Raw genomic sequence first — 230686 nt, 5'->3', positions numbered from 1 at the left:
CGACACCGTCCGGCTGAGGATGATAAGCACCCCGATGCCGACATCCAGCCAGGCAGCGGGGACGGATCTCAGCAGCAGGGCGCCGGGGACGATCCCGACCAGCGCAGCGGGGGCGAGGCGGCTGAACTTCCGCCAGTCAATGTCGCCGAAAACGCGGCCCAGGATCATCGCCGACGCCGCGGCACTGGCGATGTTGACCGTGACCACCCCGCTGACAGGTCCCAGCAGCAGCACCATGAACGGGGCCGACACCAACGCAAAGCCCATGCCCGTCAGCCGCTGCAGCGACGCGCCCACAAGTATGGCAACAGCCAGCAGGGCGATGGTCATGGGCTCCTTTGAATTGTCGTCAAGGCGGAAAGTTGGGAGAGGCGCCTGCTGCGTTGAGAACGGGGCATTCCTGCACCCTGTTTCCCGATGACGGGGCCAACTCGCGAACGCCCCCACAAGATACACCGTCCTCGCGGGTTGGCCCCGCCGTCGGTGAATTCGGCTCCTCGGACCCTGGCCTCGGCAAGCCACCGGACCGCCCGGCCACCGGGAGTTACCGCAGGCCCGTTTTTCGGTGCAGCGCCAGCTGGAGGAGCTCGTCGATCAGCTCCGGGTAGCCCATCCCGGAGGCGGCCCACATCTGCGGGTACATGGAGCTCGGCGTGAAGCCCGGCATCGTATTAATCTCGTTGATGATGAGATCGCCGCCCGCGGTGTAGAAGAAGTCCACGCGGGAGAGGCCCTCGGCGCCGACGGCCTCGAACGCCAGGGCAGCGAGCTCCCTGACGCGGGCAATGTCCACCGCCGGCATGTCCGCCGGGCAGCTGAGGTTCACGGCGTCGCCCTGGACGTATTTGGCCTCAAAGTCGTAGAACTCGTGGTGCGCGCCGTCCACCATGGCGATCTCGCCCGGCAGCGAGACACGCGGGGCGTCGCTCCCCCGCCCTTCCAGCACGGCGATCTCAATTTCGCGGCCCACAATGCCGGCCTCGATGACCAGCTTGAGGTCGTGCTCTCGGGCCCCTTCAATGGCGGCATCCAGGCCGTCCAGCGAGTCCACCTTGGAGATGCCCATGGACGATCCTGCGCGGGCGGGCTTGACGAAAACGGGGAATCCAAGTGCGGCAACACGTTCCCGGACACGGTCAGGCGATACGGTCCATTCGCGGTCGGTGACGGCCACGTACGGCCCCACGGTGAGCCCGGCGGCCTCAAACACCACCTTCATGAAGTGCTTGTCCATGCCCAGGGCGGACGCCAGCACTCCGGCGCCCACATAACGGGTGTCCGAAAGCTCCAGCAGCCCCTGGACGGTGCCGTCCTCGCCCCACGGACCGTGCAGCAGCGGGAACACCACGTCCACGGCACCAAGTTCCTCGGGCACACTGCTCGACTTGGTCACCACCAGCTGGTGATCCCCGCCCAGGTGCGCCAGCGAAACAGTCCTGTCCCCGGGCGCCACTTCGGGCAGCTCACCCCCGGTCAGCGACCACCCGGAGATCTCGTTCCCGGCCAGCACCCACTGGCCGTTTTTCGCAATGCCGATGGGAACGACGTCGTACTTGGTCCTGTCAATGGCACCCAACACGCCGGCCGCCGTGACGCAGCTGACGGCATGCTCGCTGGAGCGTCCGCCAAACAGGATGGCCACCCGGATGCGGCCGGGCACGGCTGTGGTCGGGGGTGTCGCTTGAGTGCTCACGCGTTATTCGCCTTCGGATTTCAGTTCGCGGGCCAGCAGCAGTGGCCCCAGATCGTCGACTGTCATTTTACCCTCCAGCACGGCGACCACGGCGTTCGTGATGGGCATGTCAACGCCCATCTTGGCGGCCAGGTCCTTGACGGCGCGGCCGGACTTGATGCCCTCGGCGGTCTGCGTCATGCGGTTGTTGACCTCCTCCAGCGTCAGGCCCTCGCCGAGCATGCGCCCGGCCGTGTGGTTGCGGCTCAGCGACGACGAGCACGTCGCCACGAGGTCGCCCAGCCCGGCCAGCCCGGACAGCGTCTCGGCCTTGCCGCCCAGCGCGAGCGCCAGCCGCGTGGTTTCCGCCAGCCCGCGGGTGATGACCGACGCCTTCGTGTTGTCGCCCACCTTCTGCCCCTCGCAGATCCCAACGCACAGCGCAATCACGTTCTTGACGATCCCGCCAATCTCCACGCCCACCACGTCGTCGTTGGTGTACGGGCGGAAGTACGGGGGCGTGCACACCTTCGCCACCCACTTGGCTGTGCTTTCCTCCGCGCACGCCACCACCGAGGCCGTGGGTTCCTGCCGGGCAATTTCCATGGCCAGGTTGGGCCCGGAAACCACCACCACCCGGTCCGGCGTGAGGTTCAGCTCCCCTTCGATCACCTGGGACATGCGCTGGTCCGTTTCCAGCTCCAGGCCCTTCATCAAGCTGACGACTACGGCGTCCCCGGCCAGGAGCCCCGCCCACCCGCGCAGCTGCCCGCGCAGTGTTTGGGCGGGGACCGCCAGGATCACCAGCTGTGCGTCCTTAAGGACCTCGACGACGTCGGTGGAGGCGCTGATGTTGTGCGGCAGTTCCGTGGTGGAAAGGTAGCGCGGGTTGCGGTGGTGGCCGTTGATTTGGTCCACCACCTCCTGGCGGCGCCCCCACAACACTATTTTCCGGTCCGTGCCCTGCGCCGCGTCCGCGAGGACCTTGGCAAACGTGGTTCCCCAACTGCCGGCACCGAGCACCGCGATCTTGGCCGGTGCCGTGCCATCCACGTAGCTCACTGAACGTCCCCTGTTTCTGTAGTGCCGCCGTCGTTCTTCTGGTTCTTCTGGGGGTGCTGGTCCTGGGCAGGCTTGGCGCCGCGCTCCACGAACCGGCCGTGCGTGGACTGGTCGTGGGCGGTGGGATCCCAGCGCCGGGCCGGTGCCTTCCCGCCGCGCAGGGGTTCCAGCAGGGTGGTGATGTCCGCCATGATGACCTCGGTCATGGCTTCAAGCGTGGCCTTGTCGCCCTGGTGGCCGTTGAAGGCGCTCAGGTCGATGGGGTCGCCCACCACCACGTGCGCTTTCTTGCGGGGGAAGATCTTGAAGCCCTTGGCATAGCGGGGGAACACCTCCTGGGCACCCCAGTGCGCCACCGGGACGACCTTGGCGCCCGTGCTCAGCGCCAGCCGGGCGGCACCCGTGCGGCCCTTCATGGGCCAGAGGTCCGGGTCCCGGGTGAGCGTGCCTTCAGGGTAGATGACCACGGCGCCGCCCATGGCCAGCACCTTTTCGGCGCCCTCCAGCGACTTCCCGGCACCGATGCCGCTGCGCTCCACGGGGATCTGGTTGGCGCCGCGCAGAATGGCACCGAGCACGGGCGTGCGGAACAACCCGTCCTTGGCCAGGAAGTGCGGCATGATGTTTTGGTTGTAGAGCATATGGCCCACCACAATGGGGTCGATCTCCGTGCAGTGGTTGGGCACCACGATGAAGCCTTCGCCCCGGGGCAGCTTCTCCAGGCCGTGCCATTCCTTGCCGAGCGCCACGTTCATGGCGGGGCGGGCCAGTCCCGCCAGGATGGCGAAGAACATGCGGGTGGAAACGGTCATGCCCTTGGGCTTGAAGGGGCGTTTGTGTGTCCCCACCCCTAGACCAGCGCCCGGGAGGATTCGTGGACCTCGAAGTCGGCGCCGAGGCCGTTGAGCTTGTCCGTGAACCTCTCGTAGCCGCGGCTGATGATGTCAATGCCGGTCACCGTGGAGGTGCCCTGGGCCGCCAGTGCGGCGATCATGTGGCTGAAGCCGCCGCGCAGGTCCGGGATGTCGATTGTGGCGCCCTTCAGCGGCGTGGAGCCGGAAATCACGGCCGAATGGATGAAGTTGCGCTGGCCGAAACGGCACGGCACGCTGCCCAGGCATTCGCGGTGGAGCTGGATGCTGGCACCCATCCTGGTGAGCGCCTCCGTGAAGCCGAAGCGGTTCTCGTAGACGGTCTCGTGGACAATGGAGACGCCTTCGGCCTGGGTCAGCGCCACGACGAGCGGCTGCTGCCAGTCGGTCATGAAGCCGGGGTGCACGTCCGTTTCCAGGACCAGGGGCTTCAAGTCGCCGCCGGGGTGGTAGAACCGGATGCCGTCGTCGTGAATGTCCATGCCGCCGCCGATCTTGCGGAAGGTGTTCACGAACGTCATCATGTCCCGCTGGCTGGCACCCTCCACGTAGATGTCCCCGCCGGTGACCAGGGCGGCCGAGGCCCAGGACGCGGATTCGTTGCGGTCCGGCAGTGCGGTGTGGACGTAGCCGGTGAGTTCCTTCACGCCCTCGATGCGGATGGTGCGGTCCGTCTGGACGGAGATGATGGCGCCCATTTTTTGCAGGATGGCGATCAGGTCAATGATTTCCGGCTCGGTGGCCGCGCCGCTAAGCTCAGTGATGCCCTCGGCCCTTGTTGCCGAAAGGAGCACCTGTTCCGTGGCGCCCACGCTGGGGTACGGCAGGTCGATCTTCGTGCCCTTGAGGCCGTTGGGTGCCGAGATGAGGATGCCGCCGCCGGTCTTGTCCACCACGGCGCCAAACTTGCGCAGGACATCCAGGTGGTAGTCGATGGGCCGGTCGCCGATCTTGCAGCCGCCCAGGTCCGGGATGAACGCGTGTCCGATGGAGTGGATGAGCGGGCCGCAGAGCAGGATCGGGATGCGCGAATCGCCGGCGTGGGTGTTGATTTCGGAGCTGGAGGCCGTCTTGGCATTGGCCGGGTCCATGGTGAGATCGCCCGTGACGGGATCCTTGACCACCGTGACGCCGTGGATCTGCAACAGGGAGGTAACCACCTCCACGTCCTTGAGTTCGGGCACGTTGCGCAGCGTGGACGGCGCATTGCCGAGCAACGCCGCCACCATGGCCTTGGGCACCAGGTTCTTGGCACCGCGCACCTTAACGCGCCCCTTGAGCGGGACACCTCCATGGACCGTCAGAATCCTGCTCATACACACACATCCTTTATTGCGTTCCGGCTCCCGTTGCCGTCCGGGGTTGTCCCGGGGGGCCCGCGGGGCGCCTCCCGGTACATGCCGGGGCTCCCCCGCTATGGTCCGGGGCTTCAGTCAAGCATAGTTTCTCCCCATCTGGATGCGTAAATGTGCTGCAGCGGTTGTGGCGCATGCCTCGCTTGGGCGCGCACCTTGGGCCCCTCGAAAAATGACACCGTTCCCGCTTTCGGAGCCCGGGATCCCGGCGTCCGAAAGCGGGAACGGTGTCAGAAGTCCGGATCGGTGTCAGAAACGCACCGGCGGGAGCCCCCCGCACATGGGCCCCGCAATTCAGGATCAATCAGCCGATTCGGCCTCCTGACTGAATGAAAGAGCGCGGGCCACCCTCCGTTTCGGGGCAGAAGTCCATGTCGGTCTCCGAACCGGATTCGCGTTGCCGGGGACAGCATGACGCCGGTGCGAAAGTCCGTTTCAGGTTCCGCATTGGTTCAGAACGCCGGGGCAGCGCATGTCTTACGATGCCGCGGCGCCGCCGGGTTCAAAGGCCTCCCACATGGCCGCGTAGGCACCTCCCCGGCGCAGCAGTTCCGCGTGGGAACCCGTCTCCACGATCCGCCCGTTGTCCAGGACCACGATCCGGTCCGCGGCCTGTGCCGTCTGCAGGCGGTGCGCGATGACCACCGTGGTGCGGCCCTGCGACAGCCGGTGCATGGCGGCGGTGACCTTGGCCTCGGTGGCAAGATCCAGGTTGGAGGTGGCCTCGTCCAGCATCAGGATGGCCGGGTCCACCAGCTCGGCCCGCGCCAGGGCAATGAGCTGTCGCTGCCCGGCGGACAGGGACCGGCCGCGTTCGGCCAGCTCGTGCCGGTAGCCGCCGTCGAGCGTGGCAATGAAGTCGTGGGCGCCCACGGCCCGGGCGGCGGCCTCCACCGTGGCGTCGCCGGCATCGGGACGCCCGTACGCGATGTTGTCGCGGATGGAGCCGGTGAACAGGAACGCCTCCTGTGGCACGTACCCGAGCTGGCGCCGGTACCCGGTGAGGTCCAGCTCCCGCAGGTCCCGTCCGTCCACCCGGACGCTGCCGGCGACGGGGTCGTAGAAGCGGATCAGCAGCTTCATGACCGTCGACTTCCCGGCACCCGTCTCACCCACCAGCGCCACCGTCTCCCCCGGAGCGATCCGCAGCTCCAGCCCCCGGATGGCCTCGGGCGGCTTGCTCATGCCCGCGTAGGCCGGCCCGAGCTGCCGGGCATCGGCGGGCCCGCGCAGCGCCGGCCGGCCGATGCGTTGGATGGGCTCGGAGGGGTAGCTGAAGTGCACTCCGTCCAGCACCAGCTCGCCGCGCAGCCGGCCCGGGTCCTTGGCCGATGGTGCGTTGGGCGTGAGCGTGTCCATCTTCATCAGGTCCGCGATCCGCAGCACCGACACGCGCGTCTGCTGCCAGGCGTCGAAGACCTGGGACAGCTGCTGGATGGGCGAGAAGAACATGTCGATGTACAGCAGGAATGCGATCAGCGCGCCGGTGGTCAGCCCTCCCCCGGCGACCATGCCCGCCCCGACGCCGAGCACAATGGCAGCGGCGCCGTCGGCCAGGAACGCCACGAATGGAAAGTAGGTGGCAACCAGGCGCTGGGCAGCCAGGCGGGAGTCCAGGTAGCGGGTCCCGAATACGTGGAAGCGCTCAATGGTGGCGGCCTCGTGCACGAACGCCTGGGATTCCCGCACACCGGCCAGGCTCTCCTGAAAGTCGCCATTGACGACGGCGATGCGGTCACGCGACTGGTCGTAGAGCTTTGCGGCGCGGTGCCGGAACATCACCGTGGCAATGGCCAGCGGAATGATGACGGCGAAGACGCACAGCGCGAGCTCGGCATTGAAGATCACCAGGGCGGTGCCGACGCCGGCGAATGTCACGAACGCGACAAGGGCGGACAGCAGTCCGTTTTCGATCAGGGACTCGAACTGGTCCACGTCCGTGGTCATCCGGGTCATGATCCGCCCGGCCATCTCTCGCTCGTAATAGTCCAGCGACAGCCGCTGGAGCTGGGCCCAGATCCTGATCCGCAGCGACAGCATGACCCGCTGCGCCGTGCGGCCCGTGACAAACGTTTCGCCAACGTTGATGATGAAGTCCGCCAGCGTCGCCACCAGGTAGATGCCCGAGGCTGCGAACAGCACCGACTCCAGCCCCTGGCTGACACCTTGATCAATGCCCGTGCGCACCAAAACCGGCCCAACCAGGGACGCCCCGGCATCCAGCACCACCAGCAGAAGCCCCAGCAGCAGGGGGCGGCGGAATTCCCGCAGCAGCCCCCACAGGCTGAAGTCCTTGTCCGGCCGGGTTTCCCTGGGCAGGTCGACGACGGCGGTGTCGCGCACCGGCCGCAGTGCCGCCACCCGGGCCAGCAGTTCCGGGGTCGGTGCCAGATTCCGGCGCCAGCCGCCACCGCCGCCGCGCCCCAGGCCGGCTCCGATGCTGGGCGCGCCGATGGCCGACCCCGCACCCGACAGGAGCCCGGACTCGCGCGGGCGTCCCCACGCCGCCGCCGTCGTTCCCGGCGCTGTTTTGGAGGCACTTCCCGGACCGCTCCCGGCCCCGGACTGCGCTGCCTTCCGCGCCATGTAGGCGGTGAGCGCCTCGATGCCCTCCCCCACAGGCGGCGGGGCGTCGTCGTCATCCCCGGTGAATCCCGTCAGCAGGGCGCGGTAGATTGCGCTTGAGTCCAGCAGATGTTCGTGGGTGCCGGACGCCACGATCCTGCCGGAGTCGAACACGATGATCCGGTCGGCCAGGTGCAGGGAGGAGAGCCTGTGGGCGACAAGGAGCGTGGTCCGCCCGCGCATGATCTCGCGCAGCCCGTCGTGGATGGCCTCCTCGGTCCGGACATCCACGGCGCTGGTGGCGTCGTCGAGAATGAGGATCCGCGGGTCGGCCACAATGGCCCGGGCCATCGCGATCCGCTGGCGCTGGCCGCCGGAAAGGATCAGGCCGCGTTCGCCGACCATGGTGTCGTAGCCCTTGGGAAGCCCGAGGATGAAATCGTGTGCCTGGCAGATCCGGGCGGCCGACTCGATCTCCTCATCCGTGGCGTCCGGCCGGCCGTAGGCGATGTTCGCCCTGACCGTGTCGGAGAACAGGAAGCTCTCCTCGAACACGGAGCTGATCCGCCGGCGCAGCGAATTCAGGCCCACCCCGCGGATGTCGTGCCCGTCGATCAACACCGTCCCGGACTGCGGATCGTAGAAGCGCGAGACCAGCAGGGTGGCGGTGGTCTTGCCGCTGCCGCTGGGGCCGACCAGGGCCACCCGCTCCCCTGCGGCAATGTGGAGGCTGACTCCGTCGAGCACCGTGTTGGCGCCGCCGTCGGCCATGTCCGTGTAACTGAAGCCGACGTCGCGGAACTCGATGTCACCGGCAACGTCGGGCAGTTCCAGCGCGCCCGAGATGTCGGCGATGGCCGGCGTGAGGTCCAGCAGCTGGAAGATCCGCTCGAGCCCGGCGCGCGCCTGCTGCCCGATGGTGAGCAGGCCTGCGAGCTGGCGGGCAGGGGCCATGAGCTGGGCGACGTAGGTGGAGAAGGCCAGGAAGGTGCCGAGCGTGATGTCGTGTTGCAGGACAAGGTATCCGCCGACGGCGAGCACGGCCACCTGCCCAAGCGACGGGATGGCCTGGAGGAGGGGCTGGTACCGGGCCTGCAGGCGGGTGGCCCGCAGCTGGGAACCGTACAGTTTCCCCGAGGAGCCGGCAATCCGCTCGATCTCGTGCTGCTCCTGCCCGAACGCCTTGACGACGCGGACCCCGTTGACCACCTCATCAACGATTTGCACCACGTCGCCCTCGCGCTGCTGGGCGTCCCAGGTGGCCGGGAAGATGCGCCAGCGCATGCGGTAGGAGACGAACAGCAGCGCCGGCGCCATGATGAGGCTGATGACGGCCAGCAGCGGCGAGAGATACAGCATGACCGCAATGGACAGGACCATCATTAGCACGTTGCCGCTCATGATGGGAAGGAAGGAAAGCAGCCCCTGCACGAGTGCGGAGTCAGAGTTCGCGCGCGCCACCAGCTGCCCGGTGGGCATCCTGTCCAGGTTGCCGGCGTCCATGGCCTGCAGGTGCTCGTGCATGTCGTTGCGAAGGTCATATTGCACGGCCAGGGCGACCCGGCCGCCACGGTAGCGCCGCAGATAGGAGAACGCGAACGTGGCGATACCCAGGCCAATCAGCAGCGCCAGCCACGGCCACAGCGGCGAGGTGGGAATCAGGATCACATTGTCGACGATCTGCCGGGTGACCAGCGGGACGACCGTCTGGGCCGTGCTGCCCAGCACCGCAGCGCCGAAGGAGATGATCATGTCCACCCGGTGCCGCATGAGGTAGCCCCACAGGCGGCGGACCCAACCCGGCGCCTGGCCACCGGGGCCGGCTGCGCCCTTCGCGGCGGGGCCGGCTGCGCCCGGCGCCGGCTTCGATCCGGGGAGTGGTGCGCCCGGGCCGGCTGCGCCTTCGTGATGTTCGACGCCGTCCCCCTGCGGACCGTGTTCCCTCACCTGCGTCACGGCGCGGCCGCCCTGCGAGCTTTCGCCATCCTGCGCCCGGCGTACACCTGGCTGACGGCGTCGTTGAGCAGCCCCACGGTGTCGATGACTTCCTCCGGGCGGCCGGTTGCCGCGGCAATTTCGCGCAGCTCGGCAGCCATGGCGGCGTCGGCACGCTCCAGCACCTGCCAGCCCTCCGTCGTCAGCTGCAGGCCGGCCGCGCGCTGGTCACCCGCCACGCCGACGCGGACCAGAAGGCCGCGCTCCGCCAGTGTTGCAACGGCGGCGCTGACGGCGGGCCGGCCCAGGGCCAGCCGTGCGGCAACGCGGGAGGCAATTTCCTCCCCCGCGGACACCGCCGCCAGAACGCGGTAGTGCGGCAAGCTCAGCTCCACGAGGGAGCGCTCCAGGAGCCGCGACACGCGCACCAGCGCCCGGACCGCTGCCACGGCGGCGTCGGGTTCACCGCTGGGTTCGTGCTTTTTGCTCACCCTTCAAGCGTAGGCACATTGTTCGGGCATCGAACCATTTATTGGCTGTGAATTTGCTGGAAGCGTCAGCTTGTCGATAGGTCAGGAACAATTCCCCGCATCTCCATTCTCGGGGCTTGTCGAGACCGGATATCACCGAATCCACATCCGGCCGCACCCACAGAAGCCGCACCACTGAATCCACATCCGGTCGCACCCACAGGAGCCGCACCACCGAATTCACATCCGGCCGCACCCACAGAAGCCGCACCACCGAATCCACATCCGGCCGCACCCACAGAAGCCGCACCACCGAATCCACATCCGGACGCACCCACAGAAGCCGCACCACCGAATCCACATCCGGACGCACCCACAGAAGCCGCACCACCGAATCCACATCCGGACGCACCCACAGAAGCCGCACCACCGAATCCACATCCGGACGCACCCACAGAAGCCGCACCACCGAATCCACATCCGGACGCACCCACAGAAGCCGCACCACCGAATCCACATCCGGACGCACCCACAGAAGCCGCACACGGTGCCGGCCGAGTTCTGGCGAGACCATGGACTCCGCCCGGAGCTCTGGAGCTCTGGATCTCGATGGGGCCCGAACCTGAGCCGCTCCCACTACGCGCAATCCCCCGGGCTCGCCCCTTCGTCCCATCGCTGAGCCGGCCAGCCGGCCAGCCGAAGTTCCTCGAGCCTGCGGGCACCCACGGCGGGACCGCCGTCGTGCATCAACAAGCACCCGGCCTCCGAGGGCCTGCCCACGGCACCGGGGACGAAAAAAACCGGTCCGCCCCCGAGGGGACGGACCGGCGTCACGGCGCTTAGATCTAGCTCTTGGCCGGCAGCGTGGTCGGTTTGAACGACGGCCGGGTGGCCTCGAATGCGGTGATGTCCGGTTCGTTGCGCAGCGTCAGGCCAATGTCGTCCAGGCCCTCCAGCAGGCGCCAGCGGGTGTAGTCGTCGATCTGGAAGGGCGCCACGACGGTGCCGGCGGTGACCAGCTTGGACTCCAGGTCAACCGTGACCTGGGTGCCCGGCGCGTTTTCCAGGACCTTCCAGATCAGCTCGATGTCGTCCTGGGCCACCTCGGCGGCCACCAGGCCCTGCTTGCCGGAGTTGCCGCGGAAAATATCGGCGAACCGGGAGGACAACACGGCCTTGAAGCCGTAGTCCTTCAGCGCCCAGACGGCGTGTTCGCGGGAGGAGCCGGTGCCGAAGTCCGCACCGGCCACCAGCACGGAGCCGGCGTTGAACGGCTCCTGGTTGAGGATGAATTCCGGGTTTTTGCGCCAGCTGGAGAACAGCGCGTCCTCAAAGCCGGTGCGGGTGATCCGCTTGAGGTAGACGGCCGGGATGATCTGGTCGGTGTCGACGTTGCTTTGACGCAGCGGAACACCAATGCCGGTGTGGGTGGAGAACTTTTCCATGGATGAGCTCCTTACGCTACGTTGCTTGCGGATGTGGCCCCGGCGCGGGCAGCCACAGTGCCGGCCGGTTCGAGGTCCGACGGCGAGCTGAGGGTGCCGCGCACTGCCGTTGCCGCGGCGACGACGGGCGAGACCAGGTGTGTCCGGCCGCCCTTGCCCTGACGTCCCTCGAAGTTGCGGTTGGACGTGGACGCGCAGCGCTCGCCCGGTTCCAGCTGGTCCGGGTTCATGCCCAGGCACATGGAGCAGCCGGCAAAGCGCCACTCGGCACCGAAGTCCAGGAATACCTGGTCCAGGCCCTCGGCCTCGGCTTCCAGGCGGACGCGGGCGGAGCCGGGGACCACCATCATGCGGATGTTGGGGTCCTTTTCGCGCCCGCGGATGATGTCCGCGGCAGCGCGCAGGTCCTCGATGCGGGAGTTCGTGCAGGAGCCCAGGAATACGGTGTCGACGCGGATGTCCTTCATCGGCGTGCCGGCTTCCAGGTCCATGTAGGCCAGGGCGCGCTCGGCGGCGGCCTTCGCGTTCTCGTCGCCGAAGTCCTCAGGTGAGGGAACGGCGTCGTTCAGGGAAACGCCCTGCCCCGGGTTGGTGCCCCAAGTGACAAACGGTTCGAGCGTGTTGGCGTCCAGGGACACTTCGGCGTCGAATTCGGCGTCGTCCTCGGTGGCCAGCGACTTCCAGTATTCGACGGCGTTGTCCCAGTCCGCGCCCTGCGGTGCGTGCGGGCGGTCCTTGAGGAACTTGAAGGTGGTCTCGTCCGGGGCGATCATGCCGGCGCGGGCGCCCGCCTCGATGGACATGTTGCAGATGGTCATGCGGGCGTCCATGGACAGGGCCCGGATGGCGGATCCGCGGTATTCCAGGACGTAGCCCTGGCCGCCGCCGGTGCCGATCTTGGCGATGATGGCCAGGATGATGTCCTTGGAGCTGACGCCGGGGCGCAGCGTGCCCTCGACGTTGATGGCCATGGTCCGGAACGGCTTCAGCGGAAGGGTCTGGGTGGCCATGACGTGCTCCACCTCGGAGGTGCCGATGCCGAACGCCAGCGCGCCGACGGCACCGTGGGTTGAGGTGTGCGAGTCGCCACAGACCACCGTCATGCCGGGCTGGGTCAGGCCCAGCTGCGGGCCCACCACGTGGACGATGCCCTGTTCGGCGTCGCCCAGGGAGTGTAGGCGGACGCCGAATTCCTTGCAGTTGTTGCGCAGCGTCTGGATCTGCGTTCGGCTGGTCAGGTCCGCGATGGGCTTGTCAATGTCCAGCGTGGGCGTGTTGTGGTCCTCGGTGGCGATGGTCAGGTCCGGGCGGCGCAGCGGGCGACCGGCCAGGCGCAACCCCTCGAAAGCCTGCGGGGACGTGACTTCGTGGATCAGATGAAGGTCGATGTAGAGAAGGTCGGGCTGGGCGGCGTCGCCGTCGCCTTCACCCTGCTTGACCACGTGGTCGCGCCAAACTTTTTCGGCCAGCGTCTTCGCTGCACGGCGCGGCGCCGTCGCGGATACCGCCGGCACCTGTGCTGAGCCCTGTGCGTCGGGTGTGGTTGCCTCGGTCACGGCCAGCTCCCTTCATCAGTTGAGCCCGGCCCGCCCGTGGAATTGGGGTCGGACGCGGCGCTCGGTGGTTTGTATGTGTCCACTGTTCCAGCGTTGCTGGCGCAGAAGCCAGCCCGTCGATTTGCATCTCACATAATGAGACGTCAATATCATTACATGGACAATTCTAGCGGCGTTGGCGTCATCGATAAAGCGGCCCTTGTGCTTGATGCACTTGAGGCGGGCCCCACCACCCTGGCGCAGCTCGTCGCGGCCACCGGTTTGGCCCGTCCCACCGTGCACAGGTTGGCACTTGCCCTGGTACATCACCGGCTGGTCAGCCGGGACATGCAGGGGCGTTTTGTGCTGGGCAGCCGCCTGGTGGAGCTCGCTTCGGCTGCGGGCGAGGACCGGCTGATTGCGGCCGCCGGCCCCGTTTTGCTCCAGCTGCGCGATTCCACCGGCGAAAGTGCCCAGATCTTCCGCCGCCAGGGTGATTCGCGCGTGTGCGTTGCCTCCGCCGAGCGCCCCATCGGCCTGCGCGACACCATTCCCGTGGGCACCCAACTGACTATGAAGGCCGGTTCCGCCGCGCAGGTCCTGCTCGCCTGGGAAGATCACGAACGCCTGCTCGAGGGCCTGCACAACGCCCGTTTCACCCCCACCGTTCTTGCCGGCGTTCGACGCCGGGGCTGGGGCCAGAGCCTGGGCGAACGTGAGCCGGGGGTTGCGTCCGTTTCAGCCCCGGTGCGCGGACCGTCCGGCCGAGTGATTGCCGCCGTCTCCATCTCCGGCCCGATCGAGCGCCTCACCCGCCAGCCCGGGCGCCTGCACGCCGAGATCGTATGCAATGCCTCCCGCATCCTGACGGAGGCCCTGCGCAAGACGGCGGAATAGCCCGCCGCGCTACGCACCTGGGATCTATGTTGCAGACGTTGGACGAAAATGCCCCATTTTAGGGGAATTCGGTCCATTATCTGCAACACAGAACCGGGGCCGGTAGTGTTTTCCCATGACAAACTACGCGGTGTTCCTGCGCGGCATCAACGTGGGCGGCATCAACATCAAGATGGCCGATCTCCGGCTTGCCCTCGAGACCCTGCCCATCGCCGGCGTTAAAACACTGCTCGCCTCCGGCAACTTTGTGTGTGCAGCTGACGCCCCGGCCGCGGAACTGAAAACGCTGGTGGAAGGCTGCCTGCGGGACAACTTCGGCTACGACGCCTGGGTGGTGGTCCTGGACCAGGCGCGGCTCGCGGCCATCATCGAGGCCTGCCCCTACCCGGCTGACAACAAGGAGCAGCACAGCTACGTCACGCTCGCCTCCGATCCGGCCATCCTAGACGAGCTGGCGACGCTGGGAGGCGAGCTGGCCGGCGTCGAACTGGCCAGGCTCAGCCCGGAAGCCCTCGCCTGGCTGGCACCGGCCGGCGGCACGCTGGACTCACCCTTCAGCAAGTTGTCCGCCAAGGCGAAATACAAAAGCACGACGACGACCCGCAACCTGCGCACGCTGCTCAAGTGCCGCGACGCGATGGGGTAGGGTCCCGACCACCCGAAACGGGCCCAATCACAAAAGAGTTTCAGTTTTTGCCAATCCGCCTGCCAGAGTGCTCCGAATCACCTTTGACGTCCCGAAGATGGGCCGTCACCTAGATGAGGAGAATCTTTACGATGTATAAGAAATCTGCATTCCTGATTGCACCGGCCCTCGCCCTCGCCGCACTGTCCCTTTCGGGTGCCGGTGCCATGGCCGCCGACGGTGGAACCACCACCTACCAGGCCAACCTTGGCGCCGTTAACGGCAGCAATGCCACCGGCAGCGTCATGATCTCCCTGACCGGGGACCAGGCAACGGTCACCGAAAACGTCAGCGGCCTCGCTGCCACGTTCAACGGTGCGCCTTACCCGCACGTACAGCACATCCACATCGATGGGATGGGCACCTGCCCGACTCCGGCTGCCGACACCAGCAAGGACGGGGTCATCAGCACCACCGAAGGCGGCGCCGCCTACGGCAAGATCGGCACCACGCTTTCCAGCAGTGGCGACACCAGCGACAAGGCCGCCTTGGACTTGAAGGTGGCAGGCATGGGCGCTGCGTACTCATATGAGCGCACGTTCACCATGAACGCCGCAACGGTCGCCTCCCTGAAGGCGGGGACGGGCGTTGTGGTGGTCCACGGGCTGGACCCGGCAACCCTGCCGGCCGCAGCCCAGAAGGAAAGGAGCGACCTGGTTCCGAGCCTGCCGCTGGCCGCCACCTCACCGGCACTATGCGGCACCCTTGCAGTGTCCCAGATGGGCGCCATGCCCGGTGGGGCGCCCGGCACGGGTGTGACGCAGGCTGTTGCCCAGACCAGCACCGGCACGTCGCCGGAGCTTGGACTGTTCGCGGGAGCCGGGGCATTGGTACTCGCCACCGGTGCTTTTGTGGCCCTGCGCCGCAAGAAGACCGCGTCGAACTGACGGGGCCTGATTTTCCATGAATAAGCACACCAGCCGCCGCGGGCGCCTCACCGCCTCCGCGGCGGCCGGCGTCCTGCTCACCGGCATTGCTTTCGGCGCCGCGGCCTGCGCCCCGCAAGGGGCGCCGGCCGCGGCACCGGCACCGTCCTCCACGATGGTTGCTTCTGCTCCGGCCACGGCAAGCCCGACGCCGGACGTCTCACCTTCCGCCCTTCCCCTGGCAACCCCAACCACACCGGCCGCACCGAAAAAGCCGGCCAAGCCGGCGACGTCCGGTCCCATCATGCCGGCCTCCGTGCCGGTTAGCCTGCAGGTGCCCGCAGTTGGCATCAACACGGGGCTGGTGCCACTGGGCCAGGCGGCCGACGGGAGCATGGACGTCCCCGGCGGACAGCCGGGCGATCCCGGCGGCTGGTACAAGTACTCGCCCACGCCAGGTCAGCTGGGCCCGGCCGTCATCCTCGGCCACGTCAACAATCTCGCATCGAATGAAGGCCTGTTCTTCCGGCTGCACGAGATGAAGCCTGGACAGCAGTTCTCCGTGGTGCGGGCCGACCACACCGTGGCCGTCTTCCAGGTCGACAAGCTCGCAGAGGTCAAAAAAGCAACATTTCCCACTCTGGCGGTCTACGGCAATACGAACCGCGCCGAAATTCGGCTCATCACCTGTGGCGGTTTTGACGCGGCTTCCGGCGAATACACCGAGAACATCGTGGTCTACGGCCACCTGGTCTCCAGCCACAAATCTTAGCAACGACATGTCCGTAGCAGTCGCCCATCGCACCAGCGGCAGGGCCCCGGCCCGAGCAAATATTTCTTGGGATAGGAAAAACATGAACAAGCAAGGAAATCTGATTGCGGCCACGGCCCTGGCCGCCATGCTGGGCGTGGGTGGCTGCAGCATGGCGGTACCGGCAGGCACCAGCCAGGGCTCAGCGGCACCGGCCGCCGCTGCTTCCGCTGCCCCCATGCCAGCCATGACAGCGTCGGGGGATGCCATGGCCGGAATGATCCACATTGAATCAGGCGCCTACCGTGACGCGGCCCCGGTGCCGGCCGGTTCCATGGTCACCGTGATGAACATGGACAGCGCCGCGTACACCGTCACCTCCGACGACGGCAGCTTCACCGTCAAGGTCCCCGCCGGTGCCATGGCCACCTTCAAGGCCCCTGGCAAGCCCGGCAGCTATCCGTTTCACAGCGACGGCGGCGCCGGCATGCACGGCGTTCTGACAGTGCGCTGACAGGCATGTAATTCCAGCCATCAAGAGGAAGGCAAGGCAATGAACAAGCGCTACCCAACACTGGCCGGACTGGCCCTCGGAGTCATCCTCCTGGGCGGTTGCGCGGCGGAGGCTGCGGCGCCGGCCGCCCCGGCGCCGGCGGCGTCGCAAGGTATCGCATCGGGTTCCGCCAGCTCCCAGACCGGCACCGTTGATGGCACGGAATCCGGCACGGACAAGGCGACCGGAACGCCTCCGGCCGCCGCGGCCATGGTGTGCTCCACGGAAGCAAAAGACAACGTCACCAAGATCCTGGGCCTTTCCGCCGTGCCGAAGACCGCCGACTCGTGGAATGGCACCCAGTACTCGTGCAGCTACACGCTGCCGAACGGAACGTTTGCCATGTCCGTCAACGTGTTCCCCGCGGCCCAGGCTGCCACCGCCGGCGCCAGGACCCTGGCCGCATCGCTGGATGCCGCGCCCATCAAGGGCCTGTCCAACCTGGGACTCCCCGGCTACCAGTCAGCCGACGGCACCGTGGTCTTCGCCAAGGACAACTTCGCCCTGCACGTGGACTCCACGAAATTGGCCGCCAGCGTTGGCGTCAACCACATCACACGGGCCGATTTCGCCTATCAGATGGCCACCACCATCCTGGCCTGCTGGAGCGAACACTAGCGATACAGCCCGTTAGGGTTGCTCGGGGCCCCTCGACCGTGAGGGGCCCGGCCGAAGGGCCCGGCCGAAGGGCCCGGCCGAAGGGCCCTAAGGGCCCGAAGCCGCGGAGCGAGGGTGTGGATCTGCGAGCGGCGACACCTGAATATCATGCTCGACCAGCGGCCGGCGCGGCGACTCGGAATCCACGTGTACTGGTGTTAGCTCCAAAATCGGCGTTGCAGGTACCCGTCCAGAAGCTAACACCAGCACAACCGGCATTCAGCCCAAGCTACCGGCGCATACGTCCGCTGGTGTCATCATCTCGAAGCTCCCAACGGGCCGGGCATCATCGCTGCCAGTCTCAACCACTACTGGCGGCTGGAACCGTCCCCGATGGTGTCATCATCTCGAAGCTCCCACCGGGCCGGGCATCATCGCGGCCAGGCTCAACCACTGCCGGCGGCTGGACCCGTCCCCGAGAGTGTCATCATCTCGAACCTCAAAGTTTCGACGGGCAGGGATCACCCACCGGCGGCGGCGAGGGCGTCCTGGAACGCCCGGTGGCGCACGATTTCGGCCTCCGCGGGATCCACCACCAAAGACCCAGCCGTGCCGGAAACGCTGTCGCGGAGCCGGCGGCGCGCCGCGGCTGCGCGCCCCCGCGACCCGGCCGCGGCAAGGAACCTCGAGGTCACGGCCAGGAAAATCCCCACCACCAGTCCGGCCGCAACCATCAGTGTGGGCAGCGGCCAGCCCTCCACTCGTGGAGCCTCCGGCACGGGCATCTGGAAGTACCCCAGTGCCGCCAGTACGCCCAGCCACACCAGCCCGCCCACGGCCACCAGCAGAGCCAGCCACTGGATCACCGAAAACACCGGCCACCACCAGGCGCGCGTGTTGGCCTTCAAATCCGTCGAGGCGACGGCCTGGTCCAGCGCCTCCGGCAGTGCGGCACGGTTGCTGCGCGCGGCCGCCCGGATCGACGCCCGCCAAGGCCCGGAAGCGCCGTCGCTGACGGCATCGGCAAAACCGCGAACCGCCGAATCCAGCTGTGCCTGCTCTGCCGGGCCCGCCGGAGGCAGGGACGTCCGGTTCACCTCCGACGCCCCTTCCCGGCGCAGGCTCAGCCGGCGCAGCGGGTCCTTCCGGAACCGCGAGACCCACCGTGTCACGGGCCAGCCGGTCCGGCGCGTGGCCTCCAGCCGGTAGGACGTGCGCACGGCTGACACCACAGTCTCCACGTGCACAGCCTCTCCCAGCCCGGCAGCCAGCGCCTTCCGGTCCTGCTGGTGAATCCCGGCCGCGCTCCCGGTTCCCGCCACGGAGCCAAGCCGTTCGGCGGCCACAGCAACATCCGCGGCCAGCCTGGCGGATTGCGCCTGCTTCGACTTGACGACGGCGGCCACCTCGCGGCGGAGTTTGTCCACGCCTTCGCCGGTCACGGCCGAGACGCCCAGCACGGACACCTTGCCGAGCCCGTCACCGTCCAAGATCGAGGACAGCGATTCCAGCACCGGTTTAACCTCAGACATGGCCAGCCGGTCAACCTGGTTGAGCACTATCAGGGTGACGGCCGCGTGGGCTGAAAAGGGACGGATGAAGTCGTTGTGGATCGCGGCGTCCGCGTACTTTTGCGGATCCACCACCCACACCAGGACATCCACCTGCCCCGCCAGCCGCTCCACGGTCTCGCGGTGGGCGCGCTGCACGGAGTCAAAGTCGGGCAGGTCAAGCAGCACCAGCCCGCCGCCCCCATCGGTCAGCCCGGGCACCGGCCCGCCCTCCCGGCGCTCAGAAACCTCCAGCCAATCCAACAGGGGCGCGCTGCCGTCAGGTTGCCAGACCATGGCCAGCGGCTCGCTGGTGGTCGGGCGCCGGACGGCCACGCGAGCGGCATCGGTGCCGGCCACCGCATTGAACAGGGATGACTTTCCGCTGCCCGTCGCGCCAAAGAACCCCACCACCGTGTGGTCGGCGCTCAGCGAACGCCGCGAGGTGGCCCGCTCCAAAACATCGTAAACCTGCTGGAGAGCGGCGTCGTCCAGCCGGCCCTCGCCCAATTCCCGGGCGTCATTGAGCGCCGCCAGCTCGCGGGCCAACGCCGATTCCGTGCGCACGTCGCTGTGCCGGCTCATGCGCCCTCCCCCAGTTTCGCCAGCTTCACGGCCAGCCCGTCTAGCCTGTCCGCCAGCGGCGCAGTGCCGTCCTGCACCGGCCCGATCCGTTCCAGGAAGCGCTGCTGCTGCCGTTCCAGAAGCTCCGCGCAGCGCCCTTCCAGTGATTGCCGGGCCTCGTTGGCCAGCCGTCGCACGGCATCCTCGCCAAACACGGCTTCCAGCAGTTTCTGGCCAACGACGGCGGTGCCCCCCGCGATGCCGATCTCCGCTCCTGTGAGTCCCCCGGTCAGCGAAAACACGACAATCATCAGCACCACGCCCAAGCCGTTCACCCCGAAGGAGAGCCAGCGGGCCTGCGACCGCTTCACTGCCCCTTCGGCCCGGATAAGGTTCAGCACGTCCCCCTGCCAGGCGCGGATCTCGGCGGCCACCTCGGCCGGGAAGCCGGGCGTGGTGCCGGAGAGGTCCTCGGCGCCCAACAACGCCCGTCCCGCGGGGTCGGCACGCCAGCGCTGGTCCGCGTCCTCCGCGGCCCGCGACGCCTGGTCTACAATCACCGCCTGCAGACCAGTTTCAATCGCCGCCTCCACCTTCACGGCAGGCGGCGGCTGCCCCTTGAAGAACGCCCCGATCCGGTCCCGAACCCGGCCGATCCCGCTTTCCATGGCGCGGAAGAAGTCGCCCGTGCCCACAAAGTCCTGCCAACGGGCCAGCACTTCACCGCGCAGCAGGGAGCCGTCGCTGGTGGCCCTCGAAATGCGCATGGCGGCGTCAGCAAACGCATCGGTAACGTCGTCCGCCAACTGGCGGCCGGCGTCATGCTGGTCCCTGGCAGCCTGCGCCAGCCCGGCCACCTTGCCGGACAGCGACCGCACCGTGCCGTTGAGTGTGCGGCGGGCAATCTCGGCGCGGCCCGCCGAGTCCGCGGCGATGTCCCTGAGCCAGCCGGAGATAGGCGCCGAGCTCGCCGACGGAAGCATGCCCATCGCGTCCAGCGCTGCCTCTGGAACCACAAACAACTTCGACTCCCCGAGGCCTTCGCGGGTGAGCATGGCGCGAAGGTCGGCGCCGACCTCCTCCTCGGCGCCGGGCGGCACCCGGTCCAGGACCACGGCCACCAGGATGTCGCGGGAGGCGGCATCCACCAGCAGCTTCCACGGCACGGCATCCGCATACCGGTTGGCCGTGGTGACAAAAAGCCAAAGGTCCGCCGCGGCCAGCAGCTGGGCGGCAAGCTGGCGGTTGTCGTCGGAGATTGAATCGACGTCCGGGGCATCCAGCAGGGCCACGCCTTCGGGGACGGCCGGGTCCGCCACGAGCACCAGGGACTTCATGGCGGATGCGTCCGGGGTGGCGCCGGCCAGGGTGGCGGGCGTGCCGGCCCCGGCCAGCCTGCCGTGGACGCGCGCCAGGGTGGGCAGCACGCGCGTGGAGGTAAACCAGGGCGCATCGGCGGGGTGGTGCAGGAGAATCGGCTGGCGGGTGGTGGGGCGGATGGCCCCGGCGCGGGTGACGGGGTGGCCCGCCAGGGCGTTCACCAGCGTGGACTTCCCGGCCCCCGTGGATCCGCCCACCACCGCCAGCAGCGGGGCGTCCAGGCTGCGGTAGCGGGGCAGGATGTAGTCGTCGAGCTGGCCCAGGGCACTCCGGGCAGTTCGGCGCGCCTCCGCGGTGCCGGGCAGTTCCAGCGCAAGCTCCAGCGACGCGAGTTCGCCGCGAACCGCCTCCAGCAGCGCCACTGCAGCCTCCTGCACCCGGGAGGCTGCGCCGTCGTGCGCGGAATTGGCGGAATTAGTTGGGCTCACAGAATCATCATGCCAGTCCACGCGACAGGCGGACGGCAGGAGGGCGGCATTGCTGTGCGAAATCTGTGAACTTGCATGGCAGGGCCGCTGTTGCTTCCGCAGGCCACGGGGGCCGTTATTACCATTGGCCCCGGCGCACCGACGACTAATGGTAGTAACGACCCCCGGGCGCCAATTTCCGATCGGGCACGCAAAAGGGGCGGAAACCTTTTCAAGTTTCCGCCCCTTGCGTGGTGACCCCAGCGGGATTCGAACCCGCGTTACCGCCGTGAGAGGGCAGCGTACTAGGCCGCTATACGATGGGGCCCTAATACTTCCGCTTTTTGCCGCGCGAACTTCAGAAACAATACCTGAAATTTGCCGTGCATTCCAACCGAAAAGCAGCTTTTGCAAGCGCTGGGATACCAGGACTCGAACCTAGAATGTCGGTACCAGAAACCGATGTGTTGCCAATTACACCATATCCCAAAGGCCACGTTCTGCCGTGAAATCCGCGGGTTTCCCCGGTCCTTCAGCGGCCCTCGCGCCGGGATAAAACTATACCCGAGACTTTGCCAGACGCCAAAACCGGGGGCGGCCTTGCGCCTGAGGCCTTCCTCAGGCCGGGCGGTGCTGTCCGACCTGGCGGCACACCTGCAAAATCCTTGGAGGAGCTTGTTTGGAAATGCACATGAATGGCACGTACGGTGAAGGTGCAGACACCACGGTGACGTGCAGCAGCAATGCCGACCGACTTGACCAAGGACCTTAATTCTCCATGAACCACCCGCACGAACGTAACAACGAATACTTGGCTTGGTCGTCACCGTCCCGCAGGGCAATCATCACCGGTGGCGCCCTGGGACTGGCCGCCCTGGCACTTGCTGGCTGTGAGAGGAAATCACCGTTGCCAGCCCCTTCCGGCTCAGCCATCGCCAAGAATTCCGGTGACGCCCAAGGTCTGACAACGCTTGATGCGCGAATCGTGGCCGGGGACAAGTTGGACCCGAAGAAGCCGTACCGTCGTCTAGCTATGGACGACCCTCAAAAGATGGTTGTTCGGGAAGACCTTTACCACGCCAATGCGAAGCGCTCGGCGACACGCAAGGCCTTGGCAGCCTTTGGTCATATTACCGACACGCACATCATGGACCCAACGTCGCCGGCACAAACGGCCCTCGCGTTTTTGAAACCAACCAGGGAGCTTGCTGACAAGGAAACGGCCTACTTCCGGCCGCAAGATTCGCTGACGATCCAGGTAATGGATGCCATGATTCGCCGCCTCAATGCTGTGCGCCGCGGTCCGGCAACCGGACGCCTCTTTGATTTCTACATCTCGACCGGCGACGCCAGCGACAACCGCGGCACCAACGAGGTTCATGCGTTCATCGAAACGCTCAACGGAGAAAAGACATCAGCCTTTGCATTTCCCGGCAACCCCACCAGCTTGCAATCGCCGATCTCCCTACCGGAGGCCATAGGTCGATTTATCTGGCAGCCGACTCCACCGAAAAGCAATTCACCGTCACGCGTATGGCAGGACAAGTACGGATTTCCCGTCGCGAAACACCTGCTCTTCAGAGCCTCCGAACTCGTATCGACTGAAGGTGCCAATGTCCCGTGGTATTCGGGGTTCGGCAACCACGATCAGCTTGCCCACGGTGGGGTTAGCGCATTGGAGACGCCTATCGAAAACTACTACGCAGCAATGGCCACTTCGGACAAGCTCATAGTGGGACTCCCCAAAGGAGACGACTACAAGTCATTTGTAGAGAAAATGAACTCGTCGACGCAGCCTCAGATCAAGAAGATCCTAGCCACCATGCCGGGCCGATCGGTCAAGCCGTCGGCGGAACGCCGACAGGTGTCGAAGACTGAGTTTATGAGCGCCCACCTCATCAATGCCGGTCCACACGGCCCGGCGGGCCACGGGTTCACAGTAGACAATGTGCGGACGGGAACTGCGTACTACCGGTTCCAGCTAACCGACGGAATGGTTGGGCTCATGCTGGACACGACGGACCCCACCGGTGGCGGTCGCGGGTCCATCGATTCCAAGCAGGCCGCATGGTTGGAGTCCGAATTGAATCGCGTTTCAGCTGTGCGCTATGACGAACAAGGCAATACGGTCTACCAGGACGTAAAGGACCAATTGGTGGTTCTGTTCAGCCACCACCCATCATCTTCTTTCGGACCGCTTCGGACGGGTTCCACTGATAACAAGGCCATCACCAGTCAAGAGCTGATTCATGAGCTGATCGGCTGCTACCCGAATGTGGTCCTGTGGCTTAACGGCCACTACCACCGAAACACCGTTTGGCCACGCAGGAGCAACAATGGCCCGCATGGCTTTTGGGAAGTCAACACTGCTTCGCACGTCGATTTTCCACAGCAATCGCGGTCAGTGGAAGTCATTGACAACATGGATGGTTCGTTGTCGATTGTCGGCGTGATGATAGACCACTCAGATGCCTTGAGACTCAATTACAGCACTCAATTCACATCGGCAGAGCTTGCCGCCTTCAGCGCGGAATTGGCCCTAAACTCACCCGATCCGAGCGCGAAAAAACGCACCGGGGCGGCCAAGGACCAGAACGTGGAGCTGCTGCTCAAGAAGCCGTTCTAAAAAGGTAGAGGTGACGCTGTGAGCGCGCCCAGCTCCCCCAGGCCCACCACCACGCGCACGCAGCTCCCTTCCGCGTCCGAAGGCGCGCCCCTGCCTTTTCTGTCCAGCCAGACCGCCAACAGCCCCGCCCGGGCGGAGCCCACGCCGTCAATTAGGTAGTTATCCCCCACGTACAGGGTCTCGGCCGGCGCGGTGCCGAGCAGCCGGCAGCCTTCCCAAAAAACCTTTGGTTCGGGCTTGGCGGCGTTGACTGTGTCAATGCCCACCAGGACCTCGATGCGCTGCAGGCCGGCGTGGTCCAGCTTGGCGCGCTGGTAATCGTGGACGTTGTTGCTGACGGCACCGTAGGGAATGCCCGCCGCGTCCAGGACGTCCAGGGCCGGGAGGACGTCCGGGTAGGCCTTGATGGAGCGTGGCTGGGCCCGTTCGAAGTCCTCAATCCACTCCTGCTCCGCCCGGGCGTCAAAGCCATGCAGGCGGAGGTGGGTAAATACCGCCCGCGCCCGGAGGCCGCGCTGCTCGCTGAACGTGAACTCGCCCGCCACGTAGCGATCGTAGAAGTTTTCCGCATCCGCCATGTAGAGCGCGGCAAACCCGTCCCAGTCTGCCGTGCCGAAGTCCGGCAGCAGCGCCCTGCCGGCCACAACCATGGCATCCTTCATGGCCGCGTGCAGGTCCACCAGGGTGTCGTCAATGTCAAACAGGACGCCACTGACCGGGCCCGCGACCGGGCCGGTCGGGGCGACCGGGCCGCGGCCCGGGTGCCCCGACCGGCCCGGGGTGTCATTCGCTGCGTTGTGTACCAAGCCCAATTAGCCCCGGAAGGCCTTCAGCCGGGCCAGCGAGGAGTCCTTGCCCAGGATGACCATGGATTCAAACAGGGGCGGGGAGATGCGGCGTCCGGAAACGGCCGTGCGGACGGGGCCAAAGGCCAGCCGCGGCTTCACGCCCAGCCCCTCCACCAGGGCCGCCTTCAGGGCTGCCTGGATGTTCGCGGCCGTCCAGTCCGCCGCCGGCTCCAGAGCCGCCAGGGCTGCATCGAGGACTTCGGTGAGGTTTTCCGGCAGGCCCTTGCGGGCATCGTCGGCGACGTCAACGGCGTCGTCAGCCTTGAAAAGGAAGGACAGCATTTCCGGTGCCTCGTCCAGCAGGGTGATGCGCTCCTGAACCAGCGGGGCGGCCTCGCTGAGGATCTCTTCCTCGCGCGCTGTCAGGGTCTCCCCGAGCACGCCGGCGGCCTTCAGGTACGGGACCAGGCGGTTGCGGAAGTCGGTGGCCTCAAGCATGCGCACATGTGTGCCGTTGATGGCCTCGGCCTTCTTGATGTCGAAGCGGGCGGGGTTGCCCAGGACGTCGTGGATGTCGAAGTTCTCCACGAGCTGTTCGACGGTGAAGATGTCCTCGTCGGCGGAGAGCGACCATCCCAGCAGGGACAGATAATTGAGCAGGCCCTCGGGGATGAAGCCGCGGTCCCGGAGCAGGAACAGGCTTGATTCGGGGTCGCGCTTGGACAGCTTCTTGTTGCCGGCGCCCATCACGTACGGCAGGTGGCCGAACAGCGGCATGTACTTCGCGACGCCCACTGCGTAAAGGGCCTGATACAGGGCCACCTGGCGGGGCGTGGAGGAGAGCAGGTCCTCACCCCGCAGCACGTGCGTGACCCCCATGATGGCGTCGTCCACCGGATTCACCAGCGTGTACAGCGGCGCGCCGTTGGGGCGGACAAGGGCGTAGTCCGGAACTGATCCTGCCTTGAAGTTGATCTCGCCCCGGACCAGGTCTGTGAAGGTGAGGTCCGTGTCCGGCATGCGCAGGCGCAGGGCAGGCAGGCGGCCCTCTGCCTTGAAAGCGGCGATCTGCTCCGCGGAGAGGTCGCGGTCAAAGTTGTCGTAGCCCAGCTTGACGTCCCGGCCGGCGGTCTTGTGGCGGGCCTCAACCTCTTCCGGGGTCGAAAAGGACTCGTAGACGTGCCCGCCTGCCACCAGCTTTTCAATGACGCCCTGGTAGATGTCCCCGCGCTCGGACTGGCGGTAGGGCTCGTGCGGACCGCCCGCTTCAACGCCCTCGTCCCAGTTGATGCCAAGCCATTTGAGCGCGTCCAGGAGCTGGAGGTAGCTTTCCTCGCTGTCCCTCTTGGCGTCCGTGTCCTCGATGCGGAAGACCATCCGCCCGCCGGTGTGGCGGGCGTAGGCCCAGTTGAACAGGGCCGTGCGGATCAGCCCCACATGGGGCGTGCCGGTGGGCGACGGGCAAAACCGCACCCTGACGGGGGTTTCAGCGGTGACAGTGGGGATCTGGGCTGCAATAGTCATGATGTTCCCAGTTTAGACGCCCCGAGCGCGCGCCGGGCGCACGACTGGCGCAGCTGCAAATCGGTGATCCAGTCGCGCCGCAGGCTGCCGCGAGACCACGGGCGCACCTAGGTGAATTCACCAATGCATGTCGGATCGGGTGGTTAGGAAGGCTTCGGCTGAGCCTGTTGGCCGGCGACCTGCAGTACCCAGTCCGGAGTTGTCCGCCCGAGCCTGCCGTCCAGTTCCATGCGAAGCTTGGCCGCAGAAATTTCCGCTTCCACTACAGCCAATGCGAGGGGCTCGACGGCGCCTTCAGCTGTTATTCCACGGTTCCCGGGAGCGTCATCGTCCACCCGCCGGAGACGTGCTTCCCCCTCGACCAAGAGGCTCTCAGGGCGATCGGCCATGACAATCTTTGTCAAGATTCCCCCCGTCACAGGGCTCCGTCGGAACGCCCCCGAGGCAGTCTTGGCTCCCCCGTAAACGATGCGGGCGCCCCCTCCGGCAAAGCGGTCCCGAAATTTGCGGATGGTGCCTTCAGCCCCCGGTTTAGCGGACGGCGAAGCCGCCGATGACCGGCTGACGCCGCTTCCCCGTGCCTTCAACCCGCCAGGAATGAATTCAACAATTTCATAGAGGGCGCCATCATCTCCGGGGCCCACAACTGCGCCATGCTTGGCCGCGTCCTCAATCATTGCCGGGCTCCTCCCTGCTGTTGTCCTTGTCTTCATTGTCCGCCGGCGCCAACGAGGTGTCTATGCCGAGCCGATCTGCAGCACGCTGCAGCGGGTCTTCCCATGCCGCGTCCAGTGCTTCGATATCACTATTTGGTACGCGATCCTCCCTAAGGAACGCCCGAATCATGTCGTTTCCAGCTTTTTGTCTGGCAGGGTGGTCCGACAGTGCCGAGTCGAGGGCCCACTGGACCCTCGTCCACCATTGCGACCGTAACGCCGCCAAGGCATTTTCCGATTGTGCCGCCGCAGCAGCCTTGGTGTTGTCGTCCTGCACTTTTGCCGCCTGACGAAGCGATTTCCACGCAAAAAAGCCAGCGACGCCGGCGCTCAACAAGGCGGCCAACGGACCGAAGGCGCCCAGTACTTCCCACCACTGCACCGGGCCGGACTGCAAGATGACGATGGGGTCCTGAGTGCGCATCATGCCTCAGCCTACGACACGCCCACCACCCCGGCTCCAACTTGGTCTTAGCTTGTGGATATCAATGCCGCACGGCCGTCCCCTGCCCAATAATTTCGCTCTTGACAGCCGGATCCGACCGGCGTAACGTACAACCAAATGGTTGTAGATGAGCTTTGTGAATCCGAGTTGGACCGCCTGTTCCAGGCTTTCGCCGATTCCACCCGACGGGACATTGTCCGTCGGGTGACCGGCGGCGGGCTGTCCGTCTCCGGACTGGCGCGGCACTATGCCATGAGTTTCGCGGCCGTGCAAAAACATGTGGCCGTGCTGGAACGCGCAGACCTTGTCAGCAAGGAAAGGCGCGGAAGGGAGCAGCTGGTGCGCGCCAACCGCGACGGCCTGGAAAGGGCCCGGGCGCTGCTCGACGACTATGAGGCGATCTGGCGGCAGCGGGCCGGGCGGATCGCGGACATCCTTGCAGAGGAAACGGCAGCAGGACAGGGAAGGGAAACACCATGACAGTCATCAGCTCCACCAAAAGCCCCGAGGCACTGAGCCTCGCCATCGTCGCGGAGTTCGACGCCGGCGTCGAACGCGTCTGGCAGATCTGGGAGGATCCGCGCCAGCTCGAACGCTGGTGGGGGCCGCCCACCTGGCCGGCCACGTTCGAGGACTTCGATTTCCAGCCCGGCGGCCAGGCCAGCTACTACATGACCGGACCGGACGGCACCAAGGCCCGCGGGTGGTGGCGCTTTACCGCCATCGGGGCGCCGGACCGGCTGGAGCTCGACGACGGTTTCGCTGACGACACCGGCAACCCCGTCACCGACATGGGGACCGCGCGCATGGCCGTCGCACTTGAGGACATCGGCGGACGCACCCGGATGACCATCACTTCGACCTTTGAAAGCGTGGGGCAAATGGAGAAAATGATCCAGATGGGCATGGAGGAAGGCATGGGGCTGGCGATGGGACAGATCGACGCCATCCTTGCCGGACAGCCCGCCGTGTAAGCAAAAATGCCGCCGCTCCCGCAAAATGCCGCCGTTAAAGCTACGGCAAAATGCGGGAGCGGCGGCATTTTTCACCGTCGGCTCGGCCCCCAGGAATTACCGCGGGTGGTGGGACTCCTGAAGCTCGTAGACCGGGGTGTCCAGCCCTTCCATCCGGGCCTTGAGCTGCAGGGCCAGGTACTTCGAGTAGTGGCGGCTCTGGTGCAGGTTGCCGCCGTGGATCCACAGCTTCTCCACGTTCGTGGGCTTCCACATGTTGCGCAGCTCCCCCTCCCACGGCCCCGGGTCCCGCATCGTGTCAGAGCCATAGCCCCAGCACTTGCCCACGGCGTCGGCCACCTCGGGTGAGACGAGGTCGGCCAGCCAGCCGTTCATCGAGCCGTAGCCGGTGGCGTAGACAATCAGGTCCGCCTCCAGTTCCGTGCCGTCCGCCATGACCACGGCATTGCCGGTGATCTTGTCGACCTGGCCGGTGGCGAGCTGGACGCGGCCGTCGATGATCAGCTGGGAGGCGCCCACGTCGATGTAGTAGCCGGAACCGCGCCGCAGGTACTTCACGAACAGGCCGGAGCCGTCCTCGCCAAAGTCCAGGTCGAAGCCGGCCGCCTCAAGGTCGCTGTAGAACGTGGCATCCCTCGTGGCCATCTCCGCGTAGACGGGTTTTTGGGCGTCGGGCAGTATCCGGTAGGGCAGGGAGGCAAAAAGCAGGTCCGCCTTGTCCGTGGTGACACCGTTGGCCAGCGCCTTTTCCGAGTACAGGTCCCCCAGCCCCAGGTCCATGAGCGACTCGCTGCGGGAGATGTGCGTGGAGGAGCGCTGGACCATGGTGACGTCCGCGCCGTGCTCCCAGAGGTCGGCGCAGATGTCATGGGCGGAGTTGTTGGAACCGATAACCACTGCCTTCTTGCCGGTCCAGTCGCCGCCGCCCGGGTGCTTGGAGGAGTGGTACTGCTCGCCCAGGAACGCGTCGGCACCGTCAAAGTGTGGAACGTTCGGATAGCCGGAGACACCCAGTGCGAACACGAGCTGCTTGGGGCGCAAGGTGACGGGAACGCCGTCGCGCTTGACCTCCACCACCCACTCGCCGGCGGCCTCGTCGAAGGCCGCCTTCACCGCCTCCGTGCCGGACCAGTAATTCAGCTCCATGATGGCCGTGTAGTGCTCCAGCCAGTCGCCGATCTTGTCCTTGGCGGCAAAGACCGGCCAGTCGTCGGGAAAGTTCAGGTACGGCAGGTGGTCGTACCAGACCGGGTCGTGGAGGTGGAGGGACTTGTAGCGGTTGCGCCAGGAATCGCCGGCGCGGGCGTTCTTTTCCACCACGATGGTGGGCACGCCCTGGCGGCGCAGGCGGGCGGCGAGGCCGATGCCGCCCTGTCCGCCGCCGATGATCAGGCAGTATGGCTGCTCGTCGTATCCGAGCCGTGCCTCGCTGTCCTGCTTGCGCTCCAGCCACGATTTGCGACCCCGGGTGATCTCGTGCGCCACGCCCTTGTCCCGCCTGGCACCCTTCCGCTCCTCGAAGCCCTTCAGCTCCTGCATGGTGGTCAGCAGGGTCCAGCACTTGCCGCCCTTGAGCCTGATGTGGCCGTAGCCGTTGGCGGCGCCCGTTTCAAAGGTGATCCACGCTTCCGTGTTTTCCTCATCGCCCGTGGCGTCCTCGGCCAGCGCCCAGTTGCCCGGGGCCACGTGGTCCAGCCGGTCCCCGAGCATCCGCCCGATCTGTTCCGGGCCCTCGAAGGTCTTCAGGTTCCAGGTGAAGGCAACAAAGTCGCGCCAGTAGCTGTCCTGCGCAAAAAGTGCCGTGGCGGCGCCAATGTCTTTGGCAACAAGCGCCGCGTTGAGTGCGGCGAGCCAATCCGAAACGATGTTGTTCGGCGTGCGTGACATATTCACTCCTTCGTGTACTGCCTTGCTTCGCGCCCTGGGGACCGGGAGCGTAAACTGGCCTGAACGTGATTGATCTCACAAGTAAAGCCCCCCGGGGGTTGCACGGGCGTTACACATCCCTCCCGCCACCGCCATATCGTTTTGCGACACAGGAAGAATGCATGTCCCAGCAGTTCTCCAGCCCAAGCACGACGGCGGCCCCGTCGTTGCGCTTTTCCGATCCCGTGAACTATTCCCGGCTGTTGCGCAACGCGCACGAGGACGTCATTTCCGGCGGGCACCGTCCCGAAATCGCGAAGGTCATCCAGGAATCCTGGCACCGGTCCCTGGCCCTGGGGATCAGCCCGGACCAACACAGCCCGCGGCACGTGCGCGAGTCTGCCGACGTCGTTGGGCTGCGCGCGGAGCATCCCCTCGCTGGCGCCGTCCCGGCCCTGGCGGAGCTGCTGGGTGACGACTCCCCGGACGGCCGGCAACTGTTGATTATCACCGACGCGCTGGGCGAGGTGCTGTGGCGGATCGGCAGCCGGGACGCGCTGGCGCTGGCCGAGTCGTTGGAATTCGTGGAGGGCGCGGACTGGTCCGAATCCGGCATCGGCACCAACGCGATCAGCGAGGTGCTGCGCACGGGATCCCCCGGCCAGTTGTTTTCCGCCGAACACCTGGTGCGCACCCATCACGAGTGGGCCTGTACCGCCGCCCCCATCCGCAGCCCGCTGACCGGCGAACTGCTGGGCGTGCTGGACGTCTCGGGGCCGCTCGCCACACTGACGCCGGATTCCCTGCGGATGGTTCGCTGCGCCGTCCGGGTCGCCGAGGAAATACTCGGGCGGGCGGCCGGCGGTGCCGTCGCACTGTCCGCGTCAGGCGGGCAGGCAGCGCCGGGCGCACGCGCAGCGTCAGGCGCGCAGTCCGCGCCGGGCGCACCGTCCGCGTCAGGCGGGCAGGCAGCCCACGGCGGGGGGTCCGTCGCCGTCCCTCCCGCAGCGGGCGGGGGCATCGCGGCAATTGAGCTTTTGGGTGAGCAGCCGGCCGTGGTGCATGGCGACGGGCACCGGGTTGCCCTGACGCTGCGCCGGGCTGAGATCCTGGCACTACTGTGTTCGCGGCAGCAGGGGTGGAGCGCCGACGAACTCGCGTATGAGCTGTATGGGGAAACGGGCACCGCGGCGAGCGTGCGGATCGAGGTTCACCGGCTTCGGGCGGTGCTCGGGAACGCGATCTCGTCCAACCCTTACCGGCTGGCCGAAACCGTCCGCGGGGTTGTCGACGCCAGCCGCGTGCTGGCGGCGCTGCGTGGCGGGGATGCGGGTTCGGCCCTGGCCCTCTACGGCGCTCCGCTGGTCAGCCGGTCATCCGCGGTGGCGGTGGCGTTGTTGCGGGAGGAGCTCGATGCCGCCGTGCGGACGGCCTTGCACGCGGATGCTTCCGTCCCGGCGCTCACGCGGTGGCTGGCTACGGACATGGGGGCCGGGGATGCCGCTGCGGTGGCGGCGCTGGAGCAGCTTGTGGGCCGCGGCGATCCACGGGCGGCCGCGTTTTCCGCCCGTTCCCGGCGACTCGAGAACGCGCTGCTGTAGCTTTTCACGGTCCTTCCTGCCTGTCCGGCGCAAACCGCTCCGGCATTCACAGGCGGCAGAAACCGCACGGCTCAGCTGAACAGTTCGTTCGCCGGCTCGTCGTGCTTCACGAACTGCCAGCCGGTCCACAGAACCACGGCGAACACGGGAATGGCGCAGAGCGTCCACAGGCCGAGGCGGAAGACGGTTCCGTCCGGCCCCGTCATGGTGTCAAAGCCGATCAGGACCGTAATGGCCAGCAGTGCAACCAGGCCAATCCAGCTGGTCCACGGCGAGCCGGGCATCGGCAGCGAGGACACCTTGCCCTTTTTGCGCCGCAGCATGATCTGGCTGGCGAAAATGGAGCCCCAGGTGAAGATGACGCCAATGGATGCGGTGTTCAGCGCGAGGTCGAAGGCGTGGGACCCGCCCAGCCACAGGTTCGCCGCAACGCCCACCACATAGACGGCGGCGATGGCCAAAATGGCGGCATAGGGAACGTGGCGCGAGGACATCCTGGTCAGCCACTTGGGCGCATGGCCGTTGTTGGCCATGGTGCGGAAGATCCGGCCAATCGAGTACAGGCCGGAGTTGCAGGAGGACAGCGCCGCCGTGATGACCACAAAGTTCATCACGGACCCCACCCAGTCCAGGCCCATCGAGGCGAACACCGTGACAAACGGGCTCTCCCCCGCCTTGTAGTGGTCCGACGGCATGATCATGGCCAGCAGCGTCACAGAGCCAACGTAGAACACCACAATGCGGACCACCACGGCGCGGATCGCCCGGGGCACTTCGCGTTCGGGATTTTCCATCTCGCCGGCCGTGATGCCCACCAGTTCGATGGCGTTGTAGGCAAAGATCACGGCGTTCAGGACCAGGATCATGACGAGCCCGCCCTTGGGGAACATGCCGCCGTCGGCGTGGATCAGGTTGTTCACGGTGGCGTGCTGGCCGCCCACCTGGGCGTTCATGAGCACCATGACGGTGCCCACCACCAGGAACATCACAATCGCGGCAACCTTCAGGCACGACGCCCAAAACTCGAACTCGCCAAAGGCCTTGACGCTGAGAAGGTTCACCGCCACCAGCAGCACCAGGGCGCACAGCGCGCTGACTTCCACGGGGACACCGGGGAAGAAATATTGGAAGTACAGGCCAATGGCAATCAGCTCGGCCACGCCCGTCATGGCCCAGTTGATGAAGTACATCCACCCGGACAGGTACGCACCCTTTTTGCCAAACAGCTCCCCCGCGTAGGAGACAAACGAGCCGGAAGTCTGCCGGTACATGATCAGCTCCCCCAAGGCCCGCATCAGCAGGTAGGCAATGACTCCGGCAATGGCGTAGGAGAAAATGAGCGCCGGGCCAGTGGAAGCCAGCCGTCCGCCGGCCCCCATGAAAAGTCCGACGCCGATGGCCCCGCCCATGGCGATCATGGTCACGTGGCGCCGGGACAGCGTCCGCTGGTAGCCTTCCCCGGTGATGCTTCCGGGCGCGTTGGCGGCTTTGTCGGTGACGTCTTGTGACAAGGGTGGATCCTTAAGTCGATGGGTGCCCTTGGGAAAAATCCCCCAGATCACGCAGATTAAGCGGGTGGGGGCGCAAAGGACTTATCGATTCTACTACGAAGCCGGACCCTGTTCCGTGTTGCTGCTCACAGCACCCACGGCTCAGAGGTCCTCGCGGACCGCCATGAAGGTGTAGTCCCAGATCTTGACACCGGGCTCGCCGGGCGCGCGGTGCAGCTGCCGCGCGTTCTTCAGGACACCCTCAACCTGGCGGAAAAGCTCTTCCGCGTCTTGCACGCTGAGCCGAAGCGTGCCCACGGCCAATTCAGCCTTGGTCTCGGCATCCCGGCCGGTGGCAAAGTCCGGCGCCCAGGCAAGGACGCGGGACAGCGCAGCATGCTGGTCCAGCTCCATCTGCGAAAGGTAGGCGTTGAGGGAATACTCTTCGGAGGGGTCCACGGGATCCTCCGGGTTGCCGATCCGGTACGACTCCCCGGCGGCCTGCCACACCCTGTCCCGGTTGTCCCTGGCGTACTGCGGGGCTTCTTGGATCATTCCCGCGTCCGCCAAGGTCCGCAAGTGATAGCTGAGCTTGTTCGCCGCCACGCCCAGCTGTTCGGCCAGGTCCGTGGCCCGGGCATAATCCTGGGCCGCCAAGACGGCAATAATGCGGCGCCGGAGTGGATTGGACATGGCCCTGAGCATGGGCGAGGTCATGGTCTGCGCCGTCACCTCGGCGCTGCCAGCGGCCGGCTTCCCCGCAGGGTCACGTGCCGGGGTGCCCGATTCATTCGGTGCCGATATTTTCGATGCCGTTTCCTTCGGTGCCGTTTGCTTTCCCGGCCCTGCCGCCGGTTCGAGCTGTGATTTCCCTGCCATGGCCCCAGTGTACAAAGCAGTTCGCGAATTTACGCAATTTATATTGCGCAACTATATTTGCGCATATAGGCTCGAGTCATGTCCCCGACAAAACAGCCCACCGCCGACGCCGCCGATGTGGCACCCGCCCGCCTCCTGCGCAACCCCAACTACCTCTGGTGGCTGGCCACGGACACGTCCACGGCGTTTGGCTCCGCCCTGCACAGCTTTTCGGTCCCCCTGCTGGCCCTGTATGTCACGGGCAGTCCCGCCCAGGCCGGCATCATCGCGGGAATCGGACAAATCGGCCGGGTCCTGGCCACCCTCCCAGGCGGAGTGGTGGCCGACCGGCACAACCGCCGCACCTTGATGGTGGTGGGCGGCGTCATCGGACTGTTCATTGGCAGCGCCCTGACAGCCCTCCAGTTGGCCGGCCTGCTTGGATTCTGGCTGCTGACAGGGCTCAACCTGCTCATGGGCATGCGTAACGGCTTCTTCAGTTCCACGTCCAATGCCGCCCTGAAATCCGTGGTCCATGCCCAACAGATCGGTCCCGCCATGGCCGCCAACGAAGGGCGCGATGCCGTCATCGCGCTGTCCGGCGGCCCTGCAGGAGGCATCCTGATGGGATTTGGGCGGGCCCTGCCCTTCGCAGCGACCGCGGCATCCCACCTTTTGGGCATCATCGCGGCTCTCATGATCCGGGCCGATCTGCGTCCCGGTGAACGCCCATCCGGGGCGCAGGAGGGCGTGCGGGACGGCGCGCGGGATCCCAGCCCGGAGGGCGGCCAGGACGTTGCGCACGGGAACATTCGGGACGGCCGCCAGGTCAGCGGCCAAGGCCGCGGCGGGACCGGTGAGGACCACGGCTTACAAGATCCTTGCCTGGGGGACGGCCGCCGGAGCGGCAACCCCGCCGGCAGGGGCGCCACCCCCGCCGGCCGGCGCGTCCTGCGCGGCTTCGTGGCCGAGGCGGCCTCCGGGATCAAGTGGCTGTACCACCGCCCGGAATTGCGTGGCATCATGATTCTTGCAACCGTCATCAACCTGGGTCTGAATTCGGCCATCACTGCGGTCATCTTTGGACTGCAGCAAAGGGGCGAGGGTCCCGCGGTGATCGGCGTGGTTTCGGCAGGCATCGGCGCGGGCATGCTGCTTGGTTCCCTGGTTGCGGCGCCGCTGGTCAAGCGGGTCGGCGCCGGGTGGATCATCATCGCGGGACTGTTCCTGATGACCGCCTCGCTTGCCGTGCTGCCCTTCGTTTCGGCGATACCGGCGATCATGGTGGTTCAGGCAGCCGCCATCTTCGGTGCACCGGCGATCAATGCAGCCCTGCTGGGATATTTCATGGTCGCCGTTCCCACGGAGCTGCTGGGGAGGGCGGGCAGCGCGCTGGACCTGCTGGCCATGGGCGCCACTCCCTTGGCACCGCTGGTGGCGGGGTTCGGCTACGCACTCCTGGGCTGGACGGGGGTGCTGCTGGCCTGCGCCGGAATCTGCGCCGTTGCCGCCTGCCTGGCGCTGTTCAACCGCAGCCTGCGGGCCCTTCCGGACTCGGACCACTGGGCCGACCATGCCGCAGCTATCGTCACGGCCGCCCGGTAGTCCCTTCGGGAGCCCGGAAGCCAGGTGCCGGCCGCACGGGAGCCAGACGCCGGCGTCGTCCATGGGCGACGCCGGCACCTGGCTTTTGCAGGTGGGCGAACGTTAGCGGCGGACCACCGGGTTGGACAGGCGGCCGATGCCCTCGATCTCGATCTCGTAGCGGTCGCCGTCCTGAACAAGGCCGACGCCGGCCGGGGTGCCGGTCATGATGACGTCGCCTGGGAGAAGGGTGAACGCGTGGGAGACGATCGAGACCAGTTCGCGGACGCTGCGGACCATCTGGTTGGTGTTGCCGTCCTGGCGGAGCTCGCCGTTCAGCCAGCCCTTGACGTCCAGGTCGTCGGGATCCAGTGCGGTCTCGATCCAGGGCCCGAGCGGGGCGGAGGTGTCGAAGCCCTTGGCGCGGGCCCACTGGCCGTCGGTCTGCTGGACGTCGCGGGCGGTGAGGTCGTTGCCGCAGGTATAGCCGAAGATAACCTCGTCCACGCGGTCTTCCGGCACGTCCTTGCAGATGCGGCCGATGACCACGCAGAGCTCGGCCTCGTAGGAGACTTCCTCGGAGAATTCCGGCAGCACGATCGGCTCGCCGGGGCCAATGACGGAGGTGTTGGGCTTGAGGAACAGCAGCGGGCTTTTCGGGACCTCGTTGCCGAGCTCGCGGGCGTGCTCGGCAAAGTTGCGGCCCACGCCCACCACTTTGCTGCGCGGAATGATCGGTGCCACCAGGCGCACGTCCTCCAGCGGGTACTTGATGGTGGTTCGCTCGACGCCGTTGAAGAAGGGGTCACCCTTGATGACAATGACGATTTCACTGCCGGGATCCCCCTCCACCACGCCGTACATCGGGTCATTGTCTACTACAAAACGGGCGATACGCATGGGGATGAGTCTATCCGTTCCGCTGCGCCGGCGTCAGCACCGGGGCGCGCCGAATGGCGAACGACGATCAACCGTCGAGCGCCGGACCACGCCCGGCCTGGGCCGGTGGTTACGGCGCCGAACCAGGGCCCTCCGCCGCATCCGAGCGCCGTTCCTTGATGAGTTCCTTGGTGCGCACCAGCCGCAACGCGGTGACGAGCAGCAGCCCGCCCGCCACGTTCAGCAGCACCGTGAACCAGAACCAGTTCAGCCACTCCAGGTACCCAAAGGAGGCGCCGGCGTGGATGGCACCGAAGATCAACAGCGAATCCAGCACCGAGTGAAAGAGCGGCAGGCCGGCGAGCAGGAACCCGCCCGCGACGGCGGCGACGATCTTGGCCGGAACAGAGTCGGTACCGTGCTGCATGCGGGTCATGAGCGTTATGGTGCTTCCGCCCAAAATGGCCAGGGCAGCGGTCTGCAATGACAGGGGCGCCAGGGCATAGTGCGCTGCCGATTCAAGCACGGTGGCCCGCCATTCGGGGAACGCCAGCACGACCAGCCACATGAAGAGCCAGCCGCCCACGAGGTTCGCCGCCAGTGTGCCGCCCCACAGCTTCATCAGCTGCCCCACCCGCGCCTCCTTGGCGACGACGGCTGCGATGGGCACCAAGAAGCCCTCCGTGAACAGCTCGCTCTTGGCCAGCAGCAAGGCGATGAATCCGATGCTGAAGGCCAGACCGGCCAGGAGGTGGCTGCCGGTCTCGTGCTGGACGGCAAGATAGGCCATGACCCCCAGCCCCACTTCGATGCCGCCAAAAAGGCCCGTCACCACCACGGATGCCCAGGTCCTGTGCAGGCGTTGGGCGCCTTCGTCCACGATGCGGTCGAACGTGGTTTCCAGTTCCTCCTCCACCGGGGCATCATTGTCGCCAAGCTCGCGGCGGCGTTCCTCGTCGTCCATGGTTCCTCCCCACCGGCCGGGTTTGTCATCCCTGGCACGCCAACACGGTAATTGACGCGTGTCTGTGCATAGTATGCCTCCTGCGGCACCGTCCGCACGCCGTGACACCGCGAGTCCCTCGGCCGGACGCCGGAGACGCCGGACGCCGCATGGACGCCGCCGCAGCCGGACGCCGCCGGTTGGTTGGATGCCGGTTGGACAAACACCCAGGGTCCTCTGTCACGATTGATTTATGGCAGACCTGGAATCGACGATCAAACCCATACTTGCAGTCCTCGCCGCGATCGCGGCGGCCCTCCTGCTCACCGCCGTGCTGAGGTTCACCGCAAACCGCCTCTTCAGAAGAATCCCGGACTTCCCCCGCCGGTCGGCCCGGGCCAAGCTTCCAGTCTTCGGCGTGCTGTTTTTTGTGGGCGTCCGCGTTGCGCTGGCCGCCACACTATCTAGTCAGGGCTGGTTTCAGGCCGTGGACTTTGTCTTGGTCGCCGGGCTCATCGCCGCGTTGTGCTGGCTGGCCCTGGCGTCGCTGTCCATCGGCGAGCGGATGGTGCTGCGCCATTTCTCCACCCGCAGCACCGACAACCGGAGGCTGCGCAGGCTCACCACCCAGGTCACCCTGGGGCGGCGGTTCATTGCCGCGCTCCTGATCACCCTGGCGGTGGCCGGGCTGCTGCTGACCATCCCGGAGGTCAGGGCGCTGGGCACCGGCCTGCTGGCCTCCGCCGGGCTGATCTCCATCGTGGCCGGCCTGGCCGTGCAGAGTTCCCTCGCCAACGTCTTCGCCGGAGTGCAGCTGGCCTTCACCGACGCGATCAGGATTGACGACGTCGTGGTGGTGGAGGGCCTCTGGGGAAGGATCGAGGAAATCACCATGACGTACGTGGTGGTCCGCGTGTGGGACGAACGAATGCTGATTCTTCCCTCGACGTACTTCACCACAACGCCCTTTGAGAACTGGACACGGAACAGCCCCAAGATCATGGGGGCCGTGGAGCTCGACCTGGACTGGCACGCTCCGGTGGCCGAACTCCGCGCCCACCTCCACGACGTCCTCGCCGCCACCCCGCTATGGGACGGGCGCACCGGTAAGCTTGAGGTGACCGACGCCGTGGAAGGCCTGGTCCGTGTCCGGATTGTGGTCAGCGCCGCCGACAGCGGCGCGTTGTGGGACCTGCGCTGCCTGGTGCGGGAATCAATGATGACGCATGTGCAGCAAAAGCACGGCTCCTCGCTGCCGCGGCAGCGCTGGGAAATGATCGACGCCGCGAACTAGCGCGCCGAAACGTCCCGGGCGGGCAACAGCGCGCAGCAACGTCCCGGCGTCGTGCTTAAGGCAACGTCCCGGCGTCGTGCTTAAATCGATAACGCAGTAGTTGGATGGAAAATCGCCTTTTCGGCACTTTTCGTTCCAACTACTGCGTTATCGATCCGGGGAGGTGTCAGACCAGGCGGGTGAGCCAGCCGTGCAGGTCCTCCACGACGCCGGTCTGGATGCCCAAAAGCTGCTCGCGGATGGCCATGGTGACCTCGCCGGCGCCGGAGCCCGGCGAGGCGATGGTGCCCTCGGCCGTCTTCAGCTCGCCGATCGGGGTGATGACCGCCGCCGTGCCGCAGGCGAACGCCTCGGTGATCTCCCCGGAAGCCACCCCTTCGCGCCATTCGTCGATGGTGATCTTGCGTTCCTGGACCTTGAGGCCGCGGTCGGCGGCCAGCTGCATGACCGAGGAGCGGGTGATGCCGTGCAGGATGTGGCCGTTGAGCGCGGGGGTCACCAGGCGTCCGTCCTTGAACACGAAGAAGATGTTCATGCCGCCGAGCTCTTCAATGGCGTTGTCGTTGAACGGGTCGAGGAAGAGGACCTGCTTACAGCCCTGGGCCTCGGCCTCCATCTGCGCGGCCAGCGACGCGGCGTAGTTGCCGCCGCACTTGGCCTCGCCGGTGCCACCCTCGCCGGCCCGGGCGTAGGCGGTGGAGAGCCAGATGGAGACGGGCTGGAGCTCGCCGCCAAAGTAGTTGCCGGCCGGGGAAGCGATGACCCGGTAGGAGACTTCGCGCGCCGGGCGCACGCCCAGGAACGCCTCCGTGGCGATCATGAACGGGCGCAGGTACAGGGCCTCGCCGTCGCCGGACGGCACCCAGTCCTGGTCCGCCGCAACCAGCTGGCGCAGGGATTCGATGAACGTTTCCTCGGGCAGCTCGGGCAGTGCCAGGCGGCGGGCGGAAGTGTTGAAGCGGGCGGCGTTGGCCTCGGGGCGGAAGCTCCACACCGACCCGTCGGCGTGGCGGTAGGCCTTCAGCCCCTCGAAGATTTCCTGGCCGTAGTGCAGCACCGCGGCTGCCGGGTCCATGGCGATGGGGCCATAGGGCTCGACGCGGGCGTTGCCCCAGCCGCCCTGCCCGTCGGCGCCCACCTTGTAGTCCACCACGGCGGTGTGGTCGGTGAAGTGGTCGCCAAAGCCGGGGTTGGCCAAAACGGCGTCGCGCTCGGCAGCACTCTTCGGGTTGACGGTCAGGTGCTGGGTGAATGCCAGCGGCGCTGTCTGGGTCATGCTTCCTCCACATGGTTGTGCCCATTGCAGGTGTTGCCAGCCTGGGCGGAGTCTGGGGGCGAAAATTCCGTGCGTTGAATCGTGTTCATGCGCCGAAAATTTCAGTTACGGTGCATTCACTCTATGCGTTAAGGGTACCCCTGCCCACCCCGTGGAACGCGCGCCGGTACGACGGCGTTAGACGGCCTGGGCGATCGCGTCGCCGATAGCGCCGGTGGTGCGCGGCAACGCCGCGCTGCGGCCCGCAATGTCGGCCTTCACGGCAGCCTCGATGCGCCCTGCCGCGCCCGCGTGGCCGAGGTGGCGCAGCAGCAGGGCCGCGGACAGGATGGCGGCCGTGGGGTCCGCTTTCTGCTGCCCGGCGATGTCCGGCGCCGAGCCGTGGACCGGCTCAAACATGGAGGGCGCAGTGCGGTCCATGTTGATGTTGCCGGACGCAGCCAGGCCAATTCCGCCGGTGACGGCGGCGGCGAGGTCGGTGATGATGTCGCCGAAAAGGTTGTCGGTGACAATGACGTCAAAGCGTGCGGGGTCCGTGACCAGGAAAATCATGGCGGCGTCCACGTGCAGGTAGTCCACCGATACGTCCGGGAACTCCGCGGCGACGGCCTCCACGGTGCGCTTCCACAGGTGGCCCGCATAGACCAGCACATTGTGCTTGTGCACATAGGTCAACTTTTTGCGCGGGCGTTCGCTTGCACGGCGGAAGCCGTCCCGGACCACACGCTCCACGCCGTAGGCCGTGTTGACGGAGACCTCGGTGGCGACCTCCTGCGGGGTGCCCTTGCGAAGCACGCCGCCGTTGCCAACATACGGGCCCTCTGTTCCTTCGCGGACCACCACGAAGTCGATGGTGCCGGGATCCGCTAGGGGGGAGGCGACGCCGTCGTACAGGAAGGAGGGGCGCAGGTTGACGTAGTGGTCAAGGCTGAAGCGCAGCTTGAGCAGCATTTCGCGTTCGATCAGCCCGGAGGGGATGCTGGTGTCGCCGGGTGCCGCGCCCACAGCGCCGAAGAGGATGGCGTCGTGGCCGCGGAGGGCCTCGATCGTGGAGTCCGGAAGGGTCTCGCCCGTGGCCAGCCAGTGCTCGGCACCGAGCTTGTAGTCCGTCAGCAACAGATCCACCCCTTCGGTGGCCGTGACCTTTTTCAGGACCTTCACGGCTTCCGCGGTGACTTCGGGGCCAATGCCGTCTCCGGCGATAACTGCAATGTCAATCGATGCGCTCATGGTTTCAGCCTAGCGAAACCATCCACATGATGGGCAAGTGATCTCACAGTTTGAGATGGCGGGTGTGGGACGCCCGGATTCGCCGCCACGTTCTCCACCCTGGGCGGGATGTTCCCCGCGCCGGCGCCGCCTAAAGTTGAAGGTGTGATCATGCATTCCCTCTACGACTGGTTCCGGCGGCACCGCTTCGCCGTCGACTTTGTTTTTATGATGGTGCTCCTGCTGGTGGCTGCTCCCTTTGGGATCATGGCCGGCACCGGTTCGGGCCGGCTGTCGGGGGCGGTTTTCGCCATACTGCTGGTATTCCCCCTGGCCTGGCGCCGGACCAGGACCGTTCTGGCCGGATCCCTGATCGCCGCCGTGGCCGTCCTGCAATGGGCGCTGGCGGTGCCACCCACCCCTGCTGATGTGGCCGTGCCGCTGGTTGTCTATGCGCTGGCGGCGTTCGGGCCGCGCTGGGCCAGCCTGGGCGGGCTGGCCCTGGCCCTGCTGGGCTCCGTCATGTTGGTGACCCGGTTCTTTGTCAACCTTTCGTCTTCGTCCCTGGCCGACCTTCCCTATGGCGCCGTGCTGGTCCTGACCATCTGGGTGCTGGTGCTGTTCGGCTGGACGGCCGGCGACCTGACGCGGACCAAGCGCCTGCGCGAGCAGGCCCTGGAGGACCGCGCGCACCGGCTGGAAATCGAGGCGCAGCACGAACGCGAGCTGGCCGCCAGCGACGAACGCGCCCACATCGCCCGTGAAATGCACGACATCGTGGCCCACTCCCTCTCCGTCATCATCACCCAGGCCGACGGCGCCCGGTATGCCGCCGCCGCCAACCCCGAGGTTGCGCCCGCCACGCTGGCCACCATTGCCGAGACCGGCCGCTCCTCGCTGCAGGAGATGCGCCGCCTGCTGGGCGTGCTGCGCGGCGGCGCCGCCGCCTCCATGCGCCCCCTGCCCGGCCTTGCCGACCTGGACGAGCTCCTGCTCGGCATCCGCGCCACCGGCCTGCCGGTCTCCTTTGACACGTCCGGGACGGCTCGGCGCCTGCTCCCGGCCGGCGCCGAACTCACCGCCTACCGCATCGTGCAGGAGGGCCTGACGAACGTCATGAAGCATGCCGGACCCAACGTCACCGCGGCCGTGCTGCTGCAGTGGACCGCCCGCGGGCTGGAGTTGTCGGTGCGGGACGACGGGAGGGGTGCATCGGCGTCGTTCGCGGACACGGGACCCATCCCCCGGTACGACGCCGGCACCTCCCCCGCGCCCGGCAGCACCCCCCACCCGTCCCCGGCTTCCGCTCTTCCGGCCGGCTCACCTGGTGCCGTTGCGGGCGGCTCACTTGGCGCCGTTGCGGGCGGACCGCAGCCAGGGGGCGGCAACGGGCTGCGCGGCATGGCGGAACGCACAAAACTGTACGACGGCACCCTGGACGCCAAGCCACTGGCCGGCGGCGGCTTCGGCATCGCCGCCTTCATCCCCTATTCGGAGACATAAATGACTAATTCGCCCATTCGCGTTGCCCTGGTGGACGACCAGCGCCTGGTCCGTTCCGGCTTCGGCATGCTGATCAACTCCCAGCCCGACCTGTCCGTGGTGGTGGAGGCCGGCAACGGAGTGGAGGCGCTGGCCGGGCTAACGGCCACCGCCGCGGACGTGGTTCTCATGGATGTGCGCATGCCCGGCATGGACGGGATTGAGACCACGCGCCGGCTCATGGAGCGGACCAAGGCTGCGCCGGCCGGGTCGTGGCTCGCGGAGCTGAAGATCGTGGTGCTGACCACCTTTGACCTGGACGAATACGCGCTGGCCGCCATCCAGGCCGGCGCCAGCGGCTTCCTGCTCAAGGACGCACCGCCGGAGGAGCTGCTCGGCGCCATCCGCACCGTCTACCGCGGCGACGCCGTGATCGCCCCGTCCACCACGCGGCGGCTGCTGGACCATGTGGCACCCATGCTGGCCGCCCCCAGCCCGGCCAACGACGCGAACGCCGAGGCCGTGGCAACTTTGACAGCCCGCGAGCACGAGGTGTTTGTGTTGATCGCCAACGGGCTTTCCAACCCGGAAATTGCCACCCAGCTGTTTGTCTCCGAGGCCACTGTCAAGACACATGTGGGGCACATCCTGGCCAAACTCAATGCCCGCGACCGCGTCCAGGTGGTGGTCATGGCCTACGAGACGGGCATCGTCTCCCCGGGCTAGCAGTTGCTGCACCCCGCGCATCGGCGCTCCCCCACTTTCCTGCCTGCCGCGCAGTTGCAACCGGCACGACATTCAAAAGACAGCACCTGCGGGTGTTGAGGTCCAACACCCGCAGGAGCTGTCACTTCAATGGCCTGACGGGGCCCGACGGGGCCCGACCGGGTGTAGTCCGGCGACAGGCACCACAGTTTGGGCATTCGGTCCTTCTTTCGCGCGCCCACCGAGCCAGCAACCGCGCAACCAGATCATCCCCTGGTAGGAGGGACCGGCGTCGAACACCGGGGCGAAATCCACCCGCACTCCGATCCGCCGGGGCCGTGCGCCAAAATAGGCTGAAGCCATGACGATCATTACCGACAAAAACCAGCGCACCCTGGCGGTTCAGGCCCGCGGGCTACGCAAGACATATGGCAGGGGCGAGACCGAGGTGGCCGCGCTGAAGGGCGTGGACCTGGACTTCCCGGCCGGCCAGTTCACGGCCATCATGGGGCCGTCGGGCTCCGGCAAGTCCACGCTCATGCACTGCCTGGCCGGGCTCGATTCCGTCACCGCCGGCGCCATCCACCTGGGCGGGACCGAGCTGACAGCGCTCAACGACAAGGCCCTCACCCAGCTGCGCCGGGACCGGATCGGCTTCGTGTTCCAGGCATTCAACCTGGTCCCTACGCTCACCGCCGAGGCCAACATCACGCTTCCCGTGGCACTGGCCGGCGGCAAGGTGGACGCCGAATGGTTTGCGTTCGTCACCGCAACGCTGGGCCTCACCGACCGGCTCCGGCACAAGCCGCATGAACTTTCCGGCGGCCAGCAGCAGCGCGTCGCCGTGGCCAGGGCGCTCCTCACCCGCCCCGACGTCATCTTTGGCGACGAGCCCACGGGCAACCTCGATTCGCGCTCCGGCGCCGAGGTCCTGGGCATGCTGCGCCGCTCCTCACGAGAGATGGGCCAGAGCATCATCATGGTCACGCACGACCCTGTGGCCGCCTCCTACGCGGACCGCGTGGTCTTGATGAACGACGGCGAACTGGTTGGCGAGCTGGAGAACCCCACCGCCGATTCCGTGCTGGCTTCGCTGGCATCCCTGGGGGCCTAAGCCATGCTGCAAGTTGCCGTCAACCAGCTAAGAACCCATGCGCGAAGGTTCATTGCCATTACGCTGGCCGTCCTGCTCGCCGTCGCCTTCCTGTCCGCCACGCTCATGGTCAACGCGTCCACCAGGGAGTCCCTGAAGGCAAGCATCGGGCAGGCCTATGCGTCCGCGGACCTGGTGGTCTCCCCCGCCGCCGGCGAATCCCTGCCCCAGGCGGCCGTGGACAAGGCCGCAGCCAATCCCTCGGTGGCCGCCTCCTACGGTCAGGAATCGGTTACCGTCGCCACTGAACTGGGAAAATCGAACTTCGGAGCAGTGATCCGCAACGTGCCGGCGGATGCCGCGCTGGAGCCGGTCGCCCTGAAATCGGGAGCCTGGCCCTCGTCGGACCAGCAGCTCGCCGTGGACGCCGTCACGGCCGAAAGAAACTCACTCGCCGTCGGATCCAAGGTGACCCTGGCTGTGGAGCCGGTGCCCTCCGGTTCCACCGTGACCCCGGGGGTGTCCATGACAGGCACGGTGTCGGGCATCATGGCCGCCTCCGCCGATCCCTACCAGTCCGGCCTGGCCCAATTTGTCGGGTCCGCGGCCACCGTGAAGGCACTGGCCGGACCGGACGGCGCGTACCAGAGCATCACGCTCAAGCTCAAGGACGGCACATCAACCGCCGACGCCAAGGCGTCCCTGTCCACGGCCCTTGGCGTGCCCGTCGGGACCATCCTGACGCCGGATGAGAAGACCACCCAGGAAGTGGCGGGCTTCACCGGCGGCCAGGACCAGCTGACCATCGTGCTGCTGGCGTTTGCTGCCGTGGCCCTGCTGGTCTCCGCACTGGTTGTCTCCAACACCTTCTCGGTCCTGGTGGCGCAGCGCACCCGCGAACTGGCGCTGCTGCGCTGTGTGGGCGCCAGCCGGAAACAGGTCCGCAACTCAGTGATGGTCGAGGCCCTGGTGGTGGGCTTCACGGCCTCCATCCTGGGCGTGCTCACGGCGGTCGGCACCATGGCCGCGGTGATCGCCCTGCTGCGCAACAATCCCGACTTTGCGTTCGCCACCTTGGGGGTTCCGGTGTCGGCCATCATTGCAGGACTCCTGGTGGGAACGCTGCTGACGGTCCTCGCGGCGCTGGTCCCCGCCCGTGCCGCAACGCGCGTGGCACCGCTCGCTGCGCTCCGCCCGGTCGACGACGCCTCCGTCCACAATGCCGCCGGCCGGGTGCGCCTGGCTGTAGGCGTGGCCTTGATACTTGCCGGTGGCGCGGGGCTCGTCGTTGGCGGGCTCAGCTCCCAGCTTCTGCTGGCCGTGCCCGCCGGTGCCGCCTCCTTCGTGGGCATCATCATGGCGGCCACGCTGTTCGTGCCGCGGCTGGTTGCCCTGACCGGCAAGCTGGCGTCCCCCGCCGGGGTCCCCGGAAAAATGGCTGCCGCCAATGCGGTGCGCAACCCCCGCCGGACGACGGCGACCGCCTCCGCGCTGCTCATCGGCGTCACCCTTGTGACCATGATGATGACCGGCGCCGCCACCGCCCGCAGCGCTTTTGACTCGCAGCTTGACGACCACTACCCCGTGGACATCACCGCGCAGGCACTTCCGGGCTCCCCTGCCATCACCGCCGCCAGCGTGGCGGGCGCCGCCGCGATTCCGGGCGTGCGGGACGCCGTCTTCCTGCCGGTGGTGGGAACGGTGGAAGCCAACGGCGTCTCCAATCCCGTCTACGGCATCAGTGACTCGGACGCCGCCAAGGTGCTGGTGAATCCGGCCAACCGGCCCAGCCACACCACCGTGGTGATGCCCAAGGGCTACAACGGGAAGGCGGTCAGCCTGGCCGCGGGCACACAGACCACAAAACTTGCCGTGGTCCAGGCCACGACGCGCGGCTTTTCCCCGCTCGTGTCCCTGGACGCGTTCCCGGCCCTGGCTGGCGGGGACCCGGCCGCGGCTGGCGGGGACCCGGCCCTGGCATCGGCCCAGGTGTGGATCGCCGTGGACCCTGGCCTGGCACCGCAGGCGCTCATGGACCTGCGTACTGAATTGGCCCAGGCCCTGCACGTCGACGAGTACATGGTGGGCGGTTCGGTACTGGAGAAGGCCACCTTCAACCAGGTCATCGACATGCTTCTGCTGGTGGTGACCGGTCTGCTGGCCGTGGCCGTCTTCATCGCCTTGATCGGCGTCGCCAACACCCTCTCCCTGTCCGTCCTGGAACGCACGCGCGAAAACTCGCTGCTGCGGGCGCTGGGGCTGACGCGCGGACAGCTGCGCGGCATGCTGGCTCTGGAGGCGGTACTGATCGCCGGCGTCGCAGCCGTCATCGGCTCAGCACTCGGGGTGGTGTACGGCTGGGCAGGGGCGCAGGCAGCGCTGGGATCCTTTGCCACCGTCACGGCCGTCATTCCGTGGGGCCAGGTGCTGCTGGTGGTCGCCGTTGCCGCCACCGCCGGGCTGCTGGCCTCCGTTGTTCCGGCGCGGCGTGCCGCGAAGCTCTCCCCCGTTGAGGGCCTCGCGGTGGACTGACCCCGACCGCGCGTTCCCCCCAGAAATTGCCGCCGCTCCCGCATTTTGCCGCAAGTAGACCTGCGGCAAAATGCGGGAGCGGCGGCAATTTCCGTAACTGGCCCAAATTACGGCTGGTACCTGACCGTTGCCGGTTATCCACAGGACCCGGTTTGCCCCTTACATGGCACAGTTGATGATGACACGCTGGAAGGCATGAACAAGCCCCGCCTTATCCTTCCGGCGGATTTGAGACTCGTGGGACAGGATTCCAGGACCCTCGCCCAGCTCGAGAACAAGGGCGAGCTGGTGCGCATCCGCCGCGGCGTCTACACGAAATCCGCAGACTGGAACAGTTCGACTCCGGCGCAGCAATACGGACTTCAGGCTGCGGCATTCCAGGCGCTGGCGCCGCGCCAGCCGGTGCTGTGTCATGCCACCGCAGCGCGCTTGTGGGGCCTGTGGATTGTCGGACTGCCGTCGAAACTGCACGTGGTGACGGAAGTCGCCACTAGCGGCCGCAACAACAATGGTGTCATGCGCCACCTTGGATCGCTGACGAACGGCATCGTGCAGTGTGGTCCGTTCCTGCTCACGGACAAGCTGACCACAACCACAGCATTGGTCAAGGCACTGACTTTCCCCTACGCGGTGGCCGTCTGTGACTCCGCCCTGCGGAAGCCCGAGGGCCGCCAGGCAGTCAACAAGTTCACTGCCGCCGGCTCTGTGCCCGACCCCCGTGAACCGTCATGGGTGACAGACGGGCCGCAGGGTCCTGCCGTTTCAGCGGATCAGCTGCGCGCGGCCGCTGGCCGTCTCACCAGCAGGGCTGCCCGCGAACGCACATTGGCGGTCGTCAACTTCGCCTCGGCACTGTCCGGTTCGGCCGGGGAATCCATCAGCCGCGCGAAAATGCACCAACTGGGGTTTCCCGCGCCAATGCTGCAAAAGCCATACACACTGCGGGACGGCAGCAACGCACTCGTGGACTTTTGGTTCAAGGAACGGAACCTGGCCGGGGAATTCGACGGCAAGGGCAAATACCTGCGTGCCGACTGGGCCGGCGGCACCATGCAGGACAGGTTGTGGAAGGAAAAGGCCCGGGAGGACCAGATCCGTGCCCAAGGCGTTGGGTTTGTCCGATGGACGTGGGCGGAAATGATGAACCGGGAACGGTTTGTCCGGCTGCTGCTTCAGGCCGGGCTCCCGCAGAAATGACGCCCCCCGCAAAAATGCCGCCGCTCCCGCATTTTGCCGCAAGTAGACCTGCGGCAAAATGCGGGAGCGGCGGCAATTGTCGGCCGGCAGAGTCCCGGCAAGCCCGGTCACCCGGAATTACACCTCGACGGGTGCGGGCTCCTCATATCTCGGGAAGATCGGCGCCGGGGCGGGCAGGACTGTACCGGCCGCCAGGGGTGAAGAAATGGCAGCGAACTGGCGGACGGCGTCGTCCGGGGAAGTGCCCTGGCCCAACACCGAAAGGAGCTTCGCGGCGGCGTCGGGCATGACCGGCTGGATCAGGATCGAGACAATGCGCAGCACCTCCAGGGTCACGTACAGCACGGTTTCCATGCGGGCCAGGTCGGTCTTGCGCAGGATCCACGGTGCCTGGTCGGCAAAGTAGGCGTTGGTATCGCCCAAAACGTGCCAGATCCTCTCCAGCGAGCCGTGGAAGTCCTGGACCTGGTAGGCCGCACGGGCGTGTTCGAGCAGGGCGCCGGCTTCCGCCAGAATCGACGCGTCGGCAGCGGTGAACGCCCCCGGCACCGGGACCACACCGGAGCAGTTCTTCGCCACCATCGACAGCGACCGCTGAGCCAGGTTGCCCAGGTTGTTGGCGAGGTCGGCGTTCATCCGGCCCACCACGGCGTCGTGGTTGTAGGAGCCGTCCGCGCCGAACGGGACCTCGCGGAGCAGGAAGAAGCGCACCTGGTCCAGGCCGTACTGGGCCACCCAGTCGGCCGGGGCCACCACGTTGCCCAGGGACTTGGACATCTTCACGCCGTTGTTGTGCAGGAAGCCGTGGATCATGACGCGCTTGGGCAGTTCGATCCCCGCGGACATGAGGAACGCCGGCCAGTACACGGCATGGAAGCGGGAAATGTCCTTGCCGATGATGTGCACGTCGGCCGGCCAGTACTTTTGGAAGGCCTCCGAGGATTCGTCCGGGTAGCCGACGCCGGTCAGGTAGTTCGTCAGCGCGTCGACCCACACGTACATGACGTGCTTGTCGTTGCCCGGAACCGGGACGCCCCAGTCGAAGGTGGTGCGGCTGACGGACAGGTCCTCGAGGCCGCCCTTGACGAAGCTGATGACCTCGTTGAAGCGGGTGCGGGGGGCTCCGAATTCGGGCTGCTCCGCATACAGGGCCAGCAGCTTTTCCTGGTAGTTGGACAGGCGGAAGAAGTAGCTCTCCTCCTCCGTCCAGGTCAGCTCGGTGTCCGTGACCTTGGAGTAGCGCAAGCCGTCCTCGCGCAGCTCGGTTTCGTCGTCACCGTAGTACGCCTCGTCGCGCACGGAGTACCAGCCCTCGTACTTGCCCAGGTAGATGTCCCCGGCGGCCTCCATCTTTTTCCAGATGGCCTGCGACGCCGCGTAGTGGTCCGCGTCCGTGGTGCGGATGAAGCGGTCGTAGCTGATGCCGAGCGCGGCGTGCGCCTCCTGGTACACGGCGGCGTTGCGGTCCACCAGCTCCTTGGGCGTGACGCCTTCCTTCTCGGCGGCCTGGGCAATCTTCATGCCATGCTCATCCGTGCCCGTCAGGAACATCACGTCATACCCGTCCAGGCGCTTGAAGCGTGCCAGGGCGTCGGTGGCGATGTACTCGTAGGCATGCCCGATGTGCGGAACGCCGTTCGGGTACGTGATGGCGGTGGTGAGATAGTAGGGCGTCTTGGCCGAGTCAGTAGATGTCACCCTACGAATTTACCGTGAACCGCGCCCATTCACCGCTTCGTGTCCGTTTTGCCCCGCCAGGGGAAGTCCGACGCCGGACGGCCGCTCCCCCTGTTGTCCCGCCTTGGGTGCCGCCCGGGTGGGTGAAACGCGGAAGGCAGGGTCCGCCGTCGTGCGCTTAAACAAAACCGGCCCGCAACAGTGGCAGGGAAAACCCCGGAAATTCGAGGATTTTCCCTGCCACTGTTGCGGGCCAGATGTTGAACGGTCAGTCCTCCAGGTCAACCTCGCGGACCATGGTGGCGCCAATCCCGGTCTTGATGGCCTCGAGCACGCCCTGCGGGACGGAACTGTCGACGGTGATCAGGGCCAGGACCTGGCCGCCTTCGCTGTGGCGGGCGACCTGCATGCCGGCGATGTTCACGCCGTTCTCGCCCAGGAGTCCGCCGAGGGTGCCGACGACACCGGGGCGGTCCGCGTAGGAGATGACCAGCAGGTGGTCGCTCATGGGGATTTCCAGCTCGTAGCCGTTGACGGAGACGATCTTTTGGATCTGCTTGGGCCCGGTCAGGGTGCCGGCCACGGAGATCTGGGAATCGTCGGAGAGCGCGCCGCGGATGGTGAGCACATTGCGGTAGTCGGTGGACTCCAGAGTGGTGATCAGGCGGGTTTTGATGCCGCGTTGTTCGGCCAGGATGGGGGCGTTGACGTAGGAGACCTGCTCGGAGACAACGTCCTTGAACACGCCCTTGAGCGCGGACAGCTCCAGGGCCTTGACGTCCAGCGCTGCGATCTCGCCGGCCACCTCAACGTCGATCTGGGTCACCGAGGCGTGCGTCAGGGCGGTGAAGATGCGGCCCAGCTTTTCAATCAGCGGGATGCCGGGGCGGACGTCGGCGGCAATGACGCCGCCGGCGACGTTGACGGCGTCGGGGACCAGCTCGCCGGCCAGGGCCAGGCGCACGGACTTGGCCACGGAGACGCCGGCCTTTTCCTGCGCCTCGTCGGTGGAGGCGCCCAGGTGCGGGGTGACGATGACGTTGTCCAGGCCCAGGAAGTCGACGTCGGTGGCCGGCTCCTTGACGAACACGTCAATGCCGGCGCCGGCAATTTCGCCGTTGCGCAGGGCCGTGTTCAGGGCGGCCTCGTCCACCAGTCCGCCGCGGGCGACGTTGATGACGTAGGCGGTCTTCTTCATCTTTTTGAACGCCGCGGTGCCGATCATGCCCAGGGTCTCGGGTGTGCGGGGCATGTGGATGGTGATGAAGTCGGACTGTTCCAGCAGTTCGTCCAGGGTCAGCAGCTGCACGCCGAGGCTTGCGGCGCGGGCGGAGGTGACGTAGGGGTCGTAGGCCACGACCTCCATGCCGAAGGCCTTGGCCCGCTCTGTGATCAGGGCGCCGATGCGGCCCAGCCCGATGATGCCCAGCTTCTTCTCCAGCAGTTCGGTGCCGGTGTACTTGGAGCGCTTCCACTCGCCGTTCTTCAGGGCGGTGCTGGCGGCCGGGATGTGGCGGGCCAGGGAAAGGATGTGGCCGATGGTCAGTTCGGCGGCGGAAACAATGTTCGACGTCGGGGCGTTGACCACCATGACCCCGGCCTGTGTTGCGGCCTTGATGTCCACGTTGTCCAGCCCCACACCGGCACGTGCAATGACCTTCAGCTGCTTCGCGGCCGCGATGGCCTCCGCATCAACCAGCGTCGCGGAGCGGACCAGGATCGCGTCAACATCCACGATGGCGGACAGCAGCTGGGAACGGTCGGCCCCGTCCGTCCGGCGGATCTCAAAATCGGGGCCCAGCGCCTCTATCGTGGCCGGTGAAAGTTCCTCGGCGAGGAGTACAACTGGCTTGGTGGCTGTCACAGGTGACCTCTTTAGCTGTCGTTGATGTTTTGGTGGGGATTTTCGTGAAAGGTTCGGCGGTTGTGCATGCAGCAAAAAAAGCCGGACTCCAGTTTATGGGAGCCCGGCTTCCTTGCCGTAACAATCAGGCCCGACGCCGTCGCAAGCGACGCGCGTCACAGTGTCATTTAAGCGGACTGTTGGGCCCACGCTTGGGCCCACAACTGCGCGGGACCCACAACTGCGAATTACCGGAAGCGTTGGGCCCACAGCCCCGAGGGACCCAAAAGTTGGCTCGCTAGCGAGCCAACTTTTGGGAGGGGCTGGGGGTTAGCGGGCGACGGAACCCTCGGTGTAGTCGTCGCTGGTCTTGATCCAGGAGAAGAGCTTGCGCAGTTCGCGTCCGGTGGACTCGATCGGGTGGTCTTCGCCCTTCTTGCGCAGTGCTGCGAACTCGACGCCGCCGTTGTCCTGGTCGTCGATGAAACGCTTGGCGAAGGCGCCGTTCTGGATGTCCGCGAGGACAGCCTTCATGTTCTCCTTCACGTCGGGGGTGATGACGCGGGGGCCGGAGACGTAATCTCCGTACTCTGCGGTGTCGGAGACGCTCCAGCGCTGCTTGGCGATGCCGCCTTCAACCATGAGGTCAACGATGAGCTTGAGCTCGTGCAGCACCTCGAAGTAGGCGACCTCCGGCTTGTAGCCGGCCTCGGTCAGTACTTCAAAGCCGTACTGCACCAGCTGCGAGGCGCCGCCGCAGAGCACTGCCTGCTCGCCGAAGAGGTCGGTTTCGGTCTCCTCGGTGAAGGTGGTCTCGATGACGCCGGCGCGGGTTCCGCCGATGCCCTTGGCGTAGGAGAGGGCCAGTTCGCGAGCCTTGCCGGACGGGTTCTGCTCGACGGCGATCAGGTCCGGCACGCCGCGGCCGGCTTCGAACTCGCGGCGCACAATGTGGCCCGGGCCCTTGGGTGCAACAAGTGCCACGTCGACGTCGGCCGGGGGCTGGATGTAGCCGTAGCGGATGTTGAAGCCATGGCCGAAGAACAGGGCGTCGCCGGCCTTCAGGTTCGGGGCGATCTCTTCCGCGTAAACGAAGCGCTGGACCTGGTCCGGGGTGAGGATCATGATCAGGTCGGCTTCGGCGGTGGCCTCGGCAACGCTGAGGACGCGCAGGCCCTCGGCCTCTGCCTTGGCGCGGGACTTCGAGCCTTCCTTCAAGCCGACGCGGACGTCAACGCCGGAATCGCGCAGGCTCAGTGCGTGTGCGTGGCCCTGGCTGCCGTAGCCAATGACGGCAACCTTGCGACCCTGGATGATGGAGAGGTCTGCGTCGTCGTCGTAGAACATGTCGGTCACTGTGTAGCTCCTTGAATAATTGATGTGTGCTGCTTTGTTTTCAAAACGATTGATGTGCGGCCGCGAACGGCAGCGGCCGTGCTACGAGGCGCGCAGCGCCCTGTCGCTCATCGAACGGGATCCCCGTCCGATTGCCAAGGTGCCGGATTGCACGATCTCGCGAATGCCGAAGGGCTCGAGCACATTAAGCAGTGCCGTGAGCTTGTCGGGGTGGCCGGTGGCTTCGATGGTCAGCGAGTCGGTGGACACGTCAACGACCGAGGCGCGGAAGAGGTCTGCGGCTTGGGTGACCTGCAGCCTCGTGGCCGCATCCGCACGCACCTTGACCAGGATATGGTCCCGTTGCACGGAATTCTCTGAAACAAGTTCAACAATCTTGATGACGTTGACCAGTTTATTCAGCTGTTTGGTGACTTGTTCAATCAAGTCTCCGTCGGCGTCGACCACAACGGTCATCCGGGACACCCCGGAGACCTCGGTGGGCCCCACAGCCAGGGAATTGATGTTGAAGGCGCGGCGGGCAAACATGCTCGCCACGCGGGTCAGGACGCCGGGCTTATCTTCAACCAGGACGGAAAGGGTGTGACGTGTCATTTCTAGTCCTCTTCTTCCCACACCGGGGTCATGTTGCGGGCAACCTGGATCTGGTCGTTGCTGACACCGGAGGGGACCATCGGCCACACCATGGAGTCGGGGCTGACCACAAAGTCGATGACTACGGGGCGGTCGTTGATCGCCAGCGCCTTTTCGATGGTCGCGTCGATGTCCTCGACGCGTTCACAGCGCAGACCCACGCAGCCATAGGCGTCGGCGAGCTTGACGAAGTCCGGGACGCGCATGGTGTCGTGGCCGGTGTTCAGGTCCGTGTTGGAGTAGCGGCTGTTGTAGAACAGCGTCTGCCACTGGCGGACCATGCCGAGCGAGGAGTTGTTGATGATGGCAACCTTGATCGGAATGTTGTTGATCCGGCAGGTTGCCAGTTCCTGGTTGGTCATCTGGAAGCAGCCGTCGCCGTCGATGGCCCAGACCACGCGGTCCGGATTGCCCACCTTGGCACCCATGGCCGCGGGCACCGAGTAGCCCATGGTGCCGGCGCCACCGGAGTTCAGCCAGGAATGCGGGCGTTCGTACTTGATGAACTGCGCGGCCCACATCTGGTGCTGCCCGACGCCGGCCACGTAGACGCCCTCGGGGCCGGTCAGCGCGCCGATCCGGGAAATGACACGCTGGGGGGACATGAGCCCGTCTTCCGGCTCCGTCCAGCCCAGCGGGTAGGTGTCGCGCAGGTTGCCCAGGAACGCCCACCAGTCACTGAGGTCCGGGGCGCCGTTGGCCTCGAACTCGGCCTTCACGGCCACGCTCAGGTCGGGAATGATTTCCTTGACCGAGCCCACGATCGGCACGTCCGCCGTGCGGTTCTTGGAGATTTCCGCCGGGTCGATGTCCGCGTGAATAACCTTGGCATGCGGGGCAAAGCTGCTGAGCACGCCGGTGACGCGGTCGTCGAAGCGGGCACCCAGGGTGATGAGCAGGTCCGACTGCTGCAGCGCGGTGACCGCGGAGACGGTGCCGTGCATGCCGGGCATGCCCACGTGCAGGGGGTGCGAGTCGGGGAACGCGCCGCGGGCCATCAGAGTGGTGACGACGGGCGCTCCCGTCAGCTCCGCAAGTTCCATGAGTTCCTTGGACGCGTGTGCCTTGATGACGCCGCCGCCCACGTACAGCACGGGCTTTCGGGACTCGCGGATCAGCTTGGCCGCCTCGCGCAGCTGCTTGGAATGGCCGCGGAAAACGGGGCGGTAGCCGGGCAGGTCGATGACCGGCGGCCACGAGAACGTCATCTGTCCCTGCTGGGCGTCCTTGGACACGTCCACCAGGACGGGGCCCGGGCGGCCGGTGGACGCGAGGTGGAAGGCCTCGGCCAGGACGCGGGGAATGTCCTGGGGGTCGGTCACCAGGTAGGAGTGCTTGGTCACCGGCATGGTGATCCCCACGATGTCCGCTTCCTGGAAGGCGTCCGTGCCGATGACAGCGCTGGAAACCTGGCCGGTGATGGCCACCATCGGCACCGAGTCCATGTGCGCGTCCATGATGGGCGTGACGAGGTTGGTGGCGCCGGGACCGGAGGTGACGATGCACACGCCAACCAGTCCGGTGACCATGGCGTAGCCCTGGGCCGCGTGGCCGGCTCCCTGCTCGTGGCGGACCAGGACGTGGTTGAGCGATGAGGCCATAAGGGGGTCATAGGTGGGCAGGATCGCCCCGCCTGGAAGCCCAAAGACGTCCTTGACGCCAAGCTCTTCAAGGGAACGGACAAGTGCCTCGGAACCGGTCATCTGTACAGGAGCCACAACATTGTTGGGACCTACGACGGCGGTGGCCGGGCTGGCGGGGCTGACTGCGCCGGAGTTGCTGCCTGCGTGGCCGCCATGTCCATGGGACTTGGTGGCGGCCATCAGCGCAGGGCTGGCGGGCGTTCCTTTACTCATCGGTTCTTCCTTTGCGGAATTCGTGCTCATGGGTACTTCGTCTTCGATGCGTTCAGTTGGGTAGGTCACGCGGTGGAACGGGGTGCCTCTGTGGAAACAAAAAAACCCCTCAGCCGTCAGGCTCTCATCGAGGGGTTTGCACGTGTTGCGACGTTCTCTTCACTGGTTGTCAGAGGGTCATGGCCGTTTGGTGTGGCCACTTTGCGTCACGCGCTAGCTAATGACGACTACGAGCAACAGGTTCATACCTGAAGTCTCCCGTTTTACGACCCGGAGTGTCAAACACGCCACACCGCCATCTCATTATGTGGACGCATGGTCCACCCTGTGGTCACCCCGAAAGCGGGTCCCCTCGGCGACCCAACAGCGGAAGGCGGCAGGGCACATAAAGGTTGATTCCCGAGGGGCCCGCGGAGATGGCGCCCTGGCGCCATCTCCGCGGGAGGGAATCAACCGCAGTAGGCGCCGGTGGACGCGCTGTTGACCAGCTTTGCGTACTTGGCCAGGACACCGGAGGTGAACTTGGGCGGCAGCGGCTCCCAGCCTGCCCTGCGCGCCTCAAGCTCGGCCCCGTCCACCAGCAGGTCGAACGTCCGGGCGGCGATGTCGACCCGGATCCTGTCGCCGTCGCGCACAAAGGCGATGGGACCCCCGTCGACCGCTTCAGGGGCCACATGGCCGATGCACAGCCCGGTAGTACCGCCGGAGAAGCGGCCGTCGGTGAGCAGCAGGACGTCCTTTCCCAGGCCGGCGCCCTTGATGGCGCCGGTGATGGCGAGCATTTCGCGCATGCCGGGGCCGCCCTTGGGGCCCTCGTAGCGGATCACGACGACGTCGCCGGCGTGGATGGCGCCCTTGTCCAGGGCGTCCAAGGCCCCCTGCTCGCGCTCAAACACGCGGGCCGTTCCCTCGAAGACGTCCAGGTCGAAGCCTGCGCTCTTGACGACGGCGCCGTCCGGGGCCATGGAGCCGTGCAGGATGGTGATGCCGCCGGTCTTGTGGATCGGGTTGTCCATGGCGCGCAGCACCTTGCCGTCGGGATCCGGCGGGTTGATCTCGGCGAGGTTCTCCGCCACCGTCCGGCCGGTGACCGTGAGGCAGTCGCCGTGGATGAGTCCGGCGTCGAGCAGGGCCTTCATGATGACGGGCACGCCGCCGATCTTGTCGACGTCGAACATGACGTAGCGGCCAAAGGGCTTCAGGTCGCCCAGGTGCGGGACCTTGTCGCCGATGCGCTTGAAGTCCTCAAGGGTCAGGTCCACCTTGGCCTCGCGGGCGATGGCAAGGAGGTGGAGCACGGCGTTGGTGGAGCCGCCGAACGCCATGGTGACGGCGATGGCGTTCTCAAAGGCCTTCTTCGTCATGATGTCGCGGGCACGGATGCCCTTTTCGAGCAGGTGCACCACGGCTTCGCCTGACTTGCGGGCGTACATGTCGCGGCGGCGGTCGGCACTGGGCGGAGCGGCTGAGCCCGGCAGTGACATGCCGAGTGCCTCGCCGATGCAGGCCATGGTGTTGGCGGTGTACATGCCGCCGCAGGCGCCCTCGCCGGGACAGATGGCCCGTTCGATGGAGTCCAGGTCCTTCATGCTCATCTTGCCGGCGGCACAGGCTCCGACAGCCTCGAAGGCGTCAATCAAGGTGACTTCCTTCTCCGTACCGTCCTCCATTTTGGCGAAGCCGGGCATGATGGAGCCGGCGTAAAGGAACACGCTGGCCAGGTTCAGGCGGGCGGCTGCCATCAACATGCCGGGCAGGGACTTGTCGCAGCCGGCGAGCAGGACGGAGCCGTCGAGGCGCTCGGCCATCATGACGGTTTCCACGGAGTCGGCGATGACCTCGCGGGAAACGAGCGAGAAGTGCATGCCTTCGTGGCCCATGGAGATGCCGTCGGAGACGGAGATGGTGCCGAACTGCATGGGGAAGCCGTCCGCGGCGAACACGCCTTCCTTGGCGCCCTGGGCCAGCCTGTTCAGCGACAGGTTGCAGGGGGTGATCTCGTTCCAGGAGCTGGCCACGCCAATCTGTGGCTTGCGGAAGTCGTCGTCCCCCATGCCCACTGCACGGAACATGCCGCGTGCAGGCGCGGCATGAATGCCGTCCGTGACAACGCGGCTGCGGGGTTTGATGTCCGGCTTTCCGTCGGCAGTACGGACAACGGCATCTTCTGAATTCGTCTCCACGCTCATGGGCGTCAGTCTATGACTCCTTCGCGGGCCGGGCCACCCTCACGGTGATTCCGGCCACACGGTGGTCCGCTTGGCGTCATTGTTACGGAGCCGGCGTGCCCGGCGGAGCGCAACCGTGCGGACACGGCCCGCGGGCCAAATCCGCAATCAGACCCGGCCACAACGCCGTCGGCCGGAATCCAGTGGGCGCCAGTGGGCGGTAGTCCCGTTGGGCCCGCGGGATTCCGCGGTTTTTGCAGCATATCTTGTGATCTGCACTGCAAACCGTTCCTCCGATTTCACACTCACCCAAAAATCCTGTAATGTTTCATGTCGTTGCGGGGAACACATCGGACACAAGCCGGAGTGATCCGCTGCAGCGCAAAGACGCACCTCTAGCTCAATTGGCAGAGCAATTGACTCTTAATCAATGGGTTTCGGGTTCAAGTCCCGAGGGGTGCACAGTTGAAGGACAGCCTCCGATTCGCTCACGCGGATCGGAGGCTGTCCTGTTTTATAGCGTTGGTGCCCAAGCCGAATGAGTCGTTTGGCGGCCAATTTCACCGAGAACGGGGCCAACCCGCGAGGACGGTGTATCTTGTGGGTGCGCTCGCGGGTTGGCCCCGTTCTCGCGGGATCCGGCATTCCGTGATGCGGGTTGGCCCCGTACTCGCGGGATCCGGCATTCCGTTATGCGGGTTGGCCCCGTACTCGCGGCCAGTTGCAGCGAAACGGAGCAATCCACCCGGTCCTCCGGTGCGGAAACTGCGATATGCAGATCGGCGCCGACACCCCCCTGGAACGGCGGTGGCCGCGCGCGGAAACAGCGATATGCGGAGCGGCGGCGACGCCCCGCCGGTGGAACTGCGCCGGCAACACTCGTTGGACCGGCGCCACCCCAGGTCGGACCGACTGCGGCAGCGGACTTTTGGCCGCCAGGCCGACCCAGCCCGGCCCATGCAGGCCCAGCCGTTGCCAACCCCGGCCCAGGCGCCAATTTAGTCGCCCGCGGCAACTGGCCTAGGCTGAAGCAAGCAACCATCCACCGCTTGTGCGGCGTCCGCCCGGCAGCACCCACCGCGGCGGCGCCAACCACGGCCGCGCCCCTATTAGGAGTCACGTCATGCCCGAACGCCTTGTCCCCGGCGACACCGCACCGGCCTTCAGTCTTCCCAATGCCAGCGGCGGCACCACGGCTTTGCAGGACTTTGCCGGCCAGAACGTGGTGGTTTATTTTTACCCGGCCGCGTCCACTCCCGGCTGCACCAAGCAGGCGTGCGACTTCCGCGACAACCTGGCGTCGCTGGCTGACGCCGGCTACCAGGTGGTGGGCATTTCCCGCGACTCCGTGGCCAGGCTCGCCAAGTTCGTTGCCGAGGAAAAGCTCACGTTCCCGCTGCTGTCCGACGAGGACCACGCCGTCGCCGATGCCTACGCAGCCTGGGGCGAAAAGACGAACTACGGCAAGACCTACCAGGGCCTGATCCGCTCCACGATCGTGGTGGACGGCAGCGGCAGGGTGGCCGAGGCCCAGTACAACGTGCGCGCAACCGGCCACGTGGCCAAGCTGCGCCGGGACTTGAAGATCGACGCCGCCTAACCACGCATCAACACGGGATCGCCGCGCCCAGCGCCCCAACAAGCAGGGCCCCGGAGAACTAAATGCGTTCCGGGACCCAACTTCACCAACTATGTGCGCAAGAGGGGACTTGAACCCCTACGCCCGAAGGCACAGGTACCTAAAACCTGCGTGTCTACCAATTCCACCACTCGCGCCGGCAGTTTCGTCTCATTAAGACGTCCACAATCCTACCCGGCAATATACACGCTTCGTGACCGGGCCGCCGCGGACGGCAGCCAATGCCAAGAATGAGCCACTAGGATGAGTGGCTGACGGAATCCGCAGCGGTAAGGAGAACCCACGTGCCAATCCAGGCCCGCCCACGGCGCAAGGCGCGCCTGCGTGCAGCGGCGATTGCCGCCGTCGTACTTCTGGGCATCACGGCCTGCACGGGGGCTCCGGGCCCCGGACCGTCAGCTTCGACGCCGGCCACCGCCACCGACGCGCCCGTCACCTTTAACTTTGGCACCGGGGCGGACCCGGCGGGCCTGGACCCGGCGCTGGTGTCCGACACGGAATCGTACCGGGTGACCCGGCAGGTCCTGGAGGGGCTCGTGACGATCGACCCCGTCACCGGCGCGCCGGCCCCGAGCCTGGCAACGTCGTGGAAGGCACTCGACGACGGGCTGGCGTACCAGTTCAAGCTCCGCAAGGGTGTCACGTTCCAGGACGGAACCGCCTTTGACGCGAAGGCCGTCTGCACCAACTTCGAGCGCTGGTACACCCTGCCCAAGGCCACGCGGGGCGACGGCGCCGGGACCATGTTCAAGCAGGTGTTCCGTGAATTTTCGGACCAGGGAAAGGATTCGCTCTACGACAGCTGCACCGTGGACGGATCCCAGGAAGTGACCCTGCGCCTGAAAATGCGCCTGACCGGGTTCCTGCAGGCCCTGACGCTGCCGGCGTTTGCGATCTCCTCCCCCGCGGCGCTGGAGAAGGGGACCGCCAACACCCTTAACCAGACGTTCTCCGGCAACAAGGTCTCCAAGTACGCGCTCCACCCTGTGGGCACGGGCCCGTTCACGTTCACCTCCTCCGGGCCCGGCACGGTGACCATGACCGCGAACCCCAAGTATTGGGGCGAGAAGGGTCAGATCCACAAACTGGTCTTCACCACCTACGAAGAGCCCGAAACCCGGCTGGCGGCACTGGAGGACGGCACCTTGGACGGCTTTGACCCGGTCACGCCGAGCAACTTTGACAAGCTGGTCAAGGCCGGCAAGCAGGTGCTCCAGCGCGACCCCTTCTCCGTTGTGTACGTCGGCATCAACCAGGCCATCCCCATCATGAAGGATGCGAAGGTGCGCGAGGCCGTCGCCGCCGGAATCGACAAGACAACGCTGGTCACCGACTTCTTCATCGCCGGCACGGCCACCACGGCACAGTTCATCCCGCCCAAGCTCAGCGGCTTCAACAACGCCGTGGCCGGCATCCCCTTCGATCCCGTCAAGGCCAAGGCACTGCTCAAGTCCTCCAGCTACAAGGGCCAGGAGCTGAAGTTCTACTACCCCACCAACGCCACCCGGACCTACCTGCCCACGCCGGAAAAGGTGTATGCCGAGATCGCCCGCGAGCTGACGGCGATCGGCTTCAACATCAAGCCCGTGCCGATCGCCTGGAACGACGGCTACATCAATGCCGTGACCTCCCCCGGCGACCACGCGCTGAGCCTCATGGGCTGGAACGGCAGCTACGCGGACCCCGACAACTTTGTGGGGCCGCTCTTCGGCGCCGCCAACGGCGAACTCGGCCTGCAGGACCCCCAGCTCGTCTCGAAGATCACGCGCGCGCGCAGCATGCCCAACGGCCCGGACCGTGTTGTCGCCTACGACGCCATCAACAAGCTGATCGCGACCACCGTCCCCGCCGTGCCGCTCGCCTTCCCGATCTCCGCCATCGCGCTCTCCGACAAGGTGGCCAGCTACCCGCTCAGCCCGGTGCTCAACGAGGTGTTCAACAAGGTCACGCTGAGCGACTCCGCCAAGTAGCCTGCCCCCGTCCTGCGCCGTTGGCGGGAAGCACGACGCCGGCCTGCCCACCCAGGTGCCGCGCCCGCCCGGCGCCGTTGGCGGGACCACCCCGCCCGGGCGTGTGACCCACCTCGCCTGATTTACGCAACCAGCACCTGCCGCGATACGCTTCTACAGCTAGGAAGAGCCTCTATTCGGAGTTGACTGTGACCTTCATCTCGACCACCAAAGACGCTGACGTCGTACTCATCGGAGGCGGCATCATGAGCGCCACTTTGGGTGCAATGCTCAAGCAACTCGAACCAACCTGGAAGATTGCGCTGTTCGAACAGCTCGACACTCCCGGCTTGGAATCCTCCAGTCCGTGGAACAACGCCGGCACCGGCCACTCCGCGCTCTGCGAGCTCAACTATTCACCGATGGCCAAGGACGGCACCGTTGATCCGGCGAAGGCGCTGAACATCAACGAACAGTTCCAGCTCTCCCGCCAGTTTTGGGCCCACATGGTGGACAAAGGCATGATCGGCTCCCCCAAGGGCTTCATCAACACCGTCCCGCACATGAGCCTTGTGCTCGGCGGGGAGCACCGCAAATTCCTCAAGACCCGCCATGCAGCATTGAGCGCCAACCCGCTGTTCGCCTCCATGGAGTACACCGAGGACCCTGCCCAGATTGCCAAGTGGGCTCCGCTGGTCATGAAGGGGCGCGACCCCCAGGAGGTGGTCACCGCCACGCGGGCCGCCGAGGGCACCGACGTCGACTTTGGCGCCCTGACCCGCGAGCTCATCGGCTACCTGGACGGCAACGGCGTCGAGGTCAACTACAGCACCTCGGTCACCGACGTCCAGCGCACCAGCGACGGCAAGTGGGACGTCTCCCTCAAGCACCCGGCCTCCGGCGAACACGGACGCATCAAGGCCAAGTTTGTCTTCATTGGCAGCGGCGGCGGGGCCCTGCACCTGCTGCAGAAGTCCGGCATCCCCGAAGGCAAGGGCTTTGGCGGCTTCCCCGTCTCCGGCCAGTTCTTCCGCTGCACGGATGAAAGAATCGCATCCCAGCACAGCGCCAAGGTCTACGGCCAGGCGTCGGTGGGCGCCCCGCCCATGTCCGTCCCGCACCTGGACACCCGCTACGTGGGCGGCAAGCGCTCCCTCCTGTTCGGCCCGTATGGCGGCTTCTCCACCAAGTACCTCAAGACCGGAAGCTACCTTGACCTGCCCGGCTCCATCCGCCCGGGCAACATCATCCCGATGCTGGCCGTCGGCAAGGACAACCTGGACCTGGTGAAGTACCTGGTCAGCGAGGTCACCAAGTCCCACGCCGGCAAGGTGGAGGCCCTCCACGAGTACTTCCCCGGCGCCGACGGCAAGGACTGGGAACTGATCACGGCCGGCCAGCGCGTGCAGATCATCAAGAAGGACGCCAAGAAGGGCGGCATCCTGCAGTTCGGCACCGAGGTCATCACCTCGGCCGACGGCACCATCTCGGCCCTGCTGGGCGCGTCCCCGGGCGCGTCCACGGCCGTGCCGATCATGCTCCAGCTGCTCCAGCGCTGCTTCCCGCGCAAGTTCAAGCTCGAATGGCAGGATTCGCTGCACGGCATGATCCCCACCTTCGGCACCAAGCTCAACGACAACGCGGAGCTGTTCGAAAAGACCCTGGCATCGACGGCCGAAACGCTGCAGCTGCAGACGGATTCGGCCTAAAGCTCCTTCCGGCAGGACCCAGGGGACCGGCGGGCCACACGGAACCGGCATAACGCAGTGGGAGTGTATTGATGTTTCGTTTGGCACGGATGTCCCTTGGGAACCGGGCGCTGATTGCGCTGATCACCGTCTTCGCGGTGGTGTTCGGCGTCATCACGCTCAGTTCGCTCAAGCAGGAACTCATCCCCTCCATCGACTTCCCGCAGATCACCGTGGTCTCAGCCATGCCGGGGGCGTCCCCGGAGGTGGTGGACAAACAGGTCGGCGCACCGCTGGAAGCCGCACTGAACGCCGTCGAAGGCCTGGAGGGCAGCACGTCCACCTCCCGCAGCGGCATCTCCACCATTAACCTCTCCTTCAGCTACGGCACCAACCTGGACCGGGCGCGGAACCAGATCGACCGGGCCATTTCCAATACCTCGGCCAGCCTGCCGGACGGAGTGCAGCCGCAGACCATCGCCGGCAGCATCGCTGATTTCCCGATCGTGTTCCTGGCCGTGTCCTCCAACCAGGACCTGGCCGCCCTGAACACCAATCTGCAGCAGCTGGCGGTGCCGGCGTTGATGAAGATCGCGGGCGTACGCAGCGCGGACGTCACCGGCGCCAATTCCCAGCACATCGCCATCCTGCCCGACGCCGCCAAGATGGCGGCGGCCGGCCTGAACGCCGGCGCCATCACCACGGCGTTGAAGGACAACGGCACACTGGTGCCTGTCGGCTCGCTGAGCAACAACGGGCTCACCCTGCCCATCCAGGCCGGCAGCCCCGTCGATTCCCTTTACGCCGTCAAGGCCCTTCCGCTGGCCGGCAGCAAGGCCGCTACCGCACCGACCATCGGCTCCGTGGCCAGCGTTGCCCTGGCAGACGATCCCACCACCTCCATCACCCGCACCAACGGCAAGCCCACGCTGGCGCTGTCCATCACCAAGACCCCTGAAGCGGACACCGTCACGGTCTCGCACGAGATCAACGCGCAGCTGCCGCAGATCCAGGCGTCCCTGGGTCACAACACCAAGTTCACCACCGTCCTGGACCAGGCCCCGTTCATTGTGAAGTCCATTGACGACCTCACCCAGGAGGGATTGCTGGGGCTGGGCTTCGCTGTCGTCGTGATCCTAATTTTCCTGCTCTCTGTGCGCTCCACCCTGGTCACGGCCATCTCCATCCCGCTCTCACTGCTGGTGACGTTCATTGGGTTGTGGGCCACAGGCTATTCGCTGAACATCCTGACCCTGGGCGCGCTGACCATCGCTATTGGCCGGGTGGTGGACGATTCCATTGTGGTGATTGAAAACATCAAACGGCACATGAGCTATGGGGAGGATAAGAAGTCCGCCATCCTTTCGGCCATCCGCGAGGTGGCCGGCGCCGTGACGGCCTCCACGCTGACCACCGTTGCCGTGTTCCTGCCCATCGCCTTTGTGGGCAGCCTGGCCGGGGAACTGTTCCGGCCGTTCGCGCTGACCGTGACCTTTGCGCTGGTGGCCTCGCTGCTGGTGTCGCTGACCATTGTGCCGGTGCTGGCGTACTGGTTCCTGAAGTCGCCCGCCGCTCCCGTTGCTGATGCCGGGACGGTAACCGGTGGGAAGGCGGACGACGCCGGAACCACCTTGGCCGGGCAGGCCCTTCTTCGCGTCGTGGAAGAGAAGGAGCGCGGCTCCTGGCTGCAGCGGGGTTACCTTCCCATCCTGGCCAAGACGCAGAAACACCCTGTATACACGCTGGTGGCCGGCGTCATCATCCTCGGTGCCACGCTGGCCATGACCCCGCTGCTGCCCACGAACCTGCTCGGGGACACCGGCCAGAACAGCCTGACGGTCAATCAAAGCCTGCCGGCCGGCACCAGCCTGGACGCCACGGACAGTGCGGCGAAGAAGGTGGAATCGGTACTCAGGGGCATTTCCGGCGTCGAGGACGTGCAGGTCACCGTCGGCAACAGCTCCAGCGGCTTCTCCGCGCTGCGGTCCTCCGGCGCCTCCAGCGCCACCTTCCAGGTCATCACCGATCCCAACGCCGATCAGGTGAAACTGCAGGACACCGTCAGGAACGCCGTGGCCAAGGTCAAGGACGCCGGCGCCGTTGCCCTGGGCTCATCCGGCGGAGGCTTTGGCACCTCAAATACTGTCGACGTCACGGTCAAGGCCGGCACCGGCGCCGAACTGCAGGACGCCTCCGACACCCTGGTGAAGGCCATGACCGGCCTGGCCGGCGCGCAGTCCGTCTCCAGCAACCTCTCCGGTGCACAACCCGTGGTGCAGGTCAGCGTGGACCGGGCCAAGGCCGTCGCGGCAGGGCTCGACGAATCCCAGATCACCGGACTGCTGGCCGCTACGGTCAGCCCCATCCCGGGCGGAACAGTGCGCATAGACACCACCGATTACAAGGTGCAGGTGGGGCTCGGGAAGACCTTCGAGTCCGTGGCGGCCCTTGCCGCAGCCAAGATTCCAACAGCCGCGGGGCCGGTGCCCCTGAGCTCGGTGGCCACAGTGCAGCAGGTGGACACTCCGCTGACCATCACCTCCTCCAACGGCCAACGCACCGCCACCGTCTCGGTGACGCCGGATGCCAATTCGCTGGGCTCGCTCAGCGCCGAGGTGGCGAAGAAGCTCGATTCCGTGAAGCTCCCGGCCGGGGCCATCGCCACGATCGGCGGTGCCGCCACCCAACAGGCGGATTCGTTCCGGCAGCTGGGCCTGGCCTTGCTGGCGGCCATTGCGATCGTCTACGTGATCATGGTGGCCGCGTTCAAGTCCCTCATCCAGCCATTGATCCTGCTGGTGTCCATCCCGTTTGCAGCCACCGGCGCCATCGCGCTGCTGCTCATCACGCGCGTGCCGCTGGGCCTGGCGTCGTTGATCGGCATGTTGATGCTGGTGGGAATCGTGGTCACGAACGCCATTGTGCTCATCGACCTGATCAACCAGTACCGGCGGCCCGCCGGCGACAGGCCTGCCATGAACGTGGCCGACGCCATTGAACATGGAGCCCGGCAGCGCCTGCGTCCCATTCTCATGACGGCGCTGGCCACCATTTTTGCCCTGACGCCGATGGCTCTGGGCGTGACGGGCGGCGGCGGATTCATTTCGCAGCCGCTGGCCATCGTGGTGGTGGGCGGGCTCGTGTCCTCCACGCTCCTGACCCTGGTGCTGGTGCCCGTGCTGTACCGGCTCGTGGAGGGCCGCAAGGAACGGCGGGAACAGCTCAAGGCCCTGAAGGTGGTGCACAGGCCCGCTTCGTCTGCGGGCTCGGCACCTTCCGGCACTGCCGGCACTTCCCGCACGGCTGGTTCTTCCAATGCCGCCGGGGCCGACGGCACATCCGGCACCGCCAGCACGTCGAAGAAGCCGGAGTTCCAGGACTGGACCACGGGTGCCATTCCGAAGATCCGCGGCCGCCGCGCCGCCGACTGACCCCCTCCACCCCAGATTCTGTGTTGCAGTTGTTGGATGAAAATACCGCATTTCGACGGGTATTCGTCCAACAACTGCAACACAGATCGCAGGAGGCGGCGACCTGTGGATAACTTAAACGGCCGGCCGCCGGAATTGCCATGATGATGGCATGCCACGGCTTGATCGACTCCCCGAAATTCTGCGCACGGCGCCCTTCACTGTTGCCGAGGCACTGGAGAGGGGCGCGAGTTACGGAGAGTTGTGCCATCGTGACGTTCTCACCCTCAGCCGCGGCATCAAGTCACTGAAGAACGACGCCGACGTCCCCCTTGCGCTTCTCACCCGGCCTTACACCTTGGTCACTGGCTATTCGGCAACATCCCATGCCACCGCCTTCGCGATTTGGCAATTTCCGGGCTTCCTTCCCGGAGTGGGAGGCAGGGCATTGCACATCTCGCGCCAGTATCCACACGTGCCCGCACGGCGGCTCGGAGTCGTTGGCCACCGGACCATGTTTCGGAACGACGAAGTCTGCTTTTTCAATGGCCTGTGGATCACGACCCGCACCAGGACCTGGCTGGACTGTGCCCGGAAGATGTGTGTCGATGAACTGGTGGTGGTCGCCGATCATCTCGTCCGCATTCCCCGGCCCGAATTTGAAGGACGCACCAAGCCGTACGCCACTATGGCAGAGCTGGCCATCCTGTTGGAAAGGCACCCGGGGACACCAGGCATAGTCAAAGCACGCGAGGCGCTCCGATTGGCACGTGTCGGCTCTGACTCTCCGCAGGAAACCAAACTCCGTCTGGCCTGCGGGTACGCCGGGCTGCCTGAGCCCCTGCTCAATGCCAAAACAAAGCTCGCTGCTGGCGTGGAGCGCACACCCGACCAGTCGTATCCGGATTACAAAGTCGCCGTGGAATACGACGGCGGCACGCACGCCGATCCGCGGCAGGTGGAACGGGACGTCAGCCGAGAGGAAGACTATGCCAGCTCCGGTTGGAAAGAGGTGCGCATCATGAAGGGCCACATGGCCAACGACGCCAAAGAAGCCGTACGCAAGGTCCGCGACGCGTTGTGGGATCGCGGCTGGCGCCCATCCTGAACCCTAAGGGGCGGGGAGGGTGGCGTCAAAGGCCAGCCTCGGCACAAAGTACAGTGCCACGGCGGCGACCAGGGCCGTCACGCCGCAGATGGCCCACACCAGCATGTAGCCGGCCAGCGGCGCCGCCGTGCTGCCGGACCCGGCGGTCAGCGACCCGAGCGCCGAACCCGCAAGGGCGATGCCAAAGATGCATGAGGCGAACGCCCCGCCCACGGTCTTTGTGGCGTTCGTCAGCCCGGTCGCCATGCCGGTTTGGGTCAGCGGCGCCGCTGCTGCCGCGGCGGACGGCAACGCGGCCACCAGCGCCCCGCTGCCCACTCCCGCAATGACCATGTTGACCAGCACCTGCTCCATGGACCCGTGGAAGGGCAGGAAGAGCAGGTAGCCCACCGCCACCAGGAACGCCGCCGCCATCAAGGTAATCCGCGGCGTGGTCCATTTCGTCACGACCGGGTACAGCAGCGCCCCCACCAGCAGCCCCAGGACGTAGACGCCGATCAGGATCGAGACCAGCCCCGAGCTGGCGCCCAGCCCGTACCCCACCTCGCCCGGGTCGGTCCGGGCAAATGTGGACAGCGGCGCCTGCGCCCCGAGCACGGAGACGCCAAACAAGAACGCCGTGAGCTGCACGGGCCACATGCTGGGCTGGCGCAGGAGGCGGATGTCCACCATGGGGTCCTTGTGGCCCAGTTCGTGCCGGGTAAAGGGCACCAGCGTGGCCAGCCCCAGTACGACGGCGGCCCACGCCCACCAGGTGCCCGGGCCGTTGATGCGCATGAAGGTCAGCCCGGCGGTGATGAGCAGCAACGCCAGGGAGAGCAGGACCAACCCCATGGTGTCGACCCGGCCGCCCGTGCGGTTGGCGGATTCGGGCACGCCAATGAGGATCACGAAGAAGCACAGCGTAACGGCAATGGCCGGAACCATGAGTGTGAGCCAGAGCCGGCCCGGCAGCGCCCCACCAATGAAGCCGCCGGCCAGGGCTCCCACAATGACACCAAATTCCAGTCCGGCCACCAGGATGCCGGCCGCCTTACGGGTCAGGGCCGCGCCGTCGGGCCGCTGGTGGGAGCGGCTGTAGATGAGTGCTATCTCCAGCGGCAGCCAGACCACGTATATGCCCTGCAGCGCCCAGGCGGTGAGGAAGAGCCAGAAATTCGGCGCAAACGCCACGCCCCAGGATGCGGCGGCGGTCAGCGCCGTGGAGACGAGCAGCACCCTGCGGTGGCCCACCATGTCGCCCAGTTTGGCCAGAACCGGGACCACCAACGCGCTGACCATGAGCTGGGCGGCCTCAAACCAGTTCACGTCGGCGTCGTGGATGCCCAGGAACCGGGCGATGTCCGTCAGCAGCGGCGTGTAATAGCCTTGCAGGACACCGCTGGTAATTTCCACCAGCACCAGGAAGCCGACAACGGCGGCCGCTGTGGGCCCCGCCTGCAGGCCTGGCCGCAGGGGACGTACTTGACTTGGATCCACGAAAAGCCTCCCGGCCAGGTTGTGATACCGCCAACAGTGTCGCTTGATGAGCATCCTAGTACCCACCGGTAACCCCGCGGCGGCGGCGGGCCGGAACAACGGAGCGGCCCGGCAAAATATCCCCATCGGGGGACGTCCGGCAGGTCCGCGCCCCGCCGGGCGTCCGGGGAACATATTGGCGCCGGTCCGGGTTGAACCGTATATTAGATGCAAACGTATATATCTCGGGCCATCGCCGGGAGATGAAGGAGCACCCCATGCAGTTCGGAATTTTCAGCGTCGGCGACATCACCATGGATCCCACCACGGGCCGCATTCCCACCGAACATGAGCGCCTGAAGGCCATCACCACCATCGCCAAGCACGCCGAGGACATTGGCATGGACGTGTTTGCCACGGGCGAGCACCACAACCCGCCCTTCTACCCCAGCTCCCCCACCGCCATCCTGGGCTACATTGCCGCGCAGACCGAGAAGATCATCCTCTCCACAGCCACCACGCTGATCACCACCAATGACCCGGTCAAGATCGCCGAGGACTTCGCCACGCTGCAGCACCTGGCCGAGGGCCGTGTGGACCTGGTCCTGGGCCGCGGCAACATGGGCGCCGTCTACCCGTGGTTTGGCAAGAACAACCAGGACTCCGTGGAGTTGACAGTAGAAAACTACGCGCTGCTGCGCCGCCTGTGGGATGAGGAAGTGGTGAACTGGGAGGGCAAGTTCCGCACGCCTCTGCGCGGATTCACCGCAACGCCCCGCCCGCTCGACGGCGTTGCCCCCTTCGTCTGGCACGGCGCAATCCGCACGCCCCAGGTTGCGGAAATCGCCGCTTATTACGGCGACGGGTTCTTTGCCAACAACATCTTCTGGCCCAAGGAACACTACATCCAGCTGATCAACCTTTACCGTGAGCGCTACGCGCACTACGGCCACGGCACGCCGGAGCAGGCCATTGTCGGCCTGGGCGGGCAGTTCTTCATCCGGAAGAACTCGCAGGACGCCGTCAACGAGTTCCGCCCGTACTTCAACAACGCCCCGGTGTACGGCCACGGCCCGTCGATGGAGGACTTCACCTCACAGACTCCACTGACGGTGGGCAGCCCGGCGGAAATGATCGAAAAGACGCTGACCTTCCGCGACTACTTCGGGGACTACCAGCGCCAATTGTTCCTGGTGGACCATGCCGGCCTGCCGTTGAAGACCGTGCTGGAACAGCTGGACCTGTTCGGCTCGGAGGTGCTGCCCACGCTTCGCAAGGAGTTTGCCGCCAACCGGCCGGCCACCATCCCGGACGCCCCCACCTTCGCCGCGCGCAAGGCGGCCAAGGCGGCCAAGCCGGCGTCCGGCGTCGAACAGGCCACGGCTGTGGAAGATGGTTCCGCCGCAGGGAGTGCCACAAAGGGAGCCGGGGCATGATCTCCGCCGCGGCGCACCGCCGCCTGGCCACGGAAGCGTGGGAATCGCTGCTCCGCTCACAGGTGGCCGTGATGCGCGAACTCCACAAGGAACCGGTTTTCAAGAAGGTGGGCAGCCGCGAGTACGACGTCCTGTTCAACCTCTCGCGCTGCCCCACTGGCTGGCTCCGCCTGAACGAGCTCAACGACAACGTCCTGCTTACCCAGCCCAGCATTTCGCGCCTCGTGGAGCGGTTGGAGGCACGCGGCCTGGTTCAGCGCAGGACGCCCGACGACGACCGGCGCGGCGTGTTGATCGGACTCACCGAGGCGGGCGCGGCCCTGCAGAAGGACGTGGGCCGGGCGCATGTGCAGAACATAATGAACGTCATGGAGGAAGGCCTCAGCGACACCGAGCTGCAGCAGCTGCTGGAGCTCACCGGCAAGCTGCGGGCCGCGGTGGCCGAAAGGGCTGCCGGCGCTGCGCACACCGGCCATGGGCAAGCCGGCACTGGGCAAGCCGGCACTGCGCCGACCGGCCCGGACCCGGTCAGCCCAGCGACTTCAGCGACGTGACCATCCGCTGCACGTTGAGGTATTCGCTGGTGTTCATATAGGCCTGCGCGTTGGCAAGGGTGGCGAAGGCGCGCAGGCCCGCCGATCCGTCCGGCGCGCTGGTGAACTGCAGGACATCGCCGAACATGTAGATGCCCAGCTGCTTCGATTGGACGGTGTTGTACACCATGCAGGCCCTGCCGTCCTTGCCGGCCGACTGGTCCGTGATGCCATAGGAGGCGTAGAAATGGGTGGCGCCCTGGATCACGCGGTAGACGAAGCGCGGGTCGACGGCGGCTGCACCCTGGTTGTTTGACGGGATCTGCATCGGGATGCTGGAGATCACGGTGTACGGCCGCATCGAATTGGGCGTGCAGGCACCTCCCAGGCCGGTGATTTGGGTTTGCAGGGTTGCCACCACATCCCCGGAGGTGTCACGCACTTCCACGCGCACGCCCTTGGCATCCTTGCCCGTTACCAGCTGCGTGATCCAGTCCGCCGGCAGTTCAAAGCTGACATTCCTGCCGGGGTCCGTGTACGTTTTCCACTGCGCGGCCGTTGGCTCGGCGGAGGGGCTGGCGGACGGGTTGCTCGTGGGGCCCGCCGCGCCGGTCCCGCCTGGGGCGCCCGCCGTGCCCGTGGCGCCTGCGGTGCCGGCCCCTCCCGGGGACGACGGCGCCGGGCCGGCCTGGGTGGTGCCGCCCGCCTGCGGTGAGGGGGTCGCCGGGCTGATCGACACGCCGCAGGCGGCCAGGGAAAGTGCCGCGACCAACACCGTCAACGCCGAAAGTGCCGCCGTTCGGGTCATGGTGCGGTCAGTTTCCATGCGTCGTTGCATTGCTGCTCCTGGGGAATTTGCGGTTCCGGGGTGTCCCTTCGCTGCCCATGTTAGCGACGTGTTGCACAGTCACGGCTGCGCTGCGCCGCGCCCGCCTGTGGAGGTGCACCACCTTGGAATCCGCCGTGCGGGCAGCTCCGTCACCACCGAAAGGGAGCGGTGGCGCGCCGTTCACATCTGCTGCATCAGCTCCCGGTAAAACACCACGCCGGCACCCAGCGCGGAGATGCGCACCTTCTCGTTGACGGCGTGCAGGCTGGCCCGGTCATCCTCGTCCATCAGCAGGGGTGAGAAACGGTACACGGCAGGGCAGATTCCGGTGAAGTGGCGGGCATCCGTGGCACCGGTTTGCACGCAGGGGGTCACCACGGCGTCGGGATGGGAGACTCCCACGCACCGCGAAAGCAGGGCGAACTGTTCGTTGTCGAACGGGGAAATCGGCGAGGGCCCGTGCGCGCCGAGCACCCGCAGCTCGATGCCCGGGTCGTTGATGATGCGGCGCACGCGTTCCACCACGTCCTCCACGGTCTCCCCCACGGCGATCCGGATGTTGGCATTGGCCCGTGCCGTCGAGGCGAGGACGTTGGAGCCCTTGCTGCCTTCGAGTTCGGTGATGGCCACCGTGGTCCGCGTCATGGCCCTTGCCTCGTCGCCCAGCACGTCGAAGGCTCGCGTCAGCAGCCCCTTGAACGCCCACATGTTGGCCGTGACCAGCCGCATGCCAAAGCCGCTGTGCACCCCTATCCGGCGCAGCATCTCCACAACGGGCGCGGGCATCGACTGCGGGAACGGATTGGTTTCCAGAGCCATGATCGCGCGCGCCAGGCGGGCAGTTGCTCCCATTTTGGGCGGTGTTGAGGCGTGTCCGCCGTGGCTGCGCGTGATCAGCTCCAGATCCACGATCCCCTTTTCTGCCACGCCAATGACTGCCGCGGGCGGCCGCAGGCCGGGAAACGCGTTCTCGGCCACGGCGCCCCCTTCGTCAAGGACCATCCACGGCTGCACGCCCCGTTCCTGGAACAGCGCGGCGGCCGCAACCGCACTGTCGCCCGCCGTTTCCTCGTTGTTGCCAAACGAGAGGTAAATGTCGAGGCCGGGCGTCCACCCCTGGTCCAGCAGGGACTCCACCGCTGCCAGAATCACCACGACGGCCCCCTTGTCATCCAGCGCGCCCCTGCCCCACACGTACTCGCCGTCCTGATGCCCGGAGAAGCCGGAATGCGTCCAGTCGTCGCGAGGGTCCACGGGCACCACGTCATAGTGGGCCATGAGCACCACCGGTTTTGCAGCAGCATCGGGCCGCGTGCCCGGCCATTTGAATAGCAGTGCGTGGCCGTTGAGGATTTCCCGGTCCAGCGCCGCGTGGGCGGCCGGATACAGTCGTTCGACGGCGGCGATAAGCCCGGTGAATTCGTCGAGTTCAATCTCATCCCGGCGCTGCGAAAAAACCGTGCGGAAGCGGATCAATTCCGTGAGCTGATCCGCCGCCGGCTGGGCAAACTCGGCGCCGATGGTTCCGTGATGGACAGTCGAGCTGGGGCTTCCGGCCGCTACCCCGGCACCCGAACCGGCGCCCGGGCGTGCGGACCCCGCGCGCCCGGCCCCGGAACGCATGGCCCGCGCCCCCATGACGGCTGCCGTGCCGGCGGCACCGGCAGCACCGGCGGCGATCGCGGCGGCCACGGCACGGTTCAAGGATTTTGCACTTCCGCGTTCCATGCCAAAAGTCTAGGCCACTGCCCCGGCTGCCCGCAGGCAGTGGACCACAGCCCAAGCCCACCCGCCACAGCCCGCACAGGAGGTAGGATCTCCTCATGACCAATGCGCCGCACCGCCTTGCCCGTGTCCGCCCCCTCGACGCCGTGCCGGGACCGCTGCCGGAACAGTTCTTTGTCCGCAATGACGCCGCGGACTTCAACAGCCCCGACGGGCACACCTGGCGCATCATCAAGACGCCGTTTCCCGCGTCCCCCGCAAACCAAAACAGCCCCGCCCGCGGCGGCTGGGCCGTCGGCGGCAGCGTCGGCCAGGATCAGTTCACCTTCCTGGCGCCCTGCGCGCCCACCAATGTCTTTGGCATGGCGCACAACACGGGTGCCCCTGGCCGCGCCCTGCCCCCGCAGGCTTTCCACAAGGCCGCCAGCTCGGTCATCGGCCCCGGCGACGCCATCAAGCTCAGTCCCACTGCGGGGCACGTCGACCCCGAAGCCGAGCTGACCGTCGTCGTCCGCAAGGCCGCGCGCAAGCTGACCCTGGACAACGCGCGCGACGCCATCCTCGGCTTCACCATCGGCAACGACGTCTCCGCCCGTGACGCCCAGAAGTCCGACGAATTGTGGATCAGCGCCAAGAGCCCCGACACCTTCACCCCGCTGGGCCCGTGGATTGTGGTGGGCCTCGCGGACGACGGCGTGCCCATCACCGTCGTGCACAACGGCACTGAGCTGTCCCCCGCCTCCAGCGACGACCTCGGCTGGGGCGTGGAGGAGATCCTCGTGTACCTCAGCGGATTCATGACACTGCAGCCCGGTGACGTCATTCTGACCGGCGCGCCCGGGGAATGCCGCCAAATCCGGCCCGGCGACGAAGTGGTGTGCCGCGTGGGCGGGATCGGCGAACTGCGCAATCCCGTGGTGGCGGGCGAGTAGCGCATGCCGCGCCACACCGCAGTGCGGCACGGCGCGGCCCACTCACAGAAAACTCACAAGCAACGTTTTGGCTGGCCACAACTGCAGATGGCATTATTGGTTACCGATGGCAACTACAACTCCAGCCGAACCAGCAGCCCTTGAACCAGTGCCCGGCACTGGAGCCGGAAGGGCAGTGCCGGCGACCCTGTCGCGGGTGTGGCACCGCCATCCCGTTTTGTTCTCGCAACTGCGCGGTTTCGGCGTGGTTGCCGTCATTTGCACCGTGGTGTCCATCCTCATTTTTGCCGCCATCCGGCAGCCCCTGGGGACACAGTGGGCCAATGCAATTTCGTTGGTCCTGTGCTCCGTGCTGAATACCGAATTGAACCGGCGCATCAGCTTTGGGGTGCGCGGGATGCACCTTTGGTGGCGGGACCAGCGCCGTGGCCTGTGGGTCATGCTGCTTGCCCTGGCCATGACCAGCGGCAGCTTGTGGGTGCTCCACGAGGTGTCGCCGAATGCGTCCATCGTTGCCGAACTTGTCGTCATCACGCTCGGCAACGTGGCCTCGGCCGTGATGCGCTTCCTGCTGCTGCGCTATTGGATCTTCCGCCGGCTGCGCAAGCGCGAGCTGGCAGCGGTCTAGTTTCCCGCCAGCCCGGTTTCCCGGGCCGACGCCACCTGCGGCCACCGGACTACTCCGCCCCGCTGCGGTGGAGACTGCCCAGCCTTCCCATGCGTTCCACAGCGGCCACCAATTCTTCCGCGGCCGTATCCAGCTGGCCGGAGGTGACCTCCGCGCCGAAGCTGAAGCGCAGCGCCGTTTGGGCCACTTCACGTTCCACGCCCATGGCGGTCAGCACCGCGGAGGGCTCGTCTGATCCTGCCGCGCAGGCCGACCCCGAGGAACAGATGATCGACCGCCGCTCAAGTTCCAGCAGCACCGATTCCCCGCTGGTGCCCGGGAAGCAAAACGACGCCACGGACGGCAGCCGGCGGGTGCGGTGCCCGGTCAACCCGGCCGAGGCCACCTGTGCCAGCACCCGGTCGATGAATCCGTCCCGCAACGCCGTGGCACGTTCGACGGCGGCCGGCCGTGCCGCTTCCGACAACCGCAGCGCCGTGGCCAGGGCCACGGCAAACGCAACATTTTCCGTGCCCGAGCGGGTGCCGCGTTCCTGCCCGCCGCCGTGAATCAGCGGCTCGAACTGCACGCCGCCACGGATGAACAGCAGGCCAACGCCCTTGGGGGCGCCCAGCTTGTGCCCGGAAATGCTCAAGGCGTCCACGCCGAGCCTCGCAACGTTCAGGTCCAGCCACCCCGCCGCCTGCACGGCGTCCGTATGAAAGGGCACGCCAAGGTCCCTGGCTTCGGCAGCCAGCGCCCGGATGTCCTGCACCGTGCCCACCTCGTTGTTGGCGTACATGACGGAGGCCACCGCGACGTCACTTCCCGGCACCCAAGCGGCGGAAGAGCTGCCAAGGCGGGAGCCGGCGTCGTTCCTCCCGGATTCGCGCTGCGAGCCTGACAACACGCTGACAAACCCGGCGGGATCCACCACGGCATCCGCACCGACGGGGACCACATCGATGACAAAGCCATGCACGCGGCGCAGGTAGTCCGCGGAGTCGGCAATGGCCGGGTGTTCAATGGCGCTGATGACCACCCGGTTCCTGCGGGGGTCGGCGGCCCGGCGCGCCAGCGCGATCCCCTTCAGCGCCAGGTTGTCCGCCTCCGTGCCGCCCGAGGTGAAAGTGAGCTCGTCCGGGTGGCAGCCCAGCACATCCGCGGCCTGCCCCCGCGCGGACGCAAGGGCGGCCGCGGCCGCCTCCCCCAGCCCATGGTGGCTGGACGGGTTGCCGAACTGGTTGGTCAGGAACGGGAACATGGCTTCGATGGCCTCGCGGCGGACCGGGGTGGTGGCGGCGGCGTCCAGGAAGATCATGGCTAGGCCTCGATGGCGATGTCCAGGCCGAGGTCCAGGGCCCGCACGCTGTGGGTCAGGGCGCCGACGGAGATGATGTCCACGCCGGTGCGAGCAATCCCGGCAATGGTGGACAGGTTCACGTTGCCGCTCGCCTCCACCAGTGCGCGGCCGTTGACCATCGCCACCCCCGCCACGAGTTCCTTGTTGCTGAAGTTGTCCAGCATGATGGTGTCGACGCCGGCGGCCAGCACGGGTTCGATCTGTTCCATGCTGTCCACCTCGACCTCAAAGTGCGTGGTGTGCGGGAGCTGGGCGCGCACGCCGGCGAGCGCGGCGGTCAGCTTCGCGGTGTCCCCGCCCGTGAGGACGGCCAGGTGGTTGTCCTTGGCCAGCACGGCGTCGGAAAGCGAGAAGCGGTGGTTGTGCCCTCCGCCGCAGCGCACGGCGTACCGTTCCAGTGCGCGCAGGCCGGGGGTCGTTTTGCGGGTGTCGGTGACGCGTGCCTTGGAGCCCTTGATGAGATTGGCGTACTCGGCGGTCTGGGTGGCGATGGCGCTCATGCGCTGGGTGAGGTTCAGCGCGATCCGCTCCGCTGTGAGGACGCCGCGGGCCAGGCCGGTGACGCGCATGATCTTTTGACCCTTTTCGAACGGCTGCCCGTCGGCGACGAGCTGTTCCACCTCGGCAGCCGGGTCCTGGAGCTTCATGGCCGCAGTGAAGACGTCACCGCCGGAAAAAATGCCGGGTTCGCGGGCCACCAGCCAGGCGGTGGCGGTGGCGCGGGCCGACAGGAGCGTGGCCGAGGTGATGTCGCCGTACGGTGCGTCCTCCACAAAGGCTGCTCGCAGGATGTTGTCCACAATCGCGGCGGGGAGCGTTGGCAGCGGCACCGTTGCGGGGTGGACTGGGGGCAGCGGGGCGGGCGGCGCAAGTTCGACGGCGTTCATACTGTTTCGCTTTCAAGTACGGGAAGGCTGGTGGAAAAGTGGGCGGTAGCACTGCTGGCGGCGGACACCCAGGCGGCCGGGGTCCGCCCGGTGGCTGGTTGCTCACGGGGAAAATCGCTGCGGAAATGGGCGCCGGCGGAGCTTTCCCGGGCCAGCGCGGCATGCACCAGCAGTTCGGCCACCAGACGGAGGTTCTCCAGCTCGGCACCCGACTGTGCAGCGGACAACTCCTGGGCCCGCTGTGCCGCAGACAGGGCGGTGGCCGGCAGCGGTGTGGCTGGCAGTGGAACGGTTGACGGGGCTGTAGCGGGCAGTGGGTTGGCCGGCAGGACCGTCACAGGCAGGGCAGTGCCCGGGAGGGAATCCACGTCCGGTGCCTGCGAGCGCCATGCGGCCAGCTGCCCGGCGGCGACGGATAGACCGTTGGCGTCGCGGACCACTCCGGCATGCGCACTCATGAGCTCCCGCAGGGCCTTCCGGGTAAACGGCCTGCGGTGGCCCTGTGCCCAAGCTTCGACGAGGGCCCCTGCTGTCTCCGGCGAAGCTGCTGCCGGGGAGACTGCGCCCGGACAAACTGCACCTAACGAAGCTTCGTCCGGGGAAGCTGCACTGCGGAAAACGTGTGCCTCCGGTATTAGGGGCACGGCTGCCGGCGGCAACCATTGCGGTTCGGCGCTGCGGCCGGGTGCACTGCGCCCGTGTGCGCTGCGCTCGTCGGCACTGCGGCCGGGTTCGGACACCGTGGACTCCACAAAACACGCCACCGCGCGGCGCCCGAATACGATTCCTTCGAGCAGGGAGTTGGAGGCGAGCCGGTTGGCGCCGTGGACGCCGGTGCAGGCCACCTCGCCGGCGGCGTACAGTCCCGGAAGGGAGGTCTGCCCGTCGAGATTGGTTGCCACGCCACCCATCCAGTAGTGCGCGGCGGGCGTGACCGGGAGCCACTCACGGGTCCAGTCAAAGCCGAGCTCACGGGTCTTCGCGGCGATGGTGGGGAACCTACGAGCCAAATAGCCGGCCCCGTGGGCCGCCTCCACGCCTGTGGCGTCCAGAAACACTGTTTCTCCTGGAGCGGCCTGAAAGCGGGCCAGGTGGGCGGCGATGCCGCGGGAGACCACGTCGCGCGGCGCCAGGTCGGCCTCGGGGTGGTACTGCGCCATGAAGGAGGTCCCGGTGCTATCGCGCAGCACGGCCCCGGCGCCGCGGACGGCCTCGGAAATCAGGAAGTTGCCGCCAACGGCCAGGGCGGTGGGATGAAACTGGAAGTATTCCAGGTCGGCCACTGCGGCCCCGGCCCGCCAGGCCGCGGCAAGCCCGTCGGCGGTCGCCACGGAAGGGTTGGTGGTGAACTCGAACAGCTGCCCGGCTCCCCCGCTGGCCAACAGCACGGCATCCGCCGGCAGCTCGGCCGCGCTGCCATCCGTGCCCTGGAAGCGCACGCCGGCGACGCGTCCGCCGTCGAGCACCAGGTCCCTCACAAAGGTGTGTTCCATGATCCGGAGGGTGCCCAGCTCGGCGGCGGCGCGCACAGCGCTGATCAAGTCGTCGGCAATGGCCGCACCGGTGGCGTCGCCACCTGCATGGAGGATCCGGGCGGCGGAGTGGGCGCCCTCGAGTCCCAGTGAACGCCGGCCCGTTGCATGGTCCCTGTCAAAGGCCACACCAAAGCGTTCCAGTGTGGCAATGTCGGCGCCCGCCTCCGAACATAGGATGCGCACGGCCTCTGGGTTGCATTGCCCGGCGCCTGCCTTGAGCGTGTCCGCGATGTGCGCTTCGACGCTGTCGCCCGGGGCGGCGTCCTCCGGCTGCAGCACGGCGCAGATGCCGCCCTGTGCAAAGTGGGTGTTGCTTTGCGCCAGGGCGCCTTTTGTCACCACGGTGACGCGCAGCCCCGACTCCGCGGCGAGCAGGCTGCCGTACAGTCCGGCGATCCCGCTGCCCACCACAATGAGGTGCAAGTTGCGCGCTGTCATGCGACGGGGACTGTCGCGGCCGGGACCGTCGCGGCCGCCGGCACCGGTGTATTTGCCGCAGCCTGCCGGGCCGACCGTTCCTGCACGGACCGCGGCTTGGCCGCCAACATGCGCTCGAGCGCGACCCTCGCGTCGACGGCCGTGGCTTCGGGGACGGTTATCTGGTTCAGGACTTCCCCGCGCACGAGCCCTTCAAGCACCCAGGCCAGGTAGCCGGGGTGTATCCGGTACATGGTGGAACAGGGGCAGATCACCGGGTCCAGGCAGAAAATGGTGTGCTGCGGGTACTGTGCCGCCAGCCGGTTCACCATGTTGATCTCGGTGCCGATGGCGAAGGTGCTGCCGTCCGGTGCCGCCTGGACGGCCTTGAGGATGTAGTCGGTGGAGCCCGACTCGTCCGCAGCGTCCACCACCTCCATGGGGCATTCGGGGTGGACGATCACCCGCACACCCGGGAAGTCAACGCGGGCCTGGTCTATCTGCGCCGTGGTGAAGCGCTTGTGCACGGAGCAGAATCCCTGCCACAGCACCACCTTGGCTTCCCGCATGACAGATTCCCCGTTGCCGCCCAGCGGCAGCCTCGGATTCCACAGCGGCATTTGCTCCAGCGCGATGCCCATGGCCTTGGCCGTGTTGCGGCCCAGGTGCTGATCGGGGAAAAACAGCACTCGCCGGCCGCGCTCGTAGGCCCATTCCAGCACCGTGGCGGCGTTGGAGGACGTGCAGACAATGCCGCCGTGCCGACCGCAGAATGCTTTCAGTGCGGCCGAGGAGTTCATGTACGTCACGGGAACGACCGGTACCCGGCCGTCGGCGTCGGGCTCGGTGCCGTACAGCGCCTCCAGTTCGGCCCAGCAGGCTTCCACGGAGGGGAGGTCGGCCATGTCCGCCATGGAACAGCCCGCGGCGAGGTTGGGCAGGATCACCGCCTGGTGGGGGCTGGAGAGCATGTCCGCCGTCTCCGCCATGAAGTGCACGCCGCAAAACACTATGGCCTCGGCGGTGTCCTTGGCCTTGGCCGCGTTGGCCAGCTGGAAGGAGTCTCCCAGGAAGTCGGCAAACCTGACCACCTCGTCGCGCTGGTAGAAGTGGCCAAGGACCACCACGCGGTCCCCCAGCTCTGCCTTTGCGGCGATGATGCGGGCGGTGAGTTCGTCGTCGGAGGCGTCCTTGTACTCTTGCGGGAGCTGGCCCTGACGCGGTGTGGCGGCCGGGGCCACGTCCGCCTCGGAGGCTCCCGGGCCGTAGCCCGGAGTGCCGGCCAGGGCCTCGGCAAGGTCGAATTCCCAGGGACCCTTGGCCAGGTCATCGTCGCAGCTGGTCTGCGCCCGGCCGGGTTTGCCCCGGCGCTCGGCTTCATCGCGGGTGATGAGCTGGATGGTGGTGTTCACAGATGACATGGCATGCTCCAAGGGGTGGGACGGAGAAATTGAAGGTTGGTGAGGGAGGGTTGGTCCTGTTCACGCATTAGGTGAGGGAGGGTTGGTCCTGCTCACGCATTAGGTGAGGGAGGGTTGGTCCTGCTCACGCATTAGGTGAGGGAGGGTTGGTGGCCGGGAAGTACTCGGAGGTGGCCCCGGTGTAGCGGTACAGGCGGGGCGGCCGGTGCTTGCCGCCCTGCAGGTATTCGTCCGTGGCTTCGATGTGGGCCGTCTGCTTGAGCTGGCGGCGGAAGTTGGCCGGGTCCACCGTGCGGTCCAGCACGGCCTCATACACCTCGCGGACCTGGGCCAAGGTGAATTTTTCGCCCAACAGGTGGTAGGCGATGGAGCCGTACGTCATCTTGTTCCGCAGGCGCCAAAGCGCGTAATCGACGATTTGCCTGTGGTCAAAGGCCAGGGCGTCCAGTCCGTCGGCGCGGAACCACTTCACGTTTTCCGACTCCCGGGCCATGGCTGCCTCTGCGGACTGCACCATGGCCCAGTACACGATCGAGACCACGCGCTGGCTGGGCGAGCGGTGCAGGCCGCCAAACGCGTACAGCTGCTCCAGGTAGCTGGGGGCCAGCCCCGTCGTGTCCTGCAGGTTGCGTGCCGCAGCGTCCTGGAGTGAATCGGCCCGCGTCAGCGGCCCGCCCGGCAGTGCCCACAATCCTTTGAACGGTTCACGGATGCGGCGCACCAGCGGCAGCCACAAGGTGGGCCGCCCGCTGGATTCACTCGGCCGGAGCGCAAAGATGACCGTGGAGATGGCGAGCGCCGGAGGCTGTGCCAGGCGTTCGCTGACGTTGGCCGCACTGGCAAATGATTGGCGTTCCATGCCCGATCACCCCGCTTCCTTAGTTAAAGTCACTTTGACTACAACTGATTTTACGGCTCCTTGGTAACTGAATCAAATCTTTTCGCTAAATAAGTCGAAACCAAAACCCGGCGCCGTCAATCAGGCTCCGTCAATCAGGCCCCAGCAGCCGGGATCCTCGTGGAGAATTCCAGCCTGAGCAGCGACAGCCATTCCCGTGGAATCACAACGGTGAGGAACTTCTCCCCCAGATCAACTCCCAGCCCGAGTACATGGGGGTCGGAGTTGAGGCGCACGCCGGGCACGGGCGCGCCGTCGACCATGATGCCCACGCCGCGTTCGATGCTGGATGCCGGTCCTGCCAGCCCGGGGGAAATCAGTCCACCAGGGAACAAGTCCTCAGGGTACAGCTCATCGGCTGGCAGTTCATCAAGGCTCATCCAGCCAGAAGACCGGTCTCTGGTGCTTTCATCCCGGGACATATTCATCACGACGTAGTCGAGATGTTCGACGGCGAGCGCCTCAACACTGCGCCGCGGCTCCGCGCCGCGGGTCCATGTGGTCCGCACGGCATCCCCCAGCAGCGGGTAGCGCATCCTGGCCCGCCATTGCACCAGCCAGTCCGGCAGCGGCCACGGCGGCTCGATTTCCAGTTGGGCCCGCACGTCGTCCGGCAAATCCGCCAGGTTCACCGGATCCTCCCGGTCCGCCGGGTTCCGCCACACCGTGTAGGAAAACGTGGCGGCAGCCATGACCGTCACCCCCGTTGGATGTCGCGCCGGACCGGCTGGCGGCTGCCTCCTCCAGTGCCGGCTGCCCGGTGAACGTCAGCAGGGGCACCGGAAAGGCAGCCGCCACCTCATCGGGTGTGGGCGGTGCGGGCACGTCAGCGGGCTCGATGCTGCGGTCAAAGTCCATGACCCCACCATGCCGCTTCGGGCCAATTCCCGCAATGGGCCTGTGCCGCGGCAGCACATGCCTAAATGGTGCGCGCCAAATTCCCGCATCCGCACGCCCTGCGCCCGCTCGTCCCGTGGCGCCCCGGCTCCACACCGCACTTGGGCGCCCCCTCACCGGACCGAACTTGGGTGCACCGCCGGCCATGGGGGATAATTCCCCAGGGGCCACGCCGGCAACCCTCCCCGCTGTCCGCAACCAACCGCCTGCAGCTACCCGCCCGCAATACAGCCGCCCGGAACACGGAAGAAGGCCACCCGCCGATGAGCACGCAGCAGTCCGCTGACGCCGAAGCCCCACCCGCCGTAAGCGGCTTGGGGCACTCCCTCAAACAACGCCAGCTGACCATGATGGGGCTGGGCAGCGCCATCGGCGCCGGACTCTTTCTGGGCTCGGGGAAGGGCATCGAAGCCGCGGGCCCCGCCGTGCTGGTTTCCTACCTGGCCGCCGGCACGCTGATCATCCTGGTCATGTGGGCGCTCGGTGAAATGGCCGCGGCCAACCCCAACTCCGGCGCGTTTTCCGTCTATGCCCAAAAGGCGCTGGGCCCCGTGGCCGGATCGACGGTGGGCTGGCTGTGGTGGCTGCAGCTGGTGGTGGTGATTGCCGCCGAGGCCCTGGGTGCCGCCGCGCTGCTGGAAACCATTTGGCCGGTCCTGCCGGTCTGGTTGCTGACGTTGATCTTCGTGGTGGTGTTCACCGCGGTCAACCTGACCAGCGTGAAAAACTACGGCGAGTTTGAGTTTTGGTTTGCCCTGCTCAAGGTGGCGGCCATTGTGCTGTTCCTGGCCTTTGGCGCCGCACTGCTGCTGGGCTGGATCCCCGGGGCGGCATCTCCGGGGCTGGGCAACTTCACCAACAACGGCGGCTTTGCCCCCAACGGCCTCAGCGGCATTGCCACCGGGCTGTTCGTGGTGATCTTTGCCTTTGGCGGCACTGAAATCGTGGCGGTGGCCGCGGCCGAAACGGCCAATCCCGAACGCAGCGTGGCCATCGCCGTCCGCACCGTCGTGTGGCGCATCCTGGTGTTTTACGTCGGGTCCATCTTTGTCATCGCAGCCATTGTGCCGTGGAATTCACCCGGCCTGGACTCGCCGTTCGCCGCCGTCCTCAACTCCGCCGGCATTAAGTGGGCGGGCACGGCCATCACGCTCGTTGCCGTGGCCGCCCTGCTGTCCGCGCTCAATGCCAACCTCTACGGCTCCTCCCGCATGATCTACTCGCTGGCCGAACGCGGCGAGGCACCGCGCATCTTTGCCCGGACCACCCGCCGCCGGGTTCCCCTCGCGGCCGTTGCCATTTCCGTCAGCTTTGGCTTCGCGGCGGTGGTCCTGGAGCTCATCTTCCCCGGCCGGGTCCTGGACGCGCTGTTGAACCTGGTGGGCTCCACCTGCCTGATCGTCTGGGGGATCGCGCTGGTCTCCCAGTTGATCCTGCGCCGCCGCGCCGACCGGGGCGGCACGGCACTGCCGCTGCGAATGAGGGCCTTTCCCGCCCTGACAATTCTCGGGCTGGTGCTGCTGGCCGCTATCTTTGCCGTCGGATTCCTGGGCGAACAAAGCCGGACCCAGCTGTACGGGACGTTCTCGCTCGTGGCGGGAATCGCCGTCATCTGCTGGCTGGCACAGCGTCACCAGCGCAACCGCCCGGCCGGCCGGCCGTAGGGAATTGCTTCCGCCGCATATTGTGACTACCGTCTCAGGTGGACGGTGTGCTCAACGGTGCGCATGCCGTTCCGAAGTTGGCGCCTTGATGTCGCTACTGTGGATGTACGACGGCGGCACGCGCCACCGCGGGAAAGGTCACCCATGTCTGTCCCTGGCAAGCCCCAGGCCGCTGTGGCCATGCACAACATTGAAGGTGCCAGCGCCGGCCTGAACGTTGCCGCCTTTGACCCTGACACCGCCGCGGACCTCCCTCCGGTATTTCTCATCCACGGCTTTGCCTCCTCGATTGACCTCAACTGGGTCAAGAGCGGCTGGGTGGCCGCCCTGAACCGCGCCGGACGCCGCGTTCTGTCCGTGGACCTGCCCGGCCACGGCAAGAGCACCTCCCCCTACGACCTGGATTCCTACACGCCGGGGAAGATCCGCGCCGACCTGCTGCAGGTGCTCATCGACGAGGGCGTGCGCCCGCTGCGCGACGGCGATCCCAGTTCCGGCGTGGACCTGGTCGGGTATTCCCTGGGCTCGCGGCTGGCGTGGGAGTTTGGCGCCACGCAGCCGGAGCTGGTGCGCAGGATGGTGCTGGGGGGCCCGAACCCCCACGACGTGCTGGCCGACTTTGACCTGGCAGCTGCTCAAAATTTCCTCAACGATGGCACCCCCATCGCAGACAAGTCCACAGCCTGGCTGCTGAACATGGCCCAGCTGGTGCCGTCAAATGACGTCTTTGCCCTGCTGGCCCTGGTCCAGGCCGTGAAGCTGGAGCCGTTCGACCCCACCGACGCCGTCCCGAAGATGCCGATCCTGCTGGTGGCCGGCGACCTGGACGAACGCGCCAAGGCGATGACCCTGCTGGCCGAACTCAGCGGCCGTGCCGAACAACGCATCATTGCCGGGCGGACCCATGAAAACATCGTGACCTCGCGGGAATTCAAGGACGCCGCCATCGAGTTTCTAGGGTAATCCGGGACACCGCCGGCATGGGATACAGCTCCGAACCCCGGCCGTGGCTGCCCTTTCTGGACAGGAACGACGCCGGAACCCGTCTCGGGCGGGCCCTGCGGCACCCCGGAAAGGACATGCCGGGAGTGGACAGCACCGTGGTGTTGGGGCTCGCGCGCGGCGGTGTCCCCGTTGCTGCGGCCGTCGCGCGGGCCATTGGTCGTCCCCTCGGCGTCATGGTCGTTCGCAAGCTGGGCGTCCCCGGCTCACCCGAGGTGGCCTTTGGTGCCGTGGCCACCTATGGCGGCGCCACCTCCACCGTGCACCTGGAACGGACCATCCGGGAGCTGCGCGGCCACGGCTATGGCCTCGCCGAGCTGGAGGGGGTGGACCGCGGCGAACGCGACGAGCTGGCCAGGCGCCAGGGACTGTACGTCCACGGAACCCAAACGCCCGTCGCCGGACGGACAGTGCTTTTGTGCGACGACGGGCTGGCCACCGGTGCCACCATGCGCGCCGCCGTCGTCCTCATGCGGGAGGCCGGTGCCGGCGTCGTGGTCGTGTGCGTGCCGGCGGCACCCAGGCACAGCTGCGCCGAGCTCGCCGGTGACGCCGACAGGGTGATCTGCCTGCAGCCGTGGCCGAACCTCCGTGCCGTGAGTGAGGCGTACCTGCGCTTTGGCCAGGTGGGCGACGCCGAGGTCCTGGCACTGTTGGCCGGCACTGGGCCACTCCCGGAGGATTCAGGGGATCCGGGTCCGCTAAAATGGCAATGACGTCCCGGAACCGGGCATGGCAACCCCGGATGAAATGGAGGACACGGCGCTGATGGCGGGAATGTACATCAAGATCTGCGGCCTGCAGAGCGCCGAAGCCGTTGCCGCGGCCACCGGCGCAGGGGCCGATGCCGTCGGATTTGTCTTCGCGCCGGGCAGCCCCCGCACCGTCACCGCAGACCTTGCGTTCAGGCTCGGGCGTGAAGTGCCCCACGGCGTTGAAACCGTCGGAGTGTTCCGCAACCAGCCACTCGGCGAAGTCCTGGAGACCGCGCACCGGGCGGAGCTGACAACCGTGCAGCTGCACGGCAACGAATCAATGGCGGACATCGTGCGCCTCCGCGGGGAAGGATTCCGCACGCTCCGCGCCTTCTCGGCGGCTGCCTACAATGCCTTGGACGCAGCGGACAAGGTCGCGTGGGATTCCGAGCGGATCCTGCTGGACGCCGTCGAACCCGGCGCCGGCGTGGCCTTTGACACGACAGCAGTGAAGGCCGGCCCGCCGTCGGGCTTCTGGCTGCTGGCCGGAGGGCTCACGCCGCACAATGTGGAGCAGCTGGCCACCACCCTGCGGCCGGCGGGAGTGGACGTCTCCAGCGGTGTGGAATCGAGCCGCGGCGTCAAGGACCCCCAGCTCATCCGGGACTTCATCGGGGCACTGCGCGCGCTGGCGTAGCAGAGCTGCCCCCGGCCGTGCGCGAGGTAGGCGGAGCGGGGTCGGGGAGGACTATTCGCAACGTCTGACGTGGCGGGCCTCCATCCGACTAGGCACCAGCCCCTCCACGTAACCATCAGTTCCCCTTTCCCTCAACTTGCTGCCTCATGGCAATGCCTCCGGATGTTCCATGGACGTACCCAGCCGGGCCATCTAAAATGATCACCACAACAACTCCCCCGCGCGTGCCGGGAAAGGGTGACGAACCATGCCAGGAAAACAGCGACACATCGACCAATCGGCGCTGGGCGCAATGATCGAGGATGAGACGTCCTACCCGATTTGGTGCGACCACTGCGGCACGGATTCATTCATTTTCATCGAGGCTGCCCGCCGCCGGCACTGGGCCCCGGCACACTACCTCGACGTCACCTACTTCTGCTCCGAATGCGACTCCATCTATGGGCACCTGGTCAATGAATCCGAGATCAAGCCGGAATTCATGGCCGCCCTGACACGGACCGGCCACCCGCAAGCCAGCGTGGGCGACGCCAGCTACTACGAGGCGTCCTGAGCAATCTTCCCCCGGCGCAGCACAATGGCGCTCACCATGCCCAGGAGCAGGAGCGCCCCGGCGGCGGCGACGGGAACAATGAACGCCGCGTGGTAGCCCACGGACTGTGCCAGCGCACCGGAGATCGAGGACCCCAGCGCGGTCCCGGCAACAATGCCGCTGGCCAGCGCCGTCATGACCGTGCCCATCCACTGCGGAGGGGCCATGACGCTGCCCACGCTGAAGATGGTGACCATGGTGGGACCCACCGGTATGCCCACCAGCAACAGCACAATGACCATGGCGGCCAACGAGTCCGGGAGGAAGAACGCGGCGGAGCCGGCCAGCATGAGCCCAGCGGTCAGCACCCACCGCCAGGCATGGCTGAACGCCACCGGCCAGTAGGCCACGGACAGCGCGGCAACGGCCGAGCTTGCGCCCAGTAGCGCGTACATGAGACCGGCCTGGTCCACCGAGCCGTGCACGCCGGTAAAGGCGGTCAGTGCGGTTTGGGAGGAGCCGAAGAATGTTCCCATGCATAGCATGCCCGCCACGGGTACGGCCACCTTGAACCAGTTGACCGATTCCCTGGGCACGTAGCCGGCATTGCCCGCGGTCCCGCCGGAGCGGGCGGCGACGGAAGTGTGGGTGGGGTGGATGGCAAACAAGGTCACGAGCGAAATCGTCATGGCTGCGGCCAGCAGCAGTGGCAGCCACGGCGCCACGAGCGACGCCAACAGTCCCACCAGGGCCGGTCCCAGCACGAAGGTGATTTCGTCCGCCGTGCCTTCCAGCGACAGCGCCGTGTCCACCAGCGGGCCCCGCTGATCCTTGGGCAGTTTTCTGCTGAGCGCCATCCAGCGCACACGGGACAGCGGGCCCACCTGCGGCGAGGTGGCTCCTGCCAGCAGGGTCGCGGCCAGTACGGCTGCCGTGGCGCCGGCGGTGAATTCACCCGCGGCATATACGAGCACGACGACGGCGCTGACGATGAGTGCGTTCGCCACCGCCGAGACAATCAGGACGGGCTTTTGGCCCAGCCGGTCGGCCAGGTAGCCGATCAGCGGTGCCCCGATGGCTGCGCCGACACCCACGGCACCGGCGGCAAAGCCGCCAATGGCGTAGGACCCGCTGAGGGCGGTGACCAGCGTGAGCACCCCGATGGTGAGCATGGCCAGGGGAACGCGGGCAAACAGGCCCAGCGGGATGTAGGAGTTTCCGGCCAGGCGCGGAAGCATGCCGTAGCGGCTTACTTTTTTGGCAGGCTTTGCGCCGGACGAAGGGTCCGGGAGCCGGCCGGGGCTGCCAAGCGAAGGGTCCGGGAGCCGGTCCGGGCTGCCAAGCGGGGTGTGCGGGGGGCCGGGGGAACCGGCGGACGGGGACTTTGAGGTGGTCATTCTTTTCCGGTCAACAAAATGGTGTGCACCGTCCCTGCCACCCGGTGCACCCGACCCAAATACAACTGCCAGTCTACCGGGCCGGCGTCAGTCCTTGCCCAGGCGGCGCACCCGGCCCACCGGACCCGCTCATTCCAGGCCGGCCCACCTGCCCCGTTCACACCGACTCCAGGGTCAATGTTGACCCTGCCCGGCCCTTGGTGACCTGGAGGTGCACGGGGATGCGCGTCTTCATCTCGGCCACGTGGCTGACCAGCCCCACCACCCGGCCGCCGTCGCGCAGCCCTTCCAGCGCGTCCATGACCTGGTCCAGCGACTCCTCGTCCAGGCTGCCAAAGCCCTCGTCCACGAACAACGTTTCAATGTCCAGGCCACCGGATTCCTGCTGCACCACGTCAGCCAGGCCCAGCGCCAGCGCCAAGGAAGCCATGAACGACTCGCCGCCGGACAGCGTGGAGGTGTCCCGGCTGCGCTGCGTCCATTCGTCCACCACTTCCAGCCCCAGGCCGGACTTGCGGTTGCCGCCGGCCTTTGCGTCGGTGTGGCTGAGCGTGTAGCGCTGCCCGCTCATGGTGGACAGCCGCACCGACGCCGCCATGGCCACCTGCTCCAGCCTGGCCGCCAGCACGTAGCTGGTGAGCGTCATCTTCAACTGGTTGTCCCCGGCGCCGCGGACTGCCTCGGCGAGACCGGCCAGCAGCGCTGCCCGTTCCCGCAGGGGGGCTACGAGCGCCTCGCGGGATTCGAAGGCGGCAGCGGTTTGTGCCACCTGCTCCCCCGCCTTCCGTGCCAGCCCCAAGCGCACGCCGGCCGCCTGGGCCGCGGCTCCCCTGCGCCGGGCCTCGTCCCGGTACTCCGCCAGGTCCGCCTCATCGGGGGCCCGCACGCCTTGGGCAGCTTCCTGCGCGGCTTCGGCAATTTCGGCCCGCTCCAGCTGCGCCGCGTTTAGTGTTCCGGCCCGTTTGAAGGCAGCCAGCTGCTCCGCCATTGCAGCCGCCTCGGACTTGTCCAGCAGCGCGTCACGAACCTGTGCTGCGTCGGCAAAGGCACTGTCCGCGAGCGCGACGGAGAGCGCGCTGGCTGCCGCCGACCCGGCTGCGGCCGCAGAGTCCTGTTGGCGCCGCGCATTCATCAGCGCCGACGTGGCGTGCCTGGCGGCGTCAACGGCCTTTTGCCGCCCGGCCAGCGATGCATGCCCTGCCCGGGCCGCGGCCAGGTCCCGTTCGAGCTGCCCGGCCTCCTGGGCCAGCGCGGCGTTGCCCGCGGTCAGGGACGCGACCTGCCGGCTGGCGGCCAGCAGCGCTGTCTGTGCGCGGGCGACGCCGGTCTCCACGGATTCGGCTTCCCCGGACAGCGCCTCAAGCCGCGCCGCGGCCGCAACGGCAGACTCCAGCGCATTTCTGGCATGCACGACGGCGGCCTCGGCCTCCGCAGCCACGCCGTCACCACCGCGTTCGGCCAGGACCGCGAGCAACTGCCGGGCCTCTGACAGGACGGCGTGCGAATCGGCCGCCAGTTTCTCGGCTGCCTGGCTGGCTGCCTTGGCTTTCCTTTCCGCCTGCACCGCCTCCGCCCCGGAGCCGGCCAGCTCCGACGGGGAAGGGTGCACGGTGCTTCCGCACACCTGGCACGGTTCGCCGTCCACCAGCAGTGCGGCCAGCTCCCCCGCCGCCAATGAATGCCGGAGTTCGACGGCGTCCAGCCACGCCTGCTTGGCGGCCACGGCGTTTTCACGCACGGCCAGGTCTTTCGCAGCGAGCCGCTCGACCACCGCCGACTGGTCTGCATGCTGGCCAATGCTGACGACCAGCCGGGAGGCCGCCTCGTGGTGGTCCGTCGCATGCTGGACGGGGACCGCATCTTCGCGCAGCGTGGCTAGGCCGGTCTTGACCTCCACCAGCCTGGTCCTGCCCCTGGTTTCAGCGTCCTGCTGCGCCGCAACATCCCTGGTTGCCGCGGCGAGGGCTTTTTCACCCTTGGCAAGGTCCACGGCAGCACGGGCCAGCCGCTGTTCAACGGGGATGGCGGCCGCCACGACGGCCAGCTGGCCGGCCAATTCCGTCTCGACCGCAGCCAGCAGCGGAAGGCTTGGCCATGATTCGGCTTCGGCCGTGCCGTCACCTGCACCTGCACCTGCACCTGCACCGTGCAACGATTCGGCAAGGCCTGCCGCCAGCCCGTTGGCGGCAAAGGCCGCCCCTGCCCGCCCGGCCGCGGTTTTCGCGGCGTCGTGGGCCTGGGAGGTGTCGGCGGCGGCGGCAACCACGGCCGCCAGCACTTGTGCCTCATGGTGGCTCGTTAAGGCCCCGTCCCACCGGGCGGCCTCCGATGCCATCGCTGCCACGCGGGCCTGTTCAGCCAGCGCGGCATCCCTGAGGGCATGCCGGGCCTGCCGCTGTTCGGCCGCAGCAACGGCCCCTGCTGCTTCCGTCGCCAGAAGCTCGTTGGCGGCAACATCGTCCGAGGCCCGCTGCACGGCAGCGCCGAGCGATTCGGACAGCCACGCGAACAGCTCCGCACCGGAGGATTCCAGGCTGCCCGCTTCCCCTTTGGCCACTGCGTTGGCCCCGTCAGCCACCGGCAGCCCTCCGGACCGGTCAGCCACCGGCAGCCTTCCGGACCCGTCTCCCGCCTGGCCGGCGCCACCGGCACCGGCCGCGTCAGCCTCCATGTCCCCATCCGGCTCCGCCGGGAAACCGGCCGACTCCAGGACGGCGGCGGCCTGGCTGCGGGCCAGGGCCTCGTGCGCGGCGAGCTGTGCCAGCCCCGACTGCACCGCGGCGCCCGCCTCCCTGGCATCGGCGGTAAGCCGCGCCTCCAGCCCCTGGTAGATCTCGGTGCCGAACAGTTTCTCCAGCAGTTCCTCACGGTCCTTGGCGCTGGCCCGCAGGAACGCGGCAAATTCACCCTGCGCCAGCAGGATGACCTTCGTGAACTGCTCCATGTTCATGCCCAGGAGCCGCTGGATCTCACTGGCGGCCTCGTCGTTGCGCTGCGACAGGGCCACCCATTCGCCGTCGACGAATTCGCGCAGCTGGGTGCTGGCCTGCTCGCGGGTGGTGCCGGTGCCACGCTTGGCCGGGCGCATCCACTCGGGGCTGCGCCGCACCTCCAGGCGGCGCCCGCCGGCGCTGAATTCGCACACGACTTCCGGGCCGTCGCCCTCGGCGGCGTGGTGGCTGCGCAGGTTCTTCAGTGTGTTCCTTCGGGCGCCGGGAATCTGGCCGTACAGTGAATAGGCGACGGCGTCCAGCACGCTGGTTTTGCCGGCCCCGGTGGCTCCGTTGAGCAGGAACAGCCCCTGCGCCCCCAGTGCGTCAAAGTCAACGGTCTCGCGTCCGGCAAAGGGCCCGAAGGCCTGAATTTCCAGGCGGTGGATTCTCACAGGGCGGCCTCCTGGGCGTGCACGGCGGCCAGCGCCCCGCGCAGGACGGCTTGTTCGTCGTCGTCCGCGGGCCGGTGCCGCACGTGGTCAAGGAAGCCGCAGCACAAATCAAGTTCATCCACGGCTGCGGAGACCCGGTCGCTGTAGGACTTCGCCACCGCGCCGCGCGCCTTCTCCGGTTCAAACATGAGCACCAGCGTGTTGGGAAACCGCGTGCGCAGCCGTTCCATGGCGTTGGCGGGCCGGTCGTCGTCGGTGAGCGTGACCTGGCAGTAGTGGTTCTCGGCCTCCGCCCATTCCTCCCCCGACAGCAGAGCCTCCAGCTTGCCGCGGAGCAGGGACAGGGGGCGCTCGGCCGGCCAGTCGACCTTCTCCACGCCGGCCAGCCCGTCCGCCGTGATCTCAATCAGCCACCCGCCCTTGGTGTGGGCGGCCTCGGAGAAGGAATACGGCAGCGGCGACCCCGCATAACGGACCGTTTCACTCAGCCGCTGGCGGCCGTGCAGGTGCCCCAGTGCCGTGTACGTAAAGGCATCAAAAAGGTCCAGCGGAACAGCCCCCACCCCACCGATCGCCAAGTCGCGTTCACTGGCGGAGGTGATACCGCCGCTGGCAAAGGTGTGGGCCAGCACGACGGCGGCCGTTCCTTCCGGGCGCGACACCAGGTCCGCCTTGATTCTGTTGACGGCGGCCTCGGTGACGCTGAAATGGGAGGCAGGTTCGGCGTCGAGCTCGCCGGCGACCAGCCGCGGTTCCAGGTACGGGATGCCATAGACAGCCAGCTGCGGGCCGCCGTCGGAGACGGTCAGCGGGAACAGCACGGGGGTGTCCAGATCGGCGGTGCGGGTGCGCAGGTGCACGCCGGCCCGTTCCATGATGCGTCCGCCGAAGCCCAGCCGGGTGGCGGAGTCATGGTTGCCGCTGGTGATGACGATCGGCACACCGGCCGCATTGAGCCGGGCCAGGATGTCGTCGAAGAGGTTTACCACATCCACATTGGGCAGTGCGCGGTCGTAGACGTCGCCGGCCAGCAGGACGACGTCCACGCCATGGTCCTCCACTGTCCCCAGCAACTGGTCCGCAAAGCGGCGCTGGGCGGGCAGCGTGCCAACGCCATGGAAGGACCTGCCCAAATGCCAATCCGAGGTATGCAACAGCTTCATGGTTCAAAGCTATCGGACGGCACCGACATTGCCCGTTTCGGGGTCCGGCCCGGCAGTGTTGTGCAACCCTCCCCGGATACAACTGCGGCCGGTGCCGAAAAACGACGCTCGGAGCGTGTTTTCGGCACCGGCCGCAGGCCGGATTCGGAGCTGTTACTTGCCGGGGGCGTCGAAGAAGTCCTGGGCGTCGTTGCGCTTCCGGGCATCGACTTTCAGGGCGGCCGCCCCGGCGTCGGACGCCCCGGCGTTGACCTGCCCGGCAGCAACCGGCTTCGGCAGCGCGTCCGCGTCGGTGTCGTCGTCCAGGCCCTCGGAAGAGGCGACATCGTCGCCCGGGGAGGTGGCGCCGTCGTCCGTCTCGGCCACAACGGCAGGGACCGGGGGGACAAAGGTACGGTAGATGGCCGCGGCCAGGGCCCCGCCGAAGAGCGGGGCGAGCCAGAACACCCAGAGCTGGCCGGCAGCCCAGGGATCGGTCAGGAAGACGACGGCGGTGGCCGCGGCCGGGTTCAGCGAGCTGTTGCCGACCGGCAGGGCGATGGTGACAGCGACCGCCAGGGCCAGGCCGATGCCAAACGGCGCCAGCTTCGTCGTGTTGCGGACCGAGGTGGCACCCAAAATGACGGCCACCAGGATTGCCGTGGCAACGATGAGGACAATCACCACGCCCACCATGGGCACCTTCAGGGGCGAATGGTCGTCAAAGCCGCTGGCCAGCGTGGCAAACACCTTCGAAACGCCTCCGGTGGCATCGGAGGGGATGACCTTCACCAGGGCGTAGACGACTCCCGACGCCAACACCGCGCCGATGGTCTGGGCCACGACGAACAGGACCATGGGCAGCCACTTGATGCGGCCCGCAACGGCCATGGCCACGGAGAACGCCGGATTGAAGTAGCCGGTGGAGGCGTGCCCAAAGGACACCAGCGCCGCCACCAGGGCCAGCCCATACGCGAACGCCACCGCGGATGTCGAGGCACTGAACAGGGCCGTGGCCAGTCCTGCAAAGACAATGAAGAAGCTGCCCAGCGCCTCAACGGCAATGCGGGTGCTCAGCGGGTATGGCTGCACGGGGGCAGGGGCCGTTCCGGATGTGCTCATGGTGAAGAAGGTCCTTCGGTGGGAAACAAGTTTTGGGTGGCTGCGCTGCCTCTGTCCGGCCCAAGGCCCGGGCCTGTAAACATTACATTCCCAAGGCAATGGCGCAGATCGCCGCAACAGCCAGAGCCACTATAGCGGCCGATGCTGTGCGTAGCGTAAGTGCCGACGCGGCAATGTCCGCTGCCTGGTCCAGGCGTTCGACGCCGGAGTGCAGCACCCTGATGCGGCTCACCGCACAGGCCACCAGGATGATGGTGGTCAGGCACGCCGCCATGGCGCAGACCCCCAGGGCGATCACGTGGCTTGAGTGTCCGGCGTCGAACACGCCTCCCATGGTTCCGGGCGGGGAGGCGCGTTCATGGGTCAGCGCATGGAACCAGCCGCGCCAGATGAAGATGTCCGCCACGATGATGCTCATGATGGTCCGCCGCCAGGACAGGGCTGTGCGTTCGGGCTGCAGCCCGGGATCACGGGCTGCGCCTTCCGCGTCCGTCACGGCGGTCAGGGCCGGGTCAGGATCAGGACGGCGAAGATCAGCGCAGCCACTGCGACCACGACGGTCATCCCGAGCATCAGCCAGGAATGGGGCAGTTCATGGTTGTTCCGCATGGCTTGTTCCTGGTGTGCCCAGCGACGGTAGCTGACCACGGCCAGCGCGGCGCCGATCAGGGCCAGCACCATGCACAGGATGATCCGCACGACCGTCGGGGCGATCTCCGGCGCCAGCTGGTCGATGGCCACGGCCCCGGCCAGCAGCGCCAGCGCGGTGCGGACCCACGCCAGAAACGTGCGCTCGTTGGCCAGGGAAAACCTGTAGTCGGGGGTTGTGCCGGTCCGTCGCCAGGCAGGCTCGTGCATGGATCTCCTCGTGTTGGTGGTGTGCGGCCATTCTACTGAATCAGCCGCTTGGCCGGCGCACTGGCAACGCAGGCATGCCCCGACGCGCCCGAAACGGTAAATTGGAACCATGACAAGCCAGCCCGAAACCGTCAACGCTCCCCCCTCCGACTTTGCCAGCCGTGTCCAGGGCACGCTGATGGGCGGAGCACTGGGCGACACCTTCGGCTACCTGGTGGAATTCGACTCGTTGGAGGCCATTCATGCCAAATTCGGCCCGGCCGGGCTGGTGGACCTGTCCCAGGCCCGGGGACCCGTGCATTTCTCCGACGACACCCAGATGACCCTCTATACGCTTGACGGACTGCTGGAGGTCCTGGAGTGGGCCAACGACGGGGTGGGCGCGGACATCAACGCCTGCCAGTGGCTCGCCTACCTGCGCTGGCTGAAAACCCAGGGCATTCCCGCTGCCGGCTCCGCCCCCGAGCCGCAGCCGCGCTGGATTGACCGCCAGAGCGTGCTCCACCATCAGCGCCATCCGGGAAATGCCTGTGTCACGGGGCTTGCCTCGGGCCACATGGGCACCGTCTTCCGCCCCGTCAATCCGGATTCCAAGGGTTGCGGCACGGTGATGCGCTCGGCCCCCTATGGCCTGATCCCCCACGTGCCGACGGAGGCCGTCTACAAGATGAGCTCCGACGCCGCCTCGCTCACCCACGGGCACCCGTCCGCCCGGCAGTCCTCCGCCGCGTTCAGCTGGCTGATTCATTCGCTGGCCGTGGGCGGCCTTGGCCTGCGCGCGGCGGCGGAATCCGCCCGCGCCCGCGCCGTCGCCGAGCCCGGTGCCGACGCCGATCTCCTGGCCCGCCTCGATGCTGCCCTCACCCTTTCCGCGCACGACGGCGATCCCCTCTCCGGCGTGCCGCTCACCGACGCGCTGGGGCTGGGGTGGGTCGCGGAGGAGGCCATCGCCGTCGCACTGTATGCGGTGCTGGTGACGGCCCCCTCCGCAGTGTCGCCGGTGGAGCACTTCCTGGCGGCCATGCGCCTGGCCGTCAACCACGACGGCGACAGCGACTCCACCGGCTCCATCGCGGGAAACATCCTGGGCGCGTTCCACGGTGAGGCCGCACTGCCCGACGCATGGCTGAGAATGTGCGAGGACCCCCAGGTCATCAGCCGCCTGGGCGCGCAGCTGATCAAGCTCACCGTCGGTGATTGAGCAGTTCCGGCGGCTGAGCTTCTCGGGGGCTGATCCCCACCCGCTCCCCCAACTCCCAACTCCCAACTCCCAAGCTCATTGTGGTCCCTCCGGCGCGTGGGCCCAGCCGAAATCCGGCGAGTGCACACCTCTGGCGGGCGAAATCCGGCGAGTGTACACCTCTGGCGGGCAGTCGACGCCGGCGCCCGCCTTTGCTGCGACCTCGGTGCCCGCGGCAGCGGCATGGAGGGCCACTTAACGCGTAGCTCAGCGGACCCGGCGCCCGCCAGGTCCTGACTCCGTGGACCGGTCACCCGGACAGTCCGGCTTCAGTTGTGCTGGTGTTAGCCGCGGCAGAGGCGTTTGGGCTGGTGTTGGCAACGAAAAGGACGTTGCAACCACCGGTCCAGCGGCTAACACCAGCTCCAACGCCTAACACCCGGGAAGCCGGGCATGCCACGCGAAAATGACCTGTCTCGGCCGTGCAGTCAGGGCGCCGACGGGGCACACCCACCAGGCGGGGATCCCGCCAACCGCGGCATCCAATACCCCTACATCACGCCAGATACGGGGATGGCCGCTTGACGCGAACCACAGCGGATCCGTGCGGCGGCGGCCGGCGCGCGTCGCCGCTGGAACTGGTGCTGGAACCGTTGCCAGCTTCCGGATCGGTCGTTACAACGCCATATCTTCGGCGAACACCAGTACACGCGAGGTCCGGACCGCCGGCGCGGGCTTCGGCGGGCTCAACTAGAACCGGGGCGCTAAACCGTCTGGACGGAGAATTTCGCACATTCCTCGCAGATGCCGGCCGGAATGATGCCGCGGCGCTGCAGCACGCCGAAAATGGCGCAGCCCAGGCACAGGCCGATGAACGCCTCCAGTGACGCCGCCACGACCAGCAGCACAATCAGAGTCCAGCCGGCCAGTGACGCCCCCGCCAGCAAAAGCACGAATGCCGCGGCGGAAAGCACGACGCCAATCCCTTGGGCGAAACGCTTCGGCGGCCCGGGGACCAGCCTCGGTTCGCCCAGCAGAGGGGCCAGGACGTTTACCGAAAGCAGGGCGGCCGGCGAAATCCGCGGGCCAAAAGCAAGCCGCAGCACAAAGCCGGCGGCAATGAGGCCCACCAGCCACGTCTGGCCCGTGATGACCGCAACGAGCGCCAAGAAGACGACGATGCCGGCCGTGAACCGGGCGGCGAACTCATTGACCGGGTTGGGGAAGGCAAAGATCCGCCTCAGGCGTCCCGGCTTCGGCACCTGGATGAACTCGGTGGCAGAGGGCAGCCGTTCGTTGAAGGTGGTCATCTCCCAACATTAGGACCGTTCCCCCCAGGGACTAAAGGATTGTTGCAAAGAATGACGGATTCACGTTCCGGCTGATGCGTCCCGGCCGGCCGGGGACCCGTCCCGGTCCAGGAGCGCGACACACCTGGCGGAGGCAATCCGCCGGTACGAGCTGTCCAGCAGTTCGGCGATCTCCTGCCAGTCGGGGGGGCCAAGCTCCAGATCGAGCCCCACCCAGCCGTACGGCCCGATGTATGACGGCACATAGAACCGCCGGTCCGCCAGCAGCGCGTCACGCTCGCCGGCGTCGGGCAGGACCTGAATCGACGACGGATGCGGATGGCCCGTCCGGCCTTGTCCGTAGTAGGCAAAGATCCGCCCGCAGCGGAAGGTGGGCCGTCCGAAAGCCTCCTTCTCCGTGGCCTCCGGAAAGGCCAGGCACAGGGACCGCAGCTGGAGCAGCACGGGATCGCCGTCGTCGTACATCTTCGGGTGGGCCATGCGTTAAAGCGTAGCTCCCGCGGCTCCCGGGCCCCGTGGATCCGGGTCCGGTTCGACCGCTGCCGCCTAGCCCACCATTTGCATGAATTCGCCTTCGGAGAGCACCTCGATGCCCTGTCCGCGCTGTTGGAGTTCGAGCACGCGCGAGGCCTTCGACGTCAGCCGGCCGTTGCGCAGGTCGGTTGCCGCGAAGCCGCTGCCCACCACCAGGACGGTGGTTTTCCGGGTGACGCTGCTGGCGCACTGGGCTCCGTAGTGGGCGGCCCGCAGCTTCGCCTCCGGCCGCTGCAGGCCGAGGTCGCCGGTGAACACCACCGTCTGCCCGTAGAGCGGGTGCGCAACATCGGCCAAGGGGTTGGGCAGCGGGTTCGGGCCCTCGGTGGACCAGCTCGCCCGCCCGCCGGACCGGGCCGGCGCACCCTGAGCGCCGTCCGCCAATTTCTCCAGCGCGGACCGCGTGGCCTTGGACAGCTCGCCGCTGGCGGGGTCCCACGCATCGGCGTGGGGCATGGCCAGTTTCATGGACGTGAAGACGCCGGCCACCGAAGATGCACAATGCTTCACGGCAATGTCCACCATGATGCCGGCGCATGCCCGGGCATCTTCGGTGGCGTCGTGGTGTTTCACCAGGGGCACGCCCGCCGCTTCAGCCACAAACGGCAGCGAATAGGACGGGAGCGAATAGTTCTTCCGGGACAACACCACGGTGCAGGCGTAGTCAAAGGCTGGCGCCGCCATCCCCGAAACCTCGGACGCCGAGCGGATCACCCCGAGGTCGAAGGCCGCGTTGTGCGCCACGAGCGCGTCGGCGCCGATGAACTCCCGCACCTCACCGAAAACGTCCTTGAAGCGCGGGGCCCCCTGGACGTCGTCGGGCGTGATGCCGTGGATGGTGATGTTGCGGGAATCGAAGTGGTCGTGGCCGGCGGGCGGGCGCATCAGCCAGTACCCTTCATCGACCACCACGCCGCCGCGGACCTTCGTCAAACCCACGGAACAGGGCGATCCCCTGAATCCGTTGGCGGTTTCAAAATCAATTGCAGTAAAGTCCACAGGCACATGTCAAGGCTACCGCTTGCCGGGGACGACGCCGGACCCCGCCTGCCGCCGTCGGCCCCCGTTCCCCAGTGGGGAATGCTACGGGGTCGCCCGGCGCAGGGTTAGGTACGAGCCGAGTCCCAGCAGCGCGGCCAGTGCCAGGGCCCACAAGCCGATGCTGAGCGGTGTCAGCGTGATGATCCATGCCCCGACCGAAGCCCACCAGCCCTGCCAGGTCACCAGCGCCGCTGCCCCCACGAGCAGGACCGCCAGGGCGATGCCCGCCACCAGCAGCCCAGTGGCCTGCCAGCGCTTGTACAGCGTTGCACCCCAGAACCCCGTCAGGAACAAGAACATCATGAGCACAAAGTAGAAGAACAGCTGGATTGGCCACGACTGGTCGGCCACCCACTGCAGGGCAAACATCTGTCCGTCCAGGCCCCAGCCGTGGGTGGCCGTTTCCACGTAGCCAAGGACCACATAGAGTCCGGCGACCCCCGCGGCCACCACGGCGAACAGACCCACGGTGCCGATGAAGAAGTTCCGGCGGCTAATGCTCAGTCCCTGCGCAAACGGGAAGGTCAGCGACATCGACTGGATGCCGAGGGCGAAAAAATACCACATGACGGCCTGTCCGGCGCCGGAGTACTTCACGCCTTCGGACGCGGAGCTCGGAAGCATGGCCCAAATTGCCATGGTCAAGGCGAAGGCGGACACCAGGATGACACCAGGAATGCCCAGGAAGGTCCATTTGTTGATGAGCTGCATCCTGGCAACTCCCACTGCACGGTTCATCGTGATGCCCCCGTTCGGGTTGAAGATGGTGCCGTTGGGTCGGGCGCAGGGGTGATACCGCTCCCGGGGGCGGCCCCGACGTCGAGTGTTTTCCTGATGACCAGCTGTTGCAGGGAGACCGGGCCCAGATCCAGGCCCAGGTCCTGTGCCTCGCGCCGTTCGGCAGGGCTCAATGCGCCGTCAAGGGTCAGTGAGACCAGGGCCCCGATCTGCTCACGGTGCAGCACCGGGCGTCCGGCGGCGAAGGACTCCACAGCCTCACGGCGTCCTGCCAGGACGACGGCGGAGCCGCGGATGTTCTCGGCATCGTCGTCAAGGATGATCCTGCCCTTGTCGATGACGATGACGTGCTCGAGCATGTTGGCGACCTCGTCGATCAGGTGGGAGGACAGCACGACGGTGCGGGGAAATTCGGCGTAGTCGGCCAGCAGCCGGTCATAGAACAACTGCCTGGCCACGGCGTCCAGGCCCAGGTACGGCTCGTCAAAGAACGTCAGTTCCGCCCGCGAGGCCAGGCCGATGATCACGCCCACCGCCGAAAGCTGGCCGCGGGAGAGCTTCTTGATCCGCCGCTTCATCGGCAGCTGGAAATCCTCCGCCAGCTGCCGGGCCAGGGCGTTGTCCCAGTTCCGGTAAAACAGGGCGGCGGACTTGAACGCGTGCCCTGCATTGAAGTCGTCCGGGTACTTTTGTGATTCCCTGATGAAGCAGATCCGGCTGAGCACCTTTTCGTTTTCATAGGGGTTTTCGCCAAAGACACGCACCTCGCCGCCGGTGGCAAAACCCTGCGCGGTCATAATGGACATGAGCGTGGTCTTGCCGGCGCCGTTGCGGCCAAGCAGCCCGTAGATCTTGTCTTGTTCCAGGACCAGGCTGACGCCGTCGAGGGCGGTCAGCTCGCGGTAGGTCTTGGTCACCTTGTCCACGCGGACAATTTGAATGCTCACAGTGCCCCTTCTTTCTGGTTCATGGCGTTCCCTTCCTGCTCCTGGCCGCCCCGTTCCCGGGCCAGCATCTCAGCGAGCTGGCCGCCGTCGATCCCCAGCTTGCGGGCCTCCCTGGCCAACGGCCGGACAAATTGTTCGTAAAAATCTTCCCGGCGCCGGCCCAGCAACACGGCTCGTGCACCAGTGGCAACAAACATGCCAATGCCCCGTCTCTTGTAGAGGATTCCGTCGTCCACCAACCTGTTGACGCCTTTGGCGGCCGTGGCCGGGTTGATCCGGTGGAAGGCGGCAAATTCGTTCGTCGACGGCACCTGGGCCTCTTCGGCCAACCGCCCGTCCACGATGTCGTTCTCGACCATTTCAGCAATCTGGCGAAAGATCGGCTTGCTGTCATCAATCACAGGACCAGTCCTTTTCGAAGAACCGCTGACCGGCGTCGCATCAGTTGATCGGTTCATTACTCATGTAACTAACCATACAACCCTGGGCGCGTCTGTCAAGTAGTCCGCCAGGACCCTCTGGCGCTTGGCGCGGCCCCCTAAACGGGTAAACCGCGACTGTCCCGGCCCTGGTTTCCTGGGCGCCTTCCTGGGTGGCATCCACCCGTGGATGGAGGATCGCCCAGGGGCAGGTACCGTACCCTTGAATGGTGATACTTTCAGCTCTGAGTGACTTCGCCCTGCCCGCCCTGGTGGGCCACGGCCCTGCCCCGATGGGCTTTCTGCCGCCTTGGCTCGACCCCGTCAACATCCTCGACAACCCCGCCCTCGGCTTCTGGGTCGTCGTCATCGCCTGTGCCATCATCTTTGCCGAGACCGGACTGCTGGTGGGCTTTTTCCTTCCCGGGGACTCCCTGCTCTTCACGGCCGGACTGCTCACCAGCACCGGCAAGCTTCCGGTCAACATTGGCGTGCTGATCCTCCTGCTGGTCGTGTGCGCCTTCGTCGGCAACCAGGCCGGCTACTATATTGGAGCCAAGGCAGGCCCCGCCATCTTCAATAAGCCCGACTCGAAATTGTTCAAGAAGGACCATGTTGAGCACGCGCACGCCTTCTTTGAAAAGCACGGCGGCAAGGCCCTGATCCTGGCCCGCTTTGTGCCGATTGTGCGCACCTTTGTGCCGGTCATCGTGGGCGTGGCACGGATGAACATGCGCCACTTCGTGATCTTCAACGCCATCGGCGCCGTGTTGTGGGCCGGCGGCGTCACGCTCCTGGGCTACATCCTTGGCGACCGCTTCCCCTGGGTGCAAAAGAACCTGGACATCATCTTCATCCTGATTGTCCTGGTCTCCGTCATCCCCATCTTCGTTGAACTGGCCAAGGCCTTCCTGTCCGGCCGCAGGGCCAGGAAGTCCTAGCCTTCACGCCTTATAGTACGACGGCTGCCCCCGGCGCAAGTGCCGGGGGCCGCCTTGTGTTCTTGCCCTGCTAGTGCGTGCTGGCGACAGCGATCGGATCGCCTGAAACGTCCTCGGCGTGTGGGTTGCGCTCGGATATGACGTAGAAAACCAACGCGCCGATGCCTGCGCCGAAGAACCAGGAAAAGTCGGCGATGGCGGAAAAGAACGGCACGAGGCCAAAGACGATCGCGATAAGTGCGGCCGGAATGAAGGCGATGATGGCCTTCGAATTGACACCGCGCTGGTAGAAGTACGGCCCGGAATCCTGCTGCGTGTAAAGCGCCGGCACGTTGATCCGGCTCTTGCGCAGGATCCAGTAGTCCACCATGATGATGCCGAACAGCGGGCCAAGAAGGGCGCCCAGGCCGCCGAGGAAGTAAACGATCACCACGGGGTTGTTGTACAGGTTCCAGGGCAGGATGACCAGGCCAATGAGGGCGGAAACCACACTTGCACGGGCAAAGTTCATGTGTTTTGGAAAGAGGTTGTTCAAGGCGTACACGGGAGCGACGAAATTCGCCATCATGTTCACCGCAATGGTCAGCACCAGTAGCGCCAGGCTGGCCAGGACCACCAGGACGGTGTTGGGGACCGCCTCAACGATGTCCGAGGGGCTGGTGATGATGTGGCCATTGATCTTGAACTGGGCGCCGGCCATGACCACCGCGATGACACCAAAAAGCATGGTGTTGATCGGAATGCCCCAGATGTTGCCCCTGACAATGGACTTGCGGGACTTGGATGCCCGGGTGAAGTCGCAGAAGTTCAGCACAAAGGTGCCGTAAATGGTCACCCATAGGGCCGCGCCGCCAAAAATGCTGCGCCACATGGCACCGCCGGTGAGCGGATGGTCGGTGGAGAAGGAAATCGACATGCCGGCCTCGAGGAACATCCACACCGCCAGGGCAATGAGTGTAACCAGGACGACAGGACCGGCGAACACCTCGTACCTGCGGATCATGTCCATGCCGAAACGGACGATTACCACCTGCACGATCCACAGGAAGATGAACGTCGCCCAGCCGAGGGTTGAAAGCCCGAGGAAGGAGTTGTGGTCAAACCGGCCAAGCGAGGGGTCGATCGCGATGAGCATGACGCGCAGCACGAGCGTGGCAAGGTAAGTCTGGATGCCAAACCAGATGACGGCGACGGCACCGCGGACGGCGGCCGGAAGCTGGGCACCGCGGATGCCAAAGGCGATGCGGCTCATGACCGGAAAGGGGACCCCGGTCTTGTGTCCCATGAAGCCCGAGTAAGTGAGCAGGAAGAAAAGCAGGACGGCGCCAATCGCCAGCGCAAGCAGGATCTGCCAGCTGCCCAGGCCAAGGGCAAACAGGCCGAGTATGAACCCGTAGTTGCCCAGGCTGTGCACATCGTTGGCCCACAGGGCGAAGATGCTGTAGGACGTCCAGTGCCGGCCCTCCCGCTTTGTTGGGGCGAGGTCCTGGTTGTACAGGGTCGCACTGATCCGGGGCAGGCCGGGGACTTCCCCGCTGGGTGGATAGTGCAGGATGTGGTCGCCGTGTTCGTGCCGGAGACCGCCCTCATGGTGCTGCTGAGGGGGCGCGGGGTCGGAAATGTCCATCGATCTTGACCAATCACTAGCCTGCAGCCTCCTCGTCGAGGCCACACAAAAAGTGTAAGGCGCATAACGTAAATTCCGCAAGAAGAAATTTGGTTTCCATAGTACGAAATTCACAAGAGTCGAAACTGAGGACGCAGTGGCCCTGAACCCGCAGCCATGCGCGGGTCGTGCCCGGAAGTGCGACGGGGCCGCCTTTTCGATGTGCCCGCCAGCGGATCCATAACGCAGTTGATGGACCGAAATGCCACAATTTCGGGACAATCCGTCCAACAACTGCGTTATGGAATTTCTGGGCTTGACCCTGACTGCAACGGAAGGTGCCCTACTGCCGCGCGAGGGCCTCGACGATGTGCGGCAGCAGTGCCCGGAAGGCGTTGCCACGGTGGCTGATGGCGTTCTTCTCTTCGCCGGTCAGCTCGGCGCAGGACTTCGCCAGGCCCAGGGGCGCCAGGATGGGGTCGTAGCCGAAGCCGCCGTCACCGCGCGGTGCCGTGAGCAGGGTGCCTTCCAGGGTTCCCTCCTCCACCACGTCCAGCACGCCGTCCGGACTTGCAAGGGCAGCCGCGCAAACAAATCGGGCGCCCCGGTGGGCGGCGTCGATGTCCGCCAGCTGAGACAGCAACAGGGAAAGGTTCGCCGCGTCATCCCCGTGCGTGCCTGCCCACCGGGCCGAGAAGATCCCCGGAGCCCCGCCCAGTACGTCCACGGCGAGGCCTGAATCGTCGGCGATGGCAAGGACACCGGTGAATCGCGCAACCTCGGAGGCCTTCAACCGCGAGTTTTCGGCAAAGGTGACCCCCGTTTCCTTGACGTCAGGCGCGCCTAACGCACCGGCGTCGACCACGTCCACGTCCACGTCGAGCCCGGGTACCTGCCCGCGCAGCAGCTCGCGCAGTTCGCGCAGCTTGCCCTGGTTGTGGGTGGCCAGGACCAGGCGCGGTCCGGTCACTTCGCGTCGAGGGTTTCGCGCTGGATTTGGGCCAGTTGGCTGGTGCCGATCAACGCCAGGTCCAGAAGTTTGTTCAGCTCGTCGCGGTCGAATGGGGCGCCTTCGGCAGTGCCCTGGACCTCCACGAATTTGCCGGAGCCGGTGACCACCACGTTCATGTCGGTCTCCGCGCGGACGTCCTCAACGTAGGGAAGGTCCAGCATGGGGACCCCGTCGATGATGCCCACGGAGATGGCGGAGACCGTGTCAAGGAGCGGCTGGGAGTTCTTGGGGATCAGCTTGTTTTCCTTGGCGTAGGCGATGGCGTCGGCCAGGGCCACATACGCGCCGGTGATCGCAGCGGTGCGGGTGCCGCCGTCGGCCTGCAAGACGTCACAATCCAGGACGATGGTGTTCTCGCCGAGTGCCTTGGTGTCAATGATGGAGCGCAGCGAGCGGCCGATCAGGCGGGAGATCTCGTGCGTGCGGCCGCCGATCCGGCCCTTGACGGATTCGCGGGAATTGCGGGTGTTGGTGGCGCGCGGCAGCATGGCGTATTCGGCCGTGACCCAGCCGGTGCCCTCGCCCTTGAGCCAGCGCGGCACGCCGGCCGTCAGGGAGGCGGTGCACAGCACGCGGGTGTTGCCGAATTCAATCAGGGCCGAGCCTTCGGCCTGCTTGGACCAGCCGCGTGTGATGGTGATGTCGCGGAGTTGGTCGGTGGTGCGGCCGTCGGCGCGCAGGAATGCAGTCTCGCTGGATGTCATGGGTATAAGCCTAGCGTCCGAGGGCCCCCGGGCGAGCCGTCCTGTTCTGCGCCGCCAACGTAACCTGCCGGGCGCAGGACACTGTCCTGCGCCCGGCACGGCAGGCACGGTGCGCAGAACAGTCCCCCATGCCTGCGCCGGGATGCTGGACGGGCGGTCAGCGGCCCTTGTTGGCCAGCTTGAAGTTCTTCCTATCTGTGAAGTACTGCGAGCCGGGCTTGATGAAGCACAGGACGATGGCGGCGATGCCGGCCAGCACCTGGAGGACGGTGAAGATTCCCGCGGGCATGGAGAGGCTGACGAGCTGGCTAAGCGAAATCACGGCCAGCACCAGCCCGGTGATGCGCGCCCAGCCGGCGCCCTTGTTGATGAACAGGCCGATGATGACGTAAAGAACCACTGCCACCACTGCCACAACGACGATTAGGACGATGGTGGTCGTCACGGCGGCCTGCACCAGATCCTGGCCGTTGCTCTTCATATTTTGCTTGGCGATCGTCTCAGCGGCATTCGCGCGGAACTTGTCGGAGGTTGCGTTGACGACGCCGAAGATGGCCCCGATGACCTGCAGGACGGCTGCGGCCAGAATCAATTGGAAGGCCCAACCCACCTGCTTCGGCTTTACGGGAACGGGTGCAGGTGCGCCGCCCTGCTGCGACCAGTCCGGATTGTAGCTTGGCATCGGGGTGTTGCTCATGGTGAAAGTCCTTTACTGTGAACGGCTGGGCAGTTCCGCCGGCCTTTCCCAGCCACCGTCAGACTCCCCATAATCTTGTGCATCGGTACTCCCGACCCTATCGGACATCGGCCGCACAAACATGATCATTTCGGATGATTCTGGCGGCGCCGGGCGATGCGGCGGAGCCGGCAAAGCCGCTAAATCCAGCGTGCCGACGCCGGATGTTTCCTCAAATTCGACTGCGTTTCCGTACTTGGCGGCGATGGCCAGCACGGTGGGGTTCTCCTGCAGCGGCGGCTCGGAGGCGGTGCGAAGGATCGTGACATTGACCGCCTCGTTCACGGGGTCCGGGCCCAGGCCCTGAACGGTGTTTTGGCGTTTGGTCATGTACTTGTCCAAGACCTCCTTCTGGATCCCGAGCATCTCGGCCAGGGAGTACTTGGCCGGCACAACCGCTGTGGCCCTGCCCTCGGGGTCGAGCTGCTTTCGCAACGACTCGAATTGCACCGCCGCCGGGGCGTCCGGGCGGGCCACGCCCATCACAAGCTTGGACGGCTTGCCAAGGAACCAGGCCCCGGAAAACACTTCGTGGTTGTCATCGACCAGGGCGTACAATTCCTCGAGGGCCGGCGTCATGGACCCGCTGCCGGCATAACCCGGGGAGATCCTGATGACCGGGGCCGCGGGCGTCGCCGTTGCCCGGCTTTCCGCTGGCGCCGAGTTCGACGGCGCAGGGCCGCCCGGGGTGGTCGCGACGGCGGCGGGCGCGCACCCTGCCAGCGACACCGCAACACCTGCGGCAAGCAGCAGATGGACCTGTTTCATGACGCACCACTTTCGCAAGGCGAATCCAGATGCTCCCAGTATGCCCGGGCGGAGCCGCGGCGTCCCCGGGGCGGGCCAAAACGTGACGAAATGGCAACGTGCCGCGGCGGTAGGGCCCCAGGATCAAGGAGGGCCGGTGACCGGGCTCGGGCCGTTGCCTAGATGGTGTAATGGACCCCGGCCACGGCGACGGAAACGTCACGGGAAAACACTTCACGGGCCTCTGCAACCACGGTGTTGGGGTCCGTCCACACGGGGATGTGCGTCAGCAGGAGCCTGCGCGCGTTGGCCCGCTCGGCCGCTTCGCCGGCACGCTTGCCGGTCAGGTGGACGTCCTTGATGTGGTCGTCGCGGCCCTCTTCGAAGGCAGCCTCACAGAGAAAAAAGTGGGCGTCCCGTGCCGCGTCCTCGAGAGCCTCACAGGCGTCCGTGTCCCCGGAATACGTCAGCGTGCTTGTCCGGTCGACGCCGGTGCCGTCATATTCGGTGGTTTCAATCCGGAGGGCGTAGGCCTCGGCCACGGGATGGTTCACAGGGTACGGGGTGACCTTGAAGGGCCCCACCGTGACCGGTTCCAGCGCCTGCCAGTTCTGAAAATCGAACTCGCCGCGCATCCCGGGGTCCAGCTCCAGGCCATAGGCGGTGGCGAGCCTGTCCGCCGTCGCCTCCGGCCCCCATACGCGGATCCGCCCGCGGTTCCACCCGTGAGGGTTCCAGCGCACGGCCACGTGCAGGCCGCACAGGTCCATGCAGTGGTCCGGGTGCAGGTGGGTGAGGAAGATGGCGTCGATATCCTCCAGGTCCATGTACTTTTGGACATCGCCGAGGGCCCCGCTGCCAAGGTCCAGCAGCACGCGCCACGGCCGGACGCCGTCGTGCGCCGTCAACAGGTAGCAGGAAGCTGCCGACGACGGACCCGGGAAGGACCCGCTGCACCCTATGATCGTCAGTTTCATCTCAGCTCCCCAATGCCGGCCCGGAAACGGCCAGTCTGCCCGCTGGGTCCTGCAAAACAAAATTGGAGATCCGCGCGCTGCCGGGGCCTGCTGCGCGGGCGGCGGCAATCATGTCCGGCGTGATGCGGGCCATGGAACCGGTGGGGTAGTGCGCGGACACGTGGCTGGCCTGCTCCACGCCCCGGACTTCCGGGCCCAGGAACCGACGGGCCAGGACGCCGAACCCGCCGGCGTCGCCCGTGGACAGGAAGGTGTGGGTGGGTGCAAGGGTGGAAAGCCGTTCCAGGTCGTGGCTGACCAGCGCCTTGTAGACGTCCTTGGCCGTTTCCTCGGCGCTTGAGACGAGCGTGACCGAATCCCCCATCACGTAGGAGATCACGCCGGTGAGCAGCGGGTAGTGGGTGCAGCCAAGCACCAGGGTGTCCACCTTGGCCTCCCGCAGCGGCGCCAAATACGCCTCCGCCGTGGAGAGCAGTTCGGGGCCGGCAGTAATTCCGGATTCCACAAAGCGCACAAAATCAGGGCAGGCCACGGACGTGATCCGAAGGTCCGGCGCGGCGGCGAAGGTGTCCTCATAGGCGCGCGAGCCCACCGTGGCAACGGTGCCGATGACGCCCACATTTCCCGTGCGGGTGGCGGCCACGGCACGCCGCACGGCAGGCTGGATGACCTCGATAACGGGGATGCCGTACCGGGCCGTGTAGCGTTCCCGGGCATCGCGCAGCACTGCGGCGGACGCGGAGTTGCAGGCAATCACCAGCAGCTTCACGCCGGCGTCCACCAGTTCGTCCATGACGCCCAGGGCGTTGGCCCGCACCTCGGCGATGGGCAGGGGCCCGTAGGGGCCGTTCGCGGTGTCGCCCACGTACAGGATGGATTCGTTGGGCAGTTGGTCGATGACGGCGCGCGCCACGGTCAACCCGCCCACGCCCGAATCAAAAATGCCGATGGCCCGGTCCGCCAAGGGGCTCGCGGCCGCATCTGGCTGGGCTGTGGTCTGGGGTCCCCCGGGTGTTGTGCTCATAATCGTTTCAGACTAGATGCAATGCCGGGCAGCCGGATACTTTTGGCCGCGTCTGTTTTGTCACAGGAGGCGCACATTCGGGCCGACACCGGAGCCTATTTGCCACTCTTCAGGCCCGCGAGCATGGCCTGGACGAGGCTTTCCTGCAGCCACGAGACAAAGTTGTAGACCAGCGAGAGGTAACTTTCGACGTCGTCCGCGTCACCCCAGTCCTGCACCTCGTGGACCCGTTCAGCGTCGTCCTCGTCCCGTATTTCCAGCCGCTGGGCCAGCACCAGCCGGACGTCGTTGAGGGCCATGGACCAGAGTCGCGCCGTTTCCGGGTCCAGGACCAGCTTTTCCTTGTCGAGGTCCAGGGAGGCCGCGCGCAGCGCCCCGATCTTCGTTTCCCGCAGCGAGCGTTCGGTGAGCTGGCGGAACTCAAGTGCGGAGCCGGCGTCGTCCTTCACGGCATCGGGCAGGAGGCGCAGAAGGGCGGGGTCGGTGGGCACGGTGACGTCCATGTCCAGGCCGATCAGCGCCGCGAGCGGGTCCTCGTGGGCGGGCCGGGCGGGTTCAAGCATGGTGATGATGTCCGCGAAGAGCTTGCGCAGGAGGTCGCGTTCGGCAGGTTCGAGGAAGCCGGCGATGCCGCGGCGGCCGGCGTTGAAGGCCTTAGCCACGTGCGCCGCCCTTCTGAACCGTTGCCCAGAGGCCAAAGCCGTGCATTGCCACTGCGTGGGCCTCCATCTTTTCCTTGGCCCCGCGGGCGACCGCCGACTTTCCCTCGGTGTGCACCTGCATCATCAATTCGGCGGCCTTCGCTTCGGAATAGCCAAAATAGCTTTGGAATACGTAACTGACATAGCTCATTAGATTCACGGGGTCATTCCACACAATCAACTCCCAGGGGATGTCAGGGGAGGCGAGTTCGTGCGTGGATAGGTCCCGATCCGTTTCCGGGGCTGTGCTGACACTCATGTGTCCATTCTAGTGTTGCCCCACTAAAGTAAATTCCGTGACTACTGCATCCGGCTGGGGACATCCCCGCACCTCCCTGTTCACGGACCACTACGAGCTCACCATGCTCCAGGCAGCCCTGCATTCCGGGGCCGCCCACCGCCGCAGCGTGTTCGAGGCCTTTGCCCGCAGGCTCCCGGACGGGCGCCGCTACGGGGTTGTGGGGGGCACGGGCCGGCTGCTGGAGGGGCTCGAGGAGTTCCGATTCGGCCCGGACGAGCTGAATTTTCTGGCGCAAAATGAGGTGGTCAACGACGAAACCCTGGCGTGGCTGGCCGACTTCAAGTTCTCCGGCAACATTTACGGTTACGCAGAGGGCGAACTGTATTTCCCGAATTCGCCAATCCTGACCATCGAATCCACCTTTGCTGAGGCCTGCATCCTGGAGACGTACGTGCTCTCCGTGCTGAACCACGACTCCGCCATCGCCTCCGCCGCGTCGCGCATGATCACCGCCGCCGGCTCCCGGCCCTGCATCGAAATGGGATCCCGCCGCACGCACGAGGAGTCCGCCGTGGCCGCCTCCCGCGCCGCCGTGATCGCCGGCTTCCACAGCACCTCCAACCTGGAATGCGGGCTGCGCTACGGCGTGCTGACCCAGGGCACAGCCGCCCATTCCTTCACCCTGCTGCATGACTCCGAGGAGGAGGCCTTCCGCGCCCAGGTCCAGTCCATGGGCGCCGGCACCACCCTCCTGGTGGACACGTACGACGTCGAAGCCGCCGTACGCAAGGCCGTCGCCATTGCGGGCCCCGGCCTGGGCGGCGTCCGCCTTGACTCGGGCGACCTCCTCGCCCAGGCGCACGACGTCCGGGCGCTGCTGGACTCGCTCGGCAACGTCAACACCCGCATCACCGTCACCTCCGACCTTGATGAATTTGCCATCGCCGCCCTGGCCGCCGCCCCCGTGGACTCCTACGGTGTGGGCACCTCCCTGGTCACCGGATCCGGCGCGCCCACCGCCTCGATGGTCTACAAGCTGGTCTCCCGCGAAGACGACGGCGGCCGGTTCATCCCTGTGGCCAAGGCTGCCAAGAACAAGGCCAGCGTGGGTGGCAAGAAGTTCGCCCTGCGCCGGCTCAACGGCCGCGGGCTGGCGACCGCCGAGGTGGTCGGCATTGGCGAAATGCCGGTCAATGACGGCAATGACCGCCCGCTGATCCAGGAGTTCATGCACGACGGCGTGACGATTCCCGGGTGGACCGGCCCGGAGGGTGTGCGCCGGGCCACCGAGCGCCACGCCGCCTCGATGGCGGAGCTGCCGGGCGCTGCCCGCCGGCTGCAGCGTGGCGACCCCGTCATCCCCACCGAATACATCCAGCCCTCGACAGTACGGAACTAAAGGAGCCACCCATGGCAAAGGCACTCATTATCGTGGACGTGCAGAACGATTTCTGCGAAGGCGGCTCGCTGGCCGTGGCGGGCGGGGCCGAGCTGGCGTCCGAGATCACCGAGCTCATCTCCGAGACCCTGGACTTTGATTTCATCGTTGCCACGCAGGACTGGCACATCGACCCGGGCAGCCACTTCTCCGACGCCCCGGATTTTGTCAACAGCTGGCCGGTGCACTGCCTGGCCGGGTCAAAGGGCGCCGCGCTGCACCGCAACCTGGACACGGAGGACATCGACGCATACTTCCGCAAAGGGAAGTATGACGCCGCCTACTCCGGTTTTGACGGGCTGCTGGCCCCGGAGGACGAGGTCATGGTTGGTGAGCGCGAGGCCCATGAGGCCGCCAATCCGGAGGACGGGGACGCCGCTGTCAGCTTGGACGACTGGCTGCGCGAAAACGACGTCGAGGACGTCGTGGTCGTGGGCATCGCCACGGACTTCTGTGTCCGGGCCACCGCACTGGACGCCGTCAATGCCGGCTACAACACCACAGTGCTGCGCGGCTTTGTGGCCGGTGTGGACGAAGACGCCAGCGAAGAAGCCCTCGACGAGCTCGTGGACGCGGGCGTGGAGGTCAAATAGCCCGTTCCCGGTGGTCGCTTCCGGCGCCGGCCCTGGTCACCTTCGGCGCAGGCCGGTGGACACCTCCGGCTGCGGACCGGCATCTTCTCGGCGACTTTCCGGCCACTCGGCCGCTGGCGGCCTCGGCCTCCCTGACGTCGCCTCCGAAGACACCGGATCCGCTGCCTCGAGAGACGCGTCTCTGTCGATTTGGGCCCCCGGCGCCGAGGGTTCGGCTGTGGCGACCCGGCGACTCAAGCAACCCGCCAGAACTGTACTACGGGCGGATCTACTCCCCGGAAAGCCGCCACAACAGTACTATGCCAAAGACCGTCCTCGACGGACTCGCGGATGCGGGCGTAGTGGTCCGATAGGCAGCGGGCGCAGCTCCGGGAACCTGACGCCGGAACAGGAGCCGGCATTTTTTGTAGGCAACGTAAAGGAGAGGCCAAAGGCCGCCCGCCGCCGACGCGTCGGATAGTCCCCAGGCGCTCCCACTGCTCGCAAGCTCGCAGCGGGGCCCTCGCTCCCGTGGGCCCCGCCGGAAAAATGCCGGGCCTGTGACGGCCCGCCGATTCCGCTATTTGCGCCCGACGAACCAGTCCTGGAGCTTCTTCAGGCGCTGCTGCAGCTGGGGCTCGTTGGCCTGGGCCACGGCGGGGCCACCGCAAACCCGTCGCAGTTCGCTGTGCACCATGCCGTGCGGCATGCCGGAGCGGGCGCTCCATGCGGAGACGTTCTTCGCCAGTTCGCCGCGCAGGTCCATGAGCATGCGGTGGTCCACCACGGCGGGGGCTTCCGGTTCCGGCGCCGCGGCAGCCTTGCCACGTCGGCGGGTCTGCTGGTCCGCCTGGCGTTGGCGCAGCAACACGCCCACCTGCTCGGCGTCGAGCAGCCCGGGGATGCCGAGGAAGTCCAGCTCGTCGTCACTGCCGATTTCACCGCCGGCACCGAATTCGCCGCCGTCGAACAGGACCCTGTCAAAGGACGCCTGGGACTCCAGCGCCTCAAACTTGAATTTCTCCAGCGTGTCGGAAGCCTTCTCCTCGCGGTTGGCCTCGTCCATTTCCTCGTCGTCCTGGAACCCGTCCGGGTCCTTGTCCGGTCGGTCCAGGGCATGGTCGCGTTCGAGCTCGAGCTGGTTGGCCAGCTCCATCAGGTTGGGCACGGACGGCAAAAAGATCGACGCCGTCTCCCCCCGCTTCCGGGCACGCACAAAACGGCCGACGGCCTGGGCGAAGAACAGCGGCGTCGCGGTAGAGGTGGCGTAAACGCCGACAGCCAGGCGGGGGACGTCGACGCCTTCGGACACCATGCGCACGGCCACCATCCAGCGCTTTTCACTGGCGGAAAACGAGTCGATCTTGTCGGAGGCCTTCGCGTCGTCGGACAGGATTACGGTGGGCGATTCACCGGTGATCTTCTTCAGCTGGCCGGCATAGGCCCGGGCGTCGTCGTGGTCTGTGGCAATGACCAGGCCACCGGCGTCGGGCACGGCGCGGCGCACCTCGGTGAGGCGCTTGTCTGCGGCTGCCAGCACGGCCGGAATCCACTCTCCGGCCGGGTTCAGCGCCGTGCGCCAAGCCTGTGAGGTGATGTCCTTGGTGACTGGGGCGCCGAGGGTTGCGGCCATCTCCTCGCCGGCGCTGGTGCGCCAACGCATCTGCCCCGAGTACGCCATGAACATGACGGGGCGCACCACATGGTCCTTAAGCGCCTCGCCGTAGCCATACGTGTAATCGGCCTTGGAACGGCGGATGCCGTCGCGGTCCTCCGCGTACTCCACAAACGGAATCGCGGCCGTGTCGGAACGGAACGGTGTCCCGGTCAGCCCCAGGCGGCGCGCCGCGGGGTCAAATGCCTCACGGATGCCGTCGCCCCAGGAAAGCGCGTCGCCACCGTGGTGGATCTCATCCATGATGACCAGCGTGCGGGCGGCTTCCGTCTTGGCCCGGTGCAGCAACGGCTTGCTGGCCACCTGCGCATAAGTGACGGCGACGCCAACGAATCCCCTGCCGTGGCGGCCGTCGGCGTTCTTGAAGTTCGGGTCAATCGAGATGCCCACCTTCGCCGCGGCATCCGCCCACTGGCGCTTCAGATGGTCGGTGGGCGTGACGATCGTGACGCGGTTGATGGTGCCGCGCGCAATCAGCTCCGTGGCAATGTGCAAGGCAAAGGTGGTCTTCCCGGCGCCCGGCGTTGCAACGGCCAAAAAGTCGCGGGGACTTTCGGAGAAGTACTTTTCCATCGCCTCGGTCTGCCAGGCGCGCAGCTTTTGCGCCGTGCCCCAGGCCGCCCGTTCCGGGTAGGCGGGAGGCAGCGACGGGCCACCAAACAATGTTTCCGTCACGAATTTCCCGCCATCAAATCACTTCTTCCATAAACGTCTCCCCCGCCGGGGCACGCCGCATCAAGGTACGGAACAGCACGGTGCCGCGCCCCTGAAACTGCTGTTAATGCTGCTACTTCTTGGGATTCTTTGGGCCTTTGCCCTTGCCGCCACTGGGGTTCATGCCCTCGTAAATGGCCTTGCAGTCAGGGCAGACGGGGAACTTGTGGGGGTCACGGCCCGGTGTCCACACCTTGCCGCACAGCGCCACCACGGGATCGCCGGTCAGGGCCGATTCCATGATCTTTTCCTTGCGCACATAGTGCGAGAACCGTTCGCTGTCGCCCGGTTCCACCTCCTGGCGCAGTTCCTCGCGTTCAATCACAGCGGTGGACCCGCCGGTTTGGCCGGGGCCGTGCATGGGAGCATTTTCGAAGGGGTCTGGTGGCAGGCTCATGACAACTATTCTAGCGTCTCTCCCCGGGCGACTCGCCGAGGCTTCCGCCCCGACGTGCGTCTGGGCCCTCGGCGGCGAGGGTTCCCTCACAAGCTTGCGAGTGGAGGGAGCCGCCGGGGGAAAATCTGACATCTCAACAAAAAAGAGTATGACGGCGGTGGGCGGGTCAGTCGCCTAAGCCGCCCACCGCCGTCGTCCCCAACCGCTCCCACTGCTCGCAAGTCCCCAACGGCTCCCACTGCTCGCAAGCTCGCAGCGGGTCCCTCGCGGTCGTGGGCCCACCCAACCGGCTGCCTCCCCGCTGTGCCACGGATGTGCTCCCGCAGGTGGAACTAGAGCCCCTGCCAGGCCGGCTTGTTGCCAAAGGCGTGGCGGTAGGAATCCGCGCCGGCCAGCCGGGTGGCGGCCGCCTCGTCGATGACGATGGTGACATGCGGATGGAACTGCAGCACGGAGGCCGGGCAGGCCGCGGAAACCGGCCCCTCCACGAAATCGCGGATGGCCTGGGCCTTGCCGGCGCCAACGGCGACCAGAACCACGTGCCGGGCGTCCATGATGGTCCCCAGTCCTTGGGTCACCACGTGGTGCGGTACCTGGTCGATGCTGTCGAAGAAGCGCGAATTGTCCTGGCGTGTCTGTTCCGCCAGGGTCTTGATGCGAGTCCGCGAGGCCAGCGAGGATCCGGGCTCGTTGAAGCCGATGTGCCCGTTGGTGCCGACACCGAGGATTTGCAGGTCCACGCCCCCCGCGGCCTTGATGGCTTCCTCGTAGGCGTGGCAGGCTCCGAGGATGTCCGCGGCGGTGCCGTCGGGGCCGTGCACGTTTTCCGCGGCGACGTCCACCCGGTTGGTGAACTCACGGCGGATCACCTCCCGGTAGGACTCAAAGTGTCCTGCAGGCAGGCCGACGTACTCGTCAAGCGCGAAGCCGTGGACCTGCGTGAAGCTCAGACCGGCCTCGTCGTGGCGCCGGGCCAGTTCGTCGTAGATGGGAAGCGGCGAGGAACCGGTGGCCAGTCCCAGGACGGCAGTTGGCTTGCTGCGGACCAGGTCCTCGATGGCGTCGGCGGCGAGAGCGCCGACTTCCTTGCTGCTGGGGAGGATGATGACCTCCATGAAACACGATCCTTTCACGGCACGGGAAGTGCCGGTGCTGCTGCGGGTGTGGAGTGCTGGCGCCGTCCGCAGCGCAACAGCACCCTGCCGGCGGCTCCCGCGGCTGCGGTGGACGGGCAGGGCACCATTGCCGGACGGAACAATTCGCCAGGCACCAGCCTATCGACTGTCAGCGGTCTGCCGAAACGGCCAGCAGCAGCTCCGGGGCACGCCTGTTGTACTGCCCCGCACCCATGCGAATGCCAGCCAGCAGCAGCGCCCCTCCCAGGACAACCCCCACGGCCAGGGAAATCCAGCCGAATAATGGCTGGTGGGTGGCGAGCGCAATAATGGTCAAAACCAGCTCCGGTACGATCAGCACGCCAACTCCGGCAAACCCTGCCAGCTGGACGAGCATGGCGGGGAAGTTGTTGCCGGGCCGTGACTTCATGGGGCTGTCACCCGGCAGCGGCGCATTCATCGTGAAGCGCGATGAGAAGACACTGGCCAGTCCCAGGGCACTGCCCACCACGCCGATGGTGAGTCCGAGGGTGGCCGGCAGCAGTGCCCAGGACCCGCCAATTCCGGCTCCCACCACGGCGTAAAGAACACCCAGTAACAGCCCCAGCGTCCCCGCGGCAAGCGCCCTTCCAGATCGGTCAGCGGTGCCGGAAACACCCGCAGCCAGATGCAGGGCAAAAGCAGTGTTGTCATAGGAGATGTCGGAGGAGATGCTCCATACGATAAGGAACGCCGCGAGTACTCCGCCCAGTCCCAGGGTGATTCCCAATGAGCCTGTCCCCGCGGCCTGGGATCCGGCAAAAACAAACACCAGGGGCAGGAGCGGAGCCATGATCAGGCCCGTGCCATAGCGCGGATCCCGGAACCAGTACGTCATGCTGCGCGCCGCAACGGCGCCCGTGGGGGTCGCCGCAAACAGCTTGAAAAAGCCCATGTGGCCGGCACTGCGGCGCGAACTCCCTGCGTAGGCGGGGGTGACGAGGGCCTTGGCCAGGCAGATCTTCCAGATCAAGGTGAGGGCCGCGACGGCCGCCAACGCAATGACCAGCTTCGCGCCGGCAAGCACCCAGTGCCCCGCCGCCACCTCGGCGGGGACGGCCCAGACAGCACCCAGCGGGGTCCATGACAAGGTGTTGGCCAGCGACGGCAGATACTCCTGCAGGTCCTGGATGCCGGCGGTGACGCCGGTGATGATCGGGCCAAGAAGGATCAGCGGCACCAGAAGGACCATGCCACTGAAGTCCTTGAATTTACGTGACGAGGCCAGGCTGGCACTGGCCGCCGTGATGGCGCGGGAAGCCACGATGCAGGTCAATGCCGCCAACGCGCCACAGAGCACCGCGACCAGTGCCGAGAGCGGATGCTGCCACCACGCGGCGGCCGTTCCCACTGTTGCCAGCAACGTCACGGCCCCGGGAACCCCGATGAAGCTGGACAGCGCCAGCCCAGCCAACAGCGACTTCATCGGGATGGAATACGTGGTGAAGCGCGCCGGATCAAGCGTCATGTCCAGCCCCGAAGCCACCACGGGGATGATGAGCCAACCCAGGAAAAGCGCTGATCCCGCCAGGACAATGACAGTCCCAATCGCCTCGGGACCCTGGGCGCCCAAAGCCACCAGGCCAACCATGACCATGGCAAGGATCCCCAATCCATAGAGCCCGCCGATGACCAATCCCACCACCTGCATGGTGCTGCGCCTAAGAGAGTTGCGCAACAGGGCAAGTTTGAGCCTTAGGAGGTGCGCAACCATTGCAACCCCGCAGTCTGGTTCCGGCCGCCGACCAGTTCAACAAACTTGTCTTCCAGGCTGAGCCCGCCCCTGACCTCGTCAACCGTCCCTGCAGCCAGCACGTTGCCGCCGGCAATGACTGCAACATGGTCACACATCCGCTGTACCAGGTCCATGACGTGGCTTGAGACAATCACGGTCCCGCCGGACTCAACATAGCTGTTCAAAATGTCCTTGATGTTGGCGGCCGAGACGGGGTCCACGGACTCAAACGGCTCGTCAAGAACCAGCAGCCGGGGCGCGTGGATAAGTGCTGACGCCAGGGCGATCTTCTTCGTCATCCCTGCGGAGTAGTCCACCACCAAAGTGCCGGCATCCTTCGCCAGGTCCAGTGTGGCCAGCAGGTCCTTGACCCGGTCCGCCACCGTGTCCTTGTCCATGCCGCGCAGCAACCCAGCATAAGTGACGAGCTGCTCGCCGGTCAGCCGGTCGAAGAGCCTGACGCCGTCAGGCAGCAGGCCCATGAGACGCTTGGCTTCCAGCGGACTCCCCCACACGTCAACCCCGTGCACCCACACCTGGCCGGCATCGGGGCGCAGGAGTCCGGTGGCCATGGACAGCGACGTGGTCTTGCCGGCGCCGTTGGGGCCCACAAGGCCGTAGAAGGAGCCGGCCGGGACATCCAGGAAAATGGAGTTGACGGCGACCTTGGACCCGAAGCGCTTGGCCAGACCGCGGATGGCCAGCGCGGGCGGGCGCTGGCCGGGCGCAGCCCGGTCGGACATTTGTGGCGAATTTTCACTCATGGCGCCACACTAACAATCCGCGGCACCTGAATTCACCATCCGAAAGGATGACTTCCGGAGGCTAGAACAGGGCGCGGGCCAAGGCCTGCCGGGACGTGGACACGCGGGGGTCGGAGGTGCCGACCACATCGTACAGTTCCAGCAGGCGCACCCTGGCGGTCTCGCGCTCGGGACCAAAGTGCAGGGAAATGTACTTCACCAGCCGGGAGAATGCATCCTCGACATGGCCGCCCGTGACATCAAGGTCGGCCACCGCAAGCTGGGCTTCAAGGTCGTCCGCATCACCGGCGGCACGGGTGCGCAGAGCGTCGGCCTGTGCCGTGTCCCACTCGGCGGTGCGGCGCATGAGGTGCACCTGCGCCAGCCCAACTTTGGCGTCGACGTCGTTCGGCTTCTCCGCCAGCGCCTTTTCGTAGGAGGCCTGCGCCGTGGACAGGTCCCCCGCCTCGATGGCGTCAAAGGCCGCCTGGTGCAGAGGCGGGAGGGGCGGAGCCTCGGCAGCGGCAGGATCGGCGTCGGGCGCGCCTCCCAGGTTGCCGGTGACGCCGTTGCTGGCGGCCACCTTGAGCAGCTCGTCCAGGAGGGACTTGATCTGCTCCTCCGGCATGTCACCCTCAAACAAGGGAACGGGCTGACCGTTGACCAATGCCACCACGGTGGGAATGGCGGTGACGCCAAAGGCCTGGGCAATTCCCGGACTGGTGTCCGCATCCACCCGGCCCATGGCGATCCTGCCCTGGAAGTCGTTCATCAGCTTCTCCAGCACGCCGTTGAGCACGGCCGATTGGTTGGACCGGCTGGAGCCCAGCGACACCACCACGGGCACCTTCTGGGACAAGCCAACAAACTCCTGGAAGCTTTGTTCGTTGACGTCCACCGCATAGGGGGACGCCGCGCCTGGCGCGCCAGCCGGGGCCGTGGCGCGGGCCTTCAACGCGGAAAGGTCGACGGCGCCGCGAAGGTTGATCCCGGGCGCGGGATTGGCAGGCATGGAACTGTTTTGGCTCATGGACCCACTCTAACTGTGCCGGGCCCGCGGCGTTTTGGATTCACGCCGCGGGCGAAACTGATGCGGTTGGCTGACTACTTGAACTTTGCCCCAACGAGGCTGCGGTTGGCGGAGATGATGCTGATTTGCCCCTTCGCCGACGCTGGCGGAATGTACATGACCACCGGCTCGGCGTAGTTGAGGACAAAGCCCTTGGTGGTCTCAGTCCCACCGGCGAACACTGCGGCGTCCGCGCCAATGGTCAAGGTTGCATCCGCCTTCGATGTGGCATCAATTCCGAAGGCGTTGCCCACCACCACCATGGCTCCGCCGTCGGCCGTGCGCATGGCCAGCGCGGACTTTAAGTCCGCGGTGTGGCTAAAGACGTAGCTGGCGTCCTTGGCATCCTTGAGCAGCTTCGCCTGGGTGTCCATGACGCTGGAGATGTACACACTTTCCTTGAAAGTGGACTTCCACTTGCTGTCCGCCTTGGTCAGCCGGTCACTCAAGGCCGCCATTGCATCCTTCGGGCTCATCTGCAGCCCGGTGGACGAATCCAGCGGAACGCTCGCAGAGCCGTCCTTATCCACCGTGGGGAACGTCTGGCCCGGAAGCAGCGGGGTGGCGTTGACCAGCTTGTAGTTTTCGCGGGCACTGGCCTGGACCAGCGTCAGCAGTTGCGGGAGGGCATTGCCGTCGCCCTTCGTGACAATCATGGCGGAACGGGGCCATGTGCCGTCAGTGGTCACCACCCTGGCAAGCAGCGGGGTCGCGTTGACGGGATCCATCGCCGCCTGCTTGGAGACTGTGGAGCGGATCTTGTAGTTGGCGGCACGCACCTGGAGCGCCATGCCGGCAACCCGCGATTGAAGTTCCTTGGAGTTCTTGGCGTTGTCCCCGGAGGTGACGACGGTGGACACTGCCGCGGCGATCCGCTGGACCTGGCTGTCCAGCAGCACTGGCAGTCCGGCGGTTGCCGCTTCGGTGGCGGTGGCCCCGGCCGTGCCGCTGGCGGTGGCGCCCGCTGAGCCACTGGCCGTGGATGAAGCGGTGGGGCCGGAGGCGGGAGTGGTGGGATCTGCGGCAACGGCCGGCCCCATGGTCCCGGCCACCAGCACGGCCGCCAGCGCCGCACCCCAGCGCACCTTTACCGGCACGCCGCGGCGCAGCTGAGGCTGCCACCCCGACGCGGATACGGCGGAGAATTCCTTCCGGTCGCCCTTGGACTTGCCCTTGGCAGCATCCTTCGCGGCATCCTTCGCGGCATCCTTCGCGGCATCCTTGGACCTGCCCTTGGCAGCATCCTTCGCAGTGTTCTTGGAATTGCCCTTAGCGTCGTCCGTCGACTTGGCGCTGCCCACACGCTTGGACTTGCCGTCCCTGGGCCGGTCAGCAACGCCGTCGTTCGTGGAGCCGGCACCGCCGCCGCCGTTCAAGTCGGCACCGTTCATGAAGTCGGTGCCGTTCGTGGAGTCGCCGCGGTCGTTCAAGTCGGTGCGGCCGTCCTTCCCGGAGATTTTGGTGGAGTCGGTGCTGGAGCCCTTCGCGGGATCCTGCCCGGCGCCGTCGCCCTCGGGCAATCCCTCACCGTTCGGCTGCCCGTCGTCGGCAGCAGTCGCTTTGCCTGCGCCGGCACGGCCGGACACGCCCGCCGGCACAGCAGTACCGTCCCTGGCGTCCGGCTCCTGACCGGAGGTGGATCCAGATTCGTTTCCGAGACCGGGAAGCGGAATTGCGGTTGTTGCAGTGCCGCTGGCGGTGTCGCCGGTGCCCAAAACTGCCTTGGGCAGCGCCGTGGCATGGTCGCTGTCGTTGGCTGCAGCGACCTTCGACGCACCGCCCTTCGACGCACCGGCGCCACCAGTGTCAGCGGCGTCAGCGGCCACTCCCCCCGTGCCCGTTCCGGCTTCCGCCCTGCGGGCAGCACGGCGGGCGTCCGCAATTGTGTCGGGCTTGGGTCCGGCAGCCTGGGCTGCGCGGTCTCTGGCAGCCTGCTCCCTCGCGGCGACGAGTTTGTCCACCTCCACCGCACCCGTGGCGGGGTCTGACGGCGCCCGCCCCGCGGACCGGCGTCCGGCCACAGCAGCATCGGGCTTGCGGGGCGCAATCCAGAACAGCAGGGCTGCCAACGCCAACAGCGCCGAACCGATGATCATCAGCGGCACAGCCCAGGGTGTTCCGGCGTCGTTGTCAGTGGTAAGGGAAATATCGGTGGGGGCCGCTGCCGTGCCGTCCGAGGACACCAGAAGGGCCCAGTCGCCATGTCCGGGGGCCTGCCACGTGTAGCTGAGCTCGCCCGTGCCCTTTTCCTCGCTGACCCACATATCCGATCCGGCCGGGTTGGGCACCTTCTTCGCACCGGTCTTGCTCTCCGTGGCCAGCGCAGTAAAGTCGCCGTTCACGCCCGTGACAGTGGTGTGCGCGGCGTCCCCAACCCAGCCGGTGACGTCGCGCTGCTGGGCCACGGCGAGCTGGATGGGCCCCTTGGCCTTGATGGTCATGGTGAAGTGCCCGTCCTTGGCCTTGAGCACCTCGGGTCCAATGACGGTCACGGGGGCCGGCGCCACAGTGCCCTCGACGCCGGCCGTGACGGTGGCGGGCGGTAGCCAAATGGTGCGCTGGCCGATCCCCAGACCGAGGACCACCAGGCCCAAAATGGCCAGGACAATTGCAATTTTGGAACGCAAGTACATACCTAACATCGGCGGAAAACTACTTCGATCGTCTGTTCAAGGGTAACCGAAACGTTACCTTCGCCCAGGTTTTGCGAGGAAACTCTCACTCTTCGTGATACGGCATTCCCTTCTTCGGCAGGCGGACACAAGCCCGGCGCCGCCGGGAAATTGCCGTCGCGGGCGGCGCCCGCTGATAATGTCAACACACCATCACCCATCGGGATGTGGGCCTGCACCCCGCTCCCCGGACACGTAAGGCAGCTTCCCTTGAGTTCTCCCCACGAATCCCACGCGCCGGAGCCGGACCCCGCATCCGGTGCTGCCGGGAAGAAGGACGACGCCGGGACGGATCCCGCCGCTGCCGGCGCCCGCCGGGTGCCGTCCCCCACATCCCCCACCACAGGGGTGGCCGCAGGGGCACCCCAGGAGGATCCGGCGTCGTCCCTGCCCGTAGGAGCCACCGTGGGACCTGGTGGATGGCGGGCCTGGGTGGGCAACAGGATCCGGCAGCCCCTGCCGGGGGCCCAGCCACGCGTCCGCTTCGCCCTGCCGTCGGAGTCCGTTGAGGCGCCCGACGGAACCATGGCGGCACGGGATGTGGCCGCTGCCCCGGCAGCGGGAATGTTCCGCCACCCCATCTATTTTGGCTTCATGGGCACCGTGGGCGTCGGCATCGCCCTGTTCCTGAACTACATCATGGCCAACACGTCCCAGCTGCTGCTGTGGATTGTCACGGCCTTGTTCATCTCACTGGGACTGGACCCTGTGGTCCGGTGGCTGGAGGGGCGCAAGGTTCCCCGGCCGCTCGGCATTGTCCTGACGCTGGTGGTGCTGCTGGGCGTCGTGGCGATCTTCTTTGCCACACTGATCCCGACGATCGTTGAACAGACCACGCAGCTGGCTACCAAGGCGCCGGTCTGGATCGGTGACTTCCTGAACTCCGATTTTTTCAAGCAGCTGGACGTCCAGTACCACGTGGTGGACACCATCAATGAACAGGTGGCCAAGTTCTTCCAAAACGCGCAGGCCGTGGGCGGCATCTTCGGCGGCGTGGTGGGCGTGGGCAGCACCATCGCCAACGGCCTGTTTGGCACGTTGATTGTGCTGGTGCTGAGCCTGTACTTCCTGGCGTCGATGCCCTCCATCAAGAAGTGGGGCTACCGCCTGGCGCCGCGCTCCCGCCGTGCCCGCGTGGAGGAGCTGAGCGAGGAAATCACCCGCGGCGTGGGCAACTACGTGATTGGGCAGGTTTGTGTTGCCGTGCTGAACGCAGCATTCGCGTTCATCGTCATGAGCATCCTGCACGTGCCCTTCAGCGTGCTGCTGGCTTTTGTGGTGGCGCTGCTGGCATTCATCCCCCTGGTCGGCGGCATGATTGCGGCCGTGGTGGTCATCGCCGTCAGCCTGACGGCTGGGTGGCAGACCGCCCTCATCTACGCCATCTGCTATTTTGCCTACCTGCAGTTTGAGGCGTACTTCATCTCCCCGCGCATCATGCAAAAGGCAGTGGCCGTGCCCGGGGCTGTCGCCGTCATTTCCGTCATTGCCGGCGGCAGCCTGCTTGGCGTCCTGGGCGCCCTGATCGCCATTCCGACCGCCGCGGCCGTGATGCTGCTGGTCAAGGAGGTGTTCATCGTCCGCCAGGACAAGATGTAGCGCCCAACTGCTGAAGGGGACGCCCCGCCGGGCCCCGAGTGTACGGCTGTGGCGGCCCCTTGTACGATTCGCGCCTTCGTGGATGATGAAACGGACTCTGGATCCCGATATATCAGGCTCAAATGTCCTTATCGTCATCCGGGTCAGGCCCGACCACCGGAACCTGCTACGCCGACGGCGCCGTTGCCACGGGGCCATGCCACTCGGCGGCCAGTTCCATCCGCTGCCCCAGCACGGTTGAGGCAATCTCGTTCAACGCCCGGGCCGCGTATTTTTCGCCGACCCACAGGTGCTTCGCCCCGGCAACGGCCACCAGGCGGGCCTGCGGCAGTTGCGCAAAGCGTTCCCGCGCGGCGTCCGGCCGCAGGTAATCGTCGAATTCGGGCACCAGGACGGACACTGGCTTGCCCGCGGCGGCCCAGGCGGCCACGTCCGTCTCCCCGGCCCGGTGCAGCGGCGGCGAGAGTAGCACCGCACCCTCCACTTGGGCGGCCACAGGATCAAGGGCACCGTACTTGAGCACCAGTTCCGTGCCGAAGGACCAGCCCACCAGCCACCGATTCGGCAGCCCGCGATCCACGGCAAACCGCACGGCGGCCTCCAGGTCCAGGCGCTCCCCCACACCCTCGTCAAACGCCCCGCCGCTGGTGCCGCGCGGCGACGATGTCCCCCGCGTGTTGAATCGCAGCACCGCAATCCCGGCCAGCGCGGGCAGGCGGTAGGACGCCTTCTTAAACACGTGCGAATCCATGAATCCGCCGTGGGTGGGCAGCGGGTGAAGTGTGATGAGCGTTGCCCGGACCACCCCGTCGGCCGGCAGGGCCAGCTCACCCACCAGGGTCAGCCCGTCCGACGTTGTCAGTTCAATGTTCTCGCGCACGGCGGGCAGGACGGTGGCCGCACGGATGGCAACGGGCGCGCGTGTGTCGGCAAAGTCAAGTGTTCCGGGATCAAATACCATGCCCCCCAGCCTATCGACACCCGCTACCTGTACCGGTAGCTGCGCCCGCGCCAGCAGTTGGTGTGCCAGTGGCGGCGGTCGCGCAATCCGGCCTCGGCGCCGAACATGGCGTCCTCCTGCCACACCACCAGGTGGGCCACGCCGGGCTGGACAAGATGGTGGCAGCCCGGGCAGGTGTACACCTTTTGCGCGTTCCGTGCCGTGATGGTCCGCACCGCCCATTCGCCGTCGGGGGCTGACTCGCGCTGCGGCACGCCCAGCCGCGCCCGGTCCAGTTCCAGCCCTTCTTCCACCGGTTGCCCGCTGTTCTTCCCGCCGGCTAGTTGCGTACGACGGCGGCGCGGGTGGTTTGAGCGGGGCATGCCACAATTGTGCCGCACGGGTGCCGGTGGAGCCCAAACGCGCAGGCGTGCACGAATGAGCAGGCACCAACACCGGCTATTGTGGAGGGCGTGCGTTTAGTGATTGCCAAGTGCTCCGTCGACTACGTCGGACGCCTCAAAGCCCATCTTCCCCTGGCTGTCCGCCTCCTGCTGGTCAAGGCGGACGGATCCGTGCTGGTCCATTCCGACGGCGGCTCCTACAAGCCGCTGAACTGGATGAGCCCGCCTGCCACGCTGCGCACCGTCGCCGCCGCGGACAGCGAGCTTGAGGAGGGGGTGGTGGAACAGTGGATTGTGCAGTCCACGAAACAGGACGACAAGCTGATCATCAACATCTACGAGCATGTCCACGAGTCCAGCCACGACCTTGGCACGGACCCCGGCCTGATCAAGGACGGGGTGGAGGCTGACCTGCAGCGGCTGCTCGCGGCCCAGATCGAATTGCTGGGCAGCGGCTTCACCCTGGTTCGCCGCGAGTACTTCACGGCCATCGGGCCCGTGGACATCCTGGCCCGGGATGCCAACGGCGCCGCCGTGGCCATCGAACTCAAGCGCCGCGGTGACATTGACGGTGTCGAACAGCTCACCCGTTATTTGGAACTGCTCAACCGGGACCCGCTCCTGGCACCTGTGCGCGGCATCTTTGCCGCCCAGCAGATCAAGCCCCAGGCCCGCGTCCTCGCGGCGGACCGCGGCATTGAGTGCCTCACGCTCGACTACGACACCATGCGCGGCGTGGACGACAGCGCCTCGCGACTTTTCTAGGCGATCGGCCGCCTGGCCTGGTCAGGGCCTGGTCTGGATGGAGGCCGGGCTGGATAGACTTGGTGGCATGACTGATCCCAACGCTGCGCCCGGGCCGGCCGAGCCCGCCAAGACCTTGATTCTCGGTCCCATCGTCACCGACCATGGCCTGGTGGAAGACGGGCTGCTCGCCGTTGAAGGTGACCGCATCGTCTACTCCGGCCGGGCGGACCACTTTGACGAGCCCGGCTTTACGTCCGCCGACTTGGACCCGGCCAATCTCATCACCCTCCCGGCCGGGCACCGCGTCATCCCGGGCCTGGTGGACATCCACAACCACGGCGGCAACGGCGGCGACTTCCCCAGCGGCGACGAGGCCTCGGCCCGCACGGCTGTGGAGTTCCTGCACCGTGCCGGCACCACCACGCTCCTGGCCAGCATGGTCACCGCCTCGGCGGAAGACCTCCTCAAGGGGATCGGCGTCTACGCAAAAATGACCGGCGAGGGCCTGCTGGCCGGCATTCACCTGGAGGGCCCGTTCCTTTCCCACGCCCGCTGCGGCGCCCAGAACCCCGCGTTCCTGCTCGATCCGGATCTGGTGCTGGCGGCCGCGCTGATCGAGGCGGGCCAGGGCGCCATCGCCACCATGACCTATGCCCCCGAGCTGCCGGGCGCCGCCGAGCTGGTGGACCTGCTGACCGCCCACGGCGTCACCCCGTCCGTGGGCCACACCGATTGCGACAGCGCCACGGCGGCGGAATCCCTCGCCCAAGCCCGTGACGGCCTTGATTCCACCGGGTTCGACGGCGTCTCCGGGCGTCCCACCGTCACGCACCTTTTTAACGGGATGCCTCCCATGCACCACCGGTCCCCGGGCCCTGTGGCGGCCTGCCTGCGGGCGGCGAAGGCCGGCCACGCCGCCGTCGAGCTCGTGGCCGACAACACCCACCTGGACCCGGAAACGGTCAAGACCGTGTTCTCCCTGGTGGGCGCCGCCAACATCGCGCTGGTCACCGATTCCATGGCTGCCGCCGGCCTGGCCGACGGCCAGTACATGCTGGGCCCCTCCCCCGTCACGGTCGCCGGCGGCGTCGCCACCCTGGACGCCACCGGGTCCATTGCCGGCGGCACCGCAACCCTGCTGGACGTGGTGCGCCGCACCGTGGGGGCCGGGGTCAAGTTCACGGATGCACTGCTTTCGGCAACTGTGGTCCCCGCCGAGGTGCTGGGCCTGACGGACGAATTGGGCTCCCTGCGCCGCGGACTGCGCGCCGACGCCCTGATTGTCGCCGACGGTTTGGAACTGCAGCGCGTCATGCGCGCCGGCGAGTGGCTGAACTAGTTAATAACCATGTAAAGAATGTTTGTTTTCGTTGACCTATATATGTGATGCTTGCCATGCTAAGTGCTGTCTTGCATTAGCAGTACATTTATGAGGAGAAACAATGGCACAGGGAACCGTCAAGTGGTTCAACGCTGAAAAGGGCTTCGGCTTTATCACCCCGGACAATGCCGAAGGTGATGTATTCGTCCACTATTCGGAAATTCAGGGCGGCGGATTTAAGACGCTCGAGGAAAATGCACGCGTCGAATTTGAGGTCGGCCAGGGCAACAAGGGTCCGCAGGCCACCGGAGTGACCGCGCTGTAGCGACGCCCAAGGGAATCGTGAGGAGGCCCCCGGCATTGATGCCGGGGGCCTCCTCGTGCGGCGCGCGGATCCGGGGCCGTACCTGAGCCCGTGCCCGGCACCCCGTGCCCGCGATCCGTGTCCGGCTACGCCTTGCGCAGGAGCCGCGTCAGCTCGCGGACGGAAACATTGGGCATATAGGCCTCTCCCACGGCCCGACCGATCACCGGCAGCGAAAACGGATCCTGGTACGCCATGTACAGCGTCCGGTGCCGGGGCTGGAAGCGCTTCTTGAAGTTGGCCAGCGAGGCGAAGCCGTATACAGGCTCCAGGGTCCGGCCCAGGACGGCGAGAATCCGCTCCATGGAGGTGCCTTCCAGCGCCGCGAGTGGATGCACGTCCGTCTGAGCCTGTTCCCCGGCGCTCCCGGCGGCCCCGTCGCCGCCAGTTTCAGGCACCGTGCCACCGCCCGGCCCCGGCCCAGTCCCGGTTCCTTCGACGGACAAGGGTGAGCCGGACAGGGAAATGTACTCCACCTGGTCACGGAAGTGCAGCACCGCCTCGGCGATAAGGAACTCCATGACGCCCTTGAAGGCGTCGTCGTTGCGGCGCATGAAGTCCAGCGTCCAGCTCGCCACGTCGCCGTGGGCAAAGACGGGCAGCCAGCTGGTCACCCCGTGGACGCGGCCGGTGGCATCGACGGCAAGGCAGATCTGGACGTCGTCGTCCTTGAGTTCGGCCACCCCGCCCAGCGTGAATCCCAATTCCGGCAGCGCCCGCCCGGACACCCATTCCTCGGAGATCTCATGGATCTGGGTCCGCAGCCCGGTGCTCAGGGTGGAATATTTGTGCCATGTTGCATGCACCTGAAGTTTGGCGGCCTTGTTCAGCGCCGTACGCACGTTTTGCCATTCCTTGCCCTTGAATTCCATGGACTGGATGTCCAGAAGAGTTTCCGTGGCCACCGCGGCCCGATGGAAGCCGCGGCTGCGCAGGCTCGCCCAGCATTCATCGGTAAGTGAATAAAAGCACGGGGTGATCGACTGCTCGGCACAGTGATCAATGAACTCGTTGACGGCGCCGGGATAGTCCGCGGGCTCGCCCAGGGGGCCGCCCACCGTCACAGCCACGCCAAAGTGCAGCTGGAAGGCGAACCCCGCCGTCCCGGTGGAATTGAACCAGTACTGGTTGCCCGGCCACAGTGCCATCCAGGACAGCGAGTCCCCGCCGCGGCGCACCAGCGACGCGGCAGCGGCCCTGTCCAACCCCGCCGGTCCGGTCACCACGCGGCGGCTCAGGAACAGCACCAGCACGGCCACCACGCTGGCTGTCCACAACACGGCCCCGCCCAGGCTGAACAGCAGGGTGGTGAAGAAGCCATGGGGGTAGACCGCGGCGCCGTAGCCAAACGGGAACGGATAGGGCAGCAGCACCCGCGGCAGGCTGGCGAAAAGCCCGATGAAACCGTATTCGCCCTGCTCGTTGCCCTCGGCGTACCAGGCCACCCCATAGAGCACCACGAACCCTGCCAGCAGCAGCGGCAGCAACACGGATGCCCGCCGGCGCAGTACGGGGTTGGGGTCGATATGAAAGTGGCGTCTCCGTGCCACCAGGACGGCGGCAATGATGAACGGCACCAGCACCACCGGCAGGATCTCCCACATGGAACTGTTGATGCTCAGGACGCGGCGGCCGCGCAGCAGCGGGAGGCCGAACCCGGCAAACACCTGCAGGTAGAACCCGGACATGACGCCAATTACCAGGTGCAGGTAGACGGCCATCCACAGCGCCAGCCGGTTGCCCCGCCGCAGCCCTTCGGCACACGCCAGGAGAAGGAGCATCGGGGCAAGCGCCAGCAGGTGCCCGCCCGGCCCCCACAATCCCATGCCGTGCCCCAACCCCCGGCAGGACTCCTCCAGGGGCGCGCAGGCCGCCTGCAGCTGGCCGATGCTGGGCACCGGGTTGACCACCAGGTTGCGCAGTCCTGCCAGCGGACCCACCGGAATGTGGGCCACGGCCGCCATGAGCGGCCCCACGGCAAACACGGCCACCACAATGGCCAGATTGGTCCGTGTTTCGCGGCTTGTGGAACGTGTGATGTAGGAGGGCGTCCGTGCCGGGAACATGGCGATGCCAAGCACCAGGCCCGCGAGTGCACCCAGCAGGATAAACAGGTTTTGGGCGTGCCCCACGTAAAGGGTCAGCATCAGCGCGATGGCGAGCGTGAGGGACCGCACCCGGCGCCGCCACATGACGCTGATCAGCCGGCTGGCGGCCATGAGGGCACCCGCCGACGCGGCAAACGGTCCCATCAGCGTGGCCTGGCGCATGCCGCCAAGCCATTCGATGCCCACAGCGCCACCCACCAGCACGACGCCGGTGAACACGACGGCAGCCGCCAGCTGGCAGGAGAAGAACACCACGGCCGTCCGCCATGAACCGATGGTCGATTCAGCCAGTCCCAGGACGCCCGTCAGCACGGCCACCGCAGCCAGGAGCCCCACGGGCCCCGGTGCCAGGAACAAGGTGGTCACAAAGGACCACCACTGGCCTGTGACCAGGTCCGTCGCTTGCAGGCCCGCGGATCCGGCCGCGGCCCGCGGCAGCGGATGCAGGAACGTCCGGGTGCCGACGACCACCAGGACCGTGGCGGCCAACAGGGCCAGGGTGAAGGGCATCCGCCGCACCCAGCCCGTGAGCGAGGCGGTCATTGCAGCCCCAGCCGCGCCCCCATGAAGCTGAAGGCGGACGGCAGCGCCTCCGTCACCATGGTCCAGGAGTGGCCGCCGGGAAACGTGGTGCGTTCCAGGGTCATGCCGGCCCTGCGGCCGGCGGCATCCAGCACCTCGGCGTTGTGCGTGTACACGGCGTCTTGGGCGCCGCTCGCGAACCAGCCGTGGATTTCCGGGTAGCTGTGACGGTCCATCAGCGTCATGGGGACCACCGCGTTGAAGGCCGCGGTGTTGCCGTTGAATGCCCGCTGGACGGTCACGGCGCGGTTGGCTGTCAGGGCCGGCTCACGTTCCGCGGAGATGGCCGCAAAGGTCCTGTACACATCTGGGTGCCGGGTCACCATCTGCATGGCGCAGGTGCCCCCGTAGGAGAACCCGGCCACGGCCCAGTGCCGGTGGTTGGTGTCCACGTTCAAAGTATCCGCAATCCACCTCGGTACGTCCACGGCCATGTACGTGTCCACCCGGCCCAGGGCCGAGTTCATGCACATGGTGTTTGCTTCCTGGCTGCCGTTGGCGTCCGGCATGACCACCACGGGCGCCAGGCCGCGGTGGCCCTTGGCGTAGGTGTCCAGGGTCTGGCCCAGGTGGCCGGACAGCAGCCAGTTTTGCGGGGAGCCGGGCTGCCCGGTGACCAGCACCACCACGGGAAGCACGGGCGCGTGGGGGGTGAAGTAGGCCGGTGGCAGGTAAACCACTGCCGGCCGGGCATGAAAGCCGGAGGCCTTGCCGGGGATGGAAACCTGGCGGAACTCCCCGGCCGCCTGCATCCGCTTCGGCGGGACCCAGCCGTCCTTCACCGGCAGCAGCCGGAAACGGTCGGCATCCTTTTTCTGCAGGAAGTGCGGGATGCCCTGGGCCAGTGCGGGATCGCCATGTATCAGGCTGCCCACCGTGGGGTACTCGCCAAAGTACACATTGACCTGTACGGCGCTGACGGCCACCACGACCACCGCGGCGGCCACCGCCATCAAAACCTTCAGCGGGGAGGCAGCGCGCGCCGTGCGCGCGGAACCATGGCGCCGCCCATCCCGCGGCCTTGGCCTGCGGCGGGCCAGGCTGCCCAGCCCAAGCACCGCCGTCGCACTTCCCAGAACCAGGCCCCAGAGGCCAAATCCCACACACACAATCACGGTGGCGGGAAGGTCCTCGGGCCACCAGTACCAGACATGGATGACGGCCCAGCCGGCCAGCATGGCCGCCGCGCCCGATGCCAGGGCACTGAGCACACAGAACAGCCACCAGCGGCGTGAACGGTGCAGGAGCAGGAACGCCAGCGCCACGGCGCCCAGGCCCAGCGCTGCAGCGGGAAGCCATCCGGAGGCCAGGCCCAAGCCATAGAACCACGTCAACACATGCACTTTTCTGCCCTTTTCCGCCGGTCCCGCCTTTTGTCTCGGGCAACAATGTGATGGTAGCGGGAAATGCTGGGAGCGCGCTGGAACCTAGCGCCAGGTGCCGATGCCCACCACGGGTCCGGCTTCGAGCCACGAGGACAGCCCGGTGTAGGCGCCAAATTTCATGGCCAGCAGCACTTCCTCGCCCTTGTAGGACAAGGTGACAATCACGACGTCGGGCGGCACCTGGGTCAGTTCGCCCTCGGTGGGCTTGCGGCGGCCCAGCAGCTCAATGGAGCTGCGCACCATCTTCCGGTGTGGAAGCGGGCTTAACGAAAGAAGCCGGAACCATTCAAGGTCCGACTCCTGATAACGACAAACCCCCATCTGCCAGCGGTTGTTCGCTGTGCAAATGGAGGCGTCTACGGTGCCCAGGGCGCGCCGCAGTTGAAAGCGGCGCACCCCAAACAGGCACAGTGTAATAACGACCAGCAGGAACATCCCTGCCAGGACGATGAACGGGATACCAAGTTCGTTCATCAATTGATTGCTAGTGGATCCCTGCGTTTGACGCTGCGCCGTCTTGCAACTGCGCGTTGTCGGCAACGATCACCACCCGGTCATTGTCGACCGAGAAGAAGCCGCCGTCGACGGTGACCGCCAAGCGGCTGCCGTTGACGGGCTCGATGGCCAGCTCGCCTTCTGCCAAAATGGCCAGCAGGGGCGAGTGGCCCGGGAGGATGCCGATTTCGCCGTCGGACGTGCGTGCCTTGACCATCTTCGCCGCACCGGCCCACACGTGGTGGTCCGCCGCTACGATTTCAACTTCCAGTTCGGCCATGGTTACTTGGTCGATTCCTGGATCTTGGCCCACTGGCGTTCGACGTCGTCCAAGCCGCCAATGTTGAAGAACGCCTGCTCTGCGATGTGGTCGACGTCGCCGTTGCAGATCGCGTTGAAGCCTTCGATGGTGTCCTTGATGGCAACCGTCGAGCCGTCAACGCCGGTGAACTGCTTGGCAGTGTAGGTGTTCTGCGACAGGAACTGCTGGATGCGGCGTGCCCGCGAAACAACAATCTTGTCTTCCTCGCCCAGCTCGTCGATGCCAAGGATGGCGATGATGTCCTGCAGTTCCTTGTTCTTCTGAAGGATCTGCTTGACCCGCACCGCGGTGTCGTAGTGCGCCTGGCCGACGTACTGCGGGTCAAGGATGCGCGACGTGGACGTCAGCGGATCAATGGCCGGGTACAGTCCGCGGGAAGCAATTTCACGGGAAAGTTCCGTGGTGGCATCCAGGTGGGCGAACGTCGCGGCCGGGGCCGGGTCGGTGTAGTCATCAGCAGGAACGTAGACGGCCTGCATCGAGGTGATCGAGTGGCCCCTGGTCGAGGTGATGCGCTCCTGCAGGAGGCCCATCTCATCGGCGAGGTTCGGCTGGTAGCCCACGGCCGAGGGCATGCGGCCCAACAGCGTGGAAACTTCCGAACCGGCCTGGGTGAAGCGGAAGATGTTGTCAATGAAGAGCAACACGTCCTGGTTCTGCACATCGCGGAAGTACTCCGCCATGGTCAGGGCGGACAGTGCCACCCGCAGGCGCGTTCCCGGCGGCTCATCCATCTGGCCGAACACAAGGGCCGTGTCCTTCAGGACGCCGGCTTCTTCCATTTCAACCCAGAGGTCGTTGCCTTCACGGGTACGCTCGCCCACACCGGCGAACACGGACGTACCACCGAAGTTGCGGGCAACTCGGGTGATCATTTCCTGGATCAGGACGGTCTTGCCGACACCGGCACCACCGAACAGACCAATCTTTCCACCCTGGATGTAGGGGGTCAGCAGGTCAATGGACTTGATGCCGGTCTCGAGCATCTGGGTCGAGCCCTCGAGGCTGGCGAACGCCGGGGGCTTGCGGTGGATGGGCCACCGCTCGGTGATGTTCAGTTCCGACTCCGCAATGTCCAGGGGCTGGCCCAGGACATTGAAGATGTGGCCCTTGACGACGTCGCCGACGGGGACGGAGATGGGTCCGCCCAAGTCCTGCACGCTGGTGCCGCGGACAAGTCCGTCGGTGGCCTGCAGGGAGATGGCGCGGACCAGGTTGTCACCCAGGTGAAGCGCCGTCTCGAAGGTGATGGTGCGGGTCACTCCGGCGAGCGTGAGCTCGGCTTCGAGTGCGTTGTAGATACCGGGGATGGAGCCCGCGGGGAATTCGATGTCAACGACGGGGCCAATGACACGCGCAATGCGTCCAACGGCACCAGCCTTGGCGGCTACCTGCTCTGTAGTGGTGGCAGTCATCTCTCTCACTTCAATCAGTAGATGGCGTGGGGGTAAGTCTATCGGGGTCAGAAACCGCGCGGGCCGGGGTCCGCAAGGCTGTTTCCGGTCAGGACGCGTTCAACGCGTCGGCACCGGCCACAATCTCGGACAATTCCTGGGTGATTTCGGCCTGGCGGGCCGTGTTGCGCAGTCGTGTGTACTTCTTGATCAAGTCCGAGGCGTTGTCCCCTGCAGACTTCATCGCACGCTGGCGGGCTGCAAGTTCACTTGCGGCCGCCTGAAGGAGTGCATTGAAGATACGTGATTCGATGTACCGCGGCAGCAGGGCGTCAAGGACCTGCGCCGGCTCGGGCTCGAACTCGTACAGCGGAAGGAGATCGGTCTCGGCTGTTGCCTGTTCTTCAACCACTTCAAGGGGCAGAAGGCGGATAACCTGCGGGACCTGAACGACCATCGACTGGAAACGGGTGGATACGATGTGGATTTCATCCACACCTCCCTTTTCGTAATCGGTCCCGAAGGCTTCAAGCACCGCTGCGGCGATCTCCTTGGCCGTGCCAAACTCGGGGGCGTCCGTGCCCCCGGTCCAGACGCGCGAGTAGGCCCGTTCACGGAAGTCGAAGTAGCCCTGGGCCTTGCGTCCGACAAGGAAATAGGAAACTTCCTTGCCCTCCGTGCCCAACAGCTCCCTGAGCTGCTCGGCCTGCTTGAGAACGCTGGCGGAGTAGGAACCCGCAAGGCCCCGGTCCGAAGCAACGATGACAACGGCGGCCCGCCGGACCTGCTCCGGCGAGGTCACCAACGGGTGGTCGATGACGCTCTGTGATGCCACAGCAGAAACGGCACGGGTAATGGCGTTCGAGTAGGGCAAGGATGCCGCCACCCGGGTACGCGCCTTACCGATGCGCGAGGTGGCGATCAGTTCCATCGCCTTGAAGATCTTGCGCATCGAGGTGGTCGATGTAATCTTCTGGCGGTAGACCCGGATCTGGGCTCCCATACTTTTCCTTTCCTAAAATCCCGGTGGGTGGACCTGCCTCAGCCGTGGCCGCGGCAGGTCCACCCGACGATTATCAGCGTTTCTGCTTGACGATCTTCTCTTGGTCGACGTCGGACCCTGCAAGAGCGTCGTGCTCCTCGTGTCCGGCACCCACCAGGTGGCTGTCGCCAACACCGAAGAAGCCCGCCTTGAAGTCCGTAATGGCCGTCTTCAGGGCCTCCACGGTTTCATCGGCCATGACGTTGGTCTGGGCGAGGGTGGTCAGGATGGACGTGGTGTGGCGCAGGTGCTCCAGGAATTCCTTCTCGAAACGGTTCACGTCCTCCACCGGCACATCGTCCAGGAACCCGTTCGTGCCGGCCCAGATGGAAACAACCTGGTCTTCCACCGGGAACGGTGCATACTGGCCCTGCTTGAGCAGTTCCATCAGACGCGCACCGCGGGTCAGCTGCTGCTTGGAGGCGGCATCCAGGTCCGAGGCAAACATGGCAAATGCCTGCATGTCCCGGTACTGGGCCAGTTCCAGCTTCAAGGTACCGGAGACCTTCTTCATCGACTTCACCTGGGCCGAGCCACCAACACGGGAGACGGAAACACCGACGTCGACGGCGGGGCGCTGGTTGGCGTTGAAGAGGTCCGACTGCAGGAAGATCTGCCCATCAGTAATGGAGATCACATTGGTCGGAATGAAGGCGGAAACGTCGTTTGCCTTGGTTTCAACGATCGGCAGGCCGGTCATTGAGCCGGCACCGAGCTCGTCGGAGAGCTTGGCACAACGCTCCAGCAGGCGGGAGTGCAGGTAGAAGACGTCCCCCGGGTAGGCCTCGCGGCCCGGCGGGCGCCGCAGCAGCAGGGAGACAGCACGGTAGGCCTCAGCCTGCTTGGAGAGGTCGTCGAAGACCACCAGGACGTGCTTGCCCGCGTACATCCAGTGCTGGCCAATGGCCGAACCGGCGTACGGCGCCAAGTACTTGAACCCGGCGGGGTCGGAGGCCGGGGAGGCCACGATGGTGGTGTACTCCAGCGCGCCGTGGTCTTCCAGGGTCTGGCGGACGGCCGCGATGGTCGACGCTTTCTGGCCGATGGCAACGTACACGCAGCGAACCTGCTTGTTCGTGTCACCGGAGGCCCAGTTGGCCTTCTGGTTGATGATCGTGTCAACAGCAAGAGCGGTCTTGCCGGTCTGACGGTCACCGATGATCAGCTGGCGCTGGCCGCGGCCGATCGGGATCATTGCGTCAATGGCCTTCAAGCCGGTCTGCATGGGCTCGTGGACGCTCTTGCGTTCGGTCACGCCGGGGGCCTGAAGTTCCAGGGCACGGGTGGTCTCGGCAACGATCTCGCCCAGATCGTCGATGGGCACACCCAGCGGGTCCACCACGCGGCCCAGGAAGGCGTCGCCCACAGGCACAGACAGGATGTCACCGGTGCGGTGAACTTCCTGGCCTTCTGCAATCCCGGTGAAGTCACCAAGGATGATGACACCGATCTCGCGGACGTCGAGGTTCTGGGCCAGGCCCAGCGTGCCGTCTTCGAAGCGAAGCAGCTCGTTGGCCATGACGGAGGGAAGACCCTCCACACGGGCAATGCCATCGCCTGCGGTGGTCACCCGGCCAACCTCAACGCGCTCGGCGTTGCCCGGTTCGTAGGACGCCGCGAAGTCGTTCAACGCACTACGGACGTCGTCGGCGTTGATGGTCAATTCGGCCATCTGCAGTCCCTGCTCTCCTGTTTCGCGATCATCGCCGTTTTCACGATGACCTAGCTTTCGCACCATTCCCACCCTGGTGGGTGGGCGGTTTGGATTCTTACTTTTTGTGCTTTGTGGCTATCCAGCCAGCTGGCGGCGCAGTTCGCCCAGGCGGGCCATGACCGAGGCATCCACTACCTCGTCACCCACCCGGACACGAACGCCGCCAATGAGTGCGGGATCAACGCGAACGTTGATGTTCAGCACACGCCCGTACAGTGAATTGAGCCCCCGCTGCAGCCGCTCAAGCTGAGCGGTGTCCAACGGACGGCTCACCGTGACGTCGGCAATCCAGCGCTGCTGGCGTGCCGCTGCCAAGTTGGCAAAGCGTTCGATGAGCTTGACGCTCTTGAGTCCGCGCGGATGGACCACGGCCTGACGGAGCAGGACCTTGGTTTCTTCGCTCGCGCCCGGCACCAACTTCATTGCCAGATCAACCTTTGCGGACTCCCCTGCCTGCGGCTCCGCCAAGGCACGCTGCACCTCGTGGCTGGATTCAACGCCCTGATTGAAGGAGAACAGCTCGTTCTCCAACGCTGCCAGGGCGCTGATGCCGGAAACGGAATTGCCGGACGTGCTCCGATTTTCTGCAACAGCAATGACCACAGTTGCGGCCAAAGTCTCGAGTGCATCGCCAAGGTCACGTGCATCGCTCCAGCGCGCTGCAGCCAAGCGGCCAACGACCGCTTCCGCCTCCGCGGAAACCTTGCCCTTGACCAGTGATGCAACCAGTGCCGACTTCTCGTCCCCCGTGCGGGAAGGGTCAGTGAGCGACCGGCGCAAGCCGGCCGAGCTGTCCACTACCGCCAGGATGGAAAAAAGCTCCTGAGCCAACGACAGCGACGCGGTGGGAAGCGTGGCTTCCAACTGCCCCAATGCCGTGGTCAGCGATTCGCTCGATACGCCTGCCATTACTTCGCAGCACCTTCGCTTTGCTTTTCCAGGTCAGCCAGGAAGCGGTCAACCACGCGGCCGGAGCGGGCGTCGTCATCCAGTGACTCGCCCACAATGCGTCCCGCCAGCGTGGTGGCCAGCGAACCGACCTCTGCGCGAAGGGATACAACGGCAGCCTGACGCTCTGCAGCAATGGCAGTCTGTGCCTGCTCGGTAATGCGAGCGGACTCCGCAGCAGCCTTTTCCTTCAGGTCGGCCAGAATCTGGGCGCCTTCCGAGCGGGCTTCCTCACGGATGCGGTTTGCCTCGGTGCGTGCGTCAACCAGTTGCTGCTTGTACTCATCGAGTGCAGCCGAGGCTTCCGCCTGTGCCTTCTCAGCCTTGGCAATTCCGCCTTCAATGGCCTCGGTGCGGTCGGCAAAGGTCTTCTCAAACATCGGGACCACAAACTTGACCACGATGAACATGAGGATGGCGAAGCCGACAGCCACAACCAGCAGTTCAGACCAGTTGACGGACAGTGGGCTGGGCGCTGCATCCGCCGCGTTGACGGAGGCTAAAACCATGAGATTATTCATATTTCACCCGTCCTTTTCTACTCGTGTGTTGAAGGTTCGATTTCTCTTTACTTGAGAACGAACGCAAACACGAGGCCGAGGATGGCGAGGGCTTCCGTCAGCGCCAGGCCCAGGAAGGCGAGGGGCTGCAGGACACGCTGGGCTTCCGGCTGGCGTGCAACACCGTTGATGTAGGCAGCGAAAACCAGGCCTACGCCAATAGCACCACCGATTGCGGACAAACCGTAACCGATAAGGTTCAGAGAGCCGTTGATTTCACCCGTCATTGTGTTTCCTTTCAAGATGCCCGTAGGCAGGTTGTTTGGTTCAAGTTATCCCCCGGGGGGAATTCTTTTTGTGCTGTTAGTGGCTGTCCGCGTGGACAGCACCTTCAATGTAGATTGCGGTCAGCAGGACAAAGACGTAGGCCTGCAGGACCATGATCAACGCTTCAAGCATGTACATGGCCGTTGCTCCGGCCAGTACCAAAATGGAGGTGCCCTTGAGCAGCCAGCTTTCCTGGGCGATCAGGAACTCGATGCCGGAGCCGGCGATCAGGACAATCAGGTGGCCGGCCAGCATGGTGGCAAAGAGACGGAGGCTGTGGGTCATGGGGCGGACCACAAAGTTGGAGATGATCTCGATCGGCACCACCAGTGGCAGGATGTACCACGGCACTCCCGAGGGGACCACTGCCAGCTTGAAGTACCGCAGGCCGTTGACCTTGATGCCCACGCCGATCCAGACCACATAAACCAGCAGGGCCAGGAAGTAGGCCCCGGTGACATGCGAGAAGCTGGGGAGCTGGATCCACGGGATGGTGCCATAGAGGTTGTTCAGCAGGATAAAGAAGAACAGCGAGAACAGCAGCGGCACATACTTCTTGAAGTCCTTGGCCCCGATGACGTCCTTGGCAACGGAGTTGCGCACAAAGCCATAGCCCATCTCGCCCACAAACTGCAGCCTGCCGGGAACCAGCTGGCCCTTGCGGGCCGCAGCTACGAAGAACCAGGCGATGATCACGACGGAAAGCAGCACCAGCGCCATCTGCTTGGTGAATTCAAAACCGCCGATTGTGAAAAACGGAGCCAGATGGCTGGTGACACTGGGCGGGTTAAAGCTTCCACCATCTTGGGCGGGGAGCGTAAGCGCGATCAACGCGTTTCCTCTCTGCAGAGTCCATAATTGGGCTGGTTTTCGGGAACTGGGGCGGAAGGTGCCCCTGAGTCCCCAACGTTATTGAAAAAATGTGGTGTCACTGATGCTCAGCCCCATGGCCGCCGGCCGTGGATGACCGTCCATCCACACTCTTGGAACGTCCCGCTCCAAAGCGACGGGCGAAGGACAAGTAGAAACCGCCGGCTAGTCCGACGAATGCCCCAGCCAGAACTATCCAGTGCGTTCCGAGCAAAATATCCAGAACCCACCCTATCAAACTCCAGACCACAATTCCGCCAATAATGTAGCTAAAGACGATCATCCCGGAATTGTAGCCGCCGTTGTCATCGGCGTTATTGGGGTTGCCTGAAGCAGCCGAATACCTGCCCGCAGGCCCGCTGCCGCGGCTCATGCCGGCCCCGTCCCGGAGCCCGCCGCGGGCGGTGGTTCAACGGGGTCGTTGTAGAGCTGGAGCCGCTGGCGGCTGAAGGTGACGACCTCGGTGGCCTGCCACAGCAAAACCACCACGACACCGGCCGTGGCAAACCACGGCCCGTTCAGCCAGGTGGGCGTGCCCAGGGTGAAGAGGATGGCTGCGAAGCCGACGATCTTTACCAGGTAAGTCACCATGAACACGCCAATGGCACCGGAAGGATTTTTGCTGCCGTAGATGTGGCCCACCAACAGGCTCAGCCCAAAAAAGGCCACCACCACCACGGAGCCAAAGACCACGCTTCCCACGCCCGGCCAGCCGGTCACGATGAGCGCGCCGATGGCCAGTGCGGCCGTGGCCGCCGCTGCCACGAGCAGGCATTTTTTGAGGATGTTAAGCCAGGGGGTCGCGTCGGGACCGGAGGCGGCGACAAGTCCCCGAACGGCCCCGACAGGGGCTCTCTTATCCTTCATAGAAACTCTCTTCATGAGAGGCTTTTTTCGCACGAAAGCCAATGAAACGCAAGGGCGAAGTTCGCCGTAGTCAATTCTACATGAGATAGAACTGTTACCTCACCTAACTAATTCACTGACGTTATTGGCCGTTTGCGCCAGCCCTTCGGAGGAGGTGACGCTGGAACAGCGTGGGGGTGCGCAGGTACAGCAGCACCACCAGCACGCACAGGGCCGTGGCGGCGATTTGGACCACGCTGCTGCCCTGCGCTGCGACGATGCCCAGGATGCCCACCGCAACCGTGGCAATGCACACCACGCCGGTGGCCTGCAGATGGCTGAGCCCCACAATGTTCAGGCGCTGGTAGACGTGCTGGCGGTGCGAGGCATACCACCGCTCCCCCGCCAGCAGGCGCCGCAGGAACGTCACGAAGGTGTCCACCAGGTAAATCAGCACAGGCGAGAAAATGTATTCCACGGGAACGTGGGCCAGGAACGCTGCCATGGCGGTGACGGAAATGGACGCACCCAGCAGATAGCTGCCCACGTCCCCCATGAACACCTTGTTCCGTCCCAGGTTCCACGGCAGGAAGCCGGCAAATGCCGCGGCGATGGCCACCCCCGTGTACACCAGCCACTGGTGGCCCGTCACGGCACCGCCGAAAGCGTAAAACCCGCCCACCAGCAAGCCGTGGGAGCCGGAAATGCCATTCATGCCGTCCATGAAGTTCGTGACGTTGATGTATGCGGCGACCGCCACGGCACCGGCGGGAATCCACCACAGCTGCTGCGCGCCGGGGTCGATGACCGCCACGGCAGCGGTCGCCAGTGCGCCCACCGCCAGTTGCAGGCCGGCCCGGACAGTGATGGCCAGGCCGCGGATGTCCTCCACCCAGCCAATCGCTGCCGAACTGATGGAGACCAACAGGATGACTATCAACGTGGCCCGCGCCTGGGTGGCGTTAACGCTCCCTTGGGGAAGGAACAAGGCCACGACCAGGGCGGCAGGCAGGGCCACCGCCGTCGTAATTCCCATGCCGCGAATGGTGGGGGTCTGGTGGGAGCTCCTGGCGTTGGGCACGTCCAGCACCCCGGCCCGGACCAGCAGCGGGCGGACAACGGCCGGCAGCGCCAAGGCAAGCACCAGCGCAACGGCGCCAACGGCAACCACAGCCCAGGTATCCATCAGGCACCCGCCGCGATGTCGCCGTCGGAGTCGTCAATGCTGGGGGCCCCGTCGCCGGCCTCATCACGGCAGCGCTGCAGCCACAGCTCAAGGCTGAGGTCGGCAGGGGCCAGGGGTCGGGCGTGGGTGTGGGAAATCTTGGGATGCCCGTCCGGATCCTTGACCTCGTCGTCGCCGGTGAGCTGCTCGTGGAGCTTTTCTGAGGGGCGCAGGCCGGTGATCTTGATCTCGATCTTCTTGCCCGACATGGCGATCATGCGTTCGGCCACGTCCATGATGCGCACGGGGTCGCCCATGTCCAGGATGAGCACGTCGCCGCCGTTGCCGATGGCCCCGGCCTGGATGACCAGCTGGCAGGCTTCAGGGATGGTCATGAAAAAGCGGGTGACGTCCCGGTGCGTGACCGTGACCGGGCCGCCCTTGTTGATCTGGTCGGTGAACAGGGGCAGCATGGAGCCGCGGCTGCCGATCACGTTGCCGAAGCGGACGGAGACGTAGCGCTTGCCGGTCTCCCCCGCCATCCAGGAAGTCAGTTTTTCCGCGGCGCGCTTGGAGTGGCCCAGTGCCGTGGAGGGGCTGGCGGCCTTGTCGGTGGAGACATTGACGAACGTCTCCACATCGACGTTGCGGGCGGCGGTCAGCACGTTAAGCGAACCGATGACGTTGGTCTGCCAGCCTTCCTTCGGGTACATCTGCAGCAGGGGGGCGTGCTTGAGCGCAGCGGCATGGAACACCACCTCGGGGCGCCGCTTGGCAAAGATCTCATCCAGCGCATCGGCGTCGCGGATGTCCGCCAGTACGGTGGTGTTGTCGTTGAGCAGCCCGTGGCCAAAGATGGACAGCTGGGTGTGCTGCAGGCCGGATTCGTCGCGGTCCAGCATGATCAACTCGGCCGGGTCGAAGCCGTGCAGCTGGCGGCACAGTTCCGAACCTATGGAACCGCCGGCGCCGGTGACCAGCACGCGCTTGCCCGTGACGTAGCCGGCGATCTGGTCCACCTGGATGTCCACGGGGCGGCGGCCGATCAAGTCCTCGACGTCGATTTCACGGAAGTCGCTCAGCCCGCCGCGGTTGTCCCGGTTGGTGTTGGAGGTGAGCATTTCCTGCAGCGGCGGGAGCACCAGCACCTTCACGCCCAGCCCCGAGACGGAATCCGAGATCTCCCGGATGCGCGTGGCGTCAATGTGGGCCATGGCCAGCACCACCACGGTGGACCTGGTCCGCTTGATGATTTCAGGAAGTTCGTCGCCGCGGCCCAGCACGCCGACGGAGCTCAGGCGCAGGTGCTTCTTGGCGGTGTCGTCGTCCACCAGGCCCACAGGGACATACGGGGACTCCGGGTCCTGGACCATGCGGGTCACCAGTGAGTTTCCGAGGAAGCCGGCGCCGTAGATCAAGGTCTTCTGGGCCTCTTCGCCAAAGGTGGGCTTGCCTTCAACATACAGGCGCTTGGCGTACCGCACGGCGGCCATGATCAGCGCGGCAAACGGGAACGCGATGGCGCTGACGGAACGGGCAATGTGGATTTCCTGCACCGTAAGGAACAGGAATACGGCCGTCACGGCGGCCACAATCAAGGTGGTGGCCACCAGCACGCGCGCTTCGTGGATGCTGCCAAAGGTGTAGCGGCCGCGGTAGAGCGAAAGCGACCAGCCCGCAATCAGCTGCGTGGCCACGGCCACGGCGACGAGCAGCACCATGCCGCCGGGATTAATCAGCCGCACGTCCAGTTCGTAGCGCAGCAGCACGGCGAGCAGCAGGGCGATGGCCCACGACAGGGAGTCCAGAATCGCCTGCGACCATAGCCATAAACGCGGCTTGGCGTCGCCGTCGGCGGGCGTCGTTGCGGAAATCCCCGATGCTGTGTTGCTCGTCGTATTCAACGTGATTCGTAGTCCGATTTCTGGCCGATAATAATTGGCGCGCGCTTTGCGCTCATTTGCTCTACAGTCCAATGGATGCGGGCTGTACTAAAGTGGTAGCTATTAAAGATACTAATCGCTTCAGGCGATTACCCACTGCCAAGCCGTGCCGCGTGCCCCTGCCGCGGCCGAGAGGATCTAAGGACTTGCAAAATACCGTAGCTGTGGCTGCCGTCACCTTTGACCGGCCAGAGGACGTACGCACTTTGCTGGGGGCCCTTTCGCAGCAAACCCATGCACCCGTGTCCATATCACTGGTGGATTCGGGCACGCAGCCGGTGGACCGGATCGCCGCGGAGGCGCAGGCCGCCGTCACTTATCTGCGGTCCGAGGCGAACCTGGGCGGGGCCGGCGGGTTCTCCTTTGCCATCCTCAGCGCCATGGCCTCGGGTGCGCAATGGGTGTGGATCATGGACGACGACGCCCATCCCGAGGATCCCGAATGCCTGGCCACGCTGCTGGCCGCCGCCCAAAGCCGTGGCCTGGACGTTGTGGTTCCGTTGATTGTGGCCCCCGGCGAGCCCACGAAACTGTCCTTCCCGTTCCGCCTGGACGGTCACCTGACCCATGAGAGGTCCGTGGTGGAGCCGCTGGGACTGATTGAAAACGTCGGTCAGTTCTTCAATGGCGCGCTGATCCGCACCGATGTGTTTTTCAAGGTGGGGCTGCCCGATCTGCGCCTGTTCATCCGCGGCGACGAGGTCGACTTCATGCTGCGGCTGCGCCAGGCGAACGTCAAGTTTGGCACCGTCACCACCGTGGCGCTGACCCATCCCGTTGGCTGGGGCGAGGTGCAGGAGCTCATGGGCGACCGCTTCCACGTGCTGGTCCCGGAGTCCCCGTTCAAGCAGTTCTACTACTACCGCAACCGCGGCTACCTCACGCGCAAACACCGGCGGCTGCAGTCCTTCGTGGCCGACGCCGTGGGCTATCCGCTTTATTTCCTCAGGCGCGGCGACCTCAAGGGCCTGGCGAAGTGGGCGGGCGCCTACACGGCGGGCCTTCGCGGAGCCAGGTTCGGGCCGCTGAAGGACCAGAAGTTCTAGCCGTGGGACGCCGTGACCGCTTCTTCATTGTGATCACCACGTTCAACCGGGCGGGCTACCTGTCGGATCTGTTGGACTCCATCGCTGTCCTGGACCCCGCACCCGAGGCCCTGGTGGTGGTGGACAACGCAAGCACCGACACCACTGCCGCCGTGATTGGCGCCGCGCAGGATCGTTTGGGCGCCCTCCCCCGGCCCATCGCCCTGCACCATCATGCCCTGGCCAGCAATGTGGGCGGCGCCGGCGGCTTTTCCGCCGGCGTGGAGCGTGCCTTGGCCGAGGGCGCCCAGTGGATGTGGCTGATGGACGACGACGTCACAGCGGTTCCCGGGGCGATCGGCGCCTTTGGCCCGTGGATGGACAAATACGACGCCCTGGTGGGGCGCCGCTACGACACCTCCGGCGAACCGTTCTTTTGGCAGCACAACTTCAGCAGCTTCCTTGGCCTGCACCTGCCGGTGCGCGGCGACGTCTTTGCCCACTCCAACGAATTTTCCACCAATGTCGGGTGCTTTGAGGGCATGCTGGTCCACCGCGATGCCGTGGCCTCGGTGGGCCTGCCGGATCCGCGCTTCTTCATCACCTGGGACGACGCCATCTACGGCTGGCTGATAGCGCTGAAGCGCCCTGTCATGTATGTCAACGAGTTTGTGCTGCACAAGGTCCGGGCCCAGCGCAGCGTCGACCTGCTCATCCGGCACCTGAACGATTCCTCGGACCTGAGCCGTTTCTATGTGATGCGCAACCGCGGGCTGGTGGCCCAGTACCTGCGCGCCAACGGCTGCTACAACCCTGTGGGCTTTGCCTTGGGGACGGCCCTGACGGCAGCCAAGGAACTGGTTCGCCTGGTCTTCGTGGAGAAGACCCTGCACGGCACAGGCAAACTCTGGGCGGGTTGGCGCGCCTCCCGTCCCATCCTGGCCGACAAGCAATGGCAGCCGATGCCGGAACTGGATCTCTGAAGGCTCCGCACCCGTTGCACCCCGCCCAGAGTACAGCTCTGGCGGCTTGCCGAGCCCGGTGGCCGCCGTTAGTGTACTCTCGACGGAATATTCGGGTTATTTCGTGTCGGGTGCCGGCTCGGACTTGATCTCAGCCTCAACCTCGACCTCCGGGGCAGGCTCGACCCCAGTCTCAGTCTCGACCCCAACCGGCTCGACCTCCGGGGCAGGCTCGACCCCAGTCTCAGTCTCGACCCCAACCGGCTCGACCTCGGGGGCAGGCTCGACCACCGGGACGGATTTTTGCAGGCTGATGGTTGCGTCCCCGGCGCCCGGCTGGGATTCTTCGCCCGAGGGCGACCACATCTCAGGCTCCGGCTCGCTGCCAAGGGCGCTAGGCACCATGCGCTGGATGTCTGCCAGCGAAATGGCGCCTTCACGGACCACCCGCAGGCGCAGGCCCGTGGCGTCGACGATGGTGGATGGGACACCGACTGTCCCCTCCAGGGGGCGGAATCCCGCTTCCAGATACACCTCGACGGATTCGGCCAGCTGCTCGCGGGCTTCCTGGGCTGTCTGTGCAGCCGGCTGCCCCGTGCGGTTGGCGCTGGAGACGGCCAGAGGTCCGGTGAGCGTCAGCAGGTCAAGGGCCAGCTGCTCGTCGGGCACGCGCAGCGCCACCGTGCCCACGGCGTCGCCCAGGTCCCACGTCAGCGATGGCTGGGCATGGAAGATAAGCGTCAGCGGGCCGGGCCAATACTTTTCGGCCAGCTTGCGTGCGTCGTCCGGGATGTCTGTGGCGAGACCCTCCATGGTGCCTATCCGCGGGATCAGCACAGGCGGGGGCATGTTTCGCCCACGGCCCTTGGCAGCCAGCAGTGTGGCGACTGCCTGGGGCGAAAATGCGTCGGCCGCGATGCCGTAAACGGTGTCCGTAGGCATCACAATGACCTGTTTGGCGGCGATGGCCTTTTGGGCGTGTGCCAGGCCAAGAGCGCGTTGTTCGTCATTGGTGCAGTTATAGGAAGTGGTACTCACGTTGCTCATTCTTTCATCACGGCGCCCTGGAATTTGAACGCGATTGGCCAACACACGACTTTGCGCAGGTCCGTCAGCGGCGGCGGCCGCTGGTGGCCCGGTCCCGGCCGGTGAGATCGGTGTGCGTGGTAATATCCGACCATTCACCGCTGCCGCGGAGCAAATCCGCCATCTGTGCGGCCTGCACTTCAGCGTGCTCCATGACGAAGAATCCGCCGGGATGAAGCAGGCGTACGGCAGTGGTGGCAGCTGCCGCCGGCATTTCCAGGCCGTCCTCCCCTCCGCCATACAGGGCCATGTGGGGATCGTGCAGCTGCACTTCAGGGTCCCGGGGAATGGCGCCGGCTGGAATGTAAGGCGGATTGGAAACCACCACGTCCACGGTGCCGTCCAGCTCGGCGAAGGCGTCCCTCATGTCACCGTGGACCAGCACCACCCCGGTCCCGGCGAGGTTCCGCACCGCCCACGGGTATGCGGCGTCGCTAAGTTCGACGGCGTACACCCGGCAGCCGGGAACCTCGCCGGCCAGCGAAGCGGCCATGGCTCCGGACCCGGTGCCAAGGTCGACGGCGGTCGGCCCGCCGTCCCGGCCACGTTCCTGCTGCAGTTGTGTTAATACGTCAATGGCCAGCTGCACCACAGTTTCCGTCTCCGGCCGCGGTACAAAAACACCCTTGCCCACTGCAAGTTTCAGGTGCCGAAAATAGGCCGTGCCGGTAATGTGCTGCAGTGGTTCGCGTGCGGCGCGGCGGGCCAGCAAGGCATCGTAACCCTTTGGTGCCACAGTTGTACCAAATAACATGGCCGCCAATTCCCCGCGGCCCACCCCGAGCAGATGCGCAGCCAAAAGCTGGGCATCCACCGCCGGCGAGGGCACACCGGCGGCCGCAAGGGTGGCCGTTGCAGTCTTCACCGCGTCGGCGAGAGAGAGGGGAGGACTAGGGTCACACTCGCTAGGTTCCGAAGAAATCGTCCCAGCGATTTCCCCCGCCGACACCGCTGGGCCCACGCGCCCGAGGGACCCGGAGACTGACGCGCCAGCGGCAGGATCTGGGAGGGCGCGGGTGGGGCCACACTCGCCAGGTTCCGAGGAAATCGCGCCAGCGATTTCCTCCGCCGGCACCGCTGGGCCCACGCGCCCGAGGGACCCGGAGACTGACGCGCCAGCGGCAGGATCCGGGAGGGCGTGGGGATTAGTCACCAAGGGCGTCCAAGCGCGACTGCTCATCCATTTCGATGGCGGACTGCACAACGGGTTCCAGATCGCCGTTCATGACCGCATCCAGGTTGTACGCCTTATAGCCGGTGCGGTGGTCGGCAATCCGGTTTTCCGGGTAGTTGTACGTGCGGATCCGCTCGGAGCGGTCCATGGTGCGGATCTGCGACTTGCGCACGGCCGAGTTCTCGGCGTCGATGATGGCCTGCTGGTGGGCCAGGATGCGGGCGCGCAGCACACGCATGCCAGCTTCGCGGTTTTGCAGCTGCGACTTCTCGTTCTGCATGGCCACGACAATGCCGGTGGGAAGGTGGGTGATGCGCACGGCGGAGTCAGTGGTGTTCACGGACTGACCGCCGGGACCCGAGGAACGGTAGACGTCAATCTTGAGGTCGTTCTGGCTGATGTCCACCTCTTCGGGCTCATCTACTTCCGGCAGCACCAGCACGCCGGCCGCCGAGGTGTGGATGCGTCCCTGCGACTCCGTGGCGGGAACGCGCTGCACGCGGTGCACGCCACCTTCAAACTTCAGCCGGGCAAAGACACCCTCGGCGGGGTCGTTGGAGCGGCCCTTCACGGCGATGGAAATGTCCTTGTAGCCACCCAGGTCCGACTCCGTGGCGGAAATGATTTCCGTTTTCCAGCCCCGGGTATCGGCGTAGCGCGTGTACATGCGAACCAGGTCGGCAGCGAACAGCGCGGCCTCGTCGCCGCCTTCACCGGCCTTCACTTCCAGGATGACGTCGCGGGCGTCGTCGGGATCGCGGGGAATCAGCAGGCGGCGCAGCTTTTCCTGCGCGATCGCAAGCTGCTGCTCCAGCACAGGCACCTCGGCGGCAAATTCCGGGTCCTCCGCCGCCATTTCCTTGGCAGCTTCAAGGTCGCCGGTGAGCTGCTCTACCTGATGGTATCCCTCCACCACGCGGCCCAGCTCCGCATACCGACGGCCCAATTTCCGCGCCAACGACTGGTCGGCATGCACTGCGGGGTCGCTGAGCCGCATCTGCAGCTCCGCGTGCTCATCAAGCAACCCGTGGATGGATTCAAACATTTAAAACCTCTCTCGACGTATGTCAAGTCTAATTACATCTACCGTGCCGGACACGCTGTGCTTAACGCACTAATCCGCCCGAAGTAGTGAAGGGTGCCGGGAGCGGCTTCGGGCGCCCGCGAAGCGGGCGGGCCCCCTTCACTACGAAGGCGGATTAGTGTGCGTAGCTATTTGTCCAGTTCGGCCTTGGACCCCAGGGTGGTCTTCTGGATCTGCATGAGGAACTCAACGTTGGACTGCGTCTCACGGATCTTGGAGGTGAGCAGTTCCAGCGACTGCTGCATTTCCAGGCCGGAGAGGACGCGGCGCAGGCGCCACATGATCTTGACCTCTTCGGCGGAGAGCAGGTTTTCCTCACGGCGCGTGCCGGAGGCATTGACGTCAACGGCAGGGAAGATGCGCTTGTCGGCCAGCTGGCGCGACAGGCGGAGCTCCATGTTGCCGGTGCCCTTGAACTCCTCGAAGATGACCTCGTCGGCCTTGGAACCGGTTTCCACCAGTGCCGTGGCCAGGATGGTCAGCGAGCCGCCGTTTTCAATGTTGCGGGCAGCGCCGAAGAAGCGCTTCGGCGGGTACAGGGCTGCGGAGTCCACACCACCGGAAAGTATGCGTCCGGACGACGGTGCCGAGTTGTTGTAGGCACGTCCCAAGCGTGTCATGGAGTCCAACAGCACAACAACATCCATGCCCATCTCGACGAGGCGCTTGGCCCGCTCGATGGACAGCTCGGCAACCTGCGTGTGGTCGTCGGCGGGGCGGTCGAAGGTTGAGGCAATGACCTCACCCTTGACGGTGCGCTGCATGTCGGTGACTTCTTCGGGACGCTCATCAACCAAAACCATCATGAGGTGGACCTCAGGGTTGTTAATGGTGATGGCGTTCGCGATCGACTGCAGGATCAGCGTCTTGCCCGCCTTGGGCGGGGAGACGATCAGGCCTCGCTGGCCCTTGCCAATCGGGGCGACCAGGTCGATGACGCGCGGGCCGATCTTCTTGGGATCGGTCTCCAGGCGCAGTCGCTCGGACGGGTACAGCGGCACCAGCTTGGAGAACTCGACGCGGTCCTTGAGCTCGTCCGGGTTCTTGCCGTTCACGCTGGTGACGCGCACCAGGGCGTTGAACTTCTGGCGCGTGGTCTGCGCCTGGCTGCGGTCCTCGCCTTCGCGCGGGGCACGGATGGCACCGACAACGGCGTCGCCCTTGCGCAGGTTGTACTTCTTGACCTGGGACAGGGAGACGTAGACGTCGTTGGAGCCGGGCAGGTAGCCGGAGGTGCGGACAAACGCATAGTTGTCCAGCACGTCAAGGATGCCGGCCACGGGCAGCAGGACGTCGTCGTCGGTGACTTCCGAATCGTCAAAGTCCGGGCCCTGGGTGCGGCCGCGGCGACGTTCGTTGCGGTCGCGGAAACGGTCATTGCGTTCGTTGCGGTCGTTGCGGTTGTTACCGCTGCGGTCGTTACGGTCGTTGCGGTCCGGGGAGTCGTTGCCGTTGCGGTCGCGGCGGTTGCGGCGGTTGCGGTTGTTCCGCGAGCCGTCTTCGTCGTCATTGCGATCGTTGGTGTTCCGGTCGTTGCGCTCATTGGAGGGCCGCTCATTGGAGGAGCGCTCGTTGGACGACTGGTTGTTTGACGAACGGTCGTTGTTGCGCTGGTTCCGCTGGTTGCGGCGGTTGCGGTCGGAACCGTCCGTGTTCTCGCCCTTGTCCGCGTTGTCGTCCTGGGCGTTCGCGCCCTGGTCGGCCTCGGCGCGGTGGGGTGCCTTCTCAGCCGGTGCCTCGGCGGCAACGTCGGCATCGGTGTTGGCGTCGCGGCCGCCACCCTGTGCACGGCGGTTGCGGGTGCGCGGCTGGCGGCGGTTTTCGCCGTCCTGCTCGGACGCCGGGGGCTCCGAAACGGTCGCCGGTGCCTGCTCGACTGGGACAGTAGCGGCCTGTGTGCCGGCATCGGCTGTCGTGGTGATGACGCCGTCGCTGCTCGCTGCACGCCGGCTGCGGCCACGGCCGCGGGCCGGGCGTTCATCCGGGGCGGACTCGGAAGAAGCAGCGGCAGGTGCTTCCTGAGTTTCGGCGGCCACGGCGTTGGCCTTGCCGCGCGGGGCGCGCTTGGCGGGGGCCCCGCCAGCGGTTTCAGCGGTGGCGGCCTCTACCTTGGGTGCGCGTTCTTCCTTTGCAGCGCGCACCGGGCGGTCCGCCACGGAAGAACCACGCTGGTGGGCTGAAATGGCGGCGACGAGGTCACCCTTGCGCATCCTTGACCCGCCGGTGATGCCAAGTTGCCCGGCAAGTGCCTGCAGCTGTGCCAGCTTCAATCCAGCCAGTCCGGCCGGCTTGGCCGTTCCTGCGGATTTTGCGGTGTCGTCCAACTCAGCTGCCTGGGTGCCGGCGGCTGAAGTCATGGTTTCTGTCACGAAGGATCCTTCCCCCTCGAAAAGCGAGTCCCTTTAAGCGGGACCGCGATGATTATTGTCAGCCGTCCCGCCGCTGCCGCACTGGCAGGGGCGAAGAAAGTCGGCCGAGGTTCCAATTCACACTTGCAAAAACTTTGATGCGGTGGAGTTGGTGGATTCGCCCCTGAATCGATGTGTAAACACCATCAATTCTTGAATGGACTTGGCGGCTGCCAGCTGTCCATTCGAGCTACCGGCCGTCCCAGAGGGGACGACGTGGTGAAGGGGTGGCATCGATGGTGGGGTCACTCACCTTGTGCAATGCAATCTGAATAAGCCGTGCCTTAAGAAGCATTGTCTTTAGAGGACCCTGTCTTCAGGAAGCACTTTCTCTAAGGAAGCACTGCGAAGGTTGCTTATGAACCCGGATGCACTTCCACTTTAGCACCTTCAAGGTCAACCGTGAGCCGCAGTACACGCCACGACACGCCGCCGGTGTCCGGATTTTCCCGGTCCGCGCCCTGCCGGGCGATGAACTCGACCATGGCGTCCGCCTCGGTAGCCCCGTTGGCCAGTGCCATGACCGTGGGACCGGCCCCGGAAATGAACGCTGCGTGCCCCTCTGCGCGGAGCGCGGCCACAAGTGCCGCACTCGCCGGCATGGCGGCTGCGCGGTAGTCCTGGTGCAGATAGTCGCGGGTACCGGCGGCGAGCAGTTCCGGCGCATCCTTGAGCGCATGCATCAGCAGTGCCGCACGGCCCGAGTTCGCCGCCGCGTCCGCATGCGGCACGGTGGCCGGCAGCAGCCCGCGGGCCAGTTCGGTCTTGACCTCAAAGTTGGGAATCGCCACCACGGGAATCACGGCGTCCGACGGCGTGAGGCGGGTTGTGGAGTAGGCTCCGTCATCCTGCCAGGAGATGGCGACGGCGCCGAAAATGGCCGGGGCCACATTGTCCGGGTGCCCTTCCATCTCCGAGGCCAGCTGCAGCACCCACTGCTTGTCCTGCCGGTCAGCCGGGGCCACCAGGGCATTGGCCGCCGCAATGGCGGCCACAATGGCGGAGGCGGAGGAGCCGAGTCCGCGTCCATGCGGCAGCACGTTTTCCGCCGTGATGCGCAGGCCGCCGCGGCGGTAACCCAGGCGGGCAAAGGCCAGGTCCATGGCCTTGACCACCAGGTGGCCGGCGTCGCGCGGCAGCTCAGCCACTCCCTCCCCGTGCAGGTCAAACTCCAAGGCGTCGCCCGCCAATGTGGTGACGCCCAGAGTGTCATACAGCGAAACTGCCAGGCCCAGGGAGTCGAAGCCGGGTCCGAGGTTCGCGCTGGTGCCGGGCACCTGCACCGTGGCGGTGAAGCCCGGTGCAGGTGTCTTGGTGGTGACGGAAATCGGTGAAGTCATGGGGATGCGGTCCGGACTGTTGGACGGGTCGGCGAATTGAACTAGTCGGCCAGGCCGAGGGCATTGGCGACGGTCACGACGTCGAACTCCACCTTGGTGGGCTCCACGGCGCTGCCATCCACGTTCTTCAAGGCCCAATCGGGGTCCTTCAGGCCGTGGCCGGTGACCGTGATGACAATGGTCTTGCCGGTGGGGACTTCGCCGGCGGCATGTTTTTTGATAATGCCGGCAACGCCTGCCGCGGAGGCGGGTTCCACGAACACGCCTTCCTTGGCGGAGAGCCAGCGGTGGGCGGCCAGGATTTCCTCATCGGTCACGGAATCGATGAGCCCGCCGGATTCGTCGCGGGCGGCAATGGCCAGGTCCCAGGAGGCCGGGTTGCCGATGCGGATGGCCGTGGCGATGGTGTCCGGCTCCGTGATGGGGTGCCCGGCCACAAAGGGCGCCGCGCCGGCGGCCTGGAAGCCCCACATGATGGGAGTGTGGGTGGACACGGCAGGCAGCGTGCCGGCGGTGGCGGACTCGTAGGGGGCCGCGTATTCCTTGTAGCCCTTCCAGTACGCGCTGATGTTTCCGGCGTTGCCCACGGGGAGGACGTGGTAGTCGGGGGCGTCGCCAAGGGCGTCCACCACCTCAAACGCGCCGGTCTTCTGCCCCTCGATGCGGGCCGGGTTGACGGAGTTGACCAGGAACACCGGGTAGGAGTCCGCGAGCTTGCGGGCCACATCCAGGCAGTTGTCAAAGTTGCCGTCCACCTGCAGGATGGTGGCGCCGTGGGCGACGGCCTGGCTGAGCTTGCCCATGGAGATCTTGCCTTCGGGCACCAGGACGGCACAGGTGAGCCCCGCCTGCTTGGCATAGGCTGCAGCCGACGCCGAGGTGTTGCCGGTGGAGGCGCACACCACCGCCTTGGCGCCGGCGGCGACGGCGGCCGTCATGGCCATCGTCATGCCGCGGTCCTTGAACGAGCCGGTGGGGTTCATGCCCTCCACCTTCAGGTACACCTTTGATCCGGTCAGCTCGGAGAGTTTCTGCGCGTACACCAGGGGTGTGCCGCCCTCCCCCAGCGTGATGACCTTGGTTTCCGCCGTTACCGGCAGACGCTCTGCATATTCGCGGACTACCCCGCGCCACTGGTGAGCCATTAGACTCCCTCCACCCTCAAGACACTCGTTACGGAATTTATGACGTCCAGGCCGTTGATGGCCTCGACGGTTGCTGCCAGGGAAGCCTCGCTGGCGCGGTGCGTGACGATACGCAGCTCGGCTGAGCCGCCGGCGCCGTCGTCGTGGGCATCTCGTTCGCGGTGCACCGTCTGCCGCATGGTCTCAATGGAGACCCCGTGCTCGGCAAACAGCGCGGAAATCCTGGCCAGCACGCCGGGCTGGTCCGCCGCGTCCAGGCCAATGCAGTACTTCGTGGTGACGGCGTCGATGCCCAGCACCGGCAGCACGCCGGTGGTGGTCTCGGTGCGGCCGGGGCCACCAAGAACCAGGCGGCGGGCTGCGGAGACCACGTCGCCGAGCACGGCCGACGCCGTCGGGGTGCCGCCGGCGCCTTGGCCGTAGAACATGAGCTCCCCGGCGGACTCGGCCTCGATGAACACGGCGTTGAACGCGCCGTGCACGGCGGCGAGCGGGTGCTCCCGGGGCAGGAGGGTGGGGTGGACCCGGACGCTGACGCCCGTGGTGGTCCCGCCGGCGTCGTCCGCCCCCTCCGCGGCAGGCACGGTAAGCTTTTCGGCAATCGCCAGCAGCTTGATCACGAAGCCGGCGTCCTTGGCCGCGGCGATGTCGCCGGCCGTCACGGCCGTGATGCCCTGGCAGTCCACGTCCTCCAGGGCAAAGCGGGTGTGGAAGGACAGCGAGGCCAGGATGGCGCCCTTGGCGGCGGCGTCGTGGCCCTCGATGTCCGCGGTGGGATCAGCTTCCGCATAGCCCAGCCGGGTGGCCTCGGCCAGCGCGTCGGCAAATGATGCGCCGGTGGTGTCCATCTGGTCCAGGATGAAGTTGGTGGTGCCGTTGACAATGCCCATGACGCGGGTGATCTTGTCCCCGGCCAGAGAGTCGCGGATGGGGCGCAGGATCGGAATGGCTCCGGCGACCGCCGCCTCGTAGGAAAGCTGCACGCGGGCGGCGTCGGCCTTCTCATACAGGCTTGGCCCGTCCACGGCCAGCAGCGCCTTGTTGCCGGTGACCACGGTGGCGCCATGTTCAATGGCCTCCAGGATCAGCGTGCGTGCTGGTTCCAGCCCGCCCATCAGCTCAATGACGACGTCGGCCCGCCGCACCAGGGCGGAGGCATCGGTGGTGAACAGTTCGCGGGGCAGTTCGACGTCGCGGGGCGCGTGAACGTTGCGCACCGCAATGCCCACGAGCTCCAGGCGGGCGCCGGTTCGCGCGGCCAGGGCGTCGGCGTCCTCAAGGAGGATGCGGGCCACCTGGGCCCCCACGTTTCCGGCGCCCAGCAGGGCCACCTTCAGGGTCTTTGTCTCGTCGGGGGCCGGAATTGAAAATACGGCCGTGTCCACGGTGTTGCGCTCTGTCAAAGGTCTCTAGGCCCCTAAATCGCGTGCCAGCAAATCGTCTTCTGTTTCGCCCCGCACCATCAAGCGTGCGGCACCGTCCTTGACGGCCACCACGGGCGGGCGGGGCACGTAGTTGTAGTTGCTGGCCAGTGCCCAGCAGTACGCGCCCGTTCCGGGAACTGCAAGCAAATCCCCGGCCGCCACGTCATTGGGCAGATATACATCTCTAACAACAATGTCACCGCTCTCGCAATGTTTGCCCACCACTCGGGACAAAGCGGGAACGGCCTGTGATGCCCTGCCGGCCACGACGGCGGAATAATCGGCGTCGTAGAGCACCGGGCGGGGGTTGTCGCTCATGCCGCCGTCCACCGACACATAGCGCCGGGGCGCCGTCACACCGCCCTGCCCATCCACCTCAACCTGCACTGTTTTCAGCGTGCCGGTTTCATACAGCGTGAACGTGGAGGGGCCCACGATGGCCCGGCCGGGCTCAATGGAGATCCGGGGGCAGGCCATGCCGAGCTCTTCACACGTTTCCCGTACGACGGCGGCCATCGCCTGGGCGATTTCGGCCGCCGGGCGCGGGGTGTCCGCCGCGGTGTAGGCGATGCCGTAGCCGCCGCCCAGGTCCAGTTCCGGCAGCGTAATGCCGTACGTCTTTTGGATCTGGTCGGTGAAGGCGAGCAGCTTGCGGGCGGCAATCTCAAAGCCGTCCGGCTCAAAGATCTGCGAGCCAATGTGCGCGTGAAAGCCCAGGAAGTTGATGCTCGCCGCCTCGACGGCCAGCTTGGCGGCCGCCTCGGCGGCGGAGAGGCCGGGGGCGTCCGGGTCTTCCGAAACAAGTGACAGCCCGAACTTTTGGTCCTCGTGGGCCGTGGCGATGAATTCGTGGGTGTGCGCGTGGACGCCGGGCGTGAGGCGCAGCATCACATTGGCCCTGGTGTTGCGGGCCGCGGCCAGTGCGGCCACGCGGTGCAGCTCGTGGAGGCTGTCCACCACAATGCGGCCCAGTCCCATGTCCAAGGCGCGGTTGATCTCCGCGTCGGACTTGTTGTTGCCGTGCAGTCCCAGCAAGTCTCCGGCCAGCCCGGCGCGGACGGCCACGGCCAGCTCGCCGCCGGAACAGGTGTCCAGGCGCAGGCCCTCGGATTCCACCCAGCGCGCCACATCGGTGCACAGGAACGACTTTCCGGCGTAGTAAACGTCCACGCCGCCGCAAAGGTCGGCAAAGGCCTCATCAAAGGCGTCCTTGAACGCGCGGGCCCTGTGGCGGAAGTCACCTTCACTCATGACAAACAGCGGGGTGCCAAACTGTTCCTTGAGCGCCCCCACGGAAACACCGCTGACGGTGAGCTCACCGCCGGGGCCGCGTTCGACGTCGTCCGCCCACATGGCGGGGACCAGCGCGTTCACATCCCTGGCGGCAGGAAGCCAGCCGGGGGCCAGTTCCGCACCGGCCACGTGCGTTGCCGCCGGGTTGTCGTTGGCCACCGTCACATCCGTTCCGGAGCGGAGACGCCCAGCAGGGACAGCCCGTTGGCCAGGATCTGGCCCACGGCGTCATTGAGCCAGAGCCTGGTGCGGTTCGTGTCGGTGATGGCTTCCTCGCCCATGGGTGTGACGCGGCAGGCGTCATACCAGCGGTGGTAGGCGCCGGCGATGACTTCCAGGTGGCGGGCCACGCGGTGCGGTTCGCGGAAGGCGGCCGCCTGGCTCAGGACGCCCGGGTATTGGCCCAAAACCGCAAGCAGTTCGGACTCCGTGGCGTGGTTGAGGGCGGCCGCGTCAAACGCGGTACGCTCCACCCCGGCAGCCGCCGCATTCCGGCCTACGGCGCTGGTGCGGGCGTGGGCGTATTGGACATAGAACACGGGGTTCTCGTTGGAGCGCTTGGTCAGCACATCCAGGTCGATGTCGATGTTGGAATCGCTGGAGAAGCGGGCCAGTGAATAGCGTGCGGCATCCGTGCCCACCAGTTCCACCAGGTCCTCCATCGTGACAACGGTGCCGGCCCGCTTGGACATGCGCAGAGGGACGCCGTCCTTGACCAGGTTCACCATCTGGCCGATGAGGACCTCGACGCGGTTTGCGTCGTCGCCCAGGGCTGCCGCCGCTGCCTTCAGGCGGGCCACGTAGCCGTGGTGGTCGGCGCCAAGCATATAAATGCACAGGTCAAAGCCGCGGTCGCGCTTGTTCCTGAAGTAGGCAATGTCCCCGGCGATGTACGCGGCGTTGCCGTCGCTCTTGATGACCACGCGGTCCTTGTCATCGCCGTAGTCGGTGGAGTTCAGCCACCAGGCGCCGTCCTTGAGGTACATGTTGCCGGAGCCTTTGAGCTGTTCCAGCAACTTTTCCACGGCACCGTCCTCGAACAGCGAGTTTTCGTGGAAGTACACGTCAAAATCCACGCCGAACTCGTGCAGTGATTTTCGGATCGAGCCAAACATCAGCTCCACGCCCTGGGCGCGGAATTCCTCCTGCGGGTCCGCGGAGTTCAGGATGTCCGGGTTGCCTGCCGTAACTTCCCGGGCGATGTCCTCGATGTACGCCCCGCCGTAGCCGTCTTCCGGCGCGGGCTCGCCCTTGGCGCTGGCGAGCAGGGAGCGGGCAAACTTGTCGATCTGGTTGCCGTGGTCGTTGAAATAGTACTCACGGGTGACGTCGGCGCCCTGCGACTGGAAGATGCGGGCCAGGGAGTCGCCCACGGCGGCCCAGCGCGTGCCGCCGAGGTGGATGGGGCCGGTGGGGTTGGCGGAGACAAATTCCAGGTTGATCCGGGTGCCGGCCATTTGTGAGTTGGTGCCGAAGTCCGTTCCGGCTTCAACAATGACCCTCGCCAGTCCGCCCGCGGCCGCGGCGTCAACGGTGATGTTCAGGAACCCCGGGCCGGCAATGTCCACCTTGGAAACACCGGGAATTTCACTCAGGCGGCTCTGGAGGACCTCGGCGATCTTGCGCGGCGGCACGCCGGCCGGCTTAGCCAGCTGCAAGGCAATGTTGGTGGCCCAGTCACCGTGCTCGCGGCTCTTGGGCCGCTCCACGCGCACCTCCTTGGGCAGCGCCCCGGCGGGAACGGTGAGTTCACCGGCGTCGACGGCGTCTTTGAGGCAGGTGGCAATGGCGGCAGAAAGTTCTTCAGGGGTCACCGTCCAAGTCTACGGTTCCACCGGCCCCCTCCCCCAATCCGCCCGGAATGTGGCCCCGGTCCCGTTGACATTGGAGATGACCACGCCCAGTCCTGTTGATTGGAGATCACCACGCCTCGGCGCGGCAGCCGATTCAAAAGACAGCACCTGCGGGTGTTGGCCCCGCGCACCGATTCAAAAGACAGCACCTGCGGGTCACAGGCGTGACAACCCGCAGGTGCTGTCTTTTCATTCGCAGAAACACCGCGACACCCGCAGGTGCTGTCTTTTTATTCCACCGGCATGGCGCAGCACACGGAAACATGTCGCCAACCGCTCCCCGTCTTCACGGCAGCGTCATGGACACGTCATCATCTCCAACCTCAAGCAACGCTGCCGTCATCTCCAACCTCAAGCAACGCTGCCGTCATCTCCGACCTCAACCAATGCTGCGGCGATAATGGAGTCATGAAGGTTGACCGGCTGGACGCCGCCATTGTTGAGATGTTCACGGAGGAGCCTGGGGTCGGCGTGCTCGAATGCTCCCGCCGGCTCAAGGTGGCCCGCGCCACGGTGCAGGGCCGGCTGGACAGGCTGCACGCCAGCGGCGTCGTCACGGGGATCGTTCCGCAGCTGAGTCCGGCCGCTTTCGGCTTTCCCATCATTGCGTTCTGCTCCATAGAGATCGCCCAGGGCATGGGCCACGGCCTGGTCTTCGACGCGATCGGCAAGATTCCTGAAATCCTGGAAATGCACACGGTGTCCGGCCCAAGCGATGTATTGGTGAAGATCGTGGGCCGCTCCACCACCGACCTGCAGCGCGTGCTTGACGCGTTGTCGCAGGCGCCGGGGGTGGCCCGCACCTCGAGCGTGATAGCACTGGAGACCCACATTGAAAACCGGCACCTGCCCCTCTTGAGGGCGGCAGCGGAGTCCTGACACGTGGCCGGCCAGACAGGCCCTGGACTGTACAAATTGTCATATTGACAACCGGCAATGGGCGTCATTCTGTACAGGCTGAATGGTGATTTTGGCGACGCTTGCGCGCGCGGCCGCGACGTTCCACTGTTGTGTGCACCACCACACACGCCAGAGAATTGAGAGCACGCCGTGACCGACCAGCCCACCGTTTCCGACCTCGTTGCCGATGTTTGCGCCCGGCATGCCGACACCGTGTTTGGGCTGATGGGCAACGGCAACGCCTTCTTCACCAGCAACATCACCCGCCGCGGCCTGCGCTACATCAGCGCCCGCCACGAGGCCGGCACCGTTGCCATGGCCGACGCCCACTACCGCGCCTCGGGCAAGGTGGCGGTTGCCACCGTCACGTACGGCGCCGGCTTCACCAACTCGCTGACCCCGCTGGCCGAGGCAGCCAGGGCCCGCATTCCCCTGGTCCTGGTGGTGGGCGGCGTCCCCACCACGGGCGCCCGGCCCTGGGACATCGACCAGGACATCGTGGCCGCAGGGCTCGGCGTCGAAACCATTACGATGACCCGGGAATCGGCTGAAGCGGCCACCGAGCGGGCGTGGGCGCTGTCCGCCCGCGACAGCCGGCCCGTGGTGCTGGCCATCCCCTACGACCTCGCCGCCGTCGCGGCCGGGCCACAGCAACCGACTGTTGCCCTTGCCAGCCGGGCGCCGCTCACACCGGACGACGCCGCCACGCGCCACATTGCCCGCCTGCTGGCCGGCGCGCAGCGGCCACTGCTCATCGGCGGACGCGGCGCGGTGGAAGCCGCGGCCGGCGGGGCCCTGCGGCGCCTCGGCGACGGCCTGGGTGCGCTCTTCGCGACGTCGGCCATGGCCCGCAATCTCTTCGACTCGCCCTGGGACCTGGGCATCGCCGGCGGCTTTGCCACCCTGGCTGCCGTTGACATCATGCGCCGCGCCGACGTCGTCCTGGTGGCAGGCGCCGGCCTGAACACCTTCCAGACCCGCTATGGCAGCCTCTTTGCCGACGGCGCCACCGTCATCCAGGTGGACGTGCGCCGCGAGGCAGCCGCGACGTCCGCCACCGAATTCGTTCACGCGGACGCCGCCGCCTTCGCCACCGCACTGCTGGAGGCCATGCCGGAACTGGCCGGGCGCGGCTGGCGGGACGGCTACCCCGAAGTGGCCGACCGCTCCCTGTTCGCCGGGCCGCCCGCGGAGGAGTTCGCCCCGGACGGCCGCCTCAACCCGAGTGCTGTGGCGCAGTTGCTCGACTCCGTGCTGCCTGCCCGGCGGACCATCGTCCAGGACGGCGGCCACTTCATCGGGTGGGCGCCCATGTACTGCAGCGTCCCGGACCCGCACGCGCTGTTGATGGTCGGAACGGCGTTCCAAACCATCGGGCTGGGGCTGCCGTCCGCCGTCGGCGCCGCCACGGCCAGGCCCGACAGACTCACCGTCCTGGTCTCCGGGGACGGCGGCGCGCTCATGGGCCTGGCCGACCTGGACACCGCAGTGCGCACCATCGCCAGCGGCGTCATGGTGGTGTTCAACGACGCGGCCTACGGCGCCGAACTTCACCAGTACGCCGTACGCGGGCTGGACGACACCGCCATGCAGATCGAGGAGGTGGACTTCGCCGCACTGGCCCGGGCGTTCGGCGCCCAGGGCACCAAAATGCGGTCCCTGGCAGACATGGACCACCTCCGAGACTGGCTGGACGCCGGAGCCCGGGGCCTGTTTGTCCTTGACGTGGCCGTCTCACAAAGCGTGGTGGCCGACTACATGCGCGAAAGCATGGCACCCATCCTCGCCGCCCGGGCCAACTGAGCCGCCCAAGCCGGCCGGCCGGCGTCGTGCCTTCCTTGGGGGAAGGCACGACGGACGGCACTCATCTGGCGAAGTCGTCCTCCAACATTTTCGGCCGGCAGATGATGTAGGCGCCCGCGCCCAGCAGGACCAGCGTGGCAAAGAGGAACATGAACGGCGCCGTCCAGGAACCCGTCCACTGGCGCAGCAGGCCAAAGAAAAGCGGGCCCACGCAGGCCAGTGCGTAGCCCATGCCCTGGCCGAAGCCGGACAGCGCACCTGCGCCCAGATGGGTGCGGGTGCGGTGGTTGATCAGCAGGAGGGACAGCGGGAAGGTCCCCGGTCCCAGGCCCGCCAGCGAAACCCACAGCCACGTACCGCTGGCCGGGGAAAGCAGCAGGCCCAGGTAGCCGGCCACGAAACACGCCAGCATCACCAACACGACGGGGAATGGGTTGCGCATCTTGGCGGCGAGGAGCGGGATGAGCAGGCTCATCGGCAGCCCGAGCGCGGCAAACAACGCCAGCATGGACCCGGCGTGGCTGCGGTCCAGCCCGGCCTGGGTGAGGATCTCGGGCAGCCAGGCAAACATGGCATAGGTGTTCAGGGAGGTGCAGCCGAACATCAATGTCAGGCCCCAAGCCGTCGGCGAACGCCACAGGTTCATCCTGGGCGCCGCTGCGCCACCCTTTTGCCCCGGGCGGGAATGCACCTTTAGTTCTTCCGGCCCGGCCACGGCGGATGGCGGGATGGGCGCGGTGCCCGGAGCCGGCGTCGTGCGCGGGGAAATCACCGCCAGCAGCCACGGCACCAGGGCCACAACGCTGATGGCGGCCCAGGAGGAGAGGGCGAACTGCCAGCCCGCGGCGTCGGCGAGCGGGACGGAAAATTGTGCTGGCAGGGCAGTTCCGAGGGAGAGCGCGGTGACGTACAGGGCCGTCATGAGGCCGACCTTGGTGGGGAAATACTTCTTCACCAGCGGTGGCAGGAGCACGTTTCCGGCCCCCAGCCCGCCAAAGGCGACCACGGAGAAGACCAGGAACAGCGGCGTGTTGGGGGCAAACACCCTGGCGACCTGGCCGACGATTCCGGCCAGGATCGAGATCACTATGAGCCGTTCCAGCGAGGCCCAGCGGATCACGTACGGGGTGAGGAAACCGAACAGGGCAAACGCGGCGGTGGGGAGCATGCCGAGGATGCCAATGATGGCGGTGCCCATCGGGAGGTCATGGTTGATGGTGGAAATCAACGGAGGGACCACCGTCACCGCACCGCGTAGTGTCAGCGCCGTGAGGATGATGCCCGCCCCAATAAGCCACGCCGACCGGGGAATGTTCCTCACCATGTGTTCACCATTGCCCCAACGTTACCTGCCACCGCGGCCCGGAGCAGGGCAAAGCAGTGTGCGGAAATGGAGATGCGGGCCACACCCGCCCGCGTCGCCGCCGCCACTGCCTGCACCAGGTTTTACATTGGATGCCCTGCACCTGCTAAGCTCTTTCTCGTTCCCTTCGGCAGCCACGGTTGCCGTGCCCTCGTAGCTCAGGGGATAGAGCGGTTGCCTCCGGAGCAACAGGCCGTAGGTTCGAATCCTATCGAGGGCACACCGAAACCCCTGAAATTCTTGCGAATTTCAGGGGTTTGTCGTTTAAATCCTTCAAATTTCACAAAAGACTCTTGACAACTTGTTCGGTACCATACGATATTTGTTAGGTAACGAACGAATTCACGAGGAGATCACATGAACGGGAATCGCGTTGCCCTGGTCACCGGAGCAAACCAAGGCGTTGGACAACAGCTTGCCAAAGAACTCGTGGCGAACGGTCTCACCGTGTTCGTCGGATCGCGCGATTTCGCACGAGGCGAGGCTGCGGCGAAGGACATCGGCCCGGGCGCCATCGCGCTTCAGCTCGACGTGACGGATACGGCGTCAATCGCTGCCGCGGCGGAGCGCATCCATGCGGAGATCGGCCACCTTGACCTGCTGGTTAACAATGCCGGCATTTCCAAGACAACGTATCGCGCACTGGGCTCACCGGAATACACCGCGTCTTCAAAGGCGAGCAACGCCTCGCTTGATGAGATACGCGCGGTTTGGGACGTCAACGTCTTCGGCGTCCTTGCCGTCTATCAGGCGATGCTCCCGCTCCTGCGGGAATCTACGGACGCACGCATTGTCAACGTCTCGAGCGGCGTCGGCTCGCTGACCTCCAACGCGGAACCGGACTACCCGTACCATGCCATGTATGGCCCCATCTATCCGGCCTCGAAAGCCGCCATGAACGCGATTACCCTCGCGATCATGGTCGAGCTGGAGTCCAGCGACATCAAGGTCAACCTTGTGTCGCCCGCTTTTACCAGCACCAACCTCAATGGCTTTGCCGGGACCGAGTCTGTTGAGGACGGTTCCCGGGAAGTAGTCCGTGTTGCACTGCTCGGCCCCGACGGGCCCACTGGCACTTTCACCCGCTGGGAGAACACGGCGATCCCGTGGTGAACAGCCCCGCGCCAAGTTCAAACGACGTCAAAACCCACCACGAGTCTGTCGGTGCCTGGGCGAAGCGCTACTACTTCGCCAATCGGGCCGCCATCGAGTCGGTCTTGCGTCCGTACGGTATCGGCACGACCCAGTGGTACGTGCTGTATCAATTGGCGAATGACGGGCCAACCATCCAGCGCGACCTGGGGCAGCTGCTCCACCTCGAGAGGGCGACCCTGAGCGGGATCGTGTCCACTCTTGTCCGCAAGGGCCATGTGGAACAGGTTCCCGGCGCTACCGACCAACGCCAGCGGGTACTGCATCTGACCAAAGCCGGGAGAAAACTCTGGGAAGGACTCCCGGACCCCATTGCCGTCATTGGCGCCACTTCACTCCAAGACATCAGCGAAGCGGAACTCGCCACGGCCGTTCGCGTCCTCAAGGCCGCCACACAACGCCTCAACGACTACATGGCAGACGGCGACCGGACCTGACGGAGCCCCGTGTTGTGTCGGTTGCACCTGAATCGCCAACAATGGATCGATTCTGCGCGTCGCATCATTGACATGCACCCCGTCGTCCGTGAAGCTCGTGCCCAAGGCACCTGACGAAAGGTCATCATGGACCAGCACGCCCTCCCCCGCTTCCCCGCTGACTTTATATGGGGCGTTTCCACGGCCGCCTACCAGATAGAGGGCGCAGTCAATGAAGGCGGCAGGGGCCCGTCAAGCTGGGATGCGTTTGTGGCCCAACCGGGCCGGATCGCCAATGGCGACACCGGCGCCGTGGCCTGCGACCACTACCACCGGTATCCGGAGGACATCGCGCTCATGGCACAGCTGGGGGTGAACGCCTACAGGTTCAGCTTCTCGTGGCCACGCATCCAGCCCGGCGGCTCCGGTGCCGTAAATCCCGCGGGCCTCGCATTCTACGACCGCCTTGTCGACGGTTTGCTGGAAGCGGGCATCACGCCCAGCGCCACCCTGTTCCACTGGGACACACCGCTCGAGCTGGAACAGTCTGGTGGCTGGCTCAATCGGGACACGGCGGCACGCTTTGCCGACTACGCACAGCTGGTCGGAATCCACTTTGCGGACCGCATCCCACGCTGGATGACCCTCAATGAACCCGTCTCGGTGACCATGCTCGGCTATGGGGCGGGCATCCACGCCCCCGGACTGGCGCTGGGATTCGACGCACTGCCGGCGGCTCACCACCTGCTGCTGGCCCACGGCCTCGGCGTTCAGGCCCTGCGCTCTGCCGGAGCGGAAAACATCGGCATCGCCAACAACCACGGCGCCACCTGGCCTGCCAGCGAAAGTGAAGCCGACCTTCAAGCTGGCGGACTTTACGACAACATCGCGAACCGCCTCTTCGCCGACCCCATTCTCACCGGCGCCTATCCCGAATCACTGGCACGCTTCCTTCCGCCCATTCCCGACGCCGATCTGGGCACCATCGCCACACCCATTGACTGGTACGGCATCAACTCCTACAACCCGACGCTGGTCGGTGCACCGACGGCCGGCACGGGCGGCTCAGTCGACGGTCACGTCCTTGACGGGTCCCTTCCGTTTTCCTTGCGCGAACTGGCAGGCTATCCGCTGACCGACTTCGGCTGGCCCGTGGTTCCGGAGGCATTCACGGAACTGCTGCTGGGCTTCAAGGAACGCTACGGCGACAAGCTGCCGCCCATCTACATCACCGAAAACGGAGCAGCCGTCAACGACGGACCGGCTGCAGACGGCAAGGTCCATGACCGGCGCCGCATCGACTACACGGCGGCCCACCTGAACGCGCTCAAGGCGGCCATGGACGGCGGAGTGGACGTCCGCGGCTATTTCCACTGGTCCCTGCTCGACAACTTCGAATGGGCCGCAGGCTACTCCCAGCGCTTCGGTCTGGTCCACGTCGACTACGCCACCCAGCTGCGCACGCCCAAGGATTCGTTTTACTGGTACCAGGAACTGATCAGGCACACGAGGAACGCCTAAACGTCGCCGGCTTGCGGAACTTTAGGGCCGGGTGGAAGCTGGGATGGAAGGCGTGAAACGCCCTAATCTGATTTAACGACATTCCCGAAGAAAGCAGGGCACATGTCCACGGAACGCATGAACATCCACGAGATCGACCCCAAGGCCTACCAGCCCATGTTTGCCATGGAGAAGTACGTCCATGGCGGCACGCTCGGCGAGGACCTGCTGGCCCTGGTCAAGATCCGGGCGTCGCAGATCAACGGCTGCGCCTACTGCCTGGACATGCACGGCCGCGAGGCCCGGGACGCCGGCGTGGACAACCGCCGCCTGGACGTCCTGGCCGGCTGGCACGAGGCCCCGGAGCTGTTCTCGGACAGGGAACGGGCGGCACTGGCGCTCACCGAATCAGTGACCCTGATCAGCCGTGGCGGTGTTTCCGATCTCATTTGGGGCCAGGTCAAGGCCGCATTCACGGAAGCTGAGGTGCCCGTGCTGCTCATGGCCATTTCGGCCATCAACGTCTGGAACCGCCTGGCGGTCGCCACCCACCAGGCCCTGCCGGCGCTGCCGGCACAGTAAGGCCCCACCCGCCCGCATTCTGCTGCCCAGGAGCCTTGAAAACCATGCACGACGACGGAACCCCCCACCGCGCCCACGGCCACCATTTCGGGCGGCCGGGTCCGCGGAACGGTGCGCGACGGCGTCGAACGCTTCCTGGGGATCCCCTATGCCGGGGCCCCCATTGGGCAGCGCCGGTTCGCCCCGCCGGAGCCCACTGCACCTTGGTCCGGCACGCGGGACGCCACAGCGCCGGGTGCCACCGCCCCGCAAAATTCCTATGCCGGGGCCATCGCGCGCATCCTGCCCACCGTGATCATTCCGGGCGCTGACTTCCTGAACGTGTGCATCTGCACACCCGCGTCACGGAGTTCGGAGCCGTTGCCGGTCATGGTCTGGTTCCACGGCGGGTCCCTGCAGCACGGAGCCAATGCGCTGCAGGGGTACGATGGTGGCGCATTCGCCCGCGACGGCATCGTCTTCGTGGCACCCAACTACCGGCTCGGCGCGGAGGGTTTCTCCGTGCTGGAAGGCGCTCCGCTGAACCTTGGCCTGGCAGACCAAATGGCCGCGCTGCGGTGGGTGCAGGCGGAGATCCACAACTTTGGTGGCGATCCGGCGAGGGTGACGGTGTTTGGGCAGTCGGCCGGCGGCAATACTGTCGCTGCGCTCCTGGCCCACCCGGATGCGCACTTGTTATTCGGCCGCGCCATCATCCAGAGCGGTCCATTGAGTGCCGAGACCCCTGACAGGGCCGGAAAAATCACGCGTTTGATGGCCGAGGACCTGAAGGCCGCGGCAACCCGGGACGCCTTCATGAACTTCTCCCCCGACGAACTACTGGGAGCCCAGGCACGCGTGACGGCGGGCGGCACCCCCATCACCGGCGGGGCCGGGTTTGCACTGGCCGTCGGTGGCGGCCTGGTGCCCGCCAGTCCGCAGGACGCGCTGGAAGGCGGCGCCGGGGCGGGCATCCCCCTGCTGATCGGCACCACCGCGGACGAATCCCGCCTCTGGCTGGTCCCCTCCGGGCTGGTCAGGAGACTCAACCGGCTCCACTTGGCCGTGGCGCGCCGCAAGGCGGGCATTTCCGCGTCGGCAGTCAGGCTGTTCCGTCGCAACCGCCCCGATTCGCCCATCGGCGAGATTCTCGGCGCCCTGGCCACCGACAAGCTACTGCGGGTGCCTGCCAACCAGCTGGCTGATGCCCGGCTGGCCCGGGGCGCGGCGACGTACGTCTACGAGTTCGCCTGGCCCAGTCCGGTGGAGCAGCTGCGGGCCGCGCACGCCGTCGAGCTTGGCTTCGTGTTTGACGGTTTGTCCTCCCCCGACTCCATTGGCCTGGCCGGCATCGGGGCCCCGCAGGAGCTGGCCACCGACATGCACCGCGCCTGGGTGGACTTTGCCGTCTTCGGGGCCCCGGGCTGGGAGGCATGGTCCGCCCGGCGTCCGGTGAAGATGTTCGACGGCGGTGCGAACCCGGTGGTTTCCGCACCCCGGGAAGACGAACGCCTGGCGCTGACGCCGTAGCCGGGCCGCTGGAGCTGACCCGCCAATATACGCTGGGGACCATGAAACCGGCCCTCCACAACATGGCACGGCCTCCGTGGCCGGAACCTACAGTGTCGTGGCTCCTGGGATCGCCCGGCGCCGCCACCAGACTGCGGGTGCTTGACCTTGGCTCAGGCACCGGCAGTGGGACCCGCGCGGCAGCCGCCCTCGGGCACAGGGTTCTCGACGTGGACCCCTCGGCCGGCATGCTCTCCGTCCTGGAGGGCGAAAGCAAGCGGATGCCTGCCCACATTGGTGCCCGCATCACGTCCGCGATGGGAAGTGCGGAGCGCCTGCCATGTCCAGACCGGAGCGTCGACGCGCTCCTGTGCCTGCAGGCCTGGCAGTGGGTGTCACCACCGGAGGCAGCCCACGAATGCCTGCGGGTGTTGGTTCCCGGAGGTTCCCTGGCAATGGCCTGGCACACCTGGGACCGCTCGGTTCCGTGGGTTCGCGAAGTCGCCGCAATTGTTGATCAACCCGAACCGTCACTGTCCCACGGCGCCTCACTGCCCCGCGGCATTGCCGGCCTGGGCGGGTTTGAGCAGCGCGAATTCCGCCTCGACTTCGAGCTCACCGTTGACCGGCTGGTGCAACTGGCCGATTCCTGGACGTACGTGCGCCGGCGGCCGGACCGGGCCGCGGTGCTGGAACGGATTCGATCGCTGGGCAATCGGCAGGCGGGCGGAACGGGACGCCTCACCTTCCCGCACCTCACCGAGTGCTATCGTGCACTCAAGCTTTTCGAGTCCCAAAGGAGCCACCATGAGCCACCAATTTGACGAGAGCTACTGGAACGGCCGATACGGCAAGCACGGGAACATTTGGAGCGGGAAACCGAACCCGCAGCTGGTGGCCGAGGCGTCCGGGCTGCTTCCGGGCCGGGCTTTGGACGTGGGCTGCGGCGAAGGGGCCGACGCCGTCTGGCTGGCCGGGCGCGGGTGGCGGGTCACCGGCGTCGACATCTCCAGCGTTGCCCTCGAGCGGGCTGCCGGACACGCAGCCGGTCTTAAACCACCCGGCTCCATCGCATGGGAGCACCATGACCTTCTCTCCTGGACTCCCCCGGTGGCTTCCTTCGAACTGGTGTCGGCACAGTTCATGCACGTGCCGCGCGAAGACAGGGAGCCGCTGTTTGCGCGGCTGGCCGCCGCCGTCGCACCCGGTGGGACGCTGCTGGTGGTGGGGCACGCGCCGTCGGACGTTGATTCCGGCGCCCACCGGCCGCACGGCGCGGAACTGTTCTTCACTGCCGTGGAGGTGGCCGCGGCGCTCGATGCGTCCCTGTGGGAGGTCCTGCTGACAGGGTCCCGGCCCCGGCGCGCCACCGGCCACGGCGGCGAAACAGTCACCATCCACGACGAAATCATGCGTGCTGTCCGGCTGCACTGACGCGGCTGTTGTTCGCGGACGACGGCGGCGCCTGCGTCTAATATACCAAGGAACCTTTGCAGTTTGCCTTGGTATCAGCTAGCGTTCACCCCATGAGCACTGCATCCCCTTTGCCGGGGAAAAGCCGAACAGCCGCCGTGGCAACCGAACTGCGGACAGTCATCGGCACCCTCCGCCGGCGCATGAACCAGGGGCGGAGCCCGGGCGACTTCACGCCGTCCCAAATTGCCGTCCTGGTCCGGTTGCAAAACGACGGACCAGCCACCGTCACCAGCCTGGCCAGGGCCGAGGGCGTACGCCCGCAATCCATGGGTGCCACTGTTTCCGTCCTCGACGCAGCGGGCCTCATTGGCGGCTCACCGGACCCCACCGACCGACGGCAGACCATCCTGTCCCTGACCGACTTTGCCAGGGAGAGTTTCAACACCCTGCGCGCCGCCAAGGAAAGCTGGCTGGTCCGCGCCATCGAGACCGAGCTGACCCCCGCCGAGCAGGAGCAGCTGGCGGCCGGCGTCGCACTGCTGACCCGCCTCGCCAATTCATAGCCTCAAGACCGTACATTAAGCACCGTTCATAGAAGCCTTTCGTGGCAGTAACAACCCTTGACCCCCAGACCGCACTCATCGTCGTCGACCTGCAAAATGCCATCGTCGCCCTCCCCGTGGCGCATCCAGTGGACGCCGTCGTGAAGAACGCCGCAGACCTCGCCGCTGCCTTCCGAAGCCGCGGGCTCCCCGTGGTCCTGGTCCGGGTGGACGGCCGTGCTCCCGGCCGGAACGAGCAGGCGCCCCGTCCCGCCTCCGGGCAACAAGCCGGCGCGGCGGAGCTGGTGCCGGAATTGAACCAGAAGCCGGGCGACCACGTGGTGGTCAAGCGAGCCTGGGGGGGGGCATTTACCAACACCGGGCTCGCCGAGCACTTGACGGCACTCGGTGTCACACAGGTGGTGCTGGCCGGAGTCGCGACGAGCGTTGGCGTGGAGTCAACCGCCCGGCAGGCCCATGAGCTTGGCTTCGATGTCACGCTGGCTGTGGACGACATGACGGATATGAGCGCGGACGCCCACAACAACAGCGTCGCCCGCATCTTCCCCCGCCTCGGCGAGACCGGTACCAGTGGGGAGATTTTGGATCTCATCACTGCCTCCGGGGACTGATGGCGGGCGCCATCGCTGAGTCACCGGCGCGAAGCAAGCCATTCGGCTGGCGGTTCATCTCCCCGCTGCTGCTGGGCTCCACGCTGAACCCGATCAACAGCTCCATGATCGCCACAGGCCTGGTGGGGATCGGTGTCGACTTCCACAGCGGCCCGGGCACTACGGCCAGCCGAATTTCCGTGTTGTACCTGTGCAGCGCGGTCATGCAACCCACCATGGGCAAGCTCTCCACCCTGTTCGGTCCCCGACGCGTCTTTTTGGCCGGAACCTTGATTTTGTTCACCGGCGGCGTTGTCCGCGCGGCCGCTCCGGCGTTTGGATACCTGCTGCTGTCGCGGGCGCTCATTGGCGTCGGCACTTCCGCGGCATATCCGACAGCGATGGCCTTGGTCCGGCAGCGCGCGGACACGGCTGGCATTGGGGTTCCGAGTCGTATTCTGGGGAACTTCTCCATCGCCGCCCAGGTGACAGTGGTGTTTGGACTGTCGCTCGGAGGCGTGTTGGCCGGTGCGTTTGGCCGGCGGGCGCTGTTCATGGTCAACGTCCCCCTCGCGTTGGCGACTTTTGTGCTCACGCTGCTTGGCGTCGCCAAGGACGGCCAGTCCCCCAGCCGCGATGCCAAGGGTTTGCTGGCTGGCCGTCGACATCCCCGGCATCGTCCTCTTCGCCGGCACTGTTACTGGCCTGCTGGTATTCCTGTCGGGCCTGGCATCGCCACGATGGTGGCTCGCCGGCATCGCGCTGGTCCTTGGTGCGACACTCATTATCTGGGAACGGCATGCCCACCAGCCGCTCATCGACGTCCGCATGCTGGGGCGCAACCGGCCGTTGCAGCGTACCTACGTTCGCCAGCTGATCGTGGGGTTGGGCACCTACACGGCGTTGTACGGAACCAGCCAGTGGATGGAGCAAAGCGCAGGGCTGGGACCGTCCGTAGTAGGGCTCGTGCTGCTTCCACTGTCGGGGGTGAGCATCGTGATAGCGCGGGTGGTCTCGGCCAGGGGCTGGGTGCGGATCCCGCTGGCCCTTGCCGGCGCAGCCCTGATCCTGACCGCCGTCATGATGATGGCGATTACCCATGATTCCGGCATTCCGGTGATCGTCGGCATGACACTTCTGTTTGGCTTCTGCAATGGCTTCAGCGGCTTCGCCAACCAGGCAGCCCTTTATGTTCAAACTTCCTCCGGCGATATCGCCGTCGCTTCCGGGCTGTTCAGGACCTTCAGCTACATCGGCGCCATCTTTTCGGCGAGCCTGATCAGCCTCACCTTTGGCCAGGCTGCCAGGGACAGCGGCTTCCACACACTCGCCTGGGTGATCGGCGGCATCGGCATCGCTGTCCTGCTGCTGACCGTCCTGGATAAAAGCATCCCTTCCATAGCGAACGCCGGAGCTACCTGAGGAACCACAGCCACGGCCCACTGAGACGCATGGGTGGCGGAATCAAGTTGAACCTCGACAGACAAATCCGTGCCTCGAAGGCGCTTTCGACAGCGGTGAGCCTCGATCCGGATGTCCCCGTCCGCAGGATCCTTCCATGCGCCAAGGGTGAATCGGCCTTGTTTCGGCGGTCGAAGCTGCGGAGTACGGGGCGTCATCGGCAGGGTCCAGGACTTCACACTGCCTGGATGTCATCAACTGTCCTTTCAGCCTCCAGGGAAGTCGGCATTGTCTGAGCCTTCCGAATCGTCTGGGTCGTCCCATTCCGGGGGAAGTCGGCATTGTCTGAGCCTTCAGCATTTCAGGCCTTCAGCATCGTCTGGTTTGGTTTCGTCGAGGGCGTTGGTGGCGGGTGGGCCCGGGCAGAGGTGGCGCGGTGGTGATGTAGCGGTGGCCGGTGGGGGTGGTGATGGTGGTTTGTGGCAGGGCTTCGCCGGGGTTCGTGCCATTGGCGGGTTCTGATTTCCAGCCGGGGGCTTCCTTGTCCTGGTTGCACGCGGTGCATAGGCCCTGGCCGTTGGTGGTGGTGGTGGCGCCGCCGGCGGCCCAGGACTTGATGTGGTCGTATTGGCGGATCGGAGCGTCGCAGTAGGGTGTGGCGCAGCGCTGGTATTGCAGGCGCAGGAATTCCTTCAGTCCCGCGGGGAAGAGCCGGGCGCGTGAGTCCATGGCCAGCAGGGCTCCGCTGTCGGGATGGGTGAACAGGCGCTTGAGCCACACTTGCGGTGAGAAGCGTCCTGTGGAACCCGCCGGACCCTCCGGACCAATGGGATCAGCAGGATCCGCCGGGTCACTGGCGCCGCTGTTTGTTCCGGTGTTCGTGCCCGCACTGGTGTCGGGGCTGGCTGTCTCGGGACCCAGGACCAGGGTGCGCGCCTCGGGCGCCGGGATGGGTTCATGCCCCACGAGAATGGCGGGATCGTTGGCGCCGTCGAAGAGGGCCCGGTCGGTCATGACGAGTTCGAGCATGATGGACGGTTCGGTGACTGTGGTGCACAGCCCGGCGCCACGGGGCGGTGGTGCGGCCCAGCCGGGCTGGCCGAACCCGCCGGTCCCGGCGTCCCGGTCCAACCCGGGGCCGCCAGTTTGGGAGTCGCTGCCTGCCTCGGGCGAACCGACCGGCCCCAGGCCTGCGCCAGGCGAACCGACCGGCCCCAGGCCTGCGCCAGGCGAACCGACCGGCCCCAGGCCGCCTGCCTGGTGCGTGGCTGCCTGGCCCGCGCCTGCCGGGTTTGGGTCCTTTGGCGCCGGGCCGCGGTGATCGCCGACAGTGCCGGCGCCCTGGTCGCAGGGGGCGTGGCGGGTCAGCCGGTGAATGAGGGCATCGGCCATGAGCTGGCCCTTCCCGCGCGGGTCGCCGCCTGCCTTGGCGGTATCGACAACCTGGGTGAGGGTGTTGTAGATGGCCACGCCTTGCTTGAGCGGGATCAGGGCGCTGAGCAGGGTCATCCCGTACGCGGCCGGGCGCAATGAGACATGCCGGTCAGTGACTGCCTTCTCCCGGCGCTTGGTGAACACCTCGGGCTCGAGCCGGTACGCAGCATTGCGGGCGGCCGCGGCGAGTTCCCGGGACCCCATGGCGGCGAGCTTATCGTGGTCGGCGCTGATGAGCGCATCAATTTCCGCCCGGTGCCCTGCGGAGAGGAAAACGGTCTCGGTGGCCACGATCCTTGCCCTGTCCTCGCCGATCACCCCGGCCGTGATCGCATTCATGGTGTGTGGCAGTTCCCGGACCAGGACGGCGGCCAGTTCTGTGTGCTGGCGGCCGCGATGGGCAGATTCGTGCCGCGCGAGCCCGATCTGCAGGGCCACGCCCATGCCCAGTTTGGCCTTGGGCAGCCCGGCCCTGGCCTGCGCCAGGCGCTGCTGGGCCGCAAAGAGCGTTTCAGCCTGGACCTGCACGGCCGTCAACGCGTTCTTGGCCTCCTCCAGTCGGGCCACCACGTCCACCAGTGCCGCCCCGTAGACCTGGTCGACGACACCCTGGTCAAAGCCCGCCCCGGTGGCCCTCCCACCGAACGCGGTGACCACCTCGGTGGCGGCCCCGGCGAGCTGTCCGGCCCGGGTGGCCGCGGCCCGGCACGCGGAGGCGTGGCGGGCCTGCTGGTCCAGATACGCCACGGACCGGCTCTCCCGCACACCCCGCTCCACGAGCCCGGAGGCCTCAGCGGACCGCTCACGGGCTGTCGCGGCAAGCTGGTGGGCCAGGGCCGCATCCAACTGCGCCAACACCATCGGATCAAAAAATCCGCCGCACAATCCCACCAACACCCCCGCTGCCGCCACCACCGAAGCAGCACCGTCCCGGCCGCCAGCAGCGCCTGCCGGGACAAAGGTGGCTTGAGGCTTCGCCGGGACAAGGATGGCAGGGGCATCAGAGGCGCCAGTGGGATTCTCACCGTGCCATTCCGGTGCTGCCATCGCGCCCACCCCCTGCCGTTGAACCCCGGTTTCCTACTGCCCCAAAGTGGGAACTTTGTACGGAAACCATTAGCTTCTCTGCTACGTCTATTCTAAAAGAAGGGACTGACAAACAAACCGCAAACAGCCAATCGAGGGCCGGCCCGCCAACAACCTCCCGACCGGCACCCCCTGTGCAGGAACAAACGGGGCAACAATGCCATTTCAAGCCACCATCCCACGCATCTGGTGCCATGGCTCGTGATCGAAACCAGCCGCGGATAGGTTGGCGGTAGCAGCACCCTCGAGCAGGCCAGTCCACGGTGAGGCAGACCGCAAGGAAGGCTGCATCGACGTTGCCGCTGTGCAGGAAGGAAAATGGTCATTCGCGGGCAACACCACCCCCGGGCTCCAGCGTCAAACACGCACACGCCGCGCCCACTACCCGCCCCGTCCCGCCGGCCTCAGCGTAGGGACCCGGCCTCCGCGTGTTCAGCCTGAACTCGACAGGACTAGAAAACGAGCTTGAACCCAACGTGGGACGAAACGAATCCGAGCCGCTCATAGAAGCGGTGCGCGTCCTTCCTCGACACGTCCGACGTCAGCTGCACCAGGGCCGCACCCCGGCGCCGCCCCTCGTCAACGGCCCACCCCATCATGGCGGAGCCAAGCCCGTTGCCGCGCAGCGCCCCGTCAACCCTGACGGCCTCGATCTGCAAGCGCAGCGCCCCGGAACGGGCGAGCCCGGGAATGAACGTGAGCTGCATGGTCGCCACGACCGCGCCCTCAGAGTCATCCGCCACGCACAGCAGCTGGGCCGGGTCGGCGTCGATCGCGTAAAAGGCGGCCAGGTACGGGGCCCGGCGCTCCGGGGCGAACGACTCCCCCGCGGCCCGCAACTGGTCACGGGCGATGAGATCAACGATGCCGGCGACGTCGGACTCGGCGGCCCTGCGCAGCCGGAAGTCACTCCCTCCAACGGACAGGGTTACAAGGGTTTCCTGTGGCGGTCTCATGCCTCAATCCTTTCACGCCGTTCGGACCCGCCCGATGCCCGGATTGGGCGGCAGGTGCCGCTGCATGCGTGAATGGAGCTGTACACGAAAGGCCTGCCCATGAACCGCCTCCTTGTCCCGCTCCTAATCGCCGTCCTGGCCGCGCTTGCCGTGTCCGCGGCCGCCCGCTGGGTGCCGCGCAGAGGTGCCGCCCGGGCAATCACGTCCGGTTCAACGGCGGCGCCGACCCGCCAGGCCGAGGACAGGGCGATGGGTGCAGCACGGGTGCGGGACACTGCAGCCGTGGTTTTCGCCGCCGCCATGTTTCTAATCCTGTTCCGGCCGTCCGTCGCGCTCAGCGGCACGGTCGGTTTTGCCCTTGCCCTCAACCTCGGCCTGGCGGCGAGCGCCGGACTGCTGATGTTCTCCGCCCTGCCGCCAGCGAGGACGGCGCCGCCCCGGGGTCGGGACCGGGCCGCATCCGTCGCGGGAACGGCCGGCGGCCCACGGGCCCCTGGCCCCACCAACGCGCCGCAGCGCATCTCCCGCCGGGGGGCCGCCATTTTGCCCGGGGCCGCGGCACTCGCTTTCATTGCGTTTCTGGTGGCGACGGGGCTGGCCTCCTCAGCGGACGACGGCGGCCACCACCGGGTGCTGTTCGTCTCGGCCCCGGGCACCATGGTGGAGGCGCAGTTTCCGGGCTGGTTTTACGGCGTCCCGCTGATGCTGGTGGCCGTGGCGCTGGCCGGGTCCACGTACGCGGCCCTGTACCGCATCGCTTCCGCCCCGGCGCTGCCCGACCCCCGGATGGCGGGCCTGGACCGGCGTTGGCGGGAGATTTCCGCAACGGCCACAGTCCGCTTCGGCCTCGGCGCGCTGCTGTCCTATTTCGGGGCTGCGGCGCTGCTGGCGGGCGGCCCCGTGGCCGCGGCTGCGAACGCCGCCACCCCGGACGGGGCCGGTCCGTTGCAGCCCCTTTTTGCCCTGGGCGTGGCAAGTGCCGGTGCGGGGGCCGCACTGGCGGTGGCCGGCGTCGTGCTTCTGGTTCTGGCGGCCAGGGCGGCCCTGACCATCCGCACCGCCGTGCGGGCACCGGGACGCGGGCCTGGTGCCGGGCCGGCGGTCTTGCCGTGACCCCCGAACGGGACGCCCCGGCAATAACCGCATAAACTGGGTGGCACCATGACTTTGACTATCACCTACCCCGCCGCGCTTCCCGTCTCGGAACGCCGCGAGGATCTCATGGCCGCCATCGCCGCCAACCAGGTCACCATTATCGCCGGCGAGACGGGATCGGGAAAGACCACCCAGATCCCGAAAATGTGCGTGGAACTGGGCCTGGCCGAGAAGGGGTTGATTGGCCACACGCAGCCCCGCCGCCTTGCCGCGCGCACCGTCGCCGAGCGCATCGCCAGCGAGCTCGACGTTGAAATCGGTGCGGAGGTCGGCTTCCAGGTCCGCTTCACCGGCCACGTTGGCCCGCAAACCAAGATCAAGATCATGACCGACGGCATCCTGCTGGCGGAAATCCAGCGCGACCGCCTGCTGCGCAAATACTCGGTCATCATCATCGACGAGGCGCACGAGCGATCCCTCAACATCGACTTCATCCTCGGCTACCTGCGCCAGATCCTGCCCCAGCGCCCGGATTTGAAGGTCATCATCACCTCGGCCACGATCGACCCCCAGCGCTTCGCCGAGCACTTCGCCTCCGCCGATGGCCCCGCACCCATCATGGAGGTCTCCGGGCGCACCTTCCCCGTGGAAATCCGCTACCGCCCACTCAGCGGCCCGCTATCCGGGGCGGACGACGACGACTCCGGGACGGGTGCCGACCGCCACCTTGACGGCGGCAACAGCGAGGAGGACCGGGATCCGCTGGACGCCGTCTGTGACGCCGTGGACGAGCTTTCCCGCGAAGCCCCCGGGGACGTCCTGGTCTTCTTCTCCGGCGAGCGGGAAATCCGCGACGCTGCCGATGCACTGGCAGGGCGGATTAAGACCAAGCCGCGGCTGCGCGACGTCCAGATCCTGCCGTTGTTTGCCCGGCTGTCGCTGGCCGAGCAGCACGCGGTGTTCACGCCCGGCCCGCGCCGGCGGATTGTGCTGGCCACCAACGTCGCCGAAACCTCGCTGACCGTGCCCGGCATCAAGTACGTCATTGACACCGGCACTGCCCGCATCTCCCGGTACTCGCACCGGACCAAGGTCCAGCGCCTGCCCATTGAACGCATTTCCCAGGCCTCGGCGAACCAGCGCTCGGGCCGTTGCGGCCGTGTCTCGGACGGCATCTGCATCCGGTTGTACTCCGAGGAGGACTTCGACGCCCGCAGCGAGTTCACCGACCCTGAAATCCTGCGCACCAACCTGGCAGCCGTCATCCTCCAGATGACTGCCATGGGTGTGGCCAAGGGGCCCAAGGACGTGGAGAAGTTCCCGTTCGTGCAGCCCCCGGACTCCCGGGCCATTACCGACGGCGTGACACTGCTGCGCGAACTGGGTGCGGTGAACGCCCAAGGCGGGATCACCGGCGTCGGACGCCAACTCTCCCAGCTCCCGGTGGATCCGAGGCTGGGCCGGATGATCGTGGAGGCCGCGAAACGCGGTGTGGCCGCTGAAGTCATGGTGCTCGCGGCCGCCCTGACCATCCAGGACCCGCGCGAGCGGCCGACCGACAAGCAGCAGCTCGCCACCGAAAAACACAAGCGCTTCGTGGATGCGAACTCCGACTTCACCGGTTTCCTTAACCTCTGGCGGTATATCAAGGAAAAGCAGGGCGAGCTGTCCTCGAGCGCGTTCCGGCGCCTGTGCAAGGCGGAATTCATCAACTATTTGCGCGTGCGCGAGTGGCAGGATTTATTCACGCAGCTCAAGCAGATGGCGAAGCCGCTGGGCATCAAGGTGTCCGGCAACGACATAGACCCGGTGGCAAACCACGACGCCATCCACATGAGCCTGCTGACCGGGCTGCTGAGCCACATCGGCCTCTACGACCAGCGCAAGCGGGAGTATGCCGGGGCGCGCGGGACGAAGTTCATGGTGTTTCCGGGCTCGGCGCTGTTCAAGAAGTCGCCCGACTGGGTCATGGCCGCCGAACTCGTGGAAACCTCCCGGCTGTGGGCGCGCGTGGCTGCCAAGTTCGATCCCCTGTGGGCCGAGCAGGTGGCGCCGGAACTCGTGAAGCGCTCCTACAGCGAGCCGCACTGGTCCAAGAAAATGGGGTCCGTCATGGCGCACGAGAAGGTCACCCTGTACGGGGTGCCGATCGTGCCGGACCGCCGCGTCCACTACGGCCGGATCGACCCGGAACTCAGCCGCGAGATGTTCATCCAGCATGCGCTCGTGGAGGGCGACTGGCACACGAACCACAAGTTCTTCCACCGCAACCAGGCCCTGCTGGCCGAGGTGGAGGAACTGGAAACACGCATGCGTCGGCGCGACCTGCGCGTGGACGACGAGGCGCTCTTTGAGTTTTACGACGGGCGAGTGGGGTCCGAGGTGGTCTCCGAACGGCACTTTGACAAGTGGTGGAAGGACGCCAGGCACGATAACCCGGCACTGCTGGACTTTGACACGCACGTGGTCATGGCCGAAGAGCCCGAGCTTGACGAGACCGCGTTCCCGAAGATCTGGACCGAGGGCGAATTTGAGCTGCCCCTGTCCTACGAATTCCATCCCACCGCTCCGGGCTCTGTTCCCAACCCGTCCGACGGCGTGACGGTGCAGGTGCCGCTGCTGTTCCTTAACCAGCTGCACGAGGCCCCGTTCCGCTGGCAGATCCCCGGGCTGCGCGCCGAGCTGGTGACGGCCCTGATCAAGTCGCTGCCCAAGTCGGTGCGCAAGAACTTCATCCCCGCCCCCGACATGGGTCGGCAGGCAGCGGCCGCGCTGGCCGCTGACTTCAACCCCTCCGCCGACCCCCTGGAACCGTCACTGGAGCTGGCCCTGCGCCGGCTCAGGGGCCACGTCATCCCACCGGGCTCCTGGAACTGGGACGCCGTGCCCTCGCACCTGCGCATGACGTTCCAGGTCGTGGACAAGGACGGGCGCATCCTGGAGGAGGGGCAGGACCTGGCCGGGCTGCAGGCGCAGCTGGCCGGCGCCACCCGGCGCGCCATCGCCGAACAGCTCGGTGCCACGCCGAAGACGACACAGGCCGGGCGCGCCCCGCTCGGCACGCACGCTGCCGGGACCACGGCGCCGGGTGCGCCAACGGCGACAGGCGGAGGTCCGTCGTCGAACATCCCGGGCCGATCCGTGAGCCCACGTGACGGGTCCCTCGGGGCCGTAGGCCCAGAAGCTGACACCGTGGGGATCCGGGAACGCTCCGGCCTGACGGCGTGGAGTGTGGGCACGGTCCCGCGCGAGGTCAGGCGGCTCGTTTCCGGCCACACCGTCACCGGCTATCCCGCACTGGTGGACGAGGGCGCCACGGCAGGCGTCCGCATCTTCCAGCGCCAGGATGTGCAGGAATCCGCCATGCGCGGTGGCGTCATCCGGCTCCTGGCACTGCGCGTCCCGTCGCCGGACAGGTACGTGCTGGACCACCTGAGCAACACGGAGAAGCTGACGTTCAGCCAGAACCCGCACGGCAGCGTGGCGGAGCTGATTGCGGACTGCACCCTGGCCACAATCGACAAGCTCACCCCGGCGGAACTGCCCTGGAACGAGAAGGACTTCAACGCCCTGTATGAGGTGGTCAGGGCGGAACTTTTCGACTCGGTATTCTCGGTGACCGCCGTCGTCGAACGCGTCCTGGCGTCCAAGCTGCGCATCGACAAGGCGCTGCGGGCCAGCAACAGCCTGCCGCTGATCAGCGCCCTCAACGACGTCAGGCAGCAGCTCGAGCTGCTGGTCTACCCCGGCTTTGTGGCGAAGACCGGCTTTGCCCAGTTGAGTCAGCTCCCGCGCTATCTGGCCGCGATTGAGCGCCGGCTGGAGAAGCTGCCGTCCAATGTGGCCCGGGACGGCCAGTCGATGGCCGCCGTCCAGCGCCTGGAGGACGAATACGACGACGCCGTGGCGGCACTGCTGCCGTCGCAGCGATCCACCGGGGGGCTGGAGCACGTGCGCTGGATGCTTGAGGAACTGCGCGTAAGCTTGTTTGCGGTGGAGCTGGGGACGGCGTATTCGGTCTCGGAAAAGCGGGTCCGCGCGGCGCTGGCCAAGGCCCTGGCAGGGTAGGCGCCGCCCCCATCGAACGCTCCCTCAGTTTCGGGGCCGTATTGACGAACGCTCCCTCTCCTGCTGAGGGATCGTCTGCTCTTAATGCCCCGAAACTTAGGGAGCATCGGTGGGTAGGTGAACGTTGCCCTGGTTTGGCATCAAACGCGGGGCGGCCGGATCCGTGTTGTCAACTACCTGCGTGGCGCGCAGCCACGGGCTGGCGTCGGCGAAGTACAACCGCTGCCCTTGAACGTAACGGCCCATGTCCGGGTGTTCAGGGTCTGCCGGGGTTCCATCACGCAGGGCCATGCGCCGGGCTGTTTCAGCGAACGGCACGTCAAGGAACACGGAATAGTCCCACCGCGGAGCCAGTTCGTCGCGGTGCAAAAACATGCCCTCCACAATGCAGAGGGTGCCACTGCCGGCCTGCACGCGGGGAAAATCCAAGGGCACGTTCAGGCGGTGGTCGGAGGCTGCGGCGCGGTATGCGCCGTCGCCCTGCGGGCCGAACGGCACGAGGACGTCGCGTTCCAGGGCTGCGTAATCGTAGCTGTCGAGCCAGAAGCCCTCCGGCGAGTCGCGCCCGCGCCGGTGCCGGACGGCCCGCAAGTTGAGGAAGTCGTCGGCGTGGATGAGAACCACCGGGTGTCCGAGGGCAGCCAAGGCCACCGCGTAGGCCGCCGCGAACGTCGTCTTGCCGCTCCCGTCAACACCGTCCACGGCCACGAGGGTGAACCCCGGGCCGCTGGCCGGTGTCTCAGCGGCCAAGGCTCCGATCAATTCGTCGCGGGCATTCGAAGACACATGCCCTCCCTCGTCTCAACTGATGACGCTCCCGCTGCTCCGGGGCACTTTCCACCAACGCTCCCGCAGCATTGTCGGCCCGGATGCCGACGGGTAAGGGAGCGTCCCCAAAAACACCCCCGAAAGTGAGGGAGCGTCGGTTTCAGGAGTCAGGGACGAACTCGCCGTGGCCGGCGTCGCGCAGGGCTGCCCGGAGTTTTTCGGCATTCGCGTCCATCGCGGCAGGGTCCGGGTTGTTGTCCACGGTGCCGAAGTCGAAGTTCGCCAGGCTGTACGCCGGGAAGACGTGCACATGCAGGTGTTCCACCTCAAAGCCGGCGATGGTCAGCCCGGCCCGCGGCGCTCCAAAGGCGGACACCTGGGCCTGGCCGATGAGTTGCGCCACGGCCATCAGCTTGGTGACCAGCTCCGGCGCCGCGTCCGTCCACTTGTCCACTTCCAGGCGCGGCACCACCAGCGCGTGCCCGTCCGTGAGTGGCCCGATGGTGAGGAAGGAGACGCAGTCGTCATCCTTCCAAATGAAGCGGCCGGGGATGTCACCGTTGATGATCTTCGTGAACAGGGTGCTCAAGGGATGCTCCTAAAGGGTCGAGTTGTCCAGCACAAACCGGTACTTGACGTCGCCGGCCACCATGCGGTCGTAAGCCTCATCCAGCCCAGCTGCGGTGACCATTTCAATGTCGGAGACAATGCCATGCTCGGCGCAGAAATCCAGCATTTCCTGGGTCTCGGCGATCCCGCCAATCAGCGATCCACCATAGGCCAGGCGCTTGCGGATCAGCAGTCCGGGCTCCACCGGCGGCATCTTCGCCGGGGGCAGGCCCAGCTGGATCAGGGCACCGTCCCGGGCCAGCGTGCGCAGGTACTGGTTGATGTCGTGGACGGCCGCCACCGTGTCGATAATGGCGTTCAGCGTGCCCTTGGCGCCGGCCATCTGTGCGGGGTCGGAGGAGACCACCACGGAGTCCGCGCCCAATTCAAATGCCGCGGAAGCCTTGGACGGGGAGGTGGTGAAGACAGTGACGGTGGCGCCGAGCGCCTTGGCGATCTTGACGGCCACGTGGCCCAGGCCGCCGAGCCCGACCACGCCCACGGCGTCGCCGTCCTGAACGTCCAGGTAGCGCAGCGGCGAGTATGTGGTGATGCCGGCACACAGCAGCGGTGCAACGCCGGCAGGGTCCAGCCCGGAGGGCACCTTCAGCACGTAATTCTCATCCACCACAATCGAGGACGAGTAGCCGCCCTGCGTAATGGCGCCGCCGTTGCGTCGGTCGGCCACGCCGTACGTGCCGGTGTTGCCGTTCTCGCAGTACTGCTCAAAGCCTTCCAGGCAGGAGTCGCATTCGCGGCACGAGTCCACCATGCAGCCCACGCCCGCGGTGTCCCCCACCGAAAAGCCGACCACGCCGGCGCCCACGCGGGTGACGGTGCCGACAATTTCGTGGCCCGGGACCAGCGGGTACTTGGCCGGTCCCCATTCGGAGCGGATGGTGTGGACGTCCGAGTGGCACAGCCCGCAAAAGTCGATGGCGATCTCAACGTCGCCGGGGCCCGGTTCCCGGCGTTCGATGGTGCCGGGGTGAAGTCCGGACGTGGCGGAGGTGGCCGCGTATGCTTTTGCTTGCGTCATGCCCCAACCCTATCGCCGTTGGGTCCCGTCGCCACCGGCATCCCGGGGCGGTTTGACCACGCGGACCAGGACCCCGGGTACAGCGCCGCCGTGAATCCGGCAATCTCCAGGGCCGCGATCTGGTGGGCGGCCGTCACGCCGGAACCGCAATACACGGCCACCTCCGAGCCCTTCCGCACGCCCAGCGCCGCAAACCTGGCCCTCAACTCTCCCGCCGGCAGGAACGTCCCGCCCGGCGCCAGGTTCTCCGTGGTAGGCGCGCTCACGGCGCCGGGGATGTGCCCGGCACGCGGGTCCACCGGCTCCGTTTCCCCACGGAACCGCTCCCCCGCACGGGCGTCCAGGAGGATGCCCGCCCACGCGCCGGCCCCGTCGGTGTCCACGGTGTCCCTTGCCCCGAAACGGACGACGGCGTCACCGGCCTCCGCTTCGACCTCGCCCTGGGCGAGCGGAAGGTTGGCAGCGCGCCAGGCCGCCAGTCCGCCGTCGAGCAGGAAGACGTTGTCAATGCCGGCATGGCCCAGGAGCCACCACGCACGGGCAGCGGCCGCGGCACCGGAATCGTCGTACGCCACCACCGTGTCCCCGGCCTTGATGCCCCAGCGGCGCACGGCCGCCTGAAAATCAGCGCCGGCGGGAAGCGGGTGGCGGCCGTCACGCGGTTCCCCCCGGCCGGAGAGCTCGGTGGCAAGGTCAACAAAGACGGCGCCGGGAAGGTGGCCCGCAAGGTAATGGTCATGGCCGTGCGGGTCGCCCAGGACCCAGCGCACATCCAACAGCACGGTGCGCCGGCCGGCGGTCAGCCGCTCGTTGAGGGTGGCGGCGCTCATCAGGACGGGCATGTGTGCTCCTTTGCAATACAACGCTAAAAAATCAGGTGGTGCATTTCAAATCTAGTCCCGGGCTGCCCATCCTTCGCAAACTTCGCGCCCTTCACGGCGCAGGACAGTGCATGGCGTCGCGTTACGCTGGCTTCATGACGACTGAGCAAGCGGCGCAACGGGCCTGGACGCACCAGGCGATGCAAAAGGTTCAGGCGGAGAACAACCGCAGCGCGGACACGCACCTGTACAAGGTCGAGCTGCCGCCGAACTGGGGCGTGGACCTGTATGTGAAGGACGAATCCTGCCATCGCACCGGCAGCCTGAAGCACCGCCTGGCCCGCTCGCTGTTCCTGTTTGCGCTGGTCAACGGCTGGATTCACGAAGGCACCACGGTGGTGGAGGCCAGTTCGGGCAGCACCGCCGTCTCCGAGGCCTATTTTGCACAGCTGCTGGGACTGGACTTTGTGGCGGTCATGACCCGCGGCACCAGTCCGGAAAAGATTGCGCTTATTGAGAGTTTCGGCGGCCGCTGCCACTTTGTCGACCAGGCCGGTGAGGTCTATTCGGCAGCTGCTGCCATCGCCGCCGAAACCAGCGGGCACTACATGGATCAGTTCACCTACGCCGAGCGGGCCACCGACTGGCGCGGCAACAACAACATTGCCGAATCCATCTTCAGCCAGATCTCCCACGAACGCTTCCCTGAACCGTCGTGGGTGGTGGTGGGCGCCGGCACGGGAGGGACCTCGGCCACCATCGGCCGCTACATCCGCTACCACGGACACACCGCCCGGCTGGCCGTCGTCGACCCGGAAGGCTCCGCGTTTTACCCGGCCTGGAAGTCCGGTGACCTGTCCGTGGTGACAGGGACGTCCTCCCGCATCGAGGGGATCGGCCGCCCGCGGGTGGAACCGAGCTTTGTGCCCGGCGTCATCGATGCCATGGCCCAGGTCCCGGACGCCGCCTCGGTGGCCGCCATGATGCACTTTGGAGAACTCACCGGGCTCCACGCCGGCCCCTCCACGGGCACCAATCTGTGGGGCGTGTGGCCGCTGGTGGCCAGGATGCTGGCCGAGGGCGAACAGGGCAGCATCGTCACGCTTATGTGCGACGGCGGCGAGCGGTATGCGGGCAGCTACAACAGCCCCGCATGGCTGGCCGAAAAGGGCTTGGATCCGGAACCACACCTGGCCACCATCCGGGAGTTCTTCGCGACGGGGGTGTGGGCCGGCTAGGCCAGGGGCTAAAGCTCCACTGACTCGCCGGCGGCAAGATGCCGGAATTGCGTGCCGTGCTCGGCGCCCACGCGGGCGATGTGGGACTCGGTGAAGGCCAAGCCGGTCTCGTTGAGCAGGCCGTCGTGGATCTGAAACGCCTTGGCTGCCCGCACGGAGACCACAAAGTCCACTACTTCGGCGACCTTCGACCAGGGTGCGTGGACGGGGGCCAGGAGCGTGCCCACCTGAACCCCGGCCGGAACGATCAGGGAGTCACCTGGGTGGTAGACGGCGTCGTCCACCAGATAGCCGACGTTGGCAACCACCGGGATCGACGGGTGGATCAGGGCGTGCTGGCCGCCAAAGCAGCGGATGGTGAAGCCGGCGGCCGTGAAGGTGTCACCGGCAGCGGCGTCGTAGACCTGCCCGGCCGCGTCCGGCGCGGCGGCGCGCAGGGCGTCCGCCACGACGGCCGGGGCGTGGAGGGGCAGTCCGGGGTTGGCAGCCAGCGCGGCAAGGACGGCGTCCTGGTCGATGTGGTCGGCGTGCTCGTGGGTGATCAGGATGGCGTCGGCACCAGCCAGCGCCACATCGGTTTCGGAGAAGACGCCGGGGTCGATCACCAGCACCGCGCCATTCTTTTCAAGCCGGACACAGGCATGGGTGTATTTGGTCATCAGCATGGTGCCAGCATATGCCGGTGGCGGAACCGGGCCAAGGGCGCCGTGCCCGGCCGGCAACTCCTCAGCCCGGTGCGATAGTCTGGTTTATTGAGCGAAAAGCAAGTGAAACGTAAGTGAAAGCAGGTTGGCAGGATGTCGGAAGTGCCGGTGAAGGAGCAGCGCGTCACCAAGCAGCGCCTGGCCATCAGCGCCGCGCTGGATGGCCTGGAGGACTTTGTCAGCACGCAGGAACTGCACCGCCTGCTGTATGAGCGGGACGTGCGGGTATCGTTGGCCACCACGTACAGGATATTGGCCTCCATGGCGGAGGAGGGCCTGGTGGACACCCTGCGCAACGGCGAGGGCGAATCCGTGTACCGCCGGTGTTCCGCCACGAGCCACCACCACCACCTGCTGTGCCGCAGCTGCGGCAAGACCGTGGAGGTTGAGGCTCCGGCCGTGGAAAGCTGGGCGGCCCGGATCGCTGCGGAAAACGGCTTCACCCAGGTCCAGCACACCGTGGAGATCTACGGCCTGTGCCCGGAGTGCGGGGCCGCCTGAGCCGCCACAATTGTGCGCGGGATTGTGCGCAAGCCCCGCCATCGGCCCGACGTATAAGAAACCCCGCCGTAGTTTATGCGCAGAGCGGCAGCGCGAACGCTGCGCAGCTTGTCCACTGGCGCAGTTCCCGCCGCCGACACGGCGCATAATATAAGTGTCCGGTGAACATGCACACACCCGGGCCGAAAACTGACCCATAAGGAAAGTACGCGCTCACCATGCGCACCCCCGGGGCGCGAACCCGCGCATAGTGACAAAACCGTCGGGCCGGGGGCCGAAAAGCTTATTGGCCGCGGCTCATTGGCGGAACAAAGTCGCCCAGCGGCTCACGCACCCACCAGTCACCGGAGTCCCGCCGCTCCCGCCACGTGCTGTACCGGTAGCTGAAAATGCGAGCCCGGACCCAGGCCGGCGGCTGGCCGTTGAACGGATCGCGGCGGAGCAGGCGCAAGGTTGCCGGATCGGCGTCGAGCAGCTTGTTCAGGAACGGCACAAACCAGTTCAGCCCGGGTGAGCCGAGGGCGAGGAACCACATGAGCCAGTCGAGCCGCAGGTGGTACGGGGCAAACTGCCGCGGCCTGCGCCCCGGCTCCCCCGGCTTGCCGCGAAAGCCGTATTCACGCCAGTCGCCGGCCTCCGGGTCCCCGGCCGTCCCTTCAACCACCACCTCGTACCTTTCCCGGGTGATTGAGCCAAACGCGCCGTAGGCATTGGCCAGCCGCCACCGGTTGAAGCTGCCGTTCATGACTTGGCTGCGCGAGAACAGGTTCCGCAGCGGCCACCAGCTGAGCACCGCCACCAGAATCCCCATCGCCAGCACGACGACGGCGAACCAGGCCGGCATTCCCGTCCCACCTTGCTCCGGGGGCCAGTGGGCGGCCACGCCGGAGAAGGCTGCCACAATGGTGATGGCATTGAGCCACGCAAAGTTGCCGGACATGACCAGCCAGCACTGGGTCACGATGATGATGGCGGCCGCCACCGTGGCTGTCGGCTGCGGCGCAAACAGGAAGAACGGGACCACCAGCTGCACGAAGTGGTTGCCCAGCACCTCGGCCCTGTGCAGCGGTTTGGGCAGGTGGTGGAACCACCAGCTGAGCGGGTTCGGCATGGGCTGGGTCTCGTGGTGGTAGTACAGGGCGGTGAGGTCCCGCCATACAGGGTCGCCGCGCAGCTTGATCAGGCCGGCACCAAACTCCAGCCGGAACACCAGCCAGCGGAAGGCGAAAATGGTGATGGCCGGCGTCGTGGTCTGGTCGGAGCCCAGGAAGGCGGCTAGAAAGCCGGCCTCCAGCAGCAGGATTTCCCATCCGAAACCGTAAAACACCTGGCCCACGTTGACGATCGACATGTAAAGCAGCCACATGGCCAGGAAGGCGGCCATGGGCACCCAGGCGGGGCCGCGCTGCGGGAGCCCGGCCACCACGGCCAGCCCCACCACGACGCCGGTCCAGGCCACGGAGCGCAACAGCCGGTCGGTGTAACGCCATGCAAACAGTGTGGGCCCCGGCGGGCGAACCACGCGGGCCAGGTAGCGCGGCACGGGCAGCAGTCCGTGTTCGCCCAGCAGCGCCGGGAACTGCAGTGCACTGGAGACGAAGGCGATCACGAAGATGGCAGCGATGCCGCGCTGGAGCACAAACCGCGCCAGCCCGAAGTCCGCAGAAGCAAACCAGTCCATGCCAAACCAGTCCATGAACCAACGCTAGCCCCATAGTTCTGCGCATGGTTAAGCCCCAAGTGTGCGCCACTTCGCAAGTGGCGCAGCGCGGGGTGCTACGCGTGCGCAGAAATGGAAGCGGCCCGCGCCGTCCAGCCCCGCCGGCGCCGCCACCCGCCCACCAGGCGGCAAACCACGTAAATGACAAAGGACAGAGTGGTCACGTACGGCGAAATCGGGATCCGCCCGCCCAGTGCCAGCATGATCCCGCCCACCGTGGACACGACGGCAAAGGCGACGCTCAGCGCTACCACCATCCGTGGCGCCGCCGTCACCTGCAGGGCCGCGGCCGCCGGGGTGATGAGCAGGGCCAGCACCAACAGCGCACCCACCACCTGGATGGACAGCGCCACGGAGATGCCCAGCAGAAACATGAACGCCAGCGAAAGCGTGCGCACCGGAATGCCGCGCGCGTCCGCTATGTCCGGGTCCACGCTGGCAAACGTCAGCGGGCGCCAAATCACAACCAGCCCCGCAATGACCACCAGGGCCGTCACGGCCAATGCGGAGAGCTGGGTGGAATCCACCGAGACGATCTGCCCGGTCAGCAAGCCAAACTTGTTCGCCGCCCGCCCCTGGTACAGCGAGAGAAACAGGATGCCCAGGCCCAGCCCGAACGGCATGATGACGCCAATCACCGAATTCTTCTCCCGCGCCCGCACCCCCATGGCGCCCAGCAGCAGCGCGGCCAGCACAGAGCCCACCAGCGAACCGCCAATGACGTCGGCACCGACCAGCAGGGCAAAGGATGCCCCGGCAAAGGAAAGTTCCGCGATCCCGTGGACGGCAAACGCCAGGTCCCGCATCATGACGAAGGTGCCGATCAGCCCGCCCACCAGGCCCAGGATGGCGCCGGCCAGCAGGGAGTCGCGGAACAGCGGCAGCAGTTCCGCGTAGTCGGTGAAGTTAAACACCGCGCTGGTGAAGTCCGCCCAGCTCATGCGCCCTCCGCCAAGTCGTCCGCAGGCCATCCGTCCGGCAGTCCCTCCGGGTGGCCGTCGATCACGGCCTCGGGCATGCCCACCACCACAATCCGCCCCTTGCTGTGCAACACCTCAACGTGGGTGCCGTACAGCCTTGAAAGGACTTTGGTGGTCATGACCTCCGCCGGCGTCCCGACAGTGAACCGGCCGCCAGCCAGGTAGAGCACCCGGTCCACATGCTCCAGGATCGGGTTGATCTCATGGGTAACAAAAACGACGGCGGTCCCGTTACCCTTGGCCTGCTGGCCCACCAGCGCGCTGACGGCCTTCTGGTGGTTGAGGTCCAGTGAGAGCAGCGGTTCGTCGCACAGCAGCACCTTGGGGTTGGGCGCCAGGGCCTGGGCTATGCGCAGCCGCTGCTGCTCGCCGCCTGAGAGCATGCCAACGGGAATCCTGGCATACTGCGTGGCACCCACCTGCGCCAGAAGCTCGTCGACGCGGTGGCGGTAGGCCCGCCCGCGGAGCCTGATGCCCCATTTGTGCCCGTCGACGCCAAGGCCCACCAGGTCCCGGGCCCGCAGGGGGGTGTCCGGGGGAAAATGTTTCTGCTGGGGGACGTAGCCAATGCTGCGGTGACCGCGCCGGGCGGGTTCGCCGTCGAACGTCAGGGACCCGGAACTCAGGGGGGCCATCCCCAGCAGCACCTTCAGGAAACTGGTCTTGCCGCTGCCGTTGGCACCCAACACGGCGAGGAATTCGCCGGGGGCAATGTCCAGGTTGAGCCCGTCCCAGAGCAGCCGGTTCCCGTAGCCTAGCTTGGCGTCCCGCAGGCTGACGGCGGGCCTCCCGGCGGGATCCGCGGCCGGGCGCGTCGGGACGGAAGGGCTCACTTGGCGGTGGCCTTGGTCTGCTCCAGTGCCTTGGCCAGGTTCGCGGTGTTGGTGCCCATCCAGCCCAGGTAGCTGTCGCCGGCGGGCAGGGTCTCGGCGAAGTCCACCACGGGAACGCCTGCCGCCTGGGCCGCCTTTTTGACCTCCAGGGTCTGCGGGCCCTCGGTTTGCGCATTGTAGGCCAGCAGGTCCACAGTTCCTGATTTCATGAGTGCCACAGTATCGCGAAGCACCGTGGTGGGGACGTCGGAGCCGTTTTCAATGGCCGTGCTGAATTCCGCCGGCGTTTTGTTCACCAGCCCGGCCTCCTGCAGCAGGTAGAGCGGCACTGGCTCGGTGATCGCCGCCGTGGACCCGGGGTAGGCGGCCTTCAGCGCCGACAGCTTGTCCTCAACGCCGCCCACCCCCTGCTTGAACGTGGCGGCGTTCGCTGCGAACGCGGATGCATTGGCCGGGTCAACAGCGGTGAACCGCTTGGCCAGCTCGTCCGCCAGACGATCCATGGTGGGCAGCGAGTACCAGACGTGCTCGTTGAAGTCAGCACCCGTGTCCAGGCCAGACAGCCCGGTGACGGTGACCACCTTGGCCGGGTCCAGGATGCCGCTGGCCAGCTGGCCGAAGAAGTCGTCGTAGCCGCCGCCGTTTTCAATGCCGACGGCGGCCTTGGAGACGGCCAGCTTGTCCTGGGCGGTGGCCTCGTAGGAGTGCGGATCGGCGTCGGCCCGGTCAATGATGGAATGCACCTGAACCGCGTCGCCGCCGATCGCCTCCGCGATGCTGCCGTACACATTGGTGGAGGCCACCACCGGGATCTTTCCGCCGTCCGAGGGGGTTCCCGTGGATGCGTTGGATCCGCCCCCGCACGCGCCCAGCGCCAGCGTGGCGGCCACGGCAAGTCCGAGGGTCAGGGTCGTGCGGCGCAGGTGCATGCGAAGGTCCTCCAGGGATGCTAATGAGAATAATTACCAATAAGACTTACATCAGCATAGTCCCCATCTGCCGGACCGGAAAATCGCTGGCGCGATTTGCCGGTCACCTGGCAGTCGTGGGCCCACCCATCTGCCGGACCGGAAAATCGCTGGCGCGATTTGCCGGTCATCTAGCGGGCACGGTCCCATCCACCGTTCGCATCAAGCCCTGCGGCGCTCGTGGATCTGAGTCTGGGTTGCATCGCGGATCTCGCCCACCAACTGCTCAATGACGTCCTCGAGGAACAGCACGCCCCTGGTTTCCCCGTCCGGGGAAATCACGCGCGCCACGTGGGAGCCCGTCCGCTGCATGATGGCCAGCGCGTCCTCAATCTCCTCGTCCATGGCCAGGTTGACCATGGACCGGACGCGGGCCTCGCCAATGGGCATTTCGTAGCGGGCCACCGGGATGGGCAGGACGTCCTTCAGGTGCAGGTACCCGAGGAGGTTGCCGGCGTCGTCGACAAAGACGAACCGGGAGAAGCCGGTCTTGCCCACCTTGTGCTCAAAGTCCACGGGGGTGGCCGAGACCGGCAGGGTCACCACCTGATCCAGCGGCACCATGATGCCCTGGGCCGTTTGGGTGGAGAATTCCAGTGCGCCGTTGATCAGCCCGGTTTGGTCGTTCATCAGGCCGCTGCGGGTGGATTCGGCCACAATGGACTGCACCTCCTCCAGGGTGAAGGAGGAGGATACCTCGTCCTGCGGCACAATGCGGAACAACCGCACAATGTGGTTGGCGCTCCAGTTCAGTGCCACGATCACCGGCCGGACCGCCTTGCCGATGAAGACCAGCGGCGGGGCCAGCAGCAGCGCCGCCTTGTCCGCGGCCGAAACGCTCATGTTCTTGGGCACCATCTCGCCAAAGGTCACGTGCAGGAACGTCACCAACAGCAGCGCCACCACAAACGCCACGGGCCCGGAAATGCCGTCGTCAATGCCCAGCGCATGCAGCGGGACGGAGAGCAGGTGGTGGATGGAGGGTTCCGCCACGTTGAGGATCAGCAGCGAGCACACCGTGATGCCCAGCTGCGAACAGGCCAGCATGAGAGAGACATTTTCCATGGCACCGAGCGTGACCTTGGCCCGTTTGGACCCGGCGTCCGCCAGCGGCTCAATCTGGCTGCGGCGTGCGGACATGATGGCAAATTCCGCCGCCACAAAGAAGGCGTTGCCCAGCAGCAGCACCACCAGCCAGGCAATTCCCGCCCACGCGCTCATCGGCGGCCACCGCCCTTCGGGTCTTCCCCGGTCGCCCCGGTTTCGGGCGCAGGCGCCGGGATGAAGCAGATCCTGTCAATGCGGTGGCGTTCCAGCCGGTCCACCACCAGGGTGCCTCCCTCGACGGGCACGGTGTCCCCGGCCACGGCAAGCCGGCCCAGTTCCGCCATCATGAACCCACCCACGGTCTCGTAGCCGGCTTCATCGGGCACGTTGAGCGGGCCGATGCGTTCGGAGACTTCGTCGGGGCGCATGAGGCCGGGAAAGAACCAGTTGCCGTCGGCGCTTTGCAGGATGCCAGGCTTGGTCCTGTCGTGTTCGTCGGAGACCTCCCCGACAATCTCCTCCACCAGGTCCTCCAGTGTGGTGACGCCGGCGGTGCCGCCGTATTCGTCCTGGACCACGGCCATTTGCAGGTTGCCTTCACGCAGTTCCAGGATCAATGCATCGAGGTGGACGGTTTCGGGAACGCGCAGGACGTCGGTCATGATGGCGCCGGCCTCGATGTCGGGGCGCTTGCGGAAGGGGATGGAGACTGCCTTTTTCAGGTGGACCACGCCCAGGATGTTGTCCGGGGAGTCGCCGATGACGGGAAAGCGGGAATAGCCGGTGCGCCGGGCGGCGTCGATGATGTCCGCCACGGACTGCTCGGACTCGATGGTTTCCACGCGCATGCGCGGGGTCATGACATCGGCGGCCGTGCGTTCGCCAAAGCTGAGCGTGCGGGCCACAAAACGGGCCGTGCCTTCGTTCAGGGTGCCCATCGCGGCGGAGCGGCGCACCAGGGAAGCCAGCTCTGCCGGAGAGCGAGCGCCGGAGATTTCCTCCTTGGCCTCCAGGCCGAACAGGTGCAGGACCTTGTTGGAGAAGCCGTTGAGCACCAGGATGGCGGGCTTGAAGATGGCGGTGAACACCAGCTGGGGGCGGGCCACAGCCTTGCCTATCTCCAGGGACTTGGCGATGGCCATGTTTTTGGGCACCAGTTCGCCAATGAGCATGGAGAGCAGGGTGGCCACCACCATGGCCACGGTCAGCGCGATCGGTGCCGCGGCCGCCTCTGGTAAGCCCAAGGAGGCCAGCGGCACGGACAGCAGCGCACCGAGCGAGGGTTCCATGAGGAAACCGGTCAGCAGCGTGGTCAAGGTGATGCCGAGCTGGCAGCTGGAGAGCTGTGTTGAGAGTGACTTGAGGCAGCGAAGCAGCGGTTCGGCCGCTTTGTCGCCGCTGTCCACGGCACGCTGCACGGTGGACTGGTCCAGTGCCACGAGCGAAAATTCAACGGCCACAAAGAACCCTGTGCCGAGGATGAGCAGCAGGCCTGCTGCCAGGAGGAGCCACTCCATTAGAGGTCCCCCGTTTCAGCGTGGATGCTGCGGGGGCTGGCCGCCGGCGGAGGGTGGTCGGCGCCGGGGCCGGCCGTCGTGGGCGAGGAAGTGTGGTGGGCTCTTGTGCCGGGTTTGCCGGCTTGTGCACCGTTCGCGCCGGGGCGTGTGTGGACGCCCTGCGAACCGTTGCGCCGGCCCCTAGATTTACTTTCCATAGGATTTTTAGTCTACATGAGCGGCACCGGACCGCCTGGGGAAGCGGGAATTGTTCGCCCGAAGCTTTTCAGCCTTCCGCCAGCACTGTGTGCCCGCCCAGGCCGTGAAAGGCGCGGCGGTGGTAGACCATGGGCGCTCCGGCTGCAACCGGTGCGATGACCTCCACGACGGACGCGGCCACCAGCAGCGAACCGCCTGCGGGCGTGCGGCTGAGAACTTGGCAGCGCAGGGCGTATCCGGCGTGCAGCAGCAGCGGCTCCCCGGTTTCGAGCCGGGTCCACACCATGCCTGCTGTGAAGCGCTCGGTGGCGGGGCTCGCAAAGGCCCTGGCCAGCCCGACGTCGGCCGTGGTGAGCAGGTGCACCACGAGCGAATCGGCGACGGCGATGGCCGCGGCGGAGCCGGACTGGGAGGCAAGCGAAAATGCCAGGATGGCCGGTTCAGCGGAGACGGAGGCGACGGAAGAGGCAGTGATGCCGACCGGCCCGGTGCCGATGTCCGCGGTAATGATGGACACTCCCGCGGGATGCCCGCCAAACGCCGCCTTGAAGGCCGCGGCGCCCGTGCTTTCAGCGACCGTGCTGGTGTCCGGCTGGGCCGTCATGACAAGTTCCTTCCGGTTCCCTATCGGGCGGGCCGCAAACACTGCGGGCCACGTACAACAATAAAACCTCAACCATGGTTCAGGTCAAATCGGCACCCACGCCGGCTGACCCGCAATAGTCCCCGCCCGCCCCCACCTCGTTCCCCGGTCGTGGCCCCTCGCGAGCGTGGGCCCCTTCGAAAAAGCATGCTTTTGGGGCATTTTTCGACCGCAAATGCGGTCAGACGGTTGGGCCGGGACCGTCAAAGGCGCGGGCGCCGGGACCCTGCCCGGCCACCAGGTCGGACGGATTGACAAAGCCGCACTCCTCCAGCGACAGGCAGCCGCAGCCAATGCAGCCACCCAGGCTGCCGCGCAGCTTTTCCAGGGCATTGATGCGCGCGTCCAGTTCGCCCCGCCAGTGCGCTGAAAGCCGCTGCCAGTCGTCCCGGGTGGGCACGGCGTCGGTGGGCAGCTCGACAAAGGATTCCGCCACCAGCGCCAGCGGTATGCCCGCACGCTGGGCGGCCCGGATCACTGCCACGCGCCGCAACACGGAGCGGGCGTAGCGGCGCTGGTTGCCGGCCGTGCGGGTGCTGGCGATGAGTCCGCGCCGCTCGTAAAAGTGGAGTGCTGACACGGTGACCGCGCTGCGTTCGGCAAGCTGGCCCACGCTCAGCTGTTCGGTCGCGCGGGGTCCAGGGTCGTCGTCGTTCATCTAGGGCCGTTCATCAAGGAAGCACGGACCTACTGACCGGAGACGCGCCGGATTCCGGCCACCGCCTCGGCCAAAAGGTCGTTGATACCGGCCGAGATGTCGATGATGACGGCGCGCTCGTCCCCGCCCAGCGGTTCCAGCGCGGCGAGCTGGGAGGCGAGCAGGGCCGGCGGCATGAAGTGCCCGGAGCGGCCTTCCAGCCGGGAGCTGAGCACCTCAAGGGAGCCGTCAAGGTGCAGGAAAATCGTGTCCGGTGCCTTGGACCGGATGGCGTCTCGGTATTTGCGCTTAAGCGCCGAACAGGCTATGACGATCCCGGCGGCGGTGGTGTTGGCCAGTTCGTTGCCGACAATTTCCAGCCAGGGCCAGCGGTCCTCGTCGTTAAGCGGGGTGCCGGCGGCCATCTTGCTGATGTTGGCCATGGGGTGCAGGGAGTCGCCATCCAGGAACGGGATGTCCATGGCGTCGGCCACGAGCGCCCCGATGGTGCTTTTGCCGGAGCCAGAGACCCCCATGACGACGACGCGGGTGATGGCGGGGGTGGTGGTGTCATTCGGGGTGTGCACGGGCGTTTCCATACTCTCCTGTATATCAAAGCCTGGGCCGGGGCGCCCCATCGGGCTGCCCCGCCCGGGGCTTGGGTCTGCCATGTGACTTTAGAGCCGGGTGTCGAAGGAATCGCAGAAGACGTTCTCATTGAACGTGCCCTGGAATTCCGAGAGTCCCTGGATCTTCTCCACCGTGGCACGGATGGCCTCCCTGGTGGCCGCATGGGCGTGGATGGCCGTCTTGACCATGGGCACGTCGATGAGGTGGTTGGGCTGGTTCAACGATACAAACACGGTGGGGACCTCGGTGACGTACCACGGGATTTCCGCGGCCATCGGAGTGGACCACTTGATCCGGATCGCCGCTTCCTGGGCGAAGCCCTTCACGTTGGCAACCACCAGTGCGGCGTCATACTTCCCGGAGTAATCGGCCGTGGCTTCATCGGAGATGACGGACATGAAGTTCACGCCCTCCTCCCCCGCTGCCCTGCGCTGATCGGCGGTCTTGAAGATGTGCACCTCAAAGCCCACACTTTCGAGCTCCTCGGCCACCACATCCAGGTACCCAAACGGGTCCGCCAGGGTGAAGTCGGAACCGCTTGTGCGTGGCCGGGGTGATGGGCAGGTTGCGGGCCGTGTCCTTGACGAGGGTGACGGTCTTGTCCGCAATTGCACCGGCAATGGCCAGGTGTTCGGCGCGGCCGATTGCGGCCAACGCCCCCACGGGCGGGACCAGGGAGTCCCTGTCCTTCACATGCAGACCCAGCGAAGCCTTCAAGGCCAGAATGCGGCGCAGCGCATCCGTCAGGCGCTCATCGGTGATGACGCCGTTGCGGTAACCGTCCAGCATGAAACCAAAATCTTCGGCAGGGTTGCGGAAGAACAGGAACATGTCGCAGCCTGCCGCGATGGCAGCAGGCACCAGGTCGCGGCGGCGCATGGCCGCGGTCATGCCGATCATCTGGGAAGCGTCGGTCAGGACCAGGCCGTTGAAGCCGAGTTCGCCGCGCAGCAGGTCCCCGAGCAGCTCCGGCGCCAAGGTGGCGGGGCGCACGTCGGCGTCCGCGAGCCCGGGCACGAAGCGCCGCGAAAGTTCCGGCGCCCCGATGTGCCCGGCCATGATGGACTGCACGCCATGGCCGATCATTTCCCGGTACACGTGGCCGTACGTCTTGTTCCAGTCCTCATATCCGAGGGTGTTGTAGGAGGAGACCACGTGCTGGTCGCGTTCGTCGATCCCGTCGCCCGGGAAGTGCTTCATGGCGCAGGCGGTGGGCGACTCGCTGATGCCGTCGAAGTATTCCTTGGCCCGCTCCACCACCACCTCGGGAGTGTTGCCGAAGGACCGCGTGGAGATCACGGTGTTGCGCCAGTTGTAGTGGATGTCCACTATCGGCGCGAACGCCCAGTTGCAGCCCAGCGCCGCGGTTTCGATGCCTGCCACCTGCCCCATTTTGCGGGCAATGGATTTGTCGGGGTGGGAGCCGGCCTGCAGATGGGTGGAGACGAACGTTCCGTCGTCGCAGCTGCCGGCTCCGCCCATTTCGGGGTTGGACGCCACCAGCAGGGGGATCTTCGTTTTGGACTGGGCGTAGCGGATATGTTCCTGTACCGCCCCGGACGGGCCCGGCCGGTAGCGCATGCCGCCCACGTGATAGTTTTCCAGGACGCCGTCCAGATACCCCGGGGTGAAGTCGTTGTTGTGGTTGATGAACAGCTGGCCGATCTTTTCCTCCAGCGTCATCGACCCAATGGTCGACTCCACCCAGGCCACGGCGGCGTCGTCCAGGTTGAACGGCGCGGCCCGCATGTCAACTTCGTAAGTCATTGCTTCTCCAGGTGCTTGCTTGAATGCTTTGTGTTAGGCGCGCTGGGTTTCGACGGCGCTGTGGTTTTCGACGGCGCTGCAAAGACGTGCGACGGCGTCGCCCACCTCTGCGGGGACCGGCACCGAAATGTCCAGCACCACGGAGGCCTCATCCGCGCCGAGCGGTTCCAGGGTGGCCAACTGGGATTCGAGCAGTGCCGCCGGCATGACGTGGCCGGAGCGCCCCTCGAGCCGGGATCCGAGTATCTCCCTGCTCCCGGCCAGGTGCAGGAATACCGCATCCGGAGCCTGTGTGCGGATGGCGTCCCGGTAGCTGCGCTTGAGGGCCGAACATGCCACCACGAGCCCGTTGCCCGAGCCGGCCAGCTCACGGCCCACCGTTTCCAGCCAAGGCCGGCGGTCGCCGTCGTTCAGCGGGTTTCCGGCCGCCATTTTGGCAATGTTTTTCACCGGGTGCAGCGAGTCCCCGTCCGTGAACGGCAGGCCGAGCTCGTGCGCCACGAGGGCGCCGACCGTCGTCTTGCCGCAGCCGGAGACCCCCATCACCACGATGTGTTTCGGTGCTTTTGTGGAAGGCGCCACAGCAGCGGTTAGCGCGTCGGTCACCAGTCGTGCACCGTGCCGTCAACGAGGCGGTTGTACGGCAGGTAGGCCTGCTGATACGGGAACGCCTTGGCGGCCTCCTCGTTGAACTCGACTCCGATGCCGGGGTTCTCCCCCGGGTGCAGGTAGCCGTCCTTGAAGGTCATGGACTGCTGGAACACCTCGTTGGTCGCATCAGAATGCGGCATGTATTCCTGGATGCCGTAGTTGTGGATGGCCAGCCCCACGTGCAGTTGCGCGGCAAAGCCGATCGGAGAGATGTCGGTGGGGCCGTGGAAGCCGGACTTGATCTGGTACTGGGCGGCGAAGTCCATGACCTTCTTCAACGGAGAGATGCCGCCGAAGTGGGTTGAAGCAGCACGCACGTAGTCGATCAGCTGTTCCTTGATGATGGTCTGGAAATCGTAGACCGTGTTGAAGATTTCACCGATGGCCAGCGGGGTGGTGGTGTGCGAACGGACCAGGCGCAGCGCCTCCTGGTTTTCGGCCGGTGTGCAGTCCTCCAGCCAGAAGAGGTCGTACGGCTCCAGGGCCTTGCCGAGCTTGGCGGCCTGGATGGGCGTCATGCGGTGGTGGCCGTCGTGCAGCAGCGGCAGCTCGGGGCCGAACTCGTTGCGGACCGCCTCAAAGACGGTGGGCAGGTGGCGCAGGTAGGCGCGGGTGTCCCAGTCTTCTTCCTGCGGGTAGGCACCGCGACCGGCGGGCTCGTAGTCGTAGCGCTCGCCCGAGGCCTGGGCCTGGGCGGCAACGCCGTAGACGGCCTTGATGCCGGGGATCGCGGTCTGGATGCGCACCGACTTGTAACCAAGTTCCAGGTGCTCGCGGACGGAGTCGAAGAGCTGCGGGATGTCCGTGCCGGAGGCATGGCCGTAGGCGCGCAGGCCGTTGCGGGAGGCACCGCCGAGCAGCTGGTAGACGGGCATGTTGGCAATTTTGCCCTTGATGTCCCACAGTGCCATGTCGACGGCGGCAATGGCGGCCATGGTGACCGGGCCGCGACGCCAGTAGGAGCTGCGGTAGATGAACTGCCAGGTGTCCTCGATGCGCTGCGGGTCGCGGCCGATGAGCAGCTGCGCCACGTGCTCCTTGAGGTAGGCGGCCACGGCCAGTTCGCGCCCGTTCAGCGTAGCGTCGCCGATGCCTACCACGCCTTCGTCAGTGGTGACCTTCAAGGTCACGAAGTTGCGGCTGGGGCTGGTGACAAATACTTCTGCGGAAACAATTTTCACGAAGAGTTCCTTCCGGAGGGGCTGGTGTGATGGGTACGGTTCAGGGGAAAGGCTGGGAGGGGGCCGGCGCTGGCGGTCAGGCCGGCCCCGGGTCACTGGCCGGCGGAGCCGCCGTCGGTGGGGTCGGCGTCGGTGGTGCCGGTGGTTCCGGTCGAGCCGCCATCGACGGCATTTTGGCGGGAGGTGTTGATGCGGATGAGGCGGCGTTCGCTGATCTCGTGGACAATTTGCTTGTGCTTGGCGTCCGTCAAGGGGTAGATGACCATGACGACCATTGCCAGCACGGCGAAGACCAGCGGCAGCACGCCGGCTCCTGCGCGGATGCCCAGCAGTGCATGGTCGCTTTGCTGGGTGGCACCAGCGGTGTAGCCGCCCCAGGCGAGCGCAAAGGCGGCAAGTGCGCCGCCAACGGCCTGGCCGGTCTTGCGGGTGAAGGAGAATAGCGCGTAAGTAATTCCTTCCGTGCGGATGCCCGTCTTCCACTCACCGTACTCCACGGTGTCGGCTTCGAGGGCCCAGACCAGCATACTGACCAGCAGGATGCCGACTTGGGTGATCAGCACGCCGGTGAAGGCGAGCCACACCGTAGAGGCAGGGGCGACGAACACGACCAGGCCTCCGATGGCCATCAGCACTGCGGCGCCCAGGTAGATGTGCTTCTTTCCGAAGGCCCGGACCAGCCGGGGCAGGATGGCGGCCATGCCAAAGGTCAGCACAATGTTGATGATGGACATGACCGCGTAGAGCTCCAGGGAGTGCAGCACGTCGCGGAAGTAGTAGATCTGCACCGTGCCGACGGCCAGCTGGCCGGTCAGGAACAGGCAGGAGCTGATGCACAGCAGCAGGAGCGGCTTGTTGCCCTTCAGGGTCGCGAAGCTTTGCTTGATGGAGACCTTGGCAACCTCGCGGACCACCCGCTCCTTGGTGGTGAACACCGTGAACATGTACAGGGCAGTTCCGACGACGGCAAAGATGATCGTCATCGTGGTGAACAGCGGCTGGAGAGTGGCTCCGTCCTTCATGAGCGGGGCGATGAAGATTCCCAGGAAGGAGCCGACGGCGACGGCGCCGATGGTGCGGGCACTGGCCAGCTTGGCACGCTCGCCTGAATTCTGGGTCATGGCCCCGGCCAGTGAGCCGTAGGGGATGTTCACGAAGCTGTAGGCCAGGCCCAGGAGTGCATAGCTGACGTAGGCCCAAAGCAGCATGCCGGACTGGCCGATCTGCGGGATGGAGAACGTGGCGACGCTGAGCAGCAGCAACGGCATCGAACCGAACATGATGAACGGGCGGAACTTGCCAAGTTTTTTGTGGTAGGTCTTGTCCACGAAGCGTCCGGCAAGGACGTCGGAGAACGCATCAAAGATGCGCACCACCAGCAGCAATGTCCCGGCGGCGGCGGCGCTGATGCCGGCCACATCCGTGTAGTACAGCAGCAGGAACATGGTGGCCGTGGTGAACGCCAGGTTATTGGCCGCATCCCCGGCGCCGTAGCCGAAGATGCTCATCTTGGGCAGCGGGCCCATGGGCTTTGCGGCCGTGGCGGGTGCCCCGTCAGTTCGTTGTGTTGCAGTCATGGTCATCTCTTGGGCTCCTTTACCCGTCCCCGCCGCTTGTAAGCTGCAGCGGACAATTCACGACGCCGGTCCCCCCTTGGCCCTTCGGTGGACCACTGCGGGGGATAACCCCGTTCGGGGATTCCCGCCGCAGACTGTAAAACCGGCATGTGAGCTGTATTACGATCCAGTTAACCAGTTTCGACAACATTTGGCAACCGATTGCCAATAGTTTCTTTAACCTCTTCCCTTAACCTCATAATTCCGGCTGTCGCGTATCAGCGTGGCTGACACCCGAAGGGGCTGCCGAACGGGAAAGATCGTCGCACGCCGCTAGTTCGAGCTACTCCCCACGCCCTCCCACCACTCTCAAGCTCGCGGCGGGTCCCCCGGACGCGTGGGCCCACCCACGGACTCCCACCACTCTCAAGCTCGCGGCGGGTCCCCCGGACGCGTCATTATCTCGAAGTGGCTGATCCATGTCCCTGACATGATGGCGCCGGTCCGGCATCGTTCCACTCCCATTGGGCGCTGGATCCGGCCCGGAAAACGATCAGACGCCGGTCTTTTTGGGTGCGGGGGTAGTTGTGGTCATTCGCCCCCGGTGCGCGCGGGCGAATGGCAGTAGCCACCTCCGCAACTACCAGGAGTGTCCGCAACGGCATGGAATGACCACAACGCCCCCCTGCCCGACACCCTGACGACATCAGGCAACACCCACCAGGCGACGAGCCCGCCAACCGAGGCCAAGCAAAACACTCACATCACGCCAGACACATGGGCAGCCACTTATCTCGAACCTCTGCTCAAGCTGTCATTATCTCCAACCTCAACTGCTCACGCTGTCATTATCTCCAACCTCACCGGGGTGAGGGATGTTCAGCTCTAGACGAAGCTTGCGCTGCGGCGTCAATGACGGGAATGGCAGAGGCAGAGCCACCGGCCAGCTTGTTGCCCACGACGGACAAAGCTCGCCCAAGGGACCTGGTCTGGCCCCGAGGACGGGTGACGCCGGTCGGCCTGGCCCAGGTTCCTGGGGGCTTGGGGGTCAGGCCGGGGCGGGAAGCCCGTCCATCTGGGCGGCCACGGCCGCAATGGCAGCGTCGTCGGCAGCCAGCCCACCGTCCAGAATCCCCAGCAGCGCCCGAAGGTCCTGCCCGTCGGGCAGTTCCAGGGCTGCGTTCAGCTCGGCTGCCGCGGAGTCTGAGACGGTTGCGCCGGACTTGTGCCCCTCCCGTAGGAACGCCACCCACGCCGCGATCATCCGGGCCACGCCGGCGCCCGAACGCCCCGCGGACAGCTCGGCTGTCAGGACGGGGACGGCACGCATGCGCAGCTTGCTGGAGCCGTCCATGGCGATCTGGGCGAGGTGATGGGCGATCCGGGCATTGCTGAAGCGCGCCAGCAGGGCGGCGCGATAGGCGGGAATCCCCAGCCCGTCGGCCGGGAGGTTGGCCTCGGCCTCGTCCCAAAATTCCTTGATCCAGGCCGCACAGGCGGGATCCGCCAGGGCCTGCGCCACGGTGGCGTGTCCGCGGAGCTGTCCTGCATACGCCAGCAGGGAGTGTGCGCCGTTGAGCAGCCACAGCTTGCGGTTCTCAAAATGCTCAATCTCGTCCACGAACACGGCGCCGGCGCTGGCCCAGTCCGGCCGGCCGGCTGGAAATTCGCCGGAGAGCACCCAGTCGCTGAAGGGTTCGGTCACCACTGGCGAGGAGTCGGCATAGCCGCATTCCGCCGCCACCAGTGCAATTTCCGCCTCGGTGGTACGCGGGGTGATCCGGTCGACGGAGGTGCCCACGAAGCTGACGTTTTCGGCGATCCAGGCTCCCAACCCGGGGTTGGCGACGTCGGCTAAGCCACCGATGGCCGCCCGGGCGGCAGCGCCGTTGTGGGCCAGGTTGTCACAGGAGACGACGGCGAGGGGCCCGGCCCCGGCGTCGCGCCGGGCCGCAAGGGCCTGGACCAGGCGTCCCGCTGCCGTGGAGACAGCCGGCGCGCGGCTGGCGGCCGTGGAAGCGGCTGGTGTGGAGGCGGCACGTGGGGCGGCAGGGCCAGGTGGGGTCCCGGCGTCGGACACGTCCTTCGTCCCGGCCGGCCGGAGAATGCCAATGTCCGCTTGGACGGCGGGGTTGGCGGTGTCCAGCGTTCCGTCCGCGGCAAGGTTGTAGGCGGCCTCGGTGATGGTCAGGGTGACCAGCGCCGTGGCGGGCGCCGCCACGAGGCGGCACAGCGCGGCGCCGTCGGCGCCGTCGTGGGCTTCGACGATGCTCGTCACGAGCTCAAAGCGGTCGCCCTCCCCGCCGCGCTCAATCAAGGTGAAGAGGCCGTCCTGGGCGGCCAGCGCGACGGCAGCGTCGGGCCGGCGGCCCGTAAAGGCGGCAATCCCCCACTGCGCTCCGTCGCTGGCATGCTGGGTGTACCAGGCCTGGTGAGTGCGGTGGAAGGCCCCCAGCCCCAGGTGGACAATGCGCACTGGCGCCGCCGGTGCGGCGTTTGCGGTGCGTCGGTTCAGTTTGGCGGTCACAGCTTGAAGGCCCTTCGGGGTGCGGCATCGACGATGTCGACGATGATTTCGTGGGCGCGGGCCTCGCTGACGCGGCTTTCGGCCACCAGCCGGGCCAGGAAGCTCGCCTCGATGCGGCGCGAGGTGTTGTGGCGTGCCGGGATGGAGCAGAACGCACGGGTGTCGTCGATGAAGCCGGAGGACCGGGAGAATCCGGCCGTTTCCGTGACCGCGGACCGGAAGCGCAGCATGGCGTCCGGCGCATCCAGGAACCACCACGGAGCGCCGATGTACACCGAGGGGTAAAAACCGGCCAGGGGCGCGATTTCACGGGAGAACACGGTCTCGTCGATCGTGAACGGAATGAAGTGGAAGCCCTGCGCCGTGCCAAAGTCCTCCAGCATGGGGCGCAGCGCCTCGGTGTAGCTGACGGCGAACGGGATGTCGTGGCCGGTGTCGGCGCCGAACCTGTTGAACGATTCCGTATGGTGGTTGCGGAACACGCCGGGGTGAATGGTCATGACCAGGCCGTCTTCCACGGACATGCGCGCCATCTGGTACGTCATGTGGGCCTCGAAGACGTCGGCGTCGGCGGCCGTGGCCTCGCCGCGGCACGCCTTGTCAAACAGGGTGGCGGCCGTGACGGCATCCAGGCGCAGCGTCTGTGCGGTGCGTACGCCATGGTCGGCGGAGACGGCACCGTGCTCCACAAAGTACCGGCGTCGGTTTTCCAGTGCGCGGATGTAACCCGCGTAGCCGGCCATGCCGTCGCCGGCCACCGCGATCAGCTTTTCCACGCGCCCGGCCCAGCCAGCAGCGGCGAACTTGATGTAGGCATCGGGGCGGAACGTGGGCAGCACGCGGCCGGTGAATGTGGGGTCCTTGGCAATTGCCGCGTGCGGGGCAAGGTCGTCCAGCGGATCGTCCGTGGTGGCCAGGACCTCGATGTTGAAGTTTTTGAACAGCTGGCGGGGACGGAAGGCCGGGCTTTGCAGCTTGGCGTCCAGCTCGTCGAAGAGGGCGTCGGCGTTTTCCTCGTTCACTTCCTTGGACAGGCCAAAGACGTGCTGAAAGGAGTCGCGCATCCAGTAGCCGGAGGCGGTGCCGTCAAAAAGCGGCCATGCCTTGGCAAATTCACGCCAGGTGTCCCTGGGTTCCACTGCCGTGGCGCCACCCATGCGCAGGCGTTCCAGGGGCACGCCGCTGGCGTGGATCAGGCGGGTGACGTAGTGGTCCGGGCTGACCAGCAACGTTGCGGGGTCGGGAAACGGGGTGTCCAGTTCCAGCATGGCCGCGTCAACGTGGCCGTGCGGCGAGATGATGGGCAGGTCTTCAACCCTGGCCAGCAGTTCGCGGGCAATGCTGCGGGTGCCGGGATCGGCGGGCAGCAGGCGGTCCGGGTTGGCTGCGGGCGGCGGCGACACGTCTACTACTGCCTGAGTACGGGTGGCAACGCGTGAGGGAAAATGTGACATAGCTCAATCGTCCATGCAATGCATTCCCTTTGTCAACCGGTTGCCAATCAATTGCCAAGGCCGGTTTTGCGCCTTTCAGGCGCCTTTCGCGCGCCCTGTGGAACCCCGCAGCACCAGTTCCGTGGGAGGCGCCGGAGGCTCCTGCCCGGCATCGACCTGGTCCACGGCGTCCAGAACGCGCCGGAAGGCGGACACGCCAAGTTCATGAAGCGGGGACTTGATGGTTGACAGCGGCGGGGTGGTGAAGTCGGAACCAAAGATGTTGTCAAAGCCGAGGATGCTCAGCTCTTCCGGAATCGTCAGCCCAGCCGATTGGAGCTCCCGCATCAGGCCGATCGCCATGAGGTCGTTGTAGCAAAACACGGCGGTCGCCGCTCCCGCCCGGACTCCCGCGGCCGCACGTCGTCCGCCGTCGACCGTTGGCGGCAGGGAGGCAACAACTGTGGCCTGCATTCCGTGCCAGTCGCACCGGGCCTTGATGCTTTCCCAGCGCCGCTGCGACATCCAGGACCGTTCCGGGCCCGCCACGTAGGAAATTGCGGTGTGGCCCATGGCGGCAAGGTGGCGGACGGCGTCGGTTACCCCGACCTCCGTGTCCGCCACAACGGAGGCTACACCGGCAACACTGCGGTTGATCACCACGACGGGCTTTTTCGAAGCCAGTAGGCCAATTTCCTCATCGGAAAGGCGCGGGCTGGCCAGAATGAGCCCGTCCACGGTCGCCAGCATGCGCCGGGCGGCCGTCAATTCCAGCTCCGCCGACTCCGCGGATTCGGCCAGCATCAGCGTGTAGTCGCGCCCGGAGGCCGCTGTTTCAGCACCGCGGATCACCTCAAAATAGGCCGGGTTGGTGATGTCGGAGACAATCAAGCCAACGGTCTGGGTGCGTCCCGTGGGCAGCGCGCGGGCAAAAACGTTGACCTGGTAATTCAATTCCTGCGCCGCATCAGTGATCTTTTGGGCGGTTTTGGCGCTCACGCGCCCCGGCTTGCTCAGCGCACGGGACACCGTTGACGGATTGACGCCGGCCAGGACGGCAATGTCATAGATGGTCGGGGCCGATTTCGCAGTCCCCGGGCGTGCGGCAGCCCGTCCTGCATCGCCGCCTGCCTTGGTGGTGTCAGTCACGCCGAAGTCCTTCGCAATTGGTTGCCAGCTGCCAGCTTAACGCACGGCCGGCCGACACCATGGAAACGGCGGTGCCGGCCGGCCGTGCGTGGCGCCCCGCAGGGATTATTTCCGCTCGGCGTACTTGCCCTCGTCGCGGATGTGCTCGTTGAGGAGCCCCAGGAATTCGTCCTCGTCGAAGTCGAGGCCCACTTCCCCGCCCTTCCAGCTGGAGAGGTGGATGGCGTTCGCCAGGCGGACGCCGTTGATGCCGTCGGAGCCCGGGGCCAGCAGCGGCGTGCCGTCCAGGATGTTGGCGGCAAAGTTTTCCAGTACGCCTGCGTGCTGGGCCCCCCACACGGAATCAAACTCCACGGTCTCGGTGGTCAGGTAGTCGTCCATGTTCAGCTGGCCCATGAAGAGCTTGCGCACGTCCTCCATGCCCATGCTTTCGCTGATTTCGCGTTCCTTCTTTTTCATCCGCGTCACAGTGGCGGTCTTACTGCCTTCCACGACGATCTTGCCCTGGTCGCCGAGGATCTCGAAGCGGTCGGTGCCCACCATGTCGTGGGTGGCCGTGACGAAGGTTCCGGTGGCGCCGTTGCCGTAGTCGACGACGGCGGTGACCTCGTCTTCCACGGCGATGTCGCGGCGGAATCCGTACGACACCTTGGCGAACACAGACTTCGGGACGCCGCAGATCCACTGCCAGAGGTCCAGCTGGTGCGGGGCCTGGTTGACCAGGACTCCCCCGCCTTCGCCGCCCCAGGTGGCGCGCCACTCGCTGGAGTTGTAGTAGCCCTGCGGCCGCCACCAGGTGGTGATGATCCAGTTGGTGCGCAGGATGCTGCCGATCTCGCCGTTGTCCACGATCTCCTTCAGGCGCTGGTACAGCGGGTTGTTGCGCTGGTTGAACATGATGGCAAAGGAGAGCTCCGGCTTGCTCGCGGCAAACTCGTTGAGTTCCTTAACCTGCTTGGTGTACACGCCCGCGGGCTTTTCCACGAGGGCGTGGATATTGCGGCTGAGTGCGGCGATGCCAATTTCCGGGTGCAGGTAGTGTGGGACGCAGGTGACCACGGCGTCGATGTCACCGCTGTCCAGCATGGCGGTGTAGTCGTCGTACACCTTGACACCGGGGTAGGTGGCCGCCGCCAGTTCACGCTTGGCGGGGTCCGTGTCGGTGATGGCGCCGATCTCCATATTGGGCACCAGGCCATCGGTGATGAACTTGGCGTACATGCCGCCCTGCTGGCCGAGGCCGATGATGCCGAGGCGTACTTTCTTGCTCACTGTGATCTTTTCCTTTGCGTTGCGTTTAGCGGATACGGCGGGAGCGGGTGCTGGGCCCACTCCCGCGAGGGGGCCCCGGTGCGAGGCACGAGGCTGGGGAGCGGGTGGGGACTAGAAGAGTTCGGCGAAGCCCATGGCACTCAGGTTGCGGTGCGAGGTTTCCAGCGCCTCCCACACGGTGCGGCCATAGAGTTCGTCCTGCTCCACGAGCAGGTATTGTGCACCCGCGGCCTGTGCGTGGTCGATGATGGAAGGGAAGTCGAGGTTGCCCTCGCCCACCTCGGCGAACTGAACCACATTCTTGAATGCGGCCATGAAGGCACCCACATCCCCCGCTTCCAATAGTCCAAATGCTTGTGCCGGCATCATTCCGATGCGGTAATCCTTCAGGTGCACCATGGCGGTTTGGCCTGCGTACTTGTCGAGGGTGCGGACGGGGTCCAGGCCGCCGCGCTGCACCCAGTGGACGTCAATCTCCAGGCCCATGGCCGGGGAGTTCTCGTTGATGATGTCCAGCATGTATTTGCCGTCAAACTTGGCAAACTCGATGTGGTGGTTGTGGTAGTAGAGGCTGATGCCGTGTTCCTGGAGGCGCTCGGCATAGCCGTTGGTCTCCTTGGCGAAGTCAATGACGGCGTCGATCGACTTCATTGCCGGGAATGGCAGCATGCCGATGCGCAGCAGTTTCGTGTCGAGGCGCTTGGCGTCCGCGACGATCTTCTCGAAGTCGTCTTTGAGGGAATCGCCGGGGCGCCCTACAGGCTTTTCCATCATGACAGAGAGGGCGGCAACGTCCATGCCCAGCTCCGCCTGGGCCTTCTCCAGCTCGGCGACGTTCTTTTCATCCATGGGGATCTGGGAGATCTCGACGGCGTTGTACCCCAGGCCGTTGACCTTGCGGAGCGTCTCGAAGGCGCCAACCTCCGCGAAGCTGCCCTTGAGCATCATTGCCTGTACACCGATTTTTGCCACGATATTCCTTTCTTCTGCCGAGGCCCCTATGGGGCTTGTCCCGACGTTGCTTCAAGTCCTGTTTGATTCAATTCCGCAGATGTTTCATGCGGGCTGCGACCAATGTTTGCTAGGAGACGCCAGCCAGGCGGCCTGGGTAGCTCTGGGCGTAGACGTCCTTGATGATGCGCAATGTCTTCAGCGCTTCCTGCGGGTCAATCCAAAACGGGCCGCCGTTGCCAAGCTGGGCATAAAAGTCGGCAATGTACAGCTGGTGGGACACTCCCCAGTAGTCCCGGCCGCCTGAGGCCGCCCGGCGCTCGTCAACGACTTCCACCGGGCCGTCGTGGTGGGTGATCACCAGGGACCCGCGCAGACGCAGCGACGCCGTTTCCGTTTCCACGTCCACCGTAATGGGTTCGTTGGTGGTGTTGGCCAAGGTTGCGTAAAAGACGCTTCGGGCGCCGCCCTCATGGGTAAGAACCAGCTCTGCGGTGTCTTCCACCTCAATAGCGTCCGCCAGCACGTTCGTGGCCGCGTGCCCCTTAACGGATACGACGTCACCGATCATCCACTGCAGCAGGTCCAGGGTGTGGATGGCCTGGTTCATCAGCAGGCCACCGCCACCACCGGCCCAGGTTCCGCGCCACGGCCGGCTTTCGTAGTAGGCCGCATTCCGGCTCCACATGACTGTGCCCGATCCGCCCAATACGGCACCGAATTCGCCGCTGGCGATGCGGCACTGCATGGCCTGCACTGCCTGGTTGTAGCGGTTTTGAAAACAGATGCCAATCCTCGCTGAACTGGCGGCGGCCGCCGCAGCCAGCCGTTCACCGTCGGCCAGGGTGCTGGCCAGCGGTTTCTCACTGATGACATTGATGCCGCGCTGCAGCGCCGCGATGGCCGGGTCGACATGCTGGTTGTGCGGCGTGCACACATGCACGACGTCGGGACGCACCGAATCGAGCATGCCCAGGTAGTCGCCGAAGCCGGGAACGCCGTGGGCCTGTTCGGCGGCTGCGAGCCGACCGGGATCCGTGTCACACACGGCCACCAGCTGGGCACCCTCCACCGCAGCGAGGGCCTCGAAATGGACCGTGGCAACGTCGCCGCAACCAATGATGGCAACTCTGGGCATCGTGACTCCTATGTCGGCGTGGCTTGTTGGAACAATATTTAGACGAGGGTGATGCCGATTGCATCAGTGACGGCACGGAAGGCTCGGGCTGCTTCGCCAAAGGCTGCTGGGCCGGAGAACCCGCCAAGTTCATGTTGTGCCGCCAGGTGGGGCTCCAGGGACGCGAAACCGGCATAGCCGTCACGGCTGAGCGCCGTGAGTGTCTCCACAAGCTCGCCGTCACCGTATCCGGTGGGGACCACCAAGCCGGTGCCGGCGATCGCATCCTTGACCTGCAGGTATTCCAGGTACGGGCGGAGCATGGCGTAGGCGTCCGTGTAAGGCTTGACGCCCACCTGCACGAAATTGGCGTTGTCCCACGCCGCGCGCAGGGCCGGCGACTTCACTGTCTCCAAAATGTCCAGCACTCGCTCCGGAGTATCGCCGTAGATGTCCTTTTCATTCTCATGTATCAACATGACACCGGCACGCTCCGCCTCCTCGGCAAGCAGGCCCATGCGCTCCATGACGGCGTCACGCATGTCCTCCGGTGTCTGATCCGCGGACCGAAAGAAGGAGAACATGCGGATGTATCGGGTTTCGAGAGCCTTGGCTACCTCAATGACGCGGCGCAGGCGGTTCACCTCGTGTGCCGCGGGCAGGCCGATGTCGACCTTGCCGATGGGACTGGCGACAGCGGAAACCTTCATCCCGGCGCCATCAAGGATGCTCTTGAGCTCGGCAACCTGGTCGTCGTCGAGGTCGGCCACATTGGTTCCCCAAGCACTGCGAACTTCAATATGCGATGCGCCAAGGGCTGTGAGCACTGCTGCCTGAATCTTGGGATCAGGGTCAACTTCGTCGCCGAAGCCGGAAAGGGTCCATGTTGGGTTTTGGGCGTTGGACATGTAGACGGCCTCCACGTTGGGTGCCACGGAACGGCTGCGGCCTATCGCGGCCGGTATTGCGTGACGTGTTTCACAAGTTGCGTACAACAAGTAGCCTATCGCCCTAAAAACTTATTGACAACCGATTGCCAAAAAGTGTCCAAGGCCGTAACCTGACTGTGTTGGGCAGTGCCGCCCGTCACATCCTGCACCCTTGGCCGCCACCAAGCTCGCGACAGAACCACCGCTTACAGTTGCTCCAACCCAAATTCGCCCCTATAAGGATGGTCCCTTTATGAGTGCTTCCGCCGGCGCCACCCCGGACCGCCCCGCAACCATCCGCGACGTTGCGGCGCTGTCGGGCGTGACCGCCTCCACCGTATCGCGCGCCCTTTCCACCCCGGGGCGGGTTAATTTCCGCACCCAGGCACGGATTGAGGCAGCCACCGCACAGCTGAACTATGTTCCCAATGCCCAGGCCAAGGCCCTGAGTTCCGGACGGACCAAGGCGGTTGCAGTGTTGGTCGCGGACATCACCAATCCCTTTTACTTTGACATCATCCGTGGCACCCAACTACAGCTCAAGGCGGCCGGCTATACGCAGTTGCTGGTGGACACGGAGGAATCCGAGGAGGTGGAGCTCAACACCATTGAGCAAATGCGGCAAACAGCGGACGGACTCATTCTCACCGCATCAAGGCTCGACGACGAAACACTGGCACGCGTAAGTGCAAAAATGCCGATGGTCACCATCAATCGGGATGTACAGGGTGTCCCCTCCGTTCTGCTGGATACGCCCACCGCCACAAATCAGGCACTGGACCACCTAATTTCACTGGGCCACTCGCACATTGCATACCTTGGCGGACCGGAAACTTCCCGTTCCAACTCGCGCCGGTGGGCGGCGCTGTCCGCCGCGGCGCAGGAGCGTGGGGTGGAGGTGGCGAGGTTGGGGCCTTTTGCCCCGCGCACTTATTCCGGTGCCGCGGCCGCAGACGCACTGGTGCATTCCGGTGCCACGGCCGGGATCGCTTTTAACGATCTCATGGCCATCGGCATGTTGCAGCGGCTGCGCGAGCGTGGTGTAGGGGTGCCTTCGGACATAAGTATCGTGGGGTGCGACGACATCTTTGGGGCAGACTTCTGCAGCCCGCCGCTGACAACGATCACCGCCCCGATCGAACAGGCCGGCCGGGTTGCCGTGACCATGTTGCTGAGTAAAATCAACCCCGGATTGGGAAATTTCCCACGGAACCAGTCCGTTTTGCCCACCCACTTGACGATCCGCGCCTCCACAGGTTCCGCCCCGATGCCCCGGTGACAAGCGCGTTGACGTTGTAGATGTGCGGCACGTTATGTCCAACCCCCTGCCGACCCGGCGCTACACGGCTTGCCCTCGGGCTGGCGCGACCGCCGGACCGGTTGATTCCCGTACGGTCAAGTGGGTGGGAAGCTGGGCCACCTGCCGGACTGTCGGCAGGCCGGCATTCAGCTGATTCAACAACATCGTGGTGGCGACACGTCCCGCCTGTTCGATCGGGGCAGTGATCGTTGTCAGCGGCGGATTGCAAAAATCAGCGCCGAAAATGTCATCACAGCCAATAATGCTCAAATCCGCGGGCACCCTGACGCCGCGAGTCCGGAAGCGGCGCAGCATTCCAATGGCCAGCAGGTCATTGAAGGCTATGCACGCCGTGGCCCTGCTGGTGATCATTGCGTCTGCAGCGGCGGCACCGGACGTGGGCTTTGGTGCATAGGGGCCCAGCCGGACGGCTTGCACGCCATGCTCCTCGGCTGCCTCTTCAAAAGCCAGCCACCGCCATTGGTTGGACCATGATTTGGCCGGCCCCGAGATGAACGCAATTGACTTGTGGTCAAGGGATACCAGGTGCTGAAAGGCCTGGTGAATGCCGACTGTGGTGTCAATGAGCACCGTGGGCACCCCGGCGTCATTGCGATTCATGGCAACCAGCGGCACGCGGGTCGCGGCTTTGGTAAGCGCCTCGGTGGAAAGCCTCGACGCGGCTAGAATCACTCCACGCGACGAGGAGATCAGGCTTTCCAGCGCGCCCGCTTCCACATCCTCGGACTCTTCGGTGTCAACGAGGAGTTGGATGTAACCCGCAGCCTTGAGCTGCTCCTGGGTGCCGTGAATGATGTCGAAATAGAACGGATTGGTTATGTCCGGCACGAGTAGCGCCACGGCATTTGGCCTGCTTTGCCTCTCCGCCCCACCGCGGGAATGCTGCATATAACCAAGCTTCCTGGCCGCCTCAAACACGGCCGCCGTGGTGCCCGGGCTAATGCGGCCCGGTTCGGAGAACACCCTGGACACCGTTGACGCCGCCACCCCGGCACGCTTGGCAACGTCCCGCAGAGTTGCCCGCCCGCGCTCTGGCCCTACTTCCATCACAACGCCTCTCTCGGGACGACGGCCGGCCGTGGATCACATCTGCATCCAACGCCATGGCTGGATTAGCGGAGAATTCCTCCTATCCAAACATGTTTGGCAATTTTTTGGCAACTGGTTGCACATGTTTTGCCACGGGGATAGAGTCTGTGCAACAGCTTCCAAATGATGATGCAAATCACACACATTCGCCCTATGTTCAAGGAGGAACACGATGGAAATCACCCGGAGAAACTTTATCGCCGGAGTCGGCGGGGTCGGTGCCCTGTCCCTCGCACTGGCAGCCTGAAGCGGCTCCCCCAACACGTCCAGTACCGGAACCGGAAAGGTGGACGGCTCCGGCAAGACCCTCACCGTTCTCTTCAGCACCAAACCGCAGTACCCCGACGAGCAAAAAGCCTGGTTTACCAAGACTGCGGCCGATTTCAAGACGCTCACCGGGGCCACGCTTCAATGGGAGACCTACCCCACCGCCAACGACGAAATGACGCGGATCCAGACTTCCGTGGTCTCGGGCACGGGCCCGGACGTCTACGGGCTGGGAACCACGTTCACTCCCACCGCCTACTCCACCGGTGCGTTCGTCAAACTGGGGGACGCCGAGTGGAACAAGGTGGGCGGCAAGGACAAATTTGTCCCGGCCACCTTGGGCATCTCCGGCCCGGACGCCAACAACCAGATCGGCATCCCCTTCGTCAGCCGCCCGTTTGTCATGGCCTACAACACGGAACTGCTCAAGGCCGCCGGCATCGAGGCGCCCGCCACCACGTGGGACGAATTCGCCGATCACGGCAAGAAAATGACAAAAGCCGGCCAGTACGGGCTGGCCATTGCCTACAAGGACAACTTCGACCCCTGGAAGTTCATCTGGGGAATGTCAATCCAGGCCGGCAATCCCATCATTGACGGCAAGAAGGTCCGCATTGACGATCCCACGGTCCTCGCGGCCTATGAGGCCTACTTTGGCTGGATCACCAAGGACAAGTCGGTGGACCCGGCCGCCATCGGCTGGGGCAATGCGCAGGCCTTGGCGGCCTTCGCGGCCGGCAGGGCAGGCTACTTCCCGATGACCTCCCCCCTGAGCATCCCCACGCTCGACAAGTCCGTCATCAAAGGCAAGTACAAGTATGCGCTGCTGCCCCTGGTTCCCCCGGGGATGACGTCCCGCCCGTCCGGCGGTGTCGAGGCCGCCAGCATCCTCTCCGGTGACAACCTGGTCGTGGCGGACTACTCGCCGAACAAGGATCTGGCGTTTGCGTTCATCAAGATGATCACGGACACGGTGGCACAGGCCGACTACTACAAGATCTTTGGTGAGATCCCCACCAATGTTGAGGCGGCGAAGGCATTGCAGTCGGACCCGCTCGTGGCCCCCGCGCTGGATGCGGCGTCCAAGTCCGTGGCGACGCCGTTCAGCGGAGCGTGGGGAGACGTCCAGCTGGCACTGACGAACATTGCCGTCCAGACCATCCCCGACCTGTCCGCAGGCTCCGTCAGCGAAGCGAGCCTGACCGGCCGGATCAAGGACTCCCAAGCCAAGGCACAGGCTGCCCTGGACCGTGCCAAGTAAAGCGCTGCTGAAAGTAACCACCCATGTCTAGTGAAATCGCCGGGGACACCCTGCGGGACGAGGAATCCCATCCCGCAGGGCGGCCGAGGGTCCCCAAGAACAAGAAACGCAGCGGCGTCACCGAGCGGGACCGCCCCCTGTGGCTGCTGGCCCCCGGCGGCTTCCTGATCACCGTCATCATCCTCGTTCCGCTGGTGCTGGCCCTGTACATGTCGGTCATCGACCTTGACCAGTACACGCTTCGGAAATGGCTGAGCACCCCGTTCATCGGGATTGAGAACTTTGTCGAGGCCATCACCAAGACCGAACTCCTGCGGTCCATCTGGATCAGCGTGTCCTTTGCCGTCATCGCCACGGTCGTGACGGTGCCGCTCGGCGTGGCCGCCGCCGTGGTGACGCAGAACCCCTACCGGGGACGCGCCGTCGTACGCGCTGTTTTCCTCGTCCCCTATGTCCTGCCGTCGTTCGTGGTGGCAACTGTTTGGCGCACCATGCTCCAGCCCGACGGCATCGTGAACAACATCCTGCATGGCGCAGGAATTGATCCGGGATTGTGGCTCAACGGCCCGATGTCCTACTGGACGCTCATTTTCGTGGAGATTTGGGCGGCCTGGCCCTTTGTCTACCTGCTTGCCCTGGCGGGCCTGCAGTCGGTGGACCACGAGGTCCACGAGGCGGCCGCGATCGACGGCGCACTCTGGTGGCGCAAGCTGCGCGAGGTCATCTTCCCGTACCTCAGGGGACCGGTGTCGCTGGCCTTCCTGCTGGGCACCCTGAACCACATCAACAACTTCACACTGCCGTTCGTCCTTTTCGGGGCGCCGGCACCCGCGGATGTCAACGTTCTGCCCATCCTGGTCTACGTGACAAGCTTCCAAAGCTTCCGGTTTGGCCTGAGCGCGGCAATGGCGGTGGTTTCCCTGATCCTCATTGCCATACCGCTGTTCATCTATCTCAGGGCCGTGAAGCTTGACGTGTCCGAGGACGGAGGAAAGAAATGAGCACGCAGACCCGCCCGCGCACCTCGGCAGCGCGCAACACAAACAGGGCACCCCGCAACGGCCGGAGCGCACAGGTCACGCGGCTGATGCCAACCTGGCTGATCGCTGTGCTGACAACATTCCTTTGCATCGTGGTGCTGGTGCCCATCGCCTACATTTTCCTGGCGTCCCTGAACACGGACACGGGTGTGGCAAGCGGCGAATTCTGGCCCAGCCAATTTTCCCTTGACAGCTACTCCAAGATTTGGGGCAGCGTCGGCCTTGGAAAGGGCATCATCAACAGCCTGGTGGTGGCAGGGTCCGTCGCCGTGGTTTCGGCGATCATTGCCATCGGCACGGCCTATGTGCTGGTCCGCTTTTCCTTCGTTGGCCGGCTGACGGTGCTGCGCGGACTTCTGGGCCTGCAAAGCATTCCCGGCACGCTCATGCTGCTGCCCGTGTTCGTCTTGTTCGCCTCGATCGGCGCCTGGCTCGGCATCACGATCATCGGGACGCTGTGGGGTCTGTTCATCGCCTACCTGACGTTTGCGCTGCCGTTTTCGACGTGGGTCATGGTGACCTACCTTCGGGGCCTGCCCCGCGAACTGGAGGAAGCTGCCCGCATTGACGGGGCATCCAACCTGGCCATTCTTTTCCGGATCATCGTGCCCCTGAGCTGGCCCGGAATCGTGGTCTCCGGGATCTTCGCGTTCCTGCTCGGCTGGAACGACGTCCTCTTCGCCTCCATCTTCACCAAGCCAGACACGGCGACGGCGGCCATTGTCCTGCAGGTGTTCAGCGCCAGCCAGGAAGGCGGCGCCATCCCGGTGTACAGCCAGATGATGGCCGCAGCCCTGGTCTGCGCAGCGCCTGTCGTCATCCTGTACTTCATCTTCCAGCGCTACCTGGTGGGGGGACTCACCGCCGGGGGCGTGAAGTAGGGACGCGGCCGGGTCTCGACCACCGGTGCGGCGGATCCGGGGTTTCCGTAGGCGGCGTAGAGGAGAATGTAAGTCCCCAAGCGCTCCCAGCCGGCGGCCGTCAGTCTGGGCCCACGAGCGCGAAGGACCCGTTGCGTGGGCCCACAGCCCCGAGGGGCCCCGGAGCGAGCTTGCGAGCTCTGGGAGGGGCCGGGGACTTGCGAGCAATGGGAGCGCTTGGGGAATAGCCGCCGAGGGAATGCCGGATCCGCCGCCGGTCGGCAGCCCCGGCCACCAACCGAAGCTACCAGCTCTGCGGCAGCGGGCGCCCTTCCTCGTAGCCGGCGGCGGACTGCACGCCCACCACTGTCCGTTCCCGGAATTCCGCCAGAGAGGCGGCGCCCGCATAGGTGAAGGAGCTGCGCAGGCCGGCGGTGATCAGGTCCAGCAGGTCCTCCACCCCCGGGCGGGCCGGGTCCAGGTACATCTTCGAGGTGGAGATGCCCTCCTCGAACAATCCCTTGCGGGCACGCTCAAAGGCGCGGTCCCCCGAGGTCCGGTTTTGCACGGCCCGCGCCGACGCCATGCCGAAGCTCTCCTTGTAACGCCGGCCGCCGGCGTCCTCCTGAAGGTCGCCGGGGCTCTCGTAAGTGCCGGCGAACCAGGAGCCGATCATCACCTGGCTGGCCCCGGCCGCCAGCGCCAGCGCCACATCGCGCGGATAGCGCACGCCGCCGTCGGCCCATACGTGCGCGCCCACATCCGCTGCCGCCGTCGAACATTCCAGCACGGCGGAGAACTGGGGGCGGCCCACGGCCGTCATCATGCGCGTGGTGCACATGGCGCCCGGACCCACCCCCACCTTGATGATGTCGGCCCCGGCGTCGACCAGGTCGCGGACGCCGTCGGCGCTGACCACGTTGCCCGCAGCCACCGGCACGGACGGCGAGAGGCCGCGCACCGCGCGCAGCGCCTCAAGCATCTTGTTCTGGTGCCCGTGGGCCGTGTCCACCACCAGCGCGTCAATGCCGTAGTCCAGCAGGGCGGACGCCTTGGCGGCCACGTCGCCGTTGATGCCCACGGCGACGCCGATCCGCAGGCGCCCATCCGCGTCGACGGCGGGCTGGTAGATGGTGGAACGCAGGGCGCCAGTGCGGGTCAGCGCACCCACCACGACGCCGGCGCGCAGCACGGGTGCGAAGTCCGTGGCTGCCGCGTCCAGGACGGCAAAGGCCTCGCGCAGGGCCACGTCGGTCGCAGCCTTCGCGTCCGCCGCGGACAGCGTGCCGGCATCTGCGCGGGCGCGGATGTCGTCAAACGGGGCGGAGTCGAGTGTGAGCACATTGCTGCGCATGACGGCGGACAGCGACGCGAACCTGTCCACGCCATCACAGTCGGCGCCGCGGACCACACCGGCAAAGACACCGTCCTCGACCACCACCACGGCGTTGTGGGCGCGTTTGGGCAGCAGGTGCACGGCGTCCACCACGATGTCACCGGGCGCCATGACGAGGGGGGTTTCAAAAAGCGTGTCGCGCATCTTCACCCATTCGGTGACGGCGCCCAGCACCTCCAGCGGAATGTCCTGGGGCAAAATGGCCAGGCCGCCGCGACGGGCCACGGTTTCCGCCATGCGCTTGCCGGAGACGGCGGTCATGTTGGAGACGACCAGGGGAATGGTGGTTCCGGTGCCGTCGCCGCTGGAGAGGTCGACGTCGAGCCGCGAGGTGACGGTGGACCGTGACGGGACCAGGAAAACGTCGGAATAGGTCAGGTCGGTGGTGGGCTGGTTGAGAAATCGCATGGGCACTCCCAAGGTCAGGCAACGGTCGGGGATCTGTGGCGCATCGGATGAACCCGGGCCGCCACAGAGCAGTCTAGCCACCGTAAAAATACGCCGCGCGCACTAACTGTCGCGAAAATCACTTCATGATCCGGCGCGCAGCCGCCCAGATTGGCCTGCACGCAGAATTGATCACTAGACTTACAGGCGGCAAGGGTTTCAAGGAACCCATCCATCGATCAAATAGGTCCTGCGGTTTTTGCCCCGTTTGCACCCGTTCCGGCGGGAATACTCGGCGCCGCTCGGCCTATGCACAGCGGGCAATAAGAACTCATGGAAGAGGCGTAATACACGTGCCAGAGCAATCCATCCACCGTCTACCCGAGGAATTTGGCGGAAACGAGTGGCTCGTCGATGAGCTTTACGAGCGGTACCAGGCCGACAAGAACTCTGTGGACACGAAGTGGTGGTCACTCTTTGAGTCGTTCGACGCCGATGATTCCGCCACGAACGGACGCCACACCGCTCCCAATTCCAGCCCGATAACGGCACAAATCCCCGTGCTCCCGGCGCCTGCGGCGAACGCGGCTGCGCCCGCCGCGCCTGCTGCTTCTCCCGCGGCGGCTCCCGCGCCTGCGCCCGCCGCGCCTGCTGCGGCTCCCGCTGCCGCGGTGGCTCCCGCTGCCGCTGACGCCAAGGCCCCGGCCGCGCAGCGTCCACCCGCACCGGCCAAGGACGCTGCCCGCACGGGCTCAACGCCCATCCCGGCCCAGCTGCCCAAGACCGCCAGGGACACCTCGGTTCCCGACGAGGCGGTCTCCACTGTGCTGCGCGGCCCGGCCAAGGCCATCGCCACCAACATGATCAGCAGCCTGGAAGTGCCCACCGCCACCAGCGTGCGCGCCATTCCGGCCAAACTGCTCATTGACAACCGCGTGGTCATCAACTCCAACCTGGCGCGCGCCCGCGGCGGCAAGGTTTCCTTCACCCACCTGATCGGCTACGCCGTCATCAAGGCGCTGGGCCAGTTCCCCTCCATGAACGTCCACTACGACGTCATCGACGGCAAGCCCGTTGCCGTCCAGCCGCCGCACGTGAACTTCGGCATCGCCATCGACATGCCCAAGCCCGACGGCACGCGGCTGCTCGTGGTGCCGAACATCAAGAAATCCGAGACCCTCAGCTTTGCCGAGTTCTGGCATACCTATGAAGACCTGATCAAGCGTGCCCGCGCCGGCAAGCTCACCGCCGACGACTACGCCGGCACCACGGTTTCCCTGACCAACCCCGGCGGCATTGGCACCGTCCACTCGGTGCCGCGCCTCTCCAAGGGCCAGGCGGCCATCATCGGCGTCGGCTCCTTGGACTACCCGGCCGAGTTTCAGGGTGCCAGCGAGAAGATCATTGCCCGGAACGCGATCTCCAAGATCCTGACCCTGACCTCCACCTATGACCACCGCGTCATCCAGGGTGCCGGCTCCGGCGAGTTCCTGAAGAAAATCCACCAGCTGCTGCTCGGTGCCGAGAACTTCTACGACGACATCTTTGAATCCCTGCGCATCCCGTACGAGCCCGTGCGCTGGAGCCTGGACCTCCAGGTGGACCCGGCCGACCAGATCAACAAGGTCGCCCGGATCCAGCAGCTGATCCACTCCTACCGCGTCCGCGGCCACCTCATGGCCGACACCGACCCGCTGGAATACGTCCAGCGCAAGCACCCCGACCTGGACGTGCTGACTTATGGCCTGACGCTGTGGGACTTGGACCGCGAATGGCCCACCGGTGGCTTTGGCGGCAAACAAAAGCTGCTGCTGCGCGACATCCTCGGCGTGCTGCGGGACGCCTACTGCCGCACCACCGGCGTCGAATACATGCACATCCAGGAGCCCGAGCAGCGCAAGTGGTTCCAAGACGAGCTGGAGCACCCCTACTCCAAGCCGAGCCGCGAAGAGCAGCTGCGGATCATGTCCAAGCTGAACTCGGCCGAGGCGTTTGAGACATTCCTGCAGACCAAGTTCGTCGGCCAGAAGCGCTTCTCCCTGGAGGGGGGGGAATCCCTGATTCCGCTGCTGGACTCCATCATCTCCGATGCCGCCGACGACGGCCTCGACGAGGTTGCCATTGGCATGGCCCACCGCGGCCGCCTGAACGTTCTCACCAACATCGCCGGCAAGACCTATGCCCAGGTCTTCCGCGAGTTTGAGGGCACCCAGGATTCCCGCAGCGTCCAGGGCTCCGGCGATGTGAAGTACCACCTGGGCACCGAGGGCACGTTCACCTCCGACGCCGGCAACGAAACCAAGGTCTACCTGGCTGCGAACCCGTCGCATTTGGAAGCCGGGGACGCCGTGCTTGAGGGCATCGTCCGCGCCAAGCAGGACCGTTTGGACCAAGGCGAGAACTTCCCCGTGCTGCCCATCATGGTGCACGGTGACGCGGCCTTTGCCGGCCAGGGCGTGGTGGCGGAAACGCTTAATCTGTCCCAGTTGCGCGGCTACCGTGTCGGCGGCACCATTCACGTGGTGGTCAACAACCAGGTGGGCTTCACGACGGCGCCGTCCTCCTCGCGCTCTTCGGTGTACTCCACCGATGTGGCCAAGATGATCCAGGCCCCCGTCTTTCACGTGAACGGCGACGACCCCGAAGCAGTGGTCCGCGTGGCCCAGCTGGCATACCAATTCCAGCAGCGCTTCCGCAAGGACGTTGTCATTGACCTGGTCTGCTACCGCCGCCGCGGCCACAACGAAGGCGACGACCCCTCGATGACGCAGCCGCTGATGTACAACCTGATCGAGGCCAAGCGTTCCGTGCGCCGCCTCTACACCGAGGCCCTGATCGGCCGCGGCGACATCACCGAGGATGAGGCATCGCAGCTCCTGCGGGACTACCAGGAACGCCTGGAGCGCGTTTTTGCCGAAACCCATGCCGCGCAGACCTCGCCGATCCCGATCATCACCAAGGACATGCACGCCGTCTCCGACTTGGAGCGACCCATGGCGCAACAGTCCGACTCCGCTGTCAACGATCCCAAGAACACCGCCATCAGCGAGGATACGCTGGCCCGCATTGGTGCGATCCACACCGCGGTGCCGGAGGGCTTCACCGTCCACCAGAAGCTGAAGTCGCTGCTGGAGAAGCGCGAAACCATGTCCCGCGATGGCTCCATCGACTGGGGCTTTGGCGAACTTGCCGCGTTTGGCTCCCTGCTGCTTGAAGGTGTCCCGATCCGCATGGCGGGCCAGGACTCTCGCCGTGGCACGTTTGTGCAGCGCCATGCAGTGTTCCACGACCGCGCCAACGGAAAGGTCTGGACGCCCATCTCGGGCCTGAGCGAGGATCAGGCCAAGCTGTGGATCTACGATTCACTGCTGAGCGAATACGCCGCCATGGGCTTTGAATACGGCTACTCCGTGGAGAGCCCCGACGCCTTGGTGATCTGGGAAGCACAGTTTGGCGACTTCGCCAACGGTGCCCAGACGATCATGGATGAGTTTATCTCCTCTGCGGAGCAGAAGTGGGGCCAGCGTTCTTCACTGGTGCTCATGCTCCCGCACGGCTACGAGGGCCAGGGCCCGGACCACTCCTCGGCCCGGATTGAGCGCTTCCTGCAGATGTGCGCCGAGGAGAACATGGTGGTGGTCAACCCGACAACGCCGGCGTCGCACTTCCACTTGTTGCGCCGCCAGGCCTACAGCCGTCCGCGCAAGCCGTTGATCATCTTCACCCCGAAGCAGCTGCTGCGCCTGAAGGCTGCCGCTTCGTCCGTGGAGGACTTCACCACCGGCGGCTTCCGCCCGGTCATCGGAGAGCATGCCACCCAGGATGCCAACGCCGTCGACCGTGTCCTGCTGGTCTCCGGCCGCCTCTACTACGATCTGCTCGCCGCCCGCGACAAGGCCGGCGACACGAAGACCGCCATCGTCCGCGTGGAGCAGCTGTACCCGCTTCCCGAATCGGAGATCAAGGCTGAGCTGGCCAAATACCCGAACGCGGATGTCGTGTGGGCACAGGATGAGCCGGCCAACCAGGGACCGTGGCCGTTCATGGCGCTGAACCTGGCCCCGGTGCTCGAGAAGAAGCTGGGCCTGGTTTCCCGCCGGGCCTCGGCGGCAACGTCCACCGGTTCGGCGAAGATGCACGCCGTCGAGCAGACGCTGCTGGTCAAGCAAGCCTTCGAGCGCAACTAAGCCGTTATGGATGCCCGGTCTGCAAGCAGGCCGGGCATCCTTCATTTTTTGACAGAGACGAAAGGGGCACCGTGGAAAAACGGGAGCTGCGAATTGTGGCCGTTGGGGACGAACTGGTGGCCGGGGTAGGCGATCCGCGCGCACTGGGCTGGCTTGGCCGGGTGCTGGCGCGGACGCCCCAGGACAGCGTCTCCGTTGAGTCGTATGTCCTGGCGACGCCCGACGAGGGCACGGAGGCGCTGGCGGGCCGCTGGCTGCGGGAGGCCGGACGGCGTTTTGACGACTTCCATGAAAACCGGCTGGTCATCGGCCTCTCGGGCAGGGACATCGAGTATGGGCTGTCCACGGCGCGCAGCCGGCTGAACCTGGCGAACATCCTGGACGGCGCCACCCAGCTGAACATCCCGGTGTTTGTGGTGGGCCCGCCTCCGTCGCTGGATGCGGCGCTCAACCGCAAGCTGGCGGAGCTGAACACGGCCTTTGCCGACGTCACCACCCGCCGCAAGCACCACTATGTGGACACGTTCTCGCCGCTGCAGAACCACGAGCAGTGGCGCAACGACGTCGCCGCCAACGCCGGCTCACCGGGACAGGCCGGCTACGGACTAATGGCCTGGCTGGTGCTCCACCGCGGCTGGTACCAGTGGCTGGACCTGCCCGAAGCCTCCTGACCCCGCACCCTAACTGTGTGTCAGAAATTGCAGTCTTTCGGCGAAGCTACGCTGACTTCCTGCACTTTCCGGCACAGGGTTTGTTTAACGGCCGACGGCGGAGCCTGGCCGGCGCTTTTGGGTGGCGGAGCGCAGGGTGCACACATGCGCCGAACTGGCTCCCGGTTAGGCGCATCCTGAATGTGCCGCCATTGCCATCCGCACCACCTTGAAGCCGTAGCCCCGGAGCTGCCGGACGGGACGCAAATTCCTGCCGTTTAGGTTCGCACGTGCCCGATATGGGAGACTGGAGGGCAGATCTTATTCGGATCTTTGTGAAAGATTGGAGGCAGCTATGTCAAAGCGTTCACGCAAGCGTCGGGACCGTAAGAATGGCGGCGCAAACCACGGTAAGCGCCCCAACACTTAAGTCTTGACAGACCTACACAAGAGCCCGTCGCACCCTCGTGGTGGGACGGGCTCTTGCGTTCCCCCTCACCACCGGGCAGTTATGGGCATTAAGCACGGGAACATCCTTATTTATTGCTAGGCTGGGACCAGTGCCCCATTGACGAATAACGTGGCGAATAGCCTGACAAGAAAGCTGCCCATGCCAGCCGTAGTTTTGATCACCATGCTGCCGTTTGTCTGGTTTGGCATGGTGTCCGCCATTTCCTTCCTTGAAACACCGCTGAAATTCCGGGCACCCGGCATGACCCACGCACTCGGGGTGGGAATTGGCCGGCTGGTCTTCAAGGTGCTCAACCTCGTCGAGGCTGCCATGGCCAAGCGCACCAAGGCCCTTTCCCTGACGGCTGTCACGCACGACGGCGGCACGGCCGTCAGGGCGAAGGTCGCCACCACCACGCACCCCGCCTATATTTCGTCGGAGGCGGTGAAGGTGCTGGCCCTGCCGATCGCCGGCATCCTCATTGCGCTCGGCGTGGCAGCGTAGGCGCCGGTGGACACCCCGCGGCAGCCGGACGTGCCGCTTAACTCCGGCAGGACGGCGTCGAACTTAAACACCTACAGTCCGGTGCGGAAAACCGGCGGGGACAAGGCCGACATTGCCGGCCGCGACGACATCCTGGACCTCGTGCGCACCTTTTACACGCGGGCCTTTGCCGATGAACTGATCGGGCCCATCTTCACGGAGGTGGTCCACATGGACCTGGTGCGGCACATGCCCATCATGGCCGACTTTTGGCAGACTGTGCTGTTCAAGGCCGGACTGTACAGCCGCAATGCGCTGGCGATCCACTTTGACATCCATGCCAGGGAGCCGCTGGGGCTGGACCACTTCAACCGGTGGCTGCAGCTGTGGACCAACACTGTCGACGAGCTGTTCAGCGGCGAGAAGGCGGAAATGGCCAAGGTGCAGGCCCATTTGATTGCGGGTTCGCTGCACCGGCGCGTCACAGGCCGTCCGGCCAGCCAGTACAGCAGTATTTCCGTGCGTCCGGCCGACGCGGCCGAACAGGGGCCCCTGGACTAAACTTCGGCGGGCCGGCCTTCGTGCAGCCGGGCCAGGATGGCGGACTTGAGCGTCTCGGGGGCGGCCTCCTTGCAGGAGCGCTTCACCACCGTGCGGATCACGCATTCGAGGTCGTACTCCTGGGCGCAGTCGGTGCAGCCGTCCAGGTGGGCCTTGATCTCCCTGAGGTCTTCATGCGACAGCGCCCCGTCGAGGTATTCGTAAATTCGGGCAATGCGTTTGTCGTCGCAGTCTCCCAGGCTCTGGCAGTCGCCCATGATTATTTCTCCGTTTCCTTAAGTTCATTTGCGGCACCCTTGTTGTAGCCGCGATCCACTGCATAATGCGAAAGCATGTCCCGCAACAGCTTCCGCCCCCGGTGCAGGCGTGACATCACGGTGCCGATCGGGGTGTTCATGATTTCTGATATTTCCTTGTAGGCAAAGCCCTCAACGTCGGCAAAGTACACCGCCAGCCGAAACTCCTCCGGGATGGCCTGCAACGCGTCCTTCACATCCGAATCCGGCAGGTGGTCCAGCGCATCCGCCTCGGCGGAACGCAGCCCGCGCGAGGTGTGGGACTCCGCCCGGGCCAGCTGCCAGTCCTCGATGGAATCGGCATTGGACTGCAGCGGCTCCCGCTGGCGCTTGCGGTACAGGTTGATGTAGGTGTTGGTCAGGATCCGGTATAGCCAGGCCTTCAGGTTGGTCCCGGGCCGGTACTGGTGGAAGGCCGAAAACGCCTTGGTGTAGGCCTCCTGGACCAGGTCTTCGGCGTCGGACGGATTCCGTGCCATGCGCATGGCGGCCGAATACAGCTGGTCCACGTATTGCATGGCGTCCCGTTCAAACCGGGCACGGCGGGCCTCCACGGTTTCGGTGGCAACGTCCACCGTATCCACGTCGGTGTTCTCCACCGGCGCTGCGGTGGATGGCCGTGCAGCGGTGTTTTTGGCTTGCTCAGGCTCGGAAATATTCATCACAGACGAGTCTACTGTCAGTGTCTGCATTGCCGCCTTTCCGAGGATGGACGCCCGCTTGCCGGCCGTACCAAATCATTGCCCGGCGGACACCTGCCCGCCCTTTCCATACCAATGCAAACCCGCGGCCGGCGCGGTATATTCCGCAAACCCGGCGCCAAGGTGCGAGACTTGGATCAAGCAGGAACACCCCGTCCCGCAGCCAGCGCCGCGGGACACGAAGTTGACGGCACACAACCAGGAGGCCTCCCTTGACCATCGTTCGCGTACTCGCCCGCCCCATGCTCGCCTCGTCCTTCATCGTCTCCGGCCTGGACCGCCTGAGGAATGCGGACCAGATGGCCCGGCAGCTCGCCCCCGTCCTGGGCCGGGTCTCGGCTGCCCTCCCCGTTGACGCCAGCGAGAAAACGCTGGCGCGCCTCGTCGCCGGCACGCAGGTGGGCGCCGGCGTCCTGCTGGCAACCGGCAAGTTCTCCCGCGGCGCAGCCGTGCTGCTCTCCGTGACGGCCGGGCTGACCACGTTCGTGGAGTACCGCAGTGCCCCCACGGACACCAAGGAGGCCAGGTCGCACCGCCGCAGCCAGCTGGCCAAAAACATCGGCCTCCTCGGCGGGGCCCTGCTGGCCAGCGTCGACACGGCCGGCCGGCCGGGCCTCGCCTGGCGCGCTGAAAGGCTGCTTGATTCCGGCAGGAAGACCACAGCCCGCCAGCTCAAGGCCGCCGACAAGAACGTCCGCTCCCTCGCGCACGACGTGAGCGGACACTAACCGCCCATGACCAGCGCCCCTTGGCCCGCACCGTTTGCCCCAACACCCCTGGACGCCACCGTCACCATTCCGGCGTCCAAGTCGCTGACCAACAGGTACCTTGTCCTGGCCGCAGTGGCCGACGGCGTGTCCCGCCTCCGCGCGCCGCTGCAGTCCCGCGATTCCGATCTCATGATCGCTGCGCTGCGCGCTTTGGGCGCCGGCATCGAGGAGGTACCCGGGGCCGGTTCCGTGCCGGACCTGGTGGTCACACCCATCCCTGCCGGGTTCACCGCCACCGCCGAGGTTGACTGCGGGCTGGCCGGCACCGTCATGCGCTTTGTGCCCCCGCTCGCAGCGCTGCTCACGGGTACAGTGACGTTCGACGGCGACCCCGCCGCCCGCGTCCGGCCGATGGCACCGATAGTGGCCGCCCTGGAGGGTCTGGGCGTCCGGGTGGAGGACGGCGGGGACGGCCTCATGCCGTTCACCGTCCACGGCACCGGCACCGTCCGCGGCGGCCACCTTGCCATCGATGCCGGCGGCTCCTCGCAGTTCATCTCCGCAATCCTGCTGGTCGCGGCACGCTTCGATGGCGGGCTCCATCTAGAACACAGCGGCACGTCAGTGCCCAGCGTGGACCACATCTCCATGACCGTTCAGGTGCTGCGCTCCCTCGGTGTCACCGTGGATGATTCCACCACCAACCACTGGATCGTCCGGCCCGGCCCCATTGCGGCTTTTGACGTGCTGCTGGAGCAGGACCTGTCCAATGCCGGGCCGTTCCTGGCCGCGGCCCTGGCCACGCGCGGCACAGTCCGCATCCCCAACTGGCCGCTGAACACCACCCAGGTGGGTGACAAGTGGCGGACGATCCTCCCCCAGTTTGGTGCCAGCGTGACCTTGGACGACGGCGTTTTGTCCGTCACCGGCGGTCCGGAGATTCTCGGTGTGGACATTTCCGACACCAGCGAGCTCGCCCCGTCCACCGCGGCCCTTTGCGCACTGGCTTCCGGGCCGTCACGCCTGCGCGGCATCGCGCACCTGCGCGGCCACGAGACAGACCGGCTCGCCGCGCTGGTGGCCGAGATCAACGCCTTGGGCGGCGACGCCGTCGAAACCGACGACGGACTCATCATCAACCCCGCACCGCTGCACGGCGGGCTGTTTCACAGCTACGAGGATCACCGCATGGCCACTGCCGGCGCCATCATCGGCCTGGCGGTGCCCGGCGTCGAGGTTGAGGACATCGCCACCACGTCCAAGACCATGCCGGCGTTCCCGCAGCTGTGGGCGGACATGGTGGCCCAGACCGCGCCGGTGGGGATCAGCGGGCGTGGCTAGGGACTACAGCAACTGGGACGAATCCGACGTCCGCGTCCGGGCCAACAAGAAGGGCAGCCGGCCGCGCACCAAGGACCGTCCGGCGCACGACGACGCCGTCATCGGCCGCATCACCACGGTGGACCGCGGCCGGTACACCGCCATCGTGGACGAGGACATGCCCACTGAACGCGTGCTGATCGCCGCCCGGGCCAGGGAACTGCGCCGCTCCCCCGTGGTGGCCGGCGACTTCGTGGCTCTGGTGGGCGACACCACCGGGGCGCCGGATACGCTGGCCCGCCTGGTCCGCGTCGAGGTACGCCGCACCCTGCTGCGCCGCAGCGCCGATGACACCGACCCCATTGAGCGGGTCGTGGTGGCCAACGCGGACCAGCTGGTCATCGTGGTGGCCGCGGCCAACCCGGAACCGCGCACCGGCTTCATCGACCGTGCCCTGGTGGCCGCCTACGACTCCGGCATCGCACCGATCCTGCTGATCACCAAGGCGGACATCAAGGACCCGGCGGAGCTGCTGGCCAATTACGAACACCTGGACATGACAGTGATCATCAGCCGCACGGCCGCCGTTGGCGCGGCCGATGCCGCCTCCGCCATTGATGCCCGCAGCGACGACGGTGACTCCGCGCTCCTGGCCGGGGGCGCCGTCGAACAGCTCCGCGAACACCTCGACGGCAAGGTCAGCGTGCTGGTGGGGCACTCCGGCGTCGGCAAGTCCACCATGGTCAATGCACTCACCGGCTCACAGCGGGCCACCGGCGGCGTCAATGCCGTCACGGGACGCGGCCGGCACACCTCATCCTCGGCCCTGGCGCTGCGGCTGCAGGACGGCGAGCCGGGCTCGTGGATCATCGACACCCCCGGCATCCGCTCCTTCGGCCTGGCCCACGTGGACGCGGACCGCATCCTGCACGCCTTCCCAGACCTCCAGCCGGGCACCGACGACTGCGAACGCGGCTGCAAGCACGACAGCGTCGCCGTCAACTGCGGCCTGGACCCCTGGGTGGCCGGCGGCCATGCCGGCGATGCGGGCCCGGCCAGGCTGGCGTCCCTGCGGCGCCTGCTCGGCACCAGCACCCGCACCGAGGGCCGCGCCGAGGCCAAGGAGCTTGGCACCACGGCGTAGCTGCCTGTGCGGCCGGCCCGCCATTTTTCCGTCGACTATCCGACGCCTCGGCCGCGGACGGCCTTAGGCGTCTCCTTTCGTCGACTACAAAAAATGCCGGCTCCGCCCGCTTGCGTTCCGTCCTGCGCCGGCTTCCCCTCCACCGGTGCGCGGGTCAGTGTTGCGCGCCACCATCTGCCCGTCCAGGGCGCAGAACGGTGCACAGCCCTGTTCCCACCCAAAGGCCGCATCTACCGATACGGTGATGCATATGACTGTCCAACCCCAGACGTACAACGACGACCTCCGCCTGGCCCACGTTTTGGCTGACACCGTCGATTCCCTGACGATGTCCCGCTTCAAGGCCCTTGACCTGCAAATTGAAACCAAGCCGGACCTGACACCGGTGACGGATGCGGACAAGGCGGCCGAGGAGTCCATCAGGAGCCAGCTTTCCCGCGTCCGCCCCCGCGACGCCGTGCTGGGTGAGGAGTTTGGCAGCACCGGCCACGGCTCCCGGCGCTGGATCATCGACCCCATTGACGGGACCAAGAACTTTGTCCGTGGCGTGCCGGTCTGGGCCACGCTGATCGCCCTGGTGGACGAGGGCCGCCCCGTCGTTGGCGTGGTCAGCGCCCCGGCCCTGGGCAAGCGCTGGTGGGCCGCCGAAGGCACCGGCGCCTACATGGGCAAGTCATTGGCCGCCGCAACCCGCATCCGCGTCTCCAACGTCTCCGAGCTCTCCAACGCCTCGCTCTCCTACTCCTCGCTCACCGGCTGGAGGGACCGCGGCAACCGGGACGAATTCCTGGCCCTGACCGACGACGTCTGGCGCACCCGTGCCTACGGCGACTTTTGGTCCTACTGCATGGTGGCCGAGGGCGCCGTGGACATCGCCTGCGAGCCGGAATTGAACCTGTACGACATGGCCGCCCTGGTGCCGATCATCACGGAGGCCGGCGGCCGCTTCACCTCGCTGGACGGCGTGGACGGGCCTTTTGGCGGCAACGCCCTGGCCACCAATTCCATCCTCCACACCGAGGTGCTGCGCCGGCTGAACCCGGGCTGGGACGACCTCCTCGCCTGACCCTTGTCAAGCACAGGCCGGGAAAGGCACGACGGCGGCCCCGCCGTCGTACTTTTTCACCCTTTGCGTCGTGGGTTGCGGAAGACTGCGCCGAAATTTGATCACGCCGCGTGTCGTAACAAATGCGGACGCTGCCGCGTTCGGCTAATCTTTTGGGCATAGGTCACGAGTGCCAGCGCTAAACCCCGGTTTGCTGGCCGGCAACCCTCCTTTCGCGGCGGGGTGCCCCGGGTGACGACCTGGCCAGGCCGGAACGGTCTTGGCAAGCGCGGATTTTTCGTGTCCCGGGCCTTTCCGGGGACGTTCAGTCCTTCCTTTAAGGAAGCCTCATGAGTTCTGCCATCCTCGAAAAGTCACGTATTTCCGAAAGCCCGCTGCTGCCCGTGGTGGGCCAGGACCTGGCCGCCCCGCTGATCCACGGCGGAACCACACGGTATGTCAACCTGGACTATGCGGCGTCGGCCCCGGCCGTGGAAGAGGTGGCCGCCCACCTGGCCGAAGTGTTGCCGTACTACGCCAGCGTGCACCGCGGCGCCGGCTTTGCCTCCCAGGTCAGCACGTCCGTCTATGAAAACGCCCGGCACATTGTGGCGGACTTTGTGGGCGCACGACCCGGGGACACCGTGATTTTCACGCGCAACACCACGGATTCACTGAACCTGCTGGCCGGTTGCGTGCAGTCGCTCCTGGCGGGGCACGGCCACGCCGACGGCGCCTCAAACGAGCACGGAGAGGTCCTCTACCTGGACATCGAGCACCATGCCAACCTGCTGCCCTGGCAGGGCTTGCCGCACCGTTCCGTGGTGGCCGGGCACTCCATCGAGGCCACGCTGCACCGGGTGGAGACGCAGCTGCGTGCCGGAAACGTGGTGCTGCTGGCCGTCACCGGCGCCTCCAACGTCACCGGCGAAGTGCTGCCGGTGGCGGAGCTCGCCGCGCTGGCACACCGGCACGGCGCCCGCATCGTGGTGGACGCCGCCCAGCTGGCCCCGCACCGGCGCATCGACCTGGCCCGCGACGGGATCGACTACGTGGCGTTTTCGGGACACAAGCTGTATGCCCCGTTTGGCGCCGGCGTACTGGTGGGCCGCCCGGACTGGCTGGATGCCGGCAAGCCACACCTGGCCGGCGGCGGCGCCGTGAAGGATGTGCGGCTGGAGTCGGTGCGCTGGACCGACGGCCCGGCCCGGCACGAGGCAGGCTCCCCGAACGTACTCGGTGCCGCGATGCTGGCAAAGGCCGCGCAGGTGCTCGCCGCCCTGGATCCCGGACAGTGGCAGGCCCACGAACACGAGTTGCGCTCCCATCTGGTGGCAGGGCTGGAGGCGCTCAATGGCGTCACCGTCCACGAGCTGTTTTCCGACTCCGCCTCACGCCCCGGCTGCGGCACCATTGGCGTGGTGAACTTCTCCGTGGAAGGGTACGACGCCGGACTGGTCGCCGCCTACCTGTCTGCCGAGCACGGCGTGGGCGTGCGCGACGGCAGGTTCTGCGCCCACCCGCTGCTGCGCCGTCTGGGCCTGGCGTCGGGCTCGCTGCGCGCCAGCTTCGGCGTGGGCTCACGTCGCGAGGACGCGGACCGCCTGGTTGACGGTGTCGCCACGCTGCTCCGTGGCGGCCTGGGCTCGGACTACATGGTCGCTGAAGGCCGCTGGGTCCCCGCCAACGATTCCCGCACGTACCCTTCCTGGGCGCCCAACACCCCGGGCACCGCCGGCGCCGCCCCCTGCAGCACTGACTGATGCCGTCGTGTTCAGTGGGGGCTGGGCTCAAGGGCGCCGACCTCTACTCCGGCGGCAACGTCCCCGGAGCCAGCCTCCATGCCACCCATTTGGTGCCGGATCCGGACCAGAAAACGAGCAGGCTGCGTTTCTCGTGGCTGCGGGGGCAGTCGTGGTCATTCGCACGCGGTTCGCCGTGCGCGAATGGTAGTAACCACCCCCACGACCATCTGGGGTGTCCGCCGCGCCCCCTGCCCCCCACTAAAACGAGACGGACTCAGCTTCCCTGGCCTGGCGCCGTCGTACTCCCAGCTGGCAACAAGGTGGTTGGGGAGCCTGTTTCCCGGCGCCCGGCCGCGGATTTCGAGCAGATCGCGGGCATGGGCGTGCAGGCGCCTGTCCTCGTCGGTGACGGGGACCCAAGCCGGAACCGGCACCGAGTTTCCGGCGTCGTCCCGTGCCACCATCACGGTCAGGCAGTAAGTGGTCAGGTTCATCCCGCGCCCCTTGGGATCTCCCGAACGGACGTGGACGGCGACGTGCATGCCCTTCGTCCCCGTGTACACCAGGCGGGCCTCCACTTCCACCACGTGGCCAATCAGCAGCGGCCGGTAAAGCCTCACACCGCCGGAAAACACCGCCACGGCGTCATTCCCACAATAACGTGACGCGCACACATAGGCGGCTTCATCGATCCACTTCATCACGATCCCGCCGTGCACCTTGCCACCCCAGTT

195 protein-coding genes, 5 tRNA genes, 2 pseudogenes and 1 riboswitch (1 of these 203 cut by a window edge) are annotated in these 230686 nt (G+C 66.2%); of the genes and pseudogenes, 74 read left to right on the top strand and 128 right to left on the bottom strand.

Translation table 11 applies throughout. From position 1 onward, the window contains the following. The 10 genes from CVV68_RS05780 to leuC all read right to left on the bottom strand — a co-directional run. A protein-coding gene (locus CVV68_RS05780; RefSeq protein WP_110500044.1) for a sulfite exporter TauE/SafE family protein crosses the window boundary here: on the bottom strand, nt 1-330 show its beginning. 408 nt of this gene lie to the left of the window's left edge; the window shows 330 of its 738 coding nt (coding positions 1-330); its start codon is at nt 328-330; the stop codon falls past the left edge of the window. A 214-nt stretch (nt 331-544) separates the two neighbouring features. Beyond that, nucleotides 545-1693 carry a D-alanine--D-alanine ligase family protein gene (locus tag CVV68_RS05775; RefSeq protein WP_245933362.1) on the bottom strand — a complete coding sequence of 383 codons (1149 nt, stop codon included), beginning with the start codon at nt 1691-1693 and terminating at the stop codon, nt 545-547. A 3-nt stretch (nt 1694-1696) separates the two neighbouring features. Further along, nucleotides 1697-2734 (bottom strand): NAD(P)H-dependent glycerol-3-phosphate dehydrogenase, encoded by a 1038-nt coding sequence (locus tag CVV68_RS05770; RefSeq protein ID WP_110500043.1) that lies wholly within the window; start codon nt 2732-2734, stop codon nt 1697-1699. Further along, on the bottom strand, nt 2731-3546 hold the full coding sequence (locus CVV68_RS05765) for a lysophospholipid acyltransferase family protein (protein ID WP_110500084.1): 816 nt from the start codon (nt 3544-3546) through the stop codon (nt 2731-2733). Before CVV68_RS05765 ends, CVV68_RS05770 begins: the two co-directional genes overlap by 4 nt. 38 nt (nt 3547-3584) lie before the next feature. Then, complete coding sequence (murA, locus tag CVV68_RS05760) at nt 3585-4922, bottom strand: UDP-N-acetylglucosamine 1-carboxyvinyltransferase (protein WP_110500042.1); 1338 nt, start codon at nt 4920-4922, stop codon at nt 3585-3587. 516 nt (nt 4923-5438) lie between these two features. Continuing rightward, the gene (locus CVV68_RS05755; protein WP_211320731.1) at nt 5439-9482 is read right to left on the bottom strand and encodes an ABC transporter ATP-binding protein; all 4044 of its coding nucleotides are present in this window, start codon (nt 9480-9482) and stop codon (nt 5439-5441) included. After that, nucleotides 9479-9952: a MarR family winged helix-turn-helix transcriptional regulator gene (locus tag CVV68_RS05750; RefSeq protein ID WP_110500041.1), complete on the bottom strand. Its 474-nt coding sequence runs from the start codon at nt 9950-9952 to the stop codon at nt 9479-9481. Before CVV68_RS05750 ends, CVV68_RS05755 begins: the two co-directional genes overlap by 4 nt. Next, nucleotides 9924-10505: a hypothetical protein gene (locus CVV68_RS05745; RefSeq protein ID WP_110500040.1), complete on the bottom strand. Its 582-nt coding sequence runs from the start codon at nt 10503-10505 to the stop codon at nt 9924-9926. The genes CVV68_RS05750 and CVV68_RS05745 overlap by 29 nt, the downstream gene beginning before the upstream one ends. A 271-nt stretch (nt 10506-10776) precedes the next feature. After that, a complete protein-coding gene (gene leuD / locus CVV68_RS05740) occupies nt 10777-11376 on the bottom strand; it encodes a 3-isopropylmalate dehydratase small subunit (protein WP_110500039.1) in 600 nt (199 codons plus the stop codon). Between the two features lie 11 nt (nt 11377-11387). Next, nucleotides 11388-12890 (bottom strand): 3-isopropylmalate dehydratase large subunit, encoded by a 1503-nt coding sequence (gene leuC / locus CVV68_RS05735; RefSeq protein ID WP_110500082.1) that lies wholly within the window; start codon nt 12888-12890, stop codon nt 11388-11390. Between the two features lie 198 nt (nt 12891-13088). Between leuC and CVV68_RS05730 the strand changes: the two genes are divergently transcribed. The 6 genes from CVV68_RS05730 (at nt 13089) to CVV68_RS05705 (ending at nt 17281) form a co-directional block, all read left to right on the top strand. Next, a complete protein-coding gene (locus CVV68_RS05730) occupies nt 13089-13808 on the top strand; it encodes an IclR family transcriptional regulator (RefSeq protein ID WP_110500038.1) in 720 nt (239 codons plus the stop codon). A gap of 115 nt (nt 13809-13923) precedes the next feature. Further along, complete coding sequence (locus CVV68_RS05725) at nt 13924-14454, top strand: DUF1697 domain-containing protein (RefSeq protein WP_110500037.1); 531 nt, start codon at nt 13924-13926, stop codon at nt 14452-14454. Nucleotides 14455-14585: 131 nt separating this feature from the next. Next, nucleotides 14586-15380: a hypothetical protein gene (locus tag CVV68_RS05720; protein WP_110500036.1), complete on the top strand. Its 795-nt coding sequence runs from the start codon at nt 14586-14588 to the stop codon at nt 15378-15380. Nucleotides 15381-15396: 16 nt separating this feature from the next. Continuing rightward, the gene (locus CVV68_RS05715; RefSeq protein WP_110500035.1) at nt 15397-16131 is read left to right on the top strand and encodes a class F sortase; all 735 of its coding nucleotides are present in this window, start codon (nt 15397-15399) and stop codon (nt 16129-16131) included. A gap of 82 nt (nt 16132-16213) precedes the next feature. Next, nucleotides 16214-16624, top strand: coding sequence for a cupredoxin domain-containing protein (locus CVV68_RS23805; protein ID WP_211320730.1), 411 nt, complete (start codon nt 16214-16216; stop codon nt 16622-16624). Nucleotides 16625-16663: 39 nt separating this feature from the next. Next, nucleotides 16664-17281 carry a hypothetical protein gene (locus tag CVV68_RS05705; RefSeq protein WP_110500034.1) on the top strand — a complete coding sequence of 206 codons (618 nt, stop codon included), beginning with the start codon at nt 16664-16666 and terminating at the stop codon, nt 17279-17281. A 500-nt stretch (nt 17282-17781) separates the two neighbouring features. On the opposite strand, the gene CVV68_RS05700 is transcribed toward CVV68_RS05705, so the two are convergent. The 4 genes from CVV68_RS05700 to CVV68_RS05685 all read right to left on the bottom strand — a co-directional run bounded on the left by CVV68_RS05700 (nt 17782) and on the right by CVV68_RS05685 (nt 21650). After that, nucleotides 17782-19395, bottom strand: a complete 1614-nt coding sequence (locus CVV68_RS05700; RefSeq protein WP_110500033.1) for a GTPase — start codon at nt 19393-19395, stop codon at nt 17782-17784. After that, complete coding sequence (locus CVV68_RS05695) at nt 19392-21182, bottom strand: dynamin family protein (RefSeq protein WP_245933361.1); 1791 nt, start codon at nt 21180-21182, stop codon at nt 19392-19394. The genes CVV68_RS05700 and CVV68_RS05695 overlap by 4 nt, the downstream gene beginning before the upstream one ends. A gap of 231 nt (nt 21183-21413) precedes the next feature. Beyond that, nucleotides 21414-21489 (bottom strand) — tRNA-Glu (locus CVV68_RS05690). Nucleotides 21490-21578: 89 nt separating this feature from the next. Beyond that, nucleotides 21579-21650: transfer RNA gene (locus CVV68_RS05685), tRNA-Gln, on the bottom strand. Between the two features lie 289 nt (nt 21651-21939). On the opposite strand from CVV68_RS05685, the gene CVV68_RS05680 reads away from it, so the two are divergent. Then, nucleotides 21940-23787, top strand: coding sequence for a TIGR03767 family metallophosphoesterase (locus CVV68_RS05680; protein WP_110500031.1), 1848 nt, complete (start codon nt 21940-21942; stop codon nt 23785-23787). On the opposite strand, the gene CVV68_RS05675 is transcribed toward CVV68_RS05680, so the two are convergent. The 4 genes from CVV68_RS05675 to CVV68_RS05660 form a co-directional block, all read right to left on the bottom strand. Then, nucleotides 23784-24593, bottom strand: a complete 810-nt coding sequence (locus CVV68_RS05675; RefSeq protein WP_110500080.1) for an HAD family hydrolase — start codon at nt 24591-24593, stop codon at nt 23784-23786. The genes CVV68_RS05680 and CVV68_RS05675 overlap by 4 nt on opposite strands. A 6-nt stretch (nt 24594-24599) precedes the next feature. After that, complete coding sequence (gltX, locus tag CVV68_RS05670; RefSeq protein WP_110500030.1) at nt 24600-26099, bottom strand: glutamate--tRNA ligase; 1500 nt, start codon at nt 26097-26099, stop codon at nt 24600-24602. A gap of 143 nt (nt 26100-26242) precedes the next feature. Then, a complete protein-coding gene (locus tag CVV68_RS05665; RefSeq protein WP_110500029.1) occupies nt 26243-26776 on the bottom strand; it encodes a hypothetical protein in 534 nt (177 codons plus the stop codon). Next, nucleotides 26769-27242 carry a hypothetical protein gene (locus CVV68_RS05660; protein ID WP_110500028.1) on the bottom strand — a complete coding sequence of 158 codons (474 nt, stop codon included), beginning with the start codon at nt 27240-27242 and terminating at the stop codon, nt 26769-26771. The genes CVV68_RS05665 and CVV68_RS05660 overlap by 8 nt, the downstream gene beginning before the upstream one ends. Nucleotides 27243-27377: 135 nt before the next feature. Here CVV68_RS05660 and CVV68_RS05655 point away from each other — a divergent pair, with 135 nt between their 5' ends. Together CVV68_RS05655 and CVV68_RS05650 are read left to right on the top strand one after the other, a co-directional pair. Beyond that, a complete protein-coding gene (locus CVV68_RS05655; protein ID WP_110500027.1) occupies nt 27378-27740 on the top strand; it encodes an ArsR/SmtB family transcription factor in 363 nt (120 codons plus the stop codon). Next, nucleotides 27737-28234, top strand: a complete 498-nt coding sequence (locus tag CVV68_RS05650) for an SRPBCC family protein (RefSeq protein WP_110500026.1) — start codon at nt 27737-27739, stop codon at nt 28232-28234. The genes CVV68_RS05655 and CVV68_RS05650 overlap by 4 nt, the downstream gene beginning before the upstream one ends. Before the next feature lie 96 nt (nt 28235-28330). Here CVV68_RS05650 and CVV68_RS05645 read toward each other — a convergent pair whose 3' ends face one another. Then, on the bottom strand, nt 28331-30121 hold the full coding sequence (locus CVV68_RS05645) for a flavin-containing monooxygenase (RefSeq protein ID WP_110500025.1): 1791 nt from the start codon (nt 30119-30121) through the stop codon (nt 28331-28333). 161 nt (nt 30122-30282) lie between these two features. Between CVV68_RS05645 and CVV68_RS05640 the strand changes: the two genes are divergently transcribed. Continuing rightward, nucleotides 30283-31701, top strand: coding sequence for a GAF domain-containing protein (locus CVV68_RS05640; RefSeq protein WP_110500024.1), 1419 nt, complete (start codon nt 30283-30285; stop codon nt 31699-31701). Nucleotides 31702-31772: 71 nt separating this feature from the next. Here CVV68_RS05640 and CVV68_RS05635 read toward each other — a convergent pair whose 3' ends face one another. Together CVV68_RS05635 and CVV68_RS05630 are read right to left on the bottom strand one after the other, a co-directional pair. Further along, complete coding sequence (locus CVV68_RS05635; RefSeq protein ID WP_110500023.1) at nt 31773-33212, bottom strand: amino acid permease; 1440 nt, start codon at nt 33210-33212, stop codon at nt 31773-31775. Nucleotides 33213-33353: 141 nt separating this feature from the next. Then, on the bottom strand, nt 33354-34070 hold the full coding sequence (locus CVV68_RS05630; RefSeq protein WP_110500022.1) for an ArsR/SmtB family transcription factor: 717 nt from the start codon (nt 34068-34070) through the stop codon (nt 33354-33356). A 78-nt stretch (nt 34071-34148) separates the two neighbouring features. Here CVV68_RS05630 and CVV68_RS05625 point away from each other — a divergent pair, with 78 nt between their 5' ends. Next, a complete protein-coding gene (locus CVV68_RS05625; protein WP_110500021.1) occupies nt 34149-35654 on the top strand; it encodes an MFS transporter in 1506 nt (501 codons plus the stop codon). 102 nt (nt 35655-35756) lie between these two features. On the opposite strand, the gene CVV68_RS05620 is transcribed toward CVV68_RS05625, so the two are convergent. Together CVV68_RS05620 and CVV68_RS05615 are read right to left on the bottom strand one after the other, a co-directional pair. Then, nucleotides 35757-36533, bottom strand: coding sequence for a fumarylacetoacetate hydrolase family protein (locus CVV68_RS05620; RefSeq protein ID WP_110500020.1), 777 nt, complete (start codon nt 36531-36533; stop codon nt 35757-35759). Nucleotides 36534-36642: 109 nt separating this feature from the next. After that, the gene (locus CVV68_RS05615) at nt 36643-37476 is read right to left on the bottom strand and encodes a formate/nitrite transporter family protein (protein WP_110500019.1); all 834 of its coding nucleotides are present in this window, start codon (nt 37474-37476) and stop codon (nt 36643-36645) included. 232 nt (nt 37477-37708) lie between these two features. On the opposite strand from CVV68_RS05615, the gene CVV68_RS05610 reads away from it, so the two are divergent. Continuing rightward, nucleotides 37709-38749 (top strand): mechanosensitive ion channel family protein, encoded by a 1041-nt coding sequence (locus CVV68_RS05610; protein WP_110500018.1) that lies wholly within the window; start codon nt 37709-37711, stop codon nt 38747-38749. Between the two features lie 166 nt (nt 38750-38915). On the opposite strand, the gene CVV68_RS05605 is transcribed toward CVV68_RS05610, so the two are convergent. Next, entirely contained in the window at nt 38916-40025 is a 1110-nt protein-coding gene (locus tag CVV68_RS05605; RefSeq protein WP_110500017.1) for a branched-chain amino acid aminotransferase, read from the bottom strand. 177 nt (nt 40026-40202) lie between these two features. Then, a complete protein-coding gene (locus tag CVV68_RS05600) occupies nt 40203-41255 on the bottom strand; it encodes a 3-isopropylmalate dehydrogenase (RefSeq protein ID WP_110500016.1) in 1053 nt (350 codons plus the stop codon). Between the two features lie 150 nt (nt 41256-41405). On the opposite strand from CVV68_RS05600, the gene CVV68_RS05595 reads away from it, so the two are divergent. The 5 genes from CVV68_RS05595 to CVV68_RS05570 all read left to right on the top strand — a co-directional run bounded on the left by CVV68_RS05595 (nt 41406) and on the right by CVV68_RS05570 (nt 48243). Further along, nucleotides 41406-42737 (top strand): sensor histidine kinase, encoded by a 1332-nt coding sequence (locus tag CVV68_RS05595; protein WP_245933360.1) that lies wholly within the window; start codon nt 41406-41408, stop codon nt 42735-42737. Continuing rightward, nucleotides 42738-43442: a response regulator gene (locus tag CVV68_RS05585; protein WP_110500015.1), complete on the top strand. Its 705-nt coding sequence runs from the start codon at nt 42738-42740 to the stop codon at nt 43440-43442. Between the two features lie 340 nt (nt 43443-43782). Next, nucleotides 43783-44535 carry an ABC transporter ATP-binding protein gene (locus CVV68_RS05580; RefSeq protein WP_110500014.1) on the top strand — a complete coding sequence of 251 codons (753 nt, stop codon included), beginning with the start codon at nt 43783-43785 and terminating at the stop codon, nt 44533-44535. A 3-nt stretch (nt 44536-44538) separates the two neighbouring features. Further along, the gene (locus CVV68_RS05575; protein WP_110500013.1) at nt 44539-47046 is read left to right on the top strand and encodes an ABC transporter permease; all 2508 of its coding nucleotides are present in this window, start codon (nt 44539-44541) and stop codon (nt 47044-47046) included. Between the two features lie 195 nt (nt 47047-47241). Continuing rightward, a complete protein-coding gene (locus CVV68_RS05570; RefSeq protein ID WP_110500012.1) occupies nt 47242-48243 on the top strand; it encodes a type IV toxin-antitoxin system AbiEi family antitoxin domain-containing protein in 1002 nt (333 codons plus the stop codon). 117 nt (nt 48244-48360) lie between these two features. Here the strand turns inward: CVV68_RS05570 and metG are convergent, their stop codons facing one another. The 6 genes from metG to ilvD all read right to left on the bottom strand — a co-directional run bounded on the left by metG (nt 48361) and on the right by ilvD (nt 57797). Next, on the bottom strand, nt 48361-49941 hold the full coding sequence (metG, locus tag CVV68_RS05565) for a methionine--tRNA ligase (protein ID WP_110500011.1): 1581 nt from the start codon (nt 49939-49941) through the stop codon (nt 48361-48363). A 247-nt stretch (nt 49942-50188) separates the two neighbouring features. Then, nucleotides 50189-51784 carry a phosphoglycerate dehydrogenase gene (gene serA / locus CVV68_RS05560; protein ID WP_110500010.1) on the bottom strand — a complete coding sequence of 532 codons (1596 nt, stop codon included), beginning with the start codon at nt 51782-51784 and terminating at the stop codon, nt 50189-50191. A gap of 309 nt (nt 51785-52093) precedes the next feature. After that, entirely contained in the window at nt 52094-53119 is a 1026-nt protein-coding gene (gene ilvC, locus CVV68_RS05555) for a ketol-acid reductoisomerase (RefSeq protein WP_110500009.1), read from the bottom strand. Nucleotides 53120-53200: 81 nt separating this feature from the next. After that, a complete protein-coding gene (ilvN, locus tag CVV68_RS05550; RefSeq protein ID WP_110500008.1) occupies nt 53201-53713 on the bottom strand; it encodes an acetolactate synthase small subunit in 513 nt (170 codons plus the stop codon). Nucleotides 53714-53715: 2 nt separating this feature from the next. Beyond that, nucleotides 53716-55608 (bottom strand): acetolactate synthase large subunit, encoded by a 1893-nt coding sequence (locus CVV68_RS05545; RefSeq protein ID WP_110500007.1) that lies wholly within the window; start codon nt 55606-55608, stop codon nt 53716-53718. Between the two features lie 449 nt (nt 55609-56057). Continuing rightward, nucleotides 56058-57797, bottom strand: coding sequence for a dihydroxy-acid dehydratase (gene ilvD / locus CVV68_RS05540; RefSeq protein WP_110500006.1), 1740 nt, complete (start codon nt 57795-57797; stop codon nt 56058-56060). Nucleotides 57798-58165: 368 nt separating this feature from the next. Between ilvD and CVV68_RS05535 the strand changes: the two genes are divergently transcribed. Both CVV68_RS05535 and bcp read left to right on the top strand, forming a co-directional pair. Next, a tRNA-Lys gene (locus CVV68_RS05535) sits at nt 58166-58238 on the top strand. Nucleotides 58239-58899: 661 nt separating this feature from the next. Then, nucleotides 58900-59376, top strand: a complete 477-nt coding sequence (bcp, locus tag CVV68_RS05530; RefSeq protein WP_110500005.1) for a thioredoxin-dependent thiol peroxidase — start codon at nt 58900-58902, stop codon at nt 59374-59376. Nucleotides 59377-59470: 94 nt separating this feature from the next. On the opposite strand, the gene CVV68_RS05525 is transcribed toward bcp, so the two are convergent. Then, nucleotides 59471-59552 (bottom strand) — tRNA-Leu (locus CVV68_RS05525). Between the two features lie 147 nt (nt 59553-59699). On the opposite strand from CVV68_RS05525, the gene CVV68_RS05520 reads away from it, so the two are divergent. The 4 genes from CVV68_RS05520 to CVV68_RS05505 all read left to right on the top strand — a co-directional run bounded on the left by CVV68_RS05520 (nt 59700) and on the right by CVV68_RS05505 (nt 67570). Continuing rightward, nucleotides 59700-61385: an ABC transporter substrate-binding protein gene (locus CVV68_RS05520; protein WP_245933359.1), complete on the top strand. Its 1686-nt coding sequence runs from the start codon at nt 59700-59702 to the stop codon at nt 61383-61385. Between the two features lie 188 nt (nt 61386-61573). Beyond that, nucleotides 61574-63073, top strand: a complete 1500-nt coding sequence (locus tag CVV68_RS05515) for a malate:quinone oxidoreductase (RefSeq protein ID WP_110500004.1) — start codon at nt 61574-61576, stop codon at nt 63071-63073. Between the two features lie 71 nt (nt 63074-63144). Continuing rightward, entirely contained in the window at nt 63145-66483 is a 3339-nt protein-coding gene (locus tag CVV68_RS05510; protein WP_110500003.1) for an efflux RND transporter permease subunit, read from the top strand. A 151-nt stretch (nt 66484-66634) separates the two neighbouring features. Further along, nucleotides 66635-67570 (top strand): putative endonuclease domain-containing protein, encoded by a 936-nt coding sequence (locus CVV68_RS05505; protein WP_110500002.1) that lies wholly within the window; start codon nt 66635-66637, stop codon nt 67568-67570. A gap of 3 nt (nt 67571-67573) precedes the next feature. Here the strand turns inward: CVV68_RS05505 and CVV68_RS05500 are convergent, their stop codons facing one another. Beyond that, nucleotides 67574-69103: an MFS transporter gene (locus CVV68_RS05500; protein ID WP_110500001.1), complete on the bottom strand. Its 1530-nt coding sequence runs from the start codon at nt 69101-69103 to the stop codon at nt 67574-67576. Between the two features lie 203 nt (nt 69104-69306). On the opposite strand from CVV68_RS05500, the gene CVV68_RS05495 reads away from it, so the two are divergent. Both CVV68_RS05495 and CVV68_RS05490 read left to right on the top strand, forming a co-directional pair. Beyond that, complete coding sequence (locus CVV68_RS05495) at nt 69307-70464, top strand: LLM class flavin-dependent oxidoreductase (RefSeq protein ID WP_110500000.1); 1158 nt, start codon at nt 69307-69309, stop codon at nt 70462-70464. Continuing rightward, nucleotides 70461-71018, top strand: coding sequence for a MarR family winged helix-turn-helix transcriptional regulator (locus CVV68_RS05490; protein WP_110499999.1), 558 nt, complete (start codon nt 70461-70463; stop codon nt 71016-71018). Before CVV68_RS05495 ends, CVV68_RS05490 begins: the two co-directional genes overlap by 4 nt. On the opposite strand, the gene CVV68_RS05485 is transcribed toward CVV68_RS05490, so the two are convergent. Together CVV68_RS05485 and CVV68_RS05480 are read right to left on the bottom strand one after the other, a co-directional pair. Next, entirely contained in the window at nt 70993-71823 is an 831-nt protein-coding gene (locus CVV68_RS05485; RefSeq protein ID WP_110499998.1) for a hypothetical protein, read from the bottom strand. The genes CVV68_RS05490 and CVV68_RS05485 overlap by 26 nt on opposite strands. Nucleotides 71824-72006: 183 nt before the next feature. Next, entirely contained in the window at nt 72007-73554 is a 1548-nt protein-coding gene (locus CVV68_RS05480; RefSeq protein WP_146238830.1) for a M20/M25/M40 family metallo-hydrolase, read from the bottom strand. Nucleotides 73555-73649: 95 nt separating this feature from the next. On the opposite strand from CVV68_RS05480, the gene CVV68_RS05475 reads away from it, so the two are divergent. Together CVV68_RS05475 and CVV68_RS05470 are read left to right on the top strand one after the other, a co-directional pair. After that, entirely contained in the window at nt 73650-74483 is an 834-nt protein-coding gene (locus CVV68_RS05475; RefSeq protein ID WP_110499996.1) for a fumarylacetoacetate hydrolase family protein, read from the top strand. Between the two features lie 106 nt (nt 74484-74589). Further along, nucleotides 74590-75111 carry a GtrA family protein gene (locus CVV68_RS05470; RefSeq protein WP_110499995.1) on the top strand — a complete coding sequence of 174 codons (522 nt, stop codon included), beginning with the start codon at nt 74590-74592 and terminating at the stop codon, nt 75109-75111. 49 nt (nt 75112-75160) lie between these two features. On the opposite strand, the gene CVV68_RS05465 is transcribed toward CVV68_RS05470, so the two are convergent. The 6 genes from CVV68_RS05465 to CVV68_RS05440 form a co-directional block, all read right to left on the bottom strand. Next, the gene (locus CVV68_RS05465; RefSeq protein ID WP_110499994.1) at nt 75161-76411 is read right to left on the bottom strand and encodes a cysteine desulfurase family protein; all 1251 of its coding nucleotides are present in this window, start codon (nt 76409-76411) and stop codon (nt 75161-75163) included. Nucleotides 76412-76413: 2 nt separating this feature from the next. Continuing rightward, nucleotides 76414-77340 (bottom strand): carboxylating nicotinate-nucleotide diphosphorylase, encoded by a 927-nt coding sequence (gene nadC / locus CVV68_RS05460; protein WP_211320729.1) that lies wholly within the window; start codon nt 77338-77340, stop codon nt 76414-76416. Beyond that, entirely contained in the window at nt 77337-79313 is a 1977-nt protein-coding gene (locus CVV68_RS05455; protein ID WP_170133093.1) for an L-aspartate oxidase, read from the bottom strand. Before CVV68_RS05455 ends, nadC begins: the two co-directional genes overlap by 4 nt. Then, a complete protein-coding gene (nadA, locus tag CVV68_RS05450; protein ID WP_110499992.1) occupies nt 79310-80713 on the bottom strand; it encodes a quinolinate synthase NadA in 1404 nt (467 codons plus the stop codon). Before nadA ends, CVV68_RS05455 begins: the two co-directional genes overlap by 4 nt. Before the next feature lie 124 nt (nt 80714-80837). Then, nucleotides 80838-81572, bottom strand: a complete 735-nt coding sequence (locus CVV68_RS05445) for an NUDIX hydrolase (protein ID WP_110499991.1) — start codon at nt 81570-81572, stop codon at nt 80838-80840. Between the two features lie 134 nt (nt 81573-81706). Continuing rightward, complete coding sequence (locus CVV68_RS05440; protein WP_146238829.1) at nt 81707-82303, bottom strand: hypothetical protein; 597 nt, start codon at nt 82301-82303, stop codon at nt 81707-81709. A 468-nt stretch (nt 82304-82771) separates the two neighbouring features. On the opposite strand from CVV68_RS05440, the gene CVV68_RS05435 reads away from it, so the two are divergent. From CVV68_RS05435 to CVV68_RS05415, 5 genes are all read left to right on the top strand, one after another. Beyond that, nucleotides 82772-84172 (top strand): amino acid permease, encoded by a 1401-nt coding sequence (locus CVV68_RS05435; protein WP_110499989.1) that lies wholly within the window; start codon nt 82772-82774, stop codon nt 84170-84172. A 144-nt stretch (nt 84173-84316) separates the two neighbouring features. Continuing rightward, nucleotides 84317-85135: an alpha/beta fold hydrolase gene (locus tag CVV68_RS05430; protein WP_438502612.1), complete on the top strand. Its 819-nt coding sequence runs from the start codon at nt 84317-84319 to the stop codon at nt 85133-85135. 17 nt (nt 85136-85152) lie between these two features. Beyond that, nucleotides 85153-85890 carry a phosphoribosyltransferase gene (locus CVV68_RS05425; RefSeq protein ID WP_110499988.1) on the top strand — a complete coding sequence of 246 codons (738 nt, stop codon included), beginning with the start codon at nt 85153-85155 and terminating at the stop codon, nt 85888-85890. Nucleotides 85891-85906: 16 nt separating this feature from the next. Further along, the gene (locus CVV68_RS05420; RefSeq protein ID WP_245933357.1) at nt 85907-86566 is read left to right on the top strand and encodes a phosphoribosylanthranilate isomerase; all 660 of its coding nucleotides are present in this window, start codon (nt 85907-85909) and stop codon (nt 86564-86566) included. A gap of 247 nt (nt 86567-86813) precedes the next feature. Continuing rightward, a complete protein-coding gene (locus CVV68_RS05415; protein WP_110499987.1) occupies nt 86814-87119 on the top strand; it encodes a hypothetical protein in 306 nt (101 codons plus the stop codon). On the opposite strand, the gene CVV68_RS05410 is transcribed toward CVV68_RS05415, so the two are convergent. The 6 genes from CVV68_RS05410 to CVV68_RS05385 all read right to left on the bottom strand — a co-directional run bounded on the left by CVV68_RS05410 (nt 87104) and on the right by CVV68_RS05385 (nt 95002). Next, on the bottom strand, nt 87104-88495 hold the full coding sequence (locus CVV68_RS05410; RefSeq protein ID WP_110499986.1) for an MFS transporter: 1392 nt from the start codon (nt 88493-88495) through the stop codon (nt 87104-87106). The two genes, CVV68_RS05415 and CVV68_RS05410, sit on opposite strands and share 16 nt — an antisense overlap. 157 nt (nt 88496-88652) lie before the next feature. Continuing rightward, nucleotides 88653-91880 carry an AAA family ATPase gene (locus tag CVV68_RS05405; protein ID WP_110499985.1) on the bottom strand — a complete coding sequence of 1076 codons (3228 nt, stop codon included), beginning with the start codon at nt 91878-91880 and terminating at the stop codon, nt 88653-88655. Continuing rightward, on the bottom strand, nt 91877-93043 hold the full coding sequence (locus tag CVV68_RS05400) for an exonuclease SbcCD subunit D (protein ID WP_110499984.1): 1167 nt from the start codon (nt 93041-93043) through the stop codon (nt 91877-91879). Before CVV68_RS05400 ends, CVV68_RS05405 begins: the two co-directional genes overlap by 4 nt. A gap of 153 nt (nt 93044-93196) precedes the next feature. Beyond that, nucleotides 93197-94144, bottom strand: coding sequence for an aquaporin (locus CVV68_RS05395; protein WP_110499983.1), 948 nt, complete (start codon nt 94142-94144; stop codon nt 93197-93199). Nucleotides 94145-94226: 82 nt separating this feature from the next. After that, nucleotides 94227-94640, bottom strand: coding sequence for a DUF202 domain-containing protein (locus CVV68_RS05390; RefSeq protein WP_110499982.1), 414 nt, complete (start codon nt 94638-94640; stop codon nt 94227-94229). A 5-nt stretch (nt 94641-94645) separates the two neighbouring features. Beyond that, on the bottom strand, nt 94646-95002 hold the full coding sequence (locus CVV68_RS05385; RefSeq protein ID WP_110499981.1) for a YidH family protein: 357 nt from the start codon (nt 95000-95002) through the stop codon (nt 94646-94648). A 109-nt stretch (nt 95003-95111) separates the two neighbouring features. Between CVV68_RS05385 and CVV68_RS05380 the strand changes: the two genes are divergently transcribed. Next, entirely contained in the window at nt 95112-96203 is a 1092-nt protein-coding gene (locus CVV68_RS05380) for an ADP-ribosylglycohydrolase family protein (protein WP_110499980.1), read from the top strand. Nucleotides 96204-96946: 743 nt separating this feature from the next. On the opposite strand, the gene CVV68_RS05375 is transcribed toward CVV68_RS05380, so the two are convergent. From CVV68_RS05375 to CVV68_RS05350, 6 genes are all read right to left on the bottom strand, one after another. Beyond that, complete coding sequence (locus CVV68_RS05375; RefSeq protein WP_110499979.1) at nt 96947-97492, bottom strand: DUF4395 domain-containing protein; 546 nt, start codon at nt 97490-97492, stop codon at nt 96947-96949. Between the two features lie 60 nt (nt 97493-97552). Continuing rightward, nucleotides 97553-97972, bottom strand: coding sequence for an MmcQ/YjbR family DNA-binding protein (locus CVV68_RS05370; protein WP_110499978.1), 420 nt, complete (start codon nt 97970-97972; stop codon nt 97553-97555). Nucleotides 97973-98038: 66 nt separating this feature from the next. Beyond that, nucleotides 98039-99031 (bottom strand): 3'-5' exonuclease, encoded by a 993-nt coding sequence (locus CVV68_RS05365; RefSeq protein WP_110499977.1) that lies wholly within the window; start codon nt 99029-99031, stop codon nt 98039-98041. A gap of 78 nt (nt 99032-99109) precedes the next feature. After that, the gene (locus CVV68_RS05360; RefSeq protein WP_245933356.1) at nt 99110-99778 is read right to left on the bottom strand and encodes a hypothetical protein; all 669 of its coding nucleotides are present in this window, start codon (nt 99776-99778) and stop codon (nt 99110-99112) included. Between the two features lie 23 nt (nt 99779-99801). Next, nucleotides 99802-100752: an ABC transporter ATP-binding protein gene (locus CVV68_RS05355; RefSeq protein WP_245933355.1), complete on the bottom strand. Its 951-nt coding sequence runs from the start codon at nt 100750-100752 to the stop codon at nt 99802-99804. Beyond that, the gene (locus CVV68_RS05350) at nt 100749-101153 is read right to left on the bottom strand and encodes a GntR family transcriptional regulator (RefSeq protein WP_245933354.1); all 405 of its coding nucleotides are present in this window, start codon (nt 101151-101153) and stop codon (nt 100749-100751) included. The genes CVV68_RS05355 and CVV68_RS05350 overlap by 4 nt, the downstream gene beginning before the upstream one ends. 245 nt (nt 101154-101398) lie before the next feature. Between CVV68_RS05350 and CVV68_RS05345 the strand changes: the two genes are divergently transcribed. Next, nucleotides 101399-102112, top strand: coding sequence for a VTT domain-containing protein (locus CVV68_RS05345; RefSeq protein ID WP_110499974.1), 714 nt, complete (start codon nt 101399-101401; stop codon nt 102110-102112). A 70-nt stretch (nt 102113-102182) separates the two neighbouring features. On the opposite strand, the gene CVV68_RS05340 is transcribed toward CVV68_RS05345, so the two are convergent. The 9 genes from CVV68_RS05340 to clpS all read right to left on the bottom strand — a co-directional run bounded on the left by CVV68_RS05340 (nt 102183) and on the right by clpS (nt 109878). Continuing rightward, a complete protein-coding gene (locus CVV68_RS05340) occupies nt 102183-103739 on the bottom strand; it encodes an NCS1 family nucleobase:cation symporter-1 (protein WP_110499973.1) in 1557 nt (518 codons plus the stop codon). A 322-nt stretch (nt 103740-104061) separates the two neighbouring features. Next, entirely contained in the window at nt 104062-104688 is a 627-nt protein-coding gene (rdgB, locus tag CVV68_RS05335) for an RdgB/HAM1 family non-canonical purine NTP pyrophosphatase (RefSeq protein ID WP_110499972.1), read from the bottom strand. Continuing rightward, nucleotides 104685-105434 carry a ribonuclease PH gene (gene rph / locus CVV68_RS05330; protein WP_110499971.1) on the bottom strand — a complete coding sequence of 250 codons (750 nt, stop codon included), beginning with the start codon at nt 105432-105434 and terminating at the stop codon, nt 104685-104687. The genes rdgB and rph overlap by 4 nt, the downstream gene beginning before the upstream one ends. A gap of 157 nt (nt 105435-105591) precedes the next feature. After that, nucleotides 105592-106131 (bottom strand): hypothetical protein, encoded by a 540-nt coding sequence (locus CVV68_RS05325; RefSeq protein WP_110499970.1) that lies wholly within the window; start codon nt 106129-106131, stop codon nt 105592-105594. A 12-nt stretch (nt 106132-106143) separates the two neighbouring features. Beyond that, the gene (locus CVV68_RS05320) at nt 106144-106938 is read right to left on the bottom strand and encodes a hypothetical protein (RefSeq protein ID WP_110499969.1); all 795 of its coding nucleotides are present in this window, start codon (nt 106936-106938) and stop codon (nt 106144-106146) included. 158 nt (nt 106939-107096) lie between these two features. Then, complete coding sequence (locus CVV68_RS05315; RefSeq protein WP_110499968.1) at nt 107097-107894, bottom strand: MBL fold metallo-hydrolase; 798 nt, start codon at nt 107892-107894, stop codon at nt 107097-107099. Nucleotide 107895: 1 nt separating this feature from the next. Further along, nucleotides 107896-108918 (bottom strand): glutamate racemase, encoded by a 1023-nt coding sequence (gene murI / locus CVV68_RS05310; protein ID WP_110499967.1) that lies wholly within the window; start codon nt 108916-108918, stop codon nt 107896-107898. A gap of 95 nt (nt 108919-109013) precedes the next feature. Then, nucleotides 109014-109580: a DUF2017 domain-containing protein gene (locus tag CVV68_RS05305; protein WP_110499966.1), complete on the bottom strand. Its 567-nt coding sequence runs from the start codon at nt 109578-109580 to the stop codon at nt 109014-109016. Next, entirely contained in the window at nt 109573-109878 is a 306-nt protein-coding gene (clpS, locus tag CVV68_RS05300; protein WP_110499965.1) for an ATP-dependent Clp protease adapter ClpS, read from the bottom strand. The genes CVV68_RS05305 and clpS overlap by 8 nt, the downstream gene beginning before the upstream one ends. 37 nt (nt 109879-109915) lie before the next feature. On the opposite strand from clpS, the gene CVV68_RS05295 reads away from it, so the two are divergent. Further along, nucleotides 109916-111259, top strand: coding sequence for a nicotinate phosphoribosyltransferase (locus tag CVV68_RS05295; RefSeq protein ID WP_211320728.1), 1344 nt, complete (start codon nt 109916-109918; stop codon nt 111257-111259). An 11-nt stretch (nt 111260-111270) separates the two neighbouring features. Beyond that, on the top strand, nt 111271-111891 hold the full coding sequence (locus CVV68_RS05290; protein WP_110499964.1) for an isochorismatase family protein: 621 nt from the start codon (nt 111271-111273) through the stop codon (nt 111889-111891). Between the two features lie 559 nt (nt 111892-112450). Here CVV68_RS05290 and CVV68_RS05285 read toward each other — a convergent pair. From CVV68_RS05285 to CVV68_RS05255, 7 genes are all read right to left on the bottom strand, one after another. Then, nucleotides 112451-114220: a DEAD/DEAH box helicase gene (locus CVV68_RS05285; protein ID WP_110499963.1), complete on the bottom strand. Its 1770-nt coding sequence runs from the start codon at nt 114218-114220 to the stop codon at nt 112451-112453. 112 nt (nt 114221-114332) lie between these two features. Continuing rightward, complete coding sequence (locus CVV68_RS05280; protein WP_110499962.1) at nt 114333-114656, bottom strand: DUF3039 domain-containing protein; 324 nt, start codon at nt 114654-114656, stop codon at nt 114333-114335. A 332-nt stretch (nt 114657-114988) separates the two neighbouring features. Then, on the bottom strand, nt 114989-115771 hold the full coding sequence (gene nagB / locus CVV68_RS05275; RefSeq protein WP_110499961.1) for a glucosamine-6-phosphate deaminase: 783 nt from the start codon (nt 115769-115771) through the stop codon (nt 114989-114991). Between the two features lie 169 nt (nt 115772-115940). Then, entirely contained in the window at nt 115941-117488 is a 1548-nt protein-coding gene (locus CVV68_RS05270; RefSeq protein ID WP_306415685.1) for a transporter, read from the bottom strand. Between the two features lie 17 nt (nt 117489-117505). Then, complete coding sequence (locus CVV68_RS05265; protein WP_170133092.1) at nt 117506-118309, bottom strand: ABC transporter ATP-binding protein; 804 nt, start codon at nt 118307-118309, stop codon at nt 117506-117508. 61 nt (nt 118310-118370) lie between these two features. Then, nucleotides 118371-119318, bottom strand: a complete 948-nt coding sequence (locus CVV68_RS05260; RefSeq protein ID WP_110499958.1) for a co-chaperone YbbN — start codon at nt 119316-119318, stop codon at nt 118371-118373. Nucleotides 119319-119392: 74 nt separating this feature from the next. Continuing rightward, the gene (locus tag CVV68_RS05255) at nt 119393-121984 is read right to left on the bottom strand and encodes a hypothetical protein (protein ID WP_146238828.1); all 2592 of its coding nucleotides are present in this window, start codon (nt 121982-121984) and stop codon (nt 119393-119395) included. Nucleotides 121985-122347: 363 nt separating this feature from the next. On the opposite strand from CVV68_RS05255, the gene CVV68_RS05250 reads away from it, so the two are divergent. Next, complete coding sequence (locus CVV68_RS05250; RefSeq protein WP_438502613.1) at nt 122348-123628, top strand: AI-2E family transporter; 1281 nt, start codon at nt 122348-122350, stop codon at nt 123626-123628. Between the two features lie 166 nt (nt 123629-123794). On the opposite strand, the gene CVV68_RS05245 is transcribed toward CVV68_RS05250, so the two are convergent. Then, nucleotides 123795-124589, bottom strand: coding sequence for an alpha/beta hydrolase (locus tag CVV68_RS05245; protein WP_110499955.1), 795 nt, complete (start codon nt 124587-124589; stop codon nt 123795-123797). Between the two features lie 23 nt (nt 124590-124612). After that, the gene (locus CVV68_RS05240; protein WP_110499954.1) at nt 124613-124951 is read right to left on the bottom strand and encodes an Rv1322 family protein; all 339 of its coding nucleotides are present in this window, start codon (nt 124949-124951) and stop codon (nt 124613-124615) included. Between the two features lie 90 nt (nt 124952-125041). On the opposite strand from CVV68_RS05240, the gene nucS reads away from it, so the two are divergent. The 3 genes from nucS (at nt 125042) to CVV68_RS05225 (ending at nt 127365) form a co-directional block, all read left to right on the top strand. Continuing rightward, nucleotides 125042-125737, top strand: a complete 696-nt coding sequence (nucS, locus tag CVV68_RS05235) for an endonuclease NucS (protein WP_110500073.1) — start codon at nt 125042-125044, stop codon at nt 125735-125737. 67 nt (nt 125738-125804) lie between these two features. Then, nucleotides 125805-127058 carry an N-acetylglucosamine-6-phosphate deacetylase gene (locus CVV68_RS05230; protein WP_110499953.1) on the top strand — a complete coding sequence of 418 codons (1254 nt, stop codon included), beginning with the start codon at nt 125805-125807 and terminating at the stop codon, nt 127056-127058. A gap of 103 nt (nt 127059-127161) precedes the next feature. Continuing rightward, a complete protein-coding gene (locus CVV68_RS05225) occupies nt 127162-127365 on the top strand; it encodes a cold-shock protein (RefSeq protein WP_110499952.1) in 204 nt (67 codons plus the stop codon). A gap of 125 nt (nt 127366-127490) precedes the next feature. On the opposite strand, the gene CVV68_RS05220 is transcribed toward CVV68_RS05225, so the two are convergent. The 15 genes from CVV68_RS05220 to CVV68_RS05150 all read right to left on the bottom strand — a co-directional run bounded on the left by CVV68_RS05220 (nt 127491) and on the right by CVV68_RS05150 (nt 143006). After that, a complete protein-coding gene (locus CVV68_RS05220) occupies nt 127491-130055 on the bottom strand; it encodes a DUF2156 domain-containing protein (protein ID WP_110499951.1) in 2565 nt (854 codons plus the stop codon). Next, the gene (locus CVV68_RS05215) at nt 130052-131437 is read right to left on the bottom strand and encodes an alpha/beta hydrolase (protein ID WP_146238827.1); all 1386 of its coding nucleotides are present in this window, start codon (nt 131435-131437) and stop codon (nt 130052-130054) included. Before CVV68_RS05215 ends, CVV68_RS05220 begins: the two co-directional genes overlap by 4 nt. 84 nt (nt 131438-131521) lie before the next feature. Next, nucleotides 131522-131953, bottom strand: coding sequence for a DUF2550 domain-containing protein (locus CVV68_RS05210; RefSeq protein ID WP_110499949.1), 432 nt, complete (start codon nt 131951-131953; stop codon nt 131522-131524). A gap of 10 nt (nt 131954-131963) precedes the next feature. Further along, nucleotides 131964-132254 carry a F0F1 ATP synthase subunit epsilon gene (locus CVV68_RS05205; RefSeq protein ID WP_110499948.1) on the bottom strand — a complete coding sequence of 97 codons (291 nt, stop codon included), beginning with the start codon at nt 132252-132254 and terminating at the stop codon, nt 131964-131966. Between the two features lie 2 nt (nt 132255-132256). Next, complete coding sequence (gene atpD, locus CVV68_RS05200) at nt 132257-133711, bottom strand: F0F1 ATP synthase subunit beta (protein WP_110499947.1); 1455 nt, start codon at nt 133709-133711, stop codon at nt 132257-132259. A gap of 88 nt (nt 133712-133799) precedes the next feature. Further along, nucleotides 133800-134693 carry a F0F1 ATP synthase subunit gamma gene (locus CVV68_RS05195; RefSeq protein WP_110499946.1) on the bottom strand — a complete coding sequence of 298 codons (894 nt, stop codon included), beginning with the start codon at nt 134691-134693 and terminating at the stop codon, nt 133800-133802. Nucleotides 134694-134766: 73 nt separating this feature from the next. Further along, entirely contained in the window at nt 134767-136404 is a 1638-nt protein-coding gene (gene atpA / locus CVV68_RS05190; RefSeq protein ID WP_110499945.1) for a F0F1 ATP synthase subunit alpha, read from the bottom strand. Nucleotides 136405-136521: 117 nt separating this feature from the next. Further along, nucleotides 136522-137355, bottom strand: coding sequence for a F0F1 ATP synthase subunit delta (locus CVV68_RS05185; RefSeq protein WP_110499944.1), 834 nt, complete (start codon nt 137353-137355; stop codon nt 136522-136524). Continuing rightward, nucleotides 137355-137915 carry a F0F1 ATP synthase subunit B gene (locus CVV68_RS05180; protein ID WP_110499943.1) on the bottom strand — a complete coding sequence of 187 codons (561 nt, stop codon included), beginning with the start codon at nt 137913-137915 and terminating at the stop codon, nt 137355-137357. Before CVV68_RS05180 ends, CVV68_RS05185 begins: the two co-directional genes overlap by 1 nt. Nucleotides 137916-137962: 47 nt before the next feature. Beyond that, the gene (atpE, locus tag CVV68_RS05175; RefSeq protein WP_054011807.1) at nt 137963-138181 is read right to left on the bottom strand and encodes an ATP synthase F0 subunit C; all 219 of its coding nucleotides are present in this window, start codon (nt 138179-138181) and stop codon (nt 137963-137965) included. Between the two features lie 76 nt (nt 138182-138257). After that, entirely contained in the window at nt 138258-139052 is a 795-nt protein-coding gene (gene atpB, locus CVV68_RS05170; RefSeq protein ID WP_110499942.1) for a F0F1 ATP synthase subunit A, read from the bottom strand. 97 nt (nt 139053-139149) lie between these two features. After that, a complete protein-coding gene (locus CVV68_RS05165) occupies nt 139150-139464 on the bottom strand; it encodes an AtpZ/AtpI family protein (protein WP_245933353.1) in 315 nt (104 codons plus the stop codon). Further along, nucleotides 139461-139958, bottom strand: a complete 498-nt coding sequence (locus CVV68_RS05160; protein WP_110499941.1) for a Cg1360 family ATP-synthase-associated protein — start codon at nt 139956-139958, stop codon at nt 139461-139463. Before CVV68_RS05160 ends, CVV68_RS05165 begins: the two co-directional genes overlap by 4 nt. A 121-nt stretch (nt 139959-140079) precedes the next feature. Next, nucleotides 140080-141123 (bottom strand): MraY family glycosyltransferase, encoded by a 1044-nt coding sequence (locus CVV68_RS05155; protein ID WP_110499940.1) that lies wholly within the window; start codon nt 141121-141123, stop codon nt 140080-140082. Beyond that, nucleotides 141123-143006 (bottom strand): polysaccharide biosynthesis protein, encoded by a 1884-nt coding sequence (locus CVV68_RS05150; protein WP_245933352.1) that lies wholly within the window; start codon nt 143004-143006, stop codon nt 141123-141125. Before CVV68_RS05150 ends, CVV68_RS05155 begins: the two co-directional genes overlap by 1 nt. 185 nt (nt 143007-143191) lie before the next feature. Here CVV68_RS05150 and CVV68_RS05145 point away from each other — a divergent pair, with 185 nt between their 5' ends. Continuing rightward, nucleotides 143192-144091, top strand: a complete 900-nt coding sequence (locus CVV68_RS05145; protein WP_110499939.1) for a glycosyltransferase — start codon at nt 143192-143194, stop codon at nt 144089-144091. Nucleotides 144092-144093: 2 nt separating this feature from the next. After that, nucleotides 144094-145053, top strand: a complete 960-nt coding sequence (locus CVV68_RS05140) for a glycosyltransferase (RefSeq protein ID WP_170133091.1) — start codon at nt 144094-144096, stop codon at nt 145051-145053. A 96-nt stretch (nt 145054-145149) separates the two neighbouring features. Here CVV68_RS05140 and CVV68_RS05135 read toward each other — a convergent pair whose 3' ends face one another. The 9 genes from CVV68_RS05135 to argS all read right to left on the bottom strand — a co-directional run bounded on the left by CVV68_RS05135 (nt 145150) and on the right by argS (nt 157800). Continuing rightward, entirely contained in the window at nt 145150-146079 is a 930-nt protein-coding gene (locus CVV68_RS05135) for an L-threonylcarbamoyladenylate synthase (RefSeq protein WP_110499937.1), read from the bottom strand. 64 nt (nt 146080-146143) lie between these two features. Then, the gene (gene prmC / locus CVV68_RS05130) at nt 146144-146983 is read right to left on the bottom strand and encodes a peptide chain release factor N(5)-glutamine methyltransferase (RefSeq protein ID WP_245933351.1); all 840 of its coding nucleotides are present in this window, start codon (nt 146981-146983) and stop codon (nt 146144-146146) included. Between the two features lie 280 nt (nt 146984-147263). Beyond that, on the bottom strand, nt 147264-148337 hold the full coding sequence (prfA, locus tag CVV68_RS05125; RefSeq protein WP_110499935.1) for a peptide chain release factor 1: 1074 nt from the start codon (nt 148335-148337) through the stop codon (nt 147264-147266). Between the two features lie 167 nt (nt 148338-148504). Then, nucleotides 148505-150745 carry a transcription termination factor Rho gene (rho, locus tag CVV68_RS05120; RefSeq protein ID WP_110499934.1) on the bottom strand — a complete coding sequence of 747 codons (2241 nt, stop codon included), beginning with the start codon at nt 150743-150745 and terminating at the stop codon, nt 148505-148507. A 395-nt stretch (nt 150746-151140) separates the two neighbouring features. After that, nucleotides 151141-152124 (bottom strand): homoserine kinase, encoded by a 984-nt coding sequence (gene thrB / locus CVV68_RS05115; RefSeq protein WP_110499933.1) that lies wholly within the window; start codon nt 152122-152124, stop codon nt 151141-151143. Nucleotides 152125-152165: 41 nt separating this feature from the next. Further along, a complete protein-coding gene (gene thrC, locus CVV68_RS05110; protein WP_110499932.1) occupies nt 152166-153269 on the bottom strand; it encodes a threonine synthase in 1104 nt (367 codons plus the stop codon). Next, nucleotides 153269-154633: a homoserine dehydrogenase gene (locus CVV68_RS05105; protein ID WP_110500071.1), complete on the bottom strand. Its 1365-nt coding sequence runs from the start codon at nt 154631-154633 to the stop codon at nt 153269-153271. Before CVV68_RS05105 ends, thrC begins: the two co-directional genes overlap by 1 nt. 45 nt (nt 154634-154678) lie before the next feature. Further along, nucleotides 154679-156151 carry a diaminopimelate decarboxylase gene (gene lysA / locus CVV68_RS05100; RefSeq protein ID WP_438502611.1) on the bottom strand — a complete coding sequence of 491 codons (1473 nt, stop codon included), beginning with the start codon at nt 156149-156151 and terminating at the stop codon, nt 154679-154681. Beyond that, complete coding sequence (gene argS, locus CVV68_RS05095) at nt 156148-157800, bottom strand: arginine--tRNA ligase (RefSeq protein ID WP_110499931.1); 1653 nt, start codon at nt 157798-157800, stop codon at nt 156148-156150. Before argS ends, lysA begins: the two co-directional genes overlap by 4 nt. A 447-nt stretch (nt 157801-158247) precedes the next feature. Here argS and CVV68_RS05090 point away from each other — a divergent pair, with 447 nt between their 5' ends. Beyond that, nucleotides 158248-158718, top strand: a complete 471-nt coding sequence (locus CVV68_RS05090) for an Lrp/AsnC family transcriptional regulator (protein WP_110499930.1) — start codon at nt 158248-158250, stop codon at nt 158716-158718. Nucleotides 158719-158889: 171 nt separating this feature from the next. Further along, nucleotides 158890-160542, top strand: coding sequence for a thiamine pyrophosphate-binding protein (locus CVV68_RS05085; protein WP_281268270.1), 1653 nt, complete (start codon nt 158890-158892; stop codon nt 160540-160542). Between the two features lie 61 nt (nt 160543-160603). Here CVV68_RS05085 and CVV68_RS05080 read toward each other — a convergent pair whose 3' ends face one another. Beyond that, nucleotides 160604-161866, bottom strand: coding sequence for an MFS transporter (locus tag CVV68_RS05080; protein WP_110499929.1), 1263 nt, complete (start codon nt 161864-161866; stop codon nt 160604-160606). A gap of 186 nt (nt 161867-162052) precedes the next feature. On the opposite strand from CVV68_RS05080, the gene CVV68_RS05075 reads away from it, so the two are divergent. The 10 genes from CVV68_RS05075 (at nt 162053) to CVV68_RS05030 (ending at nt 169633) form a co-directional block, all read left to right on the top strand. Then, nucleotides 162053-162125: transfer RNA gene (locus CVV68_RS05075), tRNA-Arg, on the top strand. A 137-nt stretch (nt 162126-162262) separates the two neighbouring features. Then, complete coding sequence (locus CVV68_RS05070; protein ID WP_110499928.1) at nt 162263-163018, top strand: SDR family NAD(P)-dependent oxidoreductase; 756 nt, start codon at nt 162263-162265, stop codon at nt 163016-163018. Then, entirely contained in the window at nt 163012-163494 is a 483-nt protein-coding gene (locus CVV68_RS05065; RefSeq protein WP_245933349.1) for a MarR family winged helix-turn-helix transcriptional regulator, read from the top strand. Before CVV68_RS05070 ends, CVV68_RS05065 begins: the two co-directional genes overlap by 7 nt. 126 nt (nt 163495-163620) lie before the next feature. Continuing rightward, nucleotides 163621-164994, top strand: a complete 1374-nt coding sequence (locus CVV68_RS05060; RefSeq protein WP_110499927.1) for a GH1 family beta-glucosidase — start codon at nt 163621-163623, stop codon at nt 164992-164994. A gap of 102 nt (nt 164995-165096) precedes the next feature. Next, a complete protein-coding gene (locus CVV68_RS05055; RefSeq protein WP_110499926.1) occupies nt 165097-165555 on the top strand; it encodes a carboxymuconolactone decarboxylase family protein in 459 nt (152 codons plus the stop codon). A gap of 84 nt (nt 165556-165639) precedes the next feature. After that, complete coding sequence (locus CVV68_RS05050) at nt 165640-167064, top strand: carboxylesterase/lipase family protein (protein ID WP_110499925.1); 1425 nt, start codon at nt 165640-165642, stop codon at nt 167062-167064. Between the two features lie 41 nt (nt 167065-167105). Beyond that, entirely contained in the window at nt 167106-167867 is a 762-nt protein-coding gene (locus CVV68_RS05045; RefSeq protein ID WP_211320727.1) for a class I SAM-dependent methyltransferase, read from the top strand. Beyond that, nucleotides 167851-168477, top strand: coding sequence for a class I SAM-dependent methyltransferase (locus CVV68_RS05040; protein ID WP_110499923.1), 627 nt, complete (start codon nt 167851-167853; stop codon nt 168475-168477). Before CVV68_RS05045 ends, CVV68_RS05040 begins: the two co-directional genes overlap by 17 nt. A 92-nt stretch (nt 168478-168569) precedes the next feature. After that, entirely contained in the window at nt 168570-169022 is a 453-nt protein-coding gene (locus tag CVV68_RS05035) for a MarR family winged helix-turn-helix transcriptional regulator (RefSeq protein ID WP_110499922.1), read from the top strand. 41 nt (nt 169023-169063) lie between these two features. Further along, the gene (locus tag CVV68_RS05030; protein ID WP_110499921.1) at nt 169064-169633 is read left to right on the top strand and encodes a cysteine hydrolase family protein; all 570 of its coding nucleotides are present in this window, start codon (nt 169064-169066) and stop codon (nt 169631-169633) included. Here CVV68_RS05030 and CVV68_RS24140 read toward each other — a convergent pair. Beyond that, nucleotides 169614-169838 (bottom strand): hypothetical protein, encoded by a 225-nt coding sequence (locus tag CVV68_RS24140; protein WP_245933347.1) that lies wholly within the window; start codon nt 169836-169838, stop codon nt 169614-169616. The genes CVV68_RS05030 and CVV68_RS24140 overlap by 20 nt on opposite strands. On the opposite strand from CVV68_RS24140, the pseudogene CVV68_RS24875 reads away from it, so the two are divergent. After that, nucleotides 169738-170235, top strand: a pseudogene (locus CVV68_RS24875) (MFS transporter); the annotation flags it as partial. The gene CVV68_RS24140 and the pseudogene CVV68_RS24875 overlap by 101 nt on opposite strands. A 13-nt stretch (nt 170236-170248) precedes the next feature. Next, nucleotides 170249-171034, top strand: coding sequence for an MFS transporter (locus tag CVV68_RS24135; protein ID WP_245933346.1), 786 nt, complete (start codon nt 170249-170251; stop codon nt 171032-171034). Between the two features lie 348 nt (nt 171035-171382). Here CVV68_RS24135 and CVV68_RS05020 read toward each other — a convergent pair whose 3' ends face one another. Further along, entirely contained in the window at nt 171383-173494 is a 2112-nt protein-coding gene (locus CVV68_RS05020) for an HNH endonuclease signature motif containing protein (RefSeq protein ID WP_110499920.1), read from the bottom strand. Nucleotides 173495-173985: 491 nt separating this feature from the next. Beyond that, a complete protein-coding gene (locus CVV68_RS05015; protein ID WP_110499919.1) occupies nt 173986-174489 on the bottom strand; it encodes a GNAT family N-acetyltransferase in 504 nt (167 codons plus the stop codon). A gap of 99 nt (nt 174490-174588) precedes the next feature. Between CVV68_RS05015 and CVV68_RS05010 the strand changes: the two genes are divergently transcribed. Both CVV68_RS05010 and hrpA read left to right on the top strand, forming a co-directional pair. Further along, nucleotides 174589-175602 (top strand): hypothetical protein, encoded by a 1014-nt coding sequence (locus tag CVV68_RS05010; RefSeq protein ID WP_146238826.1) that lies wholly within the window; start codon nt 174589-174591, stop codon nt 175600-175602. A 48-nt stretch (nt 175603-175650) separates the two neighbouring features. After that, complete coding sequence (gene hrpA / locus CVV68_RS05005) at nt 175651-179652, top strand: ATP-dependent RNA helicase HrpA (protein WP_110499917.1); 4002 nt, start codon at nt 175651-175653, stop codon at nt 179650-179652. A gap of 96 nt (nt 179653-179748) precedes the next feature. On the opposite strand, the gene CVV68_RS05000 is transcribed toward hrpA, so the two are convergent. The 4 genes from CVV68_RS05000 to CVV68_RS04985 all read right to left on the bottom strand — a co-directional run bounded on the left by CVV68_RS05000 (nt 179749) and on the right by CVV68_RS04985 (nt 182910). After that, the gene (locus tag CVV68_RS05000; protein WP_211320724.1) at nt 179749-180438 is read right to left on the bottom strand and encodes a nucleoside/nucleotide kinase family protein; all 690 of its coding nucleotides are present in this window, start codon (nt 180436-180438) and stop codon (nt 179749-179751) included. 142 nt (nt 180439-180580) lie between these two features. Further along, entirely contained in the window at nt 180581-181009 is a 429-nt protein-coding gene (locus tag CVV68_RS04995; protein ID WP_110499916.1) for an HIT family protein, read from the bottom strand. A gap of 9 nt (nt 181010-181018) precedes the next feature. Then, nucleotides 181019-182068: an NAD(P)-dependent alcohol dehydrogenase gene (locus CVV68_RS04990; protein WP_110499915.1), complete on the bottom strand. Its 1050-nt coding sequence runs from the start codon at nt 182066-182068 to the stop codon at nt 181019-181021. Then, nucleotides 182065-182910 (bottom strand): sulfurtransferase, encoded by an 846-nt coding sequence (locus CVV68_RS04985; RefSeq protein WP_110499914.1) that lies wholly within the window; start codon nt 182908-182910, stop codon nt 182065-182067. The genes CVV68_RS04990 and CVV68_RS04985 overlap by 4 nt, the downstream gene beginning before the upstream one ends. 134 nt (nt 182911-183044) lie before the next feature. Between CVV68_RS04985 and CVV68_RS04980 the strand changes: the two genes are divergently transcribed. Then, nucleotides 183045-184127, top strand: coding sequence for a PLP-dependent cysteine synthase family protein (locus tag CVV68_RS04980; protein ID WP_110500067.1), 1083 nt, complete (start codon nt 183045-183047; stop codon nt 184125-184127). An 8-nt stretch (nt 184128-184135) separates the two neighbouring features. On the opposite strand, the gene CVV68_RS04975 is transcribed toward CVV68_RS04980, so the two are convergent. Beyond that, nucleotides 184136-184792: an MBL fold metallo-hydrolase gene (locus CVV68_RS04975; RefSeq protein WP_110500066.1), complete on the bottom strand. Its 657-nt coding sequence runs from the start codon at nt 184790-184792 to the stop codon at nt 184136-184138. Between the two features lie 132 nt (nt 184793-184924). Between CVV68_RS04975 and CVV68_RS04970 the strand changes: the two genes are divergently transcribed. Continuing rightward, nucleotides 184925-185332: a Fur family transcriptional regulator gene (locus tag CVV68_RS04970; protein ID WP_110499913.1), complete on the top strand. Its 408-nt coding sequence runs from the start codon at nt 184925-184927 to the stop codon at nt 185330-185332. Nucleotides 185333-185615: 283 nt separating this feature from the next. On the opposite strand, the gene CVV68_RS04965 is transcribed toward CVV68_RS04970, so the two are convergent. The 19 genes and pseudogenes from CVV68_RS04965 to CVV68_RS04875 all read right to left on the bottom strand — a co-directional run bounded on the left by CVV68_RS04965 (nt 185616) and on the right by CVV68_RS04875 (nt 209017). Beyond that, nucleotides 185616-187028: a lipase maturation factor family protein gene (locus tag CVV68_RS04965; protein WP_110499912.1), complete on the bottom strand. Its 1413-nt coding sequence runs from the start codon at nt 187026-187028 to the stop codon at nt 185616-185618. Nucleotides 187029-187108: 80 nt separating this feature from the next. Further along, nucleotides 187109-187993, bottom strand: a complete 885-nt coding sequence (locus CVV68_RS04960) for a metal ABC transporter permease (protein ID WP_110499911.1) — start codon at nt 187991-187993, stop codon at nt 187109-187111. Further along, nucleotides 187990-188865 carry a metal ABC transporter ATP-binding protein gene (locus tag CVV68_RS04955; RefSeq protein ID WP_110499910.1) on the bottom strand — a complete coding sequence of 292 codons (876 nt, stop codon included), beginning with the start codon at nt 188863-188865 and terminating at the stop codon, nt 187990-187992. The genes CVV68_RS04960 and CVV68_RS04955 overlap by 4 nt, the downstream gene beginning before the upstream one ends. Then, entirely contained in the window at nt 188862-189794 is a 933-nt protein-coding gene (locus CVV68_RS04950) for a metal ABC transporter solute-binding protein, Zn/Mn family (RefSeq protein ID WP_110499909.1), read from the bottom strand. The genes CVV68_RS04955 and CVV68_RS04950 overlap by 4 nt, the downstream gene beginning before the upstream one ends. Before the next feature lie 201 nt (nt 189795-189995). Next, nucleotides 189996-191054, bottom strand: coding sequence for a hemolysin family protein (locus CVV68_RS04945; protein ID WP_110499908.1), 1059 nt, complete (start codon nt 191052-191054; stop codon nt 189996-189998). Then, nucleotides 191051-192397: a hemolysin family protein gene (locus CVV68_RS04940; RefSeq protein WP_110499907.1), complete on the bottom strand. Its 1347-nt coding sequence runs from the start codon at nt 192395-192397 to the stop codon at nt 191051-191053. The genes CVV68_RS04945 and CVV68_RS04940 overlap by 4 nt, the downstream gene beginning before the upstream one ends. A 265-nt stretch (nt 192398-192662) precedes the next feature. Beyond that, a complete protein-coding gene (locus tag CVV68_RS04935) occupies nt 192663-193199 on the bottom strand; it encodes a flavin reductase family protein (protein ID WP_110499906.1) in 537 nt (178 codons plus the stop codon). Between the two features lie 220 nt (nt 193200-193419). Further along, on the bottom strand, nt 193420-193896 hold the full coding sequence (soxR, locus tag CVV68_RS04930) for a redox-sensitive transcriptional activator SoxR (protein ID WP_110499905.1): 477 nt from the start codon (nt 193894-193896) through the stop codon (nt 193420-193422). A gap of 29 nt (nt 193897-193925) precedes the next feature. Further along, nucleotides 193926-194462: a gluconokinase gene (locus CVV68_RS04925; protein WP_245933345.1), complete on the bottom strand. Its 537-nt coding sequence runs from the start codon at nt 194460-194462 to the stop codon at nt 193926-193928. 90 nt (nt 194463-194552) lie between these two features. Continuing rightward, a pseudogene (locus tag CVV68_RS25070) lies at nt 194553-196815 on the bottom strand (gluconokinase, GntK/IdnK-type). Between the two features lie 59 nt (nt 196816-196874). Further along, the gene (gene manD / locus CVV68_RS04915; RefSeq protein ID WP_110499903.1) at nt 196875-198104 is read right to left on the bottom strand and encodes a D-mannonate dehydratase ManD; all 1230 of its coding nucleotides are present in this window, start codon (nt 198102-198104) and stop codon (nt 196875-196877) included. Between the two features lie 92 nt (nt 198105-198196). Further along, nucleotides 198197-199687, bottom strand: a complete 1491-nt coding sequence (gene uidB / locus CVV68_RS04910; RefSeq protein ID WP_245933343.1) for a glucuronide transporter — start codon at nt 199685-199687, stop codon at nt 198197-198199. A gap of 1021 nt (nt 199688-200708) precedes the next feature. Then, nucleotides 200709-202187: a mannitol dehydrogenase family protein gene (locus CVV68_RS04905; RefSeq protein ID WP_110499902.1), complete on the bottom strand. Its 1479-nt coding sequence runs from the start codon at nt 202185-202187 to the stop codon at nt 200709-200711. Beyond that, nucleotides 202184-203590 (bottom strand): glucuronate isomerase, encoded by a 1407-nt coding sequence (uxaC, locus tag CVV68_RS04900; protein WP_110499901.1) that lies wholly within the window; start codon nt 203588-203590, stop codon nt 202184-202186. Before uxaC ends, CVV68_RS04905 begins: the two co-directional genes overlap by 4 nt. A 126-nt stretch (nt 203591-203716) precedes the next feature. Beyond that, nucleotides 203717-204769 carry a LacI family DNA-binding transcriptional regulator gene (locus tag CVV68_RS04895; protein WP_110499900.1) on the bottom strand — a complete coding sequence of 351 codons (1053 nt, stop codon included), beginning with the start codon at nt 204767-204769 and terminating at the stop codon, nt 203717-203719. A gap of 105 nt (nt 204770-204874) precedes the next feature. Continuing rightward, nucleotides 204875-206041 (bottom strand): Gfo/Idh/MocA family protein, encoded by a 1167-nt coding sequence (locus CVV68_RS04890; protein WP_110499899.1) that lies wholly within the window; start codon nt 206039-206041, stop codon nt 204875-204877. Nucleotides 206042-206152: 111 nt separating this feature from the next. Then, the gene (locus CVV68_RS04885) at nt 206153-207013 is read right to left on the bottom strand and encodes a sugar phosphate isomerase/epimerase family protein (protein ID WP_245933342.1); all 861 of its coding nucleotides are present in this window, start codon (nt 207011-207013) and stop codon (nt 206153-206155) included. Nucleotides 207014-207122: 109 nt separating this feature from the next. Beyond that, nucleotides 207123-208130: a Gfo/Idh/MocA family protein gene (locus tag CVV68_RS04880; protein ID WP_110499897.1), complete on the bottom strand. Its 1008-nt coding sequence runs from the start codon at nt 208128-208130 to the stop codon at nt 207123-207125. Between the two features lie 38 nt (nt 208131-208168). Then, entirely contained in the window at nt 208169-209017 is an 849-nt protein-coding gene (locus tag CVV68_RS04875; protein WP_110500064.1) for a sugar phosphate isomerase/epimerase family protein, read from the bottom strand. Between the two features lie 274 nt (nt 209018-209291). Here CVV68_RS04875 and CVV68_RS04870 point away from each other — a divergent pair, with 274 nt between their 5' ends. Continuing rightward, a complete protein-coding gene (locus tag CVV68_RS04870) occupies nt 209292-210317 on the top strand; it encodes a LacI family DNA-binding transcriptional regulator (RefSeq protein ID WP_110499896.1) in 1026 nt (341 codons plus the stop codon). A 60-nt stretch (nt 210318-210377) separates the two neighbouring features. Here CVV68_RS04870 and CVV68_RS04865 read toward each other — a convergent pair whose 3' ends face one another. After that, nucleotides 210378-211406: a LacI family DNA-binding transcriptional regulator gene (locus CVV68_RS04865; protein WP_110499895.1), complete on the bottom strand. Its 1029-nt coding sequence runs from the start codon at nt 211404-211406 to the stop codon at nt 210378-210380. A 328-nt stretch (nt 211407-211734) separates the two neighbouring features. Here CVV68_RS04865 and CVV68_RS04860 point away from each other — a divergent pair, with 328 nt between their 5' ends. From CVV68_RS04860 to CVV68_RS04850, 3 genes are read left to right on the top strand one after another with little or no spacing between them, the layout of a single operon-like run. After that, nucleotides 211735-212976 (top strand): ABC transporter substrate-binding protein, encoded by a 1242-nt coding sequence (locus CVV68_RS04860; protein WP_170133087.1) that lies wholly within the window; start codon nt 211735-211737, stop codon nt 212974-212976. A 23-nt stretch (nt 212977-212999) separates the two neighbouring features. Further along, nucleotides 213000-213977, top strand: a complete 978-nt coding sequence (locus tag CVV68_RS04855) for a carbohydrate ABC transporter permease (protein WP_110499894.1) — start codon at nt 213000-213002, stop codon at nt 213975-213977. Then, entirely contained in the window at nt 213974-214897 is a 924-nt protein-coding gene (locus CVV68_RS04850) for a carbohydrate ABC transporter permease (protein WP_110499893.1), read from the top strand. Before CVV68_RS04855 ends, CVV68_RS04850 begins: the two co-directional genes overlap by 4 nt. 283 nt (nt 214898-215180) lie before the next feature. Here the strand turns inward: CVV68_RS04850 and guaB1 are convergent, their stop codons facing one another. Beyond that, nucleotides 215181-216680: a GMP reductase gene (guaB1, locus tag CVV68_RS04845; protein WP_110499892.1), complete on the bottom strand. Its 1500-nt coding sequence runs from the start codon at nt 216678-216680 to the stop codon at nt 215181-215183. Nucleotides 216681-217012: 332 nt separating this feature from the next. Between guaB1 and CVV68_RS04840 the strand changes: the two genes are divergently transcribed. The 5 genes from CVV68_RS04840 (at nt 217013) to CVV68_RS04825 (ending at nt 222991) form a co-directional block, all read left to right on the top strand. Then, nucleotides 217013-220846, top strand: coding sequence for a multifunctional oxoglutarate decarboxylase/oxoglutarate dehydrogenase thiamine pyrophosphate-binding subunit/dihydrolipoyllysine-residue succinyltransferase subunit (locus CVV68_RS04840; protein WP_110499891.1), 3834 nt, complete (start codon nt 217013-217015; stop codon nt 220844-220846). Between the two features lie 71 nt (nt 220847-220917). After that, complete coding sequence (locus tag CVV68_RS04835; RefSeq protein ID WP_110499890.1) at nt 220918-221517, top strand: GDSL-type esterase/lipase family protein; 600 nt, start codon at nt 220918-220920, stop codon at nt 221515-221517. A 334-nt stretch (nt 221518-221851) separates the two neighbouring features. Further along, nucleotides 221852-221926: a 50S ribosomal protein bL37 gene (locus CVV68_RS25065; RefSeq protein ID WP_371130803.1), complete on the top strand. Its 75-nt coding sequence runs from the start codon at nt 221852-221854 to the stop codon at nt 221924-221926. A gap of 180 nt (nt 221927-222106) precedes the next feature. After that, complete coding sequence (locus CVV68_RS04830) at nt 222107-222451, top strand: hypothetical protein (protein WP_110499889.1); 345 nt, start codon at nt 222107-222109, stop codon at nt 222449-222451. Nucleotides 222452-222457: 6 nt separating this feature from the next. Then, nucleotides 222458-222991: a group III truncated hemoglobin gene (locus CVV68_RS04825; RefSeq protein WP_211320721.1), complete on the top strand. Its 534-nt coding sequence runs from the start codon at nt 222458-222460 to the stop codon at nt 222989-222991. Here the strand turns inward: CVV68_RS04825 and rsrA are convergent. Both rsrA and CVV68_RS04815 read right to left on the bottom strand, forming a co-directional pair. Beyond that, entirely contained in the window at nt 222988-223248 is a 261-nt protein-coding gene (rsrA, locus tag CVV68_RS04820; RefSeq protein ID WP_110499887.1) for a mycothiol system anti-sigma-R factor, read from the bottom strand. The two genes, CVV68_RS04825 and rsrA, sit on opposite strands and share 4 nt — an antisense overlap. Before the next feature lie 2 nt (nt 223249-223250). Then, the gene (locus CVV68_RS04815) at nt 223251-223979 is read right to left on the bottom strand and encodes a sigma-70 family RNA polymerase sigma factor (protein ID WP_245933341.1); all 729 of its coding nucleotides are present in this window, start codon (nt 223977-223979) and stop codon (nt 223251-223253) included. A 221-nt stretch (nt 223980-224200) separates the two neighbouring features. Here CVV68_RS04815 and CVV68_RS04810 point away from each other — a divergent pair, with 221 nt between their 5' ends. From CVV68_RS04810 to CVV68_RS04790, 5 genes are all read left to right on the top strand, one after another. Beyond that, nucleotides 224201-224716, top strand: a complete 516-nt coding sequence (locus CVV68_RS04810) for a DoxX family protein (protein WP_110499886.1) — start codon at nt 224201-224203, stop codon at nt 224714-224716. 6 nt (nt 224717-224722) lie between these two features. Further along, a complete protein-coding gene (gene aroA, locus CVV68_RS04805; protein ID WP_110499885.1) occupies nt 224723-226039 on the top strand; it encodes a 3-phosphoshikimate 1-carboxyvinyltransferase in 1317 nt (438 codons plus the stop codon). After that, a complete protein-coding gene (gene rsgA / locus CVV68_RS04800) occupies nt 226032-227162 on the top strand; it encodes a ribosome small subunit-dependent GTPase A (RefSeq protein ID WP_110499884.1) in 1131 nt (376 codons plus the stop codon). Before aroA ends, rsgA begins: the two co-directional genes overlap by 8 nt. A gap of 250 nt (nt 227163-227412) precedes the next feature. Then, a complete protein-coding gene (hisN, locus tag CVV68_RS04795) occupies nt 227413-228228 on the top strand; it encodes a histidinol-phosphatase (RefSeq protein WP_110499883.1) in 816 nt (271 codons plus the stop codon). A gap of 161 nt (nt 228229-228389) precedes the next feature. Then, nucleotides 228390-228503, top strand: a riboswitch (SAM riboswitch). A 54-nt stretch (nt 228504-228557) separates the two neighbouring features. Further along, a complete protein-coding gene (locus CVV68_RS04790; protein ID WP_110499882.1) occupies nt 228558-229970 on the top strand; it encodes an aminotransferase class V-fold PLP-dependent enzyme in 1413 nt (470 codons plus the stop codon). A gap of 155 nt (nt 229971-230125) precedes the next feature. On the opposite strand, the gene CVV68_RS04785 is transcribed toward CVV68_RS04790, so the two are convergent. Continuing rightward, nucleotides 230126-230686: acyl-CoA thioesterase (locus CVV68_RS04785; protein ID WP_281268269.1), on the bottom strand; the 561-nt coding region annotated here is incomplete at its 5' end.

This window comes from Arthrobacter livingstonensis (assembly GCF_003219815.1).
Taxonomy (GTDB): Bacteria; Actinomycetota; Actinomycetes; order Actinomycetales; family Micrococcaceae; genus Specibacter; species Specibacter livingstonensis.
The sequence above is the reverse complement of the archived record's forward strand: the minus strand, read 5'-3'. Positions and strand labels throughout refer to the sequence as shown.

Bases quoted from the DNA above. Each gene is read 5' to 3' on its own strand.
- CVV68_RS05650 (WP_110500026.1), top strand. From the start codon at position 27,737: ATGACAGTCATCAGCTCCACCAAAAGCCCCGAGGCACTGAGCCTCGCC.
- CVV68_RS04980 (WP_110500067.1), top strand. From the start codon at position 183,045: ATGACGACTGAGCAAGCGGCGCAACGGGCCTGGACGCACCAGGCGATG.
- CVV68_RS05195 (WP_110499946.1), bottom strand. From the start codon at position 134,693: ATGGGAGCCCAGATCCGGGTCTACCGCCAGAAGATTACATCGACCACC.
- CVV68_RS05015 (WP_110499919.1), bottom strand. From the start codon at position 174,489: ATGAGACCGCCACAGGAAACCCTTGTAACCCTGTCCGTTGGAGGGAGT.
- CVV68_RS05265 (WP_170133092.1), bottom strand. From the start codon at position 118,309: ATGAGTGAAAATTCGCCACAAATGTCCGACCGGGCTGCGCCCGGCCAG.
- CVV68_RS05040 (WP_110499923.1), top strand. From the start codon at position 167,851: ATGAGCCACCAATTTGACGAGAGCTACTGGAACGGCCGATACGGCAAG.
- CVV68_RS05700 (WP_110500033.1), bottom strand. From the start codon at position 19,395: ATGAGCCGGCACAGCGACGTGCGCACGGAATCGGCGTTGGCCCGCGAG.
- CVV68_RS05455 (WP_170133093.1), bottom strand. From the start codon at position 79,313: ATGACAGCGCGCAACTTGCACCTCATTGTGGTGGGCAGCGGGATCGCC.
- CVV68_RS05725 (WP_110500037.1), top strand. From the start codon at position 13,924: ATGACAAACTACGCGGTGTTCCTGCGCGGCATCAACGTGGGCGGCATC.
- CVV68_RS05665 (WP_110500029.1), bottom strand. From the start codon at position 26,776: ATGATTGAGGACGCGGCCAAGCATGGCGCAGTTGTGGGCCCCGGAGAT.
- CVV68_RS05585 (WP_110500015.1), top strand. From the start codon at position 42,738: ATGACTAATTCGCCCATTCGCGTTGCCCTGGTGGACGACCAGCGCCTG.
- gltX (WP_110500030.1), bottom strand. From the start codon at position 26,099: ATGACTATTGCAGCCCAGATCCCCACTGTCACCGCTGAAACCCCCGTC.
- CVV68_RS04880 (WP_110499897.1), bottom strand. From the start codon at position 208,130: ATGCCCAGAGTTGCCATCATTGGTTGCGGCGACGTTGCCACGGTCCAT.
- CVV68_RS05155 (WP_110499940.1), bottom strand. From the start codon at position 141,123: ATGGATACCTGGGCTGTGGTTGCCGTTGGCGCCGTTGCGCTGGTGCTT.
- ilvD (WP_110500006.1), bottom strand. From the start codon at position 57,797: ATGAGCGTGGAGACGAATTCAGAAGATGCCGTTGTCCGTACTGCCGAC.
- CVV68_RS04865 (WP_110499895.1), bottom strand. From the start codon at position 211,406: ATGGAAGTAGGGCCAGAGCGCGGGCGGGCAACTCTGCGGGACGTTGCC.
- CVV68_RS05260 (WP_110499958.1), bottom strand. From the start codon at position 119,318: ATGAGCCAAAACAGTTCCATGCCTGCCAATCCCGCGCCCGGGATCAAC.
- aroA (WP_110499885.1), top strand. From the start codon at position 224,723: ATGACCAGCGCCCCTTGGCCCGCACCGTTTGCCCCAACACCCCTGGAC.
- CVV68_RS05395 (WP_110499983.1), bottom strand. From the start codon at position 94,144: ATGAGCACATCCGGAACGGCCCCTGCCCCCGTGCAGCCATACCCGCTG.
- CVV68_RS05160 (WP_110499941.1), bottom strand. From the start codon at position 139,958: ATGAAGGATAAGAGAGCCCCTGTCGGGGCCGTTCGGGGACTTGTCGCC.
- CVV68_RS05135 (WP_110499937.1), bottom strand. From the start codon at position 146,079: ATGAGCAACGTGAGTACCACTTCCTATAACTGCACCAATGACGAACAA.
- CVV68_RS05345 (WP_110499974.1), top strand. From the start codon at position 101,399: ATGGTGATACTTTCAGCTCTGAGTGACTTCGCCCTGCCCGCCCTGGTG.
- CVV68_RS05630 (WP_110500022.1), bottom strand. From the start codon at position 34,070: ATGGCAGGGAAATCACAGCTCGAACCGGCGGCAGGGCCGGGAAAGCAA.
- CVV68_RS05625 (WP_110500021.1), top strand. From the start codon at position 34,149: ATGTCCCCGACAAAACAGCCCACCGCCGACGCCGCCGATGTGGCACCC.
- CVV68_RS05380 (WP_110499980.1), top strand. From the start codon at position 95,112: ATGACAAGCCAGCCCGAAACCGTCAACGCTCCCCCCTCCGACTTTGCC.
- CVV68_RS04970 (WP_110499913.1), top strand. From the start codon at position 184,925: ATGTCGGAAGTGCCGGTGAAGGAGCAGCGCGTCACCAAGCAGCGCCTG.
- CVV68_RS05495 (WP_110500000.1), top strand. From the start codon at position 69,307: ATGCAGTTCGGAATTTTCAGCGTCGGCGACATCACCATGGATCCCACC.
- CVV68_RS05315 (WP_110499968.1), bottom strand. From the start codon at position 107,894: ATGAAACTGACGATCATAGGGTGCAGCGGGTCCTTCCCGGGTCCGTCG.
- CVV68_RS05165 (WP_245933353.1), bottom strand. From the start codon at position 139,464: ATGAGCCGCGGCAGCGGGCCTGCGGGCAGGTATTCGGCTGCTTCAGGC.
- CVV68_RS04830 (WP_110499889.1), top strand. From the start codon at position 222,107: ATGCCAGCCGTAGTTTTGATCACCATGCTGCCGTTTGTCTGGTTTGGC.
- CVV68_RS05240 (WP_110499954.1), bottom strand. From the start codon at position 124,951: ATGCCCCGCTCAAACCACCCGCGCCGCCGTCGTACGCAACTAGCCGGC.
- CVV68_RS05220 (WP_110499951.1), bottom strand. From the start codon at position 130,055: ATGACCGCCTCGCTCACGGGCTGGGTGCGGCGGATGCCCTTCACCCTG.
- CVV68_RS05505 (WP_110500002.1), top strand. From the start codon at position 66,635: ATGCCACGGCTTGATCGACTCCCCGAAATTCTGCGCACGGCGCCCTTC.
- CVV68_RS05475 (WP_110499996.1), top strand. From the start codon at position 73,650: ATGACCAATGCGCCGCACCGCCTTGCCCGTGTCCGCCCCCTCGACGCC.
- CVV68_RS05580 (WP_110500014.1), top strand. From the start codon at position 43,783: ATGACGATCATTACCGACAAAAACCAGCGCACCCTGGCGGTTCAGGCC.
- CVV68_RS05610 (WP_110500018.1), top strand. From the start codon at position 37,709: ATGGCAGACCTGGAATCGACGATCAAACCCATACTTGCAGTCCTCGCC.
- CVV68_RS05280 (WP_110499962.1), bottom strand. From the start codon at position 114,656: ATGAGCCTGCCACCAGACCCCTTCGAAAATGCTCCCATGCACGGCCCC.
- CVV68_RS05080 (WP_110499929.1), bottom strand. From the start codon at position 161,866: ATGGTGAGGAACATTCCCCGGTCGGCGTGGCTTATTGGGGCGGGCATC.
- CVV68_RS23805 (WP_211320730.1), top strand. From the start codon at position 16,214: ATGAACAAGCAAGGAAATCTGATTGCGGCCACGGCCCTGGCCGCCATG.
- CVV68_RS04945 (WP_110499908.1), bottom strand. From the start codon at position 191,054: ATGAGCGCGTGGGCGGGAATTGCCTGGCTGGTGGTGCTGCTGCTGGGC.
- CVV68_RS05410 (WP_110499986.1), bottom strand. From the start codon at position 88,495: ATGACCACCTCAAAGTCCCCGTCCGCCGGTTCCCCCGGCCCCCCGCAC.
- CVV68_RS05245 (WP_110499955.1), bottom strand. From the start codon at position 124,589: ATGGTATTTGATCCCGGAACACTTGACTTTGCCGACACACGCGCGCCC.
- CVV68_RS05600 (WP_110500016.1), bottom strand. From the start codon at position 41,255: ATGAGCGCATCGATTGACATTGCAGTTATCGCCGGAGACGGCATTGGC.
- CVV68_RS05290 (WP_110499964.1), top strand. From the start codon at position 111,271: ATGGCAAAGGCACTCATTATCGTGGACGTGCAGAACGATTTCTGCGAA.
- CVV68_RS05425 (WP_110499988.1), top strand. From the start codon at position 85,153: ATGGGATACAGCTCCGAACCCCGGCCGTGGCTGCCCTTTCTGGACAGG.
- thrC (WP_110499932.1), bottom strand. From the start codon at position 153,269: ATGGCTCACCAGTGGCGCGGGGTAGTCCGCGAATATGCAGAGCGTCTG.
- soxR (WP_110499905.1), bottom strand. From the start codon at position 193,896: ATGAACGACGACGACCCTGGACCCCGCGCGACCGAACAGCTGAGCGTG.
- CVV68_RS05325 (WP_110499970.1), bottom strand. From the start codon at position 106,131: ATGAGCAACACCCCGATGCCAAGCTACAATCCGGACTGGTCGCAGCAG.
- CVV68_RS05055 (WP_110499926.1), top strand. From the start codon at position 165,097: ATGTCCACGGAACGCATGAACATCCACGAGATCGACCCCAAGGCCTAC.
- CVV68_RS05660 (WP_110500028.1), bottom strand. From the start codon at position 27,242: ATGATGCGCACTCAGGACCCCATCGTCATCTTGCAGTCCGGCCCGGTG.
- CVV68_RS05615 (WP_110500019.1), bottom strand. From the start codon at position 37,476: ATGGACGACGAGGAACGCCGCCGCGAGCTTGGCGACAATGATGCCCCG.
- atpA (WP_110499945.1), bottom strand. From the start codon at position 136,404: ATGGCCGAATTGACCATCAACGCCGACGACGTCCGTAGTGCGTTGAAC.
- CVV68_RS05400 (WP_110499984.1), bottom strand. From the start codon at position 93,043: ATGAAGCTGTTGCATACCTCGGATTGGCATTTGGGCAGGTCCTTCCAT.
- CVV68_RS05575 (WP_110500013.1), top strand. From the start codon at position 44,539: ATGCTGCAAGTTGCCGTCAACCAGCTAAGAACCCATGCGCGAAGGTTC.
- CVV68_RS05210 (WP_110499949.1), bottom strand. From the start codon at position 131,953: ATGAACGAACTTGGTATCCCGTTCATCGTCCTGGCAGGGATGTTCCTG.
- CVV68_RS05230 (WP_110499953.1), top strand. From the start codon at position 125,805: ATGACTGATCCCAACGCTGCGCCCGGGCCGGCCGAGCCCGCCAAGACC.
- CVV68_RS05185 (WP_110499944.1), bottom strand. From the start codon at position 137,355: ATGGCAGGCGTATCGAGCGAATCGCTGACCACGGCATTGGGGCAGTTG.
- guaB1 (WP_110499892.1), bottom strand. From the start codon at position 216,680: ATGCGATTTCTCAACCAGCCCACCACCGACCTGACCTATTCCGACGTT.
- CVV68_RS05645 (WP_110500025.1), bottom strand. From the start codon at position 30,121: ATGTCACGCACGCCGAACAACATCGTTTCGGATTGGCTCGCCGCACTC.
- CVV68_RS05060 (WP_110499927.1), top strand. From the start codon at position 163,621: ATGGACCAGCACGCCCTCCCCCGCTTCCCCGCTGACTTTATATGGGGC.
- leuD (WP_110500039.1), bottom strand. From the start codon at position 11,376: ATGGAAAAGTTCTCCACCCACACCGGCATTGGTGTTCCGCTGCGTCAA.
- CVV68_RS05375 (WP_110499979.1), bottom strand. From the start codon at position 97,492: ATGACCACCTTCAACGAACGGCTGCCCTCTGCCACCGAGTTCATCCAG.
- CVV68_RS04870 (WP_110499896.1), top strand. From the start codon at position 209,292: ATGAGTGCTTCCGCCGGCGCCACCCCGGACCGCCCCGCAACCATCCGC.
- hrpA (WP_110499917.1), top strand. From the start codon at position 175,651: ATGACTTTGACTATCACCTACCCCGCCGCGCTTCCCGTCTCGGAACGC.
- CVV68_RS05510 (WP_110500003.1), top strand. From the start codon at position 63,145: ATGTTTCGTTTGGCACGGATGTCCCTTGGGAACCGGGCGCTGATTGCG.
- CVV68_RS04790 (WP_110499882.1), top strand. From the start codon at position 228,558: ATGAGTTCTGCCATCCTCGAAAAGTCACGTATTTCCGAAAGCCCGCTG.
- atpE (WP_054011807.1), bottom strand. From the start codon at position 138,181: ATGACGGGTGAAATCAACGGCTCTCTGAACCTTATCGGTTACGGTTTG.
- CVV68_RS05715 (WP_110500035.1), top strand. From the start codon at position 15,397: ATGAATAAGCACACCAGCCGCCGCGGGCGCCTCACCGCCTCCGCGGCG.
- nadA (WP_110499992.1), bottom strand. From the start codon at position 80,713: ATGTCATCTGTGAACACCACCATCCAGCTCATCACCCGCGATGAAGCC.
- rph (WP_110499971.1), bottom strand. From the start codon at position 105,434: ATGACATCCAGCGAGACTGCATTCCTGCGCGCCGACGGCCGCACCACC.
- CVV68_RS05370 (WP_110499978.1), bottom strand. From the start codon at position 97,972: ATGGCCCACCCGAAGATGTACGACGACGGCGATCCCGTGCTGCTCCAG.
- murI (WP_110499967.1), bottom strand. From the start codon at position 108,918: ATGAGCACAACACCCGGGGGACCCCAGACCACAGCCCAGCCAGATGCG.
- CVV68_RS05225 (WP_110499952.1), top strand. From the start codon at position 127,162: ATGGCACAGGGAACCGTCAAGTGGTTCAACGCTGAAAAGGGCTTCGGC.
- CVV68_RS04850 (WP_110499893.1), top strand. From the start codon at position 213,974: ATGAGCACGCAGACCCGCCCGCGCACCTCGGCAGCGCGCAACACAAAC.
- CVV68_RS04990 (WP_110499915.1), bottom strand. From the start codon at position 182,068: ATGACGCAAGCAAAAGCATACGCGGCCACCTCCGCCACGTCCGGACTT.
- nagB (WP_110499961.1), bottom strand. From the start codon at position 115,771: ATGGAGGTCATCATCCTCCCCAGCAGCAAGGAAGTCGGCGCTCTCGCC.
- CVV68_RS05730 (WP_110500038.1), top strand. From the start codon at position 13,089: ATGGACAATTCTAGCGGCGTTGGCGTCATCGATAAAGCGGCCCTTGTG.
- CVV68_RS04855 (WP_110499894.1), top strand. From the start codon at position 213,000: ATGTCTAGTGAAATCGCCGGGGACACCCTGCGGGACGAGGAATCCCAT.
- CVV68_RS05640 (WP_110500024.1), top strand. From the start codon at position 30,283: ATGTCCCAGCAGTTCTCCAGCCCAAGCACGACGGCGGCCCCGTCGTTG.
- CVV68_RS05430 (WP_438502612.1), top strand. From the start codon at position 84,317: ATGTCTGTCCCTGGCAAGCCCCAGGCCGCTGTGGCCATGCACAACATT.
- CVV68_RS05655 (WP_110500027.1), top strand. From the start codon at position 27,378: ATGGTTGTAGATGAGCTTTGTGAATCCGAGTTGGACCGCCTGTTCCAG.
- CVV68_RS04975 (WP_110500066.1), bottom strand. From the start codon at position 184,792: ATGCTGATGACCAAATACACCCATGCCTGTGTCCGGCTTGAAAAGAAT.
- CVV68_RS04960 (WP_110499911.1), bottom strand. From the start codon at position 187,993: ATGAGCTGGGCGGACTTCACCAGCGCGGTGTTTAACTTCACCGACTAC.
- hisN (WP_110499883.1), top strand. From the start codon at position 227,413: ATGACTGTCCAACCCCAGACGTACAACGACGACCTCCGCCTGGCCCAC.
- CVV68_RS04965 (WP_110499912.1), bottom strand. From the start codon at position 187,028: ATGGACTGGTTTGGCATGGACTGGTTTGCTTCTGCGGACTTCGGGCTG.
- CVV68_RS05545 (WP_110500007.1), bottom strand. From the start codon at position 55,608: ATGAGTAAAGGAACGCCCGCCAGCCCTGCGCTGATGGCCGCCACCAAG.
- CVV68_RS05340 (WP_110499973.1), bottom strand. From the start codon at position 103,739: ATGGACATTTCCGACCCCGCGCCCCCTCAGCAGCACCATGAGGGCGGT.
- CVV68_RS05435 (WP_110499989.1), top strand. From the start codon at position 82,772: ATGAGCACGCAGCAGTCCGCTGACGCCGAAGCCCCACCCGCCGTAAGC.
- CVV68_RS05605 (WP_110500017.1), bottom strand. From the start codon at position 40,025: ATGACCCAGACAGCGCCGCTGGCATTCACCCAGCACCTGACCGTCAAC.
- murA (WP_110500042.1), bottom strand. From the start codon at position 4,922: ATGAGCAGGATTCTGACGGTCCATGGAGGTGTCCCGCTCAAGGGGCGC.
- CVV68_RS24140 (WP_245933347.1), bottom strand. From the start codon at position 169,838: ATGACCGCGCTGCACAGGTACAACACGGAAATTCGGCTGGCCGTAGTG.
- clpS (WP_110499965.1), bottom strand. From the start codon at position 109,878: ATGAGTGTCAGCACAGCCCCGGAAACGGATCGGGACCTATCCACGCAC.
- CVV68_RS05070 (WP_110499928.1), top strand. From the start codon at position 162,263: ATGAACGGGAATCGCGTTGCCCTGGTCACCGGAGCAAACCAAGGCGTT.
- atpD (WP_110499947.1), bottom strand. From the start codon at position 133,711: ATGACTGCCACCACTACAGAGCAGGTAGCCGCCAAGGCTGGTGCCGTT.
- CVV68_RS05480 (WP_146238830.1), bottom strand. From the start codon at position 73,554: ATGGAACGCGGAAGTGCAAAATCCTTGAACCGTGCCGTGGCCGCCGCG.
- CVV68_RS05705 (WP_110500034.1), top strand. From the start codon at position 16,664: ATGAACAAGCGCTACCCAACACTGGCCGGACTGGCCCTCGGAGTCATC.
- CVV68_RS05720 (WP_110500036.1), top strand. From the start codon at position 14,586: ATGTATAAGAAATCTGCATTCCTGATTGCACCGGCCCTCGCCCTCGCC.
- bcp (WP_110500005.1), top strand. From the start codon at position 58,900: ATGCCCGAACGCCTTGTCCCCGGCGACACCGCACCGGCCTTCAGTCTT.
- CVV68_RS05570 (WP_110500012.1), top strand. From the start codon at position 47,242: ATGAACAAGCCCCGCCTTATCCTTCCGGCGGATTTGAGACTCGTGGGA.
- CVV68_RS05090 (WP_110499930.1), top strand. From the start codon at position 158,248: ATGAAGGTTGACCGGCTGGACGCCGCCATTGTTGAGATGTTCACGGAG.
- thrB (WP_110499933.1), bottom strand. From the start codon at position 152,124: ATGACTTCACCGATTTCCGTCACCACCAAGACACCTGCACCGGGCTTC.
- ilvN (WP_110500008.1), bottom strand. From the start codon at position 53,713: ATGACACGTCACACCCTTTCCGTCCTGGTTGAAGATAAGCCCGGCGTC.
- rsrA (WP_110499887.1), bottom strand. From the start codon at position 223,248: ATGGGCGACTGCCAGAGCCTGGGAGACTGCGACGACAAACGCATTGCC.
- CVV68_RS05045 (WP_211320727.1), top strand. From the start codon at position 167,106: ATGAAACCGGCCCTCCACAACATGGCACGGCCTCCGTGGCCGGAACCT.
- CVV68_RS05205 (WP_110499948.1), bottom strand. From the start codon at position 132,254: ATGGCCGAACTGGAAGTTGAAATCGTAGCGGCGGACCACCACGTGTGG.
- CVV68_RS05595 (WP_245933360.1), top strand. From the start codon at position 41,406: ATGCATTCCCTCTACGACTGGTTCCGGCGGCACCGCTTCGCCGTCGAC.
- CVV68_RS05490 (WP_110499999.1), top strand. From the start codon at position 70,461: ATGATCTCCGCCGCGGCGCACCGCCGCCTGGCCACGGAAGCGTGGGAA.
- prfA (WP_110499935.1), bottom strand. From the start codon at position 148,337: ATGTTTGAATCCATCCACGGGTTGCTTGATGAGCACGCGGAGCTGCAG.
- CVV68_RS05745 (WP_110500040.1), bottom strand. From the start codon at position 10,505: ATGGTCTCGCCAGAACTCGGCCGGCACCGTGTGCGGCTTCTGTGGGTG.
- CVV68_RS05440 (WP_146238829.1), bottom strand. From the start codon at position 82,303: ATGGCTGCCGCCACGTTTTCCTACACGGTGTGGCGGAACCCGGCGGAC.
- nadC (WP_211320729.1), bottom strand. From the start codon at position 77,340: ATGAACGCCGTCGAACTTGCGCCGCCCGCCCCGCTGCCCCCAGTCCAC.
- CVV68_RS05765 (WP_110500084.1), bottom strand. From the start codon at position 3,546: ATGACCGTTTCCACCCGCATGTTCTTCGCCATCCTGGCGGGACTGGCC.
- CVV68_RS05420 (WP_245933357.1), top strand. From the start codon at position 85,907: ATGGCAACCCCGGATGAAATGGAGGACACGGCGCTGATGGCGGGAATG.
- CVV68_RS05415 (WP_110499987.1), top strand. From the start codon at position 86,814: ATGCCAGGAAAACAGCGACACATCGACCAATCGGCGCTGGGCGCAATG.
- CVV68_RS05020 (WP_110499920.1), bottom strand. From the start codon at position 173,494: ATGGCAGCACCGGAATGGCACGGTGAGAATCCCACTGGCGCCTCTGAT.
- uidB (WP_245933343.1), bottom strand. From the start codon at position 199,687: ATGACCATGACTGCAACACAACGAACTGACGGGGCACCCGCCACGGCC.
- CVV68_RS05320 (WP_110499969.1), bottom strand. From the start codon at position 106,938: ATGAAACAGGTCCATCTGCTGCTTGCCGCAGGTGTTGCGGTGTCGCTG.
- CVV68_RS05385 (WP_110499981.1), bottom strand. From the start codon at position 95,002: ATGCACGAGCCTGCCTGGCGACGGACCGGCACAACCCCCGACTACAGG.
- CVV68_RS05445 (WP_110499991.1), bottom strand. From the start codon at position 81,572: ATGGAACGCCAATCATTTGCCAGTGCGGCCAACGTCAGCGAACGCCTG.
- CVV68_RS04950 (WP_110499909.1), bottom strand. From the start codon at position 189,794: ATGCACCTGCGCCGCACGACCCTGACCCTCGGACTTGCCGTGGCCGCC.
- CVV68_RS24135 (WP_245933346.1), top strand. From the start codon at position 170,249: ATGCCAAGGGTTTGCTGGCTGGCCGTCGACATCCCCGGCATCGTCCTC.
- CVV68_RS05620 (WP_110500020.1), bottom strand. From the start codon at position 36,533: ATGCGTATCGCCCGTTTTGTAGTAGACAATGACCCGATGTACGGCGTG.
- CVV68_RS05680 (WP_110500031.1), top strand. From the start codon at position 21,940: ATGAACCACCCGCACGAACGTAACAACGAATACTTGGCTTGGTCGTCA.
- CVV68_RS05035 (WP_110499922.1), top strand. From the start codon at position 168,570: ATGAGCACTGCATCCCCTTTGCCGGGGAAAAGCCGAACAGCCGCCGTG.
- CVV68_RS05180 (WP_110499943.1), bottom strand. From the start codon at position 137,915: ATGAATAATCTCATGGTTTTAGCCTCCGTCAACGCGGCGGATGCAGCG.
- CVV68_RS05360 (WP_245933356.1), bottom strand. From the start codon at position 99,778: ATGCAGCTCATCAACAAATGGACCTTCCTGGGCATTCCTGGTGTCATC.
- CVV68_RS05470 (WP_110499995.1), top strand. From the start codon at position 74,590: ATGGCAACTACAACTCCAGCCGAACCAGCAGCCCTTGAACCAGTGCCC.
- CVV68_RS05485 (WP_110499998.1), bottom strand. From the start codon at position 71,823: ATGGAAACTGACCGCACCATGACCCGAACGGCGGCACTTTCGGCGTTG.
- CVV68_RS04935 (WP_110499906.1), bottom strand. From the start codon at position 193,199: ATGACGGCCCAGCCGGACACCAGCACGGTCGCTGAAAGCACGGGCGCC.
- CVV68_RS05010 (WP_146238826.1), top strand. From the start codon at position 174,589: ATGAACCGCCTCCTTGTCCCGCTCCTAATCGCCGTCCTGGCCGCGCTT.
- CVV68_RS04815 (WP_245933341.1), bottom strand. From the start codon at position 223,979: ATGCAGACACTGACAGTAGACTCGTCTGTGATGAATATTTCCGAGCCT.
- CVV68_RS04875 (WP_110500064.1), bottom strand. From the start codon at position 209,017: ATGTCCAACGCCCAAAACCCAACATGGACCCTTTCCGGCTTCGGCGAC.
- CVV68_RS05465 (WP_110499994.1), bottom strand. From the start codon at position 76,411: ATGATCTTCCTGGACGCCGCCGCCACCACCCCGGTCCGCCGCGAGGCC.
- CVV68_RS04985 (WP_110499914.1), bottom strand. From the start codon at position 182,910: ATGCCCGTCCTGATGAGCGCCGCCACCCTCAACGAGCGGCTGACCGCC.
- CVV68_RS04940 (WP_110499907.1), bottom strand. From the start codon at position 192,397: ATGGAGTGGCTCCTCCTGGCAGCAGGCCTGCTGCTCATCCTCGGCACA.
- CVV68_RS05500 (WP_110500001.1), bottom strand. From the start codon at position 69,103: ATGCTCATCAAGCGACACTGTTGGCGGTATCACAACCTGGCCGGGAGG.